Below are 224,365 nucleotides of genomic sequence, written 5' to 3'. Positions count from 1 at the left end.
CAATGCTGAGATGTGTCCATTGATCAAGCGCGACGTCGACATAGGATTCGTATTTCTCAGGCGACTCGCGCCGCAGTCGGGCGAAGTCGAAATCCGGATAGGAGAAATACTGGGCCGAGTGATTGCGTCGAACCTGATCGTCAACCTGACTGTTGGCCGGGCGTAGATACAGACCTTCAAAACTCAGGTTGTCGCTAATACGGAATGCGACGCCGATGAAGCCTCGGGCGTACGCCGGCGCATCGGCGGCCAGCGTGCTCGCCACGTCAAGTTCGATCGTACCGTCGGTAAAATCCACCGGCAGCCACGCCAGCATGGCGCGATCCGTGAGGACTTCTGTATCCGGATTCTGGTACGACGTCGCAGGCATGGACATCTTGAATGCCTGCTGACCCAGATATTGGCTTTGTTGCAGTTGCACGCCCCTTACTTGGAAGCCGGCGATATCCTGATTGCCAACCTGATGTACATTCTGCGCGTTCGCCACAAGCACTCCTGTAGCTGACAAGGTCATCATTAAAAAATATCGCCTTAAGTTGCGTGCGCTCGCCTTCATTTCAATTTAAGCGAAAGCCAACACGTCGTTGATCTGCTTGCGTGGCTTCTTCGGCCAGTTGGATGGGCCTGGCTGGCCGACGGTGACCAGCATCACCGGTACCTGGGTGGGTGCCAGGCCAAAGGCTGCGGCGACGCCGGCCTGATCGAAACCGATCATCGGGCAGCTGACCAAGCCCTGGCCTTGTGCCGCCAGCATCAGGGTCATCGCTGCCAACGCGCCGGAGCGGATCGCCTCATCACGCTGGAAGGTCTGGTTGGCGCCGTACATATTCTGAACCGCGCCAACCCAGCCGTTGAAGATGGCTTCGTCAATGATGCCGGCGTCGAGCGTTGGCTTCAGCGCGTCCGATACTGTCAGGTGTGGCTCCAGCGTGCCGCAGATGATGAAGGTCACTGCCGCCTCGACGACTTTGGGCTGGCCGAACGCCAGCGGCAGCAGGCGCGCCTTGGCCTCCGTGCTGCGCACGGCGATGAATTTCCAGTTTTGCAAATTGAATGCGGACGGCGCCTGCGTGGCGAGGTCCACCAGTTCAGCAATTTCCGCTTCCGACATCTGGTGCGACGAGTCGTAGCTGCTGGCGGAGGTACGGGCTTTGATTAATTCTGCGATGGTCATAGGTTGCAATCGTGTGTATCGTTGGGAAGGTTGTCAGCTTAAGCTGTGCGGTGCTGCGAATAAACAGGCTGGCGGTCCGCAGACCGTCAACTTTTTTTCTACAGTCATGGTTTGTTCAGGAAATTATCGAGGTCGGCCGTGAATTTGAATGGGTTCTTGAAGGCGAGGAAGTGGTCGCCTTGTTCCTTGGCGCTGTACACGTGCAGTTCGCTGTTCGGAATGACTGAGTGGATCCAGCGCTGGCCGGTAAGCGAATCACTGTAGACGCCGGTAAAGATCGCGGTCGGTACGTCCACGCGCTTGCTGATGACGTCGCGCCAGTCGTTAGTGACGTGATCGAACATCACGCGCTTGAGGTCATCGATGTTGTTCTTGACGACGGCCTGGGCGAAGTTCTCCGAGTTCTGGAAGTAGGGCGAGTCCATCAGCGTGAAGCGCTGGAATGCCTGACTGTCGACGATCATCTTGTTTGGCGCCTTGCCGGAAGTGAATGAGTCGATCATGCGCTCCGCGTCACTGGTGATGGCGCCGGCGTCTTGGCGCTCCTTTTCGGTCCAGTCGGCGTGGCTGTAGATCGATGGCGGTTCGTCGATGAAGACCACTTTGTTGATGCTCTTGGTGCCGTACAGGTCGATGTAACTCCATAGCACCGACGCGCCCATGGACCAGCCGCAGTAGTCGGCCTTTTTGAGCCCGAGATGCTCATTCAGCTCCTTCAAATCTGCAGCGAAGCGCGAGATGCGCGAACCATAATCGACGTGCTGCGACAGGCCCTGGTTGCGTGGGTCCAGTACCACCACGTGATACTGCTTGCTCAACAGGTACATGACGTTGAGGTACTCGGCGCCGTTGGCCGACCAGCCCGGAATGAAGACCAGCGGCTTGCCTTTGCCGGCTTCCCAGTAGGCCAGCTTGACCCCGTCACTGGTGGTGAAGTGATTGATCTGCAAATCCTTGAAGTCGGACAGCTTGGCGGGCAAGCCTTCGATTTTGTTCGGGAAAGTGAAATCCTTGCCTAAAACGGTGATGGCTGGGGCGGCGCTGGCAAGGGCACTGCACAGCAGCAGGCTGATGCCGCCAGCGGCGAGGCGGAAGAGATGGCGCATATATTCTGACTCTAATGTGTAAAACATCAGTGTGAACTGTAAACGCCATGCGATAAATATCGAATAGAATTGCTCACTTGAAATGGAGTGTTTCTAATGGACCGTTTATTGAGCATGACGGTGTTTGCCAAGGCGGTGGAGCTCGGCTCATTCTCGGCCGCTGCAGACGCTTTCCGCATGTCGCCGCAGCTGGTGGGCAAGCATGTGCAGATGCTGGAGCAGCATCTGGGCGTACGCCTGCTGAACCGCACGACGCGTCGGCAGCACTTGACTGAGATCGGCGCCAACTACTACGAAAAGGTGAAAGTGATCCTGGCGGAAGTCGAGTCTGCCGAGGGGCTCGCAGCGGAGAGCAAAGCCCGGCCCAGCGGCCGCCTGCGCATCAACGCCCCGGTCAGCTTCGGTATCCATGCGCTGATGCCCCGGCTGACCGAATACATGGCCGCCTATCCTGAGGTGCAGGTTGAGGTCTCGCTGGCAAACCGTTATGTCGACGCGCTGGAGGAGGGGGCCGATGCAGTGTTCCGCGTCGGTGAACTGTCTGACAGCAGCCGCATCGCGCGGCGGCTGGCGCCATACCGTCTGATCCTGTGCGCGGCGCCGGCCTATCTGAATGCGCACCCGCCGATTAAGTCACCGCCTGACCTGGCCAGTCACGAGTGCCTGGGCTTTGCCTACACCGAACTGCGGACGCACTGGAGTTTCAATGGCCCCGAAGGTCTAGTCACCGTGCCAGTATCCGGCCGTTTGATGATTGACAGCGGCGAGGCGCTGCTGATGGCTGCCCGCGCCGGCATGGGCGTGCTGTTGCAGCCCGCCGAGCTGATCGAGCCAGAGCTGGAAACCGGGCGGCTGGTGCACGTGCTGCCTAAATACCGGCCGCCAGACCGGCCACTGCATCTGCTGTATGCACCGGATCGGCAGATGACGCCCAAGTTGCGCAGTTTCATTGAATTTGCCGTCGCTGCCTTCGGCACGCACAAGGCGTAAGCTTATTGGCCCAGCGCGGCGGCCAGGAAATCGACGAAGGTCCGCACTTTGGCGGATAAATGCTTGCGGCTGGGATAGACGGCGTAGACGCCGAGTTCCGCCGACTGCCATTCCGGAAGCAGTTGTACCAGGCGGCCTGCGGCCAGATCGTCGCCGACAATGAAGTGCGGCTGAAACAGGATGCCGGCGCCGCTGAGTGCGGCCAGCCGGATAATGTCGCCGTTATCGGCGCGGATCGGTCCCGCGATCGGGACCACCAGCGGGCCGTCGGGGGTCTCAAAGCGCCAGTCGGCGCCGCTGCCGGTCAGCGTATAGCCGAGGCAGGCGTGGCTGCTCAATTCCGTCGGCGCCTGCGGCGCGCCGTGCCGCGCTATATAGGTGGGACTGGCGCAGACAATGCTGCGCACCCCGCCAATCTTGCGGGCGATCAGGTCTGACTGCGGCATGACGCCGATACGCACCGCCAGATCGAAACCATCCTCAATCAGATCAACCTTGCGGTCGCTGAGTGAAATATCGAGTTGTACTTTCGGATAGGCTTGGGTGTAATCGCCGATGATGGTGGCTAGCCGGTGCTGTCCGTACGAGAGCGGTATGGTTACCCGCAGCACGCCTTGGGGCGTGCGATTCATCTGGCCAGCGACTTGTTCCGCTTCCTCCACATCGGTCATAATCTGGGTGCTGCGTTCGTAAAACTCGCGGCCTGTCTCAGTCAGGCTCAGGCGCCGCGTGGTGCGGTTCAGCAGGCGCGTTCCCAAGTGTTCCTCAAGCTTCTGTATCTGCTTCGAGACCATGGCGCGGGAAATGTCCAACTTGTCGGCGGCAGACGCAAAGCTGCCACCATCCACTACCGCAACGTACATTCGCATCGATGAAAACAGGTCCATGGCCATCCATTGTCAATTCAATGGAAATAGTTTAGTCACTGTGTAGGTATTTATCAACCATTCAAACCGGCCTACCATGGCTGCATCTTACTAATCGAGGTGCACCATGTCTCCGCTGCCTACCATCTTTGTTTCTCACGGTTCACCCATGCTGGCGTTGCAGGACAGCCCCGCACGCCGCTTCCTTCAGGGCCTGGGAGAGAGCTTGCCACGTCCGAAGGCCATTATTGTGTTCTCCGCGCATTGGGAAACGATGAATGCGCCGGCGATTTCTCTTGCCGAGCAACCCGCCACCATTCACGATTTCGGCGGCTTTCCCAAAGCATTGTTCGATATCCAGTACCACGCTGCCGGCGCGCCGGAAGTCGCGGAGCAGGCGGCAGCGCTGTTTGCCGCCGCCGGTATTGCCGTCAGCCGCAGCGCGCAGCGCGGACTGGACCACGGCACTTGGGTACCGCTGAGCCTGATGTATCCGCAGGCCGACGTCCCGGTAATGCAAATATCACTGGTGCGCGGCGCCGGTCCGGCCGCGCACGAAATGCTGGGCCGAGCGCTTGCCCAGCTTCGGCACGAAGGATTACTGGTGATTGGTTCCGGCTCGCTGACCCACAACCTGTACGAATTCCGAGGGCAGGCTGTCGACGCACCAGCACCGACCTGGGTCAGCGAGTTCGAGGTCTGGATGCGTGAGCGTCTGGAGGAAGGCGATCACGCGGCATTGCTCGAATACCGCAACCGCGCACCATCCGCCGTGCAGAATCACCCCACGGAAGAGCATCTGCTGCCACTGTTTGTCGCGATGGGTGCTGCGGGTGCCGGCGCCAAGGCGCAACTGCTCCATACGAGCGTTGAACACGGCGTACTGGCGATGGACGCCTACGCCTTTAACTGAAAGGAATGAACATGACGGATAAACTTAACGAAACGCTGGTGGAACCGGTTTCTGGATTGACTTACAGGGTGCGCCCGGGCACCGGTGCGCAGGGCAAGTCACCGTGCCTGATCCTGTTGCATGGCGTGGGCGCCAACGAGGTTGGCTTTATCGAACTGGCTAAATCGCTGGACCCGCGCCTGACTGTGGTACTGGCGCGCGGACCGCTGGAATTCGGAGCGATGCAGTTTGGCTGGTTCCAGGTGCACTTTACGCAGAACGGCCCGGCCATCAATCCAGTCCAGGCTGATCAGGCGCGCCAGAAGTTGCTGACCTTTGTCGATCACCTGCCGGAAGTGCTGGATATCGATCCGTCGCATCTGTGGATGGCCGGCTTTAGTCAGGGCGGCATCATGAGCGCCAGCGTCGGCCTTACTGCCCCTGAAAAACTGACCGGCTTTGGCATTTTAAGCGGTCGCATTTTGCCGGAGGTATTACCCTCGGTGAAGCCTGGCGCTACACTGAGCAAAATACGTGCGTTTATCAGCCACGGAGTTCAGGATGACAAGCTGGGTATCCACTTCGCTCACCACGCCAAGCAAGTGCTCACCGGCTTCGACGTGCCTTTGGAATATCACGAATATACAGCCAACCACACATTGAACATGGCTATGGTGGAAGATTTCAAGCGGTGGCTGGCAGGGCAGTTTTAATTCTCCGCTTGCAATCAATTGCCTAGGCAAGTATTATTCGCTTTATTCTAAGAGGCGGGTATGCAGCGAGACGAAACCGGAATTGACTATTTGGTAAGTGGCGGCTTGGGACATATGATTAACTCAGTGCGTAACGCCATCTTTAACGCACTTGAAACCGAATTGGCACCGCTGGAACTCACTTCGGCCCAGTTCGTTGTCGTAATCGCCGCGATGCGTGGCCGGGCCCATACCATCAGCGAGTTCTGTGACTTTGTGGGCGTCGATGCCGGCGCAATGACACGCTTGCTTGATCGCCTGGAGGCAAAGGGCATCGTCCGCCGCGTGCGGGATGGTGCTGATCGTCGCCAGGTGCAGGTAAAGTTGACGGAAAAAGGGCAGCAATTATCGCCGCAGATCATGCCGGCGATCGCCAAGGTCTACGCGCAATTTTTAGCGGATTTTTCGCCTGATGAAGCACTGCTATTGCAATCGCTGCTGCAGCGCTTGTTGGACAACGGCCCGGCCGCTTGATTTTTTTTGACTAAATACTTGCCTAAGCAAGGAGTGGTTAATATGAAACTTTTATATAAATCCAGTGTTTCGCTCGGCGTGCTGTTATTGATGGCCGGCTGCGCGGCGCCGGAGCTCGGTCCGCTAGCTAAACTACATGGGGCGAATGAACTCGCCGCGCAGGCCAGCATTGGCAAGCCGACGCTGTCGGCCGCCGCCTGGCCTACAGAAAAATGGTGGGACCGCTACGGCGATGCCCAATTGAATACCTTGATGGACGAAGCACTCAAGCTGAGTCCGTCTCTGAAAATGGCGCAGGCGCGGGTGCGTCAGGCGGAAGCCATCGCGGGCAGGGCGGAAGCGGCCAGCGCGCCACAGTTAAGCCTCGCGGATAAGAACAATCGTCAACTGTTCAGCGGACACGGTACGACGCCGCCTCCTGTCGCGGGACAGTGGAAGTGGGTGAATGAAGCGACCCTGAACGGCTCATATGAATTTGACTTCTGGGGCAAAAACCAGTCGGCGATGGAAGCGGCGGTCGGCATTACCCATGCCGTGGAGGTGGACGCCTATACAGCGCGCCTGGTGCTGATCACTAATATTCTGCGCAGCTACGTACGTCTGCAGCAGGCTTACCAGCAGCTCGATATCGCCGCCGCGACCCTGGCCCAGCGCCAGCGCATTCTGGAGCTGACACAGCAGCGCGTGCGCGCTCGGATCGACTCCTCTGTCGATCTGAAGCAGGCCGAGTCGTTGGTGCCCGCCGCCAAGTTGCAGATTGCGCAGATCAATGAAGCCATCGCGCTGAGCCGAGCCGAGCTAGGAGCGCTGACAGGGCAAGGGCCCGATCGCGGGTTGGCTTTGGCGCGTCCGAACATGCGCGAAGCGCGTACCACCTTGTTGCCCAGCGATGTGCCGGCGGAACTAATCGGGCGCCGTCCCGACATCGTCGCGCAGCGCTGGCGGGTGGAAGCGGCTGGGCAGGAAATCACCAACGCCAAGGCGCAGTTCTACCCCAACATCAGCCTGACCGCGTTCATCGGCATGCAGAGTCTTGGCTTCCCGAATTTCAACGATGCCGCCAGCCGCATCACCGGCATCGGCCCGGCGCTCAGCCTGCCGATCTTCGATGGCGGCCGGCTGAAGACCAACCTGGCCGGGCGCAATGCCGAGTACGACTACGCGGTAGAACAATACAACGCCACAGTGATTGACGCCGTGCGTGACGTGGTCAGTCAGCTGGTGTCGTTGCGTGGGATCGAGGAACAGCGCTCCTTGCAGCGGGAGGCCGTCGCTACGGCGGATGACGCCTATCAACTGGCGTCACAGCGCTACCGCAGCGGTGTCGGTAACTACCTGCAAGTGCTGTCTGCGGAACTGCAAAAGCTGGCCAGTGAACGGTTGCAGTCCGACCTCGACATGCGCGCCATCGAGCTGGACATCGCGCTGGCGGGCGCGCTCGGCGGCGGCTTTGCTCCGCAAGGCTGAACCTGGAATAACTTTGAGAGAGATTTTTGAATGACTGCACACCCTGCTCAAGCCGCTGCTGCACCGGACCATACGCCCGGCGGAAAGCGTCGCCGCACCTTGCTGACCGCCGCCCTGATCGGCGCCCTGATCGCCGGCGGTGGATACGCCTTGTATTGGTCGCGCGCGACCGCACAGGAAGAGACCACCGAGGATGCCTACGTTGAAGGCAATATCGTTCAGGTGACCTCCCAGGTGCCGGGAACCGTGATTGCGATTGGCGCCGACAATACCGACCGCGTGATCGCAGGCCAGTCCTTGGTCAAGCTGAATCCTCTCGATGCACAACTGGCGCTGGAGCGTAGCGAGGCCGCGTTGGGCAAGACGGTCCGCCAGGTCCGCAGCCAATTCGCGGTGGCGTCGCAGATGCGTGCCAATGTCGAACTGCGCCGTGCCGAGTTGAGAAGGGTCCAGGCCGACATGGACCGCCGTAGTGAACTGGTGCATTCCGGCGCGGTGTCCGGCGAGGATTTGGAACACGCCAGCGAATCGGTCCGCACCGCGTCGGCCGCGCTGAAGTCGGCGGAGCAGCAGTACGAGGCCAGTCAAGCCTATGTCGATGGTACGACGGTGACGACGCATCCGGATGTGCTGAGTGGCGCAGCCCAGGTCAAGGATGCCTACATCGCCGCCGCCCGCGCTGTCGTGCCTGCGCCGGTGGCAGGGATAGTGGCGCGGCGCAACGTGCAGGTGGGCCAGCGGGTGGCGGCCGGAAGTTCGATGATGTCGATTATTCCGCTGGAAAGCTTGTGGGTGACGGCCAACTTCAAAGAATCGCAGCTACACCATATTCACGCCGGACAGGCGGTGGTGCTCACTGCCGACGCCTATGGCCGCGAAGTCAAATACCAGGGAAAAGTCATCGGCCAGGAGGCTGGCACCGGCAGTGCCTTCTCGCTGATGCCAGCGCAAAACGCGACCGGCAACTGGATCAAGGTGGTACAGCGGCTGCCAGTGCGGATTGCTCTCGATCCGAATCAGGTCCGCGCCAATCCGTTGCAGCTGGGGTTGTCGATGCGCGTAAGCGTCGACACCAGCCAGCGCGATGGGGTGCGGTTCGCCGCCGGCGGAAACGCCGCACATGCCTATGAAACCGACGTCTTCGCCCAGGAGGGCAAGGAGGCGGCAGCATTAGTTACCCGCATTATCGCCACCAATATGGCGGCGGGCGGTCCTGCAATCGCCGCCAACTAGGAGCACGATGATGCAGAACATGCCGCGCTATCCGCAAATACTGCTGTTCACGATCTTTACGCTCACCTCGATCGAATATTTGCAGAGCGGGATGATCGCCTTTGGCGCTGGTCCGATCATGGGGGAGATCGGCGCGGCGCCTGAGGAATTCAGTCTGATCAGCGCCACCTATGCCTGCGTCGCCATCGCGGCGATCGCCAAGCAGCGCTGGTTCGCCGAGCGCCTCGGATGGCGCCGCTTTGTGATGCTGTCGCTGGCATTCTTCATGCTCGGGGCGGCGCTGTGCGCGGTATCGACTACCTATCTGGAATTCATGGCCGGGCGCGTGTGCATGGCGATGGGCGGCGGCACCTTGATGACATCGGCGCGGGTGTTGGTGAATTTGTTCCCGCCCAGTCCGAAGCGGTTCACCGGGATACGCTACTTCGCCACGGCGCTAGCGGTGGGCAGCTCCAGTGCGCCGTGGCTGTCGTCAGTGGCCATTTCTCACGATAGCTGGCGCTGGATTTTTGGCATTCTGATTATTCTTGGCGCGGTCGCCAGTGTGCTGGCGCTGGTCTGCCTGCCGGTGGAAACGCCGGCGCGCGAACTGCACACCGAATCGCATCCGGTGCTGCTGATGGTGCTGATCGCCGGCACTTTCGTAGTGCTCTACGCATTGCAGCGATCCTATTACGATTTCTACGGTGACTTCGCGATGCTGGCATCCGCTGGCGTATTGGGATTGATGGCGCTGGCGTATTTTGTCCACGCCATGCACGCGCACAAGCGAACCCTGCTCAATATCGGCAGCTTGCACAATACCCGTTACTGGAGCGGCGTGGCGCTGTTTACTGCTTGCTACACATTGATGGCGGCGACCAACTATATGCTGCCGGCGTTGCTGCAACGAGGTCTCGGGTTCCCGTGGGAAGTGATCGGCCAGGTGCAGGCAACCGGACTGGCCACCACCGTGCTGACCTGGGCGGTGATGGCGGTCATCTTGCCAAAGAAACCCGCAGCGAAAAAATATTATTTGATCGGCTTTACGGCACTTGCGATCTTCGGCTGGCGCATCGCCAACTTCAGTCCCAGCGCCAATTTGTGGACCGACTTCGTGCCAGCGCTGGCAGCGTACGGGGTGTTCGTGATGCTGGTGCTGGCCACGACCGCGATGCACACGTTCCGCGAAGTGCAACATCATGAAACCGTCTTTTCCCACGCGCAGCAGGTGAAGAACATGTTGTCGCAGTTTGGCGGCAGCCTCGGGATTTCGCTGGCGACGCTGTTGCTGCAAACCCGAACGGCGATGCATTACTCAGCGATGAACACGCATTTCGTTGCCGGCGACCCATTCTATGAACAGTCGCTGCGACAGATGAGCGAAGCCTACGCCCAGACCGGAACCGCGCAGTCGGCAGCGCTTGCCTCCGCCGGGCTGGCGCAATCGTTGACCCAACAGGTGACCCTACTGGCCACGTTGGACTACTTCTGGATTGTGGCGGCGATCGGCGTGATTGGTGCGGTTGTCATGTTGGTGCAGCGCGCATTAAAGTAATCCGTCACCTCGATGACTGTTCGGCATTCGCTCACCGCTTTCTTGCCTAGATTCCGCTCGTACGTGCCGCACTGGTGTCTCGTCGGTTTTGAAGTGCACGGCCAGGATTTTATGAATCCATATTGAATCACGATCGAGCTCCAGCGCCGCTTCGAATCGATCGTGATCTGCCGGCCATGTGACGAGCGATGGCTCGCACGCCTGCGATGGCTCACTTTCAAGTACGGGAGCAAACCACGCGGAATTTTCTTCGTATTCGAACAGGTATGCGCTCGCAGTGCGATCATATTCACGCGTAGCTCGAAGGACCTTAGAAGCTTTTCTGAAAAGCACGACATTGCGGCCACTGGACTCCTCCTCTGCAGCTTGGGTCGACGGAAAAATAATTCCGTCTAAATTCAATTTGGGATGTGTGGCGAGAAAATCCGCAATAGCTTGGGTAATCAAATAGTCGGTACCCGCCCTGCTTGGTAGAACGGGCATGGTCAGCTGCGTTACCAACGTCTTCAAGAAATTATTTCGGATAGTTCGCTCGACTGTAATCGGGTCAAATTTGCTGGCCTTCGAAGAAGAAACATCGCCTAGTTTAGTTAAATCTAGCAAGCTAAGCTCGCGGACGACCTGGAACAATCCAATCGCTACATGAGCACCCACCGCTGGGCGAACTTCCGCAATCGCAGTTAATGCTTTGGTCGCACCATAGAAAACCGGAATTCCTGCACAATTCATTCGGCCGGCGCTACCGACACCGACCGGTGGTGGGCCAAGGCTCGATTCAGGATGGCATAAGGCGCGCTCAAGTTCGTGCAATGATTCGAATTCGCGTGCGCGGAGCAGGCCGCTTATCTGATGGGCTGGACCAATCTTGGTGATTACCTGGTGCCCCGCTCGCGTCCGGTCATCGATTACTGGAGCAAAAATCTTTTCAAGAACGGCAGCAGCAGCAGGGTTAAATAAACGGGCTGTGTCGCGCAAAGACTGCTCCATATGCTCCCATTCAGTCCCTATCTGACCGATGCTCTCTGACGATTCAACGAACCAAGGATCCTCTCCATATTTGTAGTCCATCGTATCCCGATCGAACCAGTAGTAATCAAGGAGCTCATGAAGATCTGTTTTTGCAGCACCGGTGACGCCAAGGATCTCGCTGATGAGGGTTTCAAGATCTTTGCCTTGCGGGTCCCTGCCAAATTGGAGGACGGCAGGGGTAAGACTGGAAACCTCAAAAAAAACTTCTATGACTTCATCGCACCGTATCATGAGATCCCATAACGCGATAGTAGGGCGATTTTCTCCGCAATAATCGCACTCTTCGACAGTGCCGATAAATTCGTTGATTCCCCTCTGCATGTGCTCGTCCTGAATGCAGTTTGCACAAATGCGATTGTCGTTTGTCATTCTCTGTTCTCATCGGGGAGAGGGTATTCGAACGATCGTTTTGCCGTCCATTGATCGCTGGGGGGACACAAACGTCGTATACCGAAATAACTCTCAGTGTGGCGCTCTCGTCTGTATCCGGTCGCTGCTCAGTGCCGTGCACGAAATGCTTTCAACGAGTTAAGGATGATTCTTTTTCTGTGATTCCCACCAATTGAACAAGTCTTCCCGCCGCAGATAGTCAAAATTATTATTCGAGATCTTATTAATTCTGCGTATCGCCGCCAGAACAACGCCAAATCCCGGATCGTTTCTCACGACCTCTACGAGCAGTGGAAGCACGGTTTTGTCCTCCAAAGGATAATTGTCAATCGCCACCATCTTCTTGACCGTATTATTTATATTGCCGGGTTGCGCGATAATTTTCCGCAACGTTGGAATATCGTTGCCGCTGTAATCTGGTCCCAGGCCATCGGCGGCCAAGGCGGCACTCCAATCGACGATCGTTTGCTGGCTAACTTTCCGCAGGCTGTCGAATCTGGATTCTGGCTCTTTTCCTGTGGCGACACGCTCTAAATAATCGAACGCACTTCTGTTCACTACGTTGGACCACAGGTTTGCGATGGCCCGCTGTACCTTGACTGTAGCATTCAGCTCCTCCACGCTACCTCTTACCGGCGCCACGCTTTCCTCAATCTGATTATTGATGGCAATTCCAACGGTGTCTTTGATGGTGGGTTTAAGCTCAGCAAGTACCGCGTTCGAATCGTCCTTGATCATTTGGCGGAGTTCTGGTTTTAGCTTGCTCGCCTCGTTTTTTACTTGTGCACCGGATATATCTTGAATCAACCCTTTGAGCTGCTGGTCAGTCATTTTTCCCAGCTCGCCGGTAATCCGTTGTTGTATCTTTTCATCTGCGAATTCATCCGAAAAGCGTCTCGCAATATCTTTTTTGAAGTCTTCAACTTGAGTGGTCACGCCTTTTTCGACCCGTGCGTGTACGTTTGCAATCTCGTCTTTTCCCGCTTGCGTCATGTCGTTTCGAAATTCCTTGATCGAGTTGCCAGTGAAGTAGATCGCAGTCGTCGCCACGATCCCAACGATGGTAACGATAAAGACTAGCAATGCGGTCAGCCGGCTTCGGTCTTTTTCCATCTGGGTTTGGGCAAAGACAAGGTATTCGTCACGTTTGGCGAGTTCCGCGCGGACTAAGTCCATTGTCCCCTGCGAGTCAGACGCGTCTGAACCTTGTCTTGCCCGTCTGGACCGGTCACGCGGGCGAAATGTGCTGACAGGCATGGCATGTTCCGGAAAAGAATAGAAATCAATTGTAGTTCATTTGATAATAATTGACTAGATTTGACGGGCGCGTCCCTGTTGTCATCTCGCGAGTCAGTTCAAGCGCAGCATTCCGCTCTGCAGTTCGCTCGGTACGGGATGCCCCCTGTCATAAAGGAATTGCGCCAGCACGAAGTACAGTGTCCGCAGCTCGGCAGAGGTGTCGGTCTGGCGGTGGCATAGGACGATGGGACAGGTCACAGGCTCCGCCAGCGGCCGGTACGCCACGCCTGGCGCGGCAACCATGCGCGCTGCCGCCGGCACGATGGACACACCGCAACCGGCTGCGATCATGATCAGCGCCGTGTCATATTGGTCTACCTCCAGCATATTGGACAAGGTGATGCCGCGCTCCCGGAGCTGCTCCAACACATGGTCGGCGAGGCTGGGGCGGGGCTTGCTGGTGTAGACGAGGAAAGGCTCGTCTTTCAAGGCGTCGAGCGGCAGTCCTTCTTCCAGTAGCGCCAGTGGATGATCGAAGGGCAGGGCGGCGATCATCGGTTCGTGGCGTAAAACAATGCGCTGTATGCCGTCGGTCGGTATTTCCACGCGGCTGATGCCGGCGTCGATCCGTCCTTCGCGCAAAGCGACAGCCTGTTCTGCGCTATTCATTTCCAGCATGCGGATGTCGATGCGCGGCAGCGCCTGGCGAAATTGCCGGATGATTGCCGACAGGTTGCCGTGAAAATTCGCCGGCACCACGCCAAAAGTAAAGGTCGCGCGCTCGTTATTCACCATGCGCCGCATGCTGGCCATCATCGCATCGGCCTGCTGCAGTATCTGCACCGCCTGTTCGTAGAACACCCTTCCCGTCGCCGTCAACGCCAGCGGCCGCTGCTCGCGGTTCAGCAATGCGGTACCAACCTCGGCTTCCAACTCCTGAATCCGCTGGCTCAAGGGAGGCTGCGCCATATGCAGCGCCTCGGCCGCAGCCGTAAAGCTGCCGAGGCGGGCGACAGTCGCAAAGTAACGTAATCGTTTGAGGTCCATATCGTATTATAGATAATTATTTGGTACCGGAAGATTGATGTAGTGATGAATATATCAAAGCGATATAACGTTAATCAAAACGGTATTTTTCAGACCACGATTCCGTACCTATACTCCCGACGTGACATTGATCAAACAGAGGAGATTTACATGACCAAAGAAACCCAAACCGAGCGCCAGGCCATCCGTGCCGCTGTGCTGCACGAAGCCCACCAACCGCTGACGTTTGAAGCCGCATCGCTGGAAATGCCGCGCGATACCGAAGTGCTGGTGCGGATGGTGGCGACCGGCGTATGCCACACCGACATGGTGGTGCGCGACCAAATGTTCAAAACCCCGATGCCGATGATCCTGGGCCATGAAGGCGCCGGCGTTGTCGAAAAAATCGGCCGCAGCGTCACCACCGTGGCAGTCGGCGATCACGTCGTCATGACCTACGCCTATTGCGGCCTGTGCGCACCATGCGCCACCGGCCATCCGGCCCACTGCGAGCACATGGGGGAACTGAACTTCGCCGGTGGCCGGCTCGACGGCTCGTCGTCGGCCTGCAATCACGAGGGCGGTGAATTGCATGACCACTTCTTTGGCCAGTCGTCGTTTGCCACACACGCCATCGCCAGCGAGTTGAATGTCGTCAAGGTGCGCAAGGATGTGCCGCTGGAGCTGCTCGGTCCACTCGGTTGCGGCATCCAGACCGGTTCCGGCGCGGTGCTGAATGCGTTGAAAGTCCACGCCGGCGCTTCGTTCGTGGCGTTCGGCACCGGCGCGGTCGGCCTGGCCGCCATCATGGCCGCGCGCGTGGCCGGCGCCACCCGCATTATCGCGGTCGACGTCAACCCAGCACGACTGCAACTGGCCCTGGAACTGGGCGCCACGCACGCCATCAACAGCAAGGAGACCGATCCGGTCGCCGAGGTACGCAAGCTGACTGGCGGCGCCGACTTCACGCTGGAATGCAGCGGCCGCGCGGAAGTGCTGCGTCAAGCGATCGACAGCCTGGGCACCCTGGGTACCTGCGGTATCGTGGGCGCGACCCGTGAGGGTACCGAGGCAGCGTTCAACGTCAACGACGTGATGATTCCTGGCCGCCGCATCATGGGCATCGTTCAGGGTGACGTTGTGTCGCGCACCTTCATTCCACAGTTGATCGAATTATTCATGCAAGGCCGCTTCCCGTTTGACCGGCTGGTCAAGTTCTATCCTTTCGAGCAGCTCAACGAGGCGATGGCCGATAGCGAAAGCGGCGTCACCATCAAGCCGATCTTGCGCTTCGAACCTGCCCAGGCATAACGACAAGGCCCGCATGGTCGACCTATCACCGCTGCTGCAGTTATCCGAGCGCTACACCAAGGTGGCCAACGCCGATCTAGGCGCGGCCAGCCCGATACTGGAAGGTCTGCAAGGACCATTCCGCGCCTATCAGCAGGCGCGCGATGCGGTGGGTGCGGTCTGCATCCGTGCCGCGCTCTGCGGTACGGTGGCGGTATCCACCCTGGCGTTCGGCCGTGCTGTCGACATCGTGCCGTCGGGCATGGACGATGGCCTGCTGGTCACCACCGCGATTCGGGGCACTGCCGCCATCTCCGGCCGCCAAGGTGTGTTCGAGGCCAGTGTGGGCGAGACCTTGATCGCCCACGCGGAAGACCAACCGACTTTCGTCTATGCCCCGGACACTGAAGTGCTGAAGCTGCGCTTCAGCCGCAAACGCCTGGAGCAACTGGGGGCGCGCCTGTACGGCGAGGACCATGCGCAGCGCTTGCATTTCAGCCCCGCCATGACGGCGCCGGGGGCGTCGCAGCGTTGGGCCGCACTGGTGCGCTATCTGCTGGTGACATTGAACGGCGCCGATGTCTCGCCGGTTTCTTCCCAAGAGCTGGCGACGCTGGAAGAGCACCTGATGCTGACGCTGCTGAATATCCAACCGCACAACTATGTCGCGACGCAGCTCGACACGCGGCGCGAGCTGGTGCTACGCCATTTCCGCGACGCCGCTGATTACATCGACCGTCATCTCGCCGATGAGCTGACGCTGGGCGATATCGCCGATGCCGCACATTGCAGCGTGCGCACACTGTCGCGTGCCTTCGAGACGGCCGGCGAGCTCGCTCCCATGCAATACGTGCACCGCCTGCGCATGGAGAAGATCCGGGCTGAACTCAGTAATCATGCTGAGCAACGCAAGACCATCGCCGATATCGCCTTCGGCTGGGGCTACAGCCATCTGGGCGAATTCAACCGCAAGTACCGCCAGACCTTCGGCGAGACGCCGTCCGCGACCCGCCAGCTGCAATTGGCAGGAATCCGTCAGCCTTCCGTCCAGCTTCCGTAAGACCGCTGCGGCGGACAAGACTAATCTCCTTGTAGAGCGAAAAGCGAAGGCGCTTTCCGCCTTTCGAACCGAACAGGAGATTTAGATGGAAACCAAACTCATCATCGATAACCAGGCCGTCAACGCCAGCAACGGCGCCACTTTCAGCCGGGTCAGCCCGACCAGCGGCGAGGTCATCACGGTGGCTGCCGCCGCCACCTTGAAAGATGCGATCGCCGCTGCGGACTCGGCAGCTGAAGCATTCAAGACCTGGTCGAAGACCAGTCCGACCGAACGTCGTGCCATCCTGTTGAAAGCCGCAGATGCGCTCGAAGCCAAGATGCCGGAATTTATCAAGGTGATGGCGCGTGAAGTGGGCTCGTCGGAATTGTGGGCTGGCTTCAATGTGCAACTGGCTGCTGGACTGTTCCGCGAAGCGGCCGGCCTGACGACGCAGATCCAGGGCGAAACGATCCCAACTGACAAGCCGGGCGGCTTCTCGATGACCGTGCGCCAGCCAGCGGGTGTGGTGCTCAGCATCGTGCCATGGAATGGCCCAGTGGTGCTGGCCGCCCGCGCCATCGCCTATCCGCTGGCATGCGGCAACACCGTGCTGTTCCGTGCCTCGGAAGCGAGCCCGCACACCCATCTGCTGGTGGCGCAGGCGTTGCTGGACGCCGGTCTGCCGCCGGGTGCATTGAACTTTGTTACCAACGCCCCGGAAGATGCGGCACAGATCATCGATACTCTGATCGCTCATCCGGCGGTGCGTCGCATCAACTTCACCGGCTCGACCCGCGTCGGCCGCATCATTGCGGAGAAATCCGCGACCGAACTGAAACGTTGTCTGCTGGAGCTGGGCGGCAAGGCGCCGCTGGTCGTGCTCGATGACGCTGACCTGGACGCAGCGGCGCGCGCCGCCGCTTTCGGCTCATTCTTGTATCAAGGACAGATCTGCATGTCGACCGAGCGCTTGGTGGTCGATGAGAAAGTGGCTGATGAATTCGTGGCCAAGTTCGCTGAACGGGCACGCGCCTTGCCGGCTGGCGACCCTGCCACCACGCCTGGGCTGGTCATCGGTCCAGTGATCAATGCCGCCACGGGCAAGCGGCTGAACGCGCTGATTGACGATGCCGTCGGCAAAGGCGCGGTATTGGTCTGCGGCGGTGCAGCGGAAGGCGCGATGATGCCGGCGACGATCCTCGATCACGTCACGCCGGAGATGAAAATCTACGCCGAGGAAACCTTTGGTCCAGTCACGACCGTGGTGCGCGTCAAGGGCACCGAAGAAGCGGTACGGGTTGCCAACGACACCGAATATGGCCTGTCGTCGGCCGTTTTCGGCCGCGATCTGGATCGCACGCTGGCGGTAGCCCTGCAAATTGACGCCGGCGCCTGCCACATCAACGGCCCGACCGTCCAGAATGAAGCGCAATCGCCATACGGCGGCTTTAAGCAAAGCGGCTACGGCAAGTTCGACGGCCGCGCGGTGATCGATGAATTCACGGATCTGAAGTGGATTTCGATCTCGCCTAATTCGCAAACCTATCCGTTCTAACGTCCAGATTTTTCAGGGCGCCTCATCTGCCGGGACGTTCGCGTCCGGCAAATGAGGGCGTAATCAGGGAGTACCATGAATAACAAGAATTCAGACAATATTATTATTGTCGGCGGCGGTGCGGGAGGACTGGAACTTGCCTGCAAACTTGGGCGCAAGCTGGGACGCGATCGAGTGACGTTGGTGGATCAAGCCTTCTATCACATTTGGAAGCCCTCTCTCCATGAAGTCGCGGCAGGTACGATGGACATGCACCGCGAGGGTTTGCCTTATGCCATGCTTGCGCATCAGAATAACTTCACCTTTGTATACGGGTCTTTTAGTCGGTTGGATGCGGATAAAAAGGTGATCGTCGTGTCCGCAGTGGAAGCGCAGTCAGGCCAGGAAATCGTACCGGAGCGCGAGCTCGCCTATGCTAAGTTGTGTATCGCTGTCGGTAGCACCTCTCATTACTTCAACACGCCCGGTGCAGCCGAACATACCATTTCGCTGAACGGTCCCAGCGACGCCGAGCAATTCCGTCGTGAGATGCTCAAGCAAATGACGTGGGCAGAGAATCAAAAGGAGCGCGTGCCTGGCGCTGGCGTGGATGTGATCATCATTGGCGGCGGCGCAACTGGGGTGGAGCTCGCAGCGGAGCTGCGCGAGGCCAGTAACCGCTATCTGGATTACGGCTTCCGTCAACTTGACCCGGCCCGCGACATCCGAATCACTTTGCTGGAAGGCGCACCACGCATTTTGCCTCCGCTGCCGGAGCGGGTCGCTGCTACAGCCACGCAGCTGCTGGAAGAGCGGCACATTAAGGTGGTGCCCGCGTGCCGCGTGCAGCGCATCACTCATGATCAGGTGGTTGATGGTTCAGGAAGGGCATATCCGTACCAGATCTGTGTGTGGGCCGCCGGGATTAAGGCGCCGGCCTTCCTTGCGAAGCTCGGCTTGCCGGTGACACCCTCCGGCCAGCTGGAGGTAACTGACCGACTGAAGGTCAAAGGTCATCGCGATATCTACGCCATCGGCGACTGCGCCGCTTGCGTCATGGCAGATGGCAGTCGTGTACCGCCGCGTGCCCAAGCCGCACACCAGCAAGCTGATTATTTGTATCGGTCGTTCATGAAGGAACAGCGACGTGGCGCGCCTATTACGACAGCATATGTGTATCGTGACTACGGATCACTAGTATCGCTAGGCATGGCGTCCAGCGTTGGCACATTGATGGGGGCGCTGAAGGGACGTTCCTGGTTTGTCCGGGGCGGCGTGGCTCGGATTCTTTACGTGAGCTTGCATTTGCTGCACCACGGCGCCGTACTGGGCTGGGTGCGTACTTGTGGACTGGCCGTCGCCAGGGCGTTGGTGCGTCGACACACTGCTCTGGTTAAGCTGCATTATTGAACTGTAGAGAGGCGGGCGGGATGTGGCTATCCCGCCCATAGTTAAGGAAAAAAATGAACATCCAGCGCGAGGTTCCCGTTGCGATCCGTTGAGGTATCGTATTTGGAATTGTCTTGTCAATGATGCTGGCGCTATCGGCTTTCAGTATCATCAAAGTCAACTTCGTTAGAGGAGGAAGTTGCCATTAGCATCTGTGAATTTGCCGTGCCGTGACTTTGTGGAAGGAGGGCGGATGCGTGTGATAGCCATAGCTCACAGTGAGGAAATTCTGGTACTCTTAAGCCGTAGAGCCAGACTGGTATGGAAAAGCGTGAAGGTGTCAAACTATGAAAGCTAGAATTTATCTCGCCGACGGGATGATTTGTGCAGATCTTGAAAATGGATCACAACTAGTACACACAGATGCTGTTGAACTTGCAGATCAGCTTTGGGCCCTGAATGTGGCGCATGACGAAGTGAGGCTGGTGGACTGGCATGAAGATCCTGATCGTGCGCCGCTCGCTGGCCAGAAAATAGCGATCCATGCTCGGCTCCGACTTCATGAAAATGGCTATCCGGACTAACGTGCGGAATGTTTTCGGTTTTCTCAACAAACCGTCGGTTCGATAGTTCGTTAGAATTACCTACCTGTCGTTAGGCCCTTACTGTTCCATCATGACGCGAAAGTTGTGAGATAACCGTTCGTGCATTACATCTTTCCAGTCCTGGTCGAGCCAATGTGCGACCTCCTCAAAACCAGCCGTGATACGTGCTAGCAGGTCATCAAGGTAGGTTGTTGCCTCCCTTGCACTCGTAAATCCGAAACGATGCGCGTCAGCCAACACCGCGCCCCGAGAAATGTCGAAGCGACCCTGAGATAGCTGCATGTGAAGACGAACTGGCGTTTCCATCGGGTTAGGTACAACGTCAAAAGCCGGTGCGAGCCGCCAGCGGCGCTCTTGCGCGTTATAGACAATGGCATGGTTGCGCACATGGTCGTCATCATTACCGCATGCAGCATTAAATACCATTCGCCCAAACAGTTCTATACGGTCTTCAACTGATACACCGGCCAACCTCAGTTCTTCGGCTAAACGCGGATAACTCCAGCGGTCAGTTTGGAGCAGCCCCGGATATTCGGCCTGCAACAAAGACGCGGCGCTCACGCACATATGGCACTGCCGTCCGGTTCGGTCAAACCTTAGAACTCGTATCGAACTCCTGCCACCTGTGGCAGGGTGAAAGACAGTTTTGGCAAAATTTAATCCACTTGCCGCGCCCCACTGCTGACCTACGTGTTCGAGCAGAGGAATATTGGCAGCGTCTGCTGTAATCTCCGGCTTAACCAGCCAAAACTGGCCGTCATCGCCTTGCACCGTGGCTTTAGGCCGCGCACCACCAACGCTGGCCGTCTCGACCAACCGCGCACGAATTTTTGCGCGTATCGTAGGACGGCGCTCCGCGATCGCCGCCAATTCTTCGATAACCTCACTGAGTTGAGGCAGACCAAGGCTGCTCACTTTCGGGTCAGGCGGCTTGGGGTTTTGACCTACGGCAAGCGCACCCCAGCGGTCAAGGTTGCTAGTTTTGAGCAAGTATTGCAGCGGAGCAGCATCTTCCGGCAGATTATGTTCTCGGCGCAGTAAAGCCTGTCCCCACGCATCCGGGCAAGCATCTCGTAAGACGTCATGCAGTCCTTGATACCGTGGTGCCGTGACATCAATTCCCGGCAAAAATGGTAAGTTTCGCGGGTCTATGGCCCAGGCAAGCCCTGCATCAATGTAAGAGGGGCCATACTTGAAAAAACCTTCTCCAGGCTTGCCTGCCTTGTATCGGCCCACTGTGAGCCACTCGCCATTATCTGGCCGTTGCAGATAGACGTATATAGGTTTAGAAATACTCAGCATCGTCAGCTCCCTTTTCCAGCAGGCTCAACTTGACGCGCTGGCGGTAGTCGCCTTGCCAAAGCTCGGCAGGCAGCGCTGGTGCTGCTTGGTCGACGATGCCTAGCACAAGAAGCGCTGTCAAATATGCGCCTGCACCTGCACCAAGGTCCCCTTTTTCCAGCCGTAGCAGCGTCGTCCGGGAAATGCCCAGCCGCGCGGACAAATCAGCGACAGTGATACGCTGACGTAGGCGTTGTGTGTTGATACATTTACCCCATGCAGTGAGGCGGTCCTGCACCAGTGTTGGCCAATCTTCAGCCTTGGAGAGCTTCTTCGGCATAATTTACTCCGTTCATAGATAGGTCATTATGTTCCATAACGCGTTATCTATGAACATTGACAACTGCGGGCTAGTGTCATAGTTACGACTTTATGCCGTATAGCGACGTCCATGACCCGTGTTAGCATAGTTGCCTGGCTTATGAAGCTTGCGTATGAATTACACGAAAATCCGGATATCCATGAAAACTCTAAAGAGTAAACTGGACGAGGCTGCGGAGGCGCCTAGTGCTCAAGCCGGCCGCTGCCCAAATGCCGAGGGGCACGCATTACTTGATGACGTCAAGCTCTCCGCCTTCGTTGCCCAAGTTTTTGCAAATGATCTGTTGCTAGTACATCTCAATCAACAAAAAACTGACGTTGAAGCGTTCCGCGCGGCGCTCAGTGCGAGGCGGAAGTTGCGTGCGAGCGAGTGAACATGTCCCGCAGATGTCTTTGGGCCAAAACTTTTTCTAACATCCGACTTCTGATCTCTAGTGCTGGCACATTATTCTCTAACGACGGCACCAAACTCTTATTGACCAATCTTGTAGCGGCTGGCATCTTGTACCTGCACGGGGGCGATACGCATTAGGATTCGTTGAACCGGCAGGTGATGGCGTTCTGGGGTCGTGGAGTGCCGCTGGATGATCAAGCATATGCCTTTTTTTTACTTTGGGCTTCTCAGGAATATGGACGCACTTGAACTTGAGCGCAAAGGTCGGTTAGAGACCATCAAAAAGATGCGTACGATGACGCGATGGGTTACGCGCGAGCAACTAATTGCTTTGGTTGGTCGATCGTCAAATCTCGCAGATCTGGTTATCGAGGAATGGGTCGCAGATCGGCGCATATTTGCTGTTGATAGCGACGGCCATCAGTTGTATGGTGCCTTCCAATTTGACGGAGAGTGGCGTCCGATCCCTGTGATTGCAGAGATTCTTGCTTTGCTTCGACGTGAGGATTGTTGGGCCATTGCCTCTTGGTTTCTTTTCCCTAATGGCTGGATCGGCGACCCAGATGGGCCTGGAAGCTTAGCTCCAGCAAATGCCCTGAAATTGCGGGAAAAGGTGCTTAACGCGGCAGAAAAAGAGCGAGGCACATATTTTTGTTAGCTCTGGAACTGATGAAGCCGTCGAAAGCAACTCGCTTGTAGTGGCTCAGATTTGATCTGACACGTAGCGCAAGACCTCCTAAAGGTCAGCTTTAGTGCGCCTGTCATCTCCATTGAATAGGTAAGGGGTGCGCGTTCCACCTCGCGCTTCATGAGCTGATTGATGAGGTCTCATTAAGAACTTCGCCAGAAACGTACGTGACCAATCCAGTTTCTTTGTTCTAGCTCAATCTTCATGTAATTGAATCTGTCGTCGCACTAAGGCGGAGCCTTGTGTTGCAAGAAGCCACCCGCAAGCAGTAAGCGGTATGTATCAGGCAGAACTCTATAATTTTCGAAGAACTGCTGTAAGAGCAAGTCTGGCCTACTAGAACTCACTGAAGCAACTTGTAGTTCCACCCGTTTTCTCTGGCGTACATCGCCCCAATCCGGAGCGAGTGTGCGTCGTGCAAAGCGTGGTGCGCCGGCCGGTCTCCCGTATGGTACCTCGCCATTCGCGCTTCAAGTTCTGGCTGAGCGTCCACGCCCATTGCCCATGCAGTAAAGAGAATGGGCTCTAGGTCTAAATTTTGCGGCCAATCGGGCAGTAGCCAGAGCAGCAAACGAAAATCACTGTCGGGACAATCATTAACGATCACAGCTTGTTCCTGAATTCTCGATATCCAGGTTCTCAACCGGCTGCGAATTTCCGCTACGCTCTGGACATACTTCCCACCCCATAGATGCGGGAGTACGTTGAAATGCACCCACTCATTGCACTGAACTGCATAATGACTTGGCGGCAGTTCCGCATAGAACTCGTGACCAGCTTCATCCACCAATCCAATCGAAATAAGGTCCGGCTTAACCTGGTCTAGTCCGGTAAATTCAGCATCCATAAAAATCATCACCATTTTTCCATCCTTGCTTCCAGCGCTGTCAGTGTATTTAAATACGAATAGATCTAAGTCAAACGAGGGGGCTTCTGGAAAACGGGCGAGACCTCCTTTGCGCTTAGAGCTGGTGAGCACGTAGGCGCACGAACGTTTCAAGCGCGAGTCGCATTAATTCCGCGTCGGACATGCCGTGTTCAGTGACTCGGATAAAATCAATCTAACTTACGCCCCCCCCCGCGAACAAAGGTCCGCGCGGCCATATCTTTCGATGATCACTTGTAGGGCCGTCATATTGACAATCATTCCATCCAATTGTGAATGTCCCAGCTATCGATTCGCAAATGAACACTTGCCGGCCACGTTCATCGACGCCGCTAGAAACTGCACTGATAGGGCGCAACTGATCCTCCATGCCGTCTTCAAAAGCTGTTTCTTGCGTCAGCCGAACTTCCACCGGATTTGTTTCTTTTATGAATTGCAGAGCATCGTGTAAACTTTGAAGGCGAAATCTCCGCAGCACTTGATCTTTAGAGAATTTCTCCGGCAAGACCACATCTAATCTGTAAATTGGCATATTCAATGCTATTTCAAACATTCGATATTGACGTAGATTAGCGTTTCCTGCCAATGCACGAAGCATTTCAATTCCTTCCTGAATTTGCCAAGATTCCTCCGTCTGAAACATTTTTTACTCCGTATAAATAGGGCATATGGTGCCAATCCCGGTGACGAAAACCAAAAAATTCTTGAGTAGATTTTTTTAGATCACCTGCCATTACATACTTTCAACGAACAAATGAAGTTTGTATGGGTACTGTCAATTGAATTTACTTAAAAATGCGATGTGGCACACAAAGCCCTGTCGCCCAAGAAATAACGGACATGTCCGTTGGATTTGCCCCAAGTATACCCGGATCATCCGTATGTGACCAACATTTCTCCAAAGCGCAAACAGCCGCCACTTCTTGCTATCGGCGATGCTATCCGTCTATTGCGGAAGGAGCGCGGATTTACTCAAGAGGGCTTAGCAGCTGCCGCAGGGCTGAATCTGAGCTACCTATCTGCTGTGGAACGCGCTGATAACAATCCTACATTCCTGACGCTCGTGGCGATCGCTAACTCGCTGGGCGTCACGCTTGAAGAGTTAGCGGCGCGCGCGCGCGTGTAATAACTTGCTCTTTCCCCAACGTAATTTTGCGATGCCACTTGGCCCTCATAGCAGCAATGGCGCAACACTTACATTAGCCGAGGCTTAAACAGTAGCTGTGGCTTGAGCGGGTTTCCATTTTTTAACAACTACTCGGGGAAGTCGCTACAGACTAGGGCGATTAGGTTTACAATTGCCCCCGGAAATTGATATTGTGATGCAGGTTTACATTATGGGCGGGATTTGATGCAGTTGGCATTACAAAGAGAGTCACTGCATAGGACTTTCGCCTTTGAGGACGGGCTCCTGTGCGATCTGTGGTCTCATTGCCGTTGGGCGATGTCTTGGTTTACATCGAATTGGAAACACAGATACGGCGCGGGCAAGTCCACGCATATCGGCTTTGTCACCGACTACCTGCGGCAGCGGGGCGTGAGCCTCGTCTCGTCGCGCGAACCGGGCGGTACCAGCCTGGGCGAAAAGCTGCGCGAATTGCTGCTGCATGAAAAAATGCATCTGGAAACGGAAGCCTTGCTGATGTTCGCCAGCCGCCGCGAACACATCGCCCAAGTCATCGCGCCCGCTTTGGCGCGGGGCGAGTGGGTCATTTCCGACCGCTTTAGCGATGCCAGCTTCGCCTACCAGGGCGGCGGCCGCGGCATGGACCTGAGCAAGATGGAAGCGCTGGAGGCATGGGTGCACCCGCACTTGCAGCCGGACCTGACCTTCCTGTTCGACGTGCCGCTGGAAGTTGCCCGCGCCCGCCTGGACGCCACGCGCGCGCTCGACAAGTTCGAGCAGGAGCGGTCGGATTTCTTTGCCGCCACGCGCAACGAGTATCTGCGCCGCGCGGCCCAGTTCCCGGAACGCTTCCGCATCATTGATTCCACGCAAAGCATTGCCGATATCCAGGTACAGCTCGCGCAGCTGCTTGATATTTTGCTCGAACAAAGCGTCGCAACACGCTGATTTACAAAGAATAAAATGACCAGTTCTCTCTATCCATGGCAACAGGACGCCTGGCAGCAATTGCAAGCCTTGCGCCCGCGCATGCCGCACGCCATTTTGTTCCATGGCGCGCAGGGCATCGGCAAGGCCGACTTCATCGAGCATTTTGCGCAAGCGCTGCTGTGCGAAGACGTGCGCGCCGACGGCCATGCCTGCGGCGCTTGCGCCTCGTGCGGCTGGTTTAGCCAGGGCAACCATCCCGATTACCGCCGGGTCCGTCCGGAAGCGCTGGAAGACGAGGTGGCCGACGAGGGCGAAGAGGGCGAAGGTGCCAAGAAAAGCGCCAAGACCAAGACGCCGTCGAAAGACATCAAGATCGAGCAGATCCGCAACCTGGCCGACTTCATGAACATTTCCACGCACCGCCAGGGCTTGCGCGTGGTGGTGCTGTATCCGGCCGAGGCGCTCAATACGCCCGCGTCGAACGCCTTGCTGAAAACCCTGGAAGAGCCGCCGCCGGGCACCTTGTTCCTGCTGGCCTCGAACAGCCTGGACCGCTTGCTGCCAACCATCTTGTCGCGCTGCCGCAAATTTGCCTTGCCGATGCCCAGCCACGAGCAGGCCTTGACGTGGCTCAAGCAGCAAGGCTTGAACGATGCGGACAGCTGGCTGCGCGAGCAGGGCGGCGCGCCGCTGGCCGCGCTGGCCCAGTCCGAATCGGGCGGCCGCGAGGAAACGGAACAATTGCTGCAGGTGCTGGCCAATCCCGGCGTGGAAGCGGCCCTGAAGGCGGCGGACAAATTGCAGAAGGCGCCGCTGGCGCCGCTCGTGGCATCGCTGCAGCGCTGGCTGTACGACGTGTTTTCCGTCAAGCTGTCGGGCACCATCCGCTACTACCCGCGCCACCGGCGCGAACTGGAAGCCTTGGCAGGACGCATCAACGTGAGCCGTCTGATGGCCGCCATCAAGGCAGCGAACGAGCGCCGGGCGATTGCCGAGCACCCCTTGTCGCCCAAGTTGTTCCTGGAAGATATGCTGCTCGATTACGCTTCAAGTTGCCAATAAAATCAAGCGCTTGCGTTATCAAGTTAATCCAGATTATGCGGTTCTTGAGCCGATTGGAATGACTTAACCGCAGGCGCGCGTGCAACTGCGGTATTGCACTTCACAGGCTTGCTGGCGTTCGGCGCGCCGGGCACGGAAGGCCTGGGCTTGCGTCGGTTGCAACTGCTGCGACTGGGCTCCCGTTTCCCTGCTCGCGGCAGCGTAGGGATTGCTGCTTGGCTTCATCGTCAGCATGGGGCTGGTATCGTCTTCCGTTGCTTGCTGCACTTGCGCACGGCATTCCTGGCGTGCCGACGCACACACGGGCGCGCACAAGCCGGCCTCGGGGATAACCTTGGGCGCGTCGCGTTTATCCTGCGCATGGGCAGGGCCTGTCAAGACCAGGCAGACCAGCAGTGTCAAAGGACCAACAACTTTCAGCATGAACGCTCTCCGTGTATCCGCACGCAACCCCATGGTTGCGTACCGGCAAGCCACTATACATCTTGATAACGTTCTTGCCTACCGAACGGGTCCGTTTGCTATGCCCGGTCCCTGGTGTTACAGTCAGTCAATCGACAGCAAGGACGCGTGCATGAAACGAGTCACTGGCATTGGCGGCATCTTTTTCCAGGCGCAAGACCCGGCCGCGCTACGCGCCTGGTACCAGCGCCACCTGGGCCTGGACGTGCAGCCCTGGGGCGGCGCCGCCTTCAGTTGGACGGATGCGGACGGCCAGCCCTCGGCAGGCAGCACCATCTGGTCGGTGGCAGCCAGGGATAGCGAGCAATTCCTGCCCGGCAAGGCGCCGTTCATGATCAATTACCGGGTCGATGATCTCGACGCGCTGCTGCAAGCCTTGCGCGACGAAGGCTGCGAGGTACTCGATAAGGCGCCCGATTCGGAATACGGCCAGTTCGGCTGGGTCATCGATCCCGAGGGCAACAAGGTGGAGCTGTGGCAGCCGCCACAGGGTCAGTAGGCAAGCCAGGCGTCATTCAGCGATAATATCGGCTCAGATAACGATCCCTATTTACTATGCGCGACATTATTGCTGGATTCCTACGCTTCCAAAAAGAGGTTTTTCCTGAGCGCCGCGAGTTGTTCAAGACCCTGGCCACGGGACAAACCCCGAAGGCCCTGTTCATTTCCTGCTCGGACAGCCGCATGGTGCCGGAACTGGTGACGCAGCGCGAACCGGGCGAACTCTTCGTGATCCGCAACGCGGGCAACATCGTGCCGTCATACGGACCGGAGCCGGGCGGCGTCAGCGCCACGGTCGAATTTGCCGTGTCCGCCTTGAACGTGAGCGACATCGTCATTTGCGGCCATTCCGATTGCGGCGCGATGAAGGCGATCGCCACCTGCGCCTGCCTCGACCACATGCCGGCCGTGCGCAGCTGGCTGCACCATGCCGACGCGGCGCGCATGATCAACGAATCGGTCGACCATCCGACGGAACAGTCGCGCATTGACGGCATGGTGCGCGCCAATGTGGTGGCGCAACTCAATAACCTGCGCACCCATCCTTCCGTGGCCCTGGCCATGGCGCAACACCGGCTGACCCTGCACGGCTGGGTGTACGACATCGAGAACGGCTCCCTCGATGCGCTCGACGAATCGACCGGCAACTTCGTGCCGCTCGCGGAACACCCCGCGTCGCAGCTGTGAACACCAGGGCACTGCGGTGCCCTTCCCCCCTGCCAGTTTTCCCGTGCTCCGGTACAATCCCGCCTTATGTATATCGATTCCCATTGCCATATCAATTTCCCCGAGCTGGCCGCTCGCATGCCCGAGATCCTCGCCAAGATGGCCGAGAACAAGGTGACGCACGCCCTGTGCGTGTCCGTCGACTTGCCGGACTTTCCACAGGTGCTGGCTCTGGCCGAGCAGTATCCGCATATCTTTGCGTCCGTCGGCGTGCACCCCGACTACGAAGACACGCCCGAGCCGTCCGTGGAAGACCTGGTCCGGCTGGCCGACCACCCGAAGATCATCGCCATCGGCGAGACGGGCCTCGATTATTTTCGCCTGACGGGCGACCTCGAGTGGCAGCGCGAGCGTTTTCGCACTCACATCAAAGCTTCAAGAATCACGCGCAAGCCCTTGATTATTCACACAAGAGCGGCCAGTGAAGACACCATACGCATCATGCGCGAAGAGGGTGCTGGCGTGTCGGACGGCGGCGTGGCCGGCGTCATGCATTGCTTTACGGAATCGCTGGAAGTGGCGCGCGCCGCCATAGCCATGGGTTTTTATATTTCGTTTTCCGGCATCGTCACGTTCAAGAGCGCCAAGGATTTGCAGGCCGTGGCGCTGGAAGTGCCGCTCGAGCGCATCCTCATCGAGACGGATTCGCCGTACCTGGCGCCCGTGCCGTTCCGCGGCCGCATGAACGAGCCCGGCTACGTGGCCCACGTGGCGGAATACCTGTCGACCTTGAAGGGTATCCCGCTGGCCCAGGTGGCGCAGCAGACGACGGATAATTTCTTTAAATTATTCAATCAGTTGCCATAATTTCTTAAGGTAAAACATGATGAAAAAACTCGCGCTGGCGATGCTGCTGTGCTGGGCCACCACCAGCCAGGCGGCGCCGGAACCGGATGCATTCTTCCGCGCCGTGTCCGTCAACAACGCCAGCGGCGTGCGCAGCATGCTGCTTGACGGCATGAACCCCAACCAGCCTGACGCGCAGCGCGGCGACATTCCCCTCGTGCTGGCCTTGCGCGACGATGCGGACCGGGTTTTCAAGGTGCTGCTCGACGCGCCCGGCATCGACATCGAAGCCCGTTCGGCGAACGGCAATACGGCGCTGATGATGGCCGCCTACAAACACAAGCAGGATGCCGTGGAAGCCTTGCTGGCCAAGGGCGCCAAGGTCAACCAGAGCGGCTGGACGGCGCTGCACTATGCGGCCTCGGCGGGCGACTTGCCCATCATGAAGATCTTGCTGGACCGCGAGGCGACGGTCGACGCGCGCGCGCCCGCCAGCATCACGCCGCTGATGTTTGCCGCCCGCGAAGGGCAGGAAGGCGCCGTCAAGCTGCTGCTGTCCTGGGGCGCGGACGCCAGCCTGAAGAGTGACCACGGCTGGACGGCCGCGCAGTTCGCCCAGGCCGGCGACAAGCCTGGCGTGGTCGCCATCATCGAAGCGGCGCAGAAGGCGCGCGCGGCCAGAAAGTAATTTTCTAGCAATATTTTCCATGCCAGCGCTGAAACTGGCATGGAATTGCCTCTCAGCTCAGCCCTTTGTTCTCCGTGCCGATTCACGATAATGATCGTGTCGCATTAATCAGGAGATTTTTCGCATGGGCAATCACATCAACGTCAGGCGCCGGCTGGTTTGTCGCCGCCCCTCGCGCAGCCCCTGCGATAACACTGCTTTCTGGAATGACAAAACCGATCGGCCATCGGAGCCAGACTCCAAGAGGACAGACATGCTGAATGAACGAGAAATCGAGAGTTGTTACCTGGGGCAATTTATCCCCGTCCATTACCACCACAATATGTTGATGGACCAGAACCGCATGCACGGGTTCAAGTCGGCGATCGATTACGCGGTAAAACCTGGCATGAAAGTGCTGGAGCTGGGCGGCGGCACGGGGGTGCTGTCGTGGTTTGCGGCCGCGCGCGCCGACAAGGTCTGGTGCGTGGAATTCAATCCGGACATGGTCAAGGAAGCGCGCAAGATGCTGGCGCTCAATCCCAACGGTGAAAAAGTCGAGGTCGTCCATGCGGACGCCTTTGAATACCTGCCGCCCGAGCCCGTCGACGTGGTCATCTGCGAAATGATCCACGTCGGCATGCTGCGCGAAAAACAGGTGGAAGTGATCGAATCGTTCAAGCGCCGCTACCTGGCCCGCTTTGGCGGCCCGCTGCCGATCTTCCTGCCCGAAGCCGTCATCATGGCCGTGCAGCCGATGCAGCAGGAATACGATTTCGAGGGCTTTTATGCGCCCATCGTGCAATTCCAGGAAACCACGGCCATCCACCCTGGCGTGCAGGAGCTGGCGCCGCCGTCCGTCTACAGCATCATCGATTTCAGCCAGCCGACGGACAGCGTGTTCGGCTTCGACGGCAAGTTCGTCGTCGAGCGCAGCGGCACCTTGAATGCCTTGCGCTTCGTCACCAAGAACATCCTGGCCGTCGTGCCCGAGCGCTCGACCACCATCGACTGGCTGAACCACTACATGTGCTTGCCGCTGGCCACGCCGGTGGCCGTGAAGGCGGGCGACGTGCTGCAAGTGAGCTTCCAGTACCGCGCCGGCGGCTCGATTCCTTCGCTGGAAGCGTCGATCCGCGCCCAGGTCATCTATGACGCGACTTTGCAAGCTGTTACGCAGAACGCCGTCTACGCGTAAGCGCCGTTAATGTATAGGCAACGCCGCAGCGATTTCATCCTGCGGCGTTTGTCCATTCAGGGTATATTTCGTCTTTTACCCACCGGACAGCTTTACTATCATGGAACAGATCGATCAGCGTTACCTCGTGCAACAGAACAAAATCAGCGACGGCGAGACCAGGCCGCCCGTGTTTGCCAAGGTAATGCGCAGCAAGGAAGGCGTGTTTGAAGGCGTGTCTTTCATCAAGTCCAAGGACAAGGCCACCGTCATGACCATCGAAGATGCCAACCAGGCCATCAAATGGGCCACCAGCAAGAAACCGAATGCGCACGAGTACGTCACGAAAGTAATTTGCGTCGGCCAATAAGCTGCCCGCCCGCCACCGTTCATTCCCGTTTTTGTACCGTTCATCTCCCCAGCACGCAGTTCATCGCATGGCCATTGCCGCCGTGGCGGCGCTTGCATAGAGTGGCGTCACGGTAGCGGGGCAAGCACGGCTTGTTCCGCACATTTCATTCTAGGGGGACGCAATGCTGGGATTCGTGCTGTGGCTGCTGCTCTTGCTCGTGTGCTGGCCCCTGGCCTTGCTGGCCCTCGTGCTGTATCCGCTGGCCTGGCTGCTGTTGCTGCCATTCCGCCTGATCGGCATCGGCGTGGAAGGCGTGTTCGAATTGCTGCGCGCCATCGTCATGCTGCCGGCCCGCGTGCTGGGCGGCGGGCGGCACTAAAGCGGATAGTCCCCATGAAAAATGGCGCCCCTCGGCGCCATTTTCATTTTTGCTGCTGCCTTGCTTACAGGTCGACCATGAAACCGGCGCCTATCGATTTCTGCGAATAGTTATAGTCGATCAGGCTCTGGCCATAGCCCGAGAACAGTTGCAAATAGCCTTTCAGGTTGGCCTTCAATGGGAAGGCCCAGCTGGCCTGCATGGAGCCATGCTTCTTGCTGAAATTGCGGCGCGCCGTCACGGCGTATTCGTGGCCCTTGTTGCGGTAGCTCAGGCGCAAGTCGCCATGCCCCATGTAATCGATGATGTCGATATTGTCATTGTCGACGGCGCTATTGTCGAGACGGTGCCAGACGCGGGCCGTGACGGCCAGGTTGTCTTTTTCCATGCCCAGCTCCGCATACACGCGGTTCCAGCTGCGCGACAGGGTCGACGTCTGACCGTTGGACTGGTGCACGAGGCCGAAGTTCAGGTAATTGAATTCCACGCCCGCGAAGTTCTTGTTGATCGGCATGACCAGCATCAGTTCCGGCTGATAGTTGGTCTCGCGGAAGGGGCTCGACGCCTTGCGGTTATACGCCTGCCAGAAACTTTGCTGCGTGTAGCCGAACCACATGTCGATGGGCGTGCCGGCGATATCTTCCAGCATCTTCATCTTGAAGCTCAGCTGGAACGTCAATTCCACGTGCTGGCTCTTGATGCCGGCCGGCGTGAAATCCTGGAACGGTTCATCGTTCGAGGCGTCGCTGTAATTGGCCAGCAGCAGATAGGTGTCGCGGTGCGGGCGGAAATTGAACAGGCCACGCTTCGAAGCTTCGTTGAGTTCCCACGATTGCTGCGTGCGCGAAATCGGTGCTTCCGGCGGCGCCGCGCCAGCCTGAGCGACGGCGGGAATAGCCGCGTTGACGGCTTCCGGCGTGGCCACGCCAGGCGGGCTGACCGGCGTGAAGGGCGCGACCTCGGCGGCGGCCGCCAAGGTGACGGCCGCAGTGACGGGATCGCCGCCGGCGGCGATGGTGGCTTTTTCCGCCGCCTTGGCCAGGGTATCGAAGCAGCCCAGGCGGGCGCTGGCGTCACCGAGCACGGCGCAACGCTGCATTTGCTGCTCCAGTTCGCCGGCCATGCCCAGCGCCGGTGATGCCAACAGGGAAGTGAGGATTATTTTTTTTAGTTGGGTCGTCATAGGATGTGAGGGAATATCGTTCGGTGCGTACCCCGGTTATTCGGGATGCGTCTTGATTTTGGTTAATGTTTGTTGAATTAATTGATAGGAAAGTATAGCTGAATCCGCCATATATCCTGCGCGCCTACCGTGCGCGCGAATGTCGGTGTTGTATGCCTGGTAAAAACCGGTCACTCTCTGCCGCCAAAATCGATGTCTGCTACACTGGAAAACCGGCGCAAATCCAGTCGTGCCGGGGCTAGCCATGGAGATTGTGATGACCCGCAAAACACCTATCGAGCGCTACCGCAACATCGGCATCAGCGCCCATATCGACGCCGGCAAGACCACCACCACCGAGCGCATCCTCTTCTACACCGGGGTGAATCACAAGATAGGCGAAGTGCACAATGGCGCCGCCACCATGGACTGGATGGAGCAGGAGCAGGAGCGGGGCATCACCATCACCTCGGCCGCTACCACGGCGTTCTGGAAAGGCATGGCCGGCAACTTCCCCGAACACCGGATCAACATCATCGATACGCCCGGCCACGTGGACTTCACGATCGAGGTCGAACGCTCGATGCGCGTGCTCGACGGCGCCGTGATGGTCTACGATGCCGTCGGCGGCGTGCAGCCGCAATCGGAAACCGTCTGGCGGCAAGCCAATAAATACCACGTGCCGCGCATCGCCTTCATCAACAAGATGGACCGGGTGGGCGCCGATTTCCTGCGCGTGCGCCAGCAGATCGCCGACCGCCTGAAGGGCGTGGCCGTGCCCATCCAGCTGCCCATCGGCGCCGAAGAGCATTTCACTGGCGTCATCGACCTGCTGAAAATGCGGGCCATCACCTGGGACGACGCCAGCCAGGGCGTGCAGTTCAGCTACGGCGAGATTCCCGCCGAGTTGCAGGCGCAGGCGCAGGAATGGCACGAGCACATGGTCGAGCACGCTGCCGAAGCCAGCACGGAGATGACGGAACGCTACCTGAACGGCGACACGTTCACTGAAGCCGAGCTCAAGCAGGCCTTGCGCGCGCGCACCATCCGCAACGAGATCGTGCCCATGCTGTGCGGCAGCGCTTTCAAAAACAAGGGCGTGCAGGCCATGCTGGACGCCGTCATCGAATACCTGCCGTCGCCGACGGAAGTGCCGCCCATCATGGGGCACGACGAGCACGACAACGAGGTGGAGCGCCATCCGGCCGACGACGAGCACTTTTCCGCGCTGGCCTTCAAGATCATGACGGACCCGTTCGTGGGGCAACTGACGTTCTTCCGCGTGTATTCGGGCGTGGTCAATTCGGGCGACATGGTCTACAACCCCACCAAGAGCGCGCGCGAGCGGCTGGGGCGCATCCTGCAGATGCATGCGAACGAGCGCAAGGAAATCAAGGAAGTGTATGCGGGCGACATCGCCGCCGCCGTGGGCCTGAAAGCCGTCACCACGGGCGACACCCTGTGCGCGCTCGACCACATCATCGTGCTGGAAAAGATGATCTTCCCGGAACCCGTGATTTCGCAGGCGGTCGAACCGAAGACCAAGCCTGACCAGGAAAAGATGGGCATCGCCCTGAACCGCCTGGCGCAGGAAGACCCGTCGTTCAGGGTCCATACGGACGAGGAATCGGGCCAGACCATCATGTCGGGCATGGGCGAACTGCACCTGGAAATCCTGGTCGACCGCATGCGCCGTGAATTCGGCGTGGAAGCGAATGTGGGCAAGCCGCAGGTGGCTTACCGCGAAACCATCACGCGCGCGGTGGAAGACGTGGAGGGCAAGTTCGTCAAGCAGTCGGGCGGACGGGGCCAGTACGGCCACGTGGTGCTGAAACTCGAACCGCTGGAGCCGGGCACGGGCTACCAGTTCGTCGACGCCATCAAGGGCGGCGTCGTGCCGCGCGAATTCATTCCCGCCGTCGACAAGGGCATCGTTGAAACCTTGAAGTCGGGCGTGCTGGCCGGCTATCCCGTGGTGGATGTGAAGGCGACGTTGACCTTCGGCTCCTACCACGACGTCGATTCCAACGAAAACGCGTTCCGCATGGCCGGCTCCATCGCCTTCAAGGATGGCATGCGCAAGGCCCATCCCGTGCTGCTCGAACCGATGATGCAGGTGGAGGCGGAAACGCCCGAGGAATTCATGGGCAACGTCATGGGAGATTTGACGGCCCGCCGCGGCATGGTGCAGGGCGTCGACGACATCCCCGGCGGCGCGGGCCGCATCGTCAAGGCCCTCGTGCCGCTGGCGGAAATGTTCGGCTATTCCACCACCCTGCGTTCGCTGACCCAAGGCCGCGCCACGTACACGATGGAATTCAAGCACTATGCGGCCGTGCCCAAGCATATCCTGGACCAGGTGGCATCTGCCGGCAAGGCCAAGTAGGTCGGATTAGCGGGGCAACGCCCCGCGTAATCCGACAACATTGTTGGCGAAGGCCGTTGGTGGTGTCGGGTTAAGTAAGGCTGAGGTCAGACCCGGCGGGTCTGACCCCGGATGTCGTTTGAGTTCAACGGACGGTTTAATGGGCAAGATTCTGCGCAATGATCGCATCGGCCACCTTCTCCGCCTCGCCCACCGGCTGTTCCAGCGCCTTGGTAGTGTAGACGGTGGAGGCCACCATCGGCTGGTCCAGGGTCGCGCCTTCGCCATGGCTGGTATCGACCGTCACCGTGGTCGACAGGCCGATGCGCAGCGGGTGGGCGGCCAGTTCCTTGGGGTCGAGCGTGATGCGCACGGGCACACGCTGCACCACCTTGATCCAGTTGCCCGTGGCGTTTTGCGCCGGCAACAGGGAAAACGCGCTGCCCGTGCCGGCCGACATGCCCAGCACCTTGCCGTGGTACACCACCTTGCTGCCATATAGATCCGTTTCGATGGTCGCCGCCTGGCCCACGCGGATGTTGCGCAGTTCGGATTCCTTGAAGTTGGCGTCGACCCATAACTGGTCGAGCGGCACGATGGACATCAAGGGCGTGCCCGGCGTCACGTGCGTGCCCAGCTGCACGCTGCGCTTGGCCACGTAACCCGAGACGGGCGCGACCACGGCATTGCGGCGCACGGCCAGCCATGCCTGCAGCACGTCGCCCCTGGCGGACAAAATCGCCGGATGGCTGGCCAGGCGCACGCCGGCCACGCCCGATTTGGCGGACTCGGCCTGGCGCTGGGCCACGGCCAAGGCCGCTTTCGCGTCGTCGACGGCCTGTTTCGCATGGGCCAGGTCTTCGCCCGAGATCGTCTGGTCCGCGGCCAGCGGCGCACGGCGCGCCAGGTTGCCCTGCGCCGTGGCCAGCGCCAGGCGGCGCTGTTCGATGACGGCGTCGTACTGCGCCACATTCGCATAGCGTTCGCGCTCCTGGCGCACGACGTTGCCCAGGCGTGCCTCGGCCTGGCTCAGGGCCAGGTCCGCATCGATGGCGTTCAGGGTGATCAGCGGCGCGCCCGCCTTGACCATCTGCGTCTCGTCGGCGCGGATGGCGTCGACATTGCCCGTCACTTGCGCGGACAGGGTGACGAGGTTGCCGCCCACATAGGCGTTGTCCGTGACTTCTTCCTTGGCCAGCACCAGTTGGTAATAAACTGCCCAGGCCGCGCCGGCCACGAGGAAGGCGGCCGTGATGGCGATGAGGACGGCCTTGCGCTTGCCCGGCTGTTCGGTTGGGGTGGTCGTTGCTGTGGTATCGCTGCTCATGATGTCGTCCGTAATCGATGGTTATTGTTGTGCGGTGGCGTTGGCGGAAAAATCGCTGCTGCCCCGGTAGCCGCCGCCCAGTGCCACGCTCAGGCTGATTTCCGCGTCCTGGCGCTGGTTTTGCAGCTGCATGCCCAGGTCGACCTGGCCGCGCACGGTCATTTCCGCATTGAGTTGCGTGGCGCGGTCGGCCAGTCCCTGTTTCAGTCTGGCATTGGCGTTGCGCAGCTGCGCCTCGCTGGCGCGCAGGTTTTCCTGCTGCAGGCGCAGCTGGTTTTCCACGCCTTGCACCTTGGCGCCCGCTTGGGCCACGTCGCGCACGACATTGAAGACCCTTTGGTTGTAGTCGGCGATCAGTTCATTGCGTTCGCTGCGCGCGCCGGCAAGCTGCGCCTGCAGGCGGCCGCTGTCGAACAGGGGCAGGGACAGGGCCGGGCCGATGAACAGGGTGCGGCTGCCCGATTGCAGCAGCTTGCCCAGTTTTATCGCATCGAGGCCGAACGACGCTCCCAGGTCGATATCGGGGTAGAACGATGCCTGCGCCGCCTCGATATTGCTCATGGCCGCCTGGACCCGCCAGCGCGCCGCCTGCAGGTCGGGACGGCGCGCCAGCAATTCCATGCCCAGCTTGCCGGGCAGTGCGTGCGGCAGCGCCTGGGCTGCTTTCGGCTGCAGGCCGGCCAGTGCCGTGCTGTCCGCACCGAGCAGGGCGCGCAAGGCTTCACGTTCCGTGACGACCTGCGTTTCCAGCAGGGCAATTTGTTGCTGCAGCAGGCTCAAACGCGTTTGCGCGGACAGATGGTCGTCGCTGACGCCCAGGCCATGCGCGATGCGCTTTTCCTTGTCGTCCACCAGTTGCTGCTGCAACTGGACCAGCGCATGCAGGTTGTCCATGCGGGCCCAGCCATTTTGCATGCTGAAGTAGTGCCTGGCGATTTCGGCGGCCAGCATCTGTTCCGCCATCGCGTACTCGGCGCGGCGCGCGTTGACCTCGCCCAGGCTGGCGGCGATCTGCGCCTTGTGCTTGCCCCACCAGTCGAGATCGTAATGGGCTTGCACGCCCACGGTGAATTCATTGTAGTAATTGCCGCCGATGGGGGCGGGCATCAGGCCGTTGGCCGAATAGCGCTGGCGGCTGGCGCTGGCGTCCAGGTCCAGCCTGGGGCCGCGTTCCGCATGCCGGGCATCGAACGCGGACAGGGCCGAGCCGATGCGGGCATTCGCCACGTCCAGGCCGGGGCTGGCGGACAGGGCGTTGTCAATCAGCTGGTCCAGCTGAGCGTCCTGGAACTGGCGCCACCACTGGGCGGCGGGCCAGCCTTCGCTGGCCAGGTGGATGTCGGCCGCCAGTTGCGCCTTGGCCAGGTCTTGCTGCGGCAACTGTTGCGTGTCGGGCGGGATGCTGGCGCAGCCGGCCAAAGCCAGACTCAACGTCAATACGCGCAGGGAAAATTTCATAGGTGTGTGCATGAGGGTTATTCCATGGCCGCGTGGTCAACCACGACAGGCGCATTCTTCTTTGGTGGTTTGATCAGGAGCAAGAGCGGCAGCACGAGGATGGTCAGCCACATCATCAGCCAGAAGTCGTCGAGGTAGGCGATCATCGACGCCTGCCGCGTGATTTCGCCATTCAGCGCCGCCATGCCCGTGCTCGTGCCCAGGTCGAACACCTGGGCAATGCCGGGGTCGTGCAGGGCCGGGTTGGCGATGTTGATGTGTTCCGTCAGGGACGCATGGGCGATCTGCGTATTGCGCACCAACAAGGTCTGCACGAGGGCAATGCCGATGCTGCTGCCGATATTGCGCACCAGGCTGTAGATCGCCGTGCCTTCCGCCCGCATCTGCGGCGACAGGGTGGCAAACGTGGCCGCGCTCAGGGGCACGAAGACGAGGCCCAGGCCGATGCCCTGGATGATGCCGTTCCACACGACGGTCTTCGGCACGAGGTCCAGACTGAAATTGGCCATTTGCCACAGCGAAAACGCGGTAATCGAAAAGCCCACGCCCAGCAGGATGCGCGTATCGATTCTGCCCGTCAGCCTGCCGACGATCAGCATGGCCAGCATCGTGCCCAGGCCGCTGGGCGCCGTGACGAGGCCGGCGATGGCCGCCGGGTAATTCATCAAGCCTTGCAGCATCGACGGCGTCAGCGCGCGCGTGGCGAACAGCACCATGCCGACGATCAAGATGAACAGCAGACCGCTCACATAGTTGGAGTTTTTCAGCAGCCGGTAGTCGAGGAAGGACTTGCCGGCCGGGCGCAAGGCCGTGTGCGCAATGAAATAACAAAGGCTCATGGCCAGCACGATGGCTTCGATCCACGTTTCCGTCGAAGAAAACCAGTCGTTCTGCTCGCCCCGGTCCAGCAGCATCTGCAGCGCGCCGATCGACAGGCTCAAGGTGGCGAAGCCGAACATGTCAAAGCTCATGCGGCGGTTCGGCGGGTCCTTGCGGATGTAGCGCCAGATGCCATAGAAGGCCATGGCGCCGATGGGGATGTTGATGAAGAAGACCCAGCGCCAGCTGTAGCTGTCAGTCAGCCAGCCGCCCAGTGTCGGCCCCAGGATGGGGCCTATCATCACGCCCATGCCCCAGATGGCCATGGCCGAGCCGTGTTTCTCGCGTGGATTGATGTCGAGCAGCACCGCCTGCGACAGCGGCACCAACGCCGCGCCGAACACGCCCTGCAGCAGGCGCGCTGCGACGATCTCGGACAAGGTAGCGGACAGGCCGCACAGCACGGAGGCGAGTGTAAAGCCGGCCACGGACACGAGAAAGGTGTTTTTCTGCCCGAAGCGGTCACACAGCCAGCCCGTCAGGGGCGTGGCGATGGCGGCGGCGACAATAAACGAGGTCAATACCCAGGTGATCTGGTCTTGCGAGGCTGACAGGCTGCCTTGCATGTGGGGCAGGGCGACGTTGGCGATGGTGCCGTCGAGCGCCTGGATGATGGTGGCGAGCATGATCGAAACCGTGATCATGCGCCGGTTCAAGGTAGGGTCTTGCGAGGCGGGAAGGGGCGCTGCCGTCACGGAATTCACGCGAACTTCTCCGTCGCCGCTTGCAGCGCTTCTAGCAGCTCGGTGGCGGCCCGCAACTGGTCCGGATCGATGCCTTGCAGCAGTTCCTTGCGGAAGCCATCCGCTTCCTTGCGCACGGTGTCATACACCTGCATGCCCGCCTCGGTCAGCACGACGAGTTTTACTCTACGGTCCGTTTCCGATGGCTGGCGCTGCACGAAGCCCAATTTCACAAGCCGGTCCAGCATCGACACCATGGTGGGGTTTTCCACGCCCAGTTGATGGGCCAGCTCGCTTTGCGAGGGTGGCTGGGGCGACTTGGCGATCATGGCGATGCACATCCAGCTTGCTTGTCCCAGGTCCAGGTCTTTCAGGCGCCGGTCGATCGCATGGCGCCAGCCGCGCGCCGTCTTGTGGAGCGCGGCGGAAAAGCGCTCTTCGATAGAAGTCATAAGGTGAGTGATCTAATAGTTAGGGGTCTAACTAATATTCTAGCATGCCAGTTTCACAGGCGTACAGGCCTTCCCGTTTATCGGCGCCACTGGTACATTAACAGTCAGCCCATCACCATCAGGAGACAGCATGACGACGGAAAAACAGAAGCAGGACGGACAGCACCGCGACAGCAGCGACTTTGTCATCACGCAAACTTTCGACGCCCCACGCGATCTCGTGTTCCGCTCGTGGGTGGAGCCGGAACGTCTGGCGCAGTGGTGGGGACCGGTCGGCTTCGAACTGAGCGTGCTGGCGCTGGACCTCAAACCGGGCGGCGTTTTCCACTACGGTATGCGCGCCGACAATGGCTATGAGATGTGGGGCAAGTTTACTTACCAGGAGATCGAAGCGCCTGAACGCATCGTTTCCATCCTGTCGTTTGCCGACAAGCAGGGCAATGCCGTGCAGCATCCGGTCAGCGCTACCTGGCCGCTGGAATCGTTCAATGTCATGACCCTCACGGAAGAAAATGGCAAGACGACGATGACCTTGCGGTCGACGCCGCACAAGGCGACGGATGAGCAGCATGAGACTTTTGTGGAGGGGCATGAGTCGATGACGCAGGGGTTCAGGGCCACCTTCGCCCAGCTGGCCCAGTACCTAGCCCGTGTTCAGTAGAGTTATGTTGATCGCTGGTTATTAAAAACGGCGGGCCAGAGCCGCGGGCCTGAGAAAATGTCCATGGCTGCGTTGCTTGGGCTCGCCGTACATGCGTACTGTCTTCGCCCGCGCGCCTTGCCCTGGCCATTTTTCAGGCCCGCTGGGCCCGGGGAGCCTGGGTTTGAGGCGCGGGCGGGTTCATGCTCTCGTTGCCAGTTCGCGGTTGAGGGGCGTCAGCTTCCGCCCCATACCAGACTGTCGAAGGGGCTGTTCAGGCCCCGAACACAGTACTTTCAATCCAAACCCGTTCGCCCGGGTGATGCTCCTCGATAGTCGCAAGCGCCCCCTGAATCGTCGCTTGGTCGGCATCCGTGAAAGAGTACGTGAAACGAGTGACATTGCTGCGCTCAAGCTGCGCAAATTCTGCTTCTGACAATGCATCCGCGCTGCACCATACGGGAGTCTTGGTCGCCTCTGACGCATCCAAAATTTCTCGCAAACCTCGTGGGGTTAGTGCTAGGTACACCATGTCATCCTCGTTTTTTGATCCAAAAAGGCATAGCTGCCCCAAGGTCTGCTTCTGGCCGGTTGGTATCGTTCGCAGGTTCCGCCCGAAGCGGACAGATGGATTCGTTACACCGATGGTTGCGCATTTACGAACAGCACTACGTCAGAAACGGTACGCACTTTGTCGTAATACGGGTTGCGCTCGGTCTGTTCTAGCGATCTTCCGGCCCGCAAAGCAACGTCCACTATGAGATCGTCCACGTCATCGACATCCAAGCCTAAATCGCCCGTGAGCGAGTCCGATGCTCGCACTGGAAACGCGATGAACGGCCTAAGAAAAACTTGCAATTCCTGATGCACCGCGCGGATGATCCAGGTGTCGGTTTTTCTTTTGTCAAAACTGCGGGCGAAGTGGCATATCGATTCGCCTTCGCGGGCGTAAGCCAGGGTTTGAAGGCGATGCTTTTCACGCCGATTCAAAACGGTGGTCCAGACATAAAAAACACAGACCAAAGTACCGGTAACGCCCAAAATCCGAGCAGATGACGCGTAAATAAAGTACCCGAACCCGACTGCTACCACGATCAGGAACACCTTCAGCGAGATGACAGGCCGTTTGGCATGCTGCGCCATTTGCCTTGACGGCAGCCGTGTTGCTTCCATTGCTACTCCTTTTATGCCTCGTCATGATTATTCATCGTCCGCTTCTGGCCGGTTGCAGTCATCTGCAGGTTCCGCCCCGAAGCAGACATAGATCTGACGCATTCGACATATGCCACCGCAGCCGATTAAGCGTCGTGATAAACAACGCCGTATGTGTCGAACATAGCTCCAGCTAGCTCGACCATGCTTAAGCCGCTGCGCTCCCAAAAAAACAGAAAGTATTCCAACTTGTCGTAAGGTGCTTCAGCGTCCATGCCGTGCAGCGCACAAATCGTGGTTCTGATACGCAACACCTCAGGGTCATCCGACATATCGCGTCCTCGGATGGTCTCCCAAAGCCTCACCCGGACAGCTAAGGCCTCGCTATCCGTTGCCGAGCCCTCAAGATATCGTTTAGCAGCCAAAACAGAAGACTGCGCGGTAACGGGTAGACATTCGATCACCCGAGCCAGGGCGTTAACCATAAAGCGTTGAGCATCACCGTGCGCTACCGGATCATCCAGATCAACGGTGGATGAAATAACATCAAAAGGATCACGGTGAGACATGCTGACTTTCTGAGTAAAGCTTAATTGGTCAATTGCCGACTGTCCGCTGCTGGCCGAAGGCTGCCGTTAGCAAGCTACGCTCCGGCGCAGACTTTAGCAGAAAATCTCATGGTCACGGCCAGCCGTCAAGATCCGCCTTTGACGGGTCAAAGTTATCCCCCTCAATTTCCAGGATAAACTCATATGGTGATGAGGGCGCGAATTCGGAACGAAGAAAAAAAACACAATCGCCCACGAGTGCTTTATCCAGGCGAGCTTCCATCAGTTGCGCTAACTAACTGATGGATTTCACTGATAGGTCCGGCTATCCAGTGATCAGTAATTTCTGTGGTCGGCCAAGTTCCAATTTCAAGAGATTTGTACGGTCCGAAGTGTTCGTGTTCCGAAACAATCCTATTGCGTGGGTTGGCGGCATATGCGCGTATCGCCTCGGCGAATTGTCGAAGTCCAGCTTTGTGGCCTCGCAATCGCCATTCTTTGAGATCGTCATCTCTCTCATGGAAAAAACCAAGCTCAAGCCATTCGCGCTGGGTCATTGCATTGATTTTTGTGCTTGGCATATCATTCCTATGAGACGGCTCCTGGCCGCTTTCCGCGTGGGCCAATAATAGCAGTATGACTAAAGGCGCATTCCCAGCCAGATCACCGATTCCGTGGCGCCGGATACCATAGCGCTCAGCATGCGTCCGAACATCCCGCTGCCTTGCGCGTAGATGGATGCCTGGTCGTGATGTTCCTGCTCGTCCCTGAGGATTGCTTTAATGGCGCCAGCCGCATCATCGTCGTCGCTCAACATAGTGAGTTGGTGCCGCAGGTGCTGCAGGACCACCCGTTCGACGGCCACGGTGGTCAGCGAGATCGCGCGCGCACCGCACAGCCCCGTGGCGATGCCCAGCGCATAGCCACCCGCCGCACACAGGGAATAGCTGCGGCAGCGCGGCAAGCCACGGCGTTCGAGAACGTCATGAAATATCGTCCTGTGCTCCTGCTCATGCGCCCTGAAGGCCCGCAGTTCCGGCACGAGATGGCTTGCGGTCAAACGGGCGACGAAGATCTGGCCGGTATAAATGCTGATGGCACCTTGCTCTCCCGCATGGTTTACCTTCATCGCCCGGTTCGAAAATTGCGTATTCGCATGCATTGATCAATTGTCTTATTGGTTCTGATCGCCCGCCATCCCCAGCATCTGCCGAATCACGGGCAAAATCATCTTCCAGGCATTCGACGTCGCCGCAATCTCGTCATAATGGCTGGCTCCGGGCAAGATCAGCACCTCCGCATGGTCGCCAGCTAGCTTGGCCCTGGCCGCGTAGTCGTGCGCGACGCGGGGAGGGGAGATGGTGTCGAGTTCTCCCGTGGCCAGGACGGTGCGGCTGCCGTTGGGGATCAGGTCGGCGGCGTTGGTGTCGCTGTAGATGTCGGGGCGCTCAGTGCTGGGCTGGCCTGCCAGCTGGGCGATGTCGCGCTCGCAGCTGGTCTTGATCAGGTCTTTCTCATGGCGCAGGTCGGCCAGGCCGCCCAGGCTGACAATGTTTTTGACCGGCAGATAGTTGTCGCGGTACAGGGGGCTGGTCTTCGGCAGTTTTTCCCTTCCGGCGATCCATTGCACCAGCTGGCCGCCGGCCGAGTGGCCCATGGCGACGATGCGGTTCACGTCCAGCTGGTACCGGGGCGCGTGCTGCCGCAGGCTGTCGAGCGCCGCGTGCATGTCTTCGTAGGTGCCCGGGTAGCCGCCGCCCGGCTCGTCCACCCGGCGGTACTCCACATTCCACACGGCGATGCCTTGTGCGACGAGGGCGCCGGCCACGTTGCGCATCTGCTTGATGCCGCCGAAGGCCACCGTCCAGCAGCCGCCATGCACGAGCACGACGACGGGGAACGGTCCCTTGCCTTCGGGCTTGAACAGCTGCGCGTATTGCGACGGCGCGGGGCCATAGGCGATCTGCGCCGTGGGCGGTGGGCCGTTCAGGGCCAGGTAGTCGTCCAGGCTCATGGGGGCGGCGACGGCGCCGTGGGCAGAGGCGAGCAAGGCGGTGGCGATCAGGGAGGACGGCAAGGAGGTAGGCATGCTGGGATTCGCTTGAGAAGAGAGCAACACTTTAGCATAGGGCCGCATGGGGGCGGAGATCAAGCGATGCACTGTTTTCCTCCTGCGGGAGGGTTGCCCCATGGTATATTCCGGGCATCAGTTTTCCCCATATGGACACGGTGCAAGCAAACAACATCCTTTCATTGCTGGACGCCGAGCATAGTGCGCTGGGCAGCATCGCGGCAGGCGCCGGCCTGGCCCATGCATTGGAGCATTTGTTGCTGGCGCTGCAAGCGCTGGCCGACGGCGGCGCACATGGCTGCCTCGTGCTGATCGACGAGTCCGACCGCTTCTGCGGCTTGTCCGCGCCCAGCTTGCCGCAAGACCTGTGCCTGGCCTTGCGCCATGGCGGCGAACAGCCTTCCCCGTTAGGCACGGCGGCCTTTTCCGGCGCGCCCGTGTATTGCGGCGACATCACGCGCGACGTGCACTGGAGCGCGGGACGCAAGGAAGCCTTGTTGCACGGCTACCGTGCATGCTGGGTCGCCCCCGTGTTTGGCGCCAAAGGCCATATCCTCGGCGTGCTGGGCCTGTTTTTCCAGGCGCCATGCCATCCCACGCAACCGGAGATCGAATTGCTGGCGCTGGCCGCGCGCGTGGCCGCGCATGTGATCGAGCGGGGCCAGCTGGAACAGGCGCTGCACGAGAGCCGCGAACACTTTCATTACGCCATCGAACTCAATACGCAAGTGCTGTGGACGGCCGACGTCGACGGCAAGCTCGATTATGTGGCGCAGCGCTGGCGCGAATGGACGGGCTGCAACGGCCTGGGCGACAACTGGCTGGACGCCATCCACCCCGAGGACGTGCCCCGTGTCCTGGCGGCGTGGAGCGAGGCGGTGGGCAGCGGCCAGCCGCTGGACCAGGAAATGCGCGTGCGCCTGCAGGACGGCCAGTATCGCTGGGTGCATTCGCGCGCGTATTGCCGGCACGACGAGCGGGGCCAGGCCGTGAAATGGTATGGCTCGTGCGAGGATATCGACGAACACTGGCAGGCGCGCAATGCCTTGCTCGACAGCGAAGCGCAGTTCCGTTCGCTCGCCTCCACCATGCCCAACCAGGCCTGGCTGGCGCATGGCAACGGCACCACTTACTGGGTCAACGAACAGGTCTGCGAATACACGGGACAATCGCTGAAGTCGCTCGTCACCAGCGGTTTTCGCCACTGCGTGCATCCGGACGACGTGCAGCCCACGCAGAAAAGCTGGGACCAGGCCGTCGCCACGGCCAGCGCCTATGAATGCGAATTTCGCATGCGCCGCGCCAGCGACGGCGCCTACCGCTGGTTCCTCGCGCGCGCCTTGCCCCTGTTCGACGAGGCGGGAAAGGTGCTGCGCTGGGTGGGCACGAATACGGACGTGCAGGAACAGAAGAACGTGCTGGAAAAGATGGCCTACCTGAATTCCTCGCTGGAAGTGGAAATGGCCAACCGCACGGCGGACCGCGACCGCATGTGGCGGCTGTCGACCGACATCATGCTGGTGGCCGACCTGTCCGGCATGATCATCGCCGTCAACCCCGCCTGGAGCAAGATCCTCGAGCGCCCGGAAGTCGAATCGCTGGGCATGGACTTCATCAGCCTCGTGCATCCCGACGACCGCATGGCGGCCCTGCAGGATTTGTCGCGCCTGGCCCACGGCGCACCCACCTTGCGCATGGAAAACCGTTACCGGCGCCGCGATGGCGGCTACCGCTGGATATCCTGGACGGCCGTGCCGGCGCAAAAGCTGATCCACGCCATCGGCCGCGACGTCACCGATGAAAAAGAGGCGCGGCTGGCGCTGGTGCGCAGCGAGCAAGCTTTATTGCAGGCGCAAAAACTGGAATCGATCGGCAAGCTGACGGGCGGCGTGGCCCACGATTTCAATAACGTCCTGCAGATCATTTCCGGCAATTTGCAGTTGCTGAAACTGACGGTGGCCGACAATCCCCAGGCGGCCCGCCGCCTCGATTCGGCTGCCTCGGCCGTCGAGCGGGGCGCCAAGCTGTCGTCGCAACTGCTGGCCTTTGCGCGGCGCCAGCCGTTGAAACCGCTGGTGACGGACCTGGGCCGCTTGTTGCGCCGCATGCATGAGCTGATCCGCCGCGCACTGGGCGAGGCGATTAGCGAGGAAACCTTCATCAGCGAAGGCCTCTGGCATACCCTGGTCGACCCGAACCAGATGGAAAACGTGCTGCTGAACATGGCCATCAATGCGCGCGACGCGATGGACAAGGGCGGACGCCTGACTTTTACCTTGAGCAACGTCACGCTCGACGCCGCCTATGCGAGCCAGCATGCGGACGTGCTGGAAGGGCAATACGTGCTGTTGACCATTACCGACACGGGCCATGGCATGGAGCGCGACGTGATCGACCAGATCTTCGAGCCCTTCTTCACCACCAAGCGCGAAGGCGAGGGCACGGGCCTGGGCCTGTCGATGGCCTACGGCTTCATCCGCCAGAGCGCGGGCCACATCAAGGTGCGCAGCGCGCCCGGCGCCGGCACGACGTTCAAGATATACCTGCCCCGTTCGCTGGAAAAGCTGGCCGAACCGCCGCCCAGCCTGACGGGCCCCGTACTGGGCGGCGGCGAGACCATCCTCGTCGTGGAAGACGATGCGCCCGTGCAGCACACGGTGGTCGACATGCTGCGCGGCCTCGGCTACGACGTGCTGCATGCGGACGACGGCGCTTCGGCCCTGGCCCTGCTGGGCACGGGCGTGGCCATCGACCTGCTGTTTACGGACGTGGTCATGCCGGGACCCGTCAGCAGCAAGCAGCTGGCGCAGCAGGCCAGGCTGCTGCTGCCGGAGCTGGCCGTATTGTTTACCTCGGGCTACACGCACAACGCCATCATGCAGGGCGGGCGCCTGGACCCGGGCGTGGAACTGCTCAGCAAACCCTACCAGCGCGAAGACCTGGCGCGGCGCATCCGCCATGTGCTGGCCGACCGGCGCCTCGTGGGTGCGCCGGACCCGTCCGGCCGGCGCATCCTGCTGGTGGAAGACAATGACGATGCGCGCGAAATGACGACGGAAATGCTCAATATGCTGGGCCATACCGTACATGGCGTGGCCAGCGCGGAAGCGGCCATGCCGCTGTTGGCCATGCCCGGCCTGGACGTGCTGGTGACGGATATCAGCCTGCCCACCATGTCGGGCCTGGAACTGGCGCGCCATGCGCGCGCGCACTGGCCGCAGCTGGACGTGGTGTTTGCTTCCGGGCACGACTGGGGCGCCAGCCTGATGCACGATGCCAGCGCACGCTTCCTGCGCAAGCCGTTTGGCCTGGAAGAACTGGCCAGCGCACTGAAGGCGCGCCGGCTCGACGTCTATTAGCTTGGTGTTTACTCGGTTGGCGCGAGCAAGGCTTGCTGCAATTGCTTGACGGTAAATGGTTTCACCAGGAAGCGCGCCTGCGGGTCCAGCACGCCGGAATTGGCCGGCGCATGGCCGGTGGAAAACACGACTTCCAGCTGCGGATAGTCGCGCGCCGCCAGCTCGGCCAGCTCGGCGCCCGACATGCGCGGCAGACTGATATCGGTCAGCAGCAAGTCCAGTCCCGGCGTGCCCAGCAGGGGCAAGGCTTCCTCGGCCGTGCCCACGGCCAGCACCGTATGGCCCAGCATGGCCAGCAATTCGCTCGTCATGGCGCGCGCATCCGCATTATCTTCCACCAATAAAATATGGCGTCCCGCCGGCTGCACGGGTGCTGCAGGTTGCGGCGCCAGCTGTGCCCGGTATTGATGCAGGGCCGTCACGTGGCGGCCGTTGGCCAGCAGGTGGCGGATGCGCCGCGCCAGGTCTTCGCGCCGGTACGGCTTGCTCAACAACTCCACGCCCGGTTCCAGCCGGCCGCCCTGCATCATGGCGTCCTGCGTATAGCCCGAGGTAAACAATACGGCCAGCTGCGGCAGCAGCACGCGGGCCTGGCGGGCCAGCGCCGTGCTGGCCACCTTGCCCGGCATCACCACGTCCGTAAACAGCAGGTCGATGGGCACGCCGCTGCCGATGACGGCCAGCGCGCTTTCGCCATCGCTGGCGCGCAGCACGACGTAACCGAGGCCGCGCAACATGTCGACCACCGTCGTCTGCACATGCACGTCGTCTTCCACGACGAGGATGGTTTCCTTGCCGCCCAGCACGGGGCCGTCCAGCTGCAGCGGCAGCTCCGTTTCCGCTTCGAGCGAGCGCGGCAGATAGATGCGGAAGGTGCTGCCATGGCCCGGCAAGCTGTCCACCGTCAGGTGGCCGCCGCTCTGGCGCAGGAAGCCGTAGGCCATGGACAGGCCCAGGCCCGTGCCTTCGCCTTCCTTCTTGGTCGTGAAGAACGGTTCGAAAATCTTGTCCAGCAGCTCGGCGGGAATGCCCGTGCCCGTATCCGAGACGGCCAGTTGCACGTAATCGCCGGGCGCCACGTCCGCATGGAGGGCCGCGTAGTCGCTGCCCAGCACGATGTTGCTCAGTTCAATGGTCAGCTGACCCTGGCCATCCATGGCGTCGCGCGCATTGATGGCCAGGTTGAGGATGACGTTTTCCAGCTGGTGCGGGTCGACCAGGGCGCACCAGCAGTCGTCGGCCAGCAGCCAGCGCGTCTCGATGGTTTCGCCCGTGGCGCGCCGCAGCAGCTCTTCCGTTGCGCGCAACAGCTGCGCCAGGTCCGTCACCAGCGGTTTCAAGGGCTGGCGCCGCGCAAAGGCCAGCAGTTGGGCCGACAGCTTGGCGCCCCGGTCCACGGCGGCCGAGGCGCTGGCGATGCGCTTGGCGGCCTGCGGATCGTTGTCCAGGCTCAGCTGCAGCAGTTGCAGATTGCCCGAGATAATTTGCAGCACGTTATTGAAATCATGGGCCACGCCGCCCGTCAGCTTGCCCAGCGCTTCGAGCTTTTGCGATTGCAGCAGGGCCATCTCGCTGTGGCGCAACGATTCCTGCATGCGGCGCAGGGTGTTTTGCGCTTCTTTTTCCACCGTGACGTGGCGCCCGGTGGCAAATATCAGGTCGCCTTCGATGGCCGCCACCCACGATAGCCAGCGGTGGCCGCCATCGCGGTGCCGGTAGCGGTTTTCAAAGCTGGGCAGGGCATCTTGCGCCACCTGCGCCAGCGCCTGGCGCGTGGCGGCGGCATCCTCGGGCAGGACGAAATCGAACAGGCTGCGACCCAGCATTTCCTCGGGTAGCCAGCCCAGGATGGCGCCGGCGGCCGGGTTGACGGCGGTAAAGCAGCCTTCCGCATCGATGGCCACCATCAGGTCTTGCGCGCTGCGCCACAGGCGCTCGCGCTCGCTGTTGCGCGCGGCCAGTTCCGCTTCCAGCTTCTTTTCCACGGTAATGTCGCGCGCGCTGCAATATACCTTTTCGCCTTCGGGCACGGCTACCCACGACAGCCAGTGCCAGCCGCCCAGCTTGTGACGGTAGCGGTTCTCGAAGCGCAGCGCCGGCTGTCCCTGGTTGGCGGCATCCCAGGCCGCATAGGTGCGCGGCAAGTCGTCCGGGTGGATCAGTTCAAAGAATTTCGTCGTGCGGATTTCTTCCGTCGACCAGCCCAAGGTGGCTTGCCAGGCGGGGTTCGAATGCTCGAAATAGCCGTCGAGGTTGAGCACGCCCAGCAGATCGGGGCTGACGTTCCAGGTGCGGCCGAATTCGCGCGTGCGCTCGGCCACCTGCGTTTCCATGCTGGCAGTCAGGGCATGCAGACGCGCTTCCGCCTGGGCCCGCAAAATGGTCGACCACACGCGCTCCGATACTTGCACGGCCAGTTCGATCTCGTCCGCATGCCACAGGCGCGCCGCGCTGCTGTGCACGACGAACAGGGCCGCCAGCCGGCCATCCTTGGCAATGGGAATGTTCAGGAAGGCACGGATGCCCAGGCGCGCGAACGTGGCCAGCGCGGCCGGCATGGCCGTGCGCGGGTCGCTGGCCACGTCGCTGACGGCCAGCGCCTGGCCGGCGGCCAAGGCATCGGCCAGGCGGGCGGCATAATCGCCGAGGAAATATTCGCCGGCGGCGCCCGGCGCCAGGCCGTCGCTCCACGCATGCTGCAGGGTGGGCGATTGCAGGGTCTGGTCGATATCGAAACAGGCCACTTGCTGGGCGCCCAGGCGCTGTCCCAGCAGCTGTGCCGACAGCGAGAGGATGTCTCCCGTGTCTTGCAGCAGGCGCAGCCGGCGTTCCAGTTGCAGCAGAAAGGCGACGCCGCTGGCGCCGGCCTGGCTGCGGTGGGCGGGTGTGCTGCTCATGGGGGCCTCAGCTGCCGGCCAGCGGCAGGGTGACGCTGAACAGGGCGCCATTGCCGGGCTGGCTTTGCAGGGTGATGGCGCCGCCATGCGCGTCGACCAGCTGCTTGGTGATGAACAGGCCCAGGCCCAGGCCACCCGTGCGGTCCTGGTGCATGACGCGCTCGAAGGCGTCGAAGATGCGTTCCTGGTCGCGCGCGTTGATGCCGATGCCATGGTCGCGCACTTCGATGACGGCGCTGTTCTGCGTGTGGGCCAGGCTGATTTCCACGGGCTGGCCCTGGCCATAGCGTACGGCATTGCTGATCAGGTTGACGACGATCTGTTCGACGCGGAAGGCGTCCCAGTAACCCTCGATGGGCTCGAAGGCCATCACTTCCAGCACGCTGCCCGCGGCGGCGGCATATGGGCCCAGGTCGTCCGCCACGCGGCGCACGAGGCTGGTCAGGTCGACGGCTTCGCGGCGAATCGACAGCTTGCCGCTGGTGATGCGCGACACGTCGAGCATGTCGTCGATCAGGCGCACCATGCTGCGAATCTGGCGTCCGTCGCGCGCCACCATCTTGCCCAGCTTGTCCGGCTCGAAAGCGGCCAGATTGCCCCGTTCCAGGTTGACGGTGCGCATCTGCGTTTCCAGGAACAGGGTGTTCAGGGGCGTGCGCAATTCGTGCGCCACCATGGACATGAATTCGTCGCGCAGGCGTAGCGAGCGCTGCAGTTCAGCTTGCGTGGCGCGCAATTCCCTCAATAACGCTTCCTGCTGCTGGCGGCTGTGCTCGAGCGCCTGCACCTGGCGCCGCGTCTCGCTGCGCTGCTGGTGCAGGGCAACGAAGACGTTGACCTTGCTTTGCACGGCATTGATGTCGAGCGGCTTGTGCAGGAAATCGACGGCGCCGCTTTCATAGCCCTGGAAGGCGAAATTCATTTCCTTGCCGGCCGCCGTGACGAAGACGATGGGGATGTGGCGCGTCTTTTCCGTGCCGCGCATCAATTGCGCCAATTCAAAACCATCCATTTCCGGCATTTGCACGTCGAGGATGGCCAGCGCGAAATCGTGCTCGAGCAGCAAGGCCAGCGCTTCTTCGCCGGACGAGGCCTGGTAGACGCTGCGGTCGCTCTCGCGTATCAGCGCATTGAGCGCGCGCAAGTTTTCCGGCAAGTCGTCGACGATCAATAGTTTGGTGCTCGTTTCATTCATCATGTTTCATTCCTGGCATGTGCCGTCCAGCGTAGTGGGAAGCGGCGTGCGACGGCGCACGCTTGCGGTAGAGCTTTTCGGGACCCGGCAATGGTTCGAAGTCGGCGGCAAAGCGCGTGAAATGCGTGCTTTCCTTGCTGCCCAGTCCCAGGAAGCCCCGGTGGCACAGCGAATCGTGGAACAGGCCCAGGGCCCGCTCCTGCAAGGTTTTATTAAAGTAAATCAGTACGTTACGGCACAAAATCAATTGCGTTTCAATAAACACGCTGTCCGTGGACAGGCTGTGGTCGGCAAAGTTGATGCTGTCGAGCAAGCGCTGCTGGAAACGCGCGGTGGCATGTTCGACCGTGTAATACTCGGCCAGTTCGCCCAGGCCGCCTGCGGCCAGGTAATTGGCGCCATATTCATCGAGCCGGTGCAGCGGATACACGCCGCGCGCGGCCGTGGCCAGCGCTTGCGGATTGATGTCGGTGGCGTAAATCGTGCTGCGCTCGAGCAAGCCTTCCTCGTGCAGCACGATGGCCAGCGACAGCGCCTCTTCGCCCGTGCAGCAGCCGGCCACCCAGATCGTCGGCGAGGGGTAGGTTTTCAGCACGGGCACCACGTGTTCGCGCAAGGCGAGGAAAAATGCGGGGTCGCGGAACATTTGCGTGACCGGCACGGTCAAAATCTGCAGCAGATCGCCAAAGGCGGCCGCGTCGTCCAGCACCAGTTGCTGCAGGGTCGGCACGTCGGTGCAGTGCAGACGCTCGAGCGCGTGATTGAGGCGGCGCCGCTGCGAGGGCAGGGAATAGTCGCGAAAATCATAGCTGTAGCGCTGGTACAGCGCTTCCATCAGCGCCTGCAGTTGCGCGTCGGTGCTGCGCTGGGACATCAGATGCGTTCCATCTTCGGCATCCACACGCGCAGCAGCGAATACAAACGGTCGAGGTCGATCGGCTTGGCCAGGTAGTCGGACGCGCCCGCCTGCAGGCATTCTTCCTGGTCATTCTTCATGGCCTTGGCGGTAATTGCGATGATGGGCAGCTTGTTGTAGCGGCCATCGGCGCGGATGAGGCGCGTCGCTTCCAGGCCATCCATGCCCGGCATCATGACGTCCATCAATACGAGATCGATATCGTCCACACTGTTGAGCTTGCTGATGGCTTCGAAGCCGTTGCGGCCGATTTCCACCACCACGCCTTTCTGTTCCAGCGCATTGGTCAGTGCAAAGATATTGCGCACGTCGTCGTCCACCAGCAATATCTTGCGCCCTTCAAACACGCGCTCGCGGCTGCGCACCTGCTGCAGCATGCCCTGGCGCTCGCTCGACAGTTCCGACTCCACCTTGTGCAGGAAGAGGGTGACTTCGTCGAGCAGGCGTTCGGGCGAGCGGGCGCCCTTGATGATGATGGAGCGCGAATACTTCATCAGGTCCGCTTCTTCCTCGCGGCTCAGGTTGCGGCCCGTGTAGACGATGACGGGCGGGAACGAGCACAGCTCTTCATGCTCCATGCGTTCGAGCAATTCATTGCCCTGGATATCGGGCAACTTCAAGTCGATGATCATGCAGTCGAAAATCTGCGTCTTCAGCAATTCCAGCGCCTGCTCGCCCAGCGCCACGGCCGTGATTTCCACGTCGTCGTCGCTGATCAGGTGCACCACGCTTTCGCGCTGGCGTTCGTCGTCCTCGACCAGCAGGATGCGCTTCATCTGCTGCGTGAACTTCGATTCGAGCTTGCGGAACACTTCCTTCAGCTGCTCGCGCGTGCGCGGCTTGGTGGCGTAGCCGATGGCACCCAGCTGCATGGCTTCCTGTACCTGGTCATTGCCGGAGACGATGTGCACGGGAATGTGGCGCGTCAGCGGGTTTTCCTTGAGCTGCTGCAAGACGAGCAAGCCAGGACGGTCCGGCAAGCCCATGTCGAGCAGGATGGCGTCGGGCAGGAACTCCTCGGCCAGGCGCAAGCCTTCGTCGGCGCCGTGCGCCACCAGGCAGCGGTATTGCATTTCATGCGCGAGGTCGAACAGGATGCCGGCAAACGACGGTTCATCCTCGATCACCAGCACGGAACGCTGGCCCGTCTTGACGGCCGGCACGCTATCGCGGTCATCGTCGAAGGTGGGCAGCGGCACGGGCTTGGCGGCGGGTACCGCCTTGGGCGCGGCGACGGCTGCGGGCGCTTGCGGCGTGGCGGCCGGCGCTGGCGCGGCTTGCGCCTCGCGTTCCGGCATGCTCTGCGGCAGTATCAATGTAAACGTGCTGCCCTGGCCCGGCGTGCTGGCCAGCTCGATGCTGCCGCCGAGCAAGGCGGCCAGGTCGCGCGAAATCGACAGGCCCAGGCCCGTGCCGCCATAGCGGCGGCTGGTGGTGCCGTCGGCCTGGTGGAAGGCGTCGAAAATCTTGTGCTGCTGGTCGTCGGCGATGCCGATGCCCGAATCCTGCACCTGGAAGCGCACCTGGCCGGCCGCACCGCTGCTGACGTGCAAGCTCACGGTGCCCGTATCGGTAAACTTGATGGCGTTCGACAGCAGGTTTTTCAGGATTTGTTCCAGGCGCTGGCGGTCGCTGACGAACGAGGGCGGGGTGTCCGGCGCCACCTTGACGTCAAAAACGAGTTTCTTTTGCTGTGCCTGGGCGCCGAACAGCATCTTCATGCTGCTGAGCAGCTCGTCAAAGGGCACGGCTTCCGACGTCAATTCCAGCTTGCCCGCCTCGACCTTGGAAATGTCGAGGATATCGTTGATGAGGGTGAGCAGATCGTTGCCGGCGGAATAAATGGTTTGCGCAAACGTCACTTGCTCCGGGGTCAGGTTGCCGTTGGTGTTGTCCGACAGCAGCTTCGACAGGATCAGCGAGCTGTTCAGCGGCGTGCGCAGCTCGTGCGACATATTCGCCAGGAATTCGGATTTATAGCGGCTGGCCCGCTGCAGCTCTTCCGCGCGGGCTTCCAGCTGGGCGTGCGCTTCGCCGATGGCCATGTTCTTCTGGTCCAGCGACAGCGCCTGCACGGCCAGCTGCTCGTTCGACTGTTCCAGCGCCGCCTTTTGTTCTTCCAGGTGGGCTTGCGACTGTTCCAGCACGCGCGACTGCTCGCCCAGCTCTTCATTGGCGGTGCGCAGCTCTTCCTGCTGCACTTCCAGTTCTTCATTCAGTTGCTGGGTTTCTTCCAGCATGTTTTGCAGGCGCTGGCGGTACAAGGCCGCTTCCAGCGAGGTGCCGACATTCGCGGCGACCAGGTTCAGCCATTCCTTGGCGCGGGCGCTGACGGGGTGCGTAAAGCCCAGCTCGATGACACCATTGACGACGCCTTCGTTGTTGACGGGCGCCAGGACCAGTTCCAGCGGTTTGCCGCGGCCCAGGCTCGACGTCACGGTCAGGTAATTCTCGGGTACTTGCTGCACATGCCTGAGGCGCTTTTCGCGCGCCGTCTCGCCCACCAGGCCTTCGCCCAGCTTGAACACCTGCTTTTCCTTCACGCCCTGTTCGTTGAAGCCGTACACGGCCGTGCGGCGCAGGCTGCCATCCTCGTCGACGACGTACAGGGTGGCGACGGCCACGTCGAGGCGGTGGGCCATGAAGTCCAGCACGTGCCGTCCCAGTTGCGGCAAGCCCAGCTGGCCGCTCGTGTGGGCCGCCAGTTCCGTCTGCCCCGTGCGCAGCCATGCCTGCTCCTGCAGCACGTCGTTATCCTTGCCGCGCTGGTCGAGTGCGTCGTTATAGATGTCGGACAGGCGCAGCAGTTCGCGCCGGCCCAGATAGGCGAGCAAGCCAGACAATCCCAGGCTGAGGACGAGGAACACGATGACTGCCAGCATGGTGCGGCTTTCGGCCGTATCGGCCCTTTCCTGGCGCAACCGCTGCTCCATGGACAGGAAGGCGAGGAATTCGCGGCGGATTTCATCGAATTCCAGCTTGCCCTCGCCCTGGCGCACGCGCGCGAGGAATTCCTGGTTGTTGCGGCGCTGGGCGATCACGCCTTCGGCGTAATCGAGCCACTGGCCTTGCAGCGCGCGGATGCGGCGCAAGCGGTCCACCTGGATGGAGCTGTCGGACACGAGTTCAAGCAGGGTGCTCATTTCGACGGCGATCTTCGCCTTGCCCGATTTGTACGGCGCCAGAAACGTTTCGTCGCCCGTCAGCAGGTAGCCGCGCATGCCCGTTTCCAGGTCGACCGACAGCTTCATGACTTCATTTGCATTGCCGATCACCCGCTCCGAATGCTCGACCGAGCGCAGGGCCGACAGCAGGTAGGCGATCAGGGCGACGAACACGAGGGCCGTGACGACCCCGATGACCAGCGGCAAGGTCACATTGCGGGCGAGGATGCGGCGAAAGCTGAAGGAATCGATCGGGGTCTTGGTATTCATTATGTCCGTGTAAGGCTGTCGCAAAAAAAGCAATTTTAATTGAAATGCAAGCTTTCTGGTATTGAAGCATGGCGTGCGCTAGCATAACAGCCTTGCGCTCAATTGCTGACGCATAAGCCCGTGCAAAGCGCGGCAACGCACAGATCAAAGTAGAGGGAAAATCAAGCCGCAGACGATTGATGCAGATCAAAGAGATTGGTTGTTGACATCCTAAGATGCAGGAGGTGGCGGCGTCCCCGGGGATGACCGCCGTGTGCGAACCCAAACCAGCCCATGCAGGAGGACATCATGGCTAATCAACTGATCCGTCGCGATCCGCAAAACCCGCTGGCACGTTTCGATCCGTTCAGCGACATGGAAGAATTCATGCACGACTTTTTCGCCCCCGCCTTGCGCTTGCGCGACGGGGGATCGTCACGCATGCGTGTCGACATCTCCGAAACCGAACAAGCGTATCAGGTGCAGGCGGACATTCCCGGCGTTAACAAGGACGATATCAAGGTCTCCATCGACGGCAACCGCGTTTCCATCAGTGCCGAACTCAAGGATGAAAGAGTGACGCGCGACGGCGGCGGCAAGACCGTGCGCAGCGAACGCGAGTACGGCCAGCAATACCGCAGCTTCGTGCTGCCGCACGAGGTGGACGAGGCTGGCGCGCAGGCCCGCTATGAAAATGGCGTGCTGCTGCTGGACTTGCCGAAGAAGGAAGGCACGGGCGGGCGGCAGCTGGCGATACAGTGAATCGGGCCGGGCCGGGTTTTAGCTGCGCAGGTCAGATTAGCGCAGCGTAATCTGACACCTTCGTGACGGCGCCTGTCGGCTTACACCCTGCGGGCTAAGCCGACCTACGAAAAAACGCCGGACGGTGCCGGCGTTTCCTGGAGTGTTCCGGGTGGCGGGGCGCTGCCACGCGAATTGACTCTCTCTATATAGATGTCAGTTTTAGCTGCGCAGGTCAGATTAGCGCGGCGTAATCTGACACCTTCGTGGCGGCGCCTGTCGGCTTACGCCCTGCGGGCTAAGCCGACCTACGAAAAAACGCCGGACGATGCCGGCGTTTCCTGGGGTGTTCCGGGTGGCGGCGCGCTGCCACGCGAATTGACTCTCTAAATATGTCAGTTTTAGCTGCGTAGGTCAGATTAGCGCGGCGTAATCTGACACCTTCGTGGCGGCGCCTGTCGGCTTACGCCCTGCGGGCCAAGCCGACCTACGAAAAAACGCCGGACGGTGCCGGCGTTTCCTGGGGTGTTCCGGGTGGCGGGGCGCTGCCATCCCAATTGACTCTCTCTATATATATGTCAGTTTTAGCTGCGTAGGTCAGATTAGCGCGGCGTAATCTGACAATCTTCGTGGCGGCGCCTGTCGGCATACGCCCTGCGGGCTAAGCCGACCTACGAAAAAACGCCGGACGATGCCGGCGTTTCCTGGGGTGTTACGGGTGGGCGCTGCCACCCGGATTGCCTCTATATATGTCAGTCGCGGATTTCCAGCGCCCGGTTCAGGCTCAGGGCGGCCAGCGAGGCGACGGCGCCCGACAGCAGGTAGAAGCTGACGTAGGCGAGACCGAAGTTGGCCGACAGGCCCAGCGCCACGAGCGGGGCGAAGCCGGCACCCACGAGCCAGGCCAGGTCGGACGTCAGCGCCGCACCCGTGTAGCGGAAGCGGGCAGGGAAGTTGGCCGTCACGGCGCCGGCTGCCTGGCCGTAGGACAAGCCCAGCAGGCTGAAGCCCACGAGGATGAACACGTCCTGGCCCGTATTGCCGCCACCCATCAGGGTCGGCACGAAGGCGCTGAAGATGGCGATCAGCACGGCCAGCACGCCCAAGGTGGTGCGGCGGCCCACTTTATCGGCCAGCAAGCCGGAAATCACCACGCCGATGGCGGCCAGCACGGCGCCCATCATCTGGATTTGCAGGAAGTCCGAAGCGGAACGGGTCTGGTAGACGGAGATCCACGACAGCGGGAACACGGTCACGAGGTGGAACAGGGCGTAGCTGGCCAGCGCGGCGAGGGCGCCGATCAGCACGTTGCGGCCCTGGCCGCGGCTCATTTCAAACACGCTCACGGGCTGCAGTTCGCGTTCGTCCAGCAGGCGCGCATATTCATTCGTCGACACCAGGCGCAGGCGGGCAAACAGGGCCACCACGTTGATGGCGAACGCCACGTAGAAAGGATAGCGCCAGCCCCAGTCGAGGAATTCTTCGTCCGTCAGGGTGGTGAGCATGAACCAGAACAGGCCGGCGGCGATGAGGAAGCCGGCGGGCGCGCCCAGCTGGCCCAGCATGGCATACCAGCCGCGCTTGTTCTGCGGCGCGTTCAGGGCCAGCAGCGATGGCAAGCCATCCCAGGAACCGCCCAGGGCCACGCCCTGGCCGATGCGCAGCACGGACAGCCAGACGATGGCGGCAAAGCCCAGGTGGGCATAGGTCGGCAGGAAGGCGATGCCGGCGGTCGACACGCCCAGCAGGAAGAGGGCGAACGTCAGCTTGGCGCTGCGCCCCATGCGGCGCTGGATTTCCATGAAGATCACGGTGCCGAAGGGGCGGGCGATGAATGCGAACGAAAAGATCAGGAATGCATATAAGGTACCCTCCAGGCGTTCCTCGAACGGGAAGAAGACGCGCGGAAACACCAGCACCGAGGCGATGGCGTAGACAAAGAAGTCAAAGTATTCGGAAGCGCGGCCGATGATCACGCCGACGGCGATCTCACCGGGGTCGATATGCGATTCGACCGTGCCGGCCCCGCGTGCGTCGCGCAGGGAATGGGGGGCAAAGTCGGCGGGTACGTCCCCGCCGTGTGTGCGCGTGCTGGACATGATGATCGTCTCCAATATAGTTTCGAGTTCGGCCAACGCGTAACATACTCCGGGTGTCTCACGCCCGGAGTAGGACTATTCAATAGGTAGCTGTAGGAAAACTCCTCAATTGCCTAGTAAAAGTCCGAGCAAGGGGTAGGACAAAACGTCCAATTGCCAACGCGCTCCAGTGAGAATACAGTACCATATCTTCATCCCCTGTACTGGACTTTCCTGTATGTTTTCATTAAAAGTTCGTCGCGGACTGTTTCTTTTACCTCTCGCATTGTTGGCTGGTTGCAATACGGTGGTACTGAATCCGTCTGGTGACATCGCAGTTCAGCAAGGCAATCTGATTGTCATCTCGACATTGCTGATGCTGTTGATTATCGTTCCGGTAATCGCCCTGACCCTGCTTTTCGCATGGCGCTATAGAAAAAACAACACCGCGGCCAAATACGAGCCGGACTGGGACCACTCGACTCGCCTCGAGCTGATTATCTGGGGCGCGCCCCTGTTGATCATTATCGTGCTGGGCCTGCTGACCTGGATCAGCACCCACACCCTCGATCCATACCGCCCATTGAGCCGTATCGACGCCAATCGTCCCATTCCTGCCAGCCACAAGCCGATGATCGTCGAAGTCGTGGCCCTGGACTGGAAATGGCTGTTCATCTACCCGGAGCAAGGCATCGCTTCCGTGAATGAACTGTATGCGCCCGTCGATCGTCCGATCCGCTTCAAGATCACCGCGTCGTCCGTCATGAACTCGTTCTTCATCCCCGCACTGGCAGGTCAGATCTACGCCATGCCGGGCATGGAAACGCAGTTGAATGCCGTCATCAACAAGCCTGGCGAATACAAGGGTTTCTCCGCGAACTACAGCGGTGCCGGTTTCTCGGGCATGCGCTTCAAGTTCCACGGTGTCAATGATGCGGACTTCGACAAATGGGTGGCATCGGCACGCGCCGGTGGCGGCGCGCTGAACCGCGACGACTACCTGTCGCTGGCCCAGCCTAGCGAACGCGATCCGGTGCGTCACTACAGCGCCGTGCCTAACGATCTGTACAAGGCAATCCTGAATCGCACCATCGTTTCCGACGCCCTGTGCGTGACGCCGGTCGAGCCATACAAATTGACGATGGCAAATAGCCCGGTAGCGGCCGTAACGGCAGTAGTCGCTAGCGATGCAGTAGTTGAAAAGGGCGTTCAAGCCAAGTAACGACTGCATGAATCCCGCAGCGCATTGCGCTGCAGATACTGGCGCCGCTTGCCTGGCGCCTCCCTTTTTTCTCTGAGAGTAACAATGCTAGACCATATTGATCTGACGAAGCTTATATTCGGCCGTCTGACTTGGGATGCAATTCCATTTCACGAACCTATCCTGCTGGCGACCTTTGCGATGGTCGCCCTGGGCGGTATCGCACTCGTTGCGGCACTGACGTATTTCCGCGTCTGGGGTACCCTGTGGCGCGACTGGATCACCAGTATCGACCATAAAAAAATCGGTATCATGTACATGATCCTGGGCCTGATCATGCTGCTGCGCGGCTTTGCCGACGCGCTCATGATGCGTACCCAGCAGGCCATCGCCTTTGGCGACAATGCCGGCTTCCTGCCACCGCATCACTACGACCAGATCTTCACCGCCCACGGCGTGATCATGATCTTCTTCGTCGCGATGCCTTTCGTGACGGGTCTGATGAACTACGTGGTGCCGCTGCAAATCGGCGCGCGCGACGTGGCTTTCCCATTCCTGAACAACTTCAGCTTCTGGATGACCACCATGGGCGCCGTCCTGGTGATGGCTTCCCTGTTCGTCGGCGAATTCGCCCGCACGGGCTGGCTGGCCTATCCGCCGCTGTCGGGCATCGTCGGCAGTCCGGACGTGGGGGTAGACTATTACATCTGGTCATTGCAGATTGCCGGGGTCGGGACGCTGCTGTCCGGTGTCAACCTGATCGCCACCATCGTCAAGATGCGCGCGCCGGGCATGACCTGGATGCGCATGCCGATTTTCACCTGGACCGCACTGTGCACCAACATCCTGATCGTCGCCGCCTTCCCGGTGCTGACGGCCGTACTGGCCATGCTGTCTCTGGACCGCGTTGCCGGCTTTAACTTCTTCACGACGGAACTGGGCGGCAACGCCATGATGTACGTCAACCTGATCTGGATCTGGGGCCACCCGGAGGTGTACATCCTGATCCTGCCGCTGTTCGGCGTGTTCTCGGAAGTCGTTGCCACGTTCTGCAGCAAGCGCCTGTTCGGCTATGCGTCGATGGTGTACGCCACCTGCGTCATCATGATTTTGTCGTACCTGGTATGGCTGCATCACTTCTTCACCATGGGTTCGGGCGCCAGCGTCAACTCCTTCTTCGGCATCACGACGATGATCATCTCGATCCCGACGGGCGCGAAGATCTTCAACTGGCTGTTTACCATGTACCGCGGCCGCATCCGCTTTGAACTGCCGATGCTGTGGACGATCGGCTTCATGGTCACCTTCACCATCGGCGGCATGACCGGCGTGCTGCTGGCCGTACCACCGGCGGACTTCGTGCTGCACAACAGCCTGTTCCTGATCGCCCACTTCCATAACGTGATTATCGGCGGCGTGGTCTTCGGTGTGTTCGCTGCGATTAACTACTGGTTCCCGAAAGCCTTCGGCTACAAGCTCGACACGTTCTGGGGCAAGTGCTCGTTCTGGTTCTGGTTCGTCGGTTTCTACCTGGCCTTCATGCCGCTGTACGTGCTGGGCCTGATGGGCGTGACCCGCCGTGTCAACCACTTTGAAGATCCATCCTTGCAAATCTGGACCATCATCGCCTGGTTTGGCGCCGTCTCGATCGCGCTGGGTATCGGCTCCTTGCTGATGCAGTTCTATGTCAGTTTCCGCAACCGTCACGCCCTGCGCGACGTGACCGGCGACCCATGGGGCGGCCGTACGCTGGAATGGGCGACATCGTCGCCACCGCCAGACTATAATTTCGCCTTCACGCCACAAGTGCACGAACTCGATGCATGGACTGACATGAAGAAACACGGTTACCAGCGTCCGACGTCCGGTTTCACGAAGATCCACATGCCGAAGAACACCTGGGCCGGTTTCGTGATCGCCGCACTGTCCGCACTGGTCGGTTTTGGCCTGATCTGGCAAATGTGGCTCGTCGCCAGCGTCGGCTTCGTGATCATGATGGCCGCCATCATCGTCCATACCTTTAACTACAAGCGCGATTACTACATTCCTGCGGAAGAAGTCATCCGTACCGAAGACGCTTATACTAAATTGCTGAGCAGCCATGTCTGATACCATCGCCCATAACACCGGCGCCGCTGGCGCCGCACCAAGCACGCGCAGCTACTTTGTGCGCGAGCACCACCCGGAAAACGGCAGCCTGCTGGGTTTCTGGCTTTACCTGATGAGCGATTGCCTGATCTTCGCCTGTCTGTTCGCCACCTATGCAGTGCTGGGCCGCAGCTACGCGGACGGCCCGACGGGCGCCGCGCTGTTCGACCTGCCGCTGGTGGCCGTCAACACGGCCATGCTGCTGCTGTCGTCGATCACCTACGGCTTCGCCATGCTGGCCATGCAGCGCAAGCAATTGCGCAGCACCCTGGTCTGGCTGGCCATCACGGGCCTGTTCGGCCTGGCCTTCCTGTCGCTGGAAATGTATGAATTCATTCATCTGATCCACGAAGGCGCCGGTCCGCAGCGCAGCGCGTTCCTGTCGTCGTTCTTCGCCCTGGTCGGCACCCACGGCTTGCACGTGACGTTCGGCGTGATCTGGCTCGTGACCCTGATGTTCCAGTTGAACAAGCATGGCCTGACCCCGGAAAACGGCCGCCGCATGATGTGCCTGTCGCTGTTCTGGCACTTCCTGGACGTCATCTGGATCGGCGTCTTCACCTTTGTCTACCTGATGGGAGTGCTGCCATGAGCGACCACCACACACACGGCGATAGCCACCACCATGACAACCACGATCATGGCAGCCTGAAAAGCTATACCATCGGCTTCATCCTGTCGGTGATCCTGACGGCCATTCCTTTCTGGCTGGTGATGACGAAAGCCATCACCAACTCGGGCACCATGGGCCTGGTCCTGCTGGCGTTCGCGGCTGTTCAAGTGGTCGTGCACATGGTGTACTTCCTGCACATGAACACGAAGTCCGAAGGCGGCTGGAACATGATGGCGCTGATCTTCACCGTCATGATCGTGGGCATTGCGATGGCCGGTTCCCTGTGGGTCATGTACCACATGAACCACAACATGATGCCGGATCTGATGCCTGAGTACATGCATACGAAAACGGCTCCATGATGAGTCAAACGCGCCCTGGCAGTACCGGGCGCGCCCCTGGCGCCGCATCGCAAGATGCCGCGCCAGGCCCACGCGGCATGGTCGTGCGATATGCGCTGGCCGTGCTGGCGGGGATCCTGTTTGCCGGTTTCTGTGCCCTGGGCACCTGGCAAGTCAAGCGCCTGTTCTGGAAGCTTGACCTGATCGAGCGCGTCGAACAACGCGTACATGCGCCCGCAACGGACGCACCTGGACCCGCAGCCTGGGCCAGCATCACGCAGCAAACGGACGAATACCGCCATGTGCGACTCTCCGGTACCTATCTCCCCATTTTCAATACCCTGGTGCAAGCAACGACGGCACTGGGCAGCGGTTACTGGCTGATGACGCCATTGCGCCTGGCCGATGGCAGCACCGTGCTGGTCAACCGCGGCTTTGTGCCGAAACGCGAAGGCATCGCCGCCAGCACGCCGGCCGGCATCGTCCACGTCGACGGCTTGCTGCGCGTCAGCGAGACGGGCGGTGGTTTCTTGCGCGAAAACAGTCCTGCCACGCAGCACTGGTATTCGCGCGATGTGGCCGCCATCGGCGCCTCGCACATGCTGACCAAGGTGGCGCCATATTTTGTCGACGCGAAGGCCAAATCGGAAACGGCCAGCGACGCTCCCGTCGGCGGACTGACCGTGGTTTCCTTCCACAACAACCACCTCGTGTACGCCTTGACGTGGTTTGCGCTGGCCCTGATGGTGGCCGGCATCACGTGGTGGATCGTGCGCGAAGACAAGCGTCGCCGCGCGCGCCGCCGCGCCGGCACGCAAGAGAGCGACCATGCCGGGCAGGATTGAGATCCTGCCCAACCGCGAAGTGCTGGAGCGCGGCGCGGTGGCGGCCGAGATGGAACATCCGGCCGGCCACCAGAACATGAAGCTGCTGATCCAGCTGCGCTGGCTGGCCGTGATCGGCCAGATCAGCACGATCTTCGGCGTGGGCGTGGGACTGGGCATCGCCTTGCCCGTGCCCTACATGCTCGAAGTGCTGTCCTGCCTCATCGCCTTCAACCTGGCCAGCCTGTTGCGCTGGCACGAACGCCAGCCCGTCTCCAACACGGCCCTGTTCCTCGCCTTGCTGGTCGACGTCACCGTGCTGACGGCCCAGCTTTACCTGAGCGGCGGCATCAGCAATCCGTTTGCCTTCCTGTATTTACTGCAAGTCATCCTCAGCGCCGTCCTGCTGGAAGTGTGGTCGACGTGGATCATGGTGGCCATCACCAGCCTGTGCCTGGCCGGCCTGGCCTTGCTGCCCGGCCCCCTGATCCTGCCGATCGACCCCGAGCGGGGCTTTTCCAGCCTGTACGTGCAAGGCTTGCTGATCTGTTTCATCCTGAACGCGGCCTTGCTGGTGGTCTTCATCACGCGCATCAACCGCAACCAGCGCGCCGGCGACGCCAAGGTGGCGGACTTGCGGCAGCGCGCGGCGGAAGAAGAGCACATCATCCGCATGGGCTTGCTGGCATCGGGCGCCGCGCACGAGCTGGGCACGCCGCTGGCAACACTCTCCGTCATCCTCGGCGACTGGCGCCGCATGCCGGAATTGAGCAAGAACAGCGAATTGCTGGAAGAAATCACGGAAATGCAGGCGCAGCTGCAGCGCTGCAAGAGCATCGTCAGCGGCATTTTATTGTCGGCGGGCGAGGCGCGCGGGGAATCTTCCGTGAAAACGACAATCAATACCTTCCTCAACGACCTGGTCGACGAGTGGCGCACCAGCCGCCCGATCCAGGATTTCGAGTACGATAACCGCATCGAGCACGACGTGCCCGTCGTCTTCGATTCGACGCTGAAACAAACCATTTGCAACGTGCTCGACAATGCGCTGGAAGCGTCGCCCGAGTGGCTGCGTTTTGAAGCGACGCGCGAAGCGGACGCCTTGCACCTGGTCATTACCGATGCGGGCCCCGGCTTCGAGCCATCGATGCTCACGCACCTGGGCAAGCCGTATCAAAGCAGCAAGGGCAAGCCCGGCGGCGGCCTTGGTTTGTTCCTAGTGGTCAATGTCGCGCGCACCCTGGGCGGCACGGTGACGGCGCGCAACCGGGTGCAGGGCGGGGCGGTGGTGCACCTGGCCTTGCCGCTGGCGGCCATCAAACTGGAAAGAGAAAGCGACCCCCATGCAGGATGACCGTCTGTTACTGATCGTGGAAGACGACGCCGCGTTTGCCCGCACCCTGGGCCGTTCGTTCGAGCGGCGCGGCTACCAGGTCATCCTGGCCACCAATTTCGACGAAGCGAGCGCCCTGCTCGAGCAGCATTGCCCCGACTACGCCGTCGTCGACCTGAAACTCAATGGCAATACCTCGGGCCTGGCCTGCGTGCAGATGCTGCACCAGCATGACCCGGACATGCTGATCGTCGTGCTGACCGGCTACGCCAGCATCGGCACGGCCGTCGAAGCGATCAAGCTGGGCGCCTGCCAGTATCTGGCCAAGCCGTCGAACACGGACGACATCGAAGCGGCCTTCGGCCACGTGGCCGGCAACGCCGACATCGAACTGACGAACCGCGCCACCAACATCAAGACCCTGGAATGGGAACGCATCCACGAAATGCTGGCCGAGACGGATTTCAATATCTCGGAAACGGCGAGAAGGCTGGGCATGCACCGGCGCACGCTGGCGCGCAAGCTGGAAAAGCAGCGGGTCAAGTAGACATTCCGTTAGTCACTGCGCAGTTTGGTCGTTGTCGAATGCTAATTCGAGCACACTGTCGTCGCTCCCGCGCATTCTGTGGGAAAGCAGCGGTATCGAGCATTGTGGGATTGTTGTTATGTGTACAGATGGATGGCGTTCAAGCCGGCGCCCGCCACTCCATCTTCTGCACGCGGATATGCGGATGGCTTTCCAGCGCTTCCCATACCGGTAAAAAGACAAAGCCCTGTTTCTGGTAAAACGCCGCCGCGCGCGCATTCTCCGGCGCCACGTCGAGCACCAGCCGAGGATGGCCATTGCCCACGGCGCATTGTTTCACGGCATCGACCAGGCCTTGCGCCACGGCCAGGCCCCGATATTCGGACTGTACCCACATGGCGATCAGATGACACTCGCCATTGCCGGCCACCACTTGTGCGGCCAGGCCGATGGCTTGTTCTCCGTCAAAGGCGAGGAAAAACGTGCGCTGTGGCGTGCTGGTGGCGCGCTGCTGCCAGTCGGCATCGGAAAAACCGGCCGCGCTGGCGTGGCTGGCGCCAAAGGCCGTGGGCGCGTCGAGCAGGGCGGCCAGACGCGTGGACTTCAACGCCAGCCAGTCGGCGGCGCTGCTGGGGCGGATGACGATGTGATTCAATTCTGCGACATTCCTTAACTGGTCGGCGCGGCCGTGGAGGTGAAAAGTATTAAATAATATTAACAGGATCGCAGCCTGGTTTGTTGCCGTTCCCGTATATTTACTCACGCCAAGTTGTATGCGCGTCCTGACAGTTCCAACAGTGCCCTGGCCTGGGCGACCGCCAGCAAGGCCGCGCGGTAAAAGGCATCGGGTGAGGAGTTGACGTCGTCCACCAGCACGGCCGTGATCCACATGCCGCGGCTTGCCAGATAGTGGGGAAAAGCGTCGTTCATGCCCTCATGCAAGCCTTGCAGGATGGCCGCCTGGTATTCTTCGGGACATGCCACCTGCCAATGGATGCCAGCTTGCTGGCTGTCATGAAATTGTATGCGTAATCCTGCCGTGCGGAAGCGCCCGCCCAGGTGCTGGCTGAACCAGGCCAGGTGCTCGGTCTGCAGGGGAACCTTGCCATGTTGAGCTGTCATGATTGATCCCATATTTCCACCGTCAGCAGCTGTCCCGGCGCGCAGGCGGCGATGCGCTGCGCATGCATGGTGATGGTGCCCGGCCAAGCCGTGGGTTGGTCGCGGGGGAATGCGCCCTCCTGCGCATCGGCGATGCCTGCCTGCAGCAGAGGCACGACGACGTCCGCCAGCGCCGTGTAGCGGTTGGGAAAGCCATTGAACGTCAGCTGCGTCGCCTTGCCTTGCTGGCACAATTGCGCGATCCAGTCCGCGCCGAACAGGCCCGCTTCCCAGCTGGCGAGAAGCGCTTCCTTGTTGACCTTCGTCATATTGGCCATTTGTTCCGGAGTTTCCGTTGAGATAATGGTCCACCAGCCTGCCATGGATTTTCCTTGTAAAAAGTAAGGTTAACGGGTCATGGCGCGGCGCAGCAGGTAGCTGAGGCCATCGACGGCGGCCACCATCAGCAGCATGGCGACGATGACGGTGGCCGCGTTCTGCATCTGGAACAGCGACAGATGGTATTTCAGCATTTGCCCCAGGCCGCCCGCACCGACGATGCCGAGGATGGCGGCGGCGCGGATATTGTTTTCCCAACGATACAGGGTGTAGGACATCATCTGCGGCCCGCATTGCGGCAAGGTGGCGTACAAAAAGGCCACGGCGGGGCGCGCGCCATTGATGCGCAAGGTGGCGGCAGGCAGGGGCGGGCAGTTTTCAAAGGCGTCGGCAAACAACCGTCCCAGCACGCCCACCGTGTGCAGGGCCAGCGCCAGGGTGCCCGCGAAGGGGCCCAGGCCGGCGGCGATCAGCAGGATCGACGCCCACACCAGTTCGGGAATGGAGCGCAGCACGTTGAGTATCGCGCGCGTGGCATTGCGCGCCACGTTGCCAAAACGGCCGCTGGCGGGCAGGGCCAGCAGTGCGCCCGCGAGGGCCGCGATGACCGTGCCGATGGCCGACATGGCCAGGGTCTCGAAGGTGGCAACGCCCACTTTCATGAGGAAGTTGGGCGCCAGCTCGGGCGGGGCGAAGCCGTGCAGGAAGTCGGCCGTCGTACGCAGAGCATCCGCGCTGAAGAACTCGCCCCATTTCAGGGGCAGGCTGGCAAAGCTGGCGATGACCAGCAGCAGCAAACCGGCCAGCAAGGCCCAGGTCGACCAGCGCACGGGCGCAGGCGCGGGCATGGCGGTGAAATGCGGATGCTTCATGCCAGCCTCCGGCGCAGCATGGCGGACACGGCGTCGGCACCCGCCACCAGCAGCACGAAGACCATCAGCATGGTGGCCAACTCACTGCCCGCCATCATCTTCATCGATTCATCCATGCGCTGGCCCAGGCCGCCGGCGCCGACAAAGCCCATGACGACGGAGCCGCGGATCGCGCATTCCCAGCGGTAAATCGTGTACGACACCAGTTCGGCGGCCGACTCGGGCAGGGCGCCGTACAGCAAGGCTTTTAATCTGCCGCTGCCGTTGTGGAGCAGGGCGTTACAGGCGGACGCATCCGACGATTCGAGGATTTCCGCATACACCTTGCCCAGCATGCCGCAATAGGTGAGGGCAATGGCGATCACGCCCGCCGTCGGTCCCAGTCCCACGATGCGCACCAACAGCAAGGCCCAGACCAGTTCCGGCACGCTGCGCAGCAGCACCAGCAAGGCCCGCACGCAATGGCGCAGGGCGGCGGCCAGCGGCGACACTCTTCCGCTGCCGATGCGCGAGATCGACAAGCGCTCCGTCACCAGCAGGGTCAAGGGAATGGCGCCCAGCATGGCCAGCGCCATGCCGGCCGTGGCCATGGCGATGGTTTCCCAGCTTGATACGGCCACCAGTTGCAAAAATTCCAGTGAGTGCGCGGGCGGCACGAAGCTGGCCATGAATTGCCAGGTGGCGGCCAGGCTTTGCGCATCCCATAAAATCCACGGCTTGAATTCGGCTTGCACCAGCATCGGCCACAGCACGATGAGGATGATTGCGGCGCCAGTCAGGCGGCCGCGCCAGGCGGGGTCGCGCGGCATGGCGGTGCTCTTCAGCAAAGGGGCCTCGCCGCGTCCAGGTTGGCTTCGACGGCCTCGAACTGCGGCGCAGGATCGGCCTTGTTGCGGTATAGCTCGGCGATCATCGCATCGCTGACCTCGCTGCTGCGTGCATCGAAGACGACCTGGCCGTCGCGCAGGGCGACGATGCGCGTAAAGCAGGCGCGGGCGATTTCCACTTGGTGCAGGCTGCAGATCAGCGTGGCGTTGCGCGCCGTCGCTTCGGTCTGCAGCACGTTAATCGTCTGCAAGGCGAGAGTGGGATCGAGCGCGGACAAGGGTTCGTCGACGAGAAAGACTTCCGCATCCGACACGAGCGCGCGGGCCATGCCGCAGCGCTGGCGTTCGCCGCCTGACAGGCGGTCGACCCGCGCATACAGTTTGTCTTGCAGATTGAATTTACCGAGCGCTTCCCACGCGGCGCGCGGGTCGACGGGCGCCAGCAGCGAGCGGATGGCCGTCCACAAGCTCCATTGCGGCAGGCGGCCCGCCAGCACGGTATTGACGACCCGCTGGCGCGGCGGCAGCGGCGGCGTTTGCGGCGCCAGGAACAGGCGCGCGCGCAAGGCGTGGCGCGCGGCGCTGCCGAGCTGCCAGGGCGACGTGCCCAGGATGTTCAATGTGCCCGATTCCGGGCGCAGCGCGCAGGCCAGGGTGTGCAGCAAGCTGGTCTTGCCGGCGCCGGAAGGGCCGATCAGGGCGATCTGTTCACCTTGGGCCACGTCCAAGCTGAGCTCGCGCAGGGCCAGCGCATTGCCGGCGGCGCCCGCGTGATGGACGCTGACCTTGTGAAGTTGGAATGTCATGCTTGTGAAATCGGTAGGTCGGATTAGGCCGGTGGCCGTAATCCGACAACATTGTTGGCATCATTGCCTGTGTCGGATTACGCGGCTTTGCCGCTAATCCGACCTACGGCAAACGCGTCGGCGTAAATTACTTCAACAGCTTCGCATCGCGCGCAGCCGCTTCGATATCCTTGTAGTTCTCGGCCTTGGTCGGGATGAACTTGGTGGCGCGCTGCAGTTCGAGGATTTCCTTGCCTTCGGCCGTGGACGGGTCCAGCGCCAGGAAGGCGTCCGTCAGCTTCTGGCGCACGGCGGGGTTCATGTCGGCGCGCACGCTCCAGTTGTAGTCGTAGTAGCCCGGTGTCGTGTAGAACACGCGCACCTTGCTAGGATCGACTTTCTTGCCTTCGACCAGTTTTTCCCACACGGAGATATTCAGGGTGCCCGCATCGACCTTGCCGCCGGCCACTGCCGCCACGGTGGCGTCATGCGCGCCGGAAAACGCGATGCGCTTCATGTCCGTATCCGGGTTGATCTTGGCGGCCAGCAGGTAGTAGCGTGGCATCAAGTGACCCGAGGTCGACGATTCCGAACCGAATGTGAAATTCTTGCCCTTCAGGTCAGACAACTGATTGATGTCCTTGCTGGTGGTCACGAACACGGAGCGGAACTTCGTGTCTTCCTCGCGCTGCACCAGCGGGACGATCTTGCCGCCGCTGCGCACGTTCGCTTGCACGAAGGTAAAACCGCCGAACCAGACCATATCCAGCTTGTGATTGATCAAACCTTCCACGGACGCCGCGTAATCGGTAACAGGCGTAAATTCCACCTTCATGCCCAGCTTTTTCTCCAGGTAGCTGCCCAGCGGCTTGAACTTGCGCTGCAATTCCGTCGGCGCTTCGTCGGGGATGGCTGACACGCGCAACACTTGCTGCGCCTGCGCCAGGCCGCTGTGGATGGCCAGGGTGGCGGCGACGGTGGCCAGGATGGCGGGGAATTTGTTGGAAAACGTGGTCATGGGACTGCCTTTGCAAAAAATATTCATTAAAATACGGAAACCCCGGTCGTGCCTTCCTGCATCTCGCCGACGACGACGGCGTCGCCAAAGCCTTCGGCGCGGAAAATCGCCAGCACTTGCTCGACGGCTTCCGGCGCGCAGGCCACCAGCAGGGGGCCGGCCGTTTGCGGGTCCGTCAGGATCGCTTTGTCGATGGCGCTCAGGCTGTCGGCCAGCGCCACTTGCGCACCGTAGCCCTGCCAGTTGCGGCCGGAGGCGCCCGTGATGTTGCCGTTGGTCGCCAGTTGCTGCACCTGCGGCAGCAGCGGCACGTCAGCCATGGCGATACGCGCCTGCAGCTTGGCGCCGCGCGCCAGTTCCAGGGTGTGGCCCAGCAAGCCGAAGCCCGTCACGTCCGTCAGCGCATGCACGCCATCGAGCAGGGCCAGTTTCTTGCCCGGGGTATTCAATTTGGTGGTGTTCTCGATCAGGGAAGCGTAACCGTCCGCGTCGAGCGCATTTTTCTTCAGCGCGGCCGACAGGATGCCCACGCCGATCGGCTTGCCCAGTACCAGTTTGTCGCCGACGCGCGCACCCGCATTGCGTTTCACTTGCGACGGGTGGACGAGGCCCAGCACGACGAGGCCATAGATCGGTTCGACGGAATCGATGGTGTGGCCGCCCGCGATGGGGATGCCGGCCTGGGCGCAGATGGTTTCGCCGCCTTTCAGGATGAGACCGATGGTTTCCACGGGCAGCTTGTTGATCGGCATGCCGACCAGGGCCAGCGCCATGATGGGCGTGCCGCCCATGGCGTACACGTCGGAAATGGCGTTGGTGGCGGCGATGCGGCCGAAGTCGAACGGGTCGTCGACGATGGGCATGAAGAAATCCGTCGTGGCGATCAGCGCTTGCTCATCGTTGAGCTGATAAACGGCCGCGTCGTCCGAGGTTTCTATGCCGACCAACAATTCCTTCGGCAGGGGAAAGCCGCCGCTGCCCTTTAGAATGTCGGCCAGCACGCCCGGCGCAATTTTGCAGCCGCAGCCGCCGCCATGGGCAAATTCGGTCAATCGGATCGGTGTTGGAACGCTATCGGACATGGTCTTCATCCTGCTGAAATAAGTAATTAGATGGCAAGCCAGGCATCACGCGGCGCTGGCGGTACGGTTGTCGCCGACGATAGCACATAATGCGCGCGCGGCTTGCTCAAAGGCATGTTCTGAAATATCGGGCAGCACCAGCGGCGTCGCCTGGGCATAGCGGCTGAAGTTGCGGGCGATCGATTGCCGATAGACGGGGTCGTAATGCTGGACCAGCAGTTCTTCCACCAGCTCGGCCATGCGCCCAGAAGTGGCCAGCTGCTGCCAATGGGCAATTTTCTCCTTGCCGTGCAGCTGCGTCAACAGGGCCAGCTGCACGTTCAGGCGGGCCGGGTCGCCGACGAAATGCTCGTAGTCCTGCATCAGCAATTGCACGCGCTGGTCCGTGGCCAGGAGCACGTCCGTGCAAGCGGCCGCGCGCATCTTGTCCATCAGCGCATCGGGCACGCGCAAACGGCCCACTTTCTTGCTTTCCGATTCGATGAAGACGGGCAGCGCAGGGTCGAAAGTGCGCAGTTGCTGCCACAGCGCGCTTTCAAACGCCTTTTGCGCCGGCTGGTCTTCCTCGGGCAAGCCGCCCAGCACGGAGCCGCGGTGGGCCGCCAGATCTTCCAAGTCGATCACCTGGGCGCCTTGCCGGTCGAGTACTTGCAGCAAGCGGCTCTTGCCGCTGCCCGTGGGGCCGCACAGCACGTTGATGAAGTCGAAGCGTTCGGGCAGGGTGGCCAGCTCGGCGTTCACGTGGCGCCGGTAATCCTTGTAGCCGCCTTCGAGCTGCGTGACGGGCCAGCCGATGCGCGCGAGGATGTGCGCCATGGCGCCGCTGCGGTTGCCGCCGCGCCAGCAGTAGACGAGCGGCTTCCAGTGTTGCGGGTGGCCGAGGAAACCGTCTTCGATATGCCGCGCGATATTCTTTGCCACCAGCGCCGCGCCCAGCTTCTTCGCTTCGAAGGCGCTCGTCTGTTTGTATAAAGTGCCGACGCGTATGCGCTGCTCGTCGTCCAGCACGGGCAGATTGATGGCGCCCGGCAAATGGTCTTCCGCGAACTCGGACGGGCTGCGCACGTCGATGATGGCATCGAATTCATGCAGGCGTGGCAGGATGTCGCTGAAAGGCTGGACTGCGGGGTATTTCATCGTGGCGCGGCTGCTTGGAATGGGGAAAGACGTATTATCCCCGATAAACGCCCGTGCCGTGGCGTCTTAGCCCAACAATCTGCCCAGTAGCGGCGCCAGCAGCACAGTGACGATACCGGAAAAAATCATCGTCAGGCTGGCCACGGCGCCTTCTTCCGTGCCGACCCGGCGCGCCACGGACAGGCCGAAGCCGTGCGCGGCCGCGCCATACGGGGCGCCACGGGCGATGCGCATGCGCAGCGGCAGCAGTTTCAGCAACGGTTTGCCCAGCAGCAGGCCGAACAGGCCCGTCATGATGACGAAGATGCCCGTCAGTTGGGCCGAGCCGCCCATGTGGCGCGACGCTTCCAGCGCGAACGGCGTCGACACGGAACGGGCCAGCAGGCTGCGCGCCATGTCGCCGTGCACACCCAGCACCTTGTCCAGCAGCAGGGTGGCGGCGACCGACGCGGCGATGCCGGCGCAGCTGCCCAGCGACAGGGCCAGCCAGTGTTTGCCGATCAGCTTGCGCTCCTGGAAGATGGGCAGCGCAAACGCGATGGTGGCGGGACCCAGCAGCCACGGCAGCCAGCGCGTCTCGCCGAAATACGTGGCGAACGGCGTCGAAGTGGCTTGCACGATGACGATCAGTAACGCCGAGGTGCAGATGGCGGGCGTGAGCAAAAAGTGCGGATGGCGGCGGTGCAGCGCCTGGTTGGCGTAGAACAGCACCAGGGTCAGCAGCAAAAACAGCAGGGACAGGAGCACGGTATTCATGCTTGCGCCCGGGCTGCGCGCTGGCGCAGCAGTTTTTGCAGGCGCAGCTTGCGCTCAAGGCGGCACACCCATTCCACGGTGAAGGCCGTGGCCAGCATCACGCTGGCAAAGCCCAGGCCGATGTCGAGGAACAGGGTGAGGCCCTGGGTTTTCAGCAAGTGCGTAAACTGCACCACGGACACGACCAGCGGAATAAAGAACAGCAGCATATTGGCCAGCAGCCAGTTCGCGCCCAGTTCGATGGCGGCAGGCCGCACCCAGCCCGACAGCAGCAGGGCCACGAGCACGAACAGCCCCACCACACCGCCGGAAAACGGCAAGTGCAGGGAGGAGGCGGCCTCGTCCGCCAGCCACCAGGCGGCGATCAAGATGCCTACTTGCCACACGGTCTGCGCGGGCTGGCGCCAAGCAGGGACGGAAAGTGGGACGGTAGTGGCATAAGGGACGGCTTTCACGGCAGGCTTTCTAGCGGCAGGGGGAAGCTTGCATTGTAGGGAGCCCGCATCAAAAGATAAAATGACTTAAACTCATGATTATCATTCGAAATTGGAATGCATCATGGATATCCGCTCCCTGCGCTACTTCGTCGAAGTGGTCGAGCAAGCCAGTTTTACGCGGGCGGCCGCCAGGCTGCACGTGACGCAGCCCACCGTCAGCAAGATGGTCGCCCAGCTGGAACAGTCGCTGGACCTGGCCTTGCTCGACCGCGCGGGCAAGCGCTTTACCCTGACGGACGCGGGCAAGGTGGTGCTGTCGCGCGCGCATGAACTGCTGGCCCTGCACGCGGAACTGAAGGTGGAATTGCGCGACTTGCAACATCTGGAACGCGGTGAATTGCGCGTCGGCGTATCGCCGCAGACGCACTCGACCCTGGCGCCGTGGCTGGCCGAGTACCACCAGCGCTATCCCGGGATTGAGCTGAAGATGTACGAAAGCGGCACGCAGGCGATCGAGCGCGACTTGCGCACGGGCGCGGTGGAACTGGGCACCATGCTCGATTACCCTGGCAATGCGGCCACCTGGCAGGATTTCGAAGCCTTGCCCCTCGTGCGCTCGCCGCTGTGCCTGCTGGCCGCGCCCGGTTCGCCGTGGCAGGGGCGCGCTTCCGTGGCCCTGGCCGAGCTGGCCGACAGTCCCTTCATTTTCTATGGCGCCGCCTTTGCCCTGAACGACATCGTGCTGGACGCCTGCCAGCGGGCCGGGTTCGCCCCGCGCATCACGGGCCGCAGCGGCCAGTGGGATTTCATTGCCTCGCTGGTGCGGCTGGGCGTGGGTATCTGCCTGTTGCCGAAGATGTATTGCGACACGCTCGACGCCGCGCAATTCGACGTCCTTCCCCTTGCTGGTCCGCCCGTGGAATGGAATCTGATGCTGGCCTGGCGCCGGGGAGGGCGGCTGTCGTTTGCGGCGCGCGCCTGGCTGGAGCTCGTCAGGGCGCACATGGCGCAGCCCGGGCGATTACAATAGGCGCTCGCCAACCACCGCCAAGAATATGAAGAATATCGGTAAAACCAGTCTGAAACGCACGGCAGGCTCATTGCTGCTGGGATTGTTGTGCACCGTGGGCCTGATGAGCGAAATGGGTTACGCCCAGGCCGCCATCCCCGTGTATGGCTATTTCGTCAAGCATACCTATCCGCACGACCCGCAGGCGTTCACCCAGGGCTTGCTGTTCAAGGATGGTCATCTGTATGAAAGCACGGGCCAGAATGGCCAGTCCTCCTTGCGCAAGGTGGAGCTGGCGACGGGCAAGGTCTTGCAGAAAAGCATGCTCGACAAGAATGTGTTCGGCGAAGGCATCACGGACGTGGGCGATGAGATCCTGGGCCTCACGTGGGTGTCGAAGACCGGTTATGTCTTCGATCTGAAGACGTTCAAACTGAAACGCAAATTCAGCTACCAGGGCGAAGGCTGGGGCCTGGCCAGCGATGACAAGTTCGTCTACATGAGCGACGGCAGTTCCGCCATCCGCGTGCTCAACCCGAAAACCCTGGCCGAGGTGCGCCGCTTCGAGGTGAAGGCGGAAGGCCGCCCCATCGAGCGCCTGAACGAACTGGAAATGGTCGACGGCGAGCTGTACGCCAATGTGTGGGGCGCGGACGTGATCGCCCGCATCGACCCGGCCAGCGGCAAGGTCGTCGGCTGGATCGACCTGACGGGCTTGCTGCCACCGGAACAGCGCGGCACGGCCAATCCCGACGCCGTGCTCAACGGCATCGCCTGGGATGCGCGGGGCAAGCGCTTGTTTGTCACGGGCAAGCTGTGGCCCAAGCTGTTCGAGATCGAGCTGATCGAGATCCAGCGCCGTTGATGTTTCCAATGGCTATGTCACCGTCAGGTGTGGGAATGCGCCCAATGTTGCTTTCAACAGCGTTTCCGGTGAGCGGATGCGCCCGGCATCGAGTATCCAGCGCCACCCCAGGTAGTTCGGCAGGTAGCGTGTCGCCACGCCATGAAATGGCCCCAGCCATTGCCGCAAACGGCTGTGATAAGCATTGACGTTCTGCACGTGGGCGGCGCCCTGCACGCGGATGCCGGCGCGCAAGTTGACGGCCTGATGACTGATGCCCGCTTCCCTCGCAAAAGCCCGGTAGGCGGCATGGCCATCGGTGACCAGCAAGACATCCTTGTCGATGACGGGCAACAAACAGTGGTGCAACTGCGCCTGCGTCAGTGCCCCTTTGCCCGTGACGAAATCGAGCGTCTGGCCCGTGCGGTCGCGCGCCACCAGGATGCAGACCTGTTCATTGGAAATGCCGCGCTTGTGGGCATGGCCGCCCCGGCGGCGGGCCGGACGCGTCATTTTTTTGGCTCCCTTTTCCGATTCCAGCAGATATAACTCGTCGACCTCAGCGATGCCATGCAGGCCATGCGGCCGGTCGGTCTTCGCTACGCTGAGAAAGCGGTGGCGCCAGCGAAAGGTGGTATTGCGGTGTACGCCCAGTTGGCTCGCCGCCTTGCGCACGGAATCCGATGCCAGCAGGCAATCGGCGTAGTCGAGCCACAGCGCCTTGTGGCGCAAGCGGGCCAGCGGCGTGCCCGTCAAGGCATTGAAGGTGCGCCTGCAGGGAACGCAGCGGTAGCGCTGCAGGCCGTGCGCATGGCCGTGCCGGTGCAAGTGCGCTGAGTGGCAGGCGGGACAGGCCAATCGCGGCTGCGCCACATTTTCCAGCAGTGCGACGGTCGTGTCGTGTGGCTGGTTACTACGCAGCAGGGCAATGCCTGCTTGCCGCTGGCGTCGGCTCAACCGGGCAAACTGCGCAATCAAGGTGATCCATTCGGCTGGCCGCATGATTGGCTCCCGCAAAGTGAGTATGCAGAGTCAGACAGCACGGCCACAGGAAGATTCCGGCATTTCCCCTACTTGCTGATGACAGAGCCTTTTCAATTGGACAGTATTGTTGACGAGGAATCGTTTATCATCCTCGTTCTTCGCCCGGTGCGACCTTTACAGGATGCCATGCTGTCCCTCTCTTTATGCCGCCTGGCGGCCACCGCCTCGCTGCTTGCCGCCATCTCGCCCGCCGCACAGGCGCAGACGCCCAACATGCCGGTGGTCAGGCAATACGGCGACTTTGCCGTCACGAACAACCGCCACGATGCGCTCGTCACCTTGTCTTTCCGCCGGCACGGCTACTGGCCCGGCGGCGCCCGCGAAGTGGTGGAAGTGCGGTCCATCAAGGCCACGCGCGACGGCCAGCCCATGCTGCTGGCCTTTACCAAGGGCTATACGGGCCAGGGCACGATACTGATCGGCGTGCAGAATGGCGAACCGCTGATGCGCCCCATCAGTCCCTTGCAGCGCGACAACATGGTGCGCACGGAACGCGACCCCGAATGGGGCGTGCCGCAACCTGGCCGCCCCGAGATGCTGCTGTTTCCCCGCGACGGCCGCGCGCTCGATACAGGCACGGGCGAACTGCTGTGGTTTGACGTGCCGGGCAACGTCAGCGGCGACTATCCGCAGGCCATGCTGGTTTCCGTCTCGCCCGACGGGCGGCGCGGCGCTTATCTCACGAATGCGCTGACGAAGGTGGGCATCATCGTGGCCACGCGCGATGACGGCGTCGCTGGCGTCTTGGCCTTGCCGCCCGATACCTACCAACGGTGGCTGAAACCCTTGTCTGATGCCGCTTCCGCCCAGGCGGGCGCCGCCATCAAGGCGCGCCAGGGCCGCACGGATTCGATCCGCATCCGGCGCGAGCTGGAACTGGCCTGGTTCGGCCAGCAATTTCAATGGAAAGAAGGCACGGACGGTTGGCAAGTGTCAGGGCTGGGCCTTGCTTCCTCGCCGCCGGAAGGAAAACAGCCATGACAATATCCAAACTGATCGCCGGCTGCTTCGCCGCTTCCCTGCTGGCCGGCTGCGTGCATGGCGAAACGTTCCCCAAGGATTATCTGGCGCAAGATATCGACAAGCAGCAAGCCTTGCTGGAACTGGACGTGGTCTTCGGCAAAGAGCCCGATGACAAGCTGACGTCGCGCACGACGGCCCGCAATACCGTGGAATACGCGGGCGCGCCGCATATCGTCGTGCCGTTTTACCAGAAGGGACTCGGCTTCGACCAGGGGTTTGCCGGCACCTATATCTTTGGCGTCGTGTATCCCGTTGCCAAGGTCGAGACGGCCACGGCCAGCAGCCGCGTCTTTGGCCAGAAACTTGGCGGCCAGCAGCCGGGCAACCCCCGCTACCGCTTCCGCGTGCCGGGCAAGGCGCAGTGGAACAGCAATGAAACCTTCATGCTGAGCTTTGAGCGCAAGGGCCGCCGCGAAGAAATCACTTTCCGCTTCAGCAACGAACAAAGCTGCCCGTCCGCCTTCCTGGCCACCACGCCGCACTATGGCTTTCCCATCAAGGTCGTCGCCACGTTCAAGGATGACAAAGGCTGCCTGAAGGTATGCGACAGCCGCGAGCAGTGGCCCGGTTTCTGCGCCTTCCAGCCGCCGCCGGCCGGCTGACTATCAGCATGCAAGCCACGCGCCGGCGCCTGCCGGTGCGGCGCTTATACACGCACAGCTTTTGCCGATTCTATTCAATTGTCATCGAATGGCGGCTGAAAACGCCTATTTTCATGGCGCAAGGCGGGCCGCACCACTCCTCGGCCAGCGCATAAATCTTGCCGCAAAAGTATCTTTCCCAAGCGTATGATTTCCTTGCCGTGAACAGCGCTCGCAGATGGCGTGACCCGGCCCGATATCCGAAACGCATCGTTCCTGTGGAGAGACAGAATGAAAATGCCCGTTTTAGGAAGTACGCAGCCCGCCATCACGAATCGTCCGCTCGACATGCTGGCCACCGATACGGCCGCCGTGCGCGCCATCGCCCAGGCGGCCGTCAGCGTGGAACTGTTCACCATTCCCCTGTACATGGCCACCATGTATTCGATCCAGGGCACGCACCAGATCAACTCGAAAGGCATCACGTATTACGAAGGCCGCCAGTGGCCGGGCATGGGCACCACGGCCCGCCCCGAGCTGGCCGAGCAGAAGGCCTTCAATATCATCTTCAGCGTCTTCATCCAGGAAATGCTGCACCTGCAGATGGCGGCCAACCTGGCCACGGCCATCGGCACGGCGCCATGCTTCACGGGCTCGGAGCTGCAATCGCAGGACCACGGCTGGACCTGTTACGGCGAGCACTGCACGGTGATCCCGCACATCGTCGACTTGCAGGACACGTCCGGCTACCGCCACGTGCGCGTCAACCTGGAAGAACTGAACGACAACCAGTGCGACCTGTTCCTCGCCATCGAGCAACCCGAGGCGCAGGCGCGCTTCCAGCTGGCCGAGTTCGACAAGCACAACCACACCAAGTATTTCCCGGAAGTGCCGCTGCCGGGCTGGACGCCGGGCAAGCACGTGCACGATCTGCCCCTGTTCGGCACCATCGGCTACCTGTACGAATGCTACGCGCGCTACATCAGCATCGAATACGCGGATGGCCAGACCCTGTGGCAAAAACTGTTCGTCAACGGTTCGGTGCAGCAGGACATGTTCAACAGCCAGGTCCAGGGCCATGCGCGGGCGGAATTTCCCCGTTTCGACACCTGCTTCGGACCGCAGGACCAGGATGGCGGCCAGACGGGCTCGTTCAACAAGGCCATCGACATGATGGCGGCCATCACGGACCAGGGCGAGGGCAGCGAAGCGGCCATCCAGCGCTACCGCCGCGACGCGGGCTTGCGGCTGATGGCCGTGCAGCCCGACTACCGCGAAGACCTGGCCGCCTTGCAGTGCGATTATCCCTCGTACACGAACAATGGCAAGGACGCCGAATCGCGCGATGCGCAGGCGCGCCACGACAGCGCCCCGTTCGACCACTACGAGCGCTTCGGCCAGGTCAAGTCCATGCTGCCCGTGAAGACCTGGGCAGGCTGGCACAGGGAAGGCCAGCGCTGGAGCGAGGCCATGCTGACCAACGAGCGCTACAATCCGGCCACCGCGCCGAAGAACATCCCCGCGCCGGCCACCGTGGCGGGCGCCCTGAACCGCCTGAAGGATACCAGCGGCACCCTAGGAATGCTGAGCACGGTGGCCACGGGCGCCATCTACGGCATCACTTCCGTGCTGGACCGGTACTGGCTGAACCAGCAACTGGACTTCCCGTACCCGTCGATGGTGGGCGCGGGCGACCGCATGGCCATCTGCTGGGCCGTGCTGGGCCAGGCGCCGAACCTGGCGACGGGCGTGCCGCTGGCCGACAAGGGCGTGCTGTACCACGCCTGCCAGGGCATGCACCTGGAGGGCGAAGCGTCGTCCACCTGCGCCGCGCTGGCCGTTTACCATACGTGCCGCGGCTCCAATGGCTGCCACGCCCAGGGCGGCTGCGGCTTTGCCCAGGCCGACACGGGCGGCTCGTCCTGCGGTCACTCGGTCAAGATCGCCGCGTCGCCGGGCACGCCGTGCTATGTGCCGCCACCGCCACCGGCGGACGATAAAGTCTACAGCGCGCCCAGCGACAACAAATGCGCGAGCTTCGGCGGCTGCGCCGTGCCGATTTCGGCCTCGCAGCTGTATCCGAACACCACGGGCAAGGAACCGCCCGAGCCCGCCACCATGACCCTGTACGATTTCGGCCCCGCGCCCGGGCACCGCAGCAAGCCGCTGGGCCAGAGCATGAGCTTTGCGCTGGGCGACAACGTCTACGACAAGGCCTGGGAAGCCTACGGCAAGGTGATGGCGGCGCGCGGCACGCCGGTGGGAGCGCCGCCGGCGCCCACCGACCTGCGCCTGGCCTTGCCGCCGTCGACCTGATGCGGGGCATCCTGCACGCGACGCGGCCGCGCCTGGGCCTGCCGAACCTGGGCCTGGGCGTGGGGCTGCGCCCGCCGCACTATGAGCACGTCCTGCGCCATGGGCCGCAGGTGGACTGGTTCGAGATCATCAGCGAGAATTTCATCGACAACCACGGCTACGCGCGCCACGTGCTCGAGCAGGTGGCGGCGCAGGTGCCCATCGTCATGCATGGCGTATCGCTGTCGATCGGCAGCAGCGATCCCCTGAGCCTGGCTTACCTGCGCAAGCTGCGCCAGCTGGCCGCCGAAATCCGGCCCGCGTGGATTTCCGATCACCTGTGCTGGACGGGCGCCGCCTCGCTCAACAGCCACGACCTGCTGCCGCTGCCGCTGGACGAAGCCAGCCTGCGCCACGTGGGCGCGCGCGTGCGGCAGGTGCAGGAATTCCTCGGCCGCCCCCTGATCCTGGAAAACCCCAGCACCTACGTGGAGTTTGCCCAGTCCAGCATGCCGGAATGGGAATTTCTGGGACGCCTGGCCGAGGACACGGGCTGCGGGCTATTGCTCGACGTCAATAATGTTCACGTCAGCGCGCATAACCACGGCTATGATGCGGCCGCGTATATCCGCCAACTGCCGCACGACCACATCGTGCAGATCCACCTGGCCGGGCCGACCGTCCGCGGCGCCATGCTGATCGATACCCACGATGCGCCCGTGCCGGCCGCCGTCTGGCGCCTGTACGCGCTGGCGCAGCAGCTGACGGGCGGCGTGTCGGCCCTGCTGGAATGGGATGCGGAGATTCCCCCGTATCCGCAACTGCTGGCCGAACTGGACAAGACGCGCGCGGCGGTGCGGGGGGACTTTGCGGACGCCGCGCCAGCCAGGGTTGCCGCCGCCGTCTCGACGCCGCCGGATTTGCACCTGGAGGCGGCCCATGCGCCGTAACGCCGCCGGGGACGCCAGCACACCGCTGGCACAATTGCAGGCATGGTTCCTGACGGCCATGACAACACCCGGCGGCGCCGTGCGCGGCGCGCAGCTGGCCAGCGAGCGCCACGGCCTGGCGCAGGAGCACGTGCTGAAACAGGCGCGGGGCGGGCCGGCGCCGCTGCATATCCACGCGGACGGCTACGTGCAGCGCCTGCTCGAATGCCTGCAGGCCGACTATCCCGTCTTGCGCAAGGTGATGGGCGACGAGCTGTTCGCCTTCTTTGCCCGCGCCTATGTCTGGCGCCACCCATCCGCTTCGCCCACCCTGTATGACCTGGGCGGCGGCTTCGCCGATTTTCTTGCCGCCAGCCAGCGTGGCGCGGGGGCACAGGGGGACGCCTTGCGCTTTGCCGTCGAGCTGGCGCAGCTGGAGCGGGCGCGCAGCGAGGCGGGCAGGGCGCCGGGGCTGGAAAAACGCCCGCCGCCCGTCTTGCCTTCCGGTCTTGATTTGCTATTGGGAAATGCGCCGGCCTGGCGCCTGGCGCCGTGCACGCGGCTGCTGGCACTATCGTTTCCACTGTGTACTTTCTGGCAACAGGCGCAGGCTGCGCCGGACGACGCCGTGCCGGCCCAGCCGGATGTCAGTCCCGCCTTTGTCGCCATTTCACGCATGCATTACCGGCTTGCCATGCAGGACTTGCAGCCGTGGCAATTTTACTGCCTGCAGGCGCTGGCCGGTGGCGCGCCGCTGGCGCAGTACGCGCGGCAGGCGGCGCAGTCCAGTGGCAGGGAGCCGGACGAGGTACTGGCCGACGCCATGCTGTGGCTGCCCATGGCGGCCGCGGCAGGGCTGGTCACCAGCGATGCATGAGCGGAAAGCGACGGACGCAAAAAAGGCCGATGAAAATCGGCCTCGATGACACTGCAGGAACAACTGCAAGTATTGCTTAACGGTAAAACGCTTCGACTTTGCCCTTGAGCTTGATTTGCAGCGGACGGCCGCGGCGGTCGAGCGACTTGGTGGAAGCGACCTTGATCCAGCGTTCGCTGATGCAATATTCTTCCACGTCAAGACGTTCCTTGTCGTTGAAGCGGATGCCGACGTCGTTCTCGAACACGGCTGCAACGTGATAAGGGCTGCTAGGGTCGATCGACAGGCGATCGGGCAATGGGGGTAAGGTGGTGGTATCGTTCATGGGCGTCATTATCGCCCAGAATGCGGTTCCAGACAACGGCCTTTCGCGTGCCGGCTATCGCGTGGGCGGCGGCTGTGGTGTTGCACCGTGCGGCATTCCCGTCGGGTCGGCCAGCTGGATGACCGTGCCGTGCTGCCATGCATCGGCCCCGGCAATGATGGCGGGCGCGGCGATATCGGCTCGCTGGCGGCGTTTTTCGGCGGAATCGATGCGGAAGCGGCGGTCGCGCGCGGCCACCATGGCGGCATCGGTCTGGCCATCGGCGGTAAACCCCATCATCAGCTGCGGCACGCCCAGCGGCAGAGTCTCGTGCACGTCCGTGTGCCAGGTATGCCAGGTCTTGCCATACGTGGCGACGAGTTTTTGCATCAAGGCTTTTTCCGCCACGGCGGGAATGCCGGGCGCGATCAGCTGGCCTGATTTGACTTCATGCACATGGCTGTGCCACAACGTTTTTTCCTCTGCCGGCAAACCCTGGTACAGCCTGGCGCTGACGATGTACTCGACGCCCATCAGCTTGGCATCCTTGACATTGCCGTCGTAGATCACGCACTGGATCAGTTCTTCATTGACGATGGCGCAATAGTGGTGCGCTTCCATCTGGCCGCGCAGGTTGCCGTTGTAGAAATGAAAGCCGTCGAGATAGGCGTTCAGCGCCGCTATCGGCGGCCGCGCTTGCAAGGCATCGGCGCCAGCGTCCAGCATGCGCGTGGAAACCCCGGCCGGCGCGCCGGGAGCTTCCACGTTCGATGCCGTATTCCTGGCGCCGCAGGCGGCAAGGCCCAAGCCCAGCCCTGCGCACAGCATGGCTGTCAGCGCTTTCATGTCGACAAGCCGCGTCCAGCCATGCCTGCGGGATCAGGATTTGTCGTCATTCTTGTGGCTTTGACGTCCCGCTTCCACGTGCTGCTCATGCGTGCCGCCGCGCGTGCCGGTGCCGGAACCCGATTGCTGCGAGCCCGACTGCTTGTCGCCGTCATTCTTGTGGCTTTGGCGGCCCGCCTCGACATGCTGCTCGTGCGTGCCGCCCTGGGTGCCGCCCGACGATTGACGGCTGCCGGACTGTTTATCCGACTGCTGGCTGCCCGATTGCTGTTTGTCCGATTGGCTGCCCGATTTGTCGTTGCTGTTCGAAGTCATGATCGTGTCCCCTATGGTTGGTTTGCGTAATCATCCGGTTCAGCATTGGCTGCACCGTTGAGACCATTCTCGCTGCCTGCGTCGGGCTTAACCATAGGGACACGACTTGTCGCCACGTAGGAAAACTCCGTGGTGGATGACAACCATTTCTACATTGCTATTTACAAATGCCGCGTTTCCTGCGGCGGTGTGTCCCACTCGTCATGCCGGCCATCGACAAAGGTGACGGGCACTTGCGCCAGCTCGGCGGCCGATGCGTCGTCGAGGCAGTTGATGCCGATGCCGACGAAGGGACCGCTGCGGGGAGAATCGCCGTGGCCGAACGGGCGCACGCCGCAATGGCGGCAAAAGTAGTGGCGTTCGCGGCGCGCGCCGAAACGGTACTCGCTCAAGTCCGCTTCACCGGCCAGCAGGCGAAAATCCGCAGGCGGCACCAGGCTGGCCCAGCAGCGGATTTTCAGGCAGTAGGAACAGTTGCAGCGCAGGCTGGGGGCCGCCAGGTCGATTTCGGCGGCGAAGCGCACGGCGCCGCAGTGGCAACTGCCATGGTAGGTCTTTTTCATGCAAGCCACTTTACAGGGGGGCCGTGCTGTCATGCAACTGCTGGAATGACAACGGCAGCCTGCCACCACTATAATGTCGCCTTGTTCAGCCAGGGAGACCTTCATGGAGACAGCAATGAGCGGCAGCCTGCGGCAGCTGGCATACGCGCAGGCCGCCGCTTTCGTGCAGACGCTGGACGGGCGCGATCCTGTTGCGCTGCAACGCGACTGGGGCCTGTCGCCGGCCGTGGCCGATGAGCTCATCGAGATGCTCGACAGCTATTTCGCGGCGGACCAGGTGCTGTCCCTGGCGCCATTGGCGCAAGCCTGCGTGCCCGGCAAGGCCGGCCGTCCCACCGTTGACGTGTATGCCACCGATGCCGGGCCGCTGGGCCTGGAATGCCTGTTGCTGGCCGACGGCAAGCCGGGCGAAGCGGTCTTGCACCTGGAAATGTCCGGCCACGATGGCGCGCTGCGCCTCCATTACCGCTACATTGGATCCTGAGAACCATATGACCACACCGATCAGCGAAGCACAGCAGCGCATCTGCGACAAATTCCGCTTGCCGGCTCAGGCGTCCGAGCCCATGGTGGCCCTGGCCATCGGCAGCCTGGACCAATCGCCCATCTACGGCACGCGCATCGAACTGCCGGAAAACGGCACCATCAGCTGGTTCATCCACTGCGGCGAACACGACGATGCGCTGGACTTTTACCAGCCCCTGCATGCGGAACACCTGCACGAGATGCTGCCGCAGGTGCTCGATTACCTGGCCTTGCCCAGCGGCACCAGGTTCATTCTCGACCGGGAAGGGTACGAGGACGTATGGGTGGAAGAGTAAGTTTCTGATTGGCAAGATTGTCGTTGACGTTGACAAATAGGTATGGGATGCTGCGGTTCCGTTTTCTCTAGTCGAAAGCCGCATCGTGAAGCCACGCCTCTCCTCCGTCCTGCTCGTCATGGCGTTTGCCGCCGTTCCCGCCAGCCAGTCGCAGGCGTCCCCCGCGGAACGCGATATTGCCGCCTTCGTGCGCAGCGAAATGCAGGAGCGCCAGATTCCTGGGCTGCAACTGGCCGTGATACAGCAGGGCAAGGTTGTGCTGAAGCGCAACTTCGGCCTGGCCAGCCTGCAATACCAGGTGCCCGTGACGGATGCCAGCCTGTTTTCCATCAATTCGGCAACGAAAGCGTTTACGGGCGTGGCCGTGATGCAACTGGTGCAGGAGGGCAAGATCGACCTGGCCGCACCCATCGGCCAGTACCTGTCGGGGCTGCCTGTCGCGTGGCAAGCCGTGTCGGTGACGCAATTGCTCAACCATAGCTCGGGCTTGCCCGACGTGCTGGACCCGCGCAGCGGCAAGCTCGTGGGTCCTCAGCCGGACGACGCCGACGCCGCGTGGAAAGCCGTGCAGGCGCTGCCCGTGGAAGCCCCGCCAGGCCTGCGCTACCGCTACAACCAGACCAATTACGTGTTGCTGGCGCAATTGATCGAGCGCCAGGGCGGCCAGCCCTTTGTCTCTTTCATCCGGCACCGGCAATTCGACGTGGCCGGCATGCCGCACAGCGGCTTTGGCGACGCGAAGGACGTGGTCGTCAACAAGGCCAGTTCCTACGTGCTGGACCGGGACGGCAAGGGCTACCGCAACGTGATCGAGGATTTTCCCGTGTTCATGCGCGCCGGGGCCGGCATCAACAGCAACGCGGGTGAGCTGGCCAACTGGCTCGTCGCGCTGCAGTCGGGACGCTTGCTGGCGCCCGCCAGCGTGGAACGGCTGTGGCAGCCGACCAGCTTGAATGACGGCAAGCCGGCGCCGTGGGCGCTGGGCTGGCCCACCATCGGCCGCGCTGGCCACCGCGCCGTGGCCGGCATCGGCGGCGGCCGCTCGGCCTTTTATGTGTATCCCAACGATGGCCTGGCCGTCATTATTCTCAGCAACCTGGCCGGCGGCCAGCCGGAACAGCTGATCGATACCGTTGCCGGTTTTTATCTTCCGGCATTGCGCGAGCAGCGGGGCGGTGCGTATGCCGCGCACTTGCTGCGCAACAAGGCGGCCAGCGCCGGTTTCGACGGGCTGGATACGAAACTGGCCGCCATCCGGCGCCAGCACGGCTTGCCGGACCCTGCGGAAGACGACTTGAACGCCTGGGGCTACCGCCTGCTGGGCCGGCAGCAGCCGAAACAGGCCGTGGCCGTTTTCCAGCTGGGCGTGCAGCTGTACCCGCAAGGGGCGAATGGCCACGACAGCCTGGCCGAAGCGTACGAGGCGGACGGCGCCAAGGACCTGGCCGCCACGCATTACCGCCGTTCGCTGGAACTGGACCCGGGCAATACGCACGCCGTGGCCCGCTTGCGCGCGCTGGGCGCCGACTAGGCGGCAGCCTTGCCGTGTTCCGCGCCGTGCATGGCCAGGTAGGCGGTCAGGTTGTCATCGGCAATGCCCAGGGCGCGCAAGACTTCTCTGGTGAAGGTGACGGGCGCCGTGCCGGGTGCCGTGATGACGCCCCGGTCGGCCACGGCCCACGGCACGTCCTGGTACAGGGCCGCGCCCGCATAGCCGGTTGCCGTCAGGTTCTCGGCGGAATTGGAGGTGTGGCGCACGGTGTCAAGCACGCCCGCCTGCGCCAGCACGCGCGTGCCGTCGCAAATGCCGGCCAGCACCACGCCCTTGTCGCGGGCCGCGCGCAGCAGCGGGCCCAGGTCGGGCGCCTTGCCGCTTTGCCAGAAGCTGCCGCCGCACACCATCAGCAAGTCGAGTTCATCGAGATTGACCTCTTCCAGCGCCAGTTGCGGCGTGACCAGCATGCCGCCGGACGAGGTGACGGGCGCGCCGCCCGGCGTGGCGAACTGCGTGTAAAAGCCGTAGTACAGGCGCGCCGTGGAATTGAGCAGGGCGGTTTCCCAGTCGGCAAAGTTCTCGGTCAGAATGGTGATGGCACGTGTCATGAAAATTCCTGTCGCGGGTGGTGATATCGATAGTACAGGCTGGCTAGCCTGCGGGTGCCGAAATCATAATAAAAAGCACTGACAGTTTCTGTCAGTAGCGCGTGGAAACGATGGTACAAGTTGCAACGGACTGCGCTACAATCGCTGGCCCGTCCACGCGGGCACCTTCCTGTTCAATGCCTATTACTTGTCGCCTCCATGCTGATTCTGTGTTGCCGTGTCCTGCTCAGCATTGCTGGCCTGCTGCTTTTCTTCCTCTTCGATCAGTTAAGCGCGAACGAATGCCTGAAATTGGGCGTCTTGCTGGCGGCCTTCCTGCTGGGCGTGGGCGGCGTGCTGCAGGCGTGGCGTGGCAGGTCCAGCGCCCGTGCGATTACCGTGCTGCTGCGCGTCGTCGTGCCCGTGTTTTATCTCGACGCGGCCATCAAGGGCTTTTTGCGTGGCTATTTTGGCATGCGGCCCAATCCCAATGCTGTTTTGCAAGCCATGTTTGCGACAGATCAAGCCGAAACGGGCGAGTTTTTCCTGCACAACAGCGTCGCCCTGGCGCAATCGGCCGGCGGCTTCCTGCTCGTGACGGCGGCGGTACTGCTGGCCGACCGCCAGTTGCAGCGCTGGCAAGCGGCGCGCGACGTTGCCGCACCTGGCCTGGCGCAACAATGCTTTGCCGCCGGCATGGCGATCCTGCTCGTGCTGTTGCACGTCAACACCACGATGCGGCGCGAAAATCCGGTCCTGTTCTGGCCGCTGCGCTACCAGCAGTACAGCGCGCAGCTCGACGCCATGAAATCGATGCAGCACGCGCTGACGGCGGCCATGGCCGCGCCGCGCGACTGGAACGTGCGCTATGCGGGCGAGGATGCCCGCACCGTCATCCTCGTGATCGGCGAGAGCACGAACCGCGCCTCGATGTCGCTGTATGGCTACCCGCGCGCGACCACGCCCCGGCTCGACGCCATGCGCTCGAAGCTGCTGGTCTTCAATGACGTGATTTCGCCGGCCGCCAGCACCGTGGAATCGATGATGACGATGCTCACGCCCGCCGATATCGGCAACCCGGACGCGTGGATGGCCAAGCCGAATCTGCTGATGCTGGCCGAGGCGGCCGGCTACAAGACCTTCTGGGTGTCGAACCAGACGCGCAACGACGGCTGGATCGGGCTGCTGGCGGGCGAGGCCGATGAAAGCGACTTCATCAACTATGGCACTGGCCGCGGCGAAAACAATTTTGACGGCAACCTGTTCCAGCCGTTCGCCCACGCGCTGCGCGACGCAGCGCCAAAAAAGCTCATCGTCGTGCACTTGCTGGGCGCGCATCCCAGCTATGACATGCGCTATCCCCGCCGCTTCGCCCATTTCGACCGGGCGCACGACGCCGTCAGCGCACAGATGGAGCGCCAGGGCAGGTCGAGCTGGATACGCAACCAGCGCGACGAGTACGACAACGCCATCCGCTATGGCGATTACGTGCTGGGCACGCTGATCGGCATGGCGGAAAAGGCCAAGACGGACCGCGCCGCCTCCTTGCTGTTCGTGTCCGACCATGGACAGGAAGTGGGCTACAGCCGCAATCATGCGGGTCATTCGGCGTCGGACAAGAGCGGCTATGAAATTCCCATGCTGATCTGGGACAACCGGCAAGCGCCGCAATCGGCGGGCGCGCGCGCCGCGCTGGAAAGCCGGCCCTACCAGACGGACAAGCTCGACGCGACCGTGCTGGGCTTGCTGAAGATCGAAACGCGCTATTACGCCGCGCATGACGATATCCTCAGCAGCGCCTTTACGCCCGTGCAACGCTTCATGAATGGCTTGCAGTACCAGCGCGGCCACCAATGAGGCAATGAAGAAGGCCCGGCGCCGCCGCGGTGTGCGGCGGGGCCGGGCCCCTGTATTTGCTACGGATTTACCGCGGATTACTTCTCGGCGAACGCGCGCTCGACAACGAAGTCGCCAGGCGTCGAGGTATTGCCTTCCTTGAAGCCGCGCGCTTCCAGCATTTCCTTCAGGTCGCGCAGCATGTCCGAGCTGCCGCAGATCATCACGCGGTCTTCGGCCGGGTTCAGCGCCGGCACGCCCAGGTCTTCGGCCAGCTTGCCGTTCTCGATCAGTTCCGTGATGCGGCCCATGTTGCGGAAGTCTTCGCGCGTCACGGTCGGGTAGTAGCGCAGCTTGTCGCTGACCATTTCGCCCAGGAATTCATGCTTGGGCAGATGCTCTTCCAGCAAGTCGTGGTAAGCCAGTTCATCGACCTGGCGCACGCCGTGCACGAGGATCAGCTGGTCGAAACGCTCGTAGATGTCCGGATCGCGCACGATGCTGAGGAAAGGCGCCAGGCCCGTGCCCGTCGACAACATGTACAGGCGCTTGCCTGGCAGCAGGTAGTCGGAGACCAGGGTGCCCGTCGGCTTGCGGCCGACGATCACGGTGTCGCCCACTTGCAAGTGCTGCAAACGCGACGTCAATGGACCGCCCGGCACCTTGATGCTGAAAAATTCCAGGTGGTCTTCGTAATTGGCGCTGGCGATACTGTAGGCGCGCAGCAATGGCTTGCCATCGACGCGCAGGCCGATCATGGTGAAATGGCCATTCGAGAAACGCAGCGACGGGTCGCGCGTGGTGGTAAAGGAGAACAGGGTATCCGTCCAGTGGTGCACGCTTAAAACGCGCTCTTCATTCATCGAACTCATAGTATGTGTTGGCTGGTCAAAAAAATGGTTAGTTGCTGGCAACTGCTGGCAAAAGTGAAACCCTGTGTAGGCCCAGACGCTATTGTACTGGCCTGCGCACGAAATTGTTACCGTCTATCGCCGCCATTGCTGCCGCACGCGGTGCCGACATTATAGTGCGAATGGCAAGGCAGGGCTGGAATTGGCCCGGAAACGGGCGCTGGACATGCGGACTCTTGACCTGGCTCAGTTTTTCAGGGCACCGCGTCAGGGCACGCCGGCGCGGCCGTGGCGGCGCCCCGGAAGCGCCGGCGCAGGGCCGCATTGGCCGGGTCGGAGACGTAGCGGGCCACGAGGGCGGCCGCCAGCGCCGTCGCGGCAAGGAACAGCGCCAGCCACGGCAGCCGTTCCTCGTAGCCCAGGCCCGCCTTGTCGACCACATTGCGCATGCCGGCCAGCACGATGATATGGAACAAATACAGCTCATAGCTGTGCCGTCCCAGCCACTGCAGCGGGCCGGAGCGGCCCCGGTCTGCCGCCGGGCTCGCCGTGGCGCCCGCGATGAAGGCGGCGCCGGCCACGGCGATCCACGTAAAACCGAACACCTCGTGGCCGCCGATGCCGCGCAGGTACAGGGCCGCCAGGGCCAGGCCCGCTGTCCAGCGCAAGAATCGCCCGGCCCGCGCGCCCGGTTGCCAGTGCTGGGTCAGCAGGGCCGTCAGGCAGCCGATGGCGATGGCGTCGAAACAGGCAAGGTAGCCGTACATGAAGTAAATCTCGTTGTCCGCATGCAGGCTGCGGTACAAGGGCCCGGCCACGATGGCGGCGCCGCACAGCAGCATGATCCGGTGGCGCTGGCGCAGGACGCGACAGGACAAGGGCAGCAGCAGATAGAACATTTCCTCGACGGACAGCGACCAGTACACGTTCAGGCAGTAATTGAAATAGCCGGCGCTTTGCATCAGCACGTTATGCCAGAAGGTCAGCACGGAGGCGATGGCGATGACGAAATAGCTGGCGGGCAAATCCTTGCCGCCGTCCGAGTTGGCAAAGAAGGGTACGTCGAGCACGCCCAGCAGCACGATGATGGACAAGGCCAGCAACAGCGCGGGCAATAGACGGGCGATGCGGTAGACATAGAACGCCGCCAGGTCGATGCGCACCAGGTCGCCCCAGCGCCGCAGCGAGGTCGAGGTGATCAAATAGCCGGAAATGACGAAAAACATGGTCACGCCGTAATTACCCTGGTAGGCGGCTTTCAGTAGCCAAGTCGGCAGAACGCCGAGCGGGCTGTTCTTCAAGCCGTAGGCCAGCGCGAAGTGCAGCACCAGCACGCACAGGATGGCGGCGCCGCGCAGGGCGTCGATGTGATTGTTGCGGCTATGCAATGGCATCCTCGTGGGGGGCGGCAGGAAGGGCGATTATGTGAGAGATGCCGCGCGCAGGTCAACGATTTTGCAATTGACTGGAAAGGCGCGCCGAATGGATCAGGGGAAAGGCAGTCTTGCGTGTATGATATTGCCGAACAGAATTGTTGGGCATCTGTCATCTTGCGGGCGCGCTTCTTGTGCCCGCCGGCCCATGAATCTGCGTGCACGATTCCTGCCGCCAGGATGCCCGACCCACAGCGAAAGGTCATAAAGATGTATAAAACAGTGCGCGACTTGTTCCTGCATTTCAAGGAAGCCGTCCCATTCCGCCTCGTCCCCGCCCTGATCTGCACCGCCTTGCTGGTGAGCATGCTCTTGCTGCCGGCGCCGGACGGCTTGACGCCCAAGGCCTGGGGCCTGGTGGCGATTTTCCTCACCACGATTCTGGCGATCATCCTGAAAGTCATGCCGATCGGCGTGATGGCCATGATGGCCATCGTTATCGTGTCCTTGTCGCAAGTGACGTCGACCTCGTCCAAGGGCGCCATCACGGATGCCCTCAGCAGTTTTTCGAATCCCCTGATCTGGCTGATCGTCGTGGCGATCCTGATTTCGCGCGGCCTGAAAAAGACGGGGCTGGGCAGCCGCATCGGCCTGCTGTTCATTTCCTTGCTGGGCAAGCGCACCATGGGCATCGGCTATGGCCTGGCGATTTGCGAACTGGTGCTGGCGCCATTTACGCCCAGTAACACGGCGCGCGGCGGCGGCATCGTCCACCCCGTCATGAAATCGATCGCCAACGCCTTCGATTCGGACCCGGCCAAGGGCACGGAAAAGAAGGTCGGCACCTATCTGGCCCTCGTCAACTACCACGCCAACCCGATCACCTCGGCCATGTTCTTGACGGCCACGGCGCCCAACCCGCTGGTGGTCGACTTCGTGGCCAAGGCCAGCGGCCAGAGTTTCCACCTGACGTGGACCACCTGGGCCCTGTGCATGCTGCTGCCGGGCCTGGTCTGCCTGCTGGTGATGCCCCTGATTATTTATTGGCTGTCGCCGCCGGAACTCAAGGCCACGCCCGACGCCGTCACCTACGCCAAGGCGGAGCTGAAAGGCATGGGCCCGCTGTCGCCGTCGGAAAAAGTCATGCTGGGCACCTTCGCCCTGTTGCTGTTGTTGTGGGCCAACGTGCCCGCCATGCTGTTCGGTCCCGCGTTTTCGCTCGATGCGACGGTAGTCGCCTTTGTCGGCTTGTTCGTGCTGATCATTACCGGCACCATCGACTGGGATGACGTGCTGTCGGAAAAGAGCGCCTGGGATACGTTGGTGTGGTTCGGCGCGCTCGTCATGATGGCCGAGCAGCTGAACAAGACGGGCGTGATCGCCTGGTTCTCGGCCGGCATGAAGGCGGCCATCGTCGCCAGCGGCATGGACTGGCTGCCGATTGCAGGCGTGCTCGTGCTGGTGTTCGTCTTCTCGCATTATTTCTTTGCCAGCACGACGGCCCACATCAGCGCCATGCTGCTGGCCTTCCTGACCGTGGGCCTGCACCTGATCCCGGCCGAATACCACGTGCCCTTCATGCTGATGATGACGGCCGGCTCGGCCATCATGATGACGCTGACGCACTACGCGACGGGCACTTCGCCCATCATCTTCGGCAGCGGCTTCGTGACGATGGGCAACTGGTGGCGCGTCGGCTTTATCATGTGCGTGGTGGAACTGCTGATCTTTGCCGTCGTCGGCACGACATGGTGGAAGGTGCTCGGCTACTGGTAATGCCAGCGGCCAGCTGCCCCGTCACGGCAGCTGGCCGCGCACGACGTGCAGCAGATATTCGCGCGCCGCGCCCCTTTCCATGCCTTTTTCCATCAGCAGCGGCAACAGGCGTTCAAACAGCTGGCGCCGCTGCAGCGATGCCTCGGAGGTGTCGCGCCGGTCCGAAAAGAAATCCATCAGGGTCGAGCCGCACAGGCAATTGCGGTAGACCTCGACGATGGCCACGTTGTTGTCATCGAAGCTCTGTTTCAGCCCCGAGACGTTCTGGCGCATCGATTGCGTCTGCAAAATGAACTCGTCCGCCGTGGCGAATTCGCGCCCGCAGCATGCGCAATGCTTGGGGAAGGCGGCTTCGGCCAGGGCCCGCAGGCCTTCGAAGAACAGCTGGTCCGGCATGATGGCTCCTGGTGGCGCGCCTAGGCGGCGCGGTTGCCGATCTCGATACCATGCGGACCGAGTGGAGGCCGCTGCACACCCGATTCGAAGCGCACGAAGGCTTCGCGCAAATGCTCCTTCAGCAAGGTTTCATCCCAGGGCTTGGTGATGAACTTGTACACCGAGCCTTCATTGATGGCCGCCGTGACCGAATGCAGTTCGGGGTAGCCGGACAGCATCACGCGCACGATCTCGGGATAGATGCCCTTGATGCGGCGCAAGAGTTCGTTGCCGGACATGCCCGGCATGCGCGCATCCGTGAGAATCACGCCCACGGCATGGGCGGCCACCAGTTCCAGCGCTTCCTGCGGCTGGCTGGTGCTCAGTATCTGGTAACCCTCCTTGCGCAGCGAACGGCGCAGGGAGGACAGGATGTGCTCCTCGTCGTCCACCAGCAGCAGCACGCGCTGCGGCGTTTCGGCATGGCAGCTGTCGGGCGGCAAATGGGTGCCGGCATGCAACATCAGATCCATCTCGGCGCCGGGCAGCGGGCGGCTGAAATAATAGCCCTGCATGGCGTCGCAATGGTTGGTATTGAGAAACCCCAATTGTCCTTCCGTTTCCACGCCCTCGGCCACCGTCGTCATGTGCAGCGACTTGGCCATGGCGATGATGGAGCGGGTCAGCGACGCGCCATCCACGCTGTCCGTCACGTCGCGGATGAACGATTGATCGATCTTGACGACGTCGATGGGGAACTGCTTGAGGTAGGACAGGCTGAAATAGCCGGTGCCGAAGTCGTCCAGCGACAGGGTGACGCCGATTTCCTTCAATTCTTCCAGCGCCTTCACCACGAGGTCGCGGTTTTGCATCAGTACGCTTTCCGTCAGCTCCAGCTCCAGGCAGTGGGCCGGCACGCCGCTCTCGGCCAGCACTTCGCGCACCAGTGCCGGCATGTCGACCTGGCGGAACTGGCGCGCCGACACGTTGACGGCCATCGTCAGGTGCGTAAAGCCGTAGGCATGCCAGACGCCCAGTTGCGCGCACGCCGTGCGCAGCACCCATTCGCCGATGGGCACGATCATGCCCGTTTCCTCGGCCAGGGGAATGAAGCGGTCCGGCGGCACCAGGCCGATGCCGTCGCGGCGCCAGCGCAGCAGCGCTTCCATGCCATAGATCTTGCCGCTGGTGAGGTCGACCTTGGGCTGGTAGTGCAATTCCAGCTCGCCCAGCGCCAGCGCCTGGTGCAGCGCATGTTCGATTTCGGCCCGTTCTTCCACCAGCACGCCCATCTTGTGGTTGTAAAACTGGTAGCCGTTGCGGCCCTTGTCCTTGGCGCTGTAGAGGGCCGCGTCGGCCGTCTTGAGCAGCATGTCGCCGCTGTCGCCGTCGGATGGAAACACGCTGGCGCCGATGCTGGTGCTGACGTGCAAGGTATGTTCGCCCAGCACGAAGGGTTCGGCGAACACCGCCAGCACTTTTTGCACGATCTGTTCGGCCGTCACAATGTCGGGCAAGTCCGTCAGCAGGATGACGAACTCGTCGCCGCCCTGGCGGGCCACGGTGTCGCCCTCGCGCACGGCCAGCTTCAGCCTGCGGGCCACTTCCTGCAGCAGCGCATCGCCCACGGGGTGGCCATAGCTGTCGTTGACGAACTTGAAGCGGTCGAGGTCCATCATCAGGGTGGCCAGGTGCAAGCGGGTGCGGCGGGCATGGGCGATGGCCTGGCCGATGCGGTCGTTCAGCAATTGGCGGTTAGGCAAGTCCGTCAGCGCGTCGTGGTTGGCCAGGTATTCGATGCGCAATTCCTGCAGCTTGCGGTCCGTGATGTCTTGCACGGTACCGCGCATCAAGCGCACTTCGCGGCCTTCGCGCACGGCTTCGGCCTGGTGAAAAACGATGTATTCGCCGCCGTCCGGCCGCACTACCTTGTGCTCGAGACCGTAGCTGGTGCCGTTCGCATGCAATTCCATGAAGGCGTCGAGCAGCAGGGGCCGCTGGTCTTCGGGCAGGCACTGCAGCAGGCGGTCGAAGCTGGTGGGGCCGGCATCGGCGTCCAGGCCCAGGATGCGCAACAGTTCCGGCGACCAGTAGCCGTCGCCGCCGGCGGCCCGGTATTCCCAGTTGCCGAGGCGGGCCAGCGTTTGCGCGTGGTTCAGGCTTTCCTGGATGCGGCTCAATTCCGTCAGCGCGCTGCTGGCCCGCAGCAGGTAGCGCAGCCGGTGCGCCAGCAGCCGCCACTGCATCGGTTTGGAAATGAAGTCGCTGGCGCCCGCTTCCAGCGCCTGCTTGATGGAATCGTCGTCGTCGTTGCCAGTCAGCACGACGATGGGCACGTGCGCGCCGCCCGGCAGCCGGCGCAGCTGCTGGCAGCATTCGAAGCCGCTCATGCCGGGCATGGCGACGTCGAGCAGGATCAGGTCGGGCACGCCGCGCTGGAAGGCGGCCAGCGCTTCCAGGCCGCTGGCCGCTTCCTCGATGCGGAAGCCTTCCGGTTCCAGCGCTTCCGTCACGAGGATGCGCGTCATGGTGTCGTCATCGACCACCAGGACCAGTGCTTGCGGGGGCAGTGCGGTATTCATATGGCTTCCTTCTCAATGGCCAGGGCGGCGAGGACACGGTCGAGCTCTTGCTGGATGCCGCGGATATGGTTGAGTGCGCTGCCGACGTCATTGCCGCGCGCATATTGTTCGATTTCACGGCAGGTGGCCGACAAGCCCAGCGCGCCCACGTTGGCGCAGCTGGACTTGAGCGTGTGCGCCGCCAGCTGCAGGGCCGCGGCATCGCTGGCCTCGGCGGCCACTTCCAGCTGGCCCAGCAGGCGCGGGGCGTCGCTGTAGAACAGGTCGATGATGCGGCCCAGCACGTCGGGACGGCCGGGACGCCGCATGGCGCGCAGGTTTTGCAGGGCGGCCGCGTCAAGGATGGCGGCCGTTTCCGCCGGCGCCGGCGTTTCTGCCATCGCCGCCGTTTCCACTTTGGCCGGCGCTGAAGACGACGGGCGCCAGCGGGCCAGCACGTCCAGCAGGGCGGCGCGCGTGTACGGCTTGGCCAGATAGTCGTCCATGCCCGCGTCCAGGCACAGCTCGCGGTCGCCGAGGATGGCATTGGCCGTCAGGGCGATGACGGGCGTGCGGCCGCGGCCTTGCTCCGTTTCCATGCGGCGCAAGCGCCGGGTCGCCTCGAAGCCGTCCATTTCCGGCATCTGGCAATCCATCAGGATCACGTCGAACGGCTGCTGTTGCCACAGGGCCAGCGCGCGCCGTCCATTGTCGGCCGGCGTCGCTTCGTAGCCGCTGTCCTCCAGCATGGCCAGCGCGATTTCCTGGTTGATCGCGTTGTCTTCCACCAGCAGCATGCGCAGCGGGACCTGGCCTGCGGCCGCGGTGTCCGCTGGAGCGGGCAGGGCAGGCATGGCGGCACTCGTGGGCGCCAGGGTGCCGAAGCCGCCGATGGCTTCGATGCAGTGGCGCAGTTCCAGCGCCCGCACGGGCTTGGTCAGGCAGTATTCCACGCCCAGCGCCGTCAGCTGGCGCAGATCGGCCGAGGCGTCCAGCGAGTTGAGCATGATGATTTTCAGGGCCGCCATCCCGGGGTCGGCCTTGATCGCGCGCACCAGCTCGGCGCCATCCATGACGGGCATGCGCATGTCGATGATGGCCAGGTCGAACGGGTGCCCGCTGCGCAGCGCGCCTTGCAGCAGGCCCAGCGCCTGGGCGCCGTCGGCCGCGCTGGCGGCGGCCATCTGCCACTCGATCGCATGCTGCAGCAGGATGGTGCGGTTGGTGGCGTGGTCGTCGACGATCAGCACGTTCAAGGCGCCCAGCGACACGCGCGGCGGCGGTGCCGGCGGCGCATCCCCGGGCGCCACGCTGCCCACGGCGACGGTGACGGCGAAGCTGGAACCCTGGCCCGCCACGGATTTCAGCACAATATTGCCGCCCATCATTTCCGCCAGTTGCTTGATGATGGCCAGGCCCAGTCCCGTGCCGCCGTATTTGCGCGAGGTGGTGCTGTCGGCCTGGCGGAAGGGCTGGAAGACGGCCGCCGCCGCTTCCGGCGCCATGCCGATGCCCGTGTCGCTCACTTCCAGGCGGACCTGTCCGGCAGCGGGGCAGCTGACATCGACGGAAATTTCACCGCGTTCGGTGAATTTGGTGGCGTTGTTGAGCAGGTTGGTGAGGATCTGGCGCAGGCGCACGGGGTCGCCGCGCACGTGCTGCGGCACGTCGGAATCGATGCGGCAGGTAAATTCGATGGCCTTGCGCTGGATGCCGTTGGCAAACAGCGCCACCACGTCATCGATCACCTGGCGCAAGTCGAAGGGAATCTGTTCGAGTACCAGCTTGCCCGCCTCGATCTTGGAAAAGTCGAGGATGTCGTCGATGATGCTGAGCAGGCTTTCGCCCGAGCGGTGCACCGTGTGCACGAAACGCTGCTGCTTGGGACTCAGTTCCGTGCGCTGCAGCAGCTCCGTCATGCCCAGCACGCCATTCATGGGGGTACGGATCTCGTGGCTCATCTTGGCCAGGAATTCCGATTTCGCCCGGTTGGCGGCGTCCGCCTCGGCCTTGGCCTGCTTGAGCGCCAGGTCGCGCTGTTCGACGTGTTCGAGCATGCCGTTGAAGCCCTTGATCAATTGCCCCAGCTCATCGCTGCCATGCTGCGCCACGCGCACGGACAGCGCCTTGCCGTCGCGGATATGGGCAATCGCGTGCGACAGGCGCGCCAGCGGCCTGGCGATGGACGCGCTGATCAGCCCCGTGATGGCCACGCAGGCCAGCAGCAACACCAGCGCGATGCCGAGGATCAGCACGAAGGCATGCCGCACGCCATTGCGCACGGTGGCCACCGCATCCTGCTGCTGCGCCGTGATGCGCGCCACTTGCTGCGCGGAATAGGCGGCCTGTTCGCGCTCGAAAGTGCGCACGTGGCCGATCACCTCGTCGAGCGCCGCCTGGCTGTCCAGCACCTTGCCCTTGGCCTGCACCAGCCGCTGTCCTGACCGTTCCACCGCATCCAGGTACGTGTTGACGCTGCGCGTTTCGGCCAGCAAGCCCAGTTGGCCTATGCTTTGCAGCAAGGTCTGCATGGCGCCCATGTCGCGGTGCAGGGCGCTGATGCGTTGCGCGATATCGTCGCCCAGGCGCTGGACGTCGCCGGTGGCCGTGGCAAGCATGACTTCGCCCACGTCGATGCTGATGGCGTCGACGGCAAGGTTGATTTCGCCGCTGGCATCCTCGATGCGGGACGAGGTGCGCATGTAGCGGTTCGCCTCCGCCAGCCGGTCGCGTCCGATGGCCAGCTGCAATTCGATGGGATCGAGTTCCTCGGCCAGGCGCAGGAGGGTGGCGGCCAGGGTGGTGCTGACTTGTTCCTTGAGCGCCGCATAGTGCGCCTGCTGCGCCGCGCTGGCGCCGCCTTCGGCCAGCAGTCCGGCGCGCAAGGCCAGCAAGCCGGCGGCGGGATCGAGCATCTGCTGCGCCGTGGCCAGCAGTGTCGACCGCAACGCCTGCTGGCCAGCGCTGATGTCGCGCTCGCCACTGCCCGCCAGATGGGCAACGGCCGCCGCCAAGCGCTCGCGCAAGGGGGCGATGCGGAAACGGTTTTTCACGGCCTCCGTTTCCGCCAGCGAAATCTGCATGTCGAGTATGCTCTTGCGCAAGTCCGTCAGGTAGCGGGAATTCTGGTTCAGGTGCTGGCTTTGCAGCTGCACTTCGGCTGCCGTGGCCTGGGCCTGGCTATCGACCAGGCGGATCTTGCCGCGCGCGTCCTTGGCGGCGGCCTTGATCTGATCGAGTACCTGGCGCATCTCCGTCGCCTGCGCCTTGTAGTAGGCCTCGTTTTCCAGGCGCTTGCGCACGGCGACGCGCATGCGCTGGAATTCCTGCTCGAAGGCCGCGTGATAGCGGGGCGTTCGCGACTCGCCGTGGCCTTGCAATTGCTCGCTGATGCTTTCGGCGGTCTGGATATTGGCGACGATCTTGTTCGATACCTGCTCGAGCTGCGCCAGGTCTTCCGCCTTGCCCAGCTCGAAGAAATCCGACGCCATGTCCTGCACGGTATAGCGCAGTCGCAGCACGTCCGTGTACAGCGGCACGGTACGGTCGGTCAAGCCGTGCACGTGGGTTTCGATGCCTTTCACCAGCAGCAGGCTGGCCGCCGCCATGACCGCCACGCCGGCCAGCAGGACGGTGGTACTGATGATCAGCTTGCTCCTGATTTTCATGCCGGGCTCCAGGGCGGGCTGGAAAACTGGGCGCGCATCATTTCGCGCCTGGCCCCGGGTCGGCCGGTACGATCTTGCCGTCCGCGATGCGGGTCAGGAAAACGGCCGTCGATGCCTGGTGGTTGTCGGGCCGCAGCGTCACGTGCATGCCGCCCAGGTCGCGCCGGTCGAACGTTTCAAAACTCCGGATCAGCCGCTCGCGCGTGAGGTCGGTGCCTGTCTGGCGCAGCGCCGCCACCATCAGGGTGGCCGAGATGCAGCCTTCGAAACTGACGAAAGACAGCCTGGCCGCCGGCACATGTTTGGCCAGCAGCGCGGCGCAGTCGGCGGCGATGGGCAGCGCGCGGTCTTCCGGCAGGGGCACCACCTGCGAAATGACGATGTTGTTGCCTTCCGTGCCCAGCAGTTGCAGCAGGCTGTCCGTGCCGACAAAGGACACGGTGGACAGGGCCGCCTTCAGTCCGGCCTGGCCCGCTTCGCGCACGAACGCCGCCACCGGGGTGTAGGGACCGGCCATGATGACCGCTTGCAGGTCGTGCCCGATCAGGGCCGCCAGTCCCGCCTTGACGGCCGTGGTGCCGCGCTGGAACGAGCCCTTGGCGACGAGTTCCATGCCGCGCCGTTGCAGGGCCTGCACGGTGCCGTCGAGCACGGCATTGCCGAAACCGTCGTCCTGGTACAGGACGCCAAAGCGCTTGACGCCCCGGCTGGCGAAATATTGCACCAGAGCATCGGACTCATCGTCATAGCTGGCGCGGAAATTGATGATTTCATGCACCACGGGACGGCGCAAGGTCATCGCGCCCGTAAACGCGCCCACCAGCGGCACCTTCATTTCCTGGACGATCGGTATGACGGCGTTGGTGGTGGGCGTGCCCACGTTGCCGAACAGGGCGAACACCTGTTTTTCCTCGACCAGCCTGAGCGTTTCGCTGATGGCCCGGTCCGGATCGTAGCCGTCGTCGGCGACCACCAGTTCGATGCTGCGGCCATGGATGCCGCCGCGCAGGTTCGCTTCCTGGAACACGGCCGTCGCGCCGTCGAGCATGGCCTTCCCCAGCCCAGACGCCGCCCCAGTCTGGGCATTGACCATGCCCAGACGGATGTGCGTATCGGTGACGCCCGGTTCGACGGCATGAACCACGCCGGCCGCGAGGATGATAGTCAGCCAGCAGCATTCCGGGAAAAAGCGCATGAGCTACCTTTGTTCAGGTTGACCGATATCAAGAGGTATAGGGTTGACAACGAGTATGGAGCAAATTGCCAACGCAAAACTCACACATAGTCACAGCGCGGAAAGCAGGCCGGATACGCCTCAAGACACGGGCAGTTGCACCACAACCTTGCCCCGCGCGCGGCCCTGCGCCAGGTAGTCCAGCGCCTGTTTCGCCTCAGCAAAGGGAAACACCCCGTCGATGACGGGACGGATGGTGCCCGCTTCGAGCAAGGCGGCGATCCGCGCCAGCTGGCCGCCGTCGGGGCGCACGAAGTGGAAGGCATAGCTGGCGCCGCGCCGCTGCGCCAGGCCGATGATCTTGCGGCTGAGCAGACCAAACACCAGTTTCAGCACCACGTTCATGCCGCGCGCGCGGGCAAAGGCGGCGTCGGGCGGGCCGATCAGCGAGACGACGTGGCTGCCCGGCTTGACAATCTGCAGGGCCTTTTCCAGCCCGTCGCCGCGCACCGTGCCCAGCACGGCGTCGTAATCGCGCAGCAGGTCCTCGAACGGCTGTTTCTTGTAGTCGATGACCTCGTCGGCGCCAAGGCCGCGCACCAGTTCCACGTTCGCCGTGCTGGTGGTCGTGCCCACGCGGGCGCCCAGGTACTTTGCCAGCTGGATGGCAAACGTGCCGATGCCGCCGGAACCGGCCGGGATGAACACTTTCTGGCCCGGCTTCAGCTGCATGCGTTCGTGCATCGCTTGCCACGCCGTCAGGCCCACCATGGGGATCGACGCCGCCTGCACGAAATCGAGGTTGGCCGGTTTGAGGGCGGCCGCCTGTTCCGGCACGATGGCAAATTCGGCCAGGCTGCCATGGGGCGTATCGAAAATGCTCGCATACACGGCGTCGCCCACTCTAAAACGCGTGACGCCGCCGCCCACGGCCACGACCACGCCGGCCAGGTCGCTGCCCAGGGTGGCCGGCAAGCGCGTTTTCAAGATCGGCTTGAAGTCGCCCTTGGGGATCAGGTTGTCGATGGGGTTCAGGCCCACGGCGTGCACCCGCACCAGCAATTCGCCGGGGCCGGGCGTGGGGCGGGGCAGTTCCACAAACGCCGCGTGATCGAGGCCGCCGTATTTTTTAAGTTGCAAAGCTTGCATGATGTTCTTTCTGAAGGCTGAAAAAGGCGCAGGAGATCAAGCCAGGCGCAGGTCCTTGCGCAAGCCGGCGTCCATCAGCGCGGCGGGCATGAAACGGCGCATCAGGCGCAAGCGCGCCGCCAGCGGCCCGGCCGTGTAGCGCAATTTCGGCTGGCTTGCCTGCGCCGCCGCCAATATGGCGTCGGCCACGATGGCCGGCTCATCGGCGCCGGCCATCAGCGTTTGCAAGCGGCTGGTGACGGCCGCGCTCACTTGCCGGTAGGCGGACAGCGGGGTATCGGGCGCCAGCAAATTGGCTTCGAACGTGGTCTTCGTGTAGGCCGGTTCGATGACGCTGGCGCGGATGCCCCAGCCACGCACTTCATGGTCGAGCGATTCAGTGTAACCCTCGATCGCGTGCTTGGTGGCGGAATACAGCGCGCCGTAAGGCATGGGCAAAAAGCCCAGGACGGAACCGATATTGAGGATGCGCCCGCCTCCCTGCGCCCGCATGTGCGGCAGCACGGCCAGGGTCATGCGCAGCACGCCGTAGAAATTCGTGTCGAAGATGGCTTGCGCCTGCGCCACGCTGCTTTCCTCGGCGCCACCCGGCGCCACGCCGAAACCGGCGTTATTCACCAGCAGGTCGATGCGGCCTTCGCGCTGTATTACCTCCGCCACGGCGGCAGCGACGGACGCATCGCTGGTGACGTCGAGCGCCAGCATCGCATGGCCGGAGCCGGATGCTTGTGCGCCGCGGCGGCTGGTGCCGTACACCGTGTAGCCGGCCTGCGCCAGGCGCCGGGCCGTGGCCGCGCCGATGCCTGACGAGGTGCCGGTGACGAGGGCAATCTTCTTGTTTTTCATGACAGTTCCTTCAGTGGTTGACAGCGTTGGATACAAAGTATGACGATCATCATATTGTTGTTTCAAAAAAAGCCCGTGACGGATCGGTGCCACGGGCGGGGCAATTAGCTGCTTGCCTGAAACTGCGCCAGGGTGGCCGCGCACAGCGCCTCCGACAGGGCCGGTTCGTCCACGGCGCGCGCGAGGATGGTCGTGCCGATCATGGCGCACACCGTCGCCATGGCCTGCGCATGCGCTTCGGGCTGGCCCCAGTTCGGCAACTGGCGCGCGAACAGGTCGATCATTTCCTTGATATGGATGGTGGCGGCGCGTCGCACCTCGGGTGCCTGGCGCGGCATTTCCGAACCCAGCGCCGAGACGGGGCAGCCCACCTCGATGGCGGCGACGTGTTCGGGCGACAGATACGCGGCCAGCATGGCCTGCAGCGCCTGGCCGGGTGGGGCGGCGGCAGCCACCCTGGCCGCCAGCGCCACCGCTTCGGCCCCCGCGCGGTCGCCCGCTTCGGCCAGCAGCGCATCGCGCGAGGCGAAGTGCGCATAAAAGCCGCCGTGCGTCAGGCCCGCTTCCTTCATGATGTCGGCCACGCCCGTGCCCGCATAGCCGCTGCGGCGGATGGCGCGCGTGGCCACTTCGACGATGCGTTCGTGGGTGGCTTCCTTGCGGCTTTGCGCCGACGCTTTTTTGGATGAGTTCTGCATGATGGCCATCATATCGCAATTTTCAACAGCGTGCACGCGAGGTGCTCGGAACAGCTCAGAACAGCCCGGCCGTCCAGTCGGTGAACGCCCGCATCGCCGGCGAGAGAAAGCGCTGATGCGGGTAGAGCAGCGATACGGGCACGGGCGCCGGCCGCCTGTCGGCCAGCACCTCGACCAATGCCCCGGTTTGTAAATGATAGGCCACCAGAATCTCGGCCAGCTGCATCAAGCCGCGGCCGGCCAGGCCCAGCTCGACGTACAGCCCCGTCTCGTTGACGGCGACCGTGCCGGGAAGGGGCACGGCGACGTTGACGCCCTCGTCGATGAAATGCAACTCGCTGCCCCGTCGCGGCGTACCGGAAAAGTAGTGGACGGCCCGGTGTCCCGGCAAATCCTCGAGGCTTGCGGGAACGCCGTGTTCGGCCAGGTAGGACGGCGCCGCGCAGGTGATCCAGCGCAGCTCGCCCAGGCGGCGCGCGACCAGGGTCGAGTCTTCCAGGCTGCCGGTGCGGATCACGCAATCGACGCCTTCCTGTATCAAGTCCACCTGGCGGTCATTGACGCCGATCATCAGGTAGATGTCCGGATAGCGCTGCTGGAATTGCGCCAGCCGGGGCAGGATCACGGCATGGGCGATGCCGCCAGGCATATCGACGCGCAAGCGTCCCTGCGGGCGCTCGCTGGAGCCTTGCAGGCCCGCTTCGGTGTCGGCGATCAGGTCGAGGATCTCGCGGCAACGTTGAAAGTAGCGCTCGCCTTCCGGTGTCAGGCTGAGGTTTCTCGTGGAACGGTTCAGCAGGCGCGTCTGCAAATGCTTTTCCAGCCGCTTGATGATGCCCGTGACCGATGACGCGGGCAGGCCCAGGGTCTCTGCCGCGCGCACGAAACTCTTGCTCTCGACCACGCGGAGGAATACCTGCATTGCTTGTACGCGGTCCATGTGTTGTCTTCGTAGCAGTAGGGGAAACGGCACTATAACCCAACATTGTTCGGTTTTTCCGCATGCTGAAAACGCAGGGCGCTACTTTTTCCCTGTGCTGGCCTGCACTAGACTGCGTGCAATTCATTAACTGCGACAGGAATCAAGCATGTCTGAACAAGCCTCTCAACTGCTGGCTCCGCTGGCTCCGCCCCCGCACAAGATGCTGATCAAAGGCGCCACCATCATCAGCATGGATGGCAAGGTCGGCAACTTGTCCAGGGGCGACATCCTGATTGCCGGAGGCATCATCGCCGCCATCGGCCAGAACCTGCAAGCCGACGGTGCGGAAGTGATCGATGCCACGCAGATGATCGCCATTCCCGGCATGGTCGACACCCATCGCCATTCCTGGGAAGGCCAGCTGCGCCGCATCAACCCGAATGCGGCAACGCTCGAGGACTATTGCAACGCCACGCATTTCTCGTTTGCCAAATACTACCGGCCGCGCGACATCTACGTAGGCAACCTGCTCACGGCCCTGGGCTGCATCGATGCCGGCATCACGACCGTGATCGACAATTCCCACAACAGCCGCACGGCGGCGCACGCCGACGCGGCGGTCGAAGCGCTGCTCGATGCGGGCATCCGCGCCGTGCATGCCTCAGGGGCGCCCGTTTCGGGCGACTGGGACAAGGCGCATTGGCCTGGCAACCTGGCGCGCCTGCAGGAAAAATATTTCAGCGATCCCGACAGCCTGGTGACGCTGGCCATGATGGCGCAGCTGGAACCGGAGCAGTGGGCCGTCGCCCGTAAACTGGGCATTCCCATCGTGACCGAGTTTTTTGGCGCTGGCATGGCGGCCGAACTCGAAGGTCTGCACCGGCAGGGGCTGCTCGGCGGCGACAACATCTTCAACCACTGCACCTGCCTGCCGGAAGCGGGCTGGCGCATCTTGCGCGAGGCGGGCGTGCGCGTCAACGTATGCCCGCGTTCGGATGCCCACTATGGCATCGAAGATGGCATGAACGCCTGGCAGGCGGCGCACCAGCACGGCATACGTCCTGGCCTCAGTGTCGACAACGAGACCTCGTATAGCGGCGACATGTTCATGGAAATGCGCGTGGCGTTCTACCTGCAACGGGTAATGGGGCGACGCCAGGGACATCGCCATGCGGCCGCGCCCACCGATGCCTTCCGCTTGCTCGAGGCCGCCACGATCGACGGTGCCGCGGTGGCGGGGCTGGAACAGCGTATCGGGAGTCTGAGGCCAGGCAAGCAGGCCGACCTGGTGCTGATACGCACGGGCGACCTCAATGTATATCCTGTCAATAACGCCATCGGTACGGTCGTGCACGCGGCTGAGCGCAGCAATATCGATACCGTCATCATTGGCGGGCGCGTGCGCAAACGCGGCGGCGTCGTGCTGGGCGTCGATCAGGCACAACTGCGCGCCGCCATCGACGAATCCTGTGGCCACCTGTTCAGTGCCGCCGGTTACGAGCCAGATCCGTTTGCCGAGTCGTTCGCGCCGATCCACCCGGCGTAGGCAGCGCCCGCTGGACGCTGCCCGTGCCGCGAAGGATCAGGCCAGCTTGCGCTTGCCTGCGGAAACGCGGTTCCAGCCATAGCCGGCGACGATGATGGCCAGGATGGCCGCCTGCGCCAGCAGGGTTTCCAGGGTCGGCAGGATGCCCAGCAGGTCGATGCGCATGAAGTCGACGGGGGTGACGCCGATCCAGCCCGCTTCCTGCAGCGCGGCCACGCCTTTGCCCATCAAGATCACGGCCAGCACGGCCACGAAGGCGGACGTCCACGAGAAGAACTTGCCAATCGGCATGCGAGCGCTCGTGCGCAGCAAGGCCCAGGCGATCACGACCAGCAGCACGATGGCCACCAGGAAGCCGCCCAGCAGGGCGCCGCCATTGCCGTCGGCCGCCAGGGCGGAATAGAACAGCACGGTTTCAAAGACTTCGCGGTAGACGGCGATGAAGGCCAGGGCGAACAGGCCCCAGGCCGAGCGCCGGCTCATCGCGGCCGTGAGTTTCTCGTGCAGGTATTCCTGCCAGCGCCCGGCGCTGCTCTTCTGGTGCATCCACAAGCCCACGCTGAGCAGGACCAGGGCCGCGAATACGGAACCGAGTCCTTCGCTCACTTCACGGCTGGCGCCGCTGATGGTCACCAGATACGTCGCCGCCACCCACGTCAGGCCGCCCGCCACCAGCGCGCTGGCCCAGCCCGCATGCACATAAGGCAGCACGTCCTTGCGCTTGGCCTTGCGCAGGAAGGCGATGATGCCGATCACGATCAGCAGCGCTTCCACGCCTTCGCGCAGCAGGATCGTCAGGGCGCCGACGAAGGTCGTCATCGGGTCGGCCTTGGCGTCGCCCAGTTCCGCTTCCACGTGGGTAAACAGTTGCTGCAGTTTTTCACCGGCCGCTTCGGCGTCGGCCACCGTGCCCTTGGCCACGGCGGAACGATAGGCCAGCATGGCGTTTTCCACGGCCAGCAGCAGGGATTTGTTGCGCGCGCCCACCATCGGTTCGATCGGCTCGAAGCCATCGAGGTAGGCGGACAGGCCCAGGCGCGTGGCGTTCGCGCGGTCGCCCGCGTGCATGGCGGCCAGGCTTTCGGCCAGGCGCAGACGCGACAGCGCCAGACCGGCCGGCTTGTGCGCCTCGGCCTTGTCGGCATGGCTGCGCAGATACGCCGTCAAGGCTTGCGCCTCTTCCGCGCCCAGCTTGGCGGCAACGGCCTCCTGCGTCAGGGTCGTCACGGCGGCCAGGTCCGCGTACAGTTTCTTGGCCCGTGGATCGTCCTGCCACAGTTTTTCGCCGCGCGCGCTGGCCGCCGCATCGTGCGACATGCCGCCGATGTAGAACGCCAGGTCCCAGCGCTCGTTGTCGGACAGCTGGCCGAAACTGGCCATCGAGGTGCCGGCCACGCCTTGCGAGATGACCTGGTACAGCGCCATCAGGCTGCGCGACTGCGCCCGGTCGCCATCCGTGAAGGCGATCGGTTTCGGTTCCAGGCTGGCCGCCAGCGGGCCGTCGCCGCCACCGGCCACGCCGTGGCACGACGCGCACTGGGCCGCATACAGGGCCGCGCCGCGCGCCAGGTTGGGCAGCACTTTCGGCGCCACGGGTATCGGGTAGGCGGCAATCAGCAAGCCGTTTGCGTGGTGCGCCAGGCGCTTGACTTCCACGCCATCGGCCTTGGCGACGACGGCTTTGCGCAGGTCGGCGATGGCGGCGGCAATGGCCGCCTGCGAGGCGTGGGCGGGCAGGGCGGCGATCTGCGTCGTCGCGTTGTCCGTGAAATCGAGCATTTCCGCGTATTCGGCCTCGCTGACCACCTTGCCGTGCTCGACGGCGCCGCTGTAATCGACGGCTACGTAGTCAATCAATTGCCACAACTGCTTGGCGCCAGCGCCGGGATCGGTCGCTTGCGCGTGCGCGCCACCGGCCAGCAACAGGCTGGCGGCCACGAGCGGATAGCACACGAGCCATTTTTTGATAGAACTGAACATGATTCTCATTCTCATTTATCGTCAACCCGGGGACTATAGGACAGACCGCGCGGGGTGTCAACGGCACACGGGCGTTCGCGGGCGTAAATAGCGGGGCATCTCTGTCATACTTGCTTGCTTACCCTGTCAATGAGTTTTGAGGAGCCGTATGTTCATTGTCCTTCTGCATTACGTTCAACCGCTGGCAGCCATCGAGGCTCACATTGAGGAGCATCGCAGTTTTCTTGATCGTCACTATGCCGCAGGGCATTTTTTAGCTTCCGGTCCCCAGGTGCCGCGAACAGGAGGTGCCATCCTCGTGAAAAGCCTGAGCCGTGAGGAATTGGATGGCGTGCTTGCGGAAGATCCCTTCCATCGGGAGCACATCGCGACTTATCAAGTCATTCAGTTCAATCCGAACAAGTTTGCTGTTGGTGTCGAAGCTGTTCTTGGCTGAGCGACAGCCATTGAGCCTGCGGCGTGCCCTGGTCGATATTGCCGACCAGATGCGCAGCAGCGTGGAAAGGAACGGAGGAAGCAGGGCGACTGGCCGCACGCAGGCTTTGCGCACAGCCCTCTGGCGACGGCAATGTCATTGCCGTCGCACGACACGCCGGAATGCTGGCGTGGCGTTTACTTGCCGCTGAAATCGAGCACGACGCGCGCGGCAACCTTGCCGTGTTCCAGGCGGCTGAAGATGTCGTTGATGGCCGACAGCGGCTGCAGTTCCACGTCGGCCTTGACCTTGCCCGTGGCGGCAAAGGCGAGCGCCTCGGCCATGTCCTGGCGCGTGCCCACGAAGGAGCCGCGTATCGTCACGCAATTGGCGACGACGTCGAACAGCGGCGTCGGGAAGTCGCCCGGCGGCAAGCCCACCAGCACGCAGGTGCCGCGCTTGCGCGTCATCGCCACGCCTTGCTGGAAGGCGTCGAGCGACGGCGCCGTGATCAGCACGCCGTGGGCGCCGCCCCCGGTCGCTTCGCGCAGGGCCGCGACGGGGTCGCCCTGGCGCGCATTGATGGTCACTTCGGCACCGAGGGCGCGCGCGTGCTCCAGCTTGCCGTCGTCGATATCGACGGCCGCCACGCGCAAGCCCATGGCCAGCGCATATTCGATGGCCAGGTGGCCCAGTCCGCCGATGCCGGACACGGCCAGCCATTCACCGGGCCGCGCCCCCGTTTCCTTGATGCCCTTGTAGCTGGTCACGCCGGCGCAGATGATGGGCGCCGCCTGCACGGCGGACAGACCCGCCGGGATATGCGCGACGTAGCGCGGATCGGCCAGGATGTATTCGGCAAAGCCGCCATTCTTCGTGTAGCCGCCAAACTGCGCCTCGGCGCACACGGTTTCCCAGGCCGCCAGGCAATGTTCGCAATGGCCGCAAGCCGAGTACAGCCAAGGCACGCCGACGCGGTCGCCCAGCTGCACTTCCGTCACGCCCGTGCCCACGGCCACCACCAGACCGATGCCTTCGTGGCCGGGGATGAACGGCGGCGACGGCTTGACGGGCCAGTCGCCGCGCGCCGCATGCAAGTCCGTGTGGCAGACGCCGCACGCTTCCGTCTTGACGAGGATCTGGCCGGGGCCGGGCACCGGCACGGGCACCTCGCGCAGCACCAGCGGCTGGCCCAGTTGCTCGACAACGGCGGCTTTCATGGTAGTGGGTGTCATGGTATTCCTTATGAAGTGGATAGGCGTAGTGCAGGGCGCAAGCCATGGTCTGCTCGACACAGGCTTGCGTACGGTCACATTCTGCTGCACACGATATAAAAAATGTTTGATCCACATCAACATATGCCGGGAGGGATGAGATAGGCCGAGATATGAAACAGACTTACATTAATTCCATAATTCGACTATTATGGAATAATTGAAAGGGAAACCCACCATGCATGACTTGCCCAACATCAGCGCGGCCCACCTCGACACGCCGACCCTCGACAAACTTGCGCCGCCGGCCGTGTCCACGCATGCGCCGCGCATCCTCTTGCTGTACGGTTCGCTGCGCGAACGCTCGTTCAGCCGCTTGCTGACACTGGAAGCGGAGCGGCTGCTCCAGCATTTCGGCGCCGAGACGCGGGTGTTCGACCCGCACGGCTTGCCCATGGTCGACAGCGTCAGCCCCGACCACCCCAAGGTGCAGGAGCTGCGCGCACTGTCGCTGTGGTCGGAAGGCCAGGTCTGGTGCAGCCCGGAACGCCATGGCGCCGTGACGGGCGTGTTCAAGTCGCAGATCGACTGGCTGCCGCTGGAAATGGGCAGCGTGCGTCCCACGCAGGGGCGCACCCTGGCCGTGATGCAAGTGTCGGGCGGCTCGCAATCGTTCAACGCCGTCAACGGCTTGCGCGTGCTGGGCCGCTGGATGCGCATGGTGACCATCCCGAACCAGTCGTCCGTTGCCAAGGCATACCAGGAGTTCGACAATAACGACCGCATGAAGCCGTCGCCATACTACGACCGCCTCGTCGACGTCATGGAAGAACTGTATAAATTCACCCTGGTGGTGCGCGACCGTTCCGATTACCTGACCAGCCGCTACAGCGAGCGCAAGGAATCCATGCCGCTTGACGTGCGCGCCCTCGCCGCGGCGGCCATGGAGCACGAAACGCCGGGCAAGTAGGCTGTTTTCATCGCGGCCCGCACGCCGCGGCCGCCACTTTACGATGACGCAGTCGAATTCCTGGTTTGAAAGGACAGCATGAAAATCTTGGTGTTTCTTGGCTCAATACGTACAAGCACGCCGCCCCAGCCGGCGCGTCTCGGCGAGCGTGTCGCCAAAGCCTGCGCGGCGCAGTGCAGTCAAGATGGCCACGACGTGGTGCTCATCGATCCATTCGATTACGACCTGGGTGATGTGTTCAAACCGCACTTTTCCTATGCGAAAGGACGCGCACCCTTGCCGTTGGAGCACCTGGCCAGTGAGATTGCCGGCGCCGACGGGTATGTGATGGTCAGCCCCGAATACAATCATTCAATGAGCCCGGCGCTGGCGCATCTACTGAACCATTTTGGAAGTTCCCTGTTTGCTTTCAAGCCCAGTGCCATCGTGACTTATTCGGCAGGGCAGTGGGGTGGCGTGCGTGCGGCAGTGGGCATGCGCGCTTTTCTCTCCGAGCTGGGTTGTTTGCCGGTGTCGGCCATGATCCATATTCCGGCCGCACATACTGTTTTTGCTGCCGATGGCAGTTTTGCGCCTGAAGTCGATAGCACGCGCTGGGTTTCCTATTTCGAGCGCACCTTTTCCCAGCTGACCTGGTGGGCCGAGGCCGCTAGGCGGGAGCGGGAGCGATCGGGAGGAACAGGGCCTTCGCCGGCTTTCCTGCGCGATCCTTCTCAACGCAATGCGCCGTGAGGTCGCATATGGCGAATTATTGCCAGAATGACACCTTGCGGCGCCGTGCATAGTTTACGGCCGAGTTCCTTCCTGCCACTTCACGTCTATTTGGATCCCACTGATGATACGACTTGCCACTACCGCCGATGCCGGCGCGATCGCCACGATTTACAACCATTACGTCAGCAGCTCCACCATCACGTTCGAAGAGCAGGTGGTTGGCAGCGACGAGATGGCCCAGCGTATCGCCGCTGTCGGCGCGCAGTTGCCGTGGTATGTTTTCGAGCGCGACGACGGGATTCTCGGCTATGCCTACGCCACGCCCTGGCGCGCCCGCAGTGCCTATCGTTTTTCCGTCGAATCGACGGTGTACGTGGCGCACGAATGCGTGGGGCAAGGCGTCGGCCGGCAACTGTACAGCGTGCTCATCGATGACTTGCGTCAGCGGCAGCTGCAGGTGGTCATCGGCGGCATCGCACAACCCAACAACGCCAGCGTCGCCTTGCATGAGCGCCTGGGATTCGAGCAAGTGGCCATGTTCAAGCGGGTCGGCCGTAAATTCGACCGGTGGATCGACGTGGGGTATTGGGAGTTGCAGCTACAGGACGAGTAAACGCTACGTTGCTGCTCACCTGGCGGCTTTTCAACAAATCACTTTTCGACACCGAGGTCTCTTAGTGATTTCGGCGCATACAGCGCGCTTTGAAATTCCGGCACGTATTCATATTTCATCATCTTCCCCAGCTTCAATGACTTGATATAGGTGGAGAAGCTGCCGTCGCCCAGCTTCAGGTCGACCGATTCCGCACTCGTGCTCGACGCGTGGCTCAGCTGGCGGGAAGGGCATAGCCATACGTGAGTTTCCCGGTGCCATTCTTGTTGGTGAAGCTGTTGCTCACCACATCGGCCGTGTGCGACAGGTCGGCCAGTTTTTTGCCTGCAAAAACAAAATCGAGCTTGCCTGTTACGCTATCCATGACTTCAAAGGAAACGTTTGCGTCCGTTTCCTTCACCTCGATACCGGTCAGCCACTTGGGCAGATTGTAGCCAACCACGCCACGCACCCTGGCCAGTTCCGTGTTGACGGGAAGCTTGAGCACATAGCCCCAGAAATCACTGGACAGCGACTGGCCCAGTAAAGTGAACGGGCCAAAACTGGTGGTGCCGGGCTTGTTGGTCACAATCGCCAATGAAATTTCATTGTAGCTGTCGTTGTCGCAGTACTCATACGCATAGGCCGTCAATGCCACCGCGCCCTGGCCTGGCCATACTTGCAGGGGCTGGACTTGCTTCAGTATGTCTTCGGGCATCAGCTCCTTCAGGCGCGCGAGGTCCGCTGTAAATACGGCCGTGATCTTGCGGTTCTTGTAATAGAAGTTCGGCGAATACGAATCAAAGCCGATGGACACCTTTTCTTTTTGCATCTCCTTGAACCAGCTCAGGTCAAGCTCCGGCGCTTCCGATGCGATGACGGACAAAGGCGGATTCGAGCGAAAGCGGTCATACAGGCCGCCGGCGGCCACCGGGACGGCATGGCCCGCGATATCGATGATGAGCTGCCTGTTTTCGACAGCGTGTTCCGCCCGGGACGGGCTTGCGGCAATACTCAACACCAGTCCGGATACCGCCGCGGCGATTTTCATGTTCATTGCTTGCACCTTCCATGTTTGATTGGGAAAAATTCCATTAACAGCCGCTATGCATCCGCCGGCGATACTGCCGGTTGCGGATGGTGGTGTCCCATTGCTGTATCAATAGCGCCAGCGCAGGCGCCACGTTGGGCCGGGTATGCTTGCCCTGGCTCAGGCGCCGCAGCTGGTACTTGACCATCGCCATATAGGCGATGGACGAGAGCACCTTGTTTTTCCACGTAATGGCCCGGAGCAAGGGGCTTGCCGATTGATCGGAACGCCATGCTTCAGGCAGCTGCGGGTCGAGTGCCAAGGCCGTTCCCATGCCTGCCATGGCAATGCCGCTGTCCAGCACCTGTTGCACCACCTGATAGCGGCGTATGCCGCCCGTCACCATGATGGGCATGCTGGCCACCGTGGCAATCTCCTTGGCGAACTCGAGGAAATAGGCTTCGCGGGCCAGGGTGCATCCGTCGCGGGTCTGGCCGTGCATGGCAGGGGCTTCATAACTGCCGCCGGACAATTCAATCAGGTCCACGCCCAGGGTATTGAGCATGGAAACGACCTGCTTGGCATCTTCCGAACTGAAGCCGCCTTTCTGGAAATCGGCCGAATTGAGCTTCACGGCGACGGCAAAGCCTTTGCCGACGGCCTGCCGCACCTCGTTGACGACGTCGACCAGCAGCCGCGCCCGGTTTTCCAGCGAACCGCCCCAGCGGTCGGTGCGCTGGTTGGTCAGAGGGGAGAGGAACTGGCTGATCAGGTAACCGTGCGCGGCATGGATTTGCACGCCCGTAAAGCCAAACCGCTCGGCCAGCCGGGCGCTGTTGACAAAGCGCTGTTTCACGTCGGCAATGTCGGCCTCCGTCATGGCGCGCGGCGCCGAAAATTGCCTGGAAAAGTTGCCTAGGTCCATGGGCACAGCTGACGGCGCCATGGTTTCCTGTGCCAGGGCGGCAGGCATCTGGCGCCCCGGATGGTTGATCTGCATCCAGATCTGCGCACCGCGTGAACGGGCGGTGCGCGACCATTGCTCGAAGCGGGCGCCAAATTGCTCGGACTCCAGCACCACGCCGCCGGGCCCCGTCATGGCGCGGCGGTCGATCATCACGTTTCCGGTGATCATCAGGCCGACGCCACCGTCCGCCCACGACTGGTACAGGCGTATCAGCTCGTCCGAGGGCGCGTGATCGTTGTCGGCCATGTTCTCTTCCATGGCGGCTTTGGCAAGACGGTTCGGAACGACGGTCCCATTCGGTAATGTCAGTGCGGTAAAGGGTTTCATGCTGATCTCCAAGGTTGCGATAGCCTCACGATAAGCTTTAAGCTAACTTGAAGGTCAAGTCCTGAATCGGAAAAATTACAATCTCTCTTGCGCCATCATCCGCCGCTTGACATTGAAGCTGGCTTCAAGCTTATAGTTGAGCATGGCGTCCTAATGACACGGACTGGCAAGCACAAAAAATCAGCGGGGAAATGATGAAAATTGGCGAATTGGCCAAGCGCAGCGGCTTGGCGGCCTCCACGATTCGGTTCTACGAATCCAGGGGCTTATTGAAAGCCGTGAGCCGGCAATCGAATGGCTACCGCGACTATCCTCTGGAAGCGGTGGCGGTACTGTCCATCATCAGCGACGCGCAGCAGGCGGGCTTTTCCCTGGACGAAATCAAGCAAGTCTTGCCAGAGGACAGCTCATCATGGAAACATGATGAGCTGATGGCCGCACTGAAAAAGAAGATTGCCGATATCGAATCGCTGGAAGTGCGATTGGCCCAGAACAAGGCCCATCTTTTATCCCTGATTCAACTGATCGATGCAAAACCCGATGATGTGGACTGCAAGGACAATGCCGCCAGGGTCATGGAAAGCATGGGCATAGGCAGTAAAAATTAAATCAAGGAAAGGCAGTCAAGCCTGCGGCAAGCGCATCGACAAATCAGAAATCCACGGCCGCCGACAGTTGCATGCTGCGGGGCGCCGACTGCGAAACGGTGCCATACGAGGCCACGCCGGCCCAGTAATGGCGGTCGAAGGCGTTCATCAGGCCGGCGCGCAAGGTCGTCGCCTTGCCGGCGATGGCCGTGCGGTAGCGCAAGCCCAGGTCGACCTTGGTCCACGACGGCACCGATTGCAGATTCGTCTGATCCACAAACTGCTTGCTGGTGTAGCTGACGGCGCCCGTGGCCGTCAACCCGGGCCAGTACGGCAGATCCCATTCGCCGCCTAGGTTGGCCATCGAGGTCGGCACACCCACGGGGCGCTTGCCCATGGTGGCGGCGTTGTTGGTCTTCACCAGACGCCCGTCGAGCACGGTGATGCCGGCCAGCAGGCGCACGGTCTTGCTGGCGGCGCCGGACAGGTTCAGCTCCAGGCCCCGGTTGCGCTGCTCGCTATCCATGCTGTAGACCTTGCCATACAACTGGCCGCTGGGCTTGGTCACCTGGAACACGGCCAGGGTCGCCAGCACGACGCCGAAATCGGCCTTCGTCCCCACTTCATACTGCTTGCTCTTGTAGGGCGCGAAGACCTGGCCCGCGTTGTCGGCGATGTTCGGGGCGATATCGCCCTTGCTCAAGCCCTCGATATAGTTCGCATACAGCGACACGTGGCGCAGCGGCTTGACGACGATGCCGGCCAGCGGCGTCAATGCGCCTTGCTTGTAGTGCGTGGTCAGCGCGCCGCTGGTGGCGTGGTAGTTTTTCGATTCGACCAGCTGGCGGCGCACGCCCAGGGTCAGCTGCACGCGCTGGTCCAGCATGTCCAGCGTATCGGCCACGGCCAGGCTGGAGAGGGTGGACGCGGACAGTTTCGGCACGCGGGCCGGTGCGGGAATGCCGGGATCGGGCACGGCCACGGGATGGTAGATGTTCGAGGTGATGAGCTTGCCGGAATTGCTCACGCTGCCAAACTCGTCGCGGTAGACATTGCCCATCACGACCAGCGCATGCTCGACGCCGCCCGTGCGAAAGCGCGTGCGCACGCCCGTGTCGCCGCTGGCGCGCCGTACGCGGAATTTCCAGTTCATGGGCGTGACCGTCATGTCGCCGGCCGCGCTGGTGATCGTCGGCGTCTGGTCCGAATAGCGCGACACGTCGGAGCGCGTGCCGCCCACGTCGGCGAACACGGTCACCTTATCGTTCACATCGTATTCGATCTTGCCCAGGGTGGCCAGGTCGTTGGATTTCCACCAGCCCCAGGACTGGGCGATGTTGCGCCGGCCGTCGGGCGCTTCCGGCACGGGCAGGCGCGCGGCCACGAGGAAGGGGCGCGTGGGCGCGTCGATCCACTGGTATTGCTCGATCACGTCGAGCGAGGCGCGCAGCCGCTGTCCTTGGTAGTCGAGCGCGACGGCCGCCACTTCCGCGCGCGAGGTCTGGTGGTCGAGCGGCGTATGGCCCTGGCGGTGCAAGCCATTGAAGCGGATGCCGAAGCGCCGCTCCTCGCCGAAACGGCGGCTGACGTCGATGGCCGCGCCAGCCTGCGAGCCGGATCCGTAATCGACGGTCAATCGCGTCAGGTCGCGCGGCAGCGAGCGTTTCGGCACGGCATTGACGACACCGCCCACGCCGCCATTCGGCGACATCCCGTACAGCAAGGCGGCCGGCCCTTTGAGCACCTCGACGCTTTGCAGGTATTCCGTAAACAAATGGTAATTGGGCGAGACGCCATACACGCCGTCGAACGCCACTTCACTCAAATTACCTTCGTTGAGGGGAAAACCGCGGATGAAAAACGAATCCGTGACGCCGCCGATCTGGCCCGTGAAGCGGGTGGACGGATCGCCGCCCAGCACCTCGGCCAGGGTCAGCGCCTGCTGGTCCAGCATGCGCTGACTCGTATAGCTGTTGACGCTGAACGGCGTATCGAGCAAGTCTTTTTCCCCCAGCATGCCAGAGCGCGCGCTCTTGGCAATCTGCCCGCCGGCATCCGCTTCGGCCTGGCCGGTGACGACCACGGTGGCGAGAGGGTTCTGCACGCCGGCAACTGCTTGCGCGTAGACGGACGGTGGCACGCTGGCAATGAGCAGGCCGGCGAGGATCAGACGGGCGGCGAGGGGATGATGGGCAGGGAATGGAGTTGGGAGTGAGGATGGCATCGATGGCATGGGCGCAAGGTTATAAGAAGAAAAACTGTGCGCACTATACTATAAATGAGAATCATTACCATCTATATTTCGTGGAGTGATGCGCTTTGGTGGCCATGATTCGTGCCATGCGGATGGTGAAGCCAAAATGCAGGACGATGAGTTAATCCTTGGCCATGCCTGGAATCCCACACAGCGAAAATCTCTCAATGATCGCGAGGACATTGAGGAGCTTGATACCAGACTGATGGAGGCACACAGCATCTTAAACGGTTACTTTTTGCAGACTTTCAAGCCTTCCGAGAGGTTGATCCTTCAACACCAAGCGTTTTTCAATCAACTCGACGTCATAGAATCTGTATATGTGTTTGGCCCCTCGCTGTCTGATGTGGACCTTCCATATCTACAAGCGTTATTAAGTGCAACCAAGGTCGCCACTGCCGACTGGCATGTAGCCTGCCGTGAGGAGGTTGATCGGCCGGAAAGACGTGAGCGATTGAATTGGTTGGCATACAAGACCTAGGCCGAATCGAGAATTCTTGATAACATTGAATCTCATTTCCCGGGAGAAACAATGAGCGGCGCAGCAGAAACCACGTATTACACGAATGGCAGGGTAACCGTCACAAATGCCCGTTTCATGGTCGATGGCGAAACTCACGCAATAAGTGGCATTACATCGGTCAAGCTTGAGGTGAAAAAGCCGAATAGGGTCTTGCCTGCGGCGCTCATAATTTTTGAATTATTGGCGCTGACAAGTGGCAAGAACTTGACAAACCTGTCTATCTGGCACTGGGCCATTATCTTGCTTCCGGGAATAATCTGGATGTGTTTTCAACGAACGCACTATACGGTCACGCTTGCAAGCGCTTCCGGTGAGCGCCGTGCTTTGAAAAGCAAGGTAAAGCCGTTCGTAAGCGAGGTGGTCGAAGCGATAAATCAAGCGATTGTGCGTCGAGCTTAACCAGTAAAAGCCCGCAAATCGCGGGCCTTTACATTATGGTGTTCATGGCCAGTCGGGCATGCCGTGGGCGGGACGGGCGCTCCTTGATGGCGTCGAATAGGTCGTGCAGCTTCGCAGGGCGCACCTTGGCGGCCACGTCATAGCCGCGCACGTAGTTGGCAAAGGCGCGGGGGCTGAGGTGTAGCGGCGCGACGGCGGCAACCCAGTCGTACAAATCGTCCTCAATGACGGCAATCTCTCCGAACAGGTCGATTGCTGGCTGGCGTAGCTGGTAGGAAAAATAAGCTGCTGGCGGCTTCGGCTTGCGGCGGGTTGTTGTCTTTTTCATTCGGATATAAATGCCCGGCGACTTAGCAAGGCCATGCGGGGAATAGAAGGGTGTTTGGCTTTACGTAATTTCGTGAAAGTTAGACTTTTTCGAGGAGTTGAATGCAACACTTTGATTCTCCACTACTTTATAATTTTACATAATATAAATTATGCGAAGTTATGGATGGATTCGTCAAATCCCTCATTTTGCAACTTGTACAATCGCAAATGCGATTTCGGCCTTCTACGCACGGCTGTGGCGCTATAGTCTTTCCTTCGCGCCTCGATGCACCGCCCAGCCCGCACACAGCGCACACGTTCGCCTATCTTTGGTATTGGCTCTGTTCGAGTTCGCTTTTGGCTGCTGCTTTGCGCCGCGCTTCGCAGTCCGTCCAGCACGCCCGCCGACCTGTCAATGCGTGCCACTACGGCCGCTGTTCCAAAACGAACACGGTTGCGCGGCGTGCTCTGGCGTATTCGGCTGGCGATGTGGCCAGGCTGCCTGCGCCGGTAATTTCAATGCCCCAGCGTTTCGATGGCGCATGCGTTGCCAGGCATAGCGCTGCCGATGCGGCGCGTTGCAGGCTAAGCGCGTCGTTGGCGGCCGGCGTGCCGCGCTCGTCGGCGGCGCCGGCAATCTGCACGCGCTGGGCGTTCGGGGACACTTTTGTCACGTTCGCGGCGAGCCGTACGCAGTCTTGCTGCCTGGGCGTCGAACTACCCGTCGCAAAGCTGATTTCGGCCGCCAACGTCCATTTTTCGGGGCCGCCGGCGGCGACGGGCTGGTCGCGCTCGTTCTGGCGCTTGATCTCCTGGGCAAGGTCGGCCACGGCGGCGGACAGGCGATTGACGGTCTGCGGGTCTGGCGGGATGAACACGGATCCTGTCGGCGGCGTCGTGATGTGCCCGCATTTGATGGTCGCCGGGCCCATGCAATCTTGCCGCAAGTCCCCTGCCGCCACCTTGGCGTCCATCACGTCGTCGCGCCGGGCGCCGTTGGCGACGGCGGCGTCGAGGACCGGTGCGGCGCTGCCCGGTTTGCCCACGGCCTTGAACATCGCGTTCAAGACGCTGGCTTTTTGTTCCAGCGCCGTTTGATAGGTGTCATAGTCGATCGAACCGCTCCAGAAGCCGACGCAAGCCGAATAGCCTTCCTGGACCTTCTCCCTGACCAGCGGCGCAAACGCAACGGGTTTGATGGAATAGGAACCGGCCAGATAGATGCCGGTCTTGCCGAGCGGTACCTCAAGCAGCGTCTTGCAGCCATCTTCAAACGCGGCGCGCAAGCCCTGGCACATGTTTTCCGCCAGCGGATGCACGGCCGGCTCGATGCTGCAGCGGCCCTCGTGCTGGAAACCCGCATACAGCGCGAGGGCCGCCGGGATGATCACTTCCAGGTAGGGACTCATTATTTGGCGACCGGGCCGGCGGCCACGGCGTTCTCGCCGCCGGACACCGTGCATGTGACGGCCGGCGCATGCTTGCTGGCGTCGCGGGCGTTGACCAGGCGCTGGCCGCCCGCCTCGTAAATCTGCTCGAGCATCAGGCGCAGCGCCTGGGCTTCGTCATACTTTCCCATGCCCAGACCGATGACAATCGCGCGCGTCTGGTCGAGCGCTGGCCGGATGGCGACGGAAAAATCGTCCTTGGTCAGACACACTTTGGCAGCCGAACTTACTGTTTTCGTCCCGCTTGCCGCGCTTCCTTTTTTCCACTCCACATCCACTTCCTTGATGTGCAGGAAATCATAGTAAGGAATCGCAGCAACAAGCACGACGGAATCAATCTCATGGCGCTTGTTTGAAAAGCTGGCGTTGACGGCCGCTTTATGCGCCTTTTTTTGCTCGGACAAGCGCGCCAGCTGCTGCTCGTACTGCGCCGCATCGTAGGCGGGCCAGGCATTGATGCCTCTGGAAATCTCCTCCATATATCGCTCATGCACCTGCGTCATGGCCGCCTGGTCAGGCCGCGCGGCAAGTTCTTCCAGGATGCACAGGCGCTGCGCGAACAGGGTTTTGACGAGGGCTTCGTCACCGACGCCCGTTGAGCTCCACCTGGACGTGATGGGATTCATTTCCTTGCCCTCGATGACAGGCTTGAGCTCGAACGCCAGCCGGCCATCCTTTCCCGTGATGCCAGGACAACTACCTTGCGCGTTGCCGACCAGCTTTTTTTGCTGGGGAGTCAACTCGGGAGTCAAACTTGCACAACCGGCAAGCATGGCGCTTGCGGCAATGGCACAAAGCCACAAAATCAGCAGGCGCAGTGTTTTCATTCTTATCCCCTGTGTGAGGCAATAACAATATGCGCTACGATACGCCGAAGATGGACGTGGAAATACGTTTATTGTCACAATGAAAATCTACAACAATTGTCACCGTGGCCGGGCAGACGCTGCCGCAACCGCCCACCTCCCTTCCCCGCCCTGCTCCCGGCGCCATTCATGGCACCATACCAGCACGCCAGAAAACAGCCACTGGTATGGCCCGCATCGCCGGTCTACCAGGGAAAGATGGCAACTGGTATTGTGATCTTGCGCAAAGAATAAAACCAGTTGACTACCACCTGCAATGCTTGCACTCTGAAAAATCGGACGGTGTCCAGCCGGCCGGCAAAAAAATACACAAGGAGACGCAATGAACCGGACAGTCATGAATACCCTCATCATTACCCTCTTCGGGGGAACGTTGGCGGCCTGCGGCGGTGGCGGCGACGGATCCAGCGCAGGCGCAAGCCAGCTGCTGGCCGGCGCCACGCAAGCGGTCGCCTGCTACACGCCGTGGAACAGCGGCACGGCCTACAACGGCGGCGGTCAGGCCAGCTACAACAACGTCAACTACACCGCCAATTGGTGGACGCAAGGCAATAACCCGTCGATCAGCAGCGGCGGCGCCGGCAGCGGCCAGCCCTGGACGGCGGTGGGAGACTGCGGCACGCCGACACCAACTCCTACGCCAACTCCGACACCCACGCCTACCCCAACACCTACGCCGACTCCCACCCCGACACCCACCCCGACACCGACGCCAACTCCGACACCTACTCCGACTCCAACTCCGACGCCTACCCCTACCCCCACGGGCCTGGCGAAACATGCGCTGATCGGCTACTGGCACAACTTCACCAACCCCAGCGGCGCCACGTATCCGATCAGCCAGGTCAGCGATGACTGGGACGTGATCGTCGTCTCGTTCGGCGACAACGCGGGCGGCGGCAATGTCAGCCTGACCATCGATCCGGGCGCGGGCACGGAAGCGCAATTCATCGCCGACGTGGCCGCCAAGCGGGCCAAGGGCAAGAAAGTCATCCTGTCGCTGGGCGGGCAAAATGGTTCCGTTTCCGTCGGCAACACGGCCGAAGCGACGAATTTCACCAACAGCCTGTACGCCATCATCACCAAATATGGCTTCGACGGCATCGACCTGGACCTGGAAAACGGCGTGGCGCAAGGCGCGGCCATCCAGACCTATCTGCCGATCGCCGTGAAAAACCTGAAAGCCAAGGTCGGCAGCAGTTTTTACCTGTCGATGGCGCCGGAATGGGTGTACGTGGAAGGGGGCTACACGAGCTACGGCAGCATCTGGGGCGCCTACATTCCCATCATCAACGCCCTGCGCTCGGAGCTGACGGTGCTGCACCCGCAGTACTACAACAATGGCGATATCTATACGCCGTACGCCACGGGCGCCATCAAGGCGGGATCGGCCGACCAGCTGGTGGCCACGGCGCGCATGCTGATCGAAGGATTCAATTACGGCAGCAACACCTTCGCCGGCCTGCGTCCGGACCAGGTGGGCTTTGGCGTACCGTCGGGGCGCAGCTCGGCCGGCTCGGGTTTCACGACGAATGCCGACGTCAGCAACGCCCTCAATTGCCTGACGCGTTTGCTCAACTGCGGCACCATCAAGCCGCTGCAGGCGTATCCGGACTTCCGCGGCGTGATGACGTGGTCAATCAACTGGGACCGCCACGATAACTATAATTTCTCCGTGCCGACGAAGACCGTGCTGAAGACCTTGCCGTAACAGCCTTGGCCCCACTGCGCATGCGAGCTTTGCCGCTTACATGCGCAGCGCCATGCCCTGGCGCAACGCCTCCCCTCCCCCTTGCGTCCGCTTGACGCCATCCATGGTGGCGACCAGCAAACCGGCCACTTGCGCGGCAGTCGCGTCCACCCGGCGCGGGATGTGCCCACAGCAGGGGCAATTGATATTTCTCAACCCATAGCTTCAATCTATGAGTCCAGTTGAAAAATTTTACTTTCTTTTGTAAATGAGAATCGTTACTATCTAAATCAAGGATAAGCGAATTCAACAGAAAGGAGCATCCCTTGTTCACCGCCATCAAAACATTCAGCCAGGTCTGCACGCACATGTCGATCGCCTTCGGCCTCGCCTACTTGCTGACGGGGTCGCTGGCACTCGGAGGTCTGGCCGCCATCATCGAACCGATCATCAACGTGGCCTTGTTGCCATGGCATGAAAAAGCCTGGCATGCGATCCGCCGCCGCTATGCCGCCAGCCGCCTGGGCTTTGCCGCGCTGGCCGGTGAAAAACTCAGCCAGACGGCCCTGCACATGGGCGTGGCTTTCGGCGTGATGTACTGGGCCACCGGTTCCATGGCGTTTGGCGGCTTGCTGGCCGTGGTCGAGCCGATCTGCAACGTGATCGTGCTGCCCTTCCACGACCGGCTGTGGGAAAAAGCCCGCTTTCGCCTGGACGGCCGCGGCACGGCGCCGTTGGCGACGCTGCCCACCTGATATTTTCCCCCCAAGAACAGGGACTGGGGTCGGACCCGGCGGGTCCGACCCCGGCTTCTTGCCGCTGGCCAAAGCCGCTATGGTGGCCGGTTTCAGCCGCCTGGAAGGCATGCTTACACCTTGCCCGCCCAAACAGGCGGACGCCGCTGCAGCCACGGCGCCGCCCGCTCCAGCTGTCCCGCCAGCCGGAGCAAGATCCCATCGTTCGCATAGCCCGCCATGAACTGCATGCCGATCGGCAAACCGTCATTCGACATGCCGAGCGGCACGGACATGGCCGGCAAGCCCGCCACGTTCGCCAGCGGCGTGTACGGCGCATGCTCGAACAGGCGCGCCGTCCAGCCAACACCGTCAAGTTTTTCCTCGTCTTCGCCATAGCGCCCCAGTTGCCATGGCACATCCGGCATCGTGGGCGTGAGCAACACGTCGTACTGGCCGAACAAGGCGCCGGCCTGGCGCGTGACGATGTTGCGCACGTCGAGGGCGGCCACGAAATCGACCGCCGAAACCGTCTGTCCATGGCGGTAGCAGGCCAGGGTCGCCGCTTCCAGGGTGTCCGGCGACACGGCGCGCCCGCTTTCCTGCGCCAGGGCGTCTATCCACGGCACCAGGTTGGCGCACCAGATGCTGGCGTTGGCGTACACGAACGCTTCCCACGACACGCCCAGCGCGGGCGACACTTCTTCCACGTGGTGGCCCAGGCTTTCCAGCAGGCGCACGGTGGCATCGAGCGCGGCATTGATGGCTGGCACGGGAGGCGCGCCATTGCAGGCGGCGCGCTGGACGGCGATGCGCAGCTTGCCCGGCGCCACGCTTACTTGCGACAGCCAGCTGTGGCCGGGCGCAGCCGTCACATAGGGCTCGCCTGGCAGCACGCCCTGCACACAATCGAGCAAGGCGGCGCTGTCGCGCACGGTGCGGCTCACCCCCAGCTGCACGCCCAGGCCACTGAAGATTTCGTCCATGGCGGGGCCGTTCGACACCCGTCCCCGGCTCGGTTTCAAGCCGAACAGGCCCGTCGACGCGGCCGGCACGCGGATGGAACCGGCCGCATCCGTGGCATGGGCCAGCGGCACGATGCCGGCCGCCACAGCCGCCGCCGCGCCGCCGCTGGAGCCGCCCGCGCTCAATGCCAGGTTCCAGGGATTGCGCGTGGCGCCGTACAGCACGGGCTCCGTGGTGGTGGCAAAAGCCATTTCCGGCGTGCTCGTGCGGCCAAAGGTGATTAGCCCCGCCTGACGGAACTGCGTCATCAGGTGGGAATCCAGCGCGGCGACGTGGCCGGCGCCCAGGCGGCTGCCCGCTTCGCTGCGCTGGCCCGCCATGGTGACGGCCACGTCCTTGATCAGGAAGGGCACGCCGGCGAACGGCGCCGCGTGGTCAATGGCCGCCACATCCGCCGGCCACAGTTCTACCACGGCATTGATGTGCGGGTTGACGGCGGCGCAGGCGCGCATGGCCGCATCGTGCAATTCGGCGGCGGAGACAGTGCCATCGCGCACTAGCTGGGCCAGTCCCAGAGCATCAAAGCTTGTATATTCATGGAGTTGCATCGGTTAGTTCCTGTAAAAGATGAAGAGTGAAAATCACAGGAACTACTGTAGGGCTTGCGCTATCATAGTGGAAATGAATAGTCGATATACAAGGTATAGCCGTGAACAATTTGCGCAAGCTGGACTTGAACCTGCTGCTGACCCTGAATGCCTTGCTGATCGAGCGCAACGTCACGCGGGCGGCCGCGCGGCTGCACCTGAGCCAGCCTTCCGTCAGCGTGCAGCTGGGCAAGTTGCGCGCCGCCTTCGACGATCCGCTGCTCTTGCCCGGCCCGCGCGGCATGCTGCCCACGGCCCGGGCGCTGGCCCTGTTCGCGCCCTTGCAAGCCGTGCTGGCCCAGCTGGAGCAAGTCTTGCAGCCGGAACAGGCCTTCGATCCTGCCACGGCCCAGGTGCTCTGGAATCTGGCGGCGGCCGACGCCACCGAATATGCGATCCTGCTGCCCATGCTGCCCGCCCTGCGCGCGCAGGCGCCCCTGTCGCGCATGGCCGTGTTCGAAGCCGTGCCGGCGCGCATGGCGCAAGACCTGGAAAACGGCCAGGTCGACCTGGGCTTTTTGGCGCAGGAAGAGGCGCCGCCCGGCCTGCGCCACCGCACCCTGTTTACTGAGCACTACGTGCTGGCGGGGCGCCGCGACCATCCGCAGCTGCAAGCGCCGCCCGACCTCGACCAGTTCTGCGCGCTGGAATTCATCGTCGTCTCGCCCAATGGCGGCGGTTTCCGCAGCAACGTCGATACGGCGCTGGAATTGCTGGGACGAACGCGCAAGGTGGTGCTGTCCGTGCCGCATTTCCTTATCGTCCCGCCCTTGCTGGCCGCCTCCGACATGGTCGCCCTGCTGCCGTCGCGCCTGCTGAAAAACGCGCTGGGCGATCTGCGCACGTGGGAGCCGCCCGTCAGCCTGCCCGATTACGAGATGGCCATGGTCTGGCACGAGCGCATGCACCTGGACCCGGCACACCGCTGGCTGCGCGAGCGCATCATGACGGCCCTGTGAGTTATCTGTCAAAGACGCTACCCGCCTGTGATACGCTGCTCGCTTCACGACACAGGAGCCATGCATGCACACCGACAGCGGCCGCGCACACGCCGCCCGCCAGCAGGCGGACCCGTCCGACACCTGGCTGGGCAAGCTGGGCCCCGGCCTGATCACGGGCGCGGCCGACGACGACCCCAGCGGCATCGCCACGTATTCGCAGGCGGGGGCCCAGTTCGGTTTCGGCATGTTGTGGACCGTCTGCCTGACCTTTCCGCTGATGCTCGGTATCCAGGTCATCAGCGCCAAGATCGGCCGTGTCAGCGGCCATGGGCTAGCGACGAATATCCGCCGCCACTATCCCCGTTCCCTGCTGTACGCCATCGTCGGCTTGCTGCTGCTGGCCAATGTCATCAATATCGCCGCCGACGTGGCCGCCATGGGCGATGCATTGACCCTGATCATCGGCGGCCCCACCCACCTGTACGCCGTCGGTTTCGGCCTGCTGTCCCTGTTGCTGCAAGTCTTCATTCCCTATCAACAATACGTACGCATCCTGAAATGGCTGACCCTGGGTTTGCTCGCCTATGTGGCCACGGTGCTGACGATCCACATTCCCTGGCGCGAAGTGGCGCTGCGCACCGTTTGGCCCCAGTTCAGCTGGTCGGCCGCCTCGGTCACCATGATCGTGGCCGTGTTCGGCACGACGATCAGTCCCTATCTGTTTTTCTGGCAGGCATCGCAGGAAGTGGAAGACTTGCAGGCGGACGCCAGTGCGCAAGCCTTGCGCCGCGCGCCCGAGCAGGCGCCACGGCAATTCCAGCGCATCAAGATGGACACGGCCATCGGCATGGGCTTTTCCAATCTGGTGGCATTTTTCATCATGCTGACGACGGCCGTGACCCTGGGCGCGCAAGGCATCACGCATATCGACACGTCGGCCCAGGCCGCGTCCGCCCTGCGCCCCATCGCCGGCGAGTTCGCCTTTGCCCTGTTCAGCCTGGGCATCATCGGCACGGGCTTGCTGGCCATTCCCGTGCTGGCAGGCTCGGCCGCCTACGCCATGGCCGGCGCCTTCCACTGGAAAAACAGCCTGGAACTGGCGCCCAAGGCCGCCAAGAAGTTCTACGGCATCATCGTCACGGCCACCGTGATCGGCGCGGCCCTGTGCTTCACGCCGCTCGATCCCATCAAGGCCCTGTACTGGAGCGCCGTCATCAATGGCGTCATTTCCGTGCCCATCATGGCCCTGATGATGGTAATGGCGTCGCGCCCCGCCATCATGGGCACGCTCACCATTTCGCGCCGCCTGCGGGCGCTGGGCTGGCTGTCGACCATCGTCATGGCGACGGCCGTGCTGGCCATGTTCGCCACCATGGCATGTTGAAGCCTATGCCGTCTTCGGCTTGAGCATGCCTTCCACGATGCCCAGCACGGTCTGGCGCGGCAGCAAACGCGGCAGCCAGGCCAGCAGCCGGTTGGGCCGGCCCGCCACGTGGCTGCTGCGGCCCTGGTCCAGCGCGCGCAGCGCTTCATCGACGACGGCTTGCGGATCCATGCGCTTGCCCACGGCCGCTTCGGGCGCGGCCACGACGTCGAAGAAGGCCGTCTCGGTAGCGCCAGGGCACAGGCCCAGCACGCGCACGCCGCGGCTGCGGTTTTCCGCCCACAGCGCTTCCGAGAACGACAGCACGAAAGCCTTGCTGGCGCCATACACGGCCATGTAGGGATCGGGTTGCAGGGCCGCCGTGGAAGCCACGTTGATGATGGCGCCACGCCCTTTTGCCAGCATGTGCGGCAAGACGCAGTGCGTCATTTCCATGAGCGCCGTGCAATTGACGGTCACTTCGGCCGCCTGGCGCGCCAGGTCGATGCTTTCGAAGCGGCCGTGCGTGGCGAATCCCGCGTTATTGATCAGCACGTCGGGCGGCATGCCCAGCGCGCAAGCTTGCGCATGGGCTTGCGCAGCGGCGCCGGGCAGGCTCAGGTCGGCCACCAGTGCATGGGCGCGGATGCCATGGCGCTGGGAAAGTTCCCTGGCCAGGCTGTCGAGCACGGCGCCGGAACGGGCCAGCAGCAGCAAATGGGCGCCGCGCGCGGCCAGGGTTTCCGCAAAGACGCGGCCGATGCCGGACGAGGCGCCCGTGATCAGCACGGTCTGCTTGGTGTAATTGAAGGCGGTCATGGGAATTGAGTCGTAGTGAAGAGAGCTTTACTGTAAACTGTAGACTTTAGTCCACGGTCAAGCGTGGAACGCAAAAAAATGCACATGGCTGCGTTGCATTGACTTGCCGTACTAGCGTACTGTCTGCGCCAATACACCTTGCCCTGCCCATTTTTCGCGTTCCACAAATTAGTAGAAAGTCAAAAAGCTATGCGCATCGGAGAAATCACCCGCCTGACGGGCGTCAGCAAGGATACGGTCCGCTTTTACGAGCGCCAGGGGCTGCTGGACGAAGCGCCGCAGCCGGGCCTGACGAATAACTACAAGGAATATTCGGCGCAAGCCTTGCGGCGCATCGAGCTGATCGGCCACGCCAAGGCGCTGGGTTTTACCTTGAAGGAAATCGCCGAGGTGATTGCTGTCTGGCAGGAAAATGCGCTCGATGCGGCCACCAAGCGTGACATGCTGGAAACGAAGATTGCCCAGATCGACGACAAGGCCCGCTCGATGGCCGTGCTGCGTGCCGGCCTCGTCGATGCGCTGGCCAAGGTGGAGACGGGCTGCAACGATGTGGCGCCAGTGGACATAGACAAGAACAAATACAAGGAGAATCAATGAGCAACTATTACACCCGCTACCGCCACCTGGCCATCGAGGGCGCCAAGCCTGCCCCCACGGCGCAGCAGATCGCCGCCATCGAAGTCTTGCTGGAAGCGCCCCTGCCGCCCGCCTTCCTGGCCTTCTTGCAAGTTGCCAACGGCGCCTGTTTTGACTACACCACGGATGTGCCTGACGGCAATGGCGGCGTGGAAAAAATGGGCTTCAATACCTTCTTCAGCGCGGACGAGGGCGATTTTTGCGATGAAACCCTGGTGGGTGAAATCCGTGCCGCGCGCAAGCATACGGACATGCCCGTGCGCATCCTGCCCTTCGCCCGCGATGGCGGCAATTTCATGGTCTACCTGGACCTGACGGAGGAAGGCGGCGGCCGGGTGCTGGCCTACGTGCAGGAATTGCCGGACTGGACGGGCAAGCGCGCCCACGGCCTGATGGAACTGGCGCCCTCGTTCGACGCCTGGCTGGACAGCCTGTACATCGACCGCGACACGGTGCTCGATGAACTCGAACACAGCGTTTCGGAACCATCGCACCTGGAGGCGATGGCGCAATGGCTCGACATCGGCATGCCGGCCTGGCGCCGCGATGCCGGCATCTCCGCTTTGTTTGCTCTGAAACAGGTCGAACTGTGCGCTAACGAACAGGACTAGTCCTACGGGCATAATCGTAGGCGTCCTATGGGTGTGCGCGAACTGAGGGATTAATATTGTCATCAGCTTGCATAAAAAACCACACTCGAAAGGACTTCCCATGCCTATCCCTACCACCAGTTCGCGTACCCCGTCCCTGAAAAGCGTGGCCATCGGCGCCGCCGTGGCCTTGTTGAGCGGCATCGCCATCAACAGCATCGCCGCTGCCGCGCCGGGCGCGTACGACAAGCAATTCCTCAGCAAGGCCGCCGATGCGGGCAGCACGGAAATTGCCGCCAGCAAAGTAGCGCAAAGCAAGAGCAGCAATGCGCAAGTGAAGACATTCGCCGATACCATGGTTACGGACCACACGAAAGTGGCTGACGAGCTGAAACAGTTGGCCAGCAGCAAGCAGATCGAGGTCAGCGACCAGCCCGGCAAGAAGCACCAGGCGCAGCTCGACAAGCTGAGCCGCCTGGAAGGCCAGCAATTCGACCGGGAATATGCGGCCACCATCGGCGTGGCGGCGCACAAGGAGGCCGTGAAACTGTTCTCGGACGCCAGCCAGAAGGCCAGCGATCCCGACATCAAGGCCTTTGCCGCGAAGACCTTGCCAGCGTTGCAGCATCACCTGGAAATGGCCAATACCCTGCACGCGGCGGTGGGCAAATAGCCAAGTTGCCGGCAGTTAGCGGTGACATGCTTGCTGTACGTGCCGTACGGCAAGCATGTCCGCTCTTGACATACAATGCGGCAACTTCGTTTTCGGCCATGCCATGACCTCATGCAGCTACTCAAGAAAACCGGCCTGATCGCCGCCGCCTTCCTGCTCATTCTCCTGCTGGCAGGCTGGCTCTTCATCAAGGTAAGCGCGGCGCGCAATGCCACCGTGTATGCGCAGCAATGGAACGACAAGGGCACGTGCGTGATCAAGACCTATGTGCCGCGCTACGGCGACGGCGTGCCGCAGAACATCGTGCGCGCGCTGAGCACGTCCACCTTCTTCCGCGTCTACCACAAGGATGGCACCTTGCTCGAAAGCACGGAATGGGTGCTCGACATGCACGAAGACGGCATCCTCGACCATGCGCGCTGGGGCGAGAACCAGACCCGCGCCATCTACCCGACCGACCTCGGTGATGAAGGCTGGACCCTGCCTGTATGCGCGTGAACGGGAAAGTCGCCATGCAAAACGGCCTGCGCAGTCCCTGGGTTGACGTGTCATATGAACCCACGCTCTACCATTTCCTCGGTCCCTTCGACGTGTACGACCGCGAACACACCGTGGGCGTGGAGCTGGGCACGTGGAACATGAACGACCCGGTCCAGCGCGCGGCGCTGATACGCCGCGACATCACGTCGCAGTACAAGGAACTGAGCTACCGCCACCGCCATGCGCTGGTGACCGTGCTGGCGCAGGCCCTCCAAGACCCTGACTACGATTTCCGCGCCATCCTCGAGCACGACCCCGAGAGCACCTACGCCCTGCCCGCCTTGTGGGATGACATGGACGATCCGCGCGCCTTTTTCGCCGATATCTACCGCTTGGCGCAGCAGGACTGGCGCGACGACCTGGCGCGCGCGGCGGCGGAAGAGCGGGCCGGCCGGTAGCGCGGCACCCGCGCCACACTATCGACACGATAGCCTGCGGTATCTCTTTCCCTCTGAAAACGCAATTGCGGCGGCCTGCGCGCAGCGTTGCAAAAACGCCCCACTCAAAAAAATACTGTTGCACCAGCGCATGCCCGCTGGCATCGCGCTACCATGAACCGTCGGCACTTCCACAGACGCCGCCTCACCGCACCGGTTCCCCGCCGGTTTCCCCTGCCGCAATGTGAAGGAGATTCTCATGCCCAAGTTCGCCCCTGCCATTTGCCTGTCGCTCATCGTTGCCGCCAGCGTCCTGCCATTGGCCGCCAGTGCCGCCGAAGGCGGCGCCACGCGCGCCGACGCGGAAGCCATGGTCAAGAAAGGCGTGGCCTACATCAAGAGCGCCGGCGACGCCAAGGCGTATGGCGACATCACGGCCAAGGCGCCCCAATTCATCCTGCACGACCTGTACCTGGTCGTCTATAAACTCGACGGCACGGTCGCCGCGCATGGCGCCAACCCGAAAATGGTGGGCAAGAACTTGATCGAGCTGAAAGATATCGATGGCAAGGCTTTCGTCAAGGAACGTGTCGACCTGGCCAAGAGCAAGGGCACGTTCTGGCAGGAATACAAATTCACGAATCCGGAAACCAAGAAGATCGAGCCGAAAGTGATGTACTGCGAAAAGCTGGCCGAGACCGTCGTCTGCGGCGGCATCTACCTGTAGCCAGCCGCCGCGCCGCCAGCGCCGGGATGGTTTCCCGCTCTCTAGACGATATGGGCCACAATGAAAATCGCACAGAAGATGTTGATCGTCCCGGTGGTCGCGCTGGCTTGCCTGCTGGCCATGGGGGCATTGTCCTACTTCGCCATGCAGCAGAACGAGCAGCGCATGCACGAATTGAAAGACGTCACCCTGACGGCCGAGCGGCTGGCCAACCAGCAAGCCATTGCCCTGGGCCAGGTGCACGCCGACGTGTACGCGAAGATCGCCATCGCGGCCAGCCTGTCGGACGAGCAGTTCAAGCAGTTCGGCGCGCAAACGGATGGCCAGCTGAACGCCATCGCGCAAGGCTTGAAGGAACTGCAGAAATTCTCGGGTGCCGCCACGGAAGCGGGCCAGGCGCTGCCCGGTGTCGAGCGCTACCGTACCAGCGTGGCGCAGGCGCTGGACCTGGCGTCGATGGACCCGAATACGGGCGTGGCGGCCATGCAAAATGCCGCCACACATTATCAGCAAGTGCGCGGACAGCTGCGCCAGGTACTGCTCAACCTCGACCACCGCACGGTCGAGGCCTTGCAGGAGACAAAGAATGCGGGCCAACGCGCCGGCTGGTTGTCGCTGGGCACCATGGTTGCCGGCTTTGCCCTGCTGGCCCTGATCGCCACATGGGTGGCGCGTTCCGTGGTGGGCCCCATCGACGACGCCTGCCGCGCCGCCGAAAGCCTGGCCGCCGGCGACCTGACCACGTCGATTGAAGCCCGGGGCGACGACGAGGTGGGCAAGCTGACCCGGGCGCTGGCCACCGTGCTGAAAAACTGGAACACCTTATTGGGCGACATACGCCAGGCGGGCTCCACCATCACGGTGGAAGCGAGTGAAATCGCGCTGGGCAATGCGGACTTGTCGGCCCGCACCGAGTCGCAAGCCCATTCCTTGCAAGAAACGGCGTCGTCCATGCATGCCTTGACCGATACCGTGCGCGAGAATGCCAGCCATGCGCACCAGGCCAACCAGATGGTGCTGTCGACGTCGAATGTGGCGCTGGAAGGCGGCCGCGTCGTGGGCCAGGTGGTCGAAACGATGGGCTCGATCAAGGCCAGTTCCGGGCGCATCGTCGACATCATCGCCGTCATCGACGGCATCGCCTTCCAGACGAATATCCTCGCCCTGAATGCGGCCGTGGAAGCGGCGCGCGCGGGCGAACAGGGGCGCGGCTTTGCCGTCGTCGCCACCGAAGTGCGGGGCCTGGCGCAGCGCTCGGCCACGGCGGCCCGCGAAATCAAGCAGCTGATCGAGGATTCCGTGGCCAGGATAGAAACGGGCAGCGAGCTGGCCGACAGCGCCGGGCGCACCATGGGCGATATTGTCGCCTCCGTCCAGCAGGTGACGGAAATCATGAACGACATCACGGCGGCCAGCCAGCGCCAGAGCAAGGGCATCGAGGAAGTCAACAATGCCATCACGGAAATGGACGAATTGACCCAGCGCAATGCCGCCCTTGTCGAACAATCGGCGGCCGCGGCGCAAAGCATGCAAGACCAGGCGCACGATTTATTGCGCGTGGTCGACGCCTTCCGCCTGGGCGATGGCGGCCCGCCCTTGCTGCCCCGTTAGCGCCGGTGCGATCAGATAGTGGCCGGCGGACGCCAGCGCTTCAATGCAGTTCGGTATGGCAGGCGCAGTCGTGGCCGCTGGCCGCTTCGGACAGGTTTTGCAGGATCGCGCAGTCTTGCGACGGCTGCGGCTGGTCGCACTGGTGGCGCAAGGTCATCAGCTGCTGCTGCAGGGTTTGCAGATTCGCCATTTGCTCGGCAATGCGCAAGATGTGGTGGTCGAGCAATTCATTGACGCTCTGACAACCTTCAGCCGGATTGTTCTTAAATTCCAGCAAGGCGCGGATATCCGTCAAGCCGATCTGCAGGGAGCGGCAGTGGCGGATGAATTGCAGCCGTTCCTGGTGTTCTTCGCGGTACTCGCGGTAGCCGGCGCTGTTGCGGCCCGGTTCCTGCAGCAAGCCCGCCTTTTCATAGTAACGCACGGTTTCCACGTCACAATCTGTCCGTTTGGCCAGTTCTCCGATACGCATGGCATCCCCTTTTCATTTTTATGCAAATTGCGCTTGACCCTGTAGCGGCTACAGGCTTTCTAATGGAAGCATACACGAAACCGGAAGGACGAATGCGATGCCACACGATAGCCACGTTAGCCACGATCACGACCACGCCCATGCGCACGGCCATGAGCACAAGCACGCGCCCAAGGCGGCCAGCTGCTGCTCCAGCCAGCATGCATGCTCGTCCACGCCTGCCGTCCCGGCTGGTCCAGCCCTGCCCAGCGCGGCCATCGCCGGCGCGAGCACGGCCAAATACCGCATCGCCAACATGGATTGCCCCACGGAAGAGCAGCTGATCCGCAACAAGCTGGCCAATCTGGCGGGTGTCGTGGGCCTCGATTTCAACCTGATGAACCGCGTGCTCGACGTGCACCACACCCTGGCTACACTGGCCACGGTGGAAGCGGCCCTGCACGGCATCGGCATGCAAGCCATTCCCATGGAGGCGGACGCGCCAGTTGCGCGCGATCCGAATGAAGGCAGCCTGAGCGGCCTTCAAAAAGGCTTGCTGGTCGTCTCCGGCCTGGCCGCCGCTGGCGCCGAAGCGCTGGCATGGACCACGCATGAAGACAGTTCGCCCCTCGTCATCGCCCTGGCCCTGCTGTCGATTGCCACGGGCGGCTGGCCGACCCTGAAAAAGGGCTGGATCGCCCTGAAAACGTTCACCCTGAACATCAATTTCCTGATGAGCCTGGCGGTCTTCGGCGCCGTCGCCATCGGCCAGTGGCCGGAAGCGGCCATGGTCATCTTCCTGTTCGCCATCGCCGAGCTGATCGAGGGCCTGTCCCTGAACCGGGCGCGCAACGCCGTGCACAGCCTGATGCAGCTGGCGCCCGATACGGCGACAGTGGCCGACGCCGGCGGCGCCTGGAACCAGGTGAGCGTTGCCACGGTGGCGATCGGCGCCTTGATGCGCGTCAAGCCGGGCGAGCGCATCGCGCTCGATGGCGTGGTGGCCAGCGGCGAGTCATCCGTCAACCAGGCGCCGATCACGGGCGAAAGCATGCCGGTGGACAAGACCGTGGGCGACGTCGTGTATGCGGGCACCATCAATGAACGGGGCTTGCTCGACGTCACCGTCACTGCCAACAGCGGCAACAGCACCCTGGCGAAAATCGTCAAGGTGATCGAGGAAACCCAGGGCAAGCAGGCGCCCACGCAGCGCTTTGTCGACAATTTCGCCCGCTACTACACGCCGGCCGTCGTCGTCTTCGCCATCCTCGTGGCCGTGCTGCCGCCGTTGCTGCTGGGCCAGCCATTCATGGCCTGGGTATATAAAGCGCTGGTGATGCTGGTGATCGCCTGCCCATGCGCGCTCGTCATTTCCACGCCGGTGACGGTCGTCAGCGGCCTGACGGCGGCCGCCCGGCGCGGCATTCTGGTCAAGGGCGGGCAATTCCTGGAAACGGGCTACCGCATCAAGGCCATCGCCGTCGACAAGACGGGTACCCTGACCATGGGCAAACCGGCCGTGACGGACGTGATGGCGCTCGACGGCGGCAGCCGCGACACCATCTTGCTGCTGGCCGCCAGCCTGGACGCCAATTCCGCCCATCCGCTGGCCGCCGCCATCGTCAAGGCCGGTCCGCCCGCCAGCAGCCACTTGCCCGTGACCCAGTTTGCCGCCCTGCATGGGCGCGGCGTGCAAGGCACGATCAATGGCCAGACGTATTACCTGGGCAATGCCCGCCTGATGACGGAATTGCAGGTCTTGACGCCAGAACTGCAAGCCATGTTGGCGGGGCTGGAACAGCAGGCGTACACGGCCATGGTGCTGGCTACCGCAGCAGGAGCGCTGGGCGTCATCGCCGTGGCCGACGTGCTGCGCCCGACGGCGGCGTCCGCCATTGCCAGATTGAATGCGCTGGGCGTGACCACCGTGATGCTGACGGGAGACAATGCGCTGACGGCGCAGCGCATCGGCGCAGAAGTGGGCGTCAGCATGGTCAAGGCGGAGTTGCTGCCGGAGAATAAACTCGATGAAATCAAGGCTTTGCAGCAACAATTCGGCGTGGTCGCCATGCTCGGTGACGGCGTCAACGACGCCCCTGCCCTGGCGCAAGCCGACATCGGCTTTGCCATGGGCGCGGCCGGCAGCGACACGGCCATCGAAACGGCGGACGTGGCCCTGATGGATGATGAACTGGGCAAATTGCCTGAATTCATCAGCCTGAGCCAGCGCACGCGCAGCATCCTCGTGCAAAACATCAGCTTTGCCATCGGCATCAAGGCCGTCTTCTTCGGCCTGGCCCTGGCCAGCATGGCGACCTTGTGGATGGCCGTGTTCGCCGACGTTGGCGCCAGCCTGCTGGTGGTGGCGAACGGCTTGCGTTTGCTGCGCAAGAGTAAGCAAGCATAGTCCACGCAAAAAATATTTCCATCTGGACAATTACTGTAAAAAAAGCTACTTTGGCGGCTGACCTCCCTCTCCGCCAAAGTAGCCGATGACACTCCTGCCCCGCTTGACCCTGCTGGCCGCGCTGCTGCTGAGCGCCGGCCTGCACGCCGAACCTGCCGCCTCTCCGTCCCTCTGCGCCTCGCCCGCACAGCCCGTCCGCGAGCAAGGTTATGTGTCCATCAATGGCATCGAGCAATGGATCACGGTCACGGGCGCCGCCTGCGGCAATCCCGTGATCCTGTTCATCCATGGCGGCCCCGGCAACGCGCTCAGTCCTTTTGCGGACGCCATCTATGCCGGCTGGGAGCGCCACTACACCCTGGTGCAGTGGGACCAGCGCGGCGCCGGCATGACGTATGCGAAACAGCGGCCCACGGAAGGCGTGACCTTGACCGTGGAACAGATGCGCGACGACGGCGTCGCCGTGGCCCGCTATATCGAGCAGCATCTGGGCCAGCGGAAAGTCATTTTGATGGGCAGTTCCTGGGGATCGATACTGGGCGTGCACATGGCCAAGGCGCGCCCCGACCTGTTCCACGCGTATATCGGCACGGCGCAGGTGGTCAATGCGCGCGAGAATGAGACGGGCATGTACCGGGAAGTGATGGCGCTGGCGCAAGCCGCGAACGATGCGCCCACGGTGGACAAGCTGACGGCGCTCGGTGCGCCGCCATGGCGCGATCCGCGCAACTTCGGCATCCTGCGCCGCTTCGACCGCAAATATGAAGGATTGGCAACGGATGCGCCACCGAAACACTGGTGGCAGCCGGCGCCGTTCTACGCCACGCCGCAAGCGCTGGCCGATGCCGAGGCGGCCGATGACTACTCGTACCTCCAGTTCATCGGCCTGCGTGGCGCTGGCATGTTCGCCAAGGTCGACCTGCCCGCGCTGGGCACACGCTTTGACTTGCCCGTGTTTTTCATCATGGGCGAAGCGGACTTGCTGACCTCGCCCGCCATCGCGCGCACCTACTTTGACAGCATCACGGCGCCGGCTAAGGATTTTACCTTGGTGAAACGCGCCGGGCACGACCCCAACCAGGCCGTGCTCGACGCCCAATGGACGGTCTTGCGCGACAAGGTGGCGCCGTTGCTCAAGCGCTGATCCATCAGACCGAGATCGCCCGGCGCGCCCGCAGATGCAGGTGGCGGATGGCGGCCGCGGCCGCCATCAGGATGGCGGAAGCCGTGGCCAGCACGACAATAAATGCCTTGTCGAAAGCCGAGCGGGCCAGTTCCGACACTTGCAAGCCCAGTTCTGCCGGCAATTGCTCGGCAGCCAGCAGCGCCGCATCCAAGGTGTCATGGGCGTTCGGCAACAGGCCCGCGCTTTCCGGAATCACCAGGGTGGCGCTATAGACGGCCGACAAGATGGTGCCCAGCACCGTCACGCCGATCACGGCGCCCAGTTCGTACGACACTTCCTCGATCGACGCGGCCATGCCCGCTTGCTGCGGAGCCACGTTCAGCATCACGGCGCTGGACGCGGCCGTCATGACGGCGCCCAGGCCCAGGCCCAGGATCACCAGGCTGGCCACTTGCGCGGAGACGGCGGCATCATGCAGCACCAGATACGACGCCATGCCAATGCCGGACAGCAGCAGCGAACCCCACAGCACCTTGGCCTTGTCGGCGCGTGGCAGCATGAAACCCGTCAGCGGCCCGGCAAACACGGACGCCAGCGGCAGCGGCAACAACAGCAGACCCGCTTCCAGCGGAGATAATTCACGCACCAGCTGCATGTGCTGGCTCAACGCCAGCTCCATGCCGATCAGGGCGGCGGACGCCACCATGGCGGCGGCCACGGCGCTGGAAAACGGCAGTTCGCGGAACAGGGCGAAGTCGATCAGTGGCTTGGCTTGCCGCTTCTGGCGGCGCACGAATTTCAGCATGAAGAAGGCGCCCACGGCGAAAGCACAGGCGGCCAGCGCATACGACGGCTGCGACTTGCCCAGCTCCTTGATCGCGTACACGCCACCGAGCAGACCCATCATGATTTGCAGCGAGCCGATCAGATCCCACGGCTTGTCGCGGTTACCGGCCCGTTTCGGCAGGACGACGGCGGCCAGCACCAGGGTCAGCAGCACGATGGGCACGTTGATCAGGAACACGGAACCCCACCAGTAATGCTCCATCAGGAAACCGCCGAGCACGGGACCGAACGCGGCGCCACCGGAGGCAATCGCCGCCCACACGCCGATGGCGAACGAGCGCTCGCGGTTGTCCGTAAAGGTCAGGCGGATGATGGACAAGGTGGCCGGCATCATCAGGGCGGCGCCGATGGCCAGCAGCACGCGGGCAAAGATCAGCCATTCGGGCGCGGGCGAAAACGCGGCGCACAGCGAGGCGATGCCGAACACGGCCAAGCCGGCAAGGAAAACGGGTTTGTGGCTCAGACGGTCACCGAGGGTGCCGAAGCCGGGCAACAGACCGGAGACGACCAGCGCGTAGACGTTGATGATCCACAGTTTTTGCGAGGAGGAGGCCTGCAAGTCGCGCGTCAGCGCGGGCAAGGCGGTGTAGAGCACGGTCATGTCGACCACGATGAGGAACAAGGCGCTGGAGACGATGGCCAGCGTCATCCATTTTTTCATTGGATGCATAAACAACTCATGGATTTTAGTATAACTTTTAACAACTATCGGTATGGATAAAGCGGGAGCTGCGCAAATATTTACGTTCCAGGCTGCCACGGGCCTGGGCTTGTCGGGGGCGGCGGGCGTCAGCCACGGTCGCCATCCTTGTCGTCCACGGCGGAAGTCACCACGTCGAGTTCGCGCAGCATGACGACGGACACTTGCTTGAAGCCACGGCCCTGGAAGAATTTCTGCGCCGTCAGGTTGTGCGCGCCGCATTCGAGGAATAAGCGGGCGATGCCGTGGCTGTGCAACTCGTCGGCAACCCATTCCACCAGCTGGCTGCCGATGCCGCTACCGCGCACGGAGGGCAGCAAGACCAGGTCGTCCAGCGCGGCGAACGATTTCGAGGCGCGCTGGCGCGTATCGATGGAAACCAAGGCCATGCCGACGATGGCCTCGCCCGACGTGGCGACGGCCAGCAGGGTCGAATCGCCATGCGCCCAGTCGTGCGACAGGGCGGCGCGGATTTCGCCGCGTATGACCTCAGGCAAGTCCGCGCGCCAGTTGCCGGGCGCATCGGCGCGCTCGCCTTGCAGTTCCGAATGGGAGATATAGTCGGCGCTGACGTTGTCGAGGTAGAGCTTGCAGAGCGCATCTTCGGCGGTGGCGTCGTGACACCAGCTGAAGCTGATGGCGGGTGAATTGGCTTGAGCGTTTTTCATGGCGGATCTCGTGTTATTGAAAATGTAAAGACAGTTTATGTCGCCCCTGGATGGCATTCAAGTTAAAATCCATCTGTAAAACAGATAGGTGGATGCCATGCAATGGACTTTGGAACAAATGCGCTACTTCGAGGCGGCCGTCGCGGCCGGCTCTTTCTCGGGCGCGGCGCGCCGGCTGGGCCGCGCCCAATCGGTGGTCAGCACCTCGATCGGGCTGCTGGAAGCGGAATTCGGCGTGGAACTGTTCGACCGCTCGCGCCGCAGCGCCGTGCTGACGGAAGCGGGCAAGGTGATGCATCTGGAAGCGTGCGAACTGTTGCGCCAAGCCGAGCGATTGCAGCTGCGCGCGCAATTGCTGAGCGAGGCGCCCGAAGCCCGGCTGACCCTGGCCCTGGATGAAGCCCTGCCCTACCTGGCCATCGGCACTTTGGTGAAGGAACTGGCGGCACGCTACCCGGCGCTGGAACTGGTGATGCTCAACGCCACGGCGTCGGAAGTGGCGCAATACGTGGAACAGCAGCAAGCCGACGTGGCCTTCCACTTCGACCGCGGCCCCATCTCGCCCGTGCTGGAACAGCAGCACATCGGCAGCGTGGCGCAAGGCGTGTTCGTGGCAAAAGGCCACGCCATGGCGCATGGCCAGGAAGTGAGCCGCAACGAGCTGACCCGCTACCGCCAGCTGATCATGGATTCCGAGCTCAACCGCGAACACGCCTTCAGCCCAGCCGTCTGGTTTTCCGACAGCTTTTACAGTATTGCGGAAATGGTCGCGGACGGGCTGGGCTGGGCGATTTTGCCGCTGAATATCGCCAATTACGACAATTACAAGGGCTATCTGCAGGAAGTGCCCTGCCCTGCGCTGGCACTGTCGCGCCTGCCGGTGCGGCGCTTGTCAATTCATGGAAAAAAGCTCAGCGAGACGAGTTTGTGGCTGACGACCAGGCTGGCGGAGTTGTTGCTCGATGGGCCAAGGGGGTGAGACGACTGGACACCCATGATCTAGAATGGCACGCTCTGTACATTCAAGGGAAACAGCATGAATTTCGATTGGCACGGTAGCGTCATTACCCGGCAAACAAGCGTCGACGCCCACTATAAAAACACGCAAAACGTCAGGCGCTTCCTGTTAGCCCAGTGCGGCCCGGGATTCAAGCTGGACCGTGATTTCATGGCCTGGATAAGCGATGGCGCCGCCAAAACCATGGGCGATGTCGCGGATGAATGGATGCGTCGGCATCCTCAAGCTGGCGATGCTTCAATAGAAAATACCGATAAGTACTGAAAGCCTTACATGATTCACTCAACGGTTGTAAGCAGCTGGCTCGCCATGGCAAAAGACGATCTCGTGGAGATCGATCCCGACAACATCAATCACGAAGCCATCAGCAATATGTGGAGCTTTTCGCCCACGGACGAGGAAACGCCGCAGATCCATGCGGCCGATATCGTTGAATTCATCGAAGAGTTGATCGCGGCGCGCAGCAGCGCGCTCGTTGGCGAGGAGATGCTGTTCTACTGCTGGCACGATGCGCAATGCCGCCAGTTGCGGTTCAGCCTGGTTTCACGCTCGCATGGCCGGCTGCCGTTTCGCTGCGAACTGCGCGAAACGCAGGATCTGGCGCTGATCGCCGAGCGCGTGGTGAACGGGGACTGGCGCAACGAACATTATATGCAGGCACCGCCGGACGACGGCGATGAGCAGGAGGCCGCGCCGTTCGTCCTGCCCGTGTTTGTCGTCGCTGTGCCCCAGGAATCAAAGCGCCAGGAAGCGCGCGGGCCGGCAAGCCTCCAGGGCTGACGCCGGCTCGCCGGTGACGATTTCGTCGCTGGCAAGCCGGCCCACGATGGCTGCCAGCACGACACCCGGATGCATGACGCACACGTAGGCGCCTTCGACCTGCGGCAAGTAGCCGATGACGGGCACGCCGTCTGCGGGCATGGGGCGCAGGCCGACGCAGGCGAATGCCGGCGTGATGGACTCGGCGCCTTCCAGTTCATCGCTGATCGCGCTGGCCGTGCGCTGCGCGATGGCGGCGGGCTGGTTGTCCGGCGCCTCGTCCACATAGTCTTCCGCGGCCACCATGGTGCCATCTTCGTCTTGCCGCACTTCCATTGCATGACTGGAAATGATGCCGCGCACCAGGCCGGGTGGCGCCTGGTAGCGCATGAAAATCGCGGGCGAGGCATGAATGGGCAGACTGGCGCCCAGTTGCTCGGCCAGTTTGGCAGTACCTGTGCCTGCCGCCAGCACGACCACGTCCGCTTCGATGAGGCCAGCGGCCGTTTCCACGCCAGTTACCTTCGCCCCCTGGACGGCAAAGCCCAGCACGGGCGTGTGCGTGCGGACGGTCGCGCCCAGCGCCTGGGCCGCTGCGAGCAAGGCATGCGTGGCGGCAACGGCGTCGAGCGCGCCCTGCTCCGGCTCAAAGATCGCCTGTTCCGGCGGCCGCCGCAACTGCGGTTCGAGCTGCGCGATGCGCGCGCGGTCAATCAATAGGGATTCTGACGACACCCGCCCATCCTGCGTGCCATACGACAAGGCACCATGCCAGCGCATTTTCAATCCAGGCACCTGCGTTTCCAGCCGGCGCCAGGCCGCGATGGCGCCGCCGCGCAGGGCCGCAATGGGGTCGGGCCCGGCGCAGGAGGTGTTAATCCAGGCAAACGAGGTGCCCGTCACGCCGGAAGCGATGCCGCCCGCCTCGACTACGGTGACTTTTGCACCCTTGCCGGCCAGGTGGTAGGCGAGCGACGCGCCGACGATGCCGGCGCCGATGACGACGATGCGCTTTGGGCTTTCATGATTCATATCTGCCAATTTTGTTTATTTATTACAGGACAGATTCTACCCCAGCCGCCCGTAAATCCAGCGCATAGGCATGGCCATCGACAACGTTGCCTTCCACCACTGCAATATCGGGCACGGCCACTCCCTGCACGAAACCGCAGCGTTCCAGCACGCGGATCGACGCCGCATTGCCGTCGATGGCGTAGGCGCACAGGCTGGCTAACCGCCATTCTTCTTGCGCCAGGGCGATCAGGTGGCGCAGCGCGGACGTGGCCAGGCCCTTGCCCGCTTGCTGCTCGCCGATGCGGTAGCCGACTTCGGCCGTTCCGGCCTGCCCGTCGATATCCTTGAGATTGGCGCGGCCGATCAGCTCGCCGCGCTCGTCCACGATGACGCAGGGGTGCATGCGTCCCTGGGCGTGCTCGTCCAGGAATTGCGCGACGTGCGCCTGGATGCCGTCAACGCTGTAAAAATCGTCCGGGCGCCGGTCGATATGGCGCTCGAACCAGGCCCGGTTAGCTTGCTCGAAAGCCAGCAAGGGCGCGGCGTCGTCCGGGCGCAAGGTGCGAATCGTGTGTGTACTCATGGAGACTCCTGCAAAGGCATGAGTCTAGTGAAGCGCCACGCGGCCCGTCAATCTTGATTCCACGAATCAATATACAGATACAATCGCCGCCATGAAAAACGACTTATCCGCCCTTGAGGCGGCGCGCCTGCTGGGCGTCAGCCTGCCCACCCTGTATTCCTACGTGAGCCGGGGCTTGCTGGCGTCCGTCAGTAACGGAGAATCGCGCCGCAAGCGCTATCCGCAGGAAGACGTGCTGCGCCTGGCGGCGCGCAAGAATGACGCCAAGCGGGGCGGCCAGACGGCCGTGGCCGCCATGCACTGGGGCTTGCCCGTGCTGGAAACGCAAATTTCCCACATTCTCGATGGCCGGCTGCTGTACCGGGGCTGCGACGCGGCGGCGCTGGCCGTGTCCGCGACTCTGGAGACGGCCGCCGACCTGCTGTGGGACGATAACGCGCGCGACTATTTCCAGCAAGATGTTCCTGCCCTGCCGCAGGAACTGGCCAGCGCGCCCGATGCGCCGCCGCTGGCGCGCGCCATGCTGGCCATGGCCATGCTGTCGTCCCTGCCTGCGCCTGCTGACGTGCTGCAGTCCGGCCCCGCCTTGATGCGCATCCTGGCCGCCGCCTTGCTCCAGACGGCACCGTCCGCCTTGCCGCTGCACTGGCAGCTGGCCCAGGCGTGGCAGGCCGACACGGACCAGACTGAATTGCTGCGCGCCGCCCTCGTGCTGCTGGCCGACCATGAATTGAATGCGTCGACCTTTGCCGTGCGCTGCGTCGCCTCCACGGGCGCCAGCCTGCCAGCCGCGCTGGGCGCCGGGCTGGCTGCCTTGTCCGGCGACAGACACGGCGGCGGCAGCGCGGCGGCCAGGTGCATGTTGACGCAGGCGCTGGCCGCGCCGGACGCCAGGGATGCCATCGGCGCCTTTTACATGACCATCGCGCCGGAATTCGCCGGCTTTGGCCACCCGCTGTATCCGCGAGGCGACCCGCGTGCCGCGTATCTGCTGGACCGTCTGTCGGCGCTGTCGCACGCGCATCCCCAAGTGGCCATCATCCTGTCGGTCTGCGCCACGGCGGGCGAACTGCTCGATGCGCGTCCGAATGCGGATCTGGCGCTGGCCGCCATGGAGCTGGCGTTCGGCTGGCCCGAGGGCGCAGCATTGAGCGTGTTTGCGCTGGCCCGTTCGGCTGGCTGGATCGCGCATGCCAACGAGCAAGTCGCCAGCGCGGCCCTGATACGCCCCCGCGCCCGCTACATCGGACGCCACCAGCGCGACTGACAATATTCGCTTGATTTATTACGCATACGTAGTAGTATACTTCGCATGCGTACCAATACCTCCCCTACTTCAGACGTCTCCGATGCCGCAGCCTGCCCGATGGGCGAGCGTTCGCCGCGCCTGTTCAATCTGCTCAACCTGGCGCGCCAGAATCTGTTTCGTTCGGCAGACGCCGTCTTCACCAGCGAACTGGGATTTTCAGGCACGCAAGTGGTCGCCCTGTTTGCCCTGAAGGGCGAGGAAGGCTGCCAGCTCAAGGACTTGGGGCGGGCGCTGCAACTGAAGAACTCGGCCGTCACGGGCCTGGTGGCGCGCATGGAAGAAAACGGCCTGATCGTGCGCGGCCAGTCTGCGCTCGATGCGCGCGCCGGCACCCTGCACATGTCGCCCAGGGGCGGCGAGGTGCTGGCCGCCGCCCTGCCCCTGCTCGACAGCCTGAACGAACAACTGAAGCAAGGTTTCAGCGAGGAAGAACTGGCCGTCGTCGCCCGCTTCCTGCTGCACGCCTCGCGCCTGCGTTTTGCGCAGGACGTCTGACCCATCCCCACATCACCACCACAGGAGTTATCCATGCACCCGAAAGACATGACCGGCTTGCAACTGATGCAAGCGTTCGCGCAAGGCCTGTTCCCACGGCCCGGCATTTCCAAGACCATGCCCATGGATGCACAAACCGTGGAGCATGGCCGCGTCATCTTCACGGCGACGGCAAATGAAACGCACACCAATCCCATGGGCGGCGTGCATGGCGGCTTCGCGGCCACCGTGCTCGACACGGTCACGGGCTGCGCCACGCACACGGTCTTGCCGGCCGGCGAAAGCTATGGCACGACGGACCTGAACATCAAGATGTGCCGCCCCCTGCCCTTCAACGTGACGGTCTACGCGGAAGGCAAAGTCATCAATGCGGGACGCAACCTGGTCATTTCCGAAGGCACGATCCGCGACGAAGCCGGTAAAGTGTACGCCCACGCGACGGCCACCTGCATGATCATCCGCCCCCGGGAACAAGCGGCCGCATGATACGGCCCGGCACACTCGCTGAAGCCTGGCACGTGCTGCAGGCAATTCCCGAATTCGACCAGCGGCGCAGCCTGGCGCAGTTGCAGGAGCGGCTGCTCGCCGGCGCCCTGATCCCGATCGCGGAAGCGGACGGCCAGTCCGTCGGCTTCAAGCTGGGGTATGCCGCCGAGGATGGCTCTTTGTATAGCTGGCTCGGCGGCGTACTGCCCGCGCACCGCAAGTCGGGCCTGGCGCAGCGCCTGCTGGAAGTCCAGGAAGCCTGGGCCAGCGCACACGGTTTTGCGGCCGTCACGGTGAAATCGATGAACCGCTATCCCGCCATGCTGCGTTTGTTGATCCGCAATGGATACCAGATCCGGCTGGTGGAGCACTTTGGCGATCAGGCCAGGGAGCGCATTCATTTCATCAGGCAGCTGTCCTAGAGCACTCCTCGAAGCCTCTTGATTTCCCTTGTTTGCCAAAGGAACAACGTCACCATACACTGAGCTATTCCGGCTGGGCGCTATCGAGCAAGGACAGTAGCTCAACGATTGGGGGGAGTGAATTTTATGCAATCCCATGTGGTAAGTAGCATGATATTCAACGTATAACCGACTGCGTTGGCTGATGCATTCAATCTTCGACGTCCCGCTGTCAGTGATGTCGCAACCACCATTGAAATTTACTCATCACCGCCGGGTTGCCAGTTGGCATGCAGTGATGCAAACGGTCTTAAACACTGGCTAGTTGCGTTTCGAGCTAACGAAGTCGTGCTAGAGTTACGTCGCTAATTCGGCCCGAATCAGCCAGAAAAGATTAATCGATTTCTCGTAGTATTTTGTCATGTGTAGGGAAATAGATGAGCGAAACCAAGCCCACTCAAAAACAAGTTCGACAAACTATTCAATGTCTTTGAGCAATTCTATGCATCATTTCCTGAGTTATCAGACCAGAGAATTCTGAGCTACGGGATTCTTGGTATTGCGCAAAGTCCAGTATGCTCAGCTTCTATCAGAGTACATCATGAAAAAATTACACTTTTGGCAGAACACTGCTCTAAGCTTGCAACGTCATCTCAACATCACATTGCGTGTATATGAATACTACAAATTCCAAAATTCGAGTCTTTTACAGTTATTCCCATAAGGATGAAACATTTCGCGAACAACTTGAAGAACACTTGGTTCTTCTTCGTCGTACCGGATTGATCCAAGACTGGCATGATCGAAAAATAGTACCCGGGCGCGAATGGAAAAATGAGATAGATGAAAATTTACTGGCTGCTGACCTGATTTTGTTGCTCATTAGCAGTAGCTTCATTGCATCGGATTACTGCACAGAAAAAGAACTGAGTATGGCAATGTCATTGCATGAGTCAGGTAGAGCACGAGTAGTCCCAATTTTCATAATGCCTACTGTCTTCAACGAAGCCCCCTTCGCTGGATTACAGGGATTACCTAAAGATGCCGTCTCTGTTTCCGAATGGGACAACGTGGATCTAGCCTGGCAAAACGTTGTAATTGGTCTTCGCAAGGTATTGGAGGAAATCCGCGAACAAAAGGAACGAGTTCCTGATCCAGTTCAGATGAAGACAATAAGGGAAGCTATGATCGAGGAAGTTGAGCGAATCGATGCTATCTACAGCAAGGAGGAATTTCCGCACACGCGTGGACTTCCTACTGGATTGATCGATTTGGATAGGCTCATGAGTGGTCTTGGCACCGAAGATCTAGTTGTCATAGCGTCGCGGCCATCGATGGGGAAAACTAGTTTGACTCTTCAAATAGCCGCAGAACTGGTGTGCCAAGATTTGCCAGTATTAGTTTTTAGTTTGAAATCCAAGGCTTCGGATATCTCCGGTCGAATCTTGGCGGCACGCGCTCACATCGAGTATTTTCATATGGGTGCGGGTCATATCAGGGATGACGATTGGCCACGACTTACTGCTGCGATTGCCGACTTCATGGAAAGACCTTTGCTAATTGACGATAGCCCCACATTGAATTTTGAAGATTTGAGATCGAAATGTATTAATCAAAAAGTGGCACTCGGTAAATTGGCGTTGGTGGTCGTGGACTCTCTTGATTATGTGGAATTTTATAATTATTCTTCAAATATCGGACGTTTGCTAAAATCTTTGGCGCGTGAGCTTGGTACAACCATTTTGGTCACCGTGAATTTACCAATCACTATCGAAAGTCGGCCAAATAAACGCCCAATCCTTGCCGACTTAAAGAAACCGACTGACTTGGCGGATGAAGCAGATAATGTTGCTTTCCTCTACATGGACTCTCATTATCATCCTGATTCACCTGATATAGGCACTGCTGAGTTAATTCTTGCAAAAAACAAACGAGGGCCGATCGGCACAGTAAGGCTATCGTATCTAACTAAGTATGGAACGTTTGAAAATTACATTGATATAGCTTCAAGAAGAACCGCCGATATAGTAAAGCCTTAATTCATTGTCTAGGCTGTATGCCTACATTTGGCAAACGTGGGCATGCAAAACCATGGCGCGAGCATTAGGCTATCAATGCTGTAGCGGCCATGCCAGCAAGGTGCTGTTGGCTACCTTCACCCCGCTGCCTTCCTCTTCCCCTTCAACAAACTCCCCGCCGCATTTTCCTCAAAGCGGCCCGCCTCTTCTATATAGCCATGCACGGTACCGTCGTGGCGCCAGCCGCCCTGGCGTTTGATGGCCTGGAAATCGGCGCCCGCGCGGTGCGCGCTGGTAGCCATGCCGCGGCGCAGGCTGTGGCTCGATAGTTCCGGCACGTAATCGAGCGCCGCCAGCTTGGCGCAAGCTTCCAGGATGGTGTTGATGCTGCTCGCGTGCAGACCCTTCGCGCCCACGTGTCCCCACTGATTCACCGTGCGCAAGAGCGGGCCCGTGCGGATGTGCGCCGCGGCCAGCCAGGTGCGCAAGGCCGTGGCCGGGCAGCAGACGCCGTCGCCGAACGGGATCGCCTTGACGATGCCCTCCCCCAGCTGATCCGTTTTCGAGCGGGGCAAGGTGATCACCATGCCCTGCGGCTCCCAGCTCACGTCATCCACCATCAATCCCGCCAGTTCGCTACGGCGGAAGCCGCCAAAAAATCCCAGCTGCAGCAAGGCGCTGTCGCGCAAGGCCTTGTTCGTGCCCAGCGCGGCCAGTTTGGCGACGATCAACTCCAGGTCTTCCAGAGGCAGGGCCTTGGCCTTCTTCTTTGGCTTGCCGTGCAGGCGGGCGATGCCGGCCAGGGTCTTGCGCACGGTGGGCGTGGATGCCGGGTCGGCAAAGCCCTGGTACACATGCCATTGCGACAGGGCCGTCAGGCGCAGGGCCAGGGTGCGGGCGTTCAGGCTGTCCGCATACGCCATCAGGTAGCGGATGACGGTGGACTCGTCTGCGGGCAGCGCCCCGCCCCATGCCTGGAAGTGGCGGATGGCGGAGCGGTAGGTGCGGCGCGTGTTGTCCGAGGTAGCGGCGGCGAGAAACGCCTGGTGGCGCGCGGCCAGCTCGGCATCGACCAGGGCGCCGTGTAATGGCGCGGGGGCGGCGGTGGTGCCTTTGGGCGCGGCGGCACGGCGTTTGGTAAGGGACAAATCGGGCATGGCGGCGAAATCGCGGTTTTGTACTGGGAGACACGCAGAATACCATGCCAAACACCCCCATAACACGCGATAAGCAATCTTATCGCGAGTTATATTTTTCAAAAACTCATCAAATTTATATCGTAATATTATTCTATATTACGTATTATGTAATACGTTACTAAATTTCGTTCATAGGTGATTTTATGGCCCGCACCGGCATTTTGTACTCTGATGTTATGAAAGCAGCCCAAATCGTCGCCGCCGATGGGCGCAATCCCACGGTCGACAGCGTGCGCGAAGCGCTGGGCAGCACGGGCAGCAAGAGCACCATCGCCCCCCTGCTCAAGCGCTGGAAGGAGGAGTTCCAGGGCGCGGGCGCCGTGAAAACGGAAGCGGGCTTGCCGGCCGAACTGATGGAAGCGATGCGCGGGGTCTATGAAAAGCAGCAGCGCGACGTGGCGCAGCAGCTGGAAACGGGCATGCAGCAAAATCGCGCCGAACGCGACGCGGCGCTGGAAAAGCTGAAGAAGACGGAAACGGAACGGTTGAAACTGACGGAGGCGCGCGCCGCCCTCACCCAGGAATTGCGCGCTACCCAGCACGCGCTGGCGCAATTGAAGGAAGAGCACCATTTTCGCGCCGTCACCCTGGCTACCCTGCACAGCGATAACGCGGGCCTGACGCAGCGCCTGGCCGACCGGGGCGAGGAAATCGCGGCCCTGAACCGCCAGCTGGCGCAGGTGCGCTCGCAGTTCGACCATTATCAGGAAGCGGCCGCCACCCAGCGCAGCGAAGAACGGACCCAGGCGCAGCAGCGGATCAGCCGGCTGGAACAGGAGAACGCGCAGCTGCAGCAGCGTCTGCAAGGCCAGCAAGCGACCCTGGTGCAGCAAGACATGCGCCTGGCACAACTGCAGGCGGAACAAACGCGGCTGACAGCGGAAGCGGCCGCCGACCGCGAGGCGCTGGCCACCGCGCGTCCCGAGCGCGACCAGTTCGAATTTCAATATCTGCAGGCAGCCGCGTCGGCCGACGCCCTGCTGGCCAAGCTGGACACGGCCCTGCTGGCGCTGAACGACGCCAAGGTGGCGCTGGCCGCGCAAGACCGCCAGCTCGACATGCTGGCCGAAAGCGGGCAATTATCGCAGCAGAAAATGGAGGCATTGGCGCAGGAGCGTGACGGCTTGCTGCGCGAGAATGCCGGCATGGCGGCGCGCCTGGCCCTGCTTTCGGATAGCAAGGAGAAGCGCGATGTTTGAACCTGTCTATATGGCTGCCTTGCGCGCCTCGCTGAATCTGACGTTTTATTGCCGGTAGCGCACCCGTATCCACGCGCCGATGGCGTCCACGCCGCAGTCCGCCGCATCTTCGACCCAGCCCGCGCGCGCATAGAAGCGCCGCGCGCCCGTATTGGCCAGCTGCGTTTTCAGGCTCAGATGGGGACCGTAGCACGCAACGACGGCCGCCAGCAGTTGCGCGCCGATGCCCTGCCCGCTGTGCGCCGGGTGCACGTACAAGTGGTGCAGGAAGTAATCGGGGGCATCGCCCGTGTACACGGCGGCAAAACCGGTGACGATGCCGCCGCGCTCGGCAACGAGGACGGCTTCGCCCTGCGTCGCCGCCGTGAAAGCGGCACTGCCGGCAACAGGGCCGAAGGCGTCTCGTCCGGCCAGGGCCAGGATGGCGGTGCAGGACTGCGTGTCCGCGCTGGAGAAAGGACGAATCAGGCACATGGCTGGCGCGCTATCCATTCCTTACAGGCGGCGATTCAGCACGCTGTCGACATCATGGGTTTTCAGTTCCACCTGGACCACTCCGTCCCGCAGCCAGTAGCCATCGCCTCCCTGCTCCAGCAAACCCATGTCGAGCGCACCCAAGGCTGGCGGGATGGCGCCGGCAAACAAATCCGCCACGTCGTTCCAGTGCCCGTAAAACAGTTTCAAATACCAGCCGTCGTCGTGGGCAAAGGCGAGAAAGCGGCCCCGCAAGGCAGGCAGCGGTGCCAATGCGGCACGGTGATCGAGCATCGCGGCCACGGCCGCATCGCTGGAAGCCGGCGGCGCGCCTTGCCAATCGGCCCAGGCGTGGCTGCCCGACGCATGCATGTCTTCGAACGCCAGGGCTGGCAAATGTTGCCGCGCCAAGGTCTGGAAGGCGGCAGGTTTTTTGATTGTCCCGGCACTGCCCTTGCGCAGCACGATGCCGTCAGCCTGGCCGAGGGCAGTAATAAAATCCTTGAATTCGATGCCGGAAGCGACCAGCATGCGCTGGGCCGGGTCGTGCCAGAGGTACAGATAATGTCTCAAGAGTTCGTTCGCTTTGGTTTCGGGGCCGTATTGAGCGCCACGGCGGCGCGTATCAGGGCCTTGAACGCCGCGGCATCGAGATGCGCGCCTTCGTGGATATCGATGGCCCGGCGCGTGTTGCCGTCCAGGCTGGCATTGAACAGGCCGGCCGGATCGGGCAAGGCGGCGCCCTTGGCGAAGGTGAGTTTCACGGCCAATTTGTAGGTTTCGCCCGTGCAGATCATGCCCGCGTGCGACCAGACGGGCACGCCGCGCCATTTGACTTCCTCGACCACGTCCGGGTCCGCCTGGCGGATCAGCGCCCGCACGGCGGCCAGGGTTTTGCCGCGCCAGTCCGCCAGCGAGGCGATTTTCGCGTCGATCTGGCTGGCGGCGGGCTCGGCGTTTTCGGCGTCATGATCGGGCGCCGTGCCCGGTACTGTTTTTTTCATGGCTGACATTTCCTTCCCTGCCCGCTTGCCTTACTGCGCAGGATCGGCCATGCAGCTGGCAAGCGAGGCAATCAATTGTGCGCGCAGCGCCTGGTATTGCGCATCCGTCGCAAAGTCGCGCGGATCGGCCGGCTGGTTCAGTATGTAGGCGGTGGCGACCGTGCCGCTGGCGGCGTGCAACAGTGTATACAAACTGATGATGCCTTGCGCTTGCGCGATACTGGCGTTATTCAATCCTAGCACTTCCACGCCATCGCGCGCGTCCGTTTCCAGCGGCAGTTGCTGCGGCAGCTTGCCCCTGGCGGCCATTTCCCGCATCTGCGCCACGATGGTGTCGCGGTCGGCGGCGAACTGGCCTTCGGCGCTGCGTTCGATCTTCAAATTCACGAAAGGCAAGCTGCTCTTGCGAAACAGCATCAGCCGATAGCCATCGGCCGTCGATATCTGCCTATCCCCCGCCGCCATCTTGACGACGCGCGTGGTCGCACCGGCCGGCAGCCGGTCCTGCGTCTTGAACTGGAACTGGCTGCGGTTGATGCATTGCGCCAAGGGCGCCAAAGGATCGGCCGTGCGGTCTTGCGCGTGGGCGCCCAGTGTCGCGAGCAATACGGGGATGGTAAGCAAATGGCGGTGGTTCATGAAAGGCGTCAGTCATCGAGTCAAGGAGCGGCGAGCATAACCGTCTATATTGCCAGAAGGCAAATGTTTAGTTGCCATCCTCTAAATACCCATGGGATAGCTTCTTAATATGAACTTCACCTGGCCCACGTAGCATTCATGTTGGCAAGGCTCTCATTGTGCAGCGCCTGCCCTTTTCCGGCTGAATCATGAATGACATCGCGTTAACCCTGCGCCACGGCGCCGCCGTGCCGCCCGCAGTGACACCGCTTCCTGCCAGTGGCCACCGCCTGAAAGCGGCGCTGGGCGCCCTCTTCTTTCCCCGCCAGCGCACGCGCTGGCACGCTTTCCTGGGCAGCATGCCGGGCTTGCACTCGCTGGCGCAGCTGCACCCGTGCCTGCGCTTCAAGATTTACCGTCCATACGCCTCGCGCCAGCTCGGTTGCGCGGATCGCCGGGCATTGCTGGAAGGACATTACCGTTTCCTGTGGCAGGCTGGCGCGCGCGCGCTGGTCGAGCGGGCGGCGCGTGGGCCCGTCGTGCTGGCCGCCTTCGAAGGCAAGGACGCGGCCCTGTACCGCTTGCAACTGACGGCCATCCACGACAGCTACCGCGAAGGCGAACTGTGTCTGCGCCTGACGCGCGACGGCCAGCCCTTGTACCTGGCCAGTTTTTTGTTCGTGCCGCGCGCCGATGGCGTCTCGCTGCAGCTGGGCGCGCTGCAAGGCTTGCGCTCGGAAGCGGGCAAGCTGGCCGTCAAGGAAGCCACGCGGGCGCTGCACGGTTGCCGCCCGAAGAACCTGATGGTGACGGCCTTGCGCGATTTCGGCGATTTTTTTGCCTGTAATAACCTGTTCTTGATCAGCAATGACAACCGCATCGCCCTGAATGCGCGGCGCCGCCGCCATATCGCCGCCGATTACGACCAGGCGTGGCAGGAATTGCACGCCCTGCGCATGCGCGATGGCAATTATCACTTGCCCTGCGCGCCCTATCGGCTACCGGACCTGGCCGACGTACCGTCCAAGAAACGCGCCGATGCGCGCCGGCGCGGCGAATTGCTGCAATGTATGAGCAACGGCATGCGCGCGCAACTGACGGCGTTGCTGGCGATGGCATCTTGCCAAAACAGCCATCTTTCCAGCGAAGATGTTATGCTGCATTCCCATCAATAACTGACGACGGAAACACGATGCCCCCACGCCTGCGTACCCTGCTGTTGCCCATCTTGTCGCTGTCCGGCGCCGCCGCGCTGGCCGCCCCCACGCTCGATGCCGCCATGCGGGAGCGCGCGGAAACATTGGTGCGTGACGGCAAGCATGCCAGCCTGGTCATCGCCGTGATCGATGGCAAGGACAGCGCCGTGTACGGCTTCGGCCGCGCGCGACCAGGCGATGCGGGCGTGCCCGATGCCGACACCGTATATGAAATCGGCTCCGTGACGAAAACCATGACGGGCCTGCTGCTGGCGGACGCCGTCGTGGCGGGCAAGGCCAGGCTGGAGCAGCCGGTGGCCGAGCTGCTGCCCGGCTACGCCATCCCCGCGCTCGCGGGCCAGCCAATCACCCTGGGCCAGCTTGCCACGCAATTTTCCGGCTTGCCCCGCCTGCCCGCCAACCTGGCGCCGGCGGACATGGCCAATCCCTACGCCGGCTTTGGCGAGGCGCAGCTGCGCAGCTTTTTGGCCGGCCATACCTTGACGCGCGCGCCCGGCGCCGCGTATGAATACTCGAACCTCGCGTATGGCTTGCTGGGCACCGCATTGGCCACGCAGGCAAACATGTCTTACGAGGAACTGCTGCAAGCCCGCATTTTCCGTCCGCTGGGCATGGTCTCGACTTTCACGGCAGGCACGCCCGCCCTGCGCGCGCGACTGGCGCCTGGCCACCTGGCCGATGGCAAGCCGGCCGCGAACTGGGATTTCCAGGCCATCGCGGGAGCCGGCGCCGTGCGTTCGAGCGCGCGCGACATGATTGCCTACATGCAGTCGTACATGCGGGCGACCAGTCCCGCGCACCAACTGGCCGTGCGGCCGCAGCGGGTGCTGGCCGGCGAAGGCGACGGCGATGGCGTGAAAAAGATCGGCCTGGCGTGGATGCTCGACCAGGTCAAGGGCCGGCCCTTCGCCTGGCATAACGGGCAGACGGGCGGCTATGCCAGCTTCGCCGGCTACACCCTGGACGGCAAGCGGGGCGTGGTGGTGCTGAGCAGCACGGCGCGCGACGTCGACGGCCTGGGCGTAGGCGTGCTGCTGCCCGGCAGCCTGTCGCCGCCGAACGCCCCGGCGCCCAAGGAAATAGCCATCGCGCCGGCCGAACTGGCGCAATATGCGGGCCAGTATGCGCTGGCGCCCACGTTTATCCTCAGCGTGCGCCAGGGTCCCGATGGCTTGCTGGTGGGCGCCACGGGCCAGCCCGAAGTACCCGTGTACGCCAGCGCGAAGGACAGCTTCTTTTACAAGGTGGTCGAGGCGCAGCTGGTATTCCAGCGCGATGCGCAAGGCGCCATCACGGGCCTCGTCCTGCACCAGAACGGCCAAGCCCTGCCGGGAAAACGCAAACCTTAGCATACTGGCAAAAGTGACATGAAATTCAGATGACCTTCATGTTGGCGCCGTATCCTTGACCAGGCATGCCAGACACCTCATCCAGGCGCTGGCACGCATACGGCCCACCCTGGACAAGGTTCCCATGACACCCACTTTTACCCTCCTCCCTCTTTGCCTCGTCGGCGGCGCAGCCCTGGCCGCACCCGTGCTGGACGACGCCGTGCGCCAGCGCGCCGAGGAACTCACGCGCACGGGCATGCACGCGAGCATCGTCATCGCCATCATCGACGGCAAGGACAGCGCCGTGTACGCCTTTGGCAGCATACACGCCGGCAAGAACATCAGGCCGGGCGCCGATACCGTCTACCAGATCGGTTCCGTCACCAAGACCATGACGGGCTTGCTGCTGGCCGACGCCGTCGCCGAAAACAAGGTCAAACTCGAGGAACCCGTGGCGGCATTATTGCCTGGCTATACGGTGCCTGCGTTCGAGGGCAAGACGATCAGCCTGCTCGACCTGGCTACGCACTACTCCTCGCTGCCGCGCCTGCCCGACAACTTCGCGCCCAAGGACCCGGCCAATCCGTATGCCGACTACACGGAAGCCAAACAACGGCAGTTTCTCGCCGCCTATCATCTGCCGTACGCGCCGGGCACGAAACTTGAATACTCCAATATCGGCTACGCCGTGCTGGGCACGGCCCTGGCGGCACAGGCCGGTACCAGCTTTGAGGCGCTGCTGCAAAAGCGCATCGCCGTGCCGCTGGGCATGCGTTCCACCTCGAACAAGCCCACGCACGGCATGCTGGCGCGCCTGGCGCCCGGCCATCAGCTGTCGGGCGAACCGGCGCCGGCATGGAATATGAACGTGGTGGCGCCGGCCGGCGGCGTGTATTCGAGCGCGCGCGACATGATCGCCTATCTGCAAGCCCACATGTATAAACCGCTGCGCCCGTATGCGCTGGCGATCGAGCCGCAACGTCCGCTGGCGCCCGACAGCGGCTCGAAAATCGGTCTGGCCTGGCTGCTGGAACAGCAACAGGGACACAGCTACGCCTGGCACAACGGCCAGACGGGCGGCTACGCCAGCTATGCGGCGTTCACGACGGACGGCAAGCGGGGCGTGATAGTGCTGACCAACACGGTGCGCGAGGTCGATGCGCTGGGTTTGTCCGCCTTGTTGCCCGGCACGCCCTTGCCTCCGCTGAAAAAGCCGCAGGCCGCCATCGCGCTGCCGCGCGTCGCGCTGGCCGAGTACGTGGGCGTGTATCCGCTGGGCGCGGAATTCGCGTTGACGGTGACCTTGGGCAAGCAGGGCCTGGAGGCGGCCGGCACGGGCGTCGGGTCCGCCCCCTTGTTTGCCAGCGCCAAGGACCAGTTTTTCTTCCGCGCCATCGAGGCGGAACTGGCGTTTACACGCGATGCGGCGGGCAAGATCGCCGGCGCCGTGCTCAAGCAAGGCGGACAGGACATCGTCTTGCCCCGCAAGCCGTAAAAATCAGGCTGCCGGGTCTTGCATGAATTGCTCGACCCGCGCGACAAACTCCGCCTTGCTGCGCGTGCGAAATTCACCGAGGAAAGCGTCGCTGCCCTGGACAATCTTGCCGTGGCGGTCATATTCCACTCGCCCCATTTCCAGCACGAATTCTCCCTGCGGATCGTCTTCCGGCTCGAAGTGCGAGTTGAAGCAGTAACCGTTGTCGCGGCAGCTGCCCCACAGCAGCAATGCGCTGCTGAACCACTCCATCGTATCGGGGCCCGGGTCGACTTCGAACAGGGTGTTGACGGTGATGTGCCAGCCGCCGGGAACGCGCAGCGGCTGCAAGGGATAGGGAAAGCGTGGCTGTTTCATGTGGACGACGGCGCGCGGCGCGCCCGGTAAAAGGTGAGGAATTCCGCGGCCGGCAGCGCTTTCGCAAACAGCCAGCCCTGGCCGAACTCCACCTTGCGTTCCAGCAGATAATCGGCTTGCTGCTGCGTTTCGATGCCTTCGGCGACGATCAGCATGTTCAAGGTGCGGGCCATGGCGATGATGTGCGGCGTGACGCTGCTGGTGGCCGCGTCCGTGCCGATGGTGTCGACGAAGGATTTGTCGATTTTCAAGGCGTCGAGCGGCAGGTTTTGCAGGCTGGACAGGCTGGAATAACCGGTGCCGAAGTCGTCGATGGCGACCGCGTGGCCCCGCGCCCTGGCCTTTTCAATGGTGGCGCGGGCCGCTTCCACGTTGATGAAGCCCCGCTCCGTCGCTTCCAGCCAGATCTGCTGCGCCTCGATGCCCGTGCCGGCCAGCGCGCGTTCCAGCACGTCGAGCACCCGGCCCGTTTCGATATCGCTGGCGCACAGGTTGATGGCGATGTGCAGATCGCGGTCGGCCAGCAGCGCGGCGCGCATGTCGGCGATCACGCAAGCGATCACCTGGTCCGTGATGGGCAGTATCAGTTCGGCCTCCTCGGCCACGGGGATGAACAGGTCGGGCCGTATCATGCTGCCGTCGGGGCGGCGCCAGCGTATCAGCGCTTCGGCGCCCACGCACACGCCCGTGTCGAGCGCGATGATGGGCTGATAGTGGACAAAGAATTCGCGCCGCTCGACCGCCGTTTCCAGTTCGCCGCGCAGCGACAGCCGGCGGCGCGACAGCCACACGACGATGCCGACGATGAAGGCGGCCATCAGCAGGCCCAGCGGCAAGAGCAGCAGCTGTTCGCGGCGCAGCCTCTCGCCGAGCTTGCTGCGCGGCTCGATCATGACGGCCGTCAAGCCATCGCGGTACAGGATCGCATGGATGCTGTCCTCGTGGGCAAAGTTACCCATCGCTCCTTTGCCAGCAAGCAGGGTCTTGACCAGGGCCGGGTCCGGATGATGCAAGGTGTCGAGCACGCCGCCCTTGCCGATGGCCACGGCCATCTGGATATCGTTGTCGACGATGACGTCGGAAAAGCGCACGGGATCGATCAGCACCTTATAGGCGCGGTAGGACAAGCCCACCATGCGCTTGCCGCCGCTGACGACGGGGCGCAGGTTGAAATCGAGGCCCATGCCATTGTCCAGCGTGAAGTCGGCGGGCGTGACGGCGATGCGTTCTTCCTCTAGTCCCGTGGACGTGCATTTGAGCAAGCCGTTTTCCACATAGCCGATATCGTCGATGCTGCGCGTGGTGATGGTGATGCGGCGCAGTTGCTGGACGTGCGCTTCCGAACACGGCGCCAGGTCCAACGCATCGGCGCTGCGCAAGGCCATGCTGGCCGAGGCGATGGAACGGTGGGCGCGCTCGAGCGCGTAGCCGGCCAGCAGGCGCAGGCGTTCCTGCTCGCCCTGCTCGGCGCGCACGGACGACAGATAGAAGGCCAGGCTCAGGGGGGCGGCCACGCCGATGACTGCCACCAGCACACTCGTGACGATAATGCGTTTTCTGCGCATAGGATTACCTGCGGTAGTTATATGATTGCTATGTATTGCTCGATGGCATCATATTACAAGTGCAGGCCGCGCACGCGGATATTGCTGAACAGTTACATCTTTTCCAGCGGCCGCGCCAGCACGAACACGAGCGCCGCCACGACGGCCGCCAGTGCGCCAGCCAGGTAGAGCACGCTGGCAAAACCGTCGATGAAGGCGTGGCGCGCCGCTTCCTGCGCCACGGCCTGCATCGCGGGCGGCAGCTGGCCGAAGGCCTCGGCCGCGTTGCCGGCGACGATGCGCCCTATCATTTCAGGTGAGGCCTTCAAGCCGTGCAGCCACGCCAGCTTGTCGAACGAGGCGGCCGTGCGCATGGCCAGCACGGCGCCCAGTGCGCCCACGGCCAGCACGATGCCGACAAAGCGCGTCGTCGTGCTGATGCCCGAGCCCATGCCCGTGCGCTCGCGCGGGATGCAGGCAAGGATGGCTTTTTGCGTCGTGCCGTTAAGCAATCCGGCGCCCGCGCCCGTGACGACCATGCCCGCCGCCACCCAGCCATACTGCAGGCTGGCGGCGGCCAGTGCCGTGGCAACGTTGCCGACGGCAACGATCAGCAAACCCGTGACTAACATGCCGCGGTCATCCAGATGGCGCATGGCGCGCGGCGCCAGTCGCGACAGCACGACCATGGCGACGGCAAACGGCAGCATGGCGCAGCCGGCCAGCACGGCGGAAAAACCGAAGCCGTTCTGCAGATACAGCGGTAAAAAGGTCATCATCACTTGCGCGGCGATGGCGTAGCCGAACATGCCCAGCACGGCGCCGACGAACACGCGCCGGCCAAACAGGGACAAATCGACCATCGGTGCGCGCTGGCGCCGTTCCACCAGCACGAACACGGCCAGCAGCGCCGCGCCCGCGACAAAGCGCAGCACGGTGGCACGGCTGGACCAGCCCGCCACGCTGGCGTCGATCAAGCCCCAGATGATGGCGAACAGGCCGGCGGAAAATAATGCCGCACCGAGCGGGTCGAAGCTGGCGTTGGACGCGTCCTTCGATTCATCCACGTGCTTGCCTACCAGCCACATCAGGATGGCGACGACGGGCAGGTTCAGGTAGAAAATCCAGCGCCAGTTGATGGTGCTCGTGACGAGGCCGCCCAAGAGGGGCGCCACCGTCATGGCCACGCCCATGGCCGCGCCCCACACGGACCAGGCGCGCGCCCTCTCTTTTTCCGCATGGAAGGTGTGGCCGATGACGGCCAGGGCGGAGGTCAGCAGCAGCGCCGCACCGAGTCCCTTGATGGCGCGCGCCACGTTGAGCACGAACGGCGTCCACGCCAGGCCGCACAGCAGGGACGCCAGCGCGAACACGGCCAGGCCGAACAGCATGACCCTGCGCCGTCCCAGGCGGTCGGCGATGCTGCCGGCGGGCAGCAAAAACGAGGCGAACGCCAGCATGTAGGCGCTGACCACCCATTCCACGTCGACGAAGCTGGCGTTGAGCGAGCGGGCGATCGAGGGCAAGGAAACGGCCACGACGTTGGTGTCGAGCATGATCAGCGCGCACACGCCCGAGCACGTATATAAAGTCCAGTTGGTATTTTTCATGCCCCGATTGTAAGCAGCTTAGTATTATTTCCTGTTATAAGACAGCCGCCTTATAATTTACTCATGGTGAATACAGATAAAGAGATGGAACTGCGGCATTTCCGCTGCGTGCTGGCCGTCGCGCACAGCCTGCACTTCGCGCGGGCGGCCGCGGAACTGGGCATTTCGCCGCCCGCGCTGACCAAGCAGGTGCAGGAAACGGAGCTGCTGCTGGGTACGCGCTTGTTCCAGCGCAGCAAGCGCGCCGTATCCCTGACGGCCGCCGGCGAACTGTTCGTGCTGGAAGCGGCGCGGGCGCTGGGGCAGCTGGCGCAGGCGCAGGAAGTGGCGCGCCGCGCCGGACGGGGCGAACTGGGGCGGCTGGAAATCGGCTATGTGGCGTCGGCCGCGTATTCCGGCGTGCTGCAGGGCCAGTTTGCCCGCTTTCGCGCCAGCCATCCCGGCATCCACATCGGCGCGCGCGAGTATGCAATGGATACCCTGCCCGGCTTGCTGGACCAGGGCCGGGTCGACCTGGCGTTCGTGCGCCCGCCCCTGCGCTTGCCGGACGGACTGGACAGCGTGGTCTTGCTGCGCGACCGCTTCGTGCTGGCCGTGCAGGCCGACAGCTCGCTGGCCTTGTCTGACGTGGCGGCGCCGGCCGCGCTGGCGCAGCAGGCGTTCATCGTGCCGGAACAGGAATTGGGAACGTTGGAAGTGAGCCGGCGCGGCGGTTTTGCTGCCCAGGTGGTGTCGCGCCCGGGCAGCCTGGTGGCCGTGCTGACGGAAGTGTCGCTGGGCGTCGGCTGCGCCATCGTCCCCCATTCCGTGATGGCCAGCGTGCAATTGCCGGGCGTGGTGTTCCGCGAGCTGGCAGGGCCGCAGATCAGCTCGGAAATCGCCGTGGCCTTCCGCCGCCACGAACAGGCGCCCGCCGCGCGCGCCTTCATTGCCCAGCTGCGCGCAGTCGCGCTGTAACGCTGGTTTAAGCTCAACTATTCTTCAATACGGCCACGGCGTAGGTGCAGGCGGTGGCCGTTTCATTGCGGAACACGCAGTCGGCCGGCGGCCCCAGCTCCAGGCAGTCGCCCTCGTCCAGCACGTGGCGGGTCTCCCCTTCGATGAACACGAGGCTGCCGCTGAGCGACCAGATGAGTTGTCTCCGCGACACATAGGCGGCGGCCGGCATGGCCACCACGGCGCCCGGCGGCAAGGTAATATGCACGAGGTCGAGCGGCATGTCGGACGCGGGCGACACGTGCCGCCGCAGATAGCCGCTCTGCGGGTCGGTCCACACCGGTTGTTCCGCCTTGCGCAGCAAACGCCCCGCGCGCATCTCGGCGCGGGCGATCAGCTCGGACATGCTCAGCTCGAAGGCGCCCGACAGCCGCGCCAGCAAGGTGGCCGTGGGGCTGCAGTCGCCCCGCTCCACCTTGTGCACCATCGCGCGCGACACGCCCGAGCGGGCCGCCAGCTCCGTCAGCGACCAGCCCAGGTTTTCCCGCTCGAGGCGCACCCTGGCGCCGATGCGCTGGTTCAATTCGTCTGGTTTAGTGGACATTTATGTTATTTTATTGGACAAGCGGTGGACGGCAATCTATGATTTGTCCATTATAGTAGACGCTTGACGAGGAGAGCAACATGCAGATACGCGATGCCCATGCGGGCGACATCGAGGCCATCACGGCCATCTACAACGATGCCGTCAGCAATACCCTGGCCATCTGGAATGAACGGACGGTCGATGCGGCCAACCGCGCCGCCTGGCTGGCCGACCGCCAGCGGGCCGGCTATCCGGTGCTCGTCGCCATCGATGCGGAAGGAAATGTCGCTGGCTACGCCTCGTTCGGCGACTGGCGCCCGTTCGAGGGTTTTCGCCACACGGTCGAGCATTCCGTGTACGTGCGCGCCGATCGCCGGGGCGCCGGCGTCGGCAAGGCCTTGATGGTGGAACTGATAGCGCGGGCGCGCGGCCTGGGCAAGCACGTGATGGTGGCGGGTATCGAAGCGGGCAATGCCGGCTCGATCGCCCTGCACAAGCAGCTGGGCTTCGAGGAAGTGGGATTGATGCGCCAGGTGGGCACCAAGTTCGGCGCCTGGCTGGACCTGGCTTTCCTGCAACTGCAGCTTGATGCGCGCAGCGATCCGGACGGCATCGCGCCGCCCGGCTAAGCAAGCATCAGGGATCGATCTCGGGCGGCGGACGGCGCAGCGCCATATGTTCCCACACGGCCACCAGTACCAGCACGCAGCTGGTGATGCAGGCCAGGGTCAAGGGCGAATACAGGCGGCCATACGCCATCGGGATCAGGGCCAGGATAATCAGAATGCCCAGCAGATGCGACAGCGGCGGCGCGGCGCGCTCGCTGCTGACCCATTTGAATAGCGCATTGCCCAGCAGATACAGGATCGGGCCGCCCAGCAAGGCGCTGATGCCGGCGAAGCTCGCTTCGTCCGGATGCACGAGGGCCAGTTCATCGGCCACGGCGGAAACGATCACGCCGCCCACGATCAGCACGTGGATATACGTGTAGGCCTTGCGGGCGATGCGGCCCGGGTCTTTCGAGTGGGCGATGCGGTGGTGGCCCGCCTCGGCGCCCGTGTCGAAATAAATCCACCACATGGCGATGCTGCCGACCAGGGCCGACAGGAAGCCCAGCCAGTTGCCGGCCGTCCATTCCAGGCCCGCGAACGTGGCGCCCGTCACCAGCAGGGATTCACCGAGGGCGATGATGACGAACAGGCCGCAGCGCTCGGCCATGTGGCTGCCGTCGACGTCCCAGTCGGCCGTCGTCGAGCGGCCCAGGCCAGGCAGGCCGAACTGCATCCAGGGACCGGCCAGGTCGATCGCCAGTGCCAGCACCCACCAGAAGATGCGCTGCTCGGGCGACGCGATGCCGCCGGCGATCCAGAAGATGCCGGACAACACGGCCCACAGGGCGATGCGCTGGAAATTGCGGCGGCGCGACAGCGCTTCATGGCGCACGGCCCACCAGGCGAACAGGGGCCGCCCCACCTGCATGGCGACGTAGGCGCCGGCAAAGGCCAGGCCACGCGTGCCGAACGCTTCGGGAATCGAGGCCGACATGATCAGGCCGCCCAGCATCAGCGCGAACAGGCTGATGCGCACGGGAATGCGTTCGGGGTCGAGCCAGTTGGTGATCCATGAGGTAAAAATCCACACCCACCAGACGGCCATCAGCAGCAGGCCCGTCTGCAGCCAGCCCATGGCGCTCAGGTGGGCCAGCAAGCCGTGCGACAGCTGCGTGACGGCAAACACGAACACGAGATCGAAGAACAGCTCGATCATGCCCACCTTGCCGCTGTCCAGCCCGCCGCGCGTGCGCAACAGCGATTTTCTTGATTCCATAGCTACTCTTTCATTCATGCTTGATTAAAACGGTGGATCGTGGACGTTATAGCGTTACTTGTGTCAGCAAGGGCAAGCCGGCGAAGTGCGCGGCCAGGTTATCGACGACCAGTTGCCCCATCGCATGGCGCGTTTCCACGGTCAGGCTGCCCACGTGCGGTGTCAGCACCACGTTCGGCAAGGCGCGCAAGGCGTTTGGTACGCGCGGTTCGTCGGCAAACACGTCGAGGCCGGCAGCGCCCAGGTGGCCATCCTGCAAGGCGGCGATCAGCGCGTCTTCGTCGATCAGTGCGCCACGGGCGATATTGATCAGGGTGCCTTGCGGACCGAGCGCATCCAGAACGGTGCGGTCGACGATCTTGCGCGTGGCCGGCGTGCCGGGCGCGCAGATGATCAGGTAATCGCTTTCCTGCGCCAGGGCCAGCAGCGATTCCGCGCGCGGCACGTCGGTGCCGGCAATGGCGCGCGGCTGGAAGTAGCGGACGTGGATGCCGAAAGCGGCCAGGCGCAGCGCGATGGCCTGGCCGATCTGGCCGAAACCGAAGATGCCGGCCGTCTTGCCGCGCAGGCTAGATGCGGGGGCGATGGCTTCGCGGCGCTCCCAGCCGCCGTCGCGCACGAAACGGTCGAGCGACACGATGTGCCGCGCGCTGGCCAGCAGCAAGGCCAGCGCCACGTCGGCCACGTCGTCGGTCAGCACGTTCGGCGTGGTGGTGACGGCGATGCCCCGCTCGCACGCCACGTCAAGCGCCACGCCATCGAGACCCACGCCATTGACGGCGATGATTTCCAGATTCGGCAGCAAGCCCATGTCGGCGGCGTTCAAGCCCAGCGCACCCGTCGTGACGACGGCGCGGATGGCCGGCGCACGCTCGGCCAGCCAGGCGTGGCGTTCGTCCGCCGGCACTTGCCAGGCGTGATGACAGGTGTAGTGCTGTTCCAGCTGGGCGTTGACGGCGGCCGAAGGGCTGCGGGCGAGGATAAGGAGGTCGGGTGGCATGGGCGTCTGTTGGTGTCGGCAAGATTTGCAGACGCAACTTAGCATATTTGATGCCACGTCGGGGGTGACTGCCCTATTACCGCCCCTAAAACCCTGCCCACCGCGCGGTCTTTGCCTGGCATGGATCACGCTTGCATCATGCGTAGGTCGGCTTAGCCCGCAGGGCGTAAGCCGACAAGCGCCGCCACGCAGCCTGTCAGATTACGCTGCGCTAATCTGACCTACACATCTGAAACGTAGGTCGGCTTGGCCCAACGGGCGTAAGCCGACAGGCGACGCCAAGAAGATTGTCAGATCGCCTCAACCAGGGCAAGGCACTCTTTTGACCTTGCCGCCCGTCTTGAACGGGTCGGCGCCCGCGCCCGGGTTGGCGTCGAGGCCAAAGCACGTGGCGCCGCCGGCGCTGACGATGCGCGTGACGGGACGGCCATCGGCCGTCAGGTATTCCTCCGCGCGGATGACGGGGCCACCGCGCCAGGCGGAGGCGACCAGCTTCTGGAAGGTGCTGTCACTCTTGAGTTCGGCCGTGGCCAGCCACGGCTTGTCTTGTTTGAGCTCGCCGCGCAGGGCCTTGTCGGCGGCGCCCGCGGCCAGCCGGGCCCGCATGCGCAAGTCGTCCGCAGGTGGCGTCGTGGCGGATGAGGCAGGGGAATCCTCGGCGGGAGCCGTGATGGCTTCCGCCGCCACGGCCGGAGGCGCAAGGATGACGGGCGGCAAGGTAGCCCGCGCGCGCGGCACGGGAACCTGCATGGGCACGGGCAAGGCCACCGGTGGCGCCTGCGGCGCTGGCCGGGGCGGCAACAAGGTCATGAAGGCCACTTCCGTGTATTGCTTGAGCTGCCGCGCCGGCAGCAGCAGGAAATACAGGCCCAGCGCGTGCATGGACAATATCAGCGCGACGGCCGCGCCTTTCAGGCTCAGGCAGCGCCGCATGCGCGTGGAAGCGGACTGTAAATGGCGGAACAATGGCATGCGGTTTCCTGTGGGCGCCGGGCGCGGTGGTTTATTTTAGCGAAACTTGACCGTAGGCATTAATAAATCCACAAGGTACCGTCTGGCGCGCCTTTTTGCGCCAGATTCCGCCACCCTCACTTGCGCCGTGTTGTACAAATGACGACTTTTGGACCGCTTTCTCACACTTTCCCACGCATGGCGCCACGCTGGAATATAATGATAATCATTCTCATTAATATCCAGATAACACCATGCGCTCCTTCCACCTCGTCCCTACCCCGTTCGCCCTGGCCGCCTTCCTGCTGGCCAGCGCCGCCGCCCATGCCCAGAACTCACCCACGGACAGCGGCGCGCAAACCATGCCGACCGTCGTCGTCAATGCCTCGGCCGATGCGTCGGCGGGAGGCTTGTCGAGGGCGTATGCGGGCGGACAGGTGGCGCGAGGCGGGCGCATGGGTATCCTCGGGTCCGTGGACATGATGGATTCGCCATTCGGCAGCACCAGTTATACGCAGCAATTCATTGCCGACCAGCAGGCACGCAGCGTGGGCGACTTGCTGCAAAGCGATGCGGCCGTGCGCATGTCGCGCGGCTATGGCAATTTCCAGGAAGTGTATGTAATCCGCGGCTTCGCCCTCGATTCGGATGACGTGGCGTATAACGGCCTGTATGGCGTGCTGCCGCGTCAATATGTGTCGCCGGAATTGCTCGAGCGCGTGGAAGTATTCCGTGGCGCCAGCGCCTTCCTGAACGGCGCGGCGCCGGGCGGCAGCGGCATCGGCGGCGCCATCAACTTGATGCCCAAGCGCGCCGGCAACACGCCGTTGACGGAATTGACGGTGGGCGTGGAATCGGGTGGCCACGCCTACGCGGCCATCGACGTGGCGCGCCGCTTTGGCGAACACCAGGAATTCGGCGTGCGCGTCAACGCCGCCAAGCGCCAGGGCGAGACCGGCATCCAGCGCGAAGACCACGACGTGGGCATGTTTTCCGTCGGCCTCGATTATCGCGGCCGCGGCTACCGCCTGTCGGCCGATGCCGGCTATCAGAACTTCGACCTGGCGGCGCCGCGCCCTTCCGTCAACACGGGCAGCCTGACGGCCTTGCCGGGCGCGCCCGATGCCTCGAAAAACTTTGCCCAGCCGTGGAGCTATTCGAAGGAGCACGACGTGTTCGGTACGGCGCGCGCCGAAGTGGACCTGGCCAAGGATGTGGTGGCCTGGGCCGCCTTCGGCAGCCGCTCGACGAAGGAATCGAACAGCCTGGCGCAACCGACGTTGACCTCGCTTAATGGCGATGCGCGCGTGTACCGCTTCGACAATGCGCGCAAGCAGGAAATCCGCACGGGCGAACTGGGTATACGCGGCAAGCTGACGACGGGCGCCGTCCGGCACACGCTGGTGGCCAGCTGGTCCGGCCACTGGAACGAGGCGAAGAATGCGTATGCGATCAGCGACTATGCGGGCTTGCCGACGAATATCTACCGTCCGCTGGACGTGGCCATGCCGTCCACCCTGGCGGCGAACTCGGGTGGCGTGATGAGCGACCCGCGCCTGACGCAAAAAACCATCCTCAGCAGCTACGCCGTGGCCGATACCATGGCCTTCCTCGACGACCGGCTGCTGCTGACCGTGGGCCTGCGGCGCCAGCAGATCCGCGACGCCGCGTATGCCTACGGCACGGCCGTCCAGTATTCCAGCTACGACAAGAGCGCCACGACGCCCGTGGCCGGCATCGTCTACAAGGCCGGCAAGAGCGTGTCGCTTTACGCCAACTACATCGAGGCGCTGGTCAAGGGTCCCGTTGCCAGCGGCACCTATTTTGATGGCCAGAACGACGTGCCACTGAGCAACAAAGGCGAAGTCTTCTCGCCCTACAAGTCGAAGCAGAAGGAAATCGGAGTCAAGTATGACGGCGGCAGGCTGGGCATGAGCGCCGCCCTGTTTTTCACGGCCAAGCCTTTGCCTGCCGTGGTCGGTTCACGCGCCACCCTGTCGGGCGAACAGCGCAACCAAGGCCTGGAACTGTCCATCTTCGGCACGCCCATGGCGGGCGTGCGCCTGCTGGGCGGCCTGACCTGGCTCGATACGGAGCAGCGCAAGACGGACAAGCCGGCCAACAATGGCAACAATGCCATCGGCGCGCCAAAGACACAGCTCAGCGTGGGCGGCGAATGGGACGTGCCCGGCGCGCCCGGCTTGAGCCTGAACGCCCGTACCGTCTACACGTCGACGCAATATGCGGACCTGGCCAACCGCAAGCAACTGCCATCGTGGACCCGCGTCGACATCGGCGCGCGCTACCTGACGCAGGTAGCCGGTCATGACGTGACCTTGCGCGCGCGCATCGACAACCTGGCCGACCGCAGCTACTGGGCCTCGGCCGTCTCCTCGTTCGACGCCGGCAGCCTGGTGCTGGCCGCGCCGCGCACCTTCGTCGTGTCGGGCAGCGTGGCGTTTTAAAGAGCCGGCAGCCCCTGCCTTCATGAAAGCTGCCTTCTGGCAGCTTTTTTTTCGCGTGCGCGCCTGTGCCGCAAGCGGCGCTTCGGCGACAATGCGGCATGAAACGATACCCTGCCCTGCTGCTGTTACTCTGCCTGTCCCTGCCGGCCGCCGCCCAAAAGCAAACGGCCTGCCCGTATGCCGCCTGGAAAAGCGGCTTCAAGGGCGATGCGCGGGCGCAAGCCACCTGTTTGCTGCGTCCAGTGAAACTGTATGCGCGCCTGGGCGACAGCGCGCCGCTGCCGGACTTTCTTGCCGCCCACGTCGGCCAGCGCACGGGCATCGCGCCGGCCAAGCTGCGCGCGTGGCTGGCGCAGCAATCGATCAGCGAGGCGGACGTGGGCGGCGCCGTCGATGCGCCATTGTCGCGCGCCGTGGGCCGGCTGGCCGCGCCCATGGCCCGCTATTTCGTCATCCACGACACCAGCTACCCGAATTTCCTGCTGGAGCCCATTCCCGGCCACATCAACGACGCCAGCTGGGATTTCAACGATTTCAATCTACGCAACCCCGCGCTGGGCGGCGGCCCGAAAGGCCATGTCTACGTCAACCGCCAGGGAAACTCCTTGCAGGTGCGTGACTTCGGCACGGCCGGCTACGCCAGCAAGCTGGAAAAAGACAAGCCCTCGCTGACGGGCCTGTTCCTGCACGTGGAACTGGTGCAGCCGCGCAACTCCGTACCCGGCGGCGGCAAGGGCAACGACGGGCTGGCGCCCGATCCCGGCTTCACCTCGGCCCAATATGCGCGCCTGGCCCTGCTGTACATCGCCGCCAGCGTGCGCAAGGGCACGTGGCTGATCCCCGCCTTCCACGCCGTGCTCGATACGGGCTTTGCGAATGGCCATGACGATCCGCAGAACTTTTCGCTGGAGCAATGGGATACGGCCCTCGGTCATTTGAGCGCCGTCATGACCGGCGCCGACGCGCCAAATTGAACACCACCCGCACGCCGATTTGGAGGATACTTTAGCTCCCGCCGTTGCACGGCGCGGATGCCGAGCTGTCGATGGAGAGCTGCGATGACCTATGCCTCTGACCAGAAAATGCACGTGCTGGACATGCCCGCGCGCACGCGGCGCATCTTCAGCATGCGCGATGCCGTGCTGACGCAATGGGAACACGAGGTGCGCGCCAAGGTACGCGGCGCCGATGCCCTGCTGACACCGATATTGATCAATACCTTGCCCGCCTTCTTCGACAACCTGGCCGAAGCGCTGACGCCAGGCTATCCGCGCGACAATGCCACCAGCCATACCAATGCCCCTGCCGTGCACGGCAACGAACGGGCGCGCATGACCAGCTATGGCCCGGAACAGGTGATCCAGGAATACCAGATCTTCCGCGACTGTTTCGCCGATGCGGCCCTCGAAGCGGGCGTGCCGCTGCGGCGCCGCGACTGGCAGGTGATCAATGCCTCGATCGATACGGGCATACGCGAAGCCATCCTGGAATTTACCGCCATGCACGAAAGCTTCCAGCGGCGCATCGCCGCCGGCCTGTCGCACGACATGCGCAATCCCCTGTCCGTCATGCTCAACAGCGCCCAGTTGCTGCAGCGGCGCGCGCAGCAGCTCGACGTGCCGGCCCTGGCGTCGAAAATCATCGAACACGGCAAGCGTCTCGACGAGATGATCCAGGAATTGCTCGATACGCTCAGCTACCACCGCGGGCAAAAGCTGCCGCTGGTGCTGCAGCGCTTCGACATCCTGCCGCTGGCGCGCCAGGTGGGCGACAGCGTCAATACCGGCCATCCGGGCAAATGCCTGGTGACGGGCGCGTCCGTGACGGGCTGGTGGTGCGAGAATTCGCTGCGCCGCGCCCTGGAAAACCTGGTCGGCAACGCCCTCAAGTACGGCGACGACGGCCCCATCCATATCCACGTCAACACCTTGCGCGAACGTATGATACTCACCGTGCACAACACGGGCAGCACTATCGCCCCCGACCAGGCCGAGCGCATCTTCGAGTACCTGCGCCGCGAACACCAGGGCAGCGCGCCCGGCTGGGGCATCGGCCTGCCCTTCGTGCAAAACGTGGCGGAAAGCCATGGCGGCAGCGCGCTGGTCGACAGCGCGCCGGAAACGGGCACCACGTTTACCATCGACCTGCCCATCGATTGCCGGCCCTTCGTCACGCCGGACGCTTGAGCTCGCCGCTACCTGCCCCAACACCGGCACTTTCCGAGCAGTAACGCACCAAAGCGGTGCGGATGACGGATTTATGCCACAAAAATGGTCATTTTTTACACACTTTCAGGTGTGCGCCATTGGCACGCTTCCTGCTGAGCTATAGTCAGACACGGCTCAAGGGAAATCACAACATGGCAAATTTTTTCAATGAAATGACTGCAAATGAGGTGGGTACGGACAGCAAGGTACGTGAACACTATCGTGAATTCAGCAGCTGGCTGGCGCAGCAATCCCCCGAGACCATCGCCCGCAAGCGGGCCGAGGCCGACCTGACGTTCCGCCGGGTCGGCATCACGTTCGCCGTCTACGGCGACGATGCCGGCACGGAGCGCCTGATTCCGTTCGACACCATCCCGCGCATCATTCCCGCCGCCGAATGGGCGCAGATGCAGACGGGCCTGGTGCAGAGGGTGCAAGCCTTGAACATGTTCATCCATGATATTTATCATGAGCAAAACATCATCAAGGCGGGCATCATTCCTGCCGAGCAAATCTACAAGAATGCCCAGTACCGCCCGGAAATGCAGGGCATTTCCGTCGCCTCCGACATTTACGCCCACATCGCCGGCGTCGACATCGTGCGGGCGGGACAGGGCGAATTCTATGTACTGGAAGACAATCTGCGCGTGCCGTCCGGCGTGTCCTACATGCTGGAAGACCGCAAGATGATGATGCGGCTGTTCCCGGAACTGTTCGCGCGCAACCGCATCGCGCCCGTCGACCATTACCCGGACATGCTGCTCGACAACTTGCGCTCCGTCGCGCCCATGGGCGTCGATGACCCCACGGTCGTCGTCATGACGCCGGGCATGTACAACTCCGCCTACTTCGAACATGCGTTCCTGGCCCAGCAGATGGGCGTGGAACTGGTCGAAGGCAAGGATCTGTTTGTCAACGACAACTCTGTTTACATGCGCACGACGCGCGGCCCCAAGCGAGTCGACGTGATCTACCGCCGCGTGGACGACGATTTCCTCGACCCGCTGGCCTTCCGCTCGGACTCGTCCCTGGGCGTGCCGGGCCTGCTGTCCGTCTACCGCGCCGGCCGGGTGACCCTGGCGAACGCCATCGGCACGGGCGTGGCCGACGACAAGTCGATCTATCCTTTTGTTCCCGACATGATCAAGTTCTATCTGTCGCAAGAGCCGATACTCAACAACGTGCCGACCTACCAGTGCCGCAAGAGCGCCGACTTGTCCTACGTGCTGGCGAACCTGGCGCAGCTCGTCGTCAAGGAAGTGCATGGCGCGGGAGGCTACGGCATGCTGGTGGGTCCCGCGTCCAGCGCCGCGCAGATCGAGGACTTCCGCCAGCGCCTGCTGGCCAATCCGGGCGGCTACATCGCCCAGCCGACACTGGCCCTGTCCGCCTGTCCCACCTACGTGGAATCGGGCATCGCGCCGCGCCACATCGATTTGCGTCCGTTCGTGCTGTCGGGCAAGACGATTTCCATGGTGCCCGGCGGCCTGACCCGCGTGGCGCTGGGCGAAGGTTCGCTCGTGGTCAATTCCTCGCAAGGGGGCGGCACCAAGGATACCTGGGTACTGGAAGCCACATCCGCTTTTGCAGGAGAGAAAACATGCTGAGCCGCACCGCCGATCATTTGTTCTGGATGGCCCGCTACACGGAGCGGGCGGAAAACACGGCGCGCATGCTCGACGTCAATATGCAGACCTCGATGCTGCCCCAGTCCGAACAGGACGCGGAACAAGGCTGGCGCGCCACCCTGGGTATTTCCGAGCTGCAAAGCGCGTACGACCATAAATATGGCCGCTTCCATACACGCGACGTGCTCGACTTCATGGTGCGCGACCCGAACAACCCCTCGTCCATCCTCGCCTGCCTGACGGGCGCGCGCGAAAACGCCCGCGCCGTGCGCGGTACCCTGACGACGGAAGTGTGGGAAATCCAGAACGCCACCTGGCTCGACATGCAGAAACGCCTGAAAAGCAATCTGCTGGAAACGGACCCCAGCCAGTTCTTCGAATGGGTCAAGTACCGCTCGCACCTGTCGCGCGGCGTCACGCTGGGCACCATGCTCAAGGATGAGGCCATCCACTTCATTCGCCTCGGCACCTTCCTCGAGCGGGCCGACAACACGGCGCGCATCCTCGACGTGAAGTTCCACGGCGCGCGCGACACGTCGAAAGACATCACCCAGCGCGATTTTTACTACTGGGCGGCCCTGCTGCGCTCCGTTTCCGGCTTTGAAATCTACCGCAAGGTCTACCGCGACGTGATCACGCCGGCGCGGGTGGCGGAATTGCTGATGCTGCGCGGCGACATGCCCAGGTCGCTCCTGGCCTGCATGGATGACGTGGTGGAAAACCTCAAGCACATCCGCAACGATGTGTCGGCTGATACGGAACGCTTCGCGGGCAAGTTGCACGCGGAACTGAAATTCGGCCATATCGACGACATCATGAAGGCGGGCCTGCACCTGACCCTGACGGAGTTTCTGGAAAACATCTATGACCTGGGCAACCGGGTCAGCCGCGACTTCCTCGTTCCCCTGGCGGCCTGATGCAGCTCACCATCCGCCACGAAACCGCGTACGCCTACAGTGCGCCGCTGGCCTACACCATCCAGCAGCTGCACCTGACGCCGCGTATCGAACCGCAGCAGCGCGCCCTGTCCTGGCAAATCACGACGCCGGGCCGGTGCCACGCCTACACGGATGCCTACGGCAACCTGTCGCACATGCTGACGATCAGCGGCAGCCATCAATCGCTGAGCCTGGTGGCGCACGGCGTGGTGGAAACCATCTACCCGCACAAGGGACGGCTGAACCTGGTCGATACCCTGTCGCCGCTGTTGTTTACCATGCCGACACCGCTGACGCAGGCCGATTCCGCCATCCTCGACCTGGCGGCCGCCAGCTTGCCGGACCGCACAGTGACGACGGGCACCGGGCACTTGCTGCGCCTGGCGGAGCACATCGTCGGCAAGGTCGCCTATGAAAGCGGCGCCACTATGGTCACCACGACGGCCGGCGACGCCCTGGCCCTGGGGCGCGGCGTGTGCCAGGACCACGCCCACCTGTTCCTTGCCTGCTGCCACGCCTGGGGCATCCCGGCCCGTTATGTGTCCGGCTATATCGATCCGGGCACGACGGGCCATGCGGCCAGCCATGCCTGGGTCGACGCCTGGGCGGAAGACAGGGATTTCGCGGGCTGGGTCAGCATCGACGTCACGCATGCGCGCCTGATGACGGACGCGTATTGCCGCCTGGCCATCGGGCGCGACTACGATTCGGCTGCTCCCGTGCGCGGCGTGCGCCAGGGTGGCGGCACGGAAACGTTGAGCGTCGATGTGCAGATCGTGCCTGTATAAACAGGCCGGAATGAGGCTGGCCGGGCCTTGCCAGCGGTATGCGGGGCCCGGCTGGTGTAAAATGCTTCCCCTTTTGACTTGATTTACGACGATGACTTATTGCATAGGCATGCGCCTGAACGAAGGGCTGGTCTTCCTGTCCGACTCCCGCACCAACGCCGGCGTGGACCAGGTGGGCACCTTCCGCAAGATGAGCGTGTTTGAAAACCCGGGCGACCGCATGCTGGTCCTGATGACGGCCGGCAATTTGTCGATCTCGCAGGCGATCCGCCAGATCGTTTCCGAACACGTCGATGCGGATGGCCGCAGCATCTGGAACGTGGCCAGCATGTACGATGCGGCGCGCATCGTGGGCGAAGCCGTGCGCACCGTGCACCTGCGCGAAGCGAAGGCCCTGGCCGACTGCGGCATCGATTTCAATGTGAGCATCATCCTGGGCGGACAGATAGGCGCCGAGCGCTGCCGATTGTTCCAAGTGTATTCGGCCGGCAATTTCATCGAATCGCACGATGAAAACACGTATTTCCAGATCGGCGAAGCCAAATATGGCAAGCCCATCATCGACCGGGTCGTCAATCCGTTCACGCGCCTGGACGAGGCGGCCAAATGCGCACTCATTTCCATGGATTCCACCCTGCGCTCGAACATTTCCGTCGGCTTGCCGCTCGACCTGCTCGTCTACGAGACGGGCAGCCTGGCCGTCACGCGCTTCGTCACCATTGATGAAAAGAACCAGTATTTCCGCATGATCCGCGACACCTGGGGCGAACAATTGAAACAGGTGTTCGAAGGCATCGTCGATCCCGTGTGGAACGCGGCGCCGGAAACGACGACGAACGTGCTGTCGTCCGCCAACATGCACAGCAAGCCCGTGCGCGTGGCCATCCCCGAGCACGTGAGCCGCGGCGGCCTGACCGTGGCGCCGCTGCAATCGTTGGCGCAGCAGTTCAGCGACGACAAGCAGCATTGATCTGCCGCGCACCGGCTGCGCGCGGCGCTGGACAAGTCGCTTTTCGCGTGCTTTTATGGCAATATGGGTTGACATTTAATCCAGATTGACCTGAAAGGCAGGTAGCGCATGGACTTGATCACTTCCGCTGTCGTGGCGGCCATCGAACATGGCGCGCCCGGCCATGCGCCCGAAGCCGTCGCCAGCCACTATGAGCGGCTCAAGCAGGCCATCGCCAAGTTCGACAGCGCCGCAGTCATCCTGGCCGCCATCGCCGCGCTGGAAGCCGAGCCTGGCAATACCCAGCTGCAACTGGCCCTGTCGGCCGCCCTGTCCAGCGCGAAAGTGCCGGACGACATGGAAACCCTGTTTGCCGCGCAAGGCTTGCTCGATGCGCTGCAGCGTCCCTTTCCCCAGGTCCCCGACGTGGAAGCCGTGCCCGCCCCGGCCGATAAAAGCGCCGTCGTGTCGAATTATGCCGTCGTCAAGGTGTATTTCGCCACGGACCGCCAGCGCGACGTGGGCAAGCCGCCGGCCCAGCGCTTCAGCGGCGAACGCAACATCATGGGCGGCAATGGCCCGCTCAGCTATGGCAGCTGCGACATCAGCATCCCCCGCGACCACCGCATGGGCCAGCTGGAATCGCCGTCGCTGTGGCGCCTGGAATTTCGCGACGACCCGGCCAAGCACGTGGTGGTGCTGTCCGCCGAGGTGCAAGACCGCGACAATTTCTTTGCCGCACTCAAAACCCAGATCCGCGCCTCGGCCGGCAAGAGCGCCTTTATCTTCGTGCATGGCTATAACGTAAGTTTCGAGGATGCGGCGCGGCGCACGGGACAGATGGCCTACGACCTCGGTTTCGATGGCGCGCCCGTGTTCTACAGCTGGCCCTCGCGCGGCGAAGTGGCCGGCTACACCATCGATGAAAACAATATCGAATGGAGCACGCCCCACCTCATGGCCTTCCTGGCCGACTTTCTCGCCAGCACGGACGCGGCGCAGGTGTATCTGGTGGGCCACAGCATGGGCAGCCGGGGCCTGACACGGGCCGTGGCCGACTTGCTGGCCGCGCAGCCGCAGCTGGCGCAAAAAATCACGGAAATCATCCTGTCCGCACCCGATATCGATGCGGCCATCTTCAAGCACGATATCGCGCCGAAACTGGCCGGCGCGCGCAACCCCGTCACCTTGTATGCCTCCTCGCAAGACCTGGCCCTGGCCGCCTCGAAAGCCGTGCACGGCTACGCGCGCGCGGGCGACAGCGGCGCGGGCATGCTGATCGTGGCGGGCGTGGAAACCATCGACGCCACCGGGGTCGACACGAGTTTCATGAAGCACTCGTACTTTGCGGAAAAACGCTCGGCCCTGTCCGACATGTTTTATCTGATACGCAACAATGCCCGCGCCGACCAGCGCTTTCTCGACCCCGTCGATACGGCGGCCGGCCGCTATTGGACGTTCAAACCGTGACGCCGTTTCATCTGCGGCGGCACGCATGCTAAGATACGGCCCATAGGGAGGCAACGGGCACGGCGATGACGCCGCCAGCCGATCCCCCGCAAGCAGGCCTATCATGTTGACATCATCTTCTACACCGCACGCCGAATCGCTGATCCGCAACACCAACGCCCGCGTCACCAAGACGCGCGTGAAGGTGCTCGACTTTTTAATGGCGCAAAGCCGTTCGCTGACCCACCATGAAATCCAGCAAGCGCTGTCGCAGGACAGCGATATCGATTCCGTCACCCTGTACCGGGTGCTGGAATGGCTGACGGAAAATGAGCTCGTGCACCGCATCGCGGGCGCCGACCAGGTGTGGCGCTTCAGCGCGGGCGCCGGCCACCAGGCGCACGAGCACGCCCATTTCCAGTGCACCAAGTGCGCGAACGTCACCTGTTTCAATGAAGTCAAGCTGCCGCCGCCCGTGCTGTTGCCGGAAGGCTTCAGCGGCGACGAAGTCGATTACCTGATCAAGGGCCTGTGCCCGCGCTGCAAATAGCGGGCGTCACTTGAGCAGCAAGGCCAGGTGATGCTCGTCATGGAACAGCTCACCGACACGCATCGAGCGCGGCTCCGTGCCATAGGCGATAAATCCCAGCGATTCATACAGTCGGCGCGCCGCATTGTTTTCCGCATTCACGCTCAAGTGGACCTGCATGATGGCAGGATCCGTCTCGGCCTGTTCGATGCAGGCATTCACGAGGCGCCGCGCCACGCCCTTGCCCCGCTGGGGCACGTCGACGAACACACCCCATAGCAGGGCCTTGTGCGACAACTGGCGCATGGGTTCGCGCCGCAATCCGGCAAAACCGACGAGGCGTTCGCTATCGAAGGCGCCGAATGCCCGATGCTGCGGGCCGCCGGCAATGCGCTGCGCATGTTCTTCCGGCGTGCGGGCCAGCTCGTCCTCGCGTGACGAGGAGAACGAGCTGGGTGAATCGAGGATGGCGCGCAGGCGCAGCGCGCAAAAGGCGGGGGTGTCTGCTGGCGTCAGCAGGCGGATGACGATCTCGGGTGCGGGCATGGTGGAATCCGGCGGTTTTTTTCCATTATACCCACGCCCCCGCCTCATGCACGCACGCGGCGCAAGCTCAGCAAAGTCCAGCCGTACAGCACCGCCATCAGCAATACCATGGCCGCGCCCAGTGCCGCCGTCCAGCTTTCCGGCAACGACCACGCGGTATCAAACTTGCCGGCCGCCAGGGTGCCGGCCATCGCCACGCAGATGGCGACGATGGGCCAGCCCAGGCGGCGCCGGAAGGCGCGCACGATCTCTGCCTGGCCCGTGCGCATGACCTTTGCCGTGACCCAGCCGTCGAAGGTATCGGTCACGCCCATGCCCACTGCAAACACGAGGCCCGTGAGCAAGGCCGGCTGCATGCCGCCCAGCGCGACGGCCGCATAGCCCCAGGCGGCGGCCTGCAGGGCCGTGTCGAAGACGAGCGCGAACAGCATGCCGACGAGGATGGCGGCGAACGGCCCGGATGCGCGCCGCAGCCAGCGCGGCAGCAGCCGGCCGCGCACCTCGGCCAGCTGCGCCCCGGCCAGCAAGCTGCGCGCATTCATGGCGGCGATCAACAACAGCAAGGCGATGGGCAGCCATTCCAGCCAGCCGAACACGGCCTCCGACGGTGTAAATTGCTGCGACGCCACGGCGGCGATAGCGACGATGGCCAGCACGGTGAGGCCATGCCCCAGCGCAAACAGCGCACCCATCCATGGTGCCCAGCGCGGCGCGGCGGCCTGGCTGCGCAGGGTGAGGCCATCGACGGCGGCCAGGTGATCCGGTTCCAGCCCATGGCGCATGCCGAGCAGGAAAATCAGCGCCAGGGCGGGCAAGCCCGCTTCCACGCTCATGCCGCCACCTCGGTGGCACTGGCCGCCACGCAGCGGTCCAGGCCGCGTATCAACATATCCTGCGGCAAGTCGCGGCCGATAAAGATGATCTTGCTGGCGCGCGCTTCCTCATCGCGCCACGGCGCGCCCAGCTCCGAGCCCATCAGCATGTGCACGCCCTGGAACACGGCGCGGCAATCCAGGTCGGCCACGTGCAAAATGCCCTTGTAGCGCATCAACTGGGTGCCGAACAGCTGCACCACGGCGTCGAGAAAATTTTCCACCTGCAGCAGATCGAGGGGCTGGGACTGGTGGTAGACGAACGATTGCACGCCATCGCCATGGCGGTGGCCCAGTTCTCCCAAGAAATCCGGTTCCAGTTCGACGATGGCGTTCAGGTTGAAGCCGCGAATATTCAGGATGTCGCGCAGCGGCACATTGCCAAAGCGCACTTTCTGTATGCTGGCGCGGCCATTGATGGCGACCAGGCGCTGGCGCAGCGCGGCCAGCTCGTCCTTGCTGACCAGGTCCGTCTTTGACAGCAGGATGCGGTCGGCAAAGCCCACCTGCTCCTGCGCTTCCTGGTGCGCCGTCAATTGCTGCTGCGCGTGGCGCGCATCGACCACCGTCAAAATGGCGTCAAGCATGTAGTACTCGCTGACGGAGGGTTCCGCAAAGAAGGTTTGCGCCACGGGGCCAGGCGCGGCCAGGCCCGTCGTTTCGATGATCACGTGGTCGAATGCGATGGTTCCGGCTTGACGCTTGGCGTGCAGCTCACCCAGGATGCGGATCAAATCGCCACGCACGCTGCAGCAGATGCAGCCATTGTTCATTTCCACGATCTGCTCGTCGCTGTCTTGCACCAGCAAGCCATGGTCGATGCTTTCGGCGGCGAATTCGTTTTCGATCACGGCGATGCGCACGCCGTGATCGCCCTGCAATATGCGCTTGAGCAAGGTGGTTTTCCCGCTGCCGAGAAAACCCGTGATGATGGTAACGGGGATCAGTTCTGTCATATTGTGTTCCTGTTCAAGGTTAGTCGTCGAATTCTTCCATGCGCTGCCATTGCGGAAACGGGTCGGGCTGCTTGCGCCAGGCAGCCATGCCCAGGCGCGTTTCCGTGTAGTTAAGGTGACATTTCTTCAAGTCCGCCTCGATGGCGGCCTGGTCCATGTCCTGGCCGATGAAGACCAGTTCCTGGTAGCGGTCGCCATACGTTTCGCTCCAACCCGCCTTAACTTCCGCCAGCGAGGCCGCATCCGTTGGCCAGCGCTCCTTGGGCACGGACGCCCACCACAAGCCCACGGGTTCGATATTCATCAGCTTGCCCGCGCCGGACAGGCTGGCCACCCATTCGGGGCGGCTGGCCAGCCAGAAATATCCCTTGCTGCGCACTACGCCCTTGATCGGCTGGGCAAAGTAGTCGTGCAGGCGCTGCGCGTGGAACGGCGCCTTCGCCCGGTAGACGAAGCTGCTGATGCCATACGTGTCCGTCTCCGGCGTATGCACGCCGGCCAGCTCCTGCGCCCAGCCCGGCATGGCGGCCGCCTGCTCCAGGTCGAACAGATTCGTGCCCAGGATGGCGTCGAGCGGCACGACGGACTGGTTTGTTTCGATGATGCGCGCGCCTGGATTGAGGGCCTTGATAACGGCCAGCACGCGCAGGCGCTCGGCCGCATTGACCATGTCGACCTTGTTGAGGACGATGACATTGGCAAACTCGATCTGTTCCGTCAGCAAATTGGCCAGCTGGCGGTCGTCGCCCTCGCCCGCCGTCTCGCCCCGTTGCTCGAGGCTGTCTTCGCTATGGAAATCGTTGAGCAGGTTGGCGCAGTCGACGACGGTGACCATGCAGTCGATCTGCGCCACGTCGTTCAGGCTGTCGCCGTGCTCGTCTTCGAAGTCGAAGGTGGCGGCCACGGGCATCGGCTCGCCCACGCCCGTCGATTCGATCAGCAAATAATCGAAGCGGTCTTCCGCTGCCAGGCGCCGCACTTCCAGCAACAGATCGTCGCGCAGGGTGCAGCAGATGCAGCCGTTCGACATCTCGACCAGTTTTTCTTCCGTGCGCGACAGGGCCGCGCCGGCCGCTTCGGCGCTGTCTTTCACCAGTGAAGCGTCGATATTGACTTCGCTCATGTCGTTGACGATGACGGCCACGCGCTTGCCTTCGCGGTTGCGCAGTATGTGGTTGAGCAAGGTGGTCTTGCCGGCGCCGAGAAAGCCGGACAGGACGGTGACGGGGAGTTTGCGCTGGGTCATGGGTATCTTTCGGATCAACAATTAAGGGAGGCTATGGGTGCCGCATTTTAAATGCAAGTCTATTGCGTTTGAATTATAATGCAGCTCAGTTGCATTTGTGCGGCAATCTTTGCCAGCCTGACTTTCGAAAGAATTCCATGCTTCACCTCGCCTCTTTGACCTACGGCTATGATCCGGCCAGCCCCGTGCTCGATATCGCCGCTTTCCACTTGCCCGCCGGGCAGCATGCGCTGCTGCTGGGGCCGTCCGGCTCCGGCAAATCGACCTTGCTGCATTTACTGGCCGGCATCCTGGCGCCCCAGGCGGGCCGCCTCGACGTGGCGGGCACGTCCCTGCCCGGCCTCACGCCGCGCCAGCGCGACAGCTGGCGCGGCCGCGTCATCGGCTTGCTGCCCCAGCAACTGGCGCTCGTGCCCAGCTTGAACGTGCTCGATAATGTCTTGCTGCCCGCCTACGCCAGCGGCCAGCGCACCGATCCGGCCCGCGCGGCCAGCCTGCTGGGACAGCTGGGCCTGGCTGGCAAGCTCGATGCCTATCCGTATGCACTGAGCGGCGGCCAGCGGCAACGGGCCGCCATCGCGCGCGCCGTCTTCATGCGCCCGCAACTGATACTGGCTGACGAACCGACGGCCAACCTCGACGACGACGCCTGCGCCGCCGTCGTGCACCTGCTGGCCGGGCAAGCCGCGCAAGCCGGCGCCTCGCTGGTGATTGCCAGCCACGATGCGAGGGTGCTGGCCGCCTTGCCCGGTGCTGCCGTGCTGCGCCTGCCGCGCGCCAGGGAGGCGGCATGAATGCGGCCACCCTGGCCTGGCGCGCCCTGCGCCACAAGCCGCTGGCGTCCAGTTTGAATGTGCTGCTGGTGGCCATCGGCATCGCCATGATGACCTTCATACTCGGCATATCCAGCCAGCTGGAAGAGCGCGCCGAACGCGATGCGCAAGGCATCGACCTCGTGGTGGGCGCGAAAGGCTCGCCCTTGCAACTGATCCTGTCATCCGTGTATCACGCCGATATTCCGACCGGCAACATCCCGGAGAGCGCGCTGGCGGCACTGGCCACGCAGCCGCTGGTGCAATCGGCGATCCCGCTGGCGCTGGGCGACAATTTCCATGGTGTGCGCATCGTCGGCAGCACGACGGCGCTGCTCGACCATTACGGCGCGCGCCTGGCGCAAGGCAAGTTGTTCACGCAGCCGATGCAAGCCGTGTTTGGCGCCCAGGCGGCCCGCGAAACGGGCGTCACCGTGGGCGCCCGCTTTGCCGGCTCGCACGGGCTGGCGGCGGGTGGCGAACTGCACGAGCACGCCCCCTACACGGTGACGGGTATCCTGGCGCCCACGGGCACCGTGCTCGACCGATTGATCGTCACGCCCGTCGCTTCCGTGTGGCGAGTGCATGAAACGGACCCCGATGAACCGACGGCAACTGCGCCCCAGCGCGAATTGACGGCCGTGCTGGTGCGCTACGCGACGCCTTTGGCCGCCATCGGCCTGCCGCGCTGGGTGAATGGCCAGCCGCGCCTGCAGGCGGCCCAGCCCGCTTTCGAATCGGCACGGCTGTTCAATCTGCTGGGCGTCGGCATCGATGTGTTGCGGGCAATTGGCGCCGGCGTGCTGCTGGTGGCGGCCCTGTCGCTGTTCGTGGCGCTGTACGGCGCACTGGAAGAGCGCAAGACCGACCTGGCCATCCTGCGCACCCTGGGCGCCTCGCCCGCCAAACTGCTGCGTTTGCTGCTGGCGCAAGGCTTGCTGCTGTCATTGACGGGCGCGGCGCTGGGCTGGCTGCTGGGCCATGCCGGTATTGGCTTGCTGGAATCGATGCAGCAACTGAATCTGCAAGCGTGGCGCGTCGCGCCCGGCGAAGCGTGGCTGCCTTTCATCGCCGTGGCCGTCGGCTTGCTGGCCGCCGCCCTGCCCGCCGTGCGCGCCTACCGCACCGATATCGCCGCCACCCTGGCGCGCCCCTGAAAGGAAATACATGTTGAAAATCATGATCTTGAGCGCTGGACTGCTGCTGGCCGGCTGCGTCTGCGCCGCCCCCGCCGACGAGCCGCCCTCGTTCTTCGCTCCCTTGACGGACTTGCCCGGCGTCGTGTCGTGGAAACTGCTGGGCCAGGCCACCACGGTCAAGGCGAAAAAGGGCCGCATGGTGCCGAAATACACGCCGGAAATCAGTGCACTCGACAACACGGATGTGAAAGTGCAAGGCTTCATGATGCCCCTCGAACCAGGGCAAAAGCAGAAACACTTCCTGCTGACCGTCACCTCGGCCAGTTGCCCCTTTTGCCTGCCGGCCGGCCCGGAAGGCGTGGTGGAGATCAAAAGCCGCACAGCCGTGAAATTCAGCTATGCGCCGTTCATCGTGCAAGGCAAGCTGAAGGTGCTGGCCAGCGATCCCATGGGCTTGTACTACCGCATGACGGACGCGGCCGTGGTGCCACAATGACGCGCTGGCCGGCATTATTGCTGGTGCTCGCCTGCCAGGCGAACGCCGCGCCACTGTCCTTCGACCTGCCGCGCGTCGATGGCGAAGGCCGCATGAAGCTCGGCCAGTTCCAGGGCCAGCCGGTGGTGCTGAACTTCTGGGCCAGCGACTGCCTGCCGTGCATCCGGGAGCTGCCGATACTGAAGGCCCACGCCGCCCGCCAGCCGAAACAACCGTTCATCGGTATCGCCATCGACACGCGGGCGGCCGCGCTAGCGTTCCTGCGGCAGCATCGGGCCAGCTATCCCCAGGCCTTGGCCTGGCCCGCCTTGCTGCCCATCTTTGGCAATGAAATCAAGGGCTTGCCGTACACAGTGATTCTAACTTCTCAACATCGTATCTGCGCGCGGCGCCTGGGTCCCGTCGATGCGGCCTGGCTGGCCAAGGCCGTGGCCGCCTGCGCGTAAGCCTGTATCCATGCGCCTTGCACGGCTGTCATCGCCGCGTCACATGGCGGCGTTACAGTCGCGTCCTTTGAATCTTTCCGAGGGCGGTAATGAAAACAAATTGGGTCATGCTGGCGGCGCTGGCAAGTGCGGGTCTCGTCGGTTGTAACGGCAGTTCAAACACGGCGCCGGCCATTCCCGAGGGCACGACGGTCACTGTGGCATTGCTGGAAACCACAGACATCCACTCGAACGTCTTGAGCTATAACTACTATGCGCTGGCCGAAGACACGAGCCTGGGCCTGGAGCGCACGTCGACCCTGATCCAGGCGGCGCGCGCGGAAAACCCGAACAACGTCTTGCTCGACGATGGCGACGTCATCCAGGGCACCTTGCTGGCCGACCTGCAGGCCGTGGCCGCGCCCGTACCGTGCTCCGGCACCCTGGCCGTGCACAAGGCCATGAACGCGCTGAAATACGATGCGGGTGGCATGGGCAACCATGAATTCAACTACGGCTTGCCTTACCTGAGCCAGATCACCAACACGGATTTCGGCATACCCGGCGTGGCCAAGCCGACGGGTACGTGCGGCGCGCCCGCCTTCCCTTCCGTGCTGAGCAACGTCGTCGGCGTGTCCAGCGGCAAGCCGATTTTCCAGCCCTACACGCTGCTGCCCCGTGATTTCGCCGCCACGGCGCCCGATGGCAGCAAGCTGACCGTGAAAATCAATGTGGGCGTGCTGAGCTTTGTGCCGCCGCAAATCCTCGAATGGGATCAAAAAGTACTCGCTGGCAAGGTCAGCGTGACGGGCGTGCAGGAAGCGGCGAAACAGTACGTGCCGGAATTGCGCAACAAGGGCGCCGACCTCGTCGTGGCCCTGTCGCATGGCGGCCTGGACACGAGCGCCTACAGCCCGAAGATGGAAAACGGCAGCTATCACCTGACCAGCACGGGCATCGACGCCCTGATGATCGGCCATTCCCATTTGATCTTCCCGAAAGGCAAGGAAGTCGGCGCGGCCGCGCTCGATGCCTCGTTTGCCGCCTTCCCCGCCAGCGCCAAGATCGACGCCGTCAACGGCTTTGTGAACGACGTGCCGACCGTCATGGCGCAAAGCTGGGGTCGCCGCCTGGGCATCATCAAGCTGACGATGGTGTATCAGGGCGGCAAGTGGGTGGTGCAGCCGGCCAAGACGACGGTGGAATCGCGCGGCTTCAAGTACACGGATGGCACGACCCTCGTGAAAGCCGACCCGGCCATCGCGCCGCTCGTGGCTACCGAGCACGCGGCCACCATTGCCTACGCCAAGCAGCCGCTGGGCATCAGCACGGATTTCGAGATGTCGGCCTATTTTGCGCTCGTCGGCGACGTGAGCGCCATCCAGCTGGTGAACCAGGCGCAGCTCGACTACGTGAAGAACTTCATCACCACCAGCACGGACGCCACCTTGTCCAGCTACAAGAATATCCCTGTCATTTCCTGCAGCGCGCCATTCAAGGCGGGCCGCAACGGGCCATCGGACTTCACGGACGTGGCGGCTGGCGCAACGCCGGCCGCACCGGTCGGCTTGCAGGTGCGCAATCCGGGCGACTTGTATTTGTACAGCAATAACAACCTGCAAGCCGTGAAGATCAAGGGATCTGACTTGAAAGCATGGCTGGAAACGTCGGCCAAGCAATTCAATCAGATCGACCCGAGCGCCACGGCCGAGCAGGACCTGGTGCCGTCGTATGGCACGATCTATAACTATGACGTGTTCTACGCGGAAAACAATGCGCTGACGTACCAGATCGACGTGACGAAAAAGCCGGGCAGCCGCATCGTCAACCTCACCTACAAGGGCGCGCCCGTGGCCGACGGCGATGACTTCATCGTCGCCACCAACGATTACCGCGCCGGCGGCGGCGGCGCCGTGCCTGGCATCGATGGCAGCAAGACCATCATCAAGTCGCCCGATGCGAACCAGGCCGTGGTCAGCAACTACCTGGCGTCGCTGAGCACCAAGGGCGGCAAGGTGACGTTGGCGGCCAATGGCAGCGCGCGCAGCTGGAGCTTCGTCAAGACGGCCACGGCAGGCCCCGTGATCCTGCGCTCGGCGCCGGGCCATTTGGCGCTGGCGCAAGGCAGCGGCATCACCAACGTGGCGGCAGAAGGCGGCCTCGACGCCAGCGGTTTCGCCAAATACCGCATTGACCTGAGCAAATAAGGTCCATGGGCCGGGACTGCGGCAGTTCCGGCCCGTTTTGATGAAAGCTAGTCAAGATGAAACACGCACTTTCCCTCCCTGCCGTCGTGCTGGCCACGGTCCTGGCCGCCTGCCAGGCATCGCCACCGCCCACGCCGGCGGAAATCGAAGCCGTGGCCATGCATGCGCGCCAGGCGGGCGACCACCAGGCCGAACGCAAGGTGCGCGGCTGGGCCAGCAAGGACATGCCCGTCGCAGAGCGCGAACTGGCGCTGATTTACCAGCCCCGTCCCGAACGCCGCGCCGAGGCCCTGAGCCTGTTCGAACAGGCGGCCCGCGCCGGCGACACGGAAGCGGCCTTCGAGCTGGGCCAAATGCTGCGCGCGGCCACGCCCGGCCAAGCCTGGCTATGGTACCGGCAAGCGGCGCAGCAAGGCCATGCGAAGGCGGCCCTGATGCTGGGCCTGCTGGCGGCGAATGGCGAAGGCGTGCCGCAAGATCCCGTAAAAGCGGCGCACTGGCTGGCCAAGTCGAGCGAACTGGGCAATCCACACGCCATGTTTTTGCTCTACAACGCCTACCGCGAAGGCCGCGGCGTGCCGCGCGACCTGGCCAAGGGCCGTGAACTGCTGGAAGAATCGGCCCACCATGAATATCCGCCCGCCATCCAGGAACTGGCCATGACGGTGCAAGCCGACGACGCCTTGCGCGCCGGCCACCTGATGAAGGAAGCGACGGAGCACCGGCATAATAATTGGAACAAGTTTTAAAAACTGGGCAAAAGGCCAGTGGCGCGATCGAAGCCTGCCTTTATATACTTGCAACTTGCAAGCGTGCGGGAGCGGCGGCCTTTGAGCGCTTATGATGCAAGGACGACGCCTGAGCTTGCTCGGGCGGCGCGGCAAGCCATCCCGCACAAAAAAGTTTACACTGGTTTGCATTTTAGAAATTTTACTCTGGACCAGCCCCGGTGAGTGTTCATTCAACCCAGCCAGTGTTTGAGTAGCGCCGGTGCGTCCATTGCTCTGCCTAGCCATGAAAGAAAGAGTCCAATGAAAAAGCTGACCACCGCCTTTGGCGCGCCTGTTCCCGACAATCAGAATATCCAGACGGCCGGCCCGCGCGGCCCTGTCCTGCTGCAAGATGTGTGGTTCCTGGAAAAGCTGGCCCACTTCGACCGCGAAGTCATCCCCGAGCGCCGCATGCATGCCAAGGGTTCCGGCGCGCACGGCACGTTTACCGTCACGCACGACATCACGCGCTACACGCGGGCGAAAATCTTTGGCGAAGTGGGTAAGAAAACGCCGATGTTCGCGCGCTTTTCCACCGTGGCCGGCGAACGGGGCGCGGCCGATGCGGAACGCGACATCCGCGGCTTCGCCCTGAAGTTTTACACGGAAGAAGGCAACTGGGACCTGGTCGGCAACAATACGCCCGTCTTTTTCATGCGCGACCCCTTGAAGTTTCCCGACCTGAATCACGCCATCAAGCGCGACCCGCGCACGGGCTTGCGCAGCGCCAACAGCAACTGGGACTTCTGGACTTCGCTGCCCGAAGCCCTGCACCAGGTGACGGTGGTCATGAGCGACCGTGGCCTGCCGCGCAGCTTCCGCCACATGCATGGCTTCGGCAGCCACACCTTCAGCTTCCTGAATGCGCAAAACGAGCGTTTCTGGGTCAAGTTCACGTTTAAGACCCAGCAAGGCATCCAGAACCTGACGGATGCGGAAGCGGAAGAACTGGTTGGCAAGGACCGCGAAAGCTCGCACCGCGACCTGTACGAAAGCATCGAAAACAAGGATTTCCCCCGCTGGACCCTGTACGTGCAGATCATGCCGGAAAAAGAAGCGGGCACGTATCACCTCAACCCCTTCGACCTGTCGAAAGTATGGCCGCACGGCGACTATCCGCTGATCGAAGTGGGCGTGCTGGAACTGAACCGCAATGCGGACAACCACTTTGCCGAAGTGGAACAGGCGGCCTTCAACCCCGCCAACGTCGTGCCCGGCATCAGCTTTTCGCCGGACAAGATGTTGCAAGGCCGCCTGTTCTCGTATGGCGACGCGCAGCGCTACCGCCTCGGCGTCAATCACAGCCATATCCCCGTCAACGCGCCGAAATGCCCGTTCCACAGCTACCACCGCGATGGCCAGATGCGCGTCGACGGCAACATGGGCGGCACCCTGGGCTATGAACCGAACAGCGAGCAGGAATGGGCCGAGCAGCCTGACTTCCGCGAGCCGCCACTGAGCATCGAAGGCGCGGCCGACCACTGGAACCACCGGGTCGACGAGGACTACTATTCGCAGCCGCGCGCCCTGTTCCGTCTGATGACCGCGGCGCAGCAGCAAGCCTTGTTCGACAACACGGCGCGCGCCATCTCGGGCGCGTCGGAACAAGTCAAGCAACGCCACATCGGCAACTGCACCCTGTGCGATCCCGCCTATGGCGCGGGCGTGGCCGAAGCGATCAGCCGCCTGAGCAAATAAGGCCGGCTGAAAGACGGTATGGAAGGTCTGGCAACAGGCCTTCCGCCGCAGCGATCCACGGCACGAAGACCAAGCGGCCGGGCCGGCTTGCTACCAGCGCTGGATATCGATCTGGCCCGTGATGCTCGTTTCCACCGGATAGCCGTCGACCTGCGACGGCACGCGCCGCTTGACGGACGAGTCGCGCAGGTACACGACGAGCGCGTCCTTGCCCACGTCCGTCTGCCCCACGCCGACGCCTTCCACGCCGTCGATGGCCATCAGCGCCCGCTCGTTGCGACGCTTCGCCGCTTCCAGGCGGCCCGGTGGCGCGGCAGGGGCGTACTGTCCCATACCCTGTCCAGGGGTCTCATCCGGCAAATACGGCATGGCGGCGTCCTCGAAGACGGCAAATGGCGATTGTGCGAATTTACTGTTTGACATGACACACCCTCCTGATGCCTTCCATGATACACCCGGCCCTCCGGCGTTGCAGCACGCTTCGCCGGGCACGTCCATGCGTGGCTGCTCCCCCTGATTGACATCATTGTCGTGCAAGAAACAGCGCCAGGCAAGGCGGCGCAAGGCCGCCCTGTTTGCTCGTGGGAACGTACTCAGGTGTACAAATTGATGTCGAGCGCCACCACCACCCGCCGCATCTGGTTGGCAAACGTGATATTGCCGCCGCCGGCAAACAGCAGGCCGACGGGATTGCGCTGCTGGTTCCAGGTCCAGATGGAAGAGCCGGAATCGCCGCCCGCGCTGAACGCTCCGCCCACGCCCGTGATGGCGATCTGGTCCTGGAACAGCGCGATCCTGCCGCCGCCGTAATTGACGTTGATGGTGGCGCCCAGGCCCGTGATGCGGCCCTGCGTCAATTGCGTCGTGCGGCCGGACTTGCCGACCATCATGCCCAGCGCGGGCGCCACCAGCGCATTGCTGATGCGGAAGTACGCGGGCACGCCGCCGCTCAGGTACACCAGTTCAGGGCGCACCCGGTCTGGCCAGGCCCAGCCGGTGGCGCAATCGACAAAGTTGACGCCGCCACTGAAATTGATGGGCACGAAACGCTCGAGCACGGCCACCTGGTCTTGCGGGCAGCGGCCGCCGTCGATGGGGCCAGGCTGCACGATGCAATCGTTGAACACGCCGCCGTTGGAATTGGCCAGCACGTGATTGTTACTAAGAATCATCAAACGGCTGTTGCGCGGTGCGCTGCGGCCCACGGCCAGGCAGCCGATGGTGCCGGCCGTGATGCGGAAATGCCCGACCGACACGCCGCCCGGTGCCGGGCGCAAGCGGAAACGGTGCGGTTGCGCATCGATCACGCCCGTGACGACGATGTTGACGGGTACCCGGTCGCTGGCCACGGCGCGCACGCCCATGGCTCCCACGATGGCAGCCTTGGCCCGGTCGACGGAAGTGGGCTCGGCCACGTACAGGGTCAGGGCCGGCAAGCCAGGCTCGCCGGACGAGCTGTCGCTGGCGCCCTCGCCCAGGCCGATGGACACGCCCTGGATATTGCCGCCGTCGCTGAAGGCATCGGCCGCCCGCACGCCGCCCGCCTGCGAGATGGACTGGCGCATGCCGTTTTCGATGCTGCACTTGATTTCAAGCAATTCCATGCTGACGCCGCTCAAGGCGTCGGGCACGTCCGAGACGGACGCGCTCTCGATCATATTGTCGTCTTCGCCGGGTGCCGAGAATTGGCCGACGGCCTCTTCATCGTCCGCGCTTTGTCCCCTGCCGCTGCCGCCAGGTGGGGCGCTGAAACCATTCTCGTTGCCGATCATCATGCTCTCCTCGTGGGTCGTTCCGAAACACCAGTGTGGGCTGGGTGCACGGGCAGGTATTGATCTGGATTGAACCGCGCTGAGGCAGGGCGGCGTATCCCAACAGGCGCCAGCAAGGATAAAAATAGTTCCCCCGTCAACGTTGAGCGAGATCAGGCGTGCGGGCAGAGGCGGCGCCGTATACTGGCCCTGACAGGCTGGAACCGGGCCAGTTCCACGGCGGCAAGGCCAGCAACGGTATGGATGGGGAAACAATGACGAGCCCTGGTATGACAAGCCAAATGACACGCCAACCCGACGACGACGCGCCTGCGGGCCAGCACGCCGGTTTTGTCCATGGCATGGCGGCCTGGGCGGAAAAACACCGCATCAGTCCCTGGCGCGGCAGTTTTGGCGACTTCATCGAGCAGATCCTGCCCGGCCGCGCGGCCCTGCTCACGCGCAGCGCGCACCAGTATTTGTGGGACATGATGCGCTGGAACGGCCAGACGGACGATGCGGGACGCTTCCGCTGCCGCCTGTTCGACGATGAACTGTTCGGTATCGACGAGGCGATCGACCGGGTCGCCGCCTACTTCAAGGCGGCCGCCGCCGGCTCCGAAGTGGGCCGGCGCATGCTGCTGTTGCTGGGCCCGCCATCGGGCGGCAAGTCGACCATGGTGATCCTGCTCAAGCGGGGGCTGGAAGAATACAGCCACAGCAGCGAAGGCGCGCTGTACGGCATCGCCGGCTGTCCCGTGCACGAATCGCCGCTGCATCTGGTGCCGCACAGCATGCGCGCCGACTTTCGCGCCACTTACGACGCCGAGCTGCACGGCGAACTGTGTCCCCATTGCCGTGCCCGCCTGGAAGAACAGTACGCGGGCGACTTCCTGCGCATGCCCGTCGAACGCATCCACCTGTCCGAGGCGGGCCGCTGCGGCATCGGCACGTATGCGCCGCACGATCCCACCACGGCCGACCTGGCCGACCTCGTGGGTTCCGTCGACCTGTCGAAAGTGGCGCAGTACGGCGACGAAGGCGATCCGCGCGCCTGGTCGTGGTCCGGCGCCGTGTATGCGGCCAGCCGCGGCATGCTGGAAATGATCGAAATCCTCAAGGTCAAGCGGGAATTCCTCTACCTGCTGTTGACATTGACGCAGGAAAAGAACGTCAAGGTGTCGCGTTTCCCCCTGATTTACCTCGATGAAACCATCCTCGCCCACACGAATCTGGCCGAATTTCGCAAATTCCTGCAAGAAAGCGAAAACGAGGCCTTGCTCGACCGTATGGTTATCGTGCAAGTGCCATATACGCTCAACTACCGCGAGGAGGCGCGCATCTACCGCAAGCTGATCCAGTCGGCCGCGCCCGCTTTCCGCGACGTGCACCTCGATCCGCACGTGCTGCATGCGGCGGCCGTGTTCGCCATCCTGAGCCGCTTGTCCGAAGGCGAGGACAAGGAAGCCGAGCTGGTCAAGAAACTGCGCGTGTACGCGGACGAAGACGTCGACGACTTGCAGCATGCCGACATCCGCCGCCTGCGCGAGCGCGACAAGGCGCCCGACGAGGGCCTGTCGGGCGTGTCGCCCCGTTTCGTCATCAACGCCCTGTCTCACGCCATCATTTCCGCCCAGCGCAACAGCCTGTCCACCATGGACGTGCTGCTGGCCCTGAAGGACGGCATCGAGAACGATGCGCGCATCGAACCGCGGCGCAAGCGCCAGTGGGTCGATTACCTGGTGCTCACGCGCAAGGATTTCTATAACCGCTGGGTCAAGGCCGACGTACACAAGGCCTTGTTCGTGTCGTTCGAGCAGGAAGCGCAAGACTTGCTGAATAAATATCTCGATGAAGTCGAAGCCATGCTCGACAACCGCCAGATCCACGATCCCATCACCAGCGAAGAGCGCCGTCCCGACGAGCGCTTCCTGCGCGCCGTGGAAGAAAAAATCCACATCAGCGACTCGGGCAAGCAATCTTTCCGTCAAGAAGTGGTGCGCAAGGCCATGAGCGCCTTCAAACGGGGCGAAGCCTTTGGGCTTGGCAGCCATGCGCAATTGCACGACGCCATCCAGCAATACTTGTTCGAGCAGCGGCGCGACGTGCTGCGTCTGGTCGGCTCGGCCAAGCGCCCCGACGACGACGTGCGGGCCAGGATCTCCGCCGTCGAGCAGCGCCTGGTCGACGAATATGGCTATGACGCCCATAGCGCGCGTGAAGCGCTCAACTACGTGACCACCTTGCTGGCGCAGGAATAGCCATGTCCGCCACGATCTCGCCAGGCGGCGGCAAGCAGGATAACTCGGCGGGATCATCGGCGCCTGCCCTGGCCCAGCCCTGGTACGGGCTGTTCTCGCGCGGGGCGCGCGACTGGCTGCGCCACAACCAGAAAGTGCGCGACGCCGTGCAGGCGCACTTGCCCGAGCTGATCGCCACGCCCGATCTGATCGGCGGGCCGCAGCAGCGCACGGTGCAAGTACCCATGCGTCTGCTCGAACATGCGCGTTTCCGCCTGGCGCCAGCGCGCAACAGCATGGGCGCGGGCCAGGGGGAAGGCCAGCCCGGCGACATCCTGCGCGCATCACGCCCCGCCACCACGGGCGAAACGGGGGAGCAAGGCGAAGGCGGCGATGGCGAGGGGGCCGTGCGCCTGCTGCTGGAGTTTCCCATCGACGATATTCTCGACTGGCTGTGGGACGCCTTCGAGCTGCCGCACCTGAAACCGCGCCACCTGGGCGCCATCGACGACGTACGGTTCGTGCGTAGCGGCCTGGACCGGCACGGCGCCCGTTCGCGCCTGGACCGCCGGCGCACCGTCAAGGAAGCGATCAAGCGGCGCGCCCTGCAAGCGCAGCCCGTACCCTTCACCAACGAGGACTTGCGCTACCGCCAGGTGCTGCCACAGCCCCGGCCCAGCACGAATGCCGTCGTGTTTTTCGTACTGGACGTGTCGGCCAGCATGGCGCACGCCGAGCGCAAGCTGGCCAAATCCTTCTTTTTCTTTGCCTTGCAAGGCTTGCGCCGCAGGTATGCGCGCGTGGAAACACGCTTTATCGCCCATACGACGCGGGCCTGGGAATTTTCCGAAGCAGAATTTTTCCAGGTCAATGGCATGGGCGGCACCATGGCTTCCACCGCCTTTCGCCTGAGCCGTGAACTGCTGCAGGAACACTATCCGCCAGGCCGCTACAACGCCTATCTGTTTTATGCCTCCGATGGCGAGAATTTCAGCGAAGACCGGACCGCGGCCAGCCTGGCCTTGGGGGAACTGGCCGCCTTGCTCAACTATATGGGCTATGTGGAAACCTTGCCCGGCGTGCCGCGCAGCCTGGAAACGGAAATGCACAGCCTGTGCGCCGAGCAGGAACGGCGCGGCTTGCCCATGCATAGCAGCATCCTCAGCAGGAATGACGATATCTGGGCGGCCATCCGCACCTTTTTCCAGCACGAGGTGGCCGATACGGAGCAAGCGGCATGACGCCTGACACCGCCGACCTGGACGGCTACGCGGCGCGCATCGAGGCGCTGGCGCGGAAACTGGGGCTCGAATTTACCCCCGTCGAGTTCGAGTTGGTGCCCGACAGTTTCATGGCCGAGATCGCCATTTATGGCTTGCCCGTGCGCATGCGCCACTGGTCGTTCGGCGTGCGCTACATCCACCAGCTCGTGCATCAAAAGATGGGCAACTCGCATATATTCGAAGTCATGTTTCCCGGCGACCCTTGCCATGCCTATATGGCCGAACACAATTCCGTGGCGGAAAACACCCTCGTCACGGCCCACGTGCTGGGCCATGCCGACTTTGCCAGCCGCAATACCCTGTTCCTGCGTTTCGGCGCCATGGCGGGCCAGCACATCCTGGAGCAAAGCGCGGCCCGGGCGCAGCGTCTCGAAATGGCGCTGCAGCGGCACGGGCAGGAACAGGTGGAAGCCGTGCTCGACGCGGCACTGGCGCTGGAACAGCACGTGGACATCCACGCCGAGCTGCACCGCCCACCCTATGCCGCGCCATCCGGACCAGCGAGCTTGGCCGGCACGCAAGGCGGAGCCGGTGTGGACGATCCTTTCGCGCGGCGTTACCGGCGCCTGCCCGGTGAAGCGGCGGCGCTGGCGGCGCACGAGGCGGCCCGGGCACGCGTGGCGCAGCGCCCGCTCCTGCCGCCGCAGCCCGAATACGATTTGCTATGGTTCATCGCCCAACATGGGCCGGAGCTGGCCGACTGGGAACGCGATATTTTCCTGGCCGTGCGCGAAGAATCGTTTTACTTCTATCCCGTGTACGCCTGCCAGATCATGAACGAGGGCTGGGCATCGTACTGGCATGCGCGGCTGCTGCGCGAAGCCGACTTCCTGCCGCCTGCCCTGTACCTGGCCGCCATCAAGTCGCACTCGGACGTGGTGCGCCCTTACGCGGGCGAGCACCAGCAGGCGCTGGCCGTCAACCCTTATCACCTGGGCTTTTGCATGTGGGAACACATCATCGAACGCGAAGGACTGGCGCGGGCGCGCCAGATTTGCCGCGATGACGATGACTGCAGTTTCATACGCAACTACCTGGACGGGGAACTGGCTGACCGCCTGGGCCTGTTCGTGCATGAAAGCCGGCTCGACGGCGAAACGCGGATGGCCAGCCGCGACTTGCTGGCCATCCGGGACGCCATCCTGGCGCCCAAATACAATTATGGCGCGCCGTGCATCGCCGTCACCCTGCTCAACGACGACGGCAGCCTCGTGCTGCGCCACGATCACCAGCGCGATGGGCGCGGCCTCGACCTGGAGCGGGCGGAACAGGTACTGGCCTACATCGCCCGCGTCTGGCGCCGTCCCGTCACCCTGCATACGGCCGATTTCCGGGGCACGCCCCGGGTTCTGCGCAGCAAGAGCGATGGCGTGCCCGAACCGCCTGCGCCGCCGGCAGCTACGGCGCCACCCGTGCGGCGTTAAACGGCGCCCGCCAGGAGTCTTGGGGCAAATGTACGGCGTCTGTGCCTGGCCGCGGGTGCGTGTATCGGGCTCGAGCGTGCATATGTGGCACGACAGTGGTTCACTGCCAGTCACAGGCCAGTGTCAGGCCAGTCACAGCCGGTCTCAGGCCCGGCCAGCCTGCGCCACGTACCAGGCGATGGTCTGTCGCAAGCCTTGCGCCAGGGTGTGCGTGGGAGCGTAACCGAGCAGGCGGGCCGCCTTGGCGATGTCCGCCTGGGAATGGCGCACGTCGCCGGCGCGGAACTCGCCATAGCGCGGCGCGAGCGGCACGTGCTGCGGGCGGGCCGCAAGCAGCATCTGTTGCATGGTGGCGTGCAACTCGGTCAGGCTGGTGCGGGCGTTGACGGCCACGTTGTAGACCTGGTTCACGGCTGCCGGGTCGGTGCCGGTGGCGGCGAGGATATTGGCTTGCACGGCATTGTGCACGAAGCAAAAGTCACGGCTGGTGGCGCCGTCGCCATGGATATGCACGGCCTCGTTGTCCAGCATGGCGGCGATCCAGCGGGGAATGACGGCCGCGTAGGCGCCCAGCGGATCCTGGCGCGGGCCGAAGACATTGAAGTAGCGCAGTCCCACCGTCTGCATGGCGTAGCAGCGCGCGTACACTTGCGCGTACAGTTCATTGACATATTTGCTCAAGGCATACGGCGAAAGGGGTGCGCCGATGTGCTGTTCCACTTTTGGCAAGGCCGGATGGTCGCCATACGTGGCGCTCGAGGCCGCATACACGAAGCGCTGCACGCCCGCCGCGCGCGCGGCGGCCAGCATGTTCAGGAAGCCGCTGACATTGACGGCATGGCACAGCAAGGGGTCTTCCAGCGAGCGCGAGACGGAACCGAGCGCCGCCTGGTGCAGCACGAAGTCGACGGCGACGGGCCCGCCCGGATAGTCACGGCCGCCGCGCTCGGCCAGGCTGCCCCCGCTCCCCCCGCCACCATCGGCAGCGTCCGCCTTGCCGTCTGCCTCACCACCTCCCACGCTGGCGGCCTGCGCCGGCGCGCCGCACGCGCGCGCGCACGCTTGCGGGTCGCGGATATCGCCTTCGATGAAGGTGAAGCGGCGCCACGCCTGCTCCCCCACGCCGGCGCGCACCTGTTCCAGGTTGTGGCGGTGGCCCGTCATGAAATTATCGAGGCCGCGCACTTCCTGCCCCAGGTTCAGCAAGGTTTCCAGCAGGTGCGAACCGATGAAGCCGGCCACGCCCGTCACCAGCCAGCGGCGCGGCGTTTGCGCCAGCTGCGCGCAGGCTTGCGCGTAGGCGCCGGAAGCGGGGCCGCCAACGGAGTGCGCCATGCTGGCCGCCCGCTCGAAGGTATCGGCCGCCATCACAGCCGCCACACGTGCAAGCCGCCGTCTTCCAGCGGACGGGCGTCGAAATGCGACTTGATGTCGATGAAGCAGCCGTTTTCCAGCACCTTGGCCTGAAAGTCGGCCAGCGGGCGGGCCAGCAGGGCCTGGTGCGAGACGGCGCTGATGATGGCTTCGGCCTGCGGCAGCTGCTCCCAGCTTTCCAAGGTTAGACCATATTCTTCCAACGCTTCGCGGCCATCGGCGACGGGGTCGTGCACGTGCACCTGCACGCCGTACGATTGCAGTTCGTGGATCATGTCGACCACTTTCGAGTTGCGCAGGTCCGGGCAATTTTCCTTGAAGGTCAGGCCCAGCACGTTGACATGCGAACCTTTCAGTTTGAAGCCGGCGCGCACCATTTCCTTGATCGTCTTTTCCGCCACGAACTTGGCCATGCCGTCATTGATGCGGCGCCCGGCCAGGATCACGTGCGGGTGGTAGCCCAGCATTTCCGCCTTGTGCGTCAAATAGTAGGGGTCGACGCCGATGCAGTGCCCACCCACCAGCCCGGGCCGGAATGGCAGGAAATTCCATTTCGTGCCCGCCGCCTGCAGCACTTCGAGGGTGTCGATGCCGATGCGGTCGAAGATGATGGCCAGTTCATTCATCAGCGCGATGTTCAGGTCGCGCTGCGTGTTTTCGATCACCTTGGCCGCCTCGGCCACCTTGATGCTCGACGCCCGGTGCACGCCAGCCTCGACCACGCCTTCGTACAGGGCGGCCACCTGGTCCAGGGTGGCGTCGTCGTCGCCCGACACCACCTTGCGGATGCTGTGCAAGGTATGGTCTTTGTCGCCGGGGTTGATGCGCTCGGGCGAAAAGCCCACATGGAAGTCTTCCTTCCAGCGCAAGCCCGACTGCTGCTCGAGGATGGGAATGCAGATCTCTTCGGTCGCGCCCGGATACACGGTGGACTCGTAGATGACGATGGCGCCGCGCCGCATGTGGCGGCCGACCGCCGCGCTGGCGCCGGCCAGGGCCGAAAAATCGGGATTGTGCGCGCAGTCGACGGGCGTGGGTACGGCCACGACGATGAAATCGGCCAGTTGCAACTCGGCCGGGTCGCAGCCGACGCTCAGCCATTGCGCCGCGCGCAGCTGTTCCGTACTCACTTCGCCCGTCGGGTCGACATGGCGCCGGTAGCTTTCCACCTTGCGTGCCGACAAATCAAAGCCGATCGTGCGCTGGCGCATGCCGAACGCCACGGCCAGCTGCAGGCCCACGTAACCGAGCCCGACCACCGCCACTACACTGCCCATCTTGCTATCCGCCTTGTTGTCCATATGCATGTGCTCCGAATGGTTGCGGCCCGAGCATCGCCGTCCGGGAAATTCTACGGTTGCCGGTTTGACCATTCTTGAGCGGGAACAAGAAACACGGGGCGGCGGCCAGCATGCACGCGGACAATCGGCGGCTTGTTGAGCGCAATCAAGGAGAGCGGCGGCCATCTTTTTAAGCTAGACCATGCCCATCGCCCATCGCGAATCGGCTCATCGTCCACGCACGCCGCTACCGGAGACTTCCATGGCCCGTTCCCTGCCCCGCCCTTTCCCCAGCCTGCCGGCCGCCGCGCTGTGCTGCACCCTGCTGCTGCCCCTGCTGACGGCTTGCCACGGCACGCAGAGCAGCGAGACCCTGCTGGCCGACGCGCAGCAATACCGGCAGAAAGGCGAGGCGCGGGCCGCCATCATCCAGTTGAAGAACCTGCTGCAAAAGGAGCCGGACAACGCGGCCGCGCGCTTGCTGCTGGGCAGCATCTATATCGACACGGGCGAGGCCTTGTCGGCCGAAAAGGAATTGCGCAGGGCAAAGTCGCTGGGCCTGGCGCCGCAGCAGGTGATGCCCTTGCTGGGCAAGACGTGGCTGATGCTGGGCCAGTTCGACAAGGTCCTGGCCGAGATCACCGACGATGCGGCGCAGCCCGCCAGCGTGCTGGCCTTGCGCGGCGACGCCCTGCTGGCGCTGGGCCGCCGGGACGAGGCGCGCGCCCTGTACGCGCGCCTGCTCGAAGCCCATCCGGACCAGGTCGATGCCTTGCTGGGCCTGGCGCGCCTGGCGGCGCTGGACCAGCAGGTGCCGGCGGCCGAACTGCTGCTGGCGCAAGCCTTGAAAAGCGCGCCCGCCAGCCTCGACGCCTTGCGCCTGCAGGGCGACCTGCTGCGCCTGCAAGGCAAGAACGCGGCGGCGCGGCTCGCCTACATGCAGATACTCAAGATAAAACCGGACAATACCCAGGCCCATATCGACCTGGCCAACCTCGATATCGTGGAAAACCGCTATCTGGAAGCGGGCGCGCAGCTGGCCACGGCGCGCAAGACGGCGCCCAACAGCCTGGGCTTGCTGCAAGCTCAGGCCCTGCTCGATTTTCGCCAGGGCAAGAACAAGGCGGCCTTGCAAGCCTTGCAACTGGTGCTCAAGGCGGCGCCCGACCAGATGCCGTCCATCCTGCTGGCCGGCGCCGTGCAACTGGCGCTCGGCTCGCCGGCCCAGGCGGAAAACTACCTGCGGCGCTTCCTCGCCGTGTATCCCAGACACTTGTATGCCGTCAAGATGATGGCGTCGATCGAATTGATGCGTGGCAATACCGACGCGGCCATCGACTTGCTGCAACCGATGCTGGCCGCCTTTCCGGAAGACGTGGAATTGCTGTCACTGGCCGGTGAAGCGAACTTGCGCGCACGCCGCTACGACAAGGCGACCGCGTATTTCGAACAGGCCAGCACCCTGGCGCCGGACACGGCCAAACTGCACGCGGCCCTGGGCATCAGCCGGCTGGGCATGGGCGAGAACAGCCGCGCCATCAATGAGCTGGAACGCGCCACCATGCTCGACAAGAGCACGCCGCAGGCGGGCACCATGCTGGTGATGACCTTGCTGCGCAACAAGCAGAACGACAAGGCCCTGGCCAGCGTCAAGATGATGGAAGAGCAGCAGAAAGGCACGAATCCCTTGCTGCTGAACCTGAAAGGCGGCGTCTACCTGGCCTTGCGCGACTTGCCGGCCGCGCGCGCCAGTTTCGAGCAAGCTTTGGGCATGGACCCCGTCTATTTACCCGCCCTGAACAACCTCGCGCAGATCGACCTGGCCGAGAAAAAGCCGGAGCAGGCGAAACAGCGCTTCGAAAAGGCGCTGGCGAAGGCGCCGAAAAATGCCGACCTGTGCGCCGCGCTGGCCAAGCTGGCCGCGTCGCAGGGGAAGACGGACGAGGCGGGCCGCTGGCTCGAACGGGCCCACCGCGACAATCCGGACGCCGTCGCGCCGGCCCTGCTGCTCAGTAACTTTTACCTGAAGACGGGCGCGCCCGACAAGGCGCTGGAACTGGCGCGCACCTTGCAAACGGGCCATCCGGGCGACGCCGATGCGCTGGCACTGCGCGCGCAGGTGGAATACAGCGCGGGCCAGGCGCAGGCCGCGCTCGACAGCTACAACAAGCTGGCCAGCCTGCAAACGACGTCCGCGCCCTTGCAGATGCGCATCGCCAGCCTGCATCTGGCCTTGGGCGACCATCATAATGCGCTGCAAGCCGTCAAGCGGGCGCAAGTGCTTGACCCATCGCTGCTCGAAGCGCGCGTGGTCGAAGTGGCGATGCTGCTGAATCTGAACCGGCAACGCGAGGCCCTGGCCGTGGCGCGGCAAGTGCAGGAACAGCAGCCCAAGCTGGCGGCCGGCTACAAGCTCGAGGGCGACGTGCTGATGGAGCAAAAGCAGCCGCAGCAAGCCGTCAAGCTGTACCAGCACGCCTTCGGCATCAGCCCCATCGGCCCCTTGCAGGTGCAGCTGTACCGCGCCTTGCAGGCGTCCGGGCAGGAGCGCGAAGCCGATGCGCGCATGGCCACCTGGCTGAAGGCGCATCCGGAAGACTTGCCGACGCGCACCTACCTGGCAGGCACCCGGCTGGCGGCCAAACAGTACCGTGCCGCCATCGAGCATTTCCAGTATGTTGTTGCCAAGGACACAGACAACGTGGTGGCGCTGAACGACCTGGCCTGGGCGTATCAGCAGGAAAAAGATCCGCGCGCGCAGGCCACGGCCGAGCAGGCACTGAAGCTGGCGCCCGGCAATCCCGCCGTGCTCGACACCCTGGGCTGGATCGTGCTGCAACAAGGCGACGTCAAGCGCGCCACGGCGCTGCTGCGCAAGGCGGCGGAACTGGCGCCTAAGTCGCCTGAAGTGCAGTACCACCTGGGCGCGGCGCTGGCAAAATCGGGCGACAAGGGGGGCGCGCGCAAGCAACTGGAACAACTGCTGGCCGCCAACAAGGATTTTCCACAGCGGGCCGAGGCGCAAGCCTTGCTGACCCAGCTGTAAGCCATGGCTGTGCACGCTGCCATGCCCGGCCTGGCAGCGCGGCCGCTGGCCTTGCTGGCGGGCGCGGCCTGCGTGCTGGCCTTGCGCCATTATCCGCTGGGCCACGGCTGGCCCGGCCTGTTGTTTGCCGCCCTGCTGCCCGCCTACTTCCTGCTGCTGTGCTGGCGTCCCGCCAGCTGGCTGTTTTGCGTGCCCGCCCTGCTGCCCGTGCTGGACCTGGCGCCATGGACGGGCTGGTTCTTCCTCGAAGAAATCGACGTGCTGCTGTTGCTGACGGTGGCCTGCGGCTATTGGCGTTTGGGCGGCGTCGCCCAACCGGCAGCGGCGCGGCTTTCGCCCGCCGCCCGCGCCTGTCTGCTGCTGTGCAGCCTGGCCTGGCTGGCGGCACTGCTGCGCGGCCTGCTGCCGCTGGCGCCCCTGGACGTGAATGCCTGGGATAATTATCTGAGCCCCTACAACAGCTTGCGGCTGGGCAAGGCCTGGGCCTGGAGCATGCTGCTGTTGCCGCTGCTGCTGCGCGACGCGGACCCTGCCGCCTTGCGCCGCTACGCGCTGCCGGGCATGCTGGCCGGGCTGGCCATGGTGTCGCTGTTCGCCCTGTGGGAACGGGCCGTGTTTCCCGGCCTGTCGAACTTGTCGAGCGACTACCGCATCACGGCGCCGTTTTCCGCCATGCACACGGGTGGTGCCGCGCTGGACGGCTACCTGGCCCTGAGCCTGCCGTTTGCGGCACTGTGGCTGGCGCGCGCCAGCAGCCGCTGGCAGGCGGTGCTGGCCATGCTGCTGCTGGCCCTGGCCCTGCACGCGGCATTCACCACCTTTTCACGGGGCTTGTACGCGGCCCTGGCGGCGGCCATGCTGCTGGCATTCTGGCAATCGCTGAGGACGGCGCCCGGTGCGGCAAGGCCCCCGTCCGGCCGGCCGCCCCTGCGCAAAATCTTGCTGAGGCTGCTGCTGGCCGGCGCAGGCACCATCCTGCTCGTGTACATGTTCAGCCTGGCCGGCTACCGGGGCTTGCTTGCCGCCGTCGTGCTGCTCGCGGCCAGTTTCGTGCTGGCGGCGCGGCCCTTGCCGTGGCGCCTGGCTCCGGCCAGCCTGCTGTGCGCGCTGTGTCTGCAGGGCTTGCTGGCCGCCTGGTGGCCGGAACCTGCCGGCCAGCAAACGGCCGGCTGGCTGAAAGGCCCGTACTTCCTGTTCCTGCTGGCCGCCGTGATGCTGGTGGCCGCGCTATGGCCGGGCGGCGGCAAGACTGACAAAGGAGCGGCCAGGCTGGGGCTGGCGATGATGGCGTGGACCATGCTGGCATGCAATCTCGCCTGGATAGGCTGGCACTGGGCCGGTCCTGCGGCCCTGCCGCCGGCCGGCCTGGTCGTGCTGCTAGCCATGCTGATGCTGTGCAACGGACGCTTGCGCCCACCGCTATGGCGGCTGGACCGCGCCAGCCTCAGCATCGCGGGCGCGGCCGGCATCCTGTTGCTGCTGGCCATACCCGTGTCGGCCAGCTATTACGCCACCGAACGCTTCGCCACCACGGCCTTCGACATGCAAGGCCGCTTGCGCCATTGGCGGCAAGCGCTGGCCATGCAACCGCCGGACTGGGGCGACCGCCTGTTCGGCATGGGCATAGGCAGCTTTCCCGCCACGTATTACTGGCACAATCCCCAGCGCGAGGTGCCGGCCAGCATCGCGTACGCCGAGGCAGGAGGAAACCGGTATGTGCGCCTGGCCAGTCCCGGCTACAGCGCCGGCTATGGCGAACTGCTGCGGCTGCTGCAACGGCTGCCCGTGCAGCCGTCCACGCGCTACACCCTGGCGCTCGACGTGCGGCGAGCGGGACCCATGCCCGTGCTGCTGGCGCGCCTGTGCCAGCGGCAACTGCTGTATGCCCAGGGCTGCGTGAATGTCCCGCTGCGCCTGCGCCCGCCGCCGCCTGGCAACCCGCCGGAGGGATGGCAGCACTATGAAGTACCGTTCGACAGCGCCTGGCTGGGTGCGGGTGCCTGGCTGCTGCGTCCGCCCGTGCAGCTGGAACTGGCGGCCAGCGGCACGGCCACGTCGTCCGTGCTCGACGTCGATAATCTGAGCTTGCGCGCACCCGGCGGCGAGGAATTGATCGCCAACGGGGGCTTTACGCAAGCCAATAATTACTGGTTTTTCAGCAGCGACCACCATCACTTGCCATGGCACGTCAAGAGCATGGCCCTGCATTTGCTGATAGAAACGGGCTGGTGCGGTGCCTTGTCGATGCTGGCCCTGCTGGTACTGGCCGGTATGCGTCTGCTGCGCCAGGCCGCGCGCGGCGATTCCGGCGCGCTGGCCTGCGCCGCCGCCCTGCTGGGTTTTCTCGTCGTCGGCCTGTTCGACAGCCTGCTCGACGTACCGCGCATCGCCCTGCTGTGCTATCTGATGCTGCTGCGCGCGCTGTTGCAGCCCGTGCCACCTCCTACCGTTGAAAGTGCGCCGCCATGAAATTCTTGTCCTCCGCCCTGCTGTCCTGCCTGGCCCTGCTCCTGGCTGGCGCGCCGTGCCACGCCGACGATACCTTGGCGCAAGTCATCGCACGCGTCAAACCGTCGATCGTCGGCGTGGGCAGCCTGCAAAAGACACGCACGCCGCCCATGAATTTCATCGGCACGGGCTTCGTGGCGGGCGATGGCTTGAGCGTGCTCACTTGCGCCCATGTGATACAGAAACTGATCGATGCCAATCCGAACGAAGTCATCGGCATACTCACGGGCCAGGGCGAGGCCGCGCAATTTCGTCCTGCCAAGGTCCAGGCGGTCGACACGGAACACGACCTGGCCCTGCTGCGCCTGGCGGGCGCGCCGCTACCCGCCCTGGCGCTGGGCGACGCGGCCACGGTGCGCGAAGGCCAGGCCATGGCGTTTACGGGGTTTCCGCTGGGTACCTTGCTCGGTTTGCACCACGTGACCCACCGCGCCACCGTGTCATCGCTGACACCGGTGGTCATGCCCAGCGAAAACGCGCAGCGTCTCGACGTGCGGCGCCTGGCGCAGCTGCAAAAGGCGCCGTACACCGTGTTCCAGCTGGACGCGACGGCGTATCCGGGCAGCAGCGGCAGCCCCTTGTTCGATCCCGAGACCGGTCTCGTCTACGGCATCGTCAACATGGTGTACGTCAAGGGCCTCAAAGAGGCGGCCATCAGCGCGCCCAGCGGCATCACTTACGCGATTCCGGGCAGCCACATGCAGGCGATCTTGCTGAAAAATAAATGAATAATCAGTTGCGCCCCTGCCTCAGCCTGTCGGTAATACCGGGCTCATCCCATGTAGGAAAAAAAAAGGGGTAAAACGACCGTTCACCCCCATGCTGTTCCATCAGGCCACCGTATTTGCGGATCTGGGCCCCCATGTAATCGAGGTCCAGTCGCAGCAGCACGGCCGGCGCCCCCACGCGGGTGCACTCGCGCTCGCCGCCGAAATCCTGGAAACCCAGCATGCGCTTGTAAAACACCACATGGCGCGGGTTGACTTCGATTACGTAATCCGTAAAGCCGTGAATATTGTGGGCATAGATATAAGAGATATGAATCAGCGCCGCAAACACGCGCTTGCTCACGCCCTTGTCGATGGCCAGGCGCGACGGTTCGCACAGGCGCCGGCCCTGCTCGCGCAGGACGTCGAGCTTGTCGCGGAAGTTTTCATCGGCGGGCAAGCCCGTCTCGTCATTGTCGAGGCACAAGGTCATGGTGCCGACGGTGGTGCCCGCCGTTTCCGCAAACAGCGTGATTTTATTCAGCGCGTGCGCCGTGGCGGGATCGACGGCATAACCGCGCCAGCCGTACATCTTGCGGATCAGCAAGCTGGCCGCTTCGCGCCGGCCACGCGAATTGGCCATGCGGATATGAAAGCGCTGCAGGTCGAGCTCGTGCTCCATGGCCGGGTCGATCTGCCCCTCGCCCACCACCAGGTCGCTGAAACTGCCTGGCGTGTCGAAGGAAATAATAGGTTCATCTTCAAAGCTCATCGTGTCCTCACGTTCATCGGCCGCCGTTGAGACGGACTGAAGCCAATGCCTTGTGACAAGACGAGAACTGAAGAAGTTCCCACCAACAGTCAAAAAAACAGAAGAAATTCGCCTTTAGATGGCAAAATTACACGTTGAAATTTGCTTGCAAGTACAAAATGACAAATATAAATTGCATTTTGATATTGCCGAGACCGCTGTTAAAAAAAGCTTTCCGGTATCAATAACACGTCGCCCGGCCGCATCATGACGTTGGCGGAAATATCGCCGTCTTTCAACAGATCGTTGAGGCGCACGCGCAGCTGCTGCTGGTTGCCTTCGCGCATGCGGATGATGCTGGCCTTGTTGCCTGCCGCGAAATCGGTAATGCCGCCCACCGCGATCAGCACGTCCATCAGCGACATGCCCTGCCGGTACGGCAACGCCTGCGGCTTGGCAGCTTCGCCGATCACCCGGATCTGCTCGCCATACGGCCCCGAGAAATTGGTAACGATGACGGTCACCACGGGTTGCTGGATGAACTTGCTCAAGGCTTGCTCGATGTCGCGCGCCAGCTGGGTCGACGTCTTGCCGCTGGCGGGCAAATCCTCGACCAGCGGCGTGGTGATCTTGCCATCGGGCCGCACGGCTACCGTCAGCGACACTTCGGGATTGCGCCAGACGATGATGTTGACGGAGTCGCCCGGCCCGATCATGTAGTCGTGCATGGGGGCGCTGTCGTCGGACGGCGCCAGCGGAAGGGAGGTGCGGCAGGCACCCAGCAGGCTGGCAGCGGCTGCCAGGCCCAGCGTATTGCAGAAAAATGCACGGCGAAACGGATTCATGCGGAGCCTCTTCGAGTCGGTGGCGCATCCATGGCCGGCCCCGCAGAACCAGCCTGGGCCGCGAACTTCCTATGATTATTAAAACGCGGCAAGGGAACCTTGAGGCGTATCAAGAAGCAATCATCTTGGGAAATCTTGCTCCGCAGCCGCCCTATACTTTGCTTACTCAACAAGCAAGTATTTCTTGCAAGACGCCGTCGTTGTCCGCGCCGCCAGCCCATCTACCGTGCAGCATCGTCACCTGAAGGAAGCGACATGGAAGAATTGATACAGCAACTGCTTTCCAGCCTGAAAGGCATCTGGAAATACCGCTGGCATGCGGTGCTGGTGGCGTGGCTGGTGGCCATCGTCGGCTTCATCAAGGTGATCACCCTGCCCGACGACTTCCAGACGTCGGCGCGCGTGTTTGTCGATACGCAAACCATCCTCAAGCCGCTGATGGCCGGCATGACCAGCGTGCCGAACACGGAACAGCAGGTGGCCATCATGAGCCGCACCCTGCTCAGCCGCCCCAACGTGGAGCGGGTCATGCGCATGGTCGACCTCGACCTGGACTCGAAGACCGTGCGCGAGCACGAGGCCCAGCTGGACGAATTGATGAGCCGCATCAAGATCACCGGCACCAACGCCTATGACATCTACACCATCAGCTACAGCGGGCGCGATCCCAAGCTGGTGCGCGACGTCGTGCAAAGCCTGCTGACCATCTTTGTCGAAGGCAGTTTCCAGGGCAAGAAGGGCGATTCGCAGAAGGCCGTGCAATTCATCGACGAGCAGATCAAGAATTACGAAGACAAGCTGAGCGCGGCGGAAAACCTGGTGAAGGAATTCAAGATCCGCAACAACCTGCTGCTGCCGCGCCAGGGCATAGACTACGGCAGCCAGCTGCTGATGTCGTCCGACAGCCTGAACAATGCCAAGCTGGAACTGGTCGAGGCCGAACAGGCGCGCAAGGCCATCCAGAGCCAGATCGAGGGCGACGAACCCGTGCTCGACATGGAGCCGAACGCGGCCTCCATCACGAATCCCGAGCTTGACGAGCGCATCGCGTCGATCAACAAAAACCTCGACAGCCTGCGCATGCAATATACGGAATTGCATCCCGACATCATCGCCTCGAAGCGCCTGGTGGCCCAGCTGGAAGAACGCAAGATCGAGGAAAGCAAGCTGAAGACGGCGTCCGGCGACCCGGGCAAGAACTACAGCCCCATGCTGCAGCAGCTGAAGGTGGCGCTGACGGATGCGGACGCCAAGGTGGCCGCCATCCGCGCCCGCGTGCAGGAATACAACGCGCGCAACGAACGCCTGCTGGCCCAAAGCAACGCCGTGCCCGAGGTGGAATCGCAGCTGGCGCAGCTGAACCGCGACTACATCATCAACAAGGAAAACTATGAAAAGCTGATCGGACGGCGCGAAGCGGCCAAGCTGTCGGGCGAACTCAGTTCCACCACCGAGATGATGGCCTTCAAGATCATCGACCCGCCCACGGTGCAATATGCGCCCGTCGGCCCGAACCGCCCGCTGCTGTTTTCCGCGGCGCTGGGTGCGGCCCTGGTGGCCGGCGTCGCCACGGCCTTGCTCATCAGCCAGGTGCGCCCCACCTTCCTCAGCCCCGCCGAACTGCGCGACGCCACGGGCTTGAACGTGCTGGGCACGGTATCGATGAACTGGACGCCGCTGCAGCAGGTGCGCCGCCGCCGCGCCCGTTACGGCTTCGGCGCCTGCCTGGGCAGCCTGTTCGTGCTGTACGGCGGGGTCATGACGGCCGCGCTGCTGAAATTCTAGATCCACCAAGGAGCGACGATGAACAGCATGGACAGCGGCAAGCAGGAACCTACCATCCTCGGCGTGGCCGAGACCAGTGTGCCTTATGGAGTGGACGGTGCGGATGGTACGGACGCGACCCGCTCGCCCCAGTATCGTCCCCTGAACCTGGCCCGGCTGAGCGAGCAAGGCATGCTCACGCACGATGGCGGGCGCAGCGCCGTGGCCGAGGATTTCCGCATCATCAAGCGCCCGCTGCTGCGCCAGGCGCGCGCCAGCGGCAGCGACGCCATCCGCCACGGCAACCTGATCGTCGTCACCAGCGCCATGCCCGGCGAAGGCAAGACCTACTGCGCCATCAACCTGGCCATGAGCATCGCCATGGAACTGGATATCACGGTGCTGCTGGTCGATGCGGACGTGGCGCGCCCGTCCGTGCTGAAGGTGCTGGGCTTGCCGCCGGAGCCGGGCCTGATGGACGTGCTGCTCGACCCGCAACTGGCCATGGCGGACGTGATCCTGAAAACCAACGTGGCCAACCTGAGCATCCTGCCCGCCGGGCGCAGCAACAAGCATGCGACGGAATTGCTGGCCAGCCGGGCCATGAGCCGGCTGCTGGCCGAAATCGCCAGCCGCTACAGCGACCGCATCGTCGTCTTCGATTCGCCGCCCCTCTTGATCACGAGCGAAGCGCACGCGCTGGTGGGACAGATGGGACAAGTGGTGATGGTGGTCGAGGCGGAAACGACGACCCAGCACGCTGTCAAGGAAGCGCTGCGCCAGATCGAATCCTGCGAACACATTCATTTGATCTACAACAAGACCAGATCATTCCCCGGCAACGACTACTACGGCTATGGCCATTACGACTAGCCGCCGCAGGCCACTGCCCCTGCTGCCGCTGCTGTCCCTGCTGCTGCCCCTGCCGGCCGGCGCCGTCGACTGGCTCGTGAAACCGTCGCTGCGATTGCGCGAAAGCTACACGGACAATGGCTTGCGCGCGCCGTCCGGCCAGGCGCAGTCCGACTTCATCACGGAAATCGCGCCCGCCATCGCCCTCATCGGCACGGGCCCCCGCCTGCGCGTGCACCTCGATTACAGCTGGCACAAATACCTGTCGGGACAGCGCGCCGACACGGACAACCACGAGCTGCGCGCCTCGGCCGACGCCGAACTGGTCAAGGACTGGTTCTTCATCGATGCCAACGCCAGCGTGAGCCGGCGCAACATCTCGCCATTCGGCCCCCAATTGATCGAGGACCTGCCCGGCACGGACAATGTCAGCACCGTGCGCACCACGGGCATCAGCCCCTATTTGCGCCACCGTTTTCGCGGCCTGGCCACGGGCGAGCTGCGCTACACGCGCAACACGGTCGACAGCGGCGGCCAATTATTGTCCGTGCACAGCGACGAAATGGAATTGCTGCTCAGCGGTGAGCCGCGCGGCAACGGCTGGACGTGGAACGCCAGCCACGACGTGCGCCGCACCCAGGACAGCAAGCTCGCGCCCGTGCGCATGCAGCGCAGCAGCGTGGGCCTGCGCTACCCGTTCAACAGCAGATGGTCGGCCACGGCCAGCGGCGGCATGGAAAAGGAAGGTTATATCTCTACCAGCGGCAAGGCGCCGGAAGGCCGCTTCTGGTCGCTGGGCGGCGTATGGACGCCATCGCCGCGCACCAGCGTCGCCTTCAGCACGGGCAAGCGCTTTTTTGGCAACACCTACAGCCTGGACGCCACTTTCCTGCAGCGCCATACCAACTGGCAACTCAATTACAGCGAAAACATCACCACCATGCCGACCCAGTTTTCGCGCCTGGGCGATCCCGACGCGGCCAGGCTGCTTGATCAATTGTGGCGCGGCATCTTCCCCAACGCGCGCGACCGGCGCCTGCGCATCGATGCCTTCCTGCGCTACGCCAACAGCCTGGGGCCGGAACGGGGCGCCCTCAATTATTTCAGCCACCGCTATTTCCTGCAAAAGCAGCTGAAGCTGACGGTGGCGCGCGCGACGGCGAAAAGCACGATGATCGCCGGTATCTCGGCCGTCGACCGCACGGCGCAAACGGCCAGCGGCGTCGACAGCGGCTTGCTGCCCGGCGTGGAATTCGGCAGCGAAGACCGCACGCGCCAGATCGGCGCCAACGTGGGCTGGAGCTGGCAAGCCAGCTCCCGCACCAGCGTGAACGTCAATGCCGGCTACGCGGGCGTGCGCTCGCTGAGCGCGCCCCGGCGCGACAACAACATCACCGTGACGGCCGGCTACACGCGCATCCTGCAGCCGAACATGACGGCCACCATCGACGTGCGGCACACGCGGCACGCCAGCAACCGCGGTGGCGACTACCGGGAAAACGGCGTCAGCGCCACGCTCAACATGCGATTCTAAGGAGGCCGCAGCATGTCCGACCGCTCTCTAGCGCCTGCCGCGCCGGCGCACCTGCTGTGCGTGGTGGCCGCGCGCCCGAACCTGATGAAGATGGCGCCCATCCTGGCCGCCCTGGCCCGCCAGACGCCTTCCGTGCGGGTGACTTTATTGCATACCGGACAACACTACGACACGGCCATGAATGGCCAGCTGTTTGCGGACCTGGACATGCGTCCGCCCGACATCTGCCTCGACGTGGGCTCCGGCAACCACGCGCAGCAGACGGCCGACATCATGCGCCGCTTCGACGCCGTGCTCGACGGGCAGCCGCCGCTGGCGCCCGATGGCGTACTGGTGGTGGGCGACGTCAATTCCACCCTCGCCTGCGCGCTGGTGGCGGCCAAGCGGGACATTCCCGTGATCCACGTCGAGGCGGGATTGCGCAGCGGCGACCGGCGCATGCCCGAGGAAATCAACCGCGTGCTGACGGATCAATTATCCAGCCTGCTGCTGACCAGCGAGGAAGGCGCGCGCGCCAACCTGCTGCGCGAAGGCATCGCCCCGGAACGCATCCATTTCACGGGCAACGTCATGATCGACAGCCTGCGGCGGCAGCTGCCGCGCGCGGTACAACCCGCCGCCACCCTGCGCGCCCACGGCCACGCCTGCCCGCCCGCGTATGGCCTGTTGACCTTGCACCGGCCGTCGAACGTGGATGCGCCGGCGCAACTGGAAGCGCTGCTGCAGGCGCTGGGGCAGCTGTCAGCCCGGTTGCCGCTGCTGTTTCCCATCCACCCGCGCACCCTGGCCAGCTTGCGCCTGGCAGGCCTGGAAGCGCTGCTGGCGCGGCATGCCATCGTCCGCCTGCCGCCGCTGGGCTACCTGGAAATGCTGGGCCTGATGCAGGACGCGCGCCTGGTGCTGACGGATTCGGGCGGCATCCAGGAAGAAAGCACGGCCTTGGGCGTGCCTTGCTTGACCTTGCGCGACAATACGGAGCGGCCCGTCACGGTCAGCGACGGCACGAACACCCTCGCGGGCACGGACCCGGCCGCCATCCTGGCGCTGGCGGGTGTCATCCTCGACACGGGTGGCAAGCGGGGCCGCATTCCGCCCCTGTGGGATGGCTGCGCGGCCGAGCGCATCGCCGCCGTCGTCGCGCCCTGGCTGGCGGCGCGCCGGAGCGCGCCATGACGCCGCCGGTGATTTTGCGCAACGCGCTCACCATCGACGTGGAAGATTACTTTCAGGTGTCCGCCTTCGCGCCGCACATCGCGCGCGCCGACTGGCCCCGCCTGGAATGCCGGGTCGAGGCGAATATCGAGCGCATCCTGCTGCTGCTCGACAGCAGGCGCATCCACGCCACCTTTTTTACCCTGGGCTGGATCGCCGAGCGATATCCGGCCATGCTGCGCCGCGTGGCCGACGCCGGACACGAGGTGGCCAGCCACGGCTACGCGCACCTGCGCGCCAGCGAGCAGTCCGCCGCGCAGTTCGCCGACGACGTGCGCCGCAGCAAGACCATCCTCGAGCAAATAACGGGGCTGGCCGTGCGCGGCTACCGGGCGCCCAGCTTTTCCATCGGCGCGGCCAACCTGTGGGCTTTCGACGAGCTGCAGGAAGCGGGCTACGGCTACAGTTCCAGCATCTACCCGATCCGCCACGACCATTACGGCATGCCTGATGCTCCCCGCTTCGCCTGGCGCCCGCGCGGGCCGCACGGCGTGCTGGAATTGCCCGTCAGCACCGTGCGCCTACGCGGGCGCAACCTGCCGGCCGGCGGCGGCGGTTATTTCAGGCTGATGCCGTATGCACTGTCGCGCTGGCTTTTGCGACGCATCAATTCGCGCGACGGGCAAGCTGGCATATTCTATTTTCATCCTTGGGAACTCGACCCCGGCCAGCCGCGCCCGTCCGGCCTCGACGCCAGGACGCGCTTTCGCCACTACCTGAACCTGGGGCGCATGGAAGCACGACTGGGGCGCCTGACGCGCGACTTTTCCTGGGACCGCATGGACCGTATTTTTTTGGAAAGCACATGATGCACGAGGCCCGCCTTGCTCCCGACCCGGCACCATCGAGCGCCGCCATCGCCGTGCGGTCCCTGCAGGGGAACGAACATGCGCGCTGGGACGCCTTTGTCGACACGTGCCCTGATGCGACTTTCTTTCACCGGGCCGGCTGGCAAACCATCATGGAGCAAGGTTTTCACCACGACAGCCATTTCCTGTATGCGGAACAGGATGGACACATTGCCGGCGTGCTGCCGCTGGCCCATCTGCGCAGCCGCATGTTCGGCTCCGCCCTCGTCTCGCTGCCGTTTTGCGTGTACGGCGGCATCGCCGGCGGCAGTTCTTCCGTCCGCCAGGCGCTCGACAGCGCCGCGCTGGCGCTGGCCAGGCGCCTCGGCGTGGGGCACCTGGAATACCGCTGGCGCGAACTGCCGGAAGATGCAGACTCATCCTGGCTGCACAAACCCCTGTACGCAACCTTCCGCCGTCCCCTGCATCCGGATGCCGAGCAGAACCTGCTGGCCATTCCCCGCAAGCAGCGCGCCGTCGTGCGCAAGGCCATGGCGGCCGGCTTGCACAGCGCCATCGATTATGACCTCAAGCATTTTTACCCGATCTATGCGGCCAGCGTGCACCGGCTGGGCACGCCCGTCTTCGCGCGCCGCCATTTTTCCCTGCTGCGCACGGTTTTCGGCAAGGCTTGCGATATCCTCACCGTGTATCACGGCCAGCAGGCGCAAGCGAGCGTGCTGCTGTTCTATTTCCGCGACGAAGTGCTGCCATATTACGGCGGCGGCAGCGTGCTGGCCCGCAGCACGGGCGCCAACGACTTCATGTACTGGGAAGCGATGCGCCGCGCCTGCGCGCGCGGCTACCGCCTGTTCGATTTCGGCCGCAGCAAGCTGGGCACGGGGGCCTACGACTTCAAGAAGAATTGGGGCTTTACGCCGCAGCCGCTGCCGTATGCCTACCAGCTCGTGCGCGCCAAGGCCTTGCCGGAGGTCAATCCATTGAATCCGAAATACGCGCTGTTCATCCGCGCCTGGCGCCGCCTGCCGCTGCCGCTGGCCAACCTGCTGGGGCCGCATATCGTGCGGCAACTGGGCTAAGCAAGGAACCCACCATGCGCGAACTGCTCTTCCTCGCCCACCGCCTGCCGTATCCGCCCAACAAGGGCGACAAGATACGTTCGTGGCACATGTTGCAATACCTGAGCCGGCATTTCCGTGTCCACCTGGGCTGCTTCATCGACGATGACGACGACTGGCAACACACGAAAACCGTGGCCGCCCTGTGCGCCAGCACGCGCTTCATCGACTTGCAGCGGGGACCGGCCCGCTGGCGCGCCGCGCAGGCGTTGCTGTCGCGCCAGGCCATGAGCGTGCACTACTACCGCGACGCGCGCCTGCTGCAATGGGTCGAAGGTTTGCTGTCCAACGGCAAGTTGCGCCATGCGCTGGCTTTTTCCGGCCCCATGGCGCAATACATCGACGGCAGCGCGGGGCGCCATCTGCACCGCGTGATCGATTTCGTCGACGTCGATTCCGACAAATGGCGCCAGTATGGCGACAGCAAACCGTGGCCCATGTCGCTGCTGTACCGGCGCGAAGCGCAGCTGCTGTTGCAGTACGAACGCCATATCGCCCAGCAATTCACGGCCGCCAGCTTCGTCTCGCCGGCCGAGGCGGCCCTGTTCCGCCAGTGCGCCCCGATGGCCCGGCGCAAGACGGGATTTTTCAATAACGGCGTCGACACGGACTATTTCGCGCCCATGCCGGCGCAGAGCACAATCTATCCACCCGGGGCGCAGGCGCTCGTGTTTACGGGCGCCATGGATTACTGGCCGAATGTCGACGCCGTGCAATGGTTCGTGCGCCACGTCTGGCCCGCCCTGCGGCGCCAGTTTCCCCAGTTGCAGTTTTATATCGTCGGCAGCGCGCCCGTGCCCGCCGTGACGGCCTTGGCCAGGGTGGCGGGCGTGGTAGTGACGGGCAAGGTGCCCGACATCCGCCCCTACCTGGCCGGCGCGGCCTTGGCCGTGGCTCCCCTGCGCATCGCCCGCGGCGTGCAGAACAAGGTGCTGGAAGCGATGGCGATGGGCAAGATCGTGCTGGCCACGCCGCAGGCGCTCGAAGGCATCGCTGCGCAGCCGGGCCTGGAACTGCTGCTGGCGCGCGACGACGCCGAATTCATCCACCATGCGGCGCGCGTGCTGCGCAATGCCCAGGGCGGCGCGGCCGAAGGCAACGGCACGGCCATGGGCGCGGCGGCACGCCAGCTGGTCTTGCAGGATTACGACTGGGAGCGCAACCTGCGCGGCCTGGGCGCCATGCTGGGCTTGCCTGCCGAGGCGGAGGCGCCCGCCGGCGGTATCGCCGCACCGTTGCAGCCCGTGCGGGAGCCATCCACATGAGCGTACAGCTCGACCAGGTGGCCCGCTTGCCGGACGCGGCACTCCTGCCGCACGGTCATCGCCGGCGCCACGCCGCGCTGGCGGCGCTGCTGCTGGCCCTGGCCGCCGTCATATTGCTGTATCACGCCACTTTCTGGTCGATGGTGGAACTGTGGGCCCGCTCGCAGACGTTCGCGCACGGTTTCCTGATCGTGCCCATCAGTTGTTGGCTGGCCTGGCGCCAGCGTGCCCGACTGGCCGCGCTGGCGCCCCAGCCCGTGCGGACAGGCTTGCTGCTGCTGGGCGCCCTGGGCCTGGCCTGGCTGCTGGCCGACGCCGCCAACGTGCCCGTGGTGGAACAATATGCGGCCACGGCCATGCTGCCCGCCTGCGTGCTGGCCATCCTCGGCTGGCCGGCCGTGCGCCTGCTGGCCTTTCCGCTGGCCTACCTGTTTCTCGCCGTACCGTTCGGCGAAGTCTTCATCGAGCCGCTGATCGACTTCACGGCCGCCTTCACGGTGACCGCGCTGCAATGGTCGGGGGTGCCCGTGTTTCGCGATGGCAGCAATTTTTCTCTGCCCACCGGCAACTGGTCGGTGGTGGAAGCGTGCAGCGGCTTGCGCTACCTGATCGCCGCGCTGGCCCTGGGCGCCCTGTTCGCCCATGTGAACTGCCACAGCACGCGGCGGCGCGTGGCCGTCATGGCCGCCGCCCTGCTCGTGCCCATCCTCGCCAACGGCGTGCGCGCCTACCTGATCGTGATGCTGGGCCACCTGAGCGACATGCGCCTGGCCGTGGGCGTCGACCACCTGATCTATGGCTGGCTGTTCTTCGGCCTGGTGGCGCTGCTGCTGTTCTGGCTGGCCGCGCGCTGGCGCGAATTGCCGCCGCCACGCGCCGTGCCGTCAGGCCAGCCCGTGCGCCTGAGCGCCGGCGCGGCCAGCCCGCGCGCCGCCGTGCGCGCCGGCGTGGCCTGCCTGCTGCTGGCGGCCGTGTGGCCGGCACTGGCGCTGGCCAGCCAGCGCGATGATGGCGCCACGCTGCCCGCCGTGGTGCTGGCCTTGCCAGATCCGCCCGCCTGGCATCGCCTGCACGATATTCCACCTGCCTGGCAAGCGCCGTATGCAGGTAATCCCGCGCGGTTTTCCGCCGCGTTTGCGCGCCAGGATGGCGACGACGCGCCCGTGGGCCTGCAGCTGCGCTGGTATGCGCGCCAGGCGCGCGACGCCGAACTGCTGACGCACCAGGCCTTGCCGTACGGCCCCCGCTGGACGCCGCTGGCGCAACGCGTGCGGCAGGTCAACCTGGCCGGCGGCGCGCTGGCCGTGCGCGAAAGCGTGCTGGCGCATGGCGGCGAACGCCTGCTCGTGTGGCGCGTCTATCGCCAGGGCGGCATCGTCACGGCCAGGCCCGTGCTGGTGAAACTGCTGCTGGCGCAAGCCAAGCTGCTGGGCCGGCGCCAGGATGGCGCCGACATCATCGTCTTTGCCGCCTACGACGAGCTGGCGCCGCCGCCGCGCGCGCGCCTGCAAGCGTTCCTGCAGGCGGCGCTGCCCGTCATCGAACAACGCTTGCAGGAGTTGCCGCATGGCCCTTGACCTCGATACCGGCGACACGCAAGCGGCCGGCGCCGCCCCGCTGATCGTGCACGTGATCCACCAGCTCGACGTGGGCGGGCTGGAAAATGGCTTGATCAACCTGATCAACCATTTGCCGCCGGAACGCTACCGGCACGCCATCGTCTGCATGAAGAACGCCACCGCGTTTCGCCAGCGCCTGACCACGCCCGGCGTCGATGTCATCAGCCTGGACAAGCGCGAAGGCAAGGACTGGCGCCACTATCTGCACCTGTACCGCATATTGAAACAGCTGCGGCCAGCCCTCGTGCACACGCGCAACCTGGGCTGCCTCGAGGCGCAATTGCTGGCCTGCCTGGCCGGCGTGCGCCTGCGCGTGCATGGCGAACACGGGCGCGACATGAGCGATTTGCACGGCACCCGCCGCAAATACCGGCTGCTGCGCAAGCTGATGCTGCCGCTGGTGCAGCACTTCATCGCCGTCAGCGCCGACCTGGGACTGTGGCTGGTGGACGCCATCGGCGCGGCGCCCGGGCAAGTGTCGCACATCGGCAACGGCGTCGACAGCGTGCAATTCCACCCGCGCCTGGGCCCGCCGGCCGCCGTGGGGCCGCCCGGCTTCCTGTGCAACGGCGCCTTCGTCATCGGCAGCGTGGGCCGCATGGCCCCCGTCAAGGACCATGCCTCGCTGGTGCGGGCATTTTTGCTGTTGCTGTCGCAGCCGGGCGCCCGCGCGCGCCTGCGCCTGATCATCGTCGGCGACGGGCCGTGCCGCCAGGCCTGCCTGGAACTGCTGCAGCAGGCCGGCGTGGCGCACCTCGCCTGGCTGCCCGGCACGCGCGACGACGTGGCGCAACTGCTGCGCGCCATGGACCTGTTCGTGCTGCCCTCGCTGGCCGAAGGCAGTTCGAACACCATCCTCGAAGCGATGGCGACGGGCCTGCCCATCGTCGCCACCCAGGTGGGCGGCAATGCGGAACTGGTGCAGTCGGGCTGGAGCGGCACCCTGGTGCCGCCCGGTTCGCCCGAGATGCTGGCCGACGCCATGCTCGACTATTACAGCATGCCCGAACTGGGCCCCCGTCACGGCGCGCGCGGGCGGCGCCAGGTGCTGGCCGAGCACAGCCTGCCCGCCATGGCCGGCGCCTACCTGGCCGTGTACGACCGCCTGACGGGCGCGCGCCAGCCCTCTTCCCTGTCCACCTATCCATAAAGGCCTCCCATGTGCGGCATCAGCGGCATCTTTGATTTGCAGGGCCAGCGCGACATCGACGTGCTGCTGCTGGCGCGCATGAACCACAGCCTGCGCCACCGGGGGCCGGACGAAGGCGGCTTGCACCGCGAACCGGGCCTCGGCCTGGCGCACCGGCGCCTGTCCGTCATCGACCTGGCCAGCGGCCAACAGCCGCTGTTCAACGCCGACCGCAGCATCGCCATCGTCTTCAACGGCGAAATCTACAATTACCGCAACCTGATGGCCGAACTGCGCCAGTTCGGCCACCAGTTCCGCACCAGCAGCGATACGGAAGTCATCGTCCACGCGTGGGAACAATGGGGAGAGCAATGCGTGCAGCGCCTGCGCGGCATGTTCGCCTTCGCCCTGTGGGACCGCCGGCGCCACCTGCTGTTCCTCGCGCGCGACCGCCTCGGCGTCAAACCGCTGTACTACGGCGAGGCGCAGGACGGCACCCTGCTGTTCGGCTCCGAACTGAAAGCCCTGCTCGCGCATCCGTCCATGCCGCGCGCGCTCGACCCGCTGGCCGTGGAAGAATACTTCGCCTACGGCTACGTGCCCGAACCGCGCAGCATCTTCCAGCACGCGCGCAAGCTGCCGCCCGGGCATACGCTCTCGATCCGCGCGGGCCAGCCCCTGCCCGCGCCGAAATCGTACTGGGATATTCCGTTCGCGCCGAACCCGCCCGCCAGCGAGGCGCAGGCGGCCGACGAACTGCTGGCGCGCCTGCGCGAAGCCGTGCGCATCCGCATGGTGGCCGAAGTGCCGCTCGGGGCATTCCTGTCCGGCGGCGTCGATTCGAGCGCCGTCGTGGCGCTGATGGCAGGCGCCAGCAGCACGCCCGTCAATACCTGCTCCATCTCGTTCGGCGACCCGGCCTACAACGAGGCGCGCTACGCCGACCTCGTGGCGCGCCGCTACGGCACGGCGCACCACGCGCGCCAGGTCGAGCAGGACGACTTCGAACTGATCGACCTGCTGGCCAACCTGTACGACGAACCGTTCGCCGACAGTTCCGCCATGCCCACCTACCGCGTCTGCCAGCTGGCGCGCCAGCGGGTCACGGTGGCCCTGTCGGGCGACGGCGGCGATGAAAGCCTGGCCGGCTACCGGCGCTACCGCCTGCACACGCGCGAGGAAAAAGTGCGCAAGGCGATGGACCCGCTGCTGCCGGCCGGCTTGCGCCAGTCGCTGTTCGGCACACTGGGACGGTTGTACCCGAAGGCCGACTGGGCGCCCCGCTTCCTGCGCGCCAAGACCACGTTCGAGGGTCTGGCGCGCGACACGACGGACGCATATTTTCACGGCGTCAGCCTGCTGGGCGACGCCATGCGCGCACGTTTGTTCAGCCCCGAACTGCGGCGCAGCCTGCACGGTTACCGCGCCGTGGAAGTGCTGCGCCGCCACGCGCTGGCCAGCCCCGCGCAGGATCCGCTGTCGCAGGTGCAGTACCTGGACCTGAAAACCTACCTGCCCGGTGACATCCTGACGAAAGTCGACCGGGCCAGCATGGCGCATGCGCTGGAAGTGCGCTCGCCCCTGCTCGACCATGAACTGGTGGCGTGGATGTCGGGCTTGCCGCCGCAGTTCAAGCTGCGGCGCGGCGAAGGCAAATACCTGCTGAAAAAAGCCCTGCGCCCGCTGCTGCCCGATACCCTGCTGTACCGCCAGAAGATGGGCTTTTCCGTGCCGCTGGCCGACTGGCTGCGCGGCCCGCTGCGCCAGCGCCTGCAACAGCGGCTGCTGGGCCCCACCCTGGCGCAATGCGGCCTGTTCGACATGGATTACGTGCGCCTGCTGCTCGATCAGCATGCGAGCGGCCGGCGCGACTACAGCGCGCCTCTGTGGTCGCTGCTGATGTTCGAAGCGTTTTTGCGCCAGGTGCTGCCCGTCGATGGCCGCCAGGCGCCGGTGCCCGCGCCAGCCATGGCCATGGAGTGAATCCATGCGCATCCTGCACATCCTCGACCACTCGCTGCCCCTGCACAGCGGCTACACGTTTCGCACCCTGGCCATCCTGCGGCAGCAGCGCGCGCTGGGCTGGCACACGACGCAACTCACCAGTGCCAAGCAGGGGCCGTCCGACGGCGCGCAGCAGCTGGTCGACGGCTGGCATTTCTACCGCACGGCGCCCGATGCGCGCTGGTGGGCGCGCCTGCCCGTGCTGCGGCAAGTGGCCGTCATCATCGGCCTGGCCATGCGTTTGCGCCAGGTGGCACGACAAGCGAAGCCCGATATCCTGCACGCGCATTCGCCCGCCCTGAACGCCATCGCCGCGCTCAACGCGGGCCGCGCACTGGGCATCCCCGTCGTGTATGAAGTGCGCGCCTTCTGGGAAGACGCGGCCGCCGACCATGGCAGCAGCCGGCCCGGCGGCCTGCGCTACCGGCTCACGCGCGCGCTGGAAACCTACGCGCTGCGCCGCGCCGACGCCGTCACCACCATCTGCGACGGCTTGCGGCGCGAGCTGCGCGCGCGCGGCGTGCCCGCGCATAAAATCACCGTGATTCCAAACGCCGTCGATGCGGGCGCCTTTTGCGTCACGGCGCCCGACGACCGGTGGCTTGCGCACAAACTGGGCCTGCATGGCCACCTGGTTCTCGGCTTCATCGGCTCGTTCTACGCCTACGAGGGACTGGCCCTGCTGCTGCGCGCCATGCCGCGCCTGCTGGCGGCGCAGCCCGCATTGCGGCTGCTGCTGGCCGGCGGCGGTCCGCAGGATGCGGCGCTGCGCGCGCTGGCCGAGCAGCTGGGCATAAGCCACGCCGTGGTCTTCGTGGGCAGAGTGCCGCATGCGCAGGTGGCCGCCTATTATCAGCTGGTCGACATCTGCGTGTATCCGCGCCTGCCCATGCGGCTGACGGAACTGGTGACGCCCTTGAAACCGTTAGAGGCGATGGCGCAGGGCCGTCTCGTGGTGGCGTCCGACGTGGGCGGCCACCGCGAACTGGTCGAGCATGGCAAGACGGGCATGCTGTTTCGCGCCGGCGACGCCGAGGCGCTGGCGCAAACCATACTGGCCCTGCTGCTGGCGCCCGCCAGCTGGCCCGCGCTGCGCGACCGGGCGCGGGCGTTTGTCGAGACGGAGCGCAGCTGGCAAGCCAGCGTGGGCCGCTATGCGCCCGTGTATGCGCGCGTGGCGGCGGGAGCGATGGCATGATCTTCACGGGCCTGCGCATCGCGCTGGTCGGCCCGCTGCCGCCGCCGGCCGGCGGCATGGCCAACCAAACGGCGCAACTGGCGCGCAAGCTGCGCGAGGACGGCGCACAAGTGCAGCTGCTGGCCGTCAACGGCCCCGCGCTGCCGCCGTGGCTGGCGCGCATCCGCTACCTGCGCGCCGCGCTGCGCCTGCCCGTGCACTTGTGGCGCTTGTGGCGCACGGCCAATACGGTCGACCTGTTCCACATCATGGCCAATTCCGGCTGGTCCTGGCATCTGCAGGCCGCACCGGCGCTGTGGATCGCCAGCCTGAAAGGCAAACCTGCCCTGCTCAATTACCGGGGCGGCGAAGCGGCCACCTTCCTGGCACGCTGGCCGCGCCTGGTGGCGTTCAGCCTGCGCCGCGCCAGCGCCATTGCCGTGCCCTCGGCCTACCTGGCCGGCGTCTTCGAACAATATGGCCATACGGCCCACATCGTGCCGAACGTGGTGGACTTGCAGCGCTTTACATCAACCACACCCGCCGCGCCACCATCCGCCGATGGCCCGTGCATCCTCGTGGCGCGCCACCTGGAGGCGCTGTACGATAATGCCAGCGCCGTGCGCGCCTTCGCCATCGTGCGCGAGGCTTTTCCGACGGCGCGCCTGGTGCTGGCCGGCGGCGGACCGCAGCGCGCGGCGCTGGCGCGCCTGGCCAGGTCCCTTGGCGTGACTGACGCCGTGCGCTTCGCCGGCCCCGTCGACAATGCCGCCATGCCGGCCCTGTACCAGGCCAGCGACATCGTCCTCAATCCCAGCCTGGCCGACAACATGCCCAATTCCGTGCTCGAGGCGCTAGCCTGCGGCGTGCCGGTCGTCAGCACCAACGTGGGCGGCATCCCCGCCCTGCTGCAGGACGGCGTGACGGCGCTGCTGGTGCCGCCCGGCGATCCTGCCGCCATGGCGCATGCCATCCTGTCCCTGCTGCGCGACCCTGCGCGCTCCCAAGCGCTGGCGAACGCAGGCCTGGCGCACGCAGCCACCTTCGGCTGGCCCGACGTCGCACCCAGGCTGGCCGCGCATTACCGGCGCATCCGGGCCGCGCCGCGCCCCGGCGCCTACACGCGCCTCGTCGCCCGCTGGCTGTTTCCCCTGCATGAATGGTGCAAGGGACACCACAGCGCGCGCCTGCTGCGCCGGATGGAACGCTCGCAGTGGTGGAGCGCACAGCAACTGCAACAGTGGCAGCTGGCGCGCCTGCGCGCACTGCTGCGCCATGCGGGCGACCACGTGCCGTATTACCGCGCGCTGTACGCCCGCAGCGGTTTCGATCCCGAGCAAGTCAAGCAACTGGCCGATCTGTCGCGCCTGCCGTTGCTGAGGAAGCGCGACATCGCCGCTGCGCGCGACAGTTTCAAGTCGGCGCGCGCCGTGGGTTTGCGCCCGTTCGCCACGGGCGGCTCCAGCGGCGAGCCGTTGCAGTTTTTCCTCGGGCGACGGAGGGTCAGCCACGACATCGCCGCCAAGTGGCGCGCCACGCGCTGGTGGGGCGTCGACATCGGCGACCGCGAAGCCGTGCTGTGGGGTTCGCCCATAGAACTGCACGCGCAAGACCGCGTGCGCCGCCTGCGCGATGCGCTGCTGCGCACCGCCCTGCTGCCCGCGTTTGCCATGTCGCCCGCGCGCCTGGACGACTATGTGCGGCAATTGCGCCGCTGGCGTCCGCGCATGCTGTTCGGCTATCCGTCGGCCCTGTGCCGCATCGCCAGCCATGCTGCGGCGCGCGACCTGCCGCTCGACGGCCTGGGCGTGAAAGTGGCGTTCGTCACGGCCGAACGCCTGTATGACGAGCAGCGCGCGCAGATCGCCGCCGCCTTCGCCTGCCCCGTGGCCAACGGCTACGGCGGGCGCGACGCTGGCTTCATCGCCCACGAATGCCCGGACGGCGGCATGCACATCACGGCCGAAGACATCATCGTGGAAATCGTCAACGACCAGGGCCAGCCGCTGCCACCAGGGGCGACGGGCGAAATCGTCGTCACCCATCTGGCCACGCAGGACTACCCCTTCATCCGCTACGCCACCGGCGACGTGGGCGCGCTGGGCACCGAGCCATGCACCTGCGGCCGCGGCCTGCCCCTGCTGCAAAAAATCGAAGGGCGCAGCACGGATTTCCTCACGGCGGTCGATGGCACCGTCATGCACGGCCTGGCCCTCGTCTACATCGTGCGCGAACTGCCGCAAGTGCGCAGTTTCAAGATCATCCAGGAAACCCTGCTGCGCACGCGCGTGCTGCTCGTCTGCCTGCCGCGCCTGGACGACGCCACGCGCGCCACCATCGTGGCCGGTTTCCAGGCCAGGCTGGGCGCGCAGGTCGACATCGCCGTCGAGGAAGTCGACGAGATCGCGGCGGAGGCGTCGGGGAAGTACCGGTATGTGCTCAGCAAAGTCGCCTAGCAAGCAGGCCTACATCGACACGAGATAATTTTTCCCAACCACGCGGCCATGCCGGTCCAGCTCCACCGACCACACTTCCAGCTCCGGGTTCAAGCGGTTATCGAACCACAACCGCTCGGCGCACGGCGCCGCGCATGGCGCCGAGCCATAGCGTTCGAACGACTCGCCGGCCCGCTCCACGTGGGTCGGCGCACCGAAGCGGCCAAGCACCGTTTGCCGCGTATCGCCCGTCTGGACTTGATCGAACGCCGCCTTGCGGCTGTTGGAGAACACGCAGCATGCGGCGACATACCAGGCCGGACTGAGGATGAGCAGGCACAGTAGTATTTTTTTAGGCGATATCTTGATTTGCATAGCGTATTGTCGATGACTTCATCGAGCGCGGCAAGCCGGCCGAAACGAGGCTGGGCAGAGTTAGAAAGAGGCAGGTCGGCCAGGAAGGCGCGATCTCGACTTAGATACTAGGCTTGTACTTCCGTTTTCGCCGCAAAGCGGCCAGTAGCTAGTCTGCTGATCGCCCGATCTACTGTTTCAGAAAGGAAAGCTTCCCACCTAATAGGACCCGTTCCATTGAATATCCGGCGCCGTAATATCGCCCTTGCTCATTCTTGACTTCGACCTTGAGATAGGTTCGGTTAGGGCATTTGCCAGTCTTGGCGTGATACCAGTAGATTGCGATCCTGATCCATTCGTTTCCGATGCCTCGCTTTCCATAGTTGATGGCTTCAAAATCAAACGATTCAATGCGTCCGAAGATTCTTTGCATACCCCATGCTGGCTTTACCAACTCATCGCGGGAGTAGACCAATTTGAGTTTAGGCGACATAGATGCGTAAACGCCATCGAGTTCATTTTGCGCGAGGTGTTTTGCAGTCTGATCAGCGAGAGCAAGGATTGCGACGTCCACAACTTTGCCTAAGGACTCAAACGCAAATGTCGGCTGTACTGTTAGCAACGGCGTTACGACAAGCAGCATTGCCTTTAAGAAATACATCGTGTTTCCAAAATATAAAATATTATTTTCTTGTGCCACTCTTTAAACTGCAATGCTGCGGCATTAATTACCATAGAGTATATGAGTAAAAATCAATCCATAAAAATAAGAGAGGCCACTATAACAATCACAATGCCAAAAACAAAAACATAATGAATAATTTTCTCGCTTTTTGGCGCCTCAGAAAGACGCTGAGCATTGGTTTTTATCAAGACATCTTTTAGTGTAAATCTGCTGTTTTTCTTATGGTCCACAGCTTTTCTCCTTGGAAATTTTTTCATTCCTAAACTAAAAGGTAAAATTCCACGGTGGGTGCATGTTTTCTTATTTAAATAATTGCCAACGGAAAGTCCGTATATGGACTCCTCCTCGTTTGCAAACATTCCGTCTTTGGCTTTTAGGTACGACTGCTCACGTATATTCGGTCTCTAACTGCTTTGCCCATCATCGGGCAAGGACCATAATGGGCTATTCGCGCGCCGACTCCCTATCGCTTCTACGGGCTTAAAGGCCACAGACATTCTCGGGTTCTGCCAGCGCCGGTTCGACCTGTTGGCCATCATCGGCATGTTTCGCAATCGTGGTTGGATACTCCTTTTTACGTACTAACTGCTCACTGCTTAGACCGCTTCCAGCTCAGGCTGGTAGTCGGTGCCTTTGGTCATCATCGCCCAGGCGATACGCGCCGTCTTGTTGGCCAGCGCGACCGCCGCGATGTTGTGATGCCGCGTCTCGGCGATATGCGTCACCCAGCGACTCATCCGATCATTCTTGCTGGCCGCTGTTCGTAACACTGAACGGGCCCCGTGAATCAACAACGTCCGCAACTGAGCGTCGCCGCGTTTCGTAATGCCCAGCAATCGCTCCTTGCCGCCTGAGCTGTTTTGTCGTGGCGTCAGCCCCAGCGACGCCGCCATCTGCCTACCACTACTGAACTGCTTCGCGTCGCCAACATTAGCCACAATCGCGGTAGCGATGATCGGGCCGACGCCGCGCAGTTGCTGCAACCGGGTGGCGACCGGATCGGTCGATGCCGCGATTTCTATTTCCTGATCCAGTTCCTTTACTCGCAGTTCCAGGTTCAGCAGATCGAGCCACAAACTGCGCAGCAAGCGTCGGAAACGTTGTGTCAATCCGTTCTCCAGATCTTCCAGCCACAGCGGAATGGCTGCTCGCAGTTGAATCATTTCCTTTGGCGCTACCAAACCATACTCACTGCACAGCCCACGGATCTGGTTGCCCTTGGCGGAGCGCTGACTCACCAGCTCCGCTCTGATCCGGTGTATCGCCTGCAGGTCCTGCTGCTCCACCGATTTGACCGCAACGAAACGCATACTCGGCCGGCTCATCGCCTCGCAAATCGCCTCGGCATCGTTGGCGTCGTTCTTGTTGCTCTTCACGTACGGCTTGACGAACTGCGGCGCGATGAGCTTTACCGTGAAGCCGCGTTTCTGCAATTGCCGGGCCCAATGATGCGCGCCGCCACAAGCTTCCATACCAATCTCACAGCCAGGTTCTATTTTCTCCAGCAATGCCGGCAGCCATTCTGCCCGACTTAGTTTCTTGCGCCAGACAACCTTTTCGCTACGATCAACCCCGTGCACTTGAAAGACACTCTTGGCGAGATCAACTCCGACGCGGATAATCTTCATGGTGGACTCCTTCTTTCAACTGGTTGTGTCGAAACTCCAGTTTAGGCGCTCAGACGCCGACAGGTGAGGAGGAGTCCATCCCATTGCTTCTGGCCG

Annotated in this window: 211 protein-coding genes (1 of these 211 cut by a window edge); 116 read left to right on the top strand and 95 right to left on the bottom strand. The window is 63.0% G+C overall.

Translation table 11 applies throughout. The annotated features are described in order from the left end of the window. The 3 genes from BLU39_RS01045 to BLU39_RS01035 form a co-directional block, all read right to left on the bottom strand. Positions 1–517, bottom strand: the 5' portion of a protein-coding gene (locus BLU39_RS01045; RefSeq protein WP_254788846.1) for a hypothetical protein. Its footprint begins 182 nt before the window's first position; the window shows 517 of its 699 coding nt (coding positions 1–517); it begins with the start codon at positions 515–517; the stop codon falls past the left edge of the window. Positions 518–562: 45 nt separating this feature from the next. Further along, positions 563–1,174, bottom strand: a complete 612-nt coding sequence (locus BLU39_RS01040; protein WP_092708451.1) for a nitroreductase family protein — start codon at positions 1,172–1,174, stop codon at positions 563–565. 104 nt (positions 1,175–1,278) lie between these two features. Beyond that, entirely contained in the window at positions 1,279–2,280 is a 1,002-nt protein-coding gene (locus tag BLU39_RS01035) for an alpha/beta fold hydrolase (RefSeq protein ID WP_092708448.1), read from the bottom strand. Positions 2,281–2,376: 96 nt separating this feature from the next. Between BLU39_RS01035 and BLU39_RS01030 the strand changes: the two genes are divergently transcribed. Then, on the top strand, positions 2,377–3,270 hold the full coding sequence (locus BLU39_RS01030; protein ID WP_092708445.1) for a LysR family transcriptional regulator: 894 nt from the start codon (positions 2,377–2,379) through the stop codon (positions 3,268–3,270). 2 nt (positions 3,271–3,272) lie between these two features. Here the strand turns inward: BLU39_RS01030 and BLU39_RS01025 are convergent, their stop codons facing one another. Next, on the bottom strand, positions 3,273–4,157 hold the full coding sequence (locus tag BLU39_RS01025) for a LysR family transcriptional regulator (protein WP_254788844.1): 885 nt from the start codon (positions 4,155–4,157) through the stop codon (positions 3,273–3,275). Between the two features lie 106 nt (positions 4,158–4,263). Here BLU39_RS01025 and BLU39_RS01020 point away from each other — a divergent pair, with 106 nt between their 5' ends. Genes BLU39_RS01020 through BLU39_RS00995 form a run of 6 tightly spaced genes read left to right on the top strand, consistent with a single transcriptional unit; the run spans position 4,264 to position 10,491 of the window. Next, positions 4,264–5,049, top strand: coding sequence for a dioxygenase family protein (locus BLU39_RS01020; RefSeq protein ID WP_092708442.1), 786 nt, complete (start codon positions 4,264–4,266; stop codon positions 5,047–5,049). A gap of 11 nt (positions 5,050–5,060) precedes the next feature. Continuing rightward, complete coding sequence (locus BLU39_RS01015) at positions 5,061–5,741, top strand: alpha/beta hydrolase (protein WP_175539177.1); 681 nt, start codon at positions 5,061–5,063, stop codon at positions 5,739–5,741. Positions 5,742–5,801: 60 nt separating this feature from the next. Then, positions 5,802–6,254: a MarR family winged helix-turn-helix transcriptional regulator gene (locus tag BLU39_RS01010; protein ID WP_092708436.1), complete on the top strand. Its 453-nt coding sequence runs from the start codon at positions 5,802–5,804 to the stop codon at positions 6,252–6,254. A gap of 42 nt (positions 6,255–6,296) precedes the next feature. Next, a complete protein-coding gene (locus BLU39_RS01005; protein ID WP_092708433.1) occupies positions 6,297–7,721 on the top strand; it encodes an efflux transporter outer membrane subunit in 1,425 nt (474 codons plus the stop codon). A gap of 30 nt (positions 7,722–7,751) precedes the next feature. Beyond that, a complete protein-coding gene (locus tag BLU39_RS01000) occupies positions 7,752–8,954 on the top strand; it encodes an HlyD/EmrA/EmrK family protein (RefSeq protein ID WP_092708430.1) in 1,203 nt (400 codons plus the stop codon). Positions 8,955–8,961: 7 nt separating this feature from the next. Then, positions 8,962–10,491: an MFS transporter gene (locus BLU39_RS00995; RefSeq protein WP_254788842.1), complete on the top strand. Its 1,530-nt coding sequence runs from the start codon at positions 8,962–8,964 to the stop codon at positions 10,489–10,491. Here BLU39_RS00995 and BLU39_RS00990 read toward each other — a convergent pair. From BLU39_RS00990 to BLU39_RS00980, 3 genes are all read right to left on the bottom strand, one after another. Beyond that, complete coding sequence (locus BLU39_RS00990; protein ID WP_092708427.1) at positions 10,483–11,889, bottom strand: RES family NAD+ phosphorylase; 1,407 nt, start codon at positions 11,887–11,889, stop codon at positions 10,483–10,485. The genes BLU39_RS00995 and BLU39_RS00990 overlap by 9 nt on opposite strands. A gap of 159 nt (positions 11,890–12,048) precedes the next feature. After that, positions 12,049–13,086: a hypothetical protein gene (locus BLU39_RS00985; protein WP_092708424.1), complete on the bottom strand. Its 1,038-nt coding sequence runs from the start codon at positions 13,084–13,086 to the stop codon at positions 12,049–12,051. Positions 13,087–13,260: 174 nt separating this feature from the next. Further along, positions 13,261–14,196, bottom strand: coding sequence for a LysR family transcriptional regulator (locus BLU39_RS00980; RefSeq protein WP_092708420.1), 936 nt, complete (start codon positions 14,194–14,196; stop codon positions 13,261–13,263). A gap of 150 nt (positions 14,197–14,346) precedes the next feature. On the opposite strand from BLU39_RS00980, the gene BLU39_RS00975 reads away from it, so the two are divergent. The 5 genes from BLU39_RS00975 to BLU39_RS28045 all read left to right on the top strand — a co-directional run bounded on the left by BLU39_RS00975 (position 14,347) and on the right by BLU39_RS28045 (position 20,014). Further along, entirely contained in the window at positions 14,347–15,486 is a 1,140-nt protein-coding gene (locus tag BLU39_RS00975; protein ID WP_092708417.1) for an NAD(P)-dependent alcohol dehydrogenase, read from the top strand. A gap of 13 nt (positions 15,487–15,499) precedes the next feature. After that, positions 15,500–16,525 carry a helix-turn-helix transcriptional regulator gene (locus tag BLU39_RS00970; RefSeq protein WP_092708414.1) on the top strand — a complete coding sequence of 342 codons (1,026 nt, stop codon included), beginning with the start codon at positions 15,500–15,502 and terminating at the stop codon, positions 16,523–16,525. An 85-nt stretch (positions 16,526–16,610) separates the two neighbouring features. Beyond that, complete coding sequence (locus BLU39_RS00965; RefSeq protein WP_090185845.1) at positions 16,611–18,062, top strand: aldehyde dehydrogenase; 1,452 nt, start codon at positions 16,611–16,613, stop codon at positions 18,060–18,062. A 75-nt stretch (positions 18,063–18,137) separates the two neighbouring features. Further along, positions 18,138–19,451, top strand: a complete 1,314-nt coding sequence (locus BLU39_RS00960) for an NAD(P)/FAD-dependent oxidoreductase (protein ID WP_092708411.1) — start codon at positions 18,138–18,140, stop codon at positions 19,449–19,451. A 326-nt stretch (positions 19,452–19,777) separates the two neighbouring features. Beyond that, the gene (locus BLU39_RS28045) at positions 19,778–20,014 is read left to right on the top strand and encodes a hypothetical protein (protein WP_139178100.1); all 237 of its coding nucleotides are present in this window, start codon (positions 19,778–19,780) and stop codon (positions 20,012–20,014) included. Positions 20,015–20,092: 78 nt separating this feature from the next. Here the strand turns inward: BLU39_RS28045 and BLU39_RS00955 are convergent, their stop codons facing one another. Together BLU39_RS00955 and BLU39_RS00950 are read right to left on the bottom strand one after the other, a co-directional pair. Beyond that, a complete protein-coding gene (locus BLU39_RS00955; RefSeq protein WP_254788840.1) occupies positions 20,093–21,337 on the bottom strand; it encodes a type II toxin-antitoxin system HipA family toxin in 1,245 nt (414 codons plus the stop codon). Further along, entirely contained in the window at positions 21,321–21,656 is a 336-nt protein-coding gene (locus BLU39_RS00950; protein ID WP_092708407.1) for a helix-turn-helix domain-containing protein, read from the bottom strand. Before BLU39_RS00950 ends, BLU39_RS00955 begins: the two co-directional genes overlap by 17 nt. Positions 21,657–21,837: 181 nt before the next feature. Between BLU39_RS00950 and BLU39_RS00945 the strand changes: the two genes are divergently transcribed. Both BLU39_RS00945 and BLU39_RS00940 read left to right on the top strand, forming a co-directional pair. Continuing rightward, entirely contained in the window at positions 21,838–22,071 is a 234-nt protein-coding gene (locus BLU39_RS00945; RefSeq protein ID WP_139178098.1) for a hypothetical protein, read from the top strand. 210 nt (positions 22,072–22,281) lie between these two features. Then, a complete protein-coding gene (locus BLU39_RS00940; RefSeq protein ID WP_092708400.1) occupies positions 22,282–22,749 on the top strand; it encodes a hypothetical protein in 468 nt (155 codons plus the stop codon). Positions 22,750–23,122: 373 nt separating this feature from the next. On the opposite strand, the gene BLU39_RS00935 is transcribed toward BLU39_RS00940, so the two are convergent. Both BLU39_RS00935 and BLU39_RS28040 read right to left on the bottom strand, forming a co-directional pair. Then, positions 23,123–23,779, bottom strand: a complete 657-nt coding sequence (locus BLU39_RS00935; protein WP_139178096.1) for a 3'-5' exoribonuclease — start codon at positions 23,777–23,779, stop codon at positions 23,123–23,125. A 61-nt stretch (positions 23,780–23,840) separates the two neighbouring features. Beyond that, positions 23,841–24,308, bottom strand: coding sequence for a hypothetical protein (locus BLU39_RS28040; protein WP_139178094.1), 468 nt, complete (start codon positions 24,306–24,308; stop codon positions 23,841–23,843). A 240-nt stretch (positions 24,309–24,548) separates the two neighbouring features. Here BLU39_RS28040 and BLU39_RS00930 point away from each other — a divergent pair, with 240 nt between their 5' ends. The 3 genes from BLU39_RS00930 to BLU39_RS00920 all read left to right on the top strand — a co-directional run bounded on the left by BLU39_RS00930 (position 24,549) and on the right by BLU39_RS00920 (position 26,783). Continuing rightward, entirely contained in the window at positions 24,549–24,791 is a 243-nt protein-coding gene (locus BLU39_RS00930) for a helix-turn-helix domain-containing protein (RefSeq protein WP_092709804.1), read from the top strand. 318 nt (positions 24,792–25,109) lie between these two features. Further along, complete coding sequence (tmk, locus tag BLU39_RS00925; protein ID WP_092708394.1) at positions 25,110–25,739, top strand: dTMP kinase; 630 nt, start codon at positions 25,110–25,112, stop codon at positions 25,737–25,739. A 15-nt stretch (positions 25,740–25,754) separates the two neighbouring features. Continuing rightward, a complete protein-coding gene (locus BLU39_RS00920; protein WP_092708391.1) occupies positions 25,755–26,783 on the top strand; it encodes a DNA polymerase III subunit delta' in 1,029 nt (342 codons plus the stop codon). Between the two features lie 63 nt (positions 26,784–26,846). Here BLU39_RS00920 and BLU39_RS00915 read toward each other — a convergent pair whose 3' ends face one another. Further along, positions 26,847–27,206 (bottom strand): hypothetical protein, encoded by a 360-nt coding sequence (locus tag BLU39_RS00915; RefSeq protein WP_139178092.1) that lies wholly within the window; start codon positions 27,204–27,206, stop codon positions 26,847–26,849. A 151-nt stretch (positions 27,207–27,357) separates the two neighbouring features. On the opposite strand from BLU39_RS00915, the gene BLU39_RS00910 reads away from it, so the two are divergent. The 7 genes from BLU39_RS00910 (at position 27,358) to BLU39_RS00880 (ending at position 31,833) form a co-directional block, all read left to right on the top strand. Continuing rightward, the gene (locus BLU39_RS00910; RefSeq protein WP_092708385.1) at positions 27,358–27,744 is read left to right on the top strand and encodes a VOC family protein; all 387 of its coding nucleotides are present in this window, start codon (positions 27,358–27,360) and stop codon (positions 27,742–27,744) included. Positions 27,745–27,800: 56 nt separating this feature from the next. Beyond that, positions 27,801–28,433 (top strand): carbonic anhydrase, encoded by a 633-nt coding sequence (locus tag BLU39_RS00905; protein ID WP_092708382.1) that lies wholly within the window; start codon positions 27,801–27,803, stop codon positions 28,431–28,433. Positions 28,434–28,499: 66 nt separating this feature from the next. Continuing rightward, positions 28,500–29,279, top strand: a complete 780-nt coding sequence (locus tag BLU39_RS00900) for a TatD family hydrolase (RefSeq protein WP_092708379.1) — start codon at positions 28,500–28,502, stop codon at positions 29,277–29,279. A 16-nt stretch (positions 29,280–29,295) separates the two neighbouring features. After that, positions 29,296–29,946, top strand: coding sequence for an ankyrin repeat domain-containing protein (locus BLU39_RS00895; RefSeq protein WP_092708376.1), 651 nt, complete (start codon positions 29,296–29,298; stop codon positions 29,944–29,946). A 253-nt stretch (positions 29,947–30,199) separates the two neighbouring features. Further along, positions 30,200–31,123: a class I SAM-dependent methyltransferase gene (locus BLU39_RS00890; protein ID WP_092708373.1), complete on the top strand. Its 924-nt coding sequence runs from the start codon at positions 30,200–30,202 to the stop codon at positions 31,121–31,123. A 100-nt stretch (positions 31,124–31,223) separates the two neighbouring features. After that, positions 31,224–31,472: a hypothetical protein gene (locus BLU39_RS00885; protein ID WP_092708370.1), complete on the top strand. Its 249-nt coding sequence runs from the start codon at positions 31,224–31,226 to the stop codon at positions 31,470–31,472. A 163-nt stretch (positions 31,473–31,635) separates the two neighbouring features. Beyond that, positions 31,636–31,833 (top strand): hypothetical protein, encoded by a 198-nt coding sequence (locus tag BLU39_RS00880; RefSeq protein ID WP_070218341.1) that lies wholly within the window; start codon positions 31,636–31,638, stop codon positions 31,831–31,833. A gap of 64 nt (positions 31,834–31,897) precedes the next feature. On the opposite strand, the gene BLU39_RS00875 is transcribed toward BLU39_RS00880, so the two are convergent. After that, complete coding sequence (locus tag BLU39_RS00875; protein WP_314606470.1) at positions 31,898–33,016, bottom strand: phospholipase A; 1,119 nt, start codon at positions 33,014–33,016, stop codon at positions 31,898–31,900. 256 nt (positions 33,017–33,272) lie between these two features. Here BLU39_RS00875 and fusA point away from each other — a divergent pair, with 256 nt between their 5' ends. Further along, a complete protein-coding gene (fusA, locus tag BLU39_RS00870; protein ID WP_092709800.1) occupies positions 33,273–35,381 on the top strand; it encodes an elongation factor G in 2,109 nt (702 codons plus the stop codon). Positions 35,382–35,517: 136 nt separating this feature from the next. Here the strand turns inward: fusA and BLU39_RS00865 are convergent, their stop codons facing one another. The 4 genes from BLU39_RS00865 to BLU39_RS00850 are packed head-to-tail and all read right to left on the bottom strand — an operon-like array spanning position 35,518 to position 40,159. After that, on the bottom strand, positions 35,518–36,687 hold the full coding sequence (locus BLU39_RS00865; protein ID WP_092708364.1) for an HlyD/EmrA/EmrK family protein: 1,170 nt from the start codon (positions 36,685–36,687) through the stop codon (positions 35,518–35,520). A gap of 21 nt (positions 36,688–36,708) precedes the next feature. Continuing rightward, positions 36,709–38,157: an efflux transporter outer membrane subunit gene (locus BLU39_RS00860; RefSeq protein WP_232731085.1), complete on the bottom strand. Its 1,449-nt coding sequence runs from the start codon at positions 38,155–38,157 to the stop codon at positions 36,709–36,711. Positions 38,158–38,162: 5 nt separating this feature from the next. After that, entirely contained in the window at positions 38,163–39,668 is a 1,506-nt protein-coding gene (locus BLU39_RS00855; RefSeq protein WP_092708358.1) for a DHA2 family efflux MFS transporter permease subunit, read from the bottom strand. 56 nt (positions 39,669–39,724) lie between these two features. Next, positions 39,725–40,159, bottom strand: coding sequence for a MarR family winged helix-turn-helix transcriptional regulator (locus BLU39_RS00850; protein ID WP_092708355.1), 435 nt, complete (start codon positions 40,157–40,159; stop codon positions 39,725–39,727). 130 nt (positions 40,160–40,289) lie between these two features. Between BLU39_RS00850 and BLU39_RS00845 the strand changes: the two genes are divergently transcribed. Continuing rightward, a complete protein-coding gene (locus BLU39_RS00845; RefSeq protein ID WP_092708352.1) occupies positions 40,290–40,820 on the top strand; it encodes an SRPBCC family protein in 531 nt (176 codons plus the stop codon). Between the two features lie 615 nt (positions 40,821–41,435). On the opposite strand, the gene BLU39_RS00835 is transcribed toward BLU39_RS00845, so the two are convergent. From BLU39_RS00835 to BLU39_RS00815, 5 genes are all read right to left on the bottom strand, one after another. Further along, entirely contained in the window at positions 41,436–41,972 is a 537-nt protein-coding gene (locus BLU39_RS00835; protein ID WP_232731084.1) for a hypothetical protein, read from the bottom strand. Between the two features lie 125 nt (positions 41,973–42,097). Continuing rightward, positions 42,098–42,520 (bottom strand): hypothetical protein, encoded by a 423-nt coding sequence (locus BLU39_RS00830; RefSeq protein ID WP_139178090.1) that lies wholly within the window; start codon positions 42,518–42,520, stop codon positions 42,098–42,100. Between the two features lie 242 nt (positions 42,521–42,762). After that, entirely contained in the window at positions 42,763–43,080 is a 318-nt protein-coding gene (locus tag BLU39_RS28035; RefSeq protein ID WP_139178088.1) for a hypothetical protein, read from the bottom strand. 59 nt (positions 43,081–43,139) lie between these two features. Next, entirely contained in the window at positions 43,140–43,661 is a 522-nt protein-coding gene (locus BLU39_RS00820; RefSeq protein ID WP_092708340.1) for a demethoxyubiquinone hydroxylase family protein, read from the bottom strand. 12 nt (positions 43,662–43,673) lie between these two features. Further along, positions 43,674–44,588 carry an alpha/beta hydrolase gene (locus BLU39_RS00815; protein ID WP_092708337.1) on the bottom strand — a complete coding sequence of 305 codons (915 nt, stop codon included), beginning with the start codon at positions 44,586–44,588 and terminating at the stop codon, positions 43,674–43,676. Between the two features lie 140 nt (positions 44,589–44,728). On the opposite strand from BLU39_RS00815, the gene BLU39_RS00810 reads away from it, so the two are divergent. After that, positions 44,729–47,929, top strand: a complete 3,201-nt coding sequence (locus BLU39_RS00810; RefSeq protein ID WP_232731083.1) for a PAS domain-containing protein — start codon at positions 44,729–44,731, stop codon at positions 47,927–47,929. Between the two features lie 8 nt (positions 47,930–47,937). On the opposite strand, the gene BLU39_RS00805 is transcribed toward BLU39_RS00810, so the two are convergent. From BLU39_RS00805 to BLU39_RS00790, 4 genes are read right to left on the bottom strand one after another with little or no spacing between them, the layout of a single operon-like run. Beyond that, positions 47,938–50,826: a hybrid sensor histidine kinase/response regulator gene (locus BLU39_RS00805; protein ID WP_175539176.1), complete on the bottom strand. Its 2,889-nt coding sequence runs from the start codon at positions 50,824–50,826 to the stop codon at positions 47,938–47,940. 7 nt (positions 50,827–50,833) lie between these two features. Next, positions 50,834–52,024, bottom strand: coding sequence for a hybrid sensor histidine kinase/response regulator (locus tag BLU39_RS00800; RefSeq protein ID WP_232731082.1), 1,191 nt, complete (start codon positions 52,022–52,024; stop codon positions 50,834–50,836). Next, positions 52,014–52,895: a CheR family methyltransferase gene (locus BLU39_RS00795; protein ID WP_092708328.1), complete on the bottom strand. Its 882-nt coding sequence runs from the start codon at positions 52,893–52,895 to the stop codon at positions 52,014–52,016. The genes BLU39_RS00800 and BLU39_RS00795 overlap by 11 nt, the downstream gene beginning before the upstream one ends. Next, positions 52,895–56,371 carry a response regulator gene (locus BLU39_RS00790; protein WP_092708325.1) on the bottom strand — a complete coding sequence of 1,159 codons (3,477 nt, stop codon included), beginning with the start codon at positions 56,369–56,371 and terminating at the stop codon, positions 52,895–52,897. The genes BLU39_RS00795 and BLU39_RS00790 overlap by 1 nt, the downstream gene beginning before the upstream one ends. 288 nt (positions 56,372–56,659) lie before the next feature. On the opposite strand from BLU39_RS00790, the gene BLU39_RS00785 reads away from it, so the two are divergent. Then, the gene (locus BLU39_RS00785) at positions 56,660–57,112 is read left to right on the top strand and encodes an Hsp20/alpha crystallin family protein (protein WP_046683070.1); all 453 of its coding nucleotides are present in this window, start codon (positions 56,660–56,662) and stop codon (positions 57,110–57,112) included. Positions 57,113–57,843: 731 nt separating this feature from the next. Here BLU39_RS00785 and BLU39_RS00780 read toward each other — a convergent pair. After that, complete coding sequence (locus BLU39_RS00780; RefSeq protein WP_092709794.1) at positions 57,844–59,190, bottom strand: MFS transporter; 1,347 nt, start codon at positions 59,188–59,190, stop codon at positions 57,844–57,846. A gap of 217 nt (positions 59,191–59,407) precedes the next feature. Between BLU39_RS00780 and cyoA the strand changes: the two genes are divergently transcribed. The 7 genes from cyoA (at position 59,408) to BLU39_RS00745 (ending at position 66,176) form a co-directional block, all read left to right on the top strand. Beyond that, positions 59,408–60,391 carry a ubiquinol oxidase subunit II gene (cyoA, locus tag BLU39_RS00775; RefSeq protein ID WP_232731081.1) on the top strand — a complete coding sequence of 328 codons (984 nt, stop codon included), beginning with the start codon at positions 59,408–59,410 and terminating at the stop codon, positions 60,389–60,391. A gap of 84 nt (positions 60,392–60,475) precedes the next feature. Further along, on the top strand, positions 60,476–62,479 hold the full coding sequence (gene cyoB, locus BLU39_RS00770) for a cytochrome o ubiquinol oxidase subunit I (protein WP_092708322.1): 2,004 nt from the start codon (positions 60,476–60,478) through the stop codon (positions 62,477–62,479). Continuing rightward, entirely contained in the window at positions 62,472–63,110 is a 639-nt protein-coding gene (gene cyoC, locus BLU39_RS00765; RefSeq protein ID WP_092708319.1) for a cytochrome o ubiquinol oxidase subunit III, read from the top strand. Before cyoB ends, cyoC begins: the two co-directional genes overlap by 8 nt. After that, positions 63,107–63,493 (top strand): cytochrome o ubiquinol oxidase subunit IV, encoded by a 387-nt coding sequence (gene cyoD, locus BLU39_RS00760; RefSeq protein ID WP_092708316.1) that lies wholly within the window; start codon positions 63,107–63,109, stop codon positions 63,491–63,493. Before cyoC ends, cyoD begins: the two co-directional genes overlap by 4 nt. Further along, entirely contained in the window at positions 63,490–64,317 is an 828-nt protein-coding gene (locus BLU39_RS00755) for an SURF1 family protein (RefSeq protein WP_092708313.1), read from the top strand. The genes cyoD and BLU39_RS00755 overlap by 4 nt, the downstream gene beginning before the upstream one ends. Next, positions 64,301–65,650 (top strand): ATP-binding protein, encoded by a 1,350-nt coding sequence (locus tag BLU39_RS00750; RefSeq protein WP_092708309.1) that lies wholly within the window; start codon positions 64,301–64,303, stop codon positions 65,648–65,650. Before BLU39_RS00755 ends, BLU39_RS00750 begins: the two co-directional genes overlap by 17 nt. Further along, positions 65,640–66,176 carry a response regulator transcription factor gene (locus tag BLU39_RS00745; protein ID WP_034748067.1) on the top strand — a complete coding sequence of 179 codons (537 nt, stop codon included), beginning with the start codon at positions 65,640–65,642 and terminating at the stop codon, positions 66,174–66,176. Before BLU39_RS00750 ends, BLU39_RS00745 begins: the two co-directional genes overlap by 11 nt. Positions 66,177–66,315: 139 nt before the next feature. Here BLU39_RS00745 and BLU39_RS00740 read toward each other — a convergent pair whose 3' ends face one another. From BLU39_RS00740 to BLU39_RS00690, 11 genes are all read right to left on the bottom strand, one after another. Continuing rightward, positions 66,316–66,810 (bottom strand): GNAT family N-acetyltransferase, encoded by a 495-nt coding sequence (locus BLU39_RS00740; protein ID WP_092708306.1) that lies wholly within the window; start codon positions 66,808–66,810, stop codon positions 66,316–66,318. Between the two features lie 104 nt (positions 66,811–66,914). Further along, entirely contained in the window at positions 66,915–67,277 is a 363-nt protein-coding gene (locus tag BLU39_RS00735; RefSeq protein WP_092708303.1) for a hypothetical protein, read from the bottom strand. After that, positions 67,274–67,594, bottom strand: a complete 321-nt coding sequence (locus BLU39_RS00730; protein WP_092708300.1) for a hypothetical protein — start codon at positions 67,592–67,594, stop codon at positions 67,274–67,276. The genes BLU39_RS00735 and BLU39_RS00730 overlap by 4 nt, the downstream gene beginning before the upstream one ends. Positions 67,595–67,663: 69 nt before the next feature. Further along, positions 67,664–68,467: a phosphonate ABC transporter, permease protein PhnE gene (gene phnE, locus BLU39_RS00725; RefSeq protein WP_092708297.1), complete on the bottom strand. Its 804-nt coding sequence runs from the start codon at positions 68,465–68,467 to the stop codon at positions 67,664–67,666. Further along, positions 68,464–69,276, bottom strand: a complete 813-nt coding sequence (locus BLU39_RS00720) for a PhnE/PtxC family ABC transporter permease (protein ID WP_092709787.1) — start codon at positions 69,274–69,276, stop codon at positions 68,464–68,466. The genes phnE and BLU39_RS00720 overlap by 4 nt, the downstream gene beginning before the upstream one ends. Before the next feature lie 11 nt (positions 69,277–69,287). Beyond that, positions 69,288–70,100, bottom strand: coding sequence for a phosphonate ABC transporter ATP-binding protein (locus tag BLU39_RS00715; protein ID WP_092708294.1), 813 nt, complete (start codon positions 70,098–70,100; stop codon positions 69,288–69,290). A 127-nt stretch (positions 70,101–70,227) separates the two neighbouring features. Then, complete coding sequence (locus BLU39_RS00710) at positions 70,228–71,097, bottom strand: putative selenate ABC transporter substrate-binding protein (RefSeq protein WP_092709784.1); 870 nt, start codon at positions 71,095–71,097, stop codon at positions 70,228–70,230. Between the two features lie 26 nt (positions 71,098–71,123). Beyond that, positions 71,124–72,179, bottom strand: a complete 1,056-nt coding sequence (selD, locus tag BLU39_RS00705; RefSeq protein WP_092709781.1) for a selenide, water dikinase SelD — start codon at positions 72,177–72,179, stop codon at positions 71,124–71,126. Between the two features lie 45 nt (positions 72,180–72,224). After that, entirely contained in the window at positions 72,225–73,316 is a 1,092-nt protein-coding gene (gene mnmH / locus BLU39_RS00700; RefSeq protein ID WP_092708291.1) for a tRNA 2-selenouridine(34) synthase MnmH, read from the bottom strand. Positions 73,317–73,382: 66 nt separating this feature from the next. Next, positions 73,383–74,072 carry an LrgB family protein gene (locus tag BLU39_RS00695; RefSeq protein ID WP_092708288.1) on the bottom strand — a complete coding sequence of 230 codons (690 nt, stop codon included), beginning with the start codon at positions 74,070–74,072 and terminating at the stop codon, positions 73,383–73,385. After that, positions 74,069–74,527, bottom strand: a complete 459-nt coding sequence (locus BLU39_RS00690; protein ID WP_092708285.1) for a CidA/LrgA family protein — start codon at positions 74,525–74,527, stop codon at positions 74,069–74,071. The genes BLU39_RS00695 and BLU39_RS00690 overlap by 4 nt, the downstream gene beginning before the upstream one ends. A gap of 103 nt (positions 74,528–74,630) precedes the next feature. On the opposite strand from BLU39_RS00690, the gene BLU39_RS00685 reads away from it, so the two are divergent. Together BLU39_RS00685 and BLU39_RS00680 are read left to right on the top strand one after the other, a co-directional pair. After that, a complete protein-coding gene (locus BLU39_RS00685; protein ID WP_092708282.1) occupies positions 74,631–75,539 on the top strand; it encodes a LysR family transcriptional regulator in 909 nt (302 codons plus the stop codon). 25 nt (positions 75,540–75,564) lie between these two features. Further along, on the top strand, positions 75,565–76,383 hold the full coding sequence (locus BLU39_RS00680) for a glutaminyl-peptide cyclotransferase (protein WP_198511148.1): 819 nt from the start codon (positions 75,565–75,567) through the stop codon (positions 76,381–76,383). Between the two features lie 12 nt (positions 76,384–76,395). On the opposite strand, the gene BLU39_RS00675 is transcribed toward BLU39_RS00680, so the two are convergent. Then, the gene (locus BLU39_RS00675) at positions 76,396–77,364 is read right to left on the bottom strand and encodes an IS1595 family transposase (RefSeq protein WP_092708279.1); all 969 of its coding nucleotides are present in this window, start codon (positions 77,362–77,364) and stop codon (positions 76,396–76,398) included. A gap of 168 nt (positions 77,365–77,532) precedes the next feature. Between BLU39_RS00675 and BLU39_RS00670 the strand changes: the two genes are divergently transcribed. The 5 genes from BLU39_RS00670 to BLU39_RS00650 all read left to right on the top strand — a co-directional run bounded on the left by BLU39_RS00670 (position 77,533) and on the right by BLU39_RS00650 (position 83,111). Further along, positions 77,533–78,387, top strand: a complete 855-nt coding sequence (locus tag BLU39_RS00670) for a hypothetical protein (protein ID WP_092708276.1) — start codon at positions 77,533–77,535, stop codon at positions 78,385–78,387. Beyond that, the gene (locus tag BLU39_RS00665) at positions 78,384–79,031 is read left to right on the top strand and encodes a hypothetical protein (protein ID WP_092708273.1); all 648 of its coding nucleotides are present in this window, start codon (positions 78,384–78,386) and stop codon (positions 79,029–79,031) included. Before BLU39_RS00670 ends, BLU39_RS00665 begins: the two co-directional genes overlap by 4 nt. 270 nt (positions 79,032–79,301) lie before the next feature. Then, positions 79,302–81,326, top strand: coding sequence for a ferritin-like domain-containing protein (locus BLU39_RS00660; RefSeq protein WP_092708270.1), 2,025 nt, complete (start codon positions 79,302–79,304; stop codon positions 81,324–81,326). After that, entirely contained in the window at positions 81,326–82,255 is a 930-nt protein-coding gene (locus BLU39_RS00655; protein ID WP_092708267.1) for an MNIO family bufferin maturase, read from the top strand. Before BLU39_RS00660 ends, BLU39_RS00655 begins: the two co-directional genes overlap by 1 nt. After that, positions 82,245–83,111 (top strand): HvfC/BufC N-terminal domain-containing protein, encoded by an 867-nt coding sequence (locus tag BLU39_RS00650; protein WP_092708264.1) that lies wholly within the window; start codon positions 82,245–82,247, stop codon positions 83,109–83,111. The genes BLU39_RS00655 and BLU39_RS00650 overlap by 11 nt, the downstream gene beginning before the upstream one ends. Positions 83,112–83,187: 76 nt before the next feature. Here the strand turns inward: BLU39_RS00650 and BLU39_RS00645 are convergent, their stop codons facing one another. The 4 genes from BLU39_RS00645 to BLU39_RS00630 all read right to left on the bottom strand — a co-directional run bounded on the left by BLU39_RS00645 (position 83,188) and on the right by BLU39_RS00630 (position 85,139). Continuing rightward, a complete protein-coding gene (locus tag BLU39_RS00645; RefSeq protein WP_010398340.1) occupies positions 83,188–83,436 on the bottom strand; it encodes a DUF3297 family protein in 249 nt (82 codons plus the stop codon). A gap of 54 nt (positions 83,437–83,490) precedes the next feature. Continuing rightward, entirely contained in the window at positions 83,491–84,261 is a 771-nt protein-coding gene (locus BLU39_RS00640; protein WP_092708261.1) for an OBAP family protein, read from the bottom strand. 33 nt (positions 84,262–84,294) lie between these two features. Beyond that, positions 84,295–84,576 carry a hypothetical protein gene (locus BLU39_RS00635; RefSeq protein WP_092708258.1) on the bottom strand — a complete coding sequence of 94 codons (282 nt, stop codon included), beginning with the start codon at positions 84,574–84,576 and terminating at the stop codon, positions 84,295–84,297. 161 nt (positions 84,577–84,737) lie between these two features. Further along, entirely contained in the window at positions 84,738–85,139 is a 402-nt protein-coding gene (locus BLU39_RS00630) for a GFA family protein (protein WP_092708255.1), read from the bottom strand. A 103-nt stretch (positions 85,140–85,242) separates the two neighbouring features. On the opposite strand from BLU39_RS00630, the gene BLU39_RS00625 reads away from it, so the two are divergent. The 3 genes from BLU39_RS00625 to BLU39_RS00615 all read left to right on the top strand — a co-directional run bounded on the left by BLU39_RS00625 (position 85,243) and on the right by BLU39_RS00615 (position 87,491). Continuing rightward, positions 85,243–85,623: a hypothetical protein gene (locus BLU39_RS00625; RefSeq protein WP_139178086.1), complete on the top strand. Its 381-nt coding sequence runs from the start codon at positions 85,243–85,245 to the stop codon at positions 85,621–85,623. 7 nt (positions 85,624–85,630) lie between these two features. Beyond that, on the top strand, positions 85,631–85,960 hold the full coding sequence (locus tag BLU39_RS00620; RefSeq protein ID WP_092708249.1) for an immunity protein Imm33 domain-containing protein: 330 nt from the start codon (positions 85,631–85,633) through the stop codon (positions 85,958–85,960). Positions 85,961–86,045: 85 nt separating this feature from the next. Beyond that, entirely contained in the window at positions 86,046–87,491 is a 1,446-nt protein-coding gene (locus tag BLU39_RS00615; RefSeq protein ID WP_198511147.1) for a serine hydrolase domain-containing protein, read from the top strand. On the opposite strand, the gene BLU39_RS00610 is transcribed toward BLU39_RS00615, so the two are convergent. Beyond that, the gene (locus BLU39_RS00610) at positions 87,488–88,063 is read right to left on the bottom strand and encodes a type 1 glutamine amidotransferase family protein (RefSeq protein ID WP_092708243.1); all 576 of its coding nucleotides are present in this window, start codon (positions 88,061–88,063) and stop codon (positions 87,488–87,490) included. The two genes, BLU39_RS00615 and BLU39_RS00610, sit on opposite strands and share 4 nt — an antisense overlap. A gap of 198 nt (positions 88,064–88,261) precedes the next feature. Here BLU39_RS00610 and BLU39_RS00605 point away from each other — a divergent pair, with 198 nt between their 5' ends. Next, complete coding sequence (locus BLU39_RS00605; RefSeq protein WP_092708240.1) at positions 88,262–89,899, top strand: phosphoethanolamine transferase; 1,638 nt, start codon at positions 88,262–88,264, stop codon at positions 89,897–89,899. Positions 89,900–89,976: 77 nt separating this feature from the next. Here the strand turns inward: BLU39_RS00605 and BLU39_RS00600 are convergent, their stop codons facing one another. Both BLU39_RS00600 and BLU39_RS00595 read right to left on the bottom strand, forming a co-directional pair. Further along, on the bottom strand, positions 89,977–90,750 hold the full coding sequence (locus tag BLU39_RS00600) for a ferredoxin--NADP reductase (protein ID WP_034748152.1): 774 nt from the start codon (positions 90,748–90,750) through the stop codon (positions 89,977–89,979). Positions 90,751–90,983: 233 nt separating this feature from the next. Continuing rightward, positions 90,984–92,123 (bottom strand): acyltransferase family protein, encoded by a 1,140-nt coding sequence (locus BLU39_RS00595; RefSeq protein WP_092708237.1) that lies wholly within the window; start codon positions 92,121–92,123, stop codon positions 90,984–90,986. 249 nt (positions 92,124–92,372) lie between these two features. On the opposite strand from BLU39_RS00595, the gene BLU39_RS00590 reads away from it, so the two are divergent. Continuing rightward, entirely contained in the window at positions 92,373–93,878 is a 1,506-nt protein-coding gene (locus BLU39_RS00590; protein WP_092708234.1) for an anion permease, read from the top strand. 21 nt (positions 93,879–93,899) lie between these two features. Here BLU39_RS00590 and BLU39_RS00585 read toward each other — a convergent pair whose 3' ends face one another. From BLU39_RS00585 to BLU39_RS00550, 8 genes are all read right to left on the bottom strand, one after another. Next, complete coding sequence (locus BLU39_RS00585) at positions 93,900–94,274, bottom strand: hypothetical protein (RefSeq protein ID WP_092708231.1); 375 nt, start codon at positions 94,272–94,274, stop codon at positions 93,900–93,902. A gap of 20 nt (positions 94,275–94,294) precedes the next feature. Beyond that, the gene (locus BLU39_RS00580) at positions 94,295–96,835 is read right to left on the bottom strand and encodes an EAL domain-containing protein (RefSeq protein WP_092708228.1); all 2,541 of its coding nucleotides are present in this window, start codon (positions 96,833–96,835) and stop codon (positions 94,295–94,297) included. Beyond that, on the bottom strand, positions 96,832–100,482 hold the full coding sequence (locus tag BLU39_RS00575; RefSeq protein WP_092708225.1) for a response regulator: 3,651 nt from the start codon (positions 100,480–100,482) through the stop codon (positions 96,832–96,834). The genes BLU39_RS00580 and BLU39_RS00575 overlap by 4 nt, the downstream gene beginning before the upstream one ends. Before the next feature lie 37 nt (positions 100,483–100,519). Beyond that, positions 100,520–101,677: an ABC transporter substrate-binding protein gene (locus BLU39_RS00570; RefSeq protein ID WP_092708222.1), complete on the bottom strand. Its 1,158-nt coding sequence runs from the start codon at positions 101,675–101,677 to the stop codon at positions 100,520–100,522. 120 nt (positions 101,678–101,797) lie between these two features. After that, positions 101,798–102,805: an NADP-dependent oxidoreductase gene (locus tag BLU39_RS00565; protein WP_092708219.1), complete on the bottom strand. Its 1,008-nt coding sequence runs from the start codon at positions 102,803–102,805 to the stop codon at positions 101,798–101,800. Between the two features lie 36 nt (positions 102,806–102,841). Continuing rightward, the gene (locus BLU39_RS00560; RefSeq protein ID WP_092708216.1) at positions 102,842–103,651 is read right to left on the bottom strand and encodes an oxidoreductase; all 810 of its coding nucleotides are present in this window, start codon (positions 103,649–103,651) and stop codon (positions 102,842–102,844) included. Between the two features lie 104 nt (positions 103,652–103,755). Then, positions 103,756–104,358, bottom strand: coding sequence for a TetR/AcrR family transcriptional regulator (locus BLU39_RS00555; protein ID WP_092709775.1), 603 nt, complete (start codon positions 104,356–104,358; stop codon positions 103,756–103,758). A 46-nt stretch (positions 104,359–104,404) separates the two neighbouring features. After that, on the bottom strand, positions 104,405–105,289 hold the full coding sequence (locus BLU39_RS00550; protein ID WP_092708213.1) for a LysR family transcriptional regulator: 885 nt from the start codon (positions 105,287–105,289) through the stop codon (positions 104,405–104,407). A 148-nt stretch (positions 105,290–105,437) separates the two neighbouring features. On the opposite strand from BLU39_RS00550, the gene BLU39_RS00545 reads away from it, so the two are divergent. Beyond that, positions 105,438–106,817 (top strand): amidohydrolase family protein, encoded by a 1,380-nt coding sequence (locus BLU39_RS00545; RefSeq protein ID WP_092708210.1) that lies wholly within the window; start codon positions 105,438–105,440, stop codon positions 106,815–106,817. A 36-nt stretch (positions 106,818–106,853) separates the two neighbouring features. Here BLU39_RS00545 and BLU39_RS00540 read toward each other — a convergent pair whose 3' ends face one another. Continuing rightward, positions 106,854–108,797, bottom strand: coding sequence for a cytochrome c/FTR1 family iron permease (locus BLU39_RS00540; protein WP_175539174.1), 1,944 nt, complete (start codon positions 108,795–108,797; stop codon positions 106,854–106,856). A gap of 148 nt (positions 108,798–108,945) precedes the next feature. On the opposite strand from BLU39_RS00540, the gene BLU39_RS00535 reads away from it, so the two are divergent. Then, entirely contained in the window at positions 108,946–109,233 is a 288-nt protein-coding gene (locus BLU39_RS00535) for a YciI family protein (protein ID WP_092708204.1), read from the top strand. 176 nt (positions 109,234–109,409) lie between these two features. Here BLU39_RS00535 and BLU39_RS00530 read toward each other — a convergent pair whose 3' ends face one another. Continuing rightward, positions 109,410–110,447, bottom strand: a complete 1,038-nt coding sequence (locus tag BLU39_RS00530) for a zinc-dependent alcohol dehydrogenase (protein ID WP_232731080.1) — start codon at positions 110,445–110,447, stop codon at positions 109,410–109,412. Positions 110,448–110,664: 217 nt separating this feature from the next. On the opposite strand from BLU39_RS00530, the gene arsH reads away from it, so the two are divergent. From arsH to BLU39_RS00515, 3 genes are all read left to right on the top strand, one after another. Further along, complete coding sequence (arsH, locus tag BLU39_RS00525; RefSeq protein ID WP_092708198.1) at positions 110,665–111,396, top strand: arsenical resistance protein ArsH; 732 nt, start codon at positions 110,665–110,667, stop codon at positions 111,394–111,396. 78 nt (positions 111,397–111,474) lie between these two features. Continuing rightward, positions 111,475–112,128, top strand: coding sequence for an NADPH-dependent FMN reductase (locus tag BLU39_RS00520; RefSeq protein ID WP_092708195.1), 654 nt, complete (start codon positions 111,475–111,477; stop codon positions 112,126–112,128). Positions 112,129–112,231: 103 nt separating this feature from the next. Further along, complete coding sequence (locus BLU39_RS00515; protein WP_092708192.1) at positions 112,232–112,723, top strand: arsinothricin resistance N-acetyltransferase ArsN1 family B; 492 nt, start codon at positions 112,232–112,234, stop codon at positions 112,721–112,723. Positions 112,724–112,937: 214 nt separating this feature from the next. Here the strand turns inward: BLU39_RS00515 and BLU39_RS00510 are convergent, their stop codons facing one another. Further along, complete coding sequence (locus tag BLU39_RS00510) at positions 112,938–113,759, bottom strand: acetoacetate decarboxylase (ADC) (RefSeq protein WP_217635036.1); 822 nt, start codon at positions 113,757–113,759, stop codon at positions 112,938–112,940. Positions 113,760–113,796: 37 nt separating this feature from the next. Further along, positions 113,797–115,026 carry an NADH:flavin oxidoreductase/NADH oxidase family protein gene (locus BLU39_RS00505; protein ID WP_092708189.1) on the bottom strand — a complete coding sequence of 410 codons (1,230 nt, stop codon included), beginning with the start codon at positions 115,024–115,026 and terminating at the stop codon, positions 113,797–113,799. 191 nt (positions 115,027–115,217) lie between these two features. Between BLU39_RS00505 and BLU39_RS00500 the strand changes: the two genes are divergently transcribed. Next, positions 115,218–115,634, top strand: coding sequence for a MerR family transcriptional regulator (locus BLU39_RS00500; protein ID WP_232731079.1), 417 nt, complete (start codon positions 115,218–115,220; stop codon positions 115,632–115,634). Positions 115,635–115,677: 43 nt separating this feature from the next. Here BLU39_RS00500 and BLU39_RS00495 read toward each other — a convergent pair whose 3' ends face one another. After that, the gene (locus BLU39_RS00495) at positions 115,678–117,837 is read right to left on the bottom strand and encodes a TonB-dependent receptor (RefSeq protein WP_254788838.1); all 2,160 of its coding nucleotides are present in this window, start codon (positions 117,835–117,837) and stop codon (positions 115,678–115,680) included. A gap of 88 nt (positions 117,838–117,925) precedes the next feature. On the opposite strand from BLU39_RS00495, the gene BLU39_RS00490 reads away from it, so the two are divergent. Together BLU39_RS00490 and BLU39_RS00485 are read left to right on the top strand one after the other, a co-directional pair. Continuing rightward, on the top strand, positions 117,926–118,348 hold the full coding sequence (locus BLU39_RS00490) for an AbiH family protein (protein WP_092708184.1): 423 nt from the start codon (positions 117,926–117,928) through the stop codon (positions 118,346–118,348). A 51-nt stretch (positions 118,349–118,399) separates the two neighbouring features. Further along, positions 118,400–118,789, top strand: a complete 390-nt coding sequence (locus tag BLU39_RS00485; protein WP_092708182.1) for a DUF6232 family protein — start codon at positions 118,400–118,402, stop codon at positions 118,787–118,789. A 28-nt stretch (positions 118,790–118,817) separates the two neighbouring features. On the opposite strand, the gene BLU39_RS00480 is transcribed toward BLU39_RS00485, so the two are convergent. The 3 genes from BLU39_RS00480 to BLU39_RS00470 all read right to left on the bottom strand — a co-directional run bounded on the left by BLU39_RS00480 (position 118,818) and on the right by BLU39_RS00470 (position 121,373). Beyond that, positions 118,818–119,117, bottom strand: a complete 300-nt coding sequence (locus BLU39_RS00480; protein ID WP_092708180.1) for a hypothetical protein — start codon at positions 119,115–119,117, stop codon at positions 118,818–118,820. A gap of 406 nt (positions 119,118–119,523) precedes the next feature. Then, positions 119,524–120,507, bottom strand: a complete 984-nt coding sequence (locus BLU39_RS00475) for an OmpA family protein (protein ID WP_175539172.1) — start codon at positions 120,505–120,507, stop codon at positions 119,524–119,526. After that, on the bottom strand, positions 120,507–121,373 hold the full coding sequence (locus BLU39_RS00470; RefSeq protein ID WP_139178084.1) for a hypothetical protein: 867 nt from the start codon (positions 121,371–121,373) through the stop codon (positions 120,507–120,509). Before BLU39_RS00470 ends, BLU39_RS00475 begins: the two co-directional genes overlap by 1 nt. A gap of 376 nt (positions 121,374–121,749) precedes the next feature. On the opposite strand from BLU39_RS00470, the gene BLU39_RS00465 reads away from it, so the two are divergent. Next, on the top strand, positions 121,750–123,123 hold the full coding sequence (locus BLU39_RS00465) for a chitinase (RefSeq protein ID WP_254788836.1): 1,374 nt from the start codon (positions 121,750–121,752) through the stop codon (positions 123,121–123,123). A gap of 305 nt (positions 123,124–123,428) precedes the next feature. Next, the gene (locus BLU39_RS00460; RefSeq protein ID WP_092708171.1) at positions 123,429–123,857 is read left to right on the top strand and encodes a DUF2061 domain-containing protein; all 429 of its coding nucleotides are present in this window, start codon (positions 123,429–123,431) and stop codon (positions 123,855–123,857) included. A 113-nt stretch (positions 123,858–123,970) separates the two neighbouring features. Here the strand turns inward: BLU39_RS00460 and BLU39_RS00455 are convergent, their stop codons facing one another. Then, complete coding sequence (locus tag BLU39_RS00455; protein WP_092708168.1) at positions 123,971–125,410, bottom strand: amidase; 1,440 nt, start codon at positions 125,408–125,410, stop codon at positions 123,971–123,973. A gap of 101 nt (positions 125,411–125,511) precedes the next feature. Here BLU39_RS00455 and BLU39_RS00450 point away from each other — a divergent pair, with 101 nt between their 5' ends. Beyond that, a complete protein-coding gene (locus BLU39_RS00450) occupies positions 125,512–126,408 on the top strand; it encodes a LysR family transcriptional regulator (RefSeq protein ID WP_092708165.1) in 897 nt (298 codons plus the stop codon). Between the two features lie 64 nt (positions 126,409–126,472). Then, positions 126,473–127,774: an NRAMP family divalent metal transporter gene (locus BLU39_RS00445; protein WP_092708162.1), complete on the top strand. Its 1,302-nt coding sequence runs from the start codon at positions 126,473–126,475 to the stop codon at positions 127,772–127,774. A 3-nt stretch (positions 127,775–127,777) separates the two neighbouring features. Here BLU39_RS00445 and BLU39_RS00440 read toward each other — a convergent pair whose 3' ends face one another. Next, positions 127,778–128,572 carry an SDR family NAD(P)-dependent oxidoreductase gene (locus BLU39_RS00440; protein WP_092708159.1) on the bottom strand — a complete coding sequence of 265 codons (795 nt, stop codon included), beginning with the start codon at positions 128,570–128,572 and terminating at the stop codon, positions 127,778–127,780. Positions 128,573–128,761: 189 nt separating this feature from the next. Here BLU39_RS00440 and BLU39_RS00435 point away from each other — a divergent pair, with 189 nt between their 5' ends. The 7 genes from BLU39_RS00435 (at position 128,762) to BLU39_RS00405 (ending at position 133,726) form a co-directional block, all read left to right on the top strand. Further along, positions 128,762–129,169: a MerR family transcriptional regulator gene (locus BLU39_RS00435; RefSeq protein WP_092708156.1), complete on the top strand. Its 408-nt coding sequence runs from the start codon at positions 128,762–128,764 to the stop codon at positions 129,167–129,169. After that, positions 129,166–129,819, top strand: a complete 654-nt coding sequence (locus BLU39_RS00430) for an SMI1/KNR4 family protein (protein ID WP_092708153.1) — start codon at positions 129,166–129,168, stop codon at positions 129,817–129,819. The genes BLU39_RS00435 and BLU39_RS00430 overlap by 4 nt, the downstream gene beginning before the upstream one ends. Before the next feature lie 100 nt (positions 129,820–129,919). Continuing rightward, entirely contained in the window at positions 129,920–130,471 is a 552-nt protein-coding gene (locus BLU39_RS00425; RefSeq protein ID WP_092708150.1) for a DUF4142 domain-containing protein, read from the top strand. A gap of 111 nt (positions 130,472–130,582) precedes the next feature. Beyond that, complete coding sequence (locus BLU39_RS00420; RefSeq protein ID WP_092708147.1) at positions 130,583–130,969, top strand: hypothetical protein; 387 nt, start codon at positions 130,583–130,585, stop codon at positions 130,967–130,969. Between the two features lie 14 nt (positions 130,970–130,983). After that, complete coding sequence (locus tag BLU39_RS00415; protein ID WP_139178082.1) at positions 130,984–131,409, top strand: hypothetical protein; 426 nt, start codon at positions 130,984–130,986, stop codon at positions 131,407–131,409. A 238-nt stretch (positions 131,410–131,647) separates the two neighbouring features. Then, positions 131,648–132,115 carry a cache domain-containing protein gene (locus tag BLU39_RS00410; RefSeq protein ID WP_092708141.1) on the top strand — a complete coding sequence of 156 codons (468 nt, stop codon included), beginning with the start codon at positions 131,648–131,650 and terminating at the stop codon, positions 132,113–132,115. Between the two features lie 60 nt (positions 132,116–132,175). Next, positions 132,176–133,726 carry a methyl-accepting chemotaxis protein gene (locus BLU39_RS00405; protein ID WP_232731074.1) on the top strand — a complete coding sequence of 517 codons (1,551 nt, stop codon included), beginning with the start codon at positions 132,176–132,178 and terminating at the stop codon, positions 133,724–133,726. 40 nt (positions 133,727–133,766) lie between these two features. On the opposite strand, the gene cadR is transcribed toward BLU39_RS00405, so the two are convergent. Continuing rightward, on the bottom strand, positions 133,767–134,198 hold the full coding sequence (gene cadR / locus BLU39_RS00400) for a Cd(II)/Pb(II)-responsive transcriptional regulator (RefSeq protein ID WP_092708135.1): 432 nt from the start codon (positions 134,196–134,198) through the stop codon (positions 133,767–133,769). A gap of 97 nt (positions 134,199–134,295) precedes the next feature. Here cadR and BLU39_RS00395 point away from each other — a divergent pair, with 97 nt between their 5' ends. Beyond that, the gene (locus BLU39_RS00395; protein WP_092708132.1) at positions 134,296–136,584 is read left to right on the top strand and encodes a heavy metal translocating P-type ATPase; all 2,289 of its coding nucleotides are present in this window, start codon (positions 134,296–134,298) and stop codon (positions 136,582–136,584) included. Between the two features lie 85 nt (positions 136,585–136,669). Further along, positions 136,670–137,728: an alpha/beta hydrolase gene (locus BLU39_RS00390; protein ID WP_092708129.1), complete on the top strand. Its 1,059-nt coding sequence runs from the start codon at positions 136,670–136,672 to the stop codon at positions 137,726–137,728. A 4-nt stretch (positions 137,729–137,732) separates the two neighbouring features. On the opposite strand, the gene BLU39_RS00385 is transcribed toward BLU39_RS00390, so the two are convergent. Then, complete coding sequence (locus BLU39_RS00385; protein WP_302848388.1) at positions 137,733–139,217, bottom strand: MFS transporter; 1,485 nt, start codon at positions 139,215–139,217, stop codon at positions 137,733–137,735. 128 nt (positions 139,218–139,345) lie between these two features. After that, entirely contained in the window at positions 139,346–139,924 is a 579-nt protein-coding gene (locus BLU39_RS00380; RefSeq protein ID WP_175539171.1) for a GNAT family N-acetyltransferase, read from the bottom strand. A 97-nt stretch (positions 139,925–140,021) separates the two neighbouring features. Here BLU39_RS00380 and BLU39_RS00375 point away from each other — a divergent pair, with 97 nt between their 5' ends. The 3 genes from BLU39_RS00375 to BLU39_RS00365 are packed head-to-tail and all read left to right on the top strand — an operon-like array spanning position 140,022 to position 141,722. Continuing rightward, complete coding sequence (locus tag BLU39_RS00375) at positions 140,022–140,903, top strand: LysR family transcriptional regulator (protein ID WP_175539170.1); 882 nt, start codon at positions 140,022–140,024, stop codon at positions 140,901–140,903. 57 nt (positions 140,904–140,960) lie between these two features. Further along, positions 140,961–141,206, top strand: a complete 246-nt coding sequence (locus BLU39_RS00370; protein ID WP_092708117.1) for a DUF6434 domain-containing protein — start codon at positions 140,961–140,963, stop codon at positions 141,204–141,206. Positions 141,207–141,251: 45 nt separating this feature from the next. Then, a complete protein-coding gene (locus BLU39_RS00365; protein WP_175539169.1) occupies positions 141,252–141,722 on the top strand; it encodes a hypothetical protein in 471 nt (156 codons plus the stop codon). Here the strand turns inward: BLU39_RS00365 and BLU39_RS00360 are convergent. After that, positions 141,678–142,733 (bottom strand): NAD(P)/FAD-dependent oxidoreductase, encoded by a 1,056-nt coding sequence (locus BLU39_RS00360; RefSeq protein WP_092708114.1) that lies wholly within the window; start codon positions 142,731–142,733, stop codon positions 141,678–141,680. The two genes, BLU39_RS00365 and BLU39_RS00360, sit on opposite strands and share 45 nt — an antisense overlap. A gap of 22 nt (positions 142,734–142,755) precedes the next feature. After that, positions 142,756–143,298, bottom strand: a complete 543-nt coding sequence (locus tag BLU39_RS00355; protein ID WP_092708110.1) for a GNAT family N-acetyltransferase — start codon at positions 143,296–143,298, stop codon at positions 142,756–142,758. A 91-nt stretch (positions 143,299–143,389) separates the two neighbouring features. On the opposite strand from BLU39_RS00355, the gene BLU39_RS00350 reads away from it, so the two are divergent. The 5 genes from BLU39_RS00350 (at position 143,390) to BLU39_RS00330 (ending at position 148,028) form a co-directional block, all read left to right on the top strand. Beyond that, positions 143,390–144,565: a citrate synthase family protein gene (locus BLU39_RS00350; protein ID WP_092708107.1), complete on the top strand. Its 1,176-nt coding sequence runs from the start codon at positions 143,390–143,392 to the stop codon at positions 144,563–144,565. 45 nt (positions 144,566–144,610) lie between these two features. Continuing rightward, a complete protein-coding gene (locus tag BLU39_RS00345) occupies positions 144,611–145,102 on the top strand; it encodes a MarR family winged helix-turn-helix transcriptional regulator (protein ID WP_217635035.1) in 492 nt (163 codons plus the stop codon). A 33-nt stretch (positions 145,103–145,135) separates the two neighbouring features. Next, complete coding sequence (locus tag BLU39_RS00340) at positions 145,136–145,588, top strand: PaaI family thioesterase (protein WP_070301704.1); 453 nt, start codon at positions 145,136–145,138, stop codon at positions 145,586–145,588. Continuing rightward, positions 145,585–146,010: a GNAT family N-acetyltransferase gene (locus BLU39_RS00335; RefSeq protein WP_092708101.1), complete on the top strand. Its 426-nt coding sequence runs from the start codon at positions 145,585–145,587 to the stop codon at positions 146,008–146,010. Before BLU39_RS00340 ends, BLU39_RS00335 begins: the two co-directional genes overlap by 4 nt. Positions 146,011–146,663: 653 nt before the next feature. Beyond that, positions 146,664–148,028 (top strand): DnaB-like helicase C-terminal domain-containing protein, encoded by a 1,365-nt coding sequence (locus tag BLU39_RS00330; RefSeq protein ID WP_092708098.1) that lies wholly within the window; start codon positions 146,664–146,666, stop codon positions 148,026–148,028. Between the two features lie 116 nt (positions 148,029–148,144). On the opposite strand, the gene BLU39_RS00325 is transcribed toward BLU39_RS00330, so the two are convergent. After that, entirely contained in the window at positions 148,145–149,164 is a 1,020-nt protein-coding gene (locus tag BLU39_RS00325) for a tyrosine-type recombinase/integrase (protein WP_092708095.1), read from the bottom strand. A gap of 218 nt (positions 149,165–149,382) precedes the next feature. Between BLU39_RS00325 and BLU39_RS00320 the strand changes: the two genes are divergently transcribed. Then, positions 149,383–150,405 (top strand): DNA-binding protein, encoded by a 1,023-nt coding sequence (locus tag BLU39_RS00320; protein WP_254788834.1) that lies wholly within the window; start codon positions 149,383–149,385, stop codon positions 150,403–150,405. A 45-nt stretch (positions 150,406–150,450) separates the two neighbouring features. Here the strand turns inward: BLU39_RS00320 and BLU39_RS00315 are convergent, their stop codons facing one another. The 4 genes from BLU39_RS00315 to BLU39_RS00300 are packed head-to-tail and all read right to left on the bottom strand — an operon-like array spanning position 150,451 to position 152,522. Next, positions 150,451–150,879 (bottom strand): GNAT family N-acetyltransferase, encoded by a 429-nt coding sequence (locus tag BLU39_RS00315; protein WP_217635034.1) that lies wholly within the window; start codon positions 150,877–150,879, stop codon positions 150,451–150,453. Between the two features lie 21 nt (positions 150,880–150,900). Then, the gene (locus BLU39_RS00310; RefSeq protein ID WP_139178080.1) at positions 150,901–151,452 is read right to left on the bottom strand and encodes a hypothetical protein; all 552 of its coding nucleotides are present in this window, start codon (positions 151,450–151,452) and stop codon (positions 150,901–150,903) included. Beyond that, positions 151,449–151,883 carry a DUF1801 domain-containing protein gene (locus tag BLU39_RS00305; protein ID WP_092708083.1) on the bottom strand — a complete coding sequence of 145 codons (435 nt, stop codon included), beginning with the start codon at positions 151,881–151,883 and terminating at the stop codon, positions 151,449–151,451. Before BLU39_RS00305 ends, BLU39_RS00310 begins: the two co-directional genes overlap by 4 nt. 30 nt (positions 151,884–151,913) lie before the next feature. Continuing rightward, positions 151,914–152,522: a hypothetical protein gene (locus BLU39_RS00300; RefSeq protein ID WP_092708080.1), complete on the bottom strand. Its 609-nt coding sequence runs from the start codon at positions 152,520–152,522 to the stop codon at positions 151,914–151,916. 188 nt (positions 152,523–152,710) lie between these two features. Between BLU39_RS00300 and BLU39_RS00295 the strand changes: the two genes are divergently transcribed. The 3 genes from BLU39_RS00295 (at position 152,711) to BLU39_RS00285 (ending at position 156,544) form a co-directional block, all read left to right on the top strand. After that, complete coding sequence (locus BLU39_RS00295) at positions 152,711–153,676, top strand: VirK/YbjX family protein (RefSeq protein ID WP_092708077.1); 966 nt, start codon at positions 152,711–152,713, stop codon at positions 153,674–153,676. A gap of 17 nt (positions 153,677–153,693) precedes the next feature. Then, a complete protein-coding gene (locus tag BLU39_RS00290) occupies positions 153,694–155,067 on the top strand; it encodes a serine hydrolase (protein ID WP_175539168.1) in 1,374 nt (457 codons plus the stop codon). A 124-nt stretch (positions 155,068–155,191) separates the two neighbouring features. Next, on the top strand, positions 155,192–156,544 hold the full coding sequence (locus tag BLU39_RS00285) for a serine hydrolase (protein WP_092708071.1): 1,353 nt from the start codon (positions 155,192–155,194) through the stop codon (positions 156,542–156,544). Between the two features lie 3 nt (positions 156,545–156,547). Here BLU39_RS00285 and BLU39_RS00280 read toward each other — a convergent pair whose 3' ends face one another. The 3 genes from BLU39_RS00280 to BLU39_RS00270 form a co-directional block, all read right to left on the bottom strand. Further along, positions 156,548–156,901, bottom strand: coding sequence for a hypothetical protein (locus BLU39_RS00280; protein ID WP_139178078.1), 354 nt, complete (start codon positions 156,899–156,901; stop codon positions 156,548–156,550). Further along, positions 156,898–158,466 (bottom strand): EAL domain-containing protein, encoded by a 1,569-nt coding sequence (locus BLU39_RS00275; RefSeq protein WP_092708065.1) that lies wholly within the window; start codon positions 158,464–158,466, stop codon positions 156,898–156,900. The genes BLU39_RS00280 and BLU39_RS00275 overlap by 4 nt, the downstream gene beginning before the upstream one ends. Before the next feature lie 92 nt (positions 158,467–158,558). Further along, positions 158,559–160,055: an MFS transporter gene (locus BLU39_RS00270; protein WP_092708062.1), complete on the bottom strand. Its 1,497-nt coding sequence runs from the start codon at positions 160,053–160,055 to the stop codon at positions 158,559–158,561. A gap of 63 nt (positions 160,056–160,118) precedes the next feature. Between BLU39_RS00270 and BLU39_RS00265 the strand changes: the two genes are divergently transcribed. Then, positions 160,119–161,012: a LysR family transcriptional regulator gene (locus BLU39_RS00265; RefSeq protein WP_254788833.1), complete on the top strand. Its 894-nt coding sequence runs from the start codon at positions 160,119–160,121 to the stop codon at positions 161,010–161,012. Between the two features lie 13 nt (positions 161,013–161,025). Here the strand turns inward: BLU39_RS00265 and BLU39_RS00260 are convergent, their stop codons facing one another. After that, a complete protein-coding gene (locus tag BLU39_RS00260; protein ID WP_092708056.1) occupies positions 161,026–161,595 on the bottom strand; it encodes a helix-turn-helix domain-containing protein in 570 nt (189 codons plus the stop codon). A gap of 80 nt (positions 161,596–161,675) precedes the next feature. On the opposite strand from BLU39_RS00260, the gene BLU39_RS00255 reads away from it, so the two are divergent. After that, entirely contained in the window at positions 161,676–162,206 is a 531-nt protein-coding gene (locus BLU39_RS00255) for a GNAT family N-acetyltransferase (RefSeq protein ID WP_092708053.1), read from the top strand. A 7-nt stretch (positions 162,207–162,213) separates the two neighbouring features. Here the strand turns inward: BLU39_RS00255 and BLU39_RS00250 are convergent, their stop codons facing one another. The 3 genes from BLU39_RS00250 to BLU39_RS00240 form a co-directional block, all read right to left on the bottom strand. Continuing rightward, positions 162,214–163,404 (bottom strand): low temperature requirement protein A, encoded by a 1,191-nt coding sequence (locus BLU39_RS00250; protein WP_092708050.1) that lies wholly within the window; start codon positions 163,402–163,404, stop codon positions 162,214–162,216. Between the two features lie 46 nt (positions 163,405–163,450). Then, positions 163,451–164,404, bottom strand: coding sequence for a 2-hydroxyacid dehydrogenase (locus tag BLU39_RS00245; RefSeq protein WP_092708047.1), 954 nt, complete (start codon positions 164,402–164,404; stop codon positions 163,451–163,453). A 300-nt stretch (positions 164,405–164,704) separates the two neighbouring features. Then, the gene (locus BLU39_RS00240) at positions 164,705–165,376 is read right to left on the bottom strand and encodes a hypothetical protein (protein WP_092708044.1); all 672 of its coding nucleotides are present in this window, start codon (positions 165,374–165,376) and stop codon (positions 164,705–164,707) included. A 233-nt stretch (positions 165,377–165,609) separates the two neighbouring features. Between BLU39_RS00240 and BLU39_RS00235 the strand changes: the two genes are divergently transcribed. The 9 genes from BLU39_RS00235 to BLU39_RS00195 all read left to right on the top strand — a co-directional run bounded on the left by BLU39_RS00235 (position 165,610) and on the right by BLU39_RS00195 (position 176,329). Then, positions 165,610–167,820: a TonB-dependent receptor gene (locus BLU39_RS00235; RefSeq protein ID WP_092708041.1), complete on the top strand. Its 2,211-nt coding sequence runs from the start codon at positions 165,610–165,612 to the stop codon at positions 167,818–167,820. 98 nt (positions 167,821–167,918) lie between these two features. Beyond that, positions 167,919–168,794 carry a hypothetical protein gene (locus BLU39_RS00230; RefSeq protein ID WP_092708038.1) on the top strand — a complete coding sequence of 292 codons (876 nt, stop codon included), beginning with the start codon at positions 167,919–167,921 and terminating at the stop codon, positions 168,792–168,794. Positions 168,795–168,878: 84 nt separating this feature from the next. Then, positions 168,879–170,006 (top strand): sensor histidine kinase, encoded by a 1,128-nt coding sequence (locus BLU39_RS00225; RefSeq protein ID WP_175539167.1) that lies wholly within the window; start codon positions 168,879–168,881, stop codon positions 170,004–170,006. Positions 170,007–170,179: 173 nt separating this feature from the next. Continuing rightward, on the top strand, positions 170,180–171,634 hold the full coding sequence (locus BLU39_RS00220; RefSeq protein WP_092708032.1) for a circularly permuted type 2 ATP-grasp protein: 1,455 nt from the start codon (positions 170,180–170,182) through the stop codon (positions 171,632–171,634). Continuing rightward, positions 171,628–172,572: an alpha-E domain-containing protein gene (locus BLU39_RS00215; protein WP_034748325.1), complete on the top strand. Its 945-nt coding sequence runs from the start codon at positions 171,628–171,630 to the stop codon at positions 172,570–172,572. Before BLU39_RS00220 ends, BLU39_RS00215 begins: the two co-directional genes overlap by 7 nt. Next, positions 172,572–173,381, top strand: coding sequence for a transglutaminase family protein (locus tag BLU39_RS00210; RefSeq protein ID WP_092708029.1), 810 nt, complete (start codon positions 172,572–172,574; stop codon positions 173,379–173,381). Before BLU39_RS00215 ends, BLU39_RS00210 begins: the two co-directional genes overlap by 1 nt. 91 nt (positions 173,382–173,472) lie before the next feature. Then, the gene (locus tag BLU39_RS00205; RefSeq protein ID WP_034748331.1) at positions 173,473–174,351 is read left to right on the top strand and encodes a proteasome-type protease; all 879 of its coding nucleotides are present in this window, start codon (positions 173,473–173,475) and stop codon (positions 174,349–174,351) included. 108 nt (positions 174,352–174,459) lie between these two features. Further along, positions 174,460–175,800, top strand: coding sequence for an alpha/beta hydrolase (locus BLU39_RS00200; RefSeq protein WP_092708026.1), 1,341 nt, complete (start codon positions 174,460–174,462; stop codon positions 175,798–175,800). A gap of 103 nt (positions 175,801–175,903) precedes the next feature. Further along, on the top strand, positions 175,904–176,329 hold the full coding sequence (locus tag BLU39_RS00195; protein ID WP_092708023.1) for a Fur family transcriptional regulator: 426 nt from the start codon (positions 175,904–175,906) through the stop codon (positions 176,327–176,329). Positions 176,330–176,335: 6 nt separating this feature from the next. Here the strand turns inward: BLU39_RS00195 and BLU39_RS00190 are convergent, their stop codons facing one another. From BLU39_RS00190 to BLU39_RS00175, 4 genes are read right to left on the bottom strand one after another with little or no spacing between them, the layout of a single operon-like run. After that, positions 176,336–176,854 (bottom strand): GNAT family N-acetyltransferase, encoded by a 519-nt coding sequence (locus BLU39_RS00190; RefSeq protein WP_175539166.1) that lies wholly within the window; start codon positions 176,852–176,854, stop codon positions 176,336–176,338. A 44-nt stretch (positions 176,855–176,898) separates the two neighbouring features. Beyond that, on the bottom strand, positions 176,899–177,687 hold the full coding sequence (locus BLU39_RS00185; RefSeq protein ID WP_092708017.1) for a HoxN/HupN/NixA family nickel/cobalt transporter: 789 nt from the start codon (positions 177,685–177,687) through the stop codon (positions 176,899–176,901). Next, positions 177,684–178,682: a CobW family GTP-binding protein gene (locus tag BLU39_RS00180; RefSeq protein ID WP_092708014.1), complete on the bottom strand. Its 999-nt coding sequence runs from the start codon at positions 178,680–178,682 to the stop codon at positions 177,684–177,686. Before BLU39_RS00180 ends, BLU39_RS00185 begins: the two co-directional genes overlap by 4 nt. A gap of 19 nt (positions 178,683–178,701) precedes the next feature. Then, a complete protein-coding gene (locus BLU39_RS00175; protein WP_092708011.1) occupies positions 178,702–179,928 on the bottom strand; it encodes a GTP-binding protein in 1,227 nt (408 codons plus the stop codon). A 137-nt stretch (positions 179,929–180,065) separates the two neighbouring features. Between BLU39_RS00175 and BLU39_RS00170 the strand changes: the two genes are divergently transcribed. The 7 genes from BLU39_RS00170 (at position 180,066) to BLU39_RS00140 (ending at position 187,475) form a co-directional block, all read left to right on the top strand. Beyond that, complete coding sequence (locus tag BLU39_RS00170) at positions 180,066–180,722, top strand: ABC transporter ATP-binding protein (RefSeq protein ID WP_092708008.1); 657 nt, start codon at positions 180,066–180,068, stop codon at positions 180,720–180,722. Then, complete coding sequence (locus tag BLU39_RS00165) at positions 180,719–181,897, top strand: ABC transporter permease (RefSeq protein WP_092708005.1); 1,179 nt, start codon at positions 180,719–180,721, stop codon at positions 181,895–181,897. Before BLU39_RS00170 ends, BLU39_RS00165 begins: the two co-directional genes overlap by 4 nt. A gap of 10 nt (positions 181,898–181,907) precedes the next feature. Further along, a complete protein-coding gene (locus BLU39_RS00160; RefSeq protein ID WP_092708002.1) occupies positions 181,908–182,375 on the top strand; it encodes a DUF3299 domain-containing protein in 468 nt (155 codons plus the stop codon). Further along, complete coding sequence (locus tag BLU39_RS00155) at positions 182,372–182,821, top strand: TlpA family protein disulfide reductase (RefSeq protein ID WP_092707999.1); 450 nt, start codon at positions 182,372–182,374, stop codon at positions 182,819–182,821. Before BLU39_RS00160 ends, BLU39_RS00155 begins: the two co-directional genes overlap by 4 nt. A gap of 89 nt (positions 182,822–182,910) precedes the next feature. Next, positions 182,911–185,007 carry a bifunctional 2',3'-cyclic-nucleotide 2'-phosphodiesterase/3'-nucleotidase gene (locus BLU39_RS00150; RefSeq protein ID WP_092707996.1) on the top strand — a complete coding sequence of 699 codons (2,097 nt, stop codon included), beginning with the start codon at positions 182,911–182,913 and terminating at the stop codon, positions 185,005–185,007. A 56-nt stretch (positions 185,008–185,063) separates the two neighbouring features. Then, on the top strand, positions 185,064–185,756 hold the full coding sequence (locus tag BLU39_RS00145) for a tetratricopeptide repeat protein (protein ID WP_092707993.1): 693 nt from the start codon (positions 185,064–185,066) through the stop codon (positions 185,754–185,756). A gap of 282 nt (positions 185,757–186,038) precedes the next feature. Further along, a complete protein-coding gene (locus BLU39_RS00140; protein ID WP_092707990.1) occupies positions 186,039–187,475 on the top strand; it encodes a catalase in 1,437 nt (478 codons plus the stop codon). A gap of 90 nt (positions 187,476–187,565) precedes the next feature. Here BLU39_RS00140 and BLU39_RS00135 read toward each other — a convergent pair whose 3' ends face one another. Next, positions 187,566–187,898: a hypothetical protein gene (locus tag BLU39_RS00135; RefSeq protein WP_139178076.1), complete on the bottom strand. Its 333-nt coding sequence runs from the start codon at positions 187,896–187,898 to the stop codon at positions 187,566–187,568. Between the two features lie 170 nt (positions 187,899–188,068). Beyond that, the gene (locus tag BLU39_RS00130; RefSeq protein WP_254788831.1) at positions 188,069–189,250 is read right to left on the bottom strand and encodes a S1 family peptidase; all 1,182 of its coding nucleotides are present in this window, start codon (positions 189,248–189,250) and stop codon (positions 188,069–188,071) included. A 278-nt stretch (positions 189,251–189,528) separates the two neighbouring features. Here BLU39_RS00130 and BLU39_RS00125 point away from each other — a divergent pair, with 278 nt between their 5' ends. From BLU39_RS00125 to BLU39_RS00115, 3 genes are read left to right on the top strand one after another with little or no spacing between them, the layout of a single operon-like run. After that, positions 189,529–191,487, top strand: coding sequence for a serine protein kinase (locus tag BLU39_RS00125; RefSeq protein ID WP_092707980.1), 1,959 nt, complete (start codon positions 189,529–189,531; stop codon positions 191,485–191,487). A 2-nt stretch (positions 191,488–191,489) separates the two neighbouring features. Next, the gene (locus BLU39_RS00120) at positions 191,490–192,707 is read left to right on the top strand and encodes a DUF444 family protein (RefSeq protein WP_092707977.1); all 1,218 of its coding nucleotides are present in this window, start codon (positions 191,490–191,492) and stop codon (positions 192,705–192,707) included. Then, entirely contained in the window at positions 192,704–194,173 is a 1,470-nt protein-coding gene (locus BLU39_RS00115; protein WP_092707974.1) for a SpoVR family protein, read from the top strand. The genes BLU39_RS00120 and BLU39_RS00115 overlap by 4 nt, the downstream gene beginning before the upstream one ends. Positions 194,174–194,317: 144 nt before the next feature. Here the strand turns inward: BLU39_RS00115 and BLU39_RS00110 are convergent, their stop codons facing one another. Then, positions 194,318–195,541, bottom strand: a complete 1,224-nt coding sequence (locus BLU39_RS00110; protein WP_232731070.1) for an SDR family oxidoreductase — start codon at positions 195,539–195,541, stop codon at positions 194,318–194,320. After that, the gene (locus tag BLU39_RS00105; RefSeq protein WP_092707971.1) at positions 195,541–196,848 is read right to left on the bottom strand and encodes a nucleotide sugar dehydrogenase; all 1,308 of its coding nucleotides are present in this window, start codon (positions 196,846–196,848) and stop codon (positions 195,541–195,543) included. The genes BLU39_RS00110 and BLU39_RS00105 overlap by 1 nt, the downstream gene beginning before the upstream one ends. Positions 196,849–197,089: 241 nt before the next feature. On the opposite strand from BLU39_RS00105, the gene prsT reads away from it, so the two are divergent. From prsT to BLU39_RS00090, 3 genes are read left to right on the top strand one after another with little or no spacing between them, the layout of a single operon-like run. Continuing rightward, on the top strand, positions 197,090–199,873 hold the full coding sequence (prsT, locus tag BLU39_RS00100) for an XrtA/PEP-CTERM system TPR-repeat protein PrsT (protein ID WP_092707968.1): 2,784 nt from the start codon (positions 197,090–197,092) through the stop codon (positions 199,871–199,873). A gap of 3 nt (positions 199,874–199,876) precedes the next feature. Next, on the top strand, positions 199,877–202,342 hold the full coding sequence (locus tag BLU39_RS00095; protein ID WP_092707965.1) for a hypothetical protein: 2,466 nt from the start codon (positions 199,877–199,879) through the stop codon (positions 202,340–202,342). After that, positions 202,339–203,109: a S1 family peptidase gene (locus BLU39_RS00090; RefSeq protein ID WP_092707962.1), complete on the top strand. Its 771-nt coding sequence runs from the start codon at positions 202,339–202,341 to the stop codon at positions 203,107–203,109. Before BLU39_RS00095 ends, BLU39_RS00090 begins: the two co-directional genes overlap by 4 nt. A gap of 4 nt (positions 203,110–203,113) precedes the next feature. On the opposite strand, the gene BLU39_RS00085 is transcribed toward BLU39_RS00090, so the two are convergent. Further along, entirely contained in the window at positions 203,114–203,860 is a 747-nt protein-coding gene (locus BLU39_RS00085; protein ID WP_092707959.1) for an N-acyl amino acid synthase FeeM domain-containing protein, read from the bottom strand. A gap of 200 nt (positions 203,861–204,060) precedes the next feature. After that, positions 204,061–204,684 (bottom strand): XrtA/PEP-CTERM system exopolysaccharide export protein, encoded by a 624-nt coding sequence (locus BLU39_RS00080; protein ID WP_092707955.1) that lies wholly within the window; start codon positions 204,682–204,684, stop codon positions 204,061–204,063. Between the two features lie 255 nt (positions 204,685–204,939). On the opposite strand from BLU39_RS00080, the gene BLU39_RS00075 reads away from it, so the two are divergent. The 12 genes from BLU39_RS00075 to BLU39_RS00020 are packed head-to-tail and all read left to right on the top strand — an operon-like array spanning position 204,940 to position 221,623. After that, positions 204,940–206,469, top strand: coding sequence for an XrtA system polysaccharide chain length determinant (locus BLU39_RS00075; protein WP_092707952.1), 1,530 nt, complete (start codon positions 204,940–204,942; stop codon positions 206,467–206,469). Between the two features lie 18 nt (positions 206,470–206,487). After that, positions 206,488–207,321, top strand: a complete 834-nt coding sequence (locus BLU39_RS00070) for an XrtA-associated tyrosine autokinase (protein ID WP_092707949.1) — start codon at positions 206,488–206,490, stop codon at positions 207,319–207,321. After that, positions 207,305–208,834 (top strand): TIGR03016 family PEP-CTERM system-associated outer membrane protein, encoded by a 1,530-nt coding sequence (locus tag BLU39_RS00065; protein ID WP_092707946.1) that lies wholly within the window; start codon positions 207,305–207,307, stop codon positions 208,832–208,834. Before BLU39_RS00070 ends, BLU39_RS00065 begins: the two co-directional genes overlap by 17 nt. Before the next feature lie 12 nt (positions 208,835–208,846). Continuing rightward, complete coding sequence (wecB, locus tag BLU39_RS00060) at positions 208,847–210,007, top strand: non-hydrolyzing UDP-N-acetylglucosamine 2-epimerase (RefSeq protein WP_092707943.1); 1,161 nt, start codon at positions 208,847–208,849, stop codon at positions 210,005–210,007. Continuing rightward, positions 210,004–210,855 carry an XrtA system polysaccharide deacetylase gene (locus tag BLU39_RS00055; RefSeq protein WP_092707940.1) on the top strand — a complete coding sequence of 284 codons (852 nt, stop codon included), beginning with the start codon at positions 210,004–210,006 and terminating at the stop codon, positions 210,853–210,855. Before wecB ends, BLU39_RS00055 begins: the two co-directional genes overlap by 4 nt. Continuing rightward, the gene (locus tag BLU39_RS00050) at positions 210,855–211,934 is read left to right on the top strand and encodes a FemAB family XrtA/PEP-CTERM system-associated protein (RefSeq protein ID WP_092709765.1); all 1,080 of its coding nucleotides are present in this window, start codon (positions 210,855–210,857) and stop codon (positions 211,932–211,934) included. The genes BLU39_RS00055 and BLU39_RS00050 overlap by 1 nt, the downstream gene beginning before the upstream one ends. 14 nt (positions 211,935–211,948) lie before the next feature. Next, complete coding sequence (locus BLU39_RS00045) at positions 211,949–213,238, top strand: TIGR03087 family PEP-CTERM/XrtA system glycosyltransferase (protein ID WP_092707937.1); 1,290 nt, start codon at positions 211,949–211,951, stop codon at positions 213,236–213,238. Beyond that, the gene (gene xrtA / locus BLU39_RS00040) at positions 213,235–214,815 is read left to right on the top strand and encodes an exosortase A (RefSeq protein WP_092707934.1); all 1,581 of its coding nucleotides are present in this window, start codon (positions 213,235–213,237) and stop codon (positions 214,813–214,815) included. Before BLU39_RS00045 ends, xrtA begins: the two co-directional genes overlap by 4 nt. Then, positions 214,805–216,007 (top strand): TIGR03088 family PEP-CTERM/XrtA system glycosyltransferase, encoded by a 1,203-nt coding sequence (locus BLU39_RS00035; protein ID WP_092707931.1) that lies wholly within the window; start codon positions 214,805–214,807, stop codon positions 216,005–216,007. The genes xrtA and BLU39_RS00035 overlap by 11 nt, the downstream gene beginning before the upstream one ends. 9 nt (positions 216,008–216,016) lie before the next feature. After that, the gene (locus tag BLU39_RS00030; RefSeq protein ID WP_092707928.1) at positions 216,017–217,969 is read left to right on the top strand and encodes an XrtA/PEP-CTERM system amidotransferase; all 1,953 of its coding nucleotides are present in this window, start codon (positions 216,017–216,019) and stop codon (positions 217,967–217,969) included. 4 nt (positions 217,970–217,973) lie between these two features. After that, entirely contained in the window at positions 217,974–219,188 is a 1,215-nt protein-coding gene (locus BLU39_RS00025) for a TIGR04063 family PEP-CTERM/XrtA system glycosyltransferase (protein ID WP_092707925.1), read from the top strand. Next, positions 219,185–221,623, top strand: coding sequence for a glycosyltransferase (locus tag BLU39_RS00020; RefSeq protein ID WP_092707922.1), 2,439 nt, complete (start codon positions 219,185–219,187; stop codon positions 221,621–221,623). Before BLU39_RS00025 ends, BLU39_RS00020 begins: the two co-directional genes overlap by 4 nt. A 9-nt stretch (positions 221,624–221,632) precedes the next feature. Here the strand turns inward: BLU39_RS00020 and BLU39_RS00015 are convergent, their stop codons facing one another. The 4 genes from BLU39_RS00015 to BLU39_RS00005 form a co-directional block, all read right to left on the bottom strand. Beyond that, positions 221,633–221,977 carry a hypothetical protein gene (locus tag BLU39_RS00015; protein ID WP_092707919.1) on the bottom strand — a complete coding sequence of 115 codons (345 nt, stop codon included), beginning with the start codon at positions 221,975–221,977 and terminating at the stop codon, positions 221,633–221,635. 169 nt (positions 221,978–222,146) lie between these two features. Next, entirely contained in the window at positions 222,147–222,656 is a 510-nt protein-coding gene (locus BLU39_RS00010) for a hypothetical protein (RefSeq protein ID WP_139178074.1), read from the bottom strand. 53 nt (positions 222,657–222,709) lie between these two features. Then, positions 222,710–223,000: a hypothetical protein gene (locus tag BLU39_RS28030; RefSeq protein ID WP_139178072.1), complete on the bottom strand. Its 291-nt coding sequence runs from the start codon at positions 222,998–223,000 to the stop codon at positions 222,710–222,712. Between the two features lie 237 nt (positions 223,001–223,237). Then, positions 223,238–224,269, bottom strand: a complete 1,032-nt coding sequence (locus BLU39_RS00005; RefSeq protein WP_092707913.1) for an IS110 family RNA-guided transposase — start codon at positions 224,267–224,269, stop codon at positions 223,238–223,240. Positions 224,270–224,365: the final 96 nt, after the last annotated feature.

This window comes from Janthinobacterium sp. OK676 (genome assembly GCF_900103595.1).
Classification (GTDB): Bacteria; Pseudomonadota; Gammaproteobacteria; order Burkholderiales; family Burkholderiaceae_D; genus Janthinobacterium.
The sequence above is the reverse complement of the archived record's forward strand: the minus strand, read 5'-3'. Positions and strand labels throughout refer to the sequence as shown.

What these genes read in the sequence shown, in the direction of transcription:
- BLU39_RS00730 (WP_092708300.1), bottom strand. Translation starts at nt 67,594, where the DNA reads ATGGCCAATATGACGAAGGTCAACAAGGAAGCGCTTCTCGCCAGCTGG.
- BLU39_RS00855 (WP_092708358.1), bottom strand. Translation starts at nt 39,668, where the DNA reads ATGATCACGGTTTCGATCATGCTCGCCACCATCATCCAGGCGCTCGAC.
- BLU39_RS00130 (WP_254788831.1), bottom strand. Translation starts at nt 189,250, where the DNA reads ATGATGATCGGCAACGAGAATGGTTTCAGCGCCCCACCTGGCGGCAGC.
- BLU39_RS00845 (WP_092708352.1), top strand. Translation starts at nt 40,290, where the DNA reads ATGACGACGGAAAAACAGAAGCAGGACGGACAGCACCGCGACAGCAGC.
- BLU39_RS01015 (WP_175539177.1), top strand. Translation starts at nt 5,061, where the DNA reads ATGACGGATAAACTTAACGAAACGCTGGTGGAACCGGTTTCTGGATTG.
- BLU39_RS00830 (WP_139178090.1), bottom strand. Translation starts at nt 42,520, where the DNA reads ATGTCTCACCGTGATCCTTTTGATGTTATTTCATCCACCGTTGATCTG.
- BLU39_RS00405 (WP_232731074.1), top strand. Translation starts at nt 132,176, where the DNA reads ATGAAAATCGCACAGAAGATGTTGATCGTCCCGGTGGTCGCGCTGGCT.
- BLU39_RS00035 (WP_092707931.1), top strand. Translation starts at nt 214,805, where the DNA reads ATGGCCCTTGACCTCGATACCGGCGACACGCAAGCGGCCGGCGCCGCC.
- BLU39_RS00780 (WP_092709794.1), bottom strand. Translation starts at nt 59,190, where the DNA reads ATGTCCAGCACGCGCACACACGGCGGGGACGTACCCGCCGACTTTGCC.
- BLU39_RS00485 (WP_092708182.1), top strand. Translation starts at nt 118,400, where the DNA reads ATGAGCGGCGCAGCAGAAACCACGTATTACACGAATGGCAGGGTAACC.
- BLU39_RS00500 (WP_232731079.1), top strand. Translation starts at nt 115,218, where the DNA reads ATGATGAAAATTGGCGAATTGGCCAAGCGCAGCGGCTTGGCGGCCTCC.
- BLU39_RS00695 (WP_092708288.1), bottom strand. Translation starts at nt 74,072, where the DNA reads ATGAATACCGTGCTCCTGTCCCTGCTGTTTTTGCTGCTGACCCTGGTG.
- BLU39_RS00625 (WP_139178086.1), top strand. Translation starts at nt 85,243, where the DNA reads ATGGAGACAGCAATGAGCGGCAGCCTGCGGCAGCTGGCATACGCGCAG.
- BLU39_RS00140 (WP_092707990.1), top strand. Translation starts at nt 186,039, where the DNA reads ATGAAAAAGCTGACCACCGCCTTTGGCGCGCCTGTTCCCGACAATCAG.
- phnE (WP_092708297.1), bottom strand. Translation starts at nt 68,467, where the DNA reads ATGAAGCATCCGCATTTCACCGCCATGCCCGCGCCTGCGCCCGTGCGC.
- BLU39_RS28030 (WP_139178072.1), bottom strand. Translation starts at nt 223,000, where the DNA reads ATGTTTGCAAACGAGGAGGAGTCCATATACGGACTTTCCGTTGGCAAT.
- BLU39_RS00985 (WP_092708424.1), bottom strand. Translation starts at nt 13,086, where the DNA reads ATGGACTTAGTCCGCGCGGAACTCGCCAAACGTGACGAATACCTTGTC.
- BLU39_RS01040 (WP_092708451.1), bottom strand. Translation starts at nt 1,174, where the DNA reads ATGACCATCGCAGAATTAATCAAAGCCCGTACCTCCGCCAGCAGCTAC.
- BLU39_RS00515 (WP_092708192.1), top strand. Translation starts at nt 112,232, where the DNA reads ATGATACGACTTGCCACTACCGCCGATGCCGGCGCGATCGCCACGATT.
- BLU39_RS00445 (WP_092708162.1), top strand. Translation starts at nt 126,473, where the DNA reads ATGCACACCGACAGCGGCCGCGCACACGCCGCCCGCCAGCAGGCGGAC.
- BLU39_RS00735 (WP_092708303.1), bottom strand. Translation starts at nt 67,277, where the DNA reads ATGACAGCTCAACATGGCAAGGTTCCCCTGCAGACCGAGCACCTGGCC.
- prsT (WP_092707968.1), top strand. Translation starts at nt 197,090, where the DNA reads ATGGCCCGTTCCCTGCCCCGCCCTTTCCCCAGCCTGCCGGCCGCCGCG.
- BLU39_RS00970 (WP_092708414.1), top strand. Translation starts at nt 15,500, where the DNA reads ATGGTCGACCTATCACCGCTGCTGCAGTTATCCGAGCGCTACACCAAG.
- BLU39_RS00920 (WP_092708391.1), top strand. Translation starts at nt 25,755, where the DNA reads ATGACCAGTTCTCTCTATCCATGGCAACAGGACGCCTGGCAGCAATTG.
- BLU39_RS00720 (WP_092709787.1), bottom strand. Translation starts at nt 69,276, where the DNA reads ATGCCGCGCGACCCCGCCTGGCGCGGCCGCCTGACTGGCGCCGCAATC.
- BLU39_RS00745 (WP_034748067.1), top strand. Translation starts at nt 65,640, where the DNA reads ATGCAGGATGACCGTCTGTTACTGATCGTGGAAGACGACGCCGCGTTT.
- BLU39_RS00555 (WP_092709775.1), bottom strand. Translation starts at nt 104,358, where the DNA reads ATGGCCATCATGCAGAACTCATCCAAAAAAGCGTCGGCGCAAAGCCGC.
- arsH (WP_092708198.1), top strand. Translation starts at nt 110,665, where the DNA reads ATGCATGACTTGCCCAACATCAGCGCGGCCCACCTCGACACGCCGACC.
- BLU39_RS00975 (WP_092708417.1), top strand. Translation starts at nt 14,347, where the DNA reads ATGACCAAAGAAACCCAAACCGAGCGCCAGGCCATCCGTGCCGCTGTG.
- BLU39_RS00590 (WP_092708234.1), top strand. Translation starts at nt 92,373, where the DNA reads ATGTATAAAACAGTGCGCGACTTGTTCCTGCATTTCAAGGAAGCCGTC.
- BLU39_RS00670 (WP_092708276.1), top strand. Translation starts at nt 77,533, where the DNA reads ATGCTGTCCCTCTCTTTATGCCGCCTGGCGGCCACCGCCTCGCTGCTT.
- BLU39_RS00145 (WP_092707993.1), top strand. Translation starts at nt 185,064, where the DNA reads ATGAAACACGCACTTTCCCTCCCTGCCGTCGTGCTGGCCACGGTCCTG.
- BLU39_RS00025 (WP_092707925.1), top strand. Translation starts at nt 217,974, where the DNA reads ATGCGCATCCTGCACATCCTCGACCACTCGCTGCCCCTGCACAGCGGC.
- BLU39_RS00110 (WP_232731070.1), bottom strand. Translation starts at nt 195,541, where the DNA reads ATGGCGGCCGATACCTTCGAGCGGGCGGCCAGCATGGCGCACTCCGTT.
- BLU39_RS00595 (WP_092708237.1), bottom strand. Translation starts at nt 92,123, where the DNA reads ATGCCATTGCATAGCCGCAACAATCACATCGACGCCCTGCGCGGCGCC.
- BLU39_RS00260 (WP_092708056.1), bottom strand. Translation starts at nt 161,595, where the DNA reads ATGTCCACTAAACCAGACGAATTGAACCAGCGCATCGGCGCCAGGGTG.
- cyoC (WP_092708319.1), top strand. Translation starts at nt 62,472, where the DNA reads ATGTCTGATACCATCGCCCATAACACCGGCGCCGCTGGCGCCGCACCA.
- wecB (WP_092707943.1), top strand. Translation starts at nt 208,847, where the DNA reads ATGTCCGACCGCTCTCTAGCGCCTGCCGCGCCGGCGCACCTGCTGTGC.
- xrtA (WP_092707934.1), top strand. Translation starts at nt 213,235, where the DNA reads ATGAGCGTACAGCTCGACCAGGTGGCCCGCTTGCCGGACGCGGCACTC.
- BLU39_RS00465 (WP_254788836.1), top strand. Translation starts at nt 121,750, where the DNA reads ATGAATACCCTCATCATTACCCTCTTCGGGGGAACGTTGGCGGCCTGC.
- BLU39_RS00980 (WP_092708420.1), bottom strand. Translation starts at nt 14,196, where the DNA reads ATGGACCTCAAACGATTACGTTACTTTGCGACTGTCGCCCGCCTCGGC.
- BLU39_RS01000 (WP_092708430.1), top strand. Translation starts at nt 7,752, where the DNA reads ATGACTGCACACCCTGCTCAAGCCGCTGCTGCACCGGACCATACGCCC.
- BLU39_RS00410 (WP_092708141.1), top strand. Translation starts at nt 131,648, where the DNA reads ATGCCCAAGTTCGCCCCTGCCATTTGCCTGTCGCTCATCGTTGCCGCC.
- BLU39_RS00750 (WP_092708309.1), top strand. Translation starts at nt 64,301, where the DNA reads ATGCCGGGCAGGATTGAGATCCTGCCCAACCGCGAAGTGCTGGAGCGC.
- BLU39_RS00795 (WP_092708328.1), bottom strand. Translation starts at nt 52,895, where the DNA reads ATGTCCCAGCGCAGCACCGACGCGCAACTGCAGGCGCTGATGGAAGCG.
- BLU39_RS00285 (WP_092708071.1), top strand. Translation starts at nt 155,192, where the DNA reads ATGACACCCACTTTTACCCTCCTCCCTCTTTGCCTCGTCGGCGGCGCA.
- BLU39_RS00030 (WP_092707928.1), top strand. Translation starts at nt 216,017, where the DNA reads ATGTGCGGCATCAGCGGCATCTTTGATTTGCAGGGCCAGCGCGACATC.
- BLU39_RS00650 (WP_092708264.1), top strand. Translation starts at nt 82,245, where the DNA reads ATGCGCCGTAACGCCGCCGGGGACGCCAGCACACCGCTGGCACAATTG.
- BLU39_RS00065 (WP_092707946.1), top strand. Translation starts at nt 207,305, where the DNA reads ATGGCCATTACGACTAGCCGCCGCAGGCCACTGCCCCTGCTGCCGCTG.
- cyoD (WP_092708316.1), top strand. Translation starts at nt 63,107, where the DNA reads ATGAGCGACCACCACACACACGGCGATAGCCACCACCATGACAACCAC.
- BLU39_RS00675 (WP_092708279.1), bottom strand. Translation starts at nt 77,364, where the DNA reads ATGCGGCCAGCCGAATGGATCACCTTGATTGCGCAGTTTGCCCGGTTG.
- BLU39_RS00250 (WP_092708050.1), bottom strand. Translation starts at nt 163,404, where the DNA reads ATGGAATCAAGAAAATCGCTGTTGCGCACGCGCGGCGGGCTGGACAGC.
- BLU39_RS00580 (WP_092708228.1), bottom strand. Translation starts at nt 96,835, where the DNA reads ATGAATACCGCACTGCCCCCGCAAGCACTGGTCCTGGTGGTCGATGAC.
- BLU39_RS00710 (WP_092709784.1), bottom strand. Translation starts at nt 71,097, where the DNA reads ATGACCACGTTTTCCAACAAATTCCCCGCCATCCTGGCCACCGTCGCC.
- BLU39_RS00080 (WP_092707955.1), bottom strand. Translation starts at nt 204,684, where the DNA reads ATGAATCCGTTTCGCCGTGCATTTTTCTGCAATACGCTGGGCCTGGCA.
- BLU39_RS00910 (WP_092708385.1), top strand. Translation starts at nt 27,358, where the DNA reads ATGAAACGAGTCACTGGCATTGGCGGCATCTTTTTCCAGGCGCAAGAC.
- BLU39_RS00415 (WP_139178082.1), top strand. Translation starts at nt 130,984, where the DNA reads ATGCAAAACGGCCTGCGCAGTCCCTGGGTTGACGTGTCATATGAACCC.
- BLU39_RS00540 (WP_175539174.1), bottom strand. Translation starts at nt 108,797, where the DNA reads ATGTTCAGTTCTATCAAAAAATGGCTCGTGTGCTATCCGCTCGTGGCC.
- cyoB (WP_092708322.1), top strand. Translation starts at nt 60,476, where the DNA reads ATGCTAGACCATATTGATCTGACGAAGCTTATATTCGGCCGTCTGACT.
- BLU39_RS01005 (WP_092708433.1), top strand. Translation starts at nt 6,297, where the DNA reads ATGAAACTTTTATATAAATCCAGTGTTTCGCTCGGCGTGCTGTTATTG.
- BLU39_RS00630 (WP_092708255.1), bottom strand. Translation starts at nt 85,139, where the DNA reads ATGAAAAAGACCTACCATGGCAGTTGCCACTGCGGCGCCGTGCGCTTC.
- BLU39_RS00605 (WP_092708240.1), top strand. Translation starts at nt 88,262, where the DNA reads ATGCTGATTCTGTGTTGCCGTGTCCTGCTCAGCATTGCTGGCCTGCTG.
- BLU39_RS00865 (WP_092708364.1), bottom strand. Translation starts at nt 36,687, where the DNA reads ATGAGCAGCGATACCACAGCAACGACCACCCCAACCGAACAGCCGGGC.
- BLU39_RS00530 (WP_232731080.1), bottom strand. Translation starts at nt 110,447, where the DNA reads ATGACACCCACTACCATGAAAGCCGCCGTTGTCGAGCAACTGGGCCAG.
- BLU39_RS00800 (WP_232731082.1), bottom strand. Translation starts at nt 52,024, where the DNA reads ATGATGAATGAAACGAGCACCAAACTATTGATCGTCGACGACTTGCCG.
- BLU39_RS00850 (WP_092708355.1), bottom strand. Translation starts at nt 40,159, where the DNA reads ATGACTTCTATCGAAGAGCGCTTTTCCGCCGCGCTCCACAAGACGGCG.
- BLU39_RS00470 (WP_139178084.1), bottom strand. Translation starts at nt 121,373, where the DNA reads ATGAAAACACTGCGCCTGCTGATTTTGTGGCTTTGTGCCATTGCCGCA.
- BLU39_RS00105 (WP_092707971.1), bottom strand. Translation starts at nt 196,848, where the DNA reads ATGGACAACAAGGCGGATAGCAAGATGGGCAGTGTAGTGGCGGTGGTC.
- BLU39_RS01030 (WP_092708445.1), top strand. Translation starts at nt 2,377, where the DNA reads ATGGACCGTTTATTGAGCATGACGGTGTTTGCCAAGGCGGTGGAGCTC.
- BLU39_RS00380 (WP_175539171.1), bottom strand. Translation starts at nt 139,924, where the DNA reads ATGAAAAACGCTCAAGCCAATTCACCCGCCATCAGCTTCAGCTGGTGT.
- BLU39_RS00835 (WP_232731084.1), bottom strand. Translation starts at nt 41,972, where the DNA reads ATGGAAGCAACACGGCTGCCGTCAAGGCAAATGGCGCAGCATGCCAAA.
- BLU39_RS00455 (WP_092708168.1), bottom strand. Translation starts at nt 125,410, where the DNA reads ATGCAACTCCATGAATATACAAGCTTTGATGCTCTGGGACTGGCCCAG.
- BLU39_RS00125 (WP_092707980.1), top strand. Translation starts at nt 189,529, where the DNA reads ATGACACGCCAACCCGACGACGACGCGCCTGCGGGCCAGCACGCCGGT.
- BLU39_RS00685 (WP_092708282.1), top strand. Translation starts at nt 74,631, where the DNA reads ATGGATATCCGCTCCCTGCGCTACTTCGTCGAAGTGGTCGAGCAAGCC.
- BLU39_RS00875 (WP_314606470.1), bottom strand. Translation starts at nt 33,016, where the DNA reads ATGACGACCCAACTAAAAAAAATAATCCTCACTTCCCTGTTGGCATCA.
- BLU39_RS00680 (WP_198511148.1), top strand. Translation starts at nt 75,565, where the DNA reads ATGAAGAATATCGGTAAAACCAGTCTGAAACGCACGGCAGGCTCATTG.
- BLU39_RS00815 (WP_092708337.1), bottom strand. Translation starts at nt 44,588, where the DNA reads ATGCCTACCTCCTTGCCGTCCTCCCTGATCGCCACCGCCTTGCTCGCC.
- BLU39_RS00990 (WP_092708427.1), bottom strand. Translation starts at nt 11,889, where the DNA reads ATGACAAACGACAATCGCATTTGTGCAAACTGCATTCAGGACGAGCAC.
- fusA (WP_092709800.1), top strand. Translation starts at nt 33,273, where the DNA reads ATGACCCGCAAAACACCTATCGAGCGCTACCGCAACATCGGCATCAGC.
- BLU39_RS00610 (WP_092708243.1), bottom strand. Translation starts at nt 88,063, where the DNA reads ATGACACGTGCCATCACCATTCTGACCGAGAACTTTGCCGACTGGGAA.
- cyoA (WP_232731081.1), top strand. Translation starts at nt 59,408, where the DNA reads ATGTTTTCATTAAAAGTTCGTCGCGGACTGTTTCTTTTACCTCTCGCA.
- BLU39_RS00340 (WP_070301704.1), top strand. Translation starts at nt 145,136, where the DNA reads ATGCACCCGAAAGACATGACCGGCTTGCAACTGATGCAAGCGTTCGCG.
- BLU39_RS00365 (WP_175539169.1), top strand. Translation starts at nt 141,252, where the DNA reads ATGGCAAAAGACGATCTCGTGGAGATCGATCCCGACAACATCAATCAC.
- BLU39_RS00955 (WP_254788840.1), bottom strand. Translation starts at nt 21,337, where the DNA reads ATGCTGAGTATTTCTAAACCTATATACGTCTATCTGCAACGGCCAGAT.
- BLU39_RS00090 (WP_092707962.1), top strand. Translation starts at nt 202,339, where the DNA reads ATGAAATTCTTGTCCTCCGCCCTGCTGTCCTGCCTGGCCCTGCTCCTG.
- BLU39_RS00115 (WP_092707974.1), top strand. Translation starts at nt 192,704, where the DNA reads ATGACGCCTGACACCGCCGACCTGGACGGCTACGCGGCGCGCATCGAG.
- BLU39_RS00435 (WP_092708156.1), top strand. Translation starts at nt 128,762, where the DNA reads ATGCGCATCGGAGAAATCACCCGCCTGACGGGCGTCAGCAAGGATACG.
- BLU39_RS00355 (WP_092708110.1), bottom strand. Translation starts at nt 143,298, where the DNA reads ATGAGTACACACACGATTCGCACCTTGCGCCCGGACGACGCCGCGCCC.
- BLU39_RS00560 (WP_092708216.1), bottom strand. Translation starts at nt 103,651, where the DNA reads ATGAAAAACAAGAAGATTGCCCTCGTCACCGGCACCTCGTCAGGCATC.
- tmk (WP_092708394.1), top strand. Translation starts at nt 25,110, where the DNA reads ATGTCTTGGTTTACATCGAATTGGAAACACAGATACGGCGCGGGCAAG.
- BLU39_RS00170 (WP_092708008.1), top strand. Translation starts at nt 180,066, where the DNA reads ATGCTTCACCTCGCCTCTTTGACCTACGGCTATGATCCGGCCAGCCCC.
- BLU39_RS00225 (WP_175539167.1), top strand. Translation starts at nt 168,879, where the DNA reads ATGACCTATGCCTCTGACCAGAAAATGCACGTGCTGGACATGCCCGCG.
- BLU39_RS00585 (WP_092708231.1), bottom strand. Translation starts at nt 94,274, where the DNA reads ATGCCGGACCAGCTGTTCTTCGAAGGCCTGCGGGCCCTGGCCGAAGCC.
- BLU39_RS00715 (WP_092708294.1), bottom strand. Translation starts at nt 70,100, where the DNA reads ATGACATTCCAACTTCACAAGGTCAGCGTCCATCACGCGGGCGCCGCC.
- BLU39_RS00245 (WP_092708047.1), bottom strand. Translation starts at nt 164,404, where the DNA reads ATGCCACCCGACCTCCTTATCCTCGCCCGCAGCCCTTCGGCCGCCGTC.
- BLU39_RS00330 (WP_092708098.1), top strand. Translation starts at nt 146,664, where the DNA reads ATGAATACTACAAATTCCAAAATTCGAGTCTTTTACAGTTATTCCCAT.
- BLU39_RS00570 (WP_092708222.1), bottom strand. Translation starts at nt 101,677, where the DNA reads ATGCGCTTTTTCCCGGAATGCTGCTGGCTGACTATCATCCTCGCGGCC.
- BLU39_RS00300 (WP_092708080.1), bottom strand. Translation starts at nt 152,522, where the DNA reads ATGAACCACCGCCATTTGCTTACCATCCCCGTATTGCTCGCGACACTG.
- BLU39_RS00345 (WP_217635035.1), top strand. Translation starts at nt 144,611, where the DNA reads ATGCGTACCAATACCTCCCCTACTTCAGACGTCTCCGATGCCGCAGCC.
- BLU39_RS00220 (WP_092708032.1), top strand. Translation starts at nt 170,180, where the DNA reads ATGGCAAATTTTTTCAATGAAATGACTGCAAATGAGGTGGGTACGGAC.
- BLU39_RS00545 (WP_092708210.1), top strand. Translation starts at nt 105,438, where the DNA reads ATGTCTGAACAAGCCTCTCAACTGCTGGCTCCGCTGGCTCCGCCCCCG.
- BLU39_RS00255 (WP_092708053.1), top strand. Translation starts at nt 161,676, where the DNA reads ATGCAGATACGCGATGCCCATGCGGGCGACATCGAGGCCATCACGGCC.
- BLU39_RS00480 (WP_092708180.1), bottom strand. Translation starts at nt 119,117, where the DNA reads ATGAAAAAGACAACAACCCGCCGCAAGCCGAAGCCGCCAGCAGCTTAT.
- BLU39_RS00015 (WP_092707919.1), bottom strand. Translation starts at nt 221,977, where the DNA reads ATGCAAATCAAGATATCGCCTAAAAAAATACTACTGTGCCTGCTCATC.
- BLU39_RS00185 (WP_092708017.1), bottom strand. Translation starts at nt 177,687, where the DNA reads ATGAGCGTGGAAGCGGGCTTGCCCGCCCTGGCGCTGATTTTCCTGCTC.
- BLU39_RS00230 (WP_092708038.1), top strand. Translation starts at nt 167,919, where the DNA reads ATGAAACGATACCCTGCCCTGCTGCTGTTACTCTGCCTGTCCCTGCCG.
- BLU39_RS00200 (WP_092708026.1), top strand. Translation starts at nt 174,460, where the DNA reads ATGGACTTGATCACTTCCGCTGTCGTGGCGGCCATCGAACATGGCGCG.
- BLU39_RS00620 (WP_092708249.1), top strand. Translation starts at nt 85,631, where the DNA reads ATGACCACACCGATCAGCGAAGCACAGCAGCGCATCTGCGACAAATTC.
- BLU39_RS00375 (WP_175539170.1), top strand. Translation starts at nt 140,022, where the DNA reads ATGCAATGGACTTTGGAACAAATGCGCTACTTCGAGGCGGCCGTCGCG.
- BLU39_RS00860 (WP_232731085.1), bottom strand. Translation starts at nt 38,157, where the DNA reads ATGCACACACCTATGAAATTTTCCCTGCGCGTATTGACGTTGAGTCTG.
- BLU39_RS00505 (WP_092708189.1), bottom strand. Translation starts at nt 115,026, where the DNA reads ATGAAACCCTTTACCGCACTGACATTACCGAATGGGACCGTCGTTCCG.
- BLU39_RS00315 (WP_217635034.1), bottom strand. Translation starts at nt 150,879, where the DNA reads ATGTGCCTGATTCGTCCTTTCTCCAGCGCGGACACGCAGTCCTGCACC.
- BLU39_RS00495 (WP_254788838.1), bottom strand. Translation starts at nt 117,837, where the DNA reads ATGCCATCCTCACTCCCAACTCCATTCCCTGCCCATCATCCCCTCGCC.
- BLU39_RS00600 (WP_034748152.1), bottom strand. Translation starts at nt 90,750, where the DNA reads ATGAGTTCGATGAATGAAGAGCGCGTTTTAAGCGTGCACCACTGGACG.
- BLU39_RS00665 (WP_092708273.1), top strand. Translation starts at nt 78,384, where the DNA reads ATGACAATATCCAAACTGATCGCCGGCTGCTTCGCCGCTTCCCTGCTG.
- BLU39_RS00005 (WP_092707913.1), bottom strand. Translation starts at nt 224,269, where the DNA reads ATGAAGATTATCCGCGTCGGAGTTGATCTCGCCAAGAGTGTCTTTCAA.
- BLU39_RS00940 (WP_092708400.1), top strand. Translation starts at nt 22,282, where the DNA reads ATGATCAAGCATATGCCTTTTTTTTACTTTGGGCTTCTCAGGAATATG.
- BLU39_RS00885 (WP_092708370.1), top strand. Translation starts at nt 31,224, where the DNA reads ATGGAACAGATCGATCAGCGTTACCTCGTGCAACAGAACAAAATCAGC.
- BLU39_RS00020 (WP_092707922.1), top strand. Translation starts at nt 219,185, where the DNA reads ATGATCTTCACGGGCCTGCGCATCGCGCTGGTCGGCCCGCTGCCGCCG.
- BLU39_RS00150 (WP_092707996.1), top strand. Translation starts at nt 182,911, where the DNA reads ATGAAAACAAATTGGGTCATGCTGGCGGCGCTGGCAAGTGCGGGTCTC.
- BLU39_RS00880 (WP_070218341.1), top strand. Translation starts at nt 31,636, where the DNA reads ATGCTGGGATTCGTGCTGTGGCTGCTGCTCTTGCTCGTGTGCTGGCCC.
- BLU39_RS00120 (WP_092707977.1), top strand. Translation starts at nt 191,490, where the DNA reads ATGTCCGCCACGATCTCGCCAGGCGGCGGCAAGCAGGATAACTCGGCG.
- BLU39_RS00095 (WP_092707965.1), top strand. Translation starts at nt 199,877, where the DNA reads ATGGCTGTGCACGCTGCCATGCCCGGCCTGGCAGCGCGGCCGCTGGCC.
- BLU39_RS00210 (WP_092708029.1), top strand. Translation starts at nt 172,572, where the DNA reads ATGCAGCTCACCATCCGCCACGAAACCGCGTACGCCTACAGTGCGCCG.
- BLU39_RS00055 (WP_092707940.1), top strand. Translation starts at nt 210,004, where the DNA reads ATGACGCCGCCGGTGATTTTGCGCAACGCGCTCACCATCGACGTGGAA.
- BLU39_RS00640 (WP_092708261.1), bottom strand. Translation starts at nt 84,261, where the DNA reads ATGAAAGCGCTGACAGCCATGCTGTGCGCAGGGCTGGGCTTGGGCCTT.
- BLU39_RS00305 (WP_092708083.1), bottom strand. Translation starts at nt 151,883, where the DNA reads ATGAAAAAAACAGTACCGGGCACGGCGCCCGATCATGACGCCGAAAAC.
- BLU39_RS00390 (WP_092708129.1), top strand. Translation starts at nt 136,670, where the DNA reads ATGACACTCCTGCCCCGCTTGACCCTGCTGGCCGCGCTGCTGCTGAGC.
- BLU39_RS00190 (WP_175539166.1), bottom strand. Translation starts at nt 176,854, where the DNA reads ATGCCCGCACCCGAGATCGTCATCCGCCTGCTGACGCCAGCAGACACC.
- BLU39_RS28045 (WP_139178100.1), top strand. Translation starts at nt 19,778, where the DNA reads ATGAAAGCTAGAATTTATCTCGCCGACGGGATGATTTGTGCAGATCTT.
- BLU39_RS00440 (WP_092708159.1), bottom strand. Translation starts at nt 128,572, where the DNA reads ATGACCGCCTTCAATTACACCAAGCAGACCGTGCTGATCACGGGCGCC.
- BLU39_RS00645 (WP_010398340.1), bottom strand. Translation starts at nt 83,436, where the DNA reads ATGAACGATACCACCACCTTACCCCCATTGCCCGATCGCCTGTCGATC.
- BLU39_RS01025 (WP_254788844.1), bottom strand. Translation starts at nt 4,157, where the DNA reads ATGGACCTGTTTTCATCGATGCGAATGTACGTTGCGGTAGTGGATGGT.
- BLU39_RS00565 (WP_092708219.1), bottom strand. Translation starts at nt 102,805, where the DNA reads ATGCAAGCTTTGCAACTTAAAAAATACGGCGGCCTCGATCACGCGGCG.
- BLU39_RS00205 (WP_034748331.1), top strand. Translation starts at nt 173,473, where the DNA reads ATGACTTATTGCATAGGCATGCGCCTGAACGAAGGGCTGGTCTTCCTG.
- BLU39_RS00070 (WP_092707949.1), top strand. Translation starts at nt 206,488, where the DNA reads ATGAACAGCATGGACAGCGGCAAGCAGGAACCTACCATCCTCGGCGTG.
- BLU39_RS00960 (WP_092708411.1), top strand. Translation starts at nt 18,138, where the DNA reads ATGAATAACAAGAATTCAGACAATATTATTATTGTCGGCGGCGGTGCG.
- BLU39_RS00195 (WP_092708023.1), top strand. Translation starts at nt 175,904, where the DNA reads ATGTTGACATCATCTTCTACACCGCACGCCGAATCGCTGATCCGCAAC.
- BLU39_RS00160 (WP_092708002.1), top strand. Translation starts at nt 181,908, where the DNA reads ATGTTGAAAATCATGATCTTGAGCGCTGGACTGCTGCTGGCCGGCTGC.
- BLU39_RS00475 (WP_175539172.1), bottom strand. Translation starts at nt 120,507, where the DNA reads ATGAGTCCCTACCTGGAAGTGATCATCCCGGCGGCCCTCGCGCTGTAT.
- BLU39_RS00280 (WP_139178078.1), bottom strand. Translation starts at nt 156,901, where the DNA reads ATGAAACAGCCACGCTTTCCCTATCCCTTGCAGCCGCTGCGCGTTCCC.
- BLU39_RS28040 (WP_139178094.1), bottom strand. Translation starts at nt 24,308, where the DNA reads ATGTTTCAGACGGAGGAATCTTGGCAAATTCAGGAAGGAATTGAAATG.
- BLU39_RS00350 (WP_092708107.1), top strand. Translation starts at nt 143,390, where the DNA reads ATGAAAAACGACTTATCCGCCCTTGAGGCGGCGCGCCTGCTGGGCGTC.
- BLU39_RS00790 (WP_092708325.1), bottom strand. Translation starts at nt 56,371, where the DNA reads ATGAATACCAAGACCCCGATCGATTCCTTCAGCTTTCGCCGCATCCTC.
- BLU39_RS00550 (WP_092708213.1), bottom strand. Translation starts at nt 105,289, where the DNA reads ATGGACCGCGTACAAGCAATGCAGGTATTCCTCCGCGTGGTCGAGAGC.
- selD (WP_092709781.1), bottom strand. Translation starts at nt 72,179, where the DNA reads ATGTCCGATAGCGTTCCAACACCGATCCGATTGACCGAATTTGCCCAT.
- BLU39_RS00335 (WP_092708101.1), top strand. Translation starts at nt 145,585, where the DNA reads ATGATACGGCCCGGCACACTCGCTGAAGCCTGGCACGTGCTGCAGGCA.
- BLU39_RS00950 (WP_092708407.1), bottom strand. Translation starts at nt 21,656, where the DNA reads ATGCCGAAGAAGCTCTCCAAGGCTGAAGATTGGCCAACACTGGTGCAG.
- BLU39_RS00900 (WP_092708379.1), top strand. Translation starts at nt 28,500, where the DNA reads ATGTATATCGATTCCCATTGCCATATCAATTTCCCCGAGCTGGCCGCT.
- BLU39_RS28035 (WP_139178088.1), bottom strand. Translation starts at nt 43,080, where the DNA reads ATGCCAAGCACAAAAATCAATGCAATGACCCAGCGCGAATGGCTTGAG.
- BLU39_RS00905 (WP_092708382.1), top strand. Translation starts at nt 27,801, where the DNA reads ATGCGCGACATTATTGCTGGATTCCTACGCTTCCAAAAAGAGGTTTTT.
- BLU39_RS00755 (WP_092708313.1), top strand. Translation starts at nt 63,490, where the DNA reads ATGATGAGTCAAACGCGCCCTGGCAGTACCGGGCGCGCCCCTGGCGCC.
- BLU39_RS00395 (WP_092708132.1), top strand. Translation starts at nt 134,296, where the DNA reads ATGCCACACGATAGCCACGTTAGCCACGATCACGACCACGCCCATGCG.
- BLU39_RS00135 (WP_139178076.1), bottom strand. Translation starts at nt 187,898, where the DNA reads ATGTCAAACAGTAAATTCGCACAATCGCCATTTGCCGTCTTCGAGGAC.
- BLU39_RS00510 (WP_217635036.1), bottom strand. Translation starts at nt 113,759, where the DNA reads ATGAACATGAAAATCGCCGCGGCGGTATCCGGACTGGTGTTGAGTATT.
- BLU39_RS00270 (WP_092708062.1), bottom strand. Translation starts at nt 160,055, where the DNA reads ATGAAAAATACCAACTGGACTTTATATACGTGCTCGGGCGTGTGCGCG.
- BLU39_RS00325 (WP_092708095.1), bottom strand. Translation starts at nt 149,164, where the DNA reads ATGCCCGATTTGTCCCTTACCAAACGCCGTGCCGCCGCGCCCAAAGGC.
- BLU39_RS00155 (WP_092707999.1), top strand. Translation starts at nt 182,372, where the DNA reads ATGACGCGCTGGCCGGCATTATTGCTGGTGCTCGCCTGCCAGGCGAAC.
- BLU39_RS00165 (WP_092708005.1), top strand. Translation starts at nt 180,719, where the DNA reads ATGAATGCGGCCACCCTGGCCTGGCGCGCCCTGCGCCACAAGCCGCTG.
- BLU39_RS00945 (WP_139178098.1), top strand. Translation starts at nt 21,838, where the DNA reads ATGAAAACTCTAAAGAGTAAACTGGACGAGGCTGCGGAGGCGCCTAGT.
- BLU39_RS00535 (WP_092708204.1), top strand. Translation starts at nt 108,946, where the DNA reads ATGTTCATTGTCCTTCTGCATTACGTTCAACCGCTGGCAGCCATCGAG.
- BLU39_RS00240 (WP_092708044.1), bottom strand. Translation starts at nt 165,376, where the DNA reads ATGCCATTGTTCCGCCATTTACAGTCCGCTTCCACGCGCATGCGGCGC.
- BLU39_RS00635 (WP_092708258.1), bottom strand. Translation starts at nt 84,576, where the DNA reads ATGACTTCGAACAGCAACGACAAATCGGGCAGCCAATCGGACAAACAG.
- BLU39_RS00215 (WP_034748325.1), top strand. Translation starts at nt 171,628, where the DNA reads ATGCTGAGCCGCACCGCCGATCATTTGTTCTGGATGGCCCGCTACACG.
- BLU39_RS00420 (WP_092708147.1), top strand. Translation starts at nt 130,583, where the DNA reads ATGCAGCTACTCAAGAAAACCGGCCTGATCGCCGCCGCCTTCCTGCTC.
- BLU39_RS00295 (WP_092708077.1), top strand. Translation starts at nt 152,711, where the DNA reads ATGAATGACATCGCGTTAACCCTGCGCCACGGCGCCGCCGTGCCGCCC.
- BLU39_RS00820 (WP_092708340.1), bottom strand. Translation starts at nt 43,661, where the DNA reads ATGCATGCGAATACGCAATTTTCGAACCGGGCGATGAAGGTAAACCAT.
- BLU39_RS00370 (WP_092708117.1), top strand. Translation starts at nt 140,961, where the DNA reads ATGAATTTCGATTGGCACGGTAGCGTCATTACCCGGCAAACAAGCGTC.
- BLU39_RS00385 (WP_302848388.1), bottom strand. Translation starts at nt 139,217, where the DNA reads ATGAAAAAATGGATGACGCTGGCCATCGTCTCCAGCGCCTTGTTCCTC.
- BLU39_RS00180 (WP_092708014.1), bottom strand. Translation starts at nt 178,682, where the DNA reads ATGACAGAACTGATCCCCGTTACCATCATCACGGGTTTTCTCGGCAGC.
- BLU39_RS01020 (WP_092708442.1), top strand. Translation starts at nt 4,264, where the DNA reads ATGTCTCCGCTGCCTACCATCTTTGTTTCTCACGGTTCACCCATGCTG.
- BLU39_RS00320 (WP_254788834.1), top strand. Translation starts at nt 149,383, where the DNA reads ATGAAAGCAGCCCAAATCGTCGCCGCCGATGGGCGCAATCCCACGGTC.
- BLU39_RS01035 (WP_092708448.1), bottom strand. Translation starts at nt 2,280, where the DNA reads ATGCGCCATCTCTTCCGCCTCGCCGCTGGCGGCATCAGCCTGCTGCTG.
- BLU39_RS00575 (WP_092708225.1), bottom strand. Translation starts at nt 100,482, where the DNA reads ATGAAAATCAGGAGCAAGCTGATCATCAGTACCACCGTCCTGCTGGCC.
- BLU39_RS00275 (WP_092708065.1), bottom strand. Translation starts at nt 158,466, where the DNA reads ATGCGCAGAAAACGCATTATCGTCACGAGTGTGCTGGTGGCAGTCATC.
- BLU39_RS00045 (WP_092707937.1), top strand. Translation starts at nt 211,949, where the DNA reads ATGCGCGAACTGCTCTTCCTCGCCCACCGCCTGCCGTATCCGCCCAAC.
- BLU39_RS01010 (WP_092708436.1), top strand. Translation starts at nt 5,802, where the DNA reads ATGCAGCGAGACGAAACCGGAATTGACTATTTGGTAAGTGGCGGCTTG.
- BLU39_RS00805 (WP_175539176.1), bottom strand. Translation starts at nt 50,826, where the DNA reads ATGAGCAGCACACCCGCCCACCGCAGCCAGGCCGGCGCCAGCGGCGTC.
- BLU39_RS00075 (WP_092707952.1), top strand. Translation starts at nt 204,940, where the DNA reads ATGGAAGAATTGATACAGCAACTGCTTTCCAGCCTGAAAGGCATCTGG.
- BLU39_RS00655 (WP_092708267.1), top strand. Translation starts at nt 81,326, where the DNA reads ATGCGGGGCATCCTGCACGCGACGCGGCCGCGCCTGGGCCTGCCGAAC.
- BLU39_RS00490 (WP_092708184.1), top strand. Translation starts at nt 117,926, where the DNA reads ATGCGCTTTGGTGGCCATGATTCGTGCCATGCGGATGGTGAAGCCAAA.
- BLU39_RS00265 (WP_254788833.1), top strand. Translation starts at nt 160,119, where the DNA reads ATGGTGAATACAGATAAAGAGATGGAACTGCGGCATTTCCGCTGCGTG.
- BLU39_RS00290 (WP_175539168.1), top strand. Translation starts at nt 153,694, where the DNA reads ATGCCCCCACGCCTGCGTACCCTGCTGTTGCCCATCTTGTCGCTGTCC.
- BLU39_RS00520 (WP_092708195.1), top strand. Translation starts at nt 111,475, where the DNA reads ATGAAAATCTTGGTGTTTCTTGGCTCAATACGTACAAGCACGCCGCCC.
- BLU39_RS00430 (WP_092708153.1), top strand. Translation starts at nt 129,166, where the DNA reads ATGAGCAACTATTACACCCGCTACCGCCACCTGGCCATCGAGGGCGCC.
- BLU39_RS00965 (WP_090185845.1), top strand. Translation starts at nt 16,611, where the DNA reads ATGGAAACCAAACTCATCATCGATAACCAGGCCGTCAACGCCAGCAAC.
- BLU39_RS00660 (WP_092708270.1), top strand. Translation starts at nt 79,302, where the DNA reads ATGAAAATGCCCGTTTTAGGAAGTACGCAGCCCGCCATCACGAATCGT.
- BLU39_RS00360 (WP_092708114.1), bottom strand. Translation starts at nt 142,733, where the DNA reads ATGAATCATGAAAGCCCAAAGCGCATCGTCGTCATCGGCGCCGGCATC.
- BLU39_RS00425 (WP_092708150.1), top strand. Translation starts at nt 129,920, where the DNA reads ATGCCTATCCCTACCACCAGTTCGCGTACCCCGTCCCTGAAAAGCGTG.
- cadR (WP_092708135.1), bottom strand. Translation starts at nt 134,198, where the DNA reads ATGCGTATCGGAGAACTGGCCAAACGGACAGATTGTGACGTGGAAACC.
- BLU39_RS00915 (WP_139178092.1), bottom strand. Translation starts at nt 27,206, where the DNA reads ATGCTGAAAGTTGTTGGTCCTTTGACACTGCTGGTCTGCCTGGTCTTG.
- BLU39_RS00995 (WP_254788842.1), top strand. Translation starts at nt 8,962, where the DNA reads ATGATGCAGAACATGCCGCGCTATCCGCAAATACTGCTGTTCACGATC.
- BLU39_RS00890 (WP_092708373.1), top strand. Translation starts at nt 30,200, where the DNA reads ATGCTGAATGAACGAGAAATCGAGAGTTGTTACCTGGGGCAATTTATC.
- BLU39_RS00050 (WP_092709765.1), top strand. Translation starts at nt 210,855, where the DNA reads ATGCACGAGGCCCGCCTTGCTCCCGACCCGGCACCATCGAGCGCCGCC.
- BLU39_RS00895 (WP_092708376.1), top strand. Translation starts at nt 29,296, where the DNA reads ATGATGAAAAAACTCGCGCTGGCGATGCTGCTGTGCTGGGCCACCACC.
- BLU39_RS00235 (WP_092708041.1), top strand. Translation starts at nt 165,610, where the DNA reads ATGCGCTCCTTCCACCTCGTCCCTACCCCGTTCGCCCTGGCCGCCTTC.
- BLU39_RS00175 (WP_092708011.1), bottom strand. Translation starts at nt 179,928, where the DNA reads ATGACCCAGCGCAAACTCCCCGTCACCGTCCTGTCCGGCTTTCTCGGC.
- BLU39_RS00785 (WP_046683070.1), top strand. Translation starts at nt 56,660, where the DNA reads ATGGCTAATCAACTGATCCGTCGCGATCCGCAAAACCCGCTGGCACGT.
- BLU39_RS00085 (WP_092707959.1), bottom strand. Translation starts at nt 203,860, where the DNA reads ATGAGCTTTGAAGATGAACCTATTATTTCCTTCGACACGCCAGGCAGT.
- mnmH (WP_092708291.1), bottom strand. Translation starts at nt 73,316, where the DNA reads ATGAAATACCCCGCAGTCCAGCCTTTCAGCGACATCCTGCCACGCCTG.